The following is a 177,794-nucleotide window of genomic DNA, read 5'->3' on the forward strand; positions in this document are numbered from 1 at the left end:
GCCCGGATTCGAGCGGTTTATACTATCTCCATCTTTTATGAAGATTTATGCTTTTTGAGAAGAACCGAATTCACGCATTTTACCGATTACTGTTTCTTTAATCGCATCACGTGCAGGTCCCATGTATTTACGTGGATCGTATAGTTCTGGCTTTTCTTCTAGTACAGAGCGAACTGCTTTTGCAGAAGAAAGCTGACTTTCAGTGTTAACGTTAATTTTCGCATGTCCAAATTTGATCGCTTTTTTCACGTCAGCAGTTGGAATACCAGTACCACCGTGAAGAACTAGAGGAACACCAGTCATCTTGCTGATTGTTTCCATGCGGTCAAATCCAAGGTTTGGTTCACCTTTGTATGGACCGTGTACAGAACCAAGTGCTGGAGCGAAGCAATCCACACCAGTTTCGTTGATTAGACGCTCACACTCTTCAGGGATCGCGTATGCAGCTTCTGCATCACTAACGATAACGTCGTCTTCTTGTCCGCCGATACGGCCAAGCTCTGCTTCAACTGAAACGCCTACTGCGTGTGCAGCTTCAACAACTTTTGAAGTTAGAGCGATGTTCTCATCTAGCGGGTAGTGAGAGCCGTCGATCATAACAGAAGTGAAGCCAGCGTTGATCGCTTGCATACACTTAGCGAAGCTTGATCCATGGTCAAGGTGAATCGCAACAGGAACTGTTACGTTGTATTCTTCCATCAATGCGTTCACTAGAGTCGTAACGGTTTTGAAACCACCCATGTAACGTGCAGCACCTTCGGATACTCCAAGGATTACTGGAGATTTTTCTTCCTCAGCAGCCTGAAGGATCGCTTGAGTGAACTCAAGGTTGTTCAGGTTAAATTGGCCAACAGCGTAGCCTTCTGCTTTAGCTTTTTCTAGCATTTCTTTCATAGAAACTAAAGGCATGGTACTTCCTCCTTGATATTAAATAAGATTGCTCGGTCGGAACCTAAAGCATCGTTGTTAAAGAGATACTTGTTGTTAGAGCTCACAAAATGCCTTCTCGAAATAATCGGTCTTATTCAAGATGGCACAAACACATAAATTTTATGTATGTACCGTGAAATTTCAATCGTCACTTGTGCAAACACTCCAAAAACACGGTTCTATTATAGCATATCAAATCTACAAAAGAAGGGGAAAAAGCTTGATTTAATAGGATTTGTTTATGTAAGCGCTACCTCTTCTACTAAGAGATCGCAGACAATTCTTTTTTTACAGCTTCTGTAATTTCATCGATATCAAAAGGTTTCGGGAAGTGCGTGATCGCTCCGAGATCCATCGCCTCATGAATCATGTCGAGCTCACCGTAAGCAGTCATGATGATGACGAGTGCTCTTGCTTCCATCTTCTTAATCCGTTTTAAAATTTCCAATCCGTCCATGCCTGGAATTTTCATATCCAGAATCACAAGATCAGGATCTTCATTCTTCACGATATCCAATGCTTGAACTCCATTGGCAGCTTGATAAGTTTGGTAGCCTTCTTTTTGAAAAATTTCATTAAGGAGGATCCGTATTCCGTATTGGTCATCAACTATTAAGATTTTCTTTTTCATATCATTGCCTCCCGATTACAGATTCTATTTAGTATGAATTCGCTATTTACAAGCATTATCCTTCTTAGCACGGCTCGCTTCCATCTTGCTATCACGTTATAATATGTATCGAACCATTTCTAAAGAAAGGCAGTGACCTTATGCTAAAGATATTTACAACGCAATTGATGGGTAAGTTCAAACATATACAAGATAACCACGAGATGGTAATTGAAGATATATCACGCCTGTTAGCTCAAACGATTACCGGTGGCGGTAAGGTTTATTTTAAAGGGCAAAACGAACTTCAGGGCGTTGCTCTCGAAGCGATCGATGGAGCGGACGCTCTCCCATCATGCGCTATTCTTGAACCGAACACAGAGCTGACTGATCGCGATACCGTCTTGATGTTTGGCAAGTTTAATGACGACTCATCATTTGCACAGCTCGCTACAGAGTATAAAGAAAGTGGAGCATCCGTCATAGGTGTTGCCGCAAGTCGTAAAAATGAAGCTCAAGCTCTCGAAGACACGGTTCACTTTTATATTAACACAGGGCTTACAACAGGACTCGTTCCGGACGAAGACGGTGAACGGATCGGTCACCCTTCCCTTCTTGTCGCGCTGTTTGTATACCATGCGATTTATTTAACAACAAAGGAAATTCTTGATGAGCACGGAATCGAGATATAGAGAAAACAGGGTGTCAGCTGACACCCTGTTTTTTATTATTGATTTTCAATTGATGCACCGATAAATTCTTTGAACAATGGCTGAGGGCGAGTTGGTCTTGAAGTGAATTCAGGGTGGAATTGAGATGCCACGAACCAAGGATGGTCCTGAACTTCCACAATTTCAACTAGGCGGCCATCAGGGCTTGTACCTGAGAAGATGAATCCTGCTTCTTCCATTTCAGCTCTGTACTGGTTGCTGAACTCGTAGCGGTGACGGTGACGCTCGTAGACAACTTCATCTTCATAAGCTGCGAAAGCTTTCGTTCCTTCAACAAGCTTACAAGGATAGAGTCCGAGACGAAGCGTTCCACCAAGATCTTCAACGTCTTTTTGTTCAGGCAAGAGGTCGATGACCGGATATTTTGTCGTCGGTTTAATTTCTGCAGAGTGAGCTCCTTCAAGGTTAAGAACGTTTCGTGCGAACTCAACAGAAGCTAGCTGCATACCAAGACAGATTCCAAGGAAAGGAACCTTGTTTTCACGAGCATATTGGATCGTAGTGATTTTTCCTTCGATTCCACGATCTCCAAATCCACCAGGCACAAGAATACCATCAACATCTGATAGCAATTCATGTACGTTTTCAGGCGTAACATGCTCAGAGTTTACCCATTTAATATCCACATCTGCATCGAACGCGTATCCTGCGTGCTTCATGGATTCAACAACGGAAATATAAGCATCCTGTAAGGCAACGTATTTACCAACAAGGGCAATCTTCGTTTTCTTAGAAAGGTTTTGTACCTTTTCAACAAGCTGCTTCCACTCTACCATGTCTGCTTCCTGACAGTTTAGCTTAAGGTGGTTACACGTAATCTCATCTAGCTTCTGTGCTTGAAGAGAAAGTGGTACTTGATAAAGTGTTTCTTCATCTTGTGCTTCGATTACAGCATGAGGATCGATGTCGCAGAACAATGCGATCTTATCCTTCATATCTTGAGGAACCGGCTGCTCTGTACGCACGACGATTACGTTTGGCTGAATACCAAGACTACGCAATTCTTTCACACTGTGCTGAGTTGGCTTTGTTTTCATCTCACCAGCAGCTTTCAAGTATGGAACGAGCGTACAGTGAATGTACATCACGTTTTCTTTACCGATATCGCTCTTGATCTGACGAATCGCTTCTAGGAAAGGAAGACTTTCAATGTCACCGACTGTTCCACCGATTTCAGTGATTACAACATCAGCATTCGTTTCGTTACCCGCACGGAAGACGCGCTCTTTGATTTCGTTCGTGATGTGTGGGATTACCTGAACTGTTCCTCCAAGGTAATCTCCTCTACGCTCTTTACGAAGAACGGATGAGTAGATTTTACCAGTCGTTACGTTCGAGTTCTTCGAAAGGTTAATATCGATGAAACGCTCATAGTGCCCAAGGTCAAGGTCAGTCTCCGCTCCATCGTCTGTTACGAATACCTCACCATGCTGATATGGACTCATCGTTCCTGGGTCAACGTTGATGTAAGGATCGAATTTTTGAATTGTTACGCTAATTCCGCGATTTTTTAGAAGGCGGCCGAGTGATGCTGCTGTAATCCCTTTTCCAAGTGACGATACAACCCCGCCTGTTACAAATATATACTTCTTCTGCTTACCTGTTGTCATATTTATGCCCCCTCGTTGTTAGTATTCTACCCTTATAAAAAGGGAAAGGATTCATTCGATTGCCATTGTTTCTTAAAAGACGATTGACCGACGTGTTCCTATTCGAATGTATTGTCAGGTGCTTTTTAATAAAATAAAAAAAACAAAAGTGACACCTGTCCCATAGATGGGGGGCACTTTTGTTTTATATTAATCATTATATTATTCGTTTATTGGTGAAGCCCAAAAATGATTCTACCGACTTCGAGCCTGAAAGTCAAGAACTGACACAAATTATTTGGTGTCTTCCTCGTCATCTTCAAAGTCTTCGTCATCATCATCGTCGTCATCGTCAAGATCTTCATCATCAAACTCTTCTGCATCATCGTCATCGAAGTCTGCATCGAAGTCATCGTCAAGATCGTCAACTTCTAGATCATCCAATTCGTCCTCAAGGTCATCATCGAAAACGTCTTCGTCGTCTTCAGACTTCTTGCGTTTCTTTGGCTTGATCGTCGTAGCGAGCTCTTCCTGGGATTGCTCAACAGGGTACCAGCTTTTCAGACCCCACTGATTATCGCCAAGTGTTACGAAGCGGCCATCTGTATTTAGGTTCGTATAAACTTCAGCAAGACGTCCCTGAACCTCTTCAGATGAAAGTCCCTTCATATCTCCAATCTGGCTCATTAGCGTGTAGAAAGAAACTGGTTTTCTCTCATCTTGCAAAATATAAAACATAATATCGATCATTGATGTCTCTTGAATGTCATCAGCAGACAACTGATTTAAGGTACTCATAGTATCGGCACTCCCTTTCAATTCTCTCCTCTGAATACTTTACCCGAATGATATGAAAAACAAGCTATGTTAGGTATCCAAATAGATAGTTTTTCTTATTTTATAAAAATCATACCATTCATTATAAACAAATTTCCTCAATCTATGCTACGATTTTTAAACAAATCTAGTTCAATCGAAGGATTTGTCCAAAAAAGGCGTCTATTCGCAAACGTAATAGGAGGAAGGACTATCCTTCCTCCTACAATAATATGAACCGATTCGTTTGACAAGCTATTACCCGTCTACATATTTCGACGGTATTTCCCACCGACATCATAGAGCGCAGTCGTGATCTGACCGAGGCTCGCCACTTTTACCGTTTCCATCAATTCTTCAAAGATGTTTCCTTTCGTAAGAGCAGCTTGCTTCAAACGGCGAAGAGCATCTTCCGTTTCACCAGCATTTCTTTCCTGGAATTCCTTAAGGTTTGAAATCTGCTGTTCTTTCTCTTCTTTACTTGCTCTTGCAAGCTCCATGTTCCACTCTTCCTCAGCAGGTGGATTTGGATTCTTGTATGTGTTCACCCCTACGATCGGAAGGTCACCTGTGTGCTTCAGCATCTCATAATACATCGATTCTTCTTGAATCTTACCGCGCTGATACTGAGTTTCCATCGCACCGAGAACGCCTCCGCGTGCATTGATGCGTTCGAATTCTGTCAGAACCGCTTCCTCAACGAGATCCGTTAGTTCTTCAACAATAAAAGATCCTTGAAGTGGATTTTCGTTCTTACTGAGTCCGTGTTCTTTTGTAATGATCATCTGAATCGCCATCGCTCGACGCACGGATTCTTCCGTAGGTGTCGTAACTGCTTCATCATACGCGTTTGTATGAAGTGAGTTACAGTTATCCTGAATGGCCATCAGCGCCTGAAGCGTTGTACGAATGTCGTTAAAGTCCATTTCCTGTGCATGAAGAGAGCGTCCTGACGTTTGAACATGGTACTTAAGCTTTTGACTTCTAGCGTTCGCTCCATATTTCTCCCTCATCACAGTCGACCAGATTCGTCTTGCTACACGACCGATCACCGTATATTCAGGATCCAATCCGTTACTGAAGAAGAATGAAAGGTTTGGTGCAAACTTGTTGATGTCCATTCCTCTACTCAAGTAATACTCAACATACGTAAACCCGTTCGCAAGTGTAAATGCGAGCTGCGAAATCGGATTCGCGCCAGCTTCAGCGATATGATATCCGGAAATAGAGACCGAATAGTAGTTTCGAACTTCATTATTAATGAAGTATTCCTGAATGTCACCCATCATACGAAGTGCAAATTCAGTAGAGAAGATACACGTATTCTGCCCCTGATCTTCTTTTAAAATATCAGCTTGAACCGTTCCACGAACGGTGCTGAGCGTCATCGCCTTAATCTCGGCGAGCTCTTTTTCTGTCGCCTTACGCCCTTCTTTTTCTTCGAATCGCTGAACCTGCTGCTCAATCGCAGTGTTCATGAACATTGCGAGGATGATAGGCGCAGGCCCGTTGATCGTCATCGAAACGGACGTTGATGGCGCACAAAGGTCAAAACCGGCGTACAGCTTCTTCATATCATCGAGTGTACAAATGCTTACACCGCTCTCTCCAACTTTCCCGTAAATATCAGGGCGGTAGTCAGGGTCTTCCCCGTAAAGCGTCACGGAATCAAATGCCGTACTCAAACGCTTTGCGTCATCATCTTTCGATAGATAATGGAAGCGGCGATTCGTTCGTTCAGGAGTACCTTCACCAGCAAACTGGCGCTTTGGATCTTCTCCCTTTCTCTTAAACGGAAACACGCCAGCAGTATAAGGGAACGAACCAGGTACGTTCTCTTTTAATACCCAGCGGACGATTTCTCCCCAATCTTCATACTTTGGAAGAGAAACCTTCGGGATATCAATTCCTGACAAGCTCTTCGTCGTAAGCTCCGTTACGATTTCTTTGTCACGTATGACAGAGACAAACTCCTTACCGCTATACTTTTCTTTGACTTCTGGCCAGCTCTCAATAATTTTCTTCGTTTCAGGATGCATGTCGTCCATGTTGTCATCCTTCATCTTGGAAAGCATCTTGATCGTTTCTTCGTTTTCTTCTTTTCCTTGAAGCATCTCGATCGTACCCTGAAGCTGGAAGGCTTTACGTGCGAGCTGTACCTGCTTCTCAACATACTCATGATAACGGCGTACAGAGCCTGAAATGTCTTGTAAGTACTGCTGGCGCTGTGGAGGGATGATTAGGTTGAGCTTCTCTACAATTTCACTCGTTTCGATGTTTGTAGCCCAGTCATTTCCACACTTTCGCTGAATCGTATCGATCATTGCTTTGAATAGGGTGTTCGTTCCAGGGTCGTTGAACTGACTTGCGATCGTACCGTAAACAGGCATCTTATCGAGGTCCTGTTCAAACAACATATGGCTACGCTGGTATTGCTTTTTTACATCACGAAGCGCATCCTCTGAGCCTTTTCGCTCATATTTATTAATTACGATAAGGTCAGCAAAATCGATCATGTCGATTTTTTCTAGCTGCGAAGGGGCACCGAATTCGCTTGTCATCACGTACATCGATACGTCCGCAATCTCAGCGATTTCTGCATCGCCTTGGCCGATTCCACTCGTTTCAATAATGATGAGGTCGTAGCCAGCCGCTTTGACGACAGCCATCGCCTCTCGAATGGAAAGAGATAGTTCTGTCTTAGACTTCCTCGTAGCAAGGCTCCGCATGAAGACGCGATCGTTATGGATCGCATTCATACGAATTCTGTCCCCAAGAAGTGCACCACCCGTTTTTTGTTTCGTAGGATCGATTGAAAGGATCGCAACAGTTTTATCTTCGTATTCATTAATAAAGCGACGAACCAATTCGTCCGTTAATGAACTCTTACCAGCACCACCGGTACCGGTGATTCCAATGACAGGCGCTGATGTTTCCATTCCTTTAAGCTCTGTGAACACTTTCTCAGCCGTTGCAGCTACTTCATCAGATCGCTCAGCACCAAAACTCTCTGCAAGAGTGATCAAGCTTGATACAGCCTGAGGATCACGCTTGCTCACTCGCTCAAGCTGATTATCGATTTGCTTGAAGGTAGGGAAGTCACATTCCTTCATCATAAGATCGATCATGCCTTGAAGACCGAGGTCACTCCCATCGTCCGGAGAGAAAATTCTCGAAATCCCATATTCATGAAGTTCTTTGATTTCCTTTGGAATGATAACACCGCCGCCTCCACCATAAATGCGGATATGAGACGCACCATTCTTTTTCAATAGATCGTACATGTATTTAAAATATTCCATGTGACCGCCCTGGTAAGAAGAGATCGCGATTCCTTGAACATCCTCTTGGATGGCAGCGTTTACAACTTCTTCTACGGAACGGTTGTGACCTAGGTGGATTACTTCTGCACCACTCGCTTGTAGAATGCGGCGCATGATGTTGATCGACGCATCATGACCATCGAACAAGCTAGAAGCCGTTACAAAACGGACATGGTTAACAGGCTTTTTCGTTTCAGTTACACTCACACTGTTTCCTCCTTCACGTTCTATTCGCAGTATTTATAGGGTTAAGCGCTTGAATGATGAACGCTTCTTGCATCTTCGTAAATTCTTCGATCGTGTAATGAGAGCGGAGCGCCCAACGCCTGAACGCCCACATCTGCCCTTGCACAAGAATGTTGTGGGATGCTCCGTATACTTCTTCTTCAGTTAACTGAAGCATGCCTTCATCTACACAATCTTGAATCAACTTCTCAAAGATTTCTGCCATTCCGATCTCTTTCTTCAACACGTAAGGCAGCGTTTCATTCGGTAATGACTTCGCTTCTTGATACATGACGAGCACTTCATCTTGAAAGTCATCCATCACTTGATAAAACGCATGCAGCGCCTGCTTCAAACGATCGATTCCCTTCACACCCGGCTTGATCTGTTCTTCTAACCGCTCTCTAACTTCATCGTAGATACTGTCACATACGAGATAGAGAACGTCTTCTTTTTTTCGAATGTATTCATAAAGCGTTCCGATACTGAAGCCCGCTACCCGAGCGATCTCCCGCGTCGTCGTTCGATGAAACCCTTTTTCTTTAAAAAGGCTCACAGCCGCTTTTATCATTTGTTCCCGTCGTTTCTGGATCAGCTTTTCATCCTTCACCATCGAAGGAACGTTCTTTCTCACCGCATACCCAGCCCCTTCCCGTCAGCTTTTGTCTACTTTTTCTCCGTAATAGTCATCCAGTAGTCTGACTGCAGCTGAATAAGGGTCGATTGACCCCTCCTTAACTTCTTCTACCCAGCTTCTGTTCTCTTTCTCTTGCTCGATTAGCCGCTTCATCATCTCAGCATGAACGACTTCGATCACTTCACGTTCTAGCGATGTTTTACGGCGTCGCTCTCGCTCACCAGACTTTTTCAAATAAGCGAGATGCTCCTTCAACCGCTCCCATACCTCATCGATGCCTTGGTTTTGAACCGAGACCGTCTTTACGATCGGTGGGCGCCAATCTGCATCGTGCTTTACAATATCCAGCATGCTTTCAAGCTCTGCTAGTAATTTCGGTACACCCGACAAATCCGCTTTGTTCACGATGAACATGTCTGCGATCTCCATGATGCCGGCTTTGAACACCTGCACCACGTCACCACTTCCAGGATTCAATAACACAGCAATGGAATCAGCGATCTTCATGATGTCTAGTTCTGACTGTCCGACTCCTACGGTTTCTATCAAGATGACATCGAATCCGTACGCATCCATTAGCCGTACCGTTTCTTTTGACGTACGTGATAACCCCCCAAGACTACCTCGTGTACCCATACTTCTAATAAAGACTCCTGGATCAGTGAAATGCTCTGCCATTCGAACGCGATCTCCCAGAAGCGCACCCCCACTGAATGGACTCGTTGGATCGACTGCTACAACGCCAACAGTGAGATCAAGCTTCCTGAGGTAGGTGATGAGTCGATTGACGAGTGAACTCTTTCCTGCCCCCGGAGATCCTGTTAATCCGATGTAATGTGCGTGACCTGTCATCGAATGGATATCCTTTAACAGCTCTAGTTTTCCTTCTGCATCGTTTTCAACTAAGCTGATCGCTTTCGCAAGTGCACGTTCATCGCGTTTTGAAATTCGTTGTGCAAGAGAATCCATGCTACTCATCCTTCTTAATCAGCCAATAGCATCCTTGAAATAACTAGACGCTGAATTTCGTTTGTTCCTTCGTAGATTTGAGTGATCTTTGCATCTCTCATAAAACGTTCAACCGGGTAATCTTTCGTGTAACCATAGCCTCCGAACACTTGAACCGCTTCTGTTGTTACTTCCATCGCGATATCGCCTGCATACAACTTGGACATCGCGGACTCTTTTCCGTACGGAAGTCCTTGACTCTCTTTCCAAGCTGCCTGGTAGGTTAATAGTCTTGCTGCTTCGATCTTTGTCGCCATATCAGCAAGCTTGAAGCCGATCCCTTGGTTTTCACCGATTGGTTTCCCAAACTGCTTCCGTTCTTTTGCATATGCCGTAGCAGCATCTAGTGCTCCTTGAGCAATTCCAACTGCTTGAGCCGCAATTCCGTTTCGACCACCATCTAGCGTCTTCATTGCGATTTTAAACCCTTGCCCTTCTTCGCCAAGACGGTTCGCAACCGGAACACGGCAGTCTTCAAAGATGATTTCAGTCGTTGGAGATGAACGGATTCCTAGTTTCTTTTCCTTTTTCCCTACAGAGAACCCTGGCGTATCGCTCTCTACGATAAACGCTGTGATCCCTTTATGACGCTTTTCTTTGTCCGTTTGTGCAAAGACGATATAGATTTCTGCTTCGCCGCCATTTGTGATAAAGATCTTTGAGCCATTGAGGATGTAATGATCTCCGTCTAGTTTAGCTGTCGTTTTCATGCCGCCAGCATCTGAACCAGAGCCCGGCTCCGTTAAGCCATACGCCCCCATCATCTTTCCTTCTGCCATCGGACGAAGGAACTTCTGCTTCTGTTCTTCCGTTCCAAATGCATTTACTGGCCACCCAGCGAGAGACGTATGTGCTGAAAGTGTAACCCCTGTCGAAGCACACACTCTCGAAAGCTCTTCAACAGCAATCACATAGCTCAAATAGTCAGACCCAATGCCGCCATATTCTTCTGACCACGGGATACCTGTTAAGCCAAGCTCAGCCATATGCGTAAAATGTTCACGGTCGAAGCGTTCTTCTTCATCACGCTCACCCGCTGTTGGTTCTACTTCTTTCTTTGCAAAATCACGGACCATTTTCCGTAGCATTTCGTGTTCTTCTGAAAGTTGAAAGTTCATATGAGGTTCTCTCCTTTTGATTTAGGTGTCGGTGGAGCGTTTTGTCATGGTGATCGTCTTGGTTGCGGCTCCTGTATTAGCGTTTTGACGGTGCGATGGACAGGTTATTGTCCAAAACTGAGATTTATTAGCTAAAATGAGAATTTATTGTCCAAAAACGAGATTTATTAGCTAATATTTGATTTTATTAGCTAATTGGGATGGTTCTAGGGTTGAGAGGGGGATGTGGGCTCCCCTCCGCTTTTCTTGTCCAGCTGCAGCGCCCAGCCCCTCGAGTCGCTTCACCTTTCAAATTGAACACAAAGAGCGTGTTCATTTTGAAAGGTTCCAGCGCTTGTCGGGGCTTAACGGGCGCTTCCGCTTTTCGTTATAACCCCCTACTAATCACGATCTTCTGTATCTCACTCGTGCCTTCGTAGATTTCGCAGACTTTTGCGTCTCTGAAGAGGCGTTCTACTGGGTAGTCTTTTGTGTAGCCGTAGCCTCCGTAGACTTGGACGGCTTCGATCGATGCTTTTACGGCTGTTTTTGAGGCGAATAGTTTTGCCATGGATACTTGCTGCATGCATGGGATGCCCTGGTTTTTGAGATCTGCTGCGCGATAGGTTAGTAGTTTAGCAGCTTCTACTTCTGTTGCCATGTCGGCAAGCTTGAAGCCAAGGCCCTGGTTTTGGCCGATCGGCTTTCCGAATTGCTGTCTTTCTTTTGCATAGGAAACGGCGTAATTTAATGCTGCTTCTGCGATTCCAAGAGATTGTGCGGCGATTCCGATCCGTCCGCTCTCGAGGTTTGCCATTGCGATCTTGAAGCCTTGCCCTTCTTCGCCGAGGCGATTTTCAACGGGTACGCGAGCGTCTTCAAAAATGATCTCCACTGTATTTGAACCGTTCAAGCCCATTTTCTTTTCTTTTTTTCCAATACTGAATCCCGGAGTGTCTTTTTCAACGATAAACGCTGTAACACCTTTACTTCCTTTTTCATCAGGATTCGTACGTGCGAACACGACGTATGTGTCTGCTTCGCCTCCGTTTGTGATGAAGACTTTGGACCCGTTCAGTCTATAGTGATCACCGTCTCGGACAGCACGAGTTTTCATGCTACTCGCATCAGATCCTGAGCTAGCTTCAGTTAATGCAAACGCGCCAAGGTACTCACCAGAAGCGAGCTTTGGAACAAAGCGCTGCTTCTGCTCTTCTGTTCCGAAATTAAGAATCGGAAGAGTGCCTACAGAGGTATGCACCGAAAGGATGACACCGATCGTTGCGCTAACCTTAGAAAGCTCATGGATCGCGATGATATAAGACGTATAGTCCATTTCAGCTCCACCGTATGCTTCTGGGATTGGAATTCCCATCAAACCTAGTTCGCCCATTCTCTTGATGATGTCGCGCGGGAACTCATCCGTTTCCTCCATTTTCTCTACGAATGGCGCAATTTCTTTTTCAGCAAAATCTCTGACCATCTTCTGCATCATTTTTTGTTCTTCTGTAAAAACAAGCTCCATCTCTGTTCCTCCTCGTGATGTTAATCCTGATACTGGTAGAATCCTCTTCCAGTCTTACGTCCTAACCAGCCGGCCTTCACATATTTGCGGAGAAGCGGGCATGGGCGGTACTTATCGTCCCCAAAGCCTTCATGGAGCGTTTCCATAATATATAGACACGTGTCGAGTCCAATAAAATCAGCAAGAGTAAGTGGTCCCATCGGATGGTTCATACCGAGCTTCATCACTTGATCGATATCTTCTGGTGAAGAAACACCTTCATAAACGGTATAGATCGCTTCGTTGATCATCGGCATCAAGATGCGGTTCGATACGAAACCTGGAAAGTCATTTACTTCAACTGGCGATTTTTTAAGGTCATGAGCAAGGTTTTCTACAGCAGCGAACGTCTCATCAGTCGTTGCAAGACCCTTGATGATCTCAACTAACTTCATGACAGGTACAGGGTTCATGAAGTGCATGCCGATGACTTTACCTGGACGCTTTGTTGCCGCCGCGATTTCAGTGATAGGAAGAGATGAGGTGTTCGTCGCAAGAATCGTATGGTCTTTTGCAATTTCATCAAGTCGTGAAAAGAGATTGCACTTTACTTCCATGTTTTCGACCGCTGCTTCGATGACGATATCAACTTCTTTTGCATCATTTAGATCTGTCGTGCCTTGCAGAAGATCCATCGCTGCGACCAAATCTTGTTGAGAAATCCGCTCTTTTTTCACCTGTTTCGAAAGGTTGCTTCCGATTCTTGAAAGACCTTTATCAATAAACTCCTGCTTAAGGTCGTTTAAATACACCTTGTAGCCGGACATCGCACACACCTGCGCGATCCCAGATCCCATTTGTCCTGCACCGATCACCATTACTGATTTGATTTCCATGTTCATTCCTCCCTTTCCGTTATACCTGCACCATGATTGCGTCGCCTTGACCGCCGCCACTGCAAATCGCTGCGATACCTACGCCACCGCCGCGTCTTTTAAGCTCGTGGATCAGAGTGATCAAGATACGAGAGCCGCTCGCTCCGATCGGATGGCCTAGTGCCACTGCACCGCCATGAACGTTCACCTTCTCTTCATCTAACGAAGCGATCTTTCCGCTAGCGAGTGCAACGGCCGCAAACGCTTCGTTAATTTCAAACAAGTCGATTTCTTCAAGTGTTTTCCCTGTTTTCTCTAATAGCGCATTGATAACAAGCCCTGGCGTTTGTGGGAAGTCCTTCGCTTCTACTGCGATCGCTGTATGAGCGAGAATCGTAGCCATCGGCTGCTTTCCTTCTTTCGCAGCACGTTCTTCAGACATCAATACAAGAGCACCCGCTCCATCGTTCACACCAGGTGCATTCCCTGCAGTGATCGTACCGTCAGCACCAAAAACAGGCTTCAGGTTACCAAGCTGCTCAACAGTCGTTCCTTTTCTAGGCGCTTCATCATGTTCCACCAATAGAGGATCCCCTTTACGCTGAGGCACTTCTACAGGTACGATTTCTTCTGCAAAAATCCCCTCTTCCATTGCCTTCACAGCACGCTCTTGGCTTCTGAACGCCCATTTATCCTGGTCTTCTCGAGATACTTCATATTCTTTTGCTGTCGTATTTCCGTACACGCCCATATGGCATCCATCGAACGAACACGTCAGGCCATCGTGCACCATAAGGTCGACGATTTTTTTATCACCCATTCGCATGCCCCAGCGCGCGTCCTTCAAAATGTAAGGGGCATTGCTCATCGATTCCATTCCACCTGCAACGATCACTTCTTCATCACCTGCACGAATGATTTGATCCGCCATCGTGACACTGCGTAAACCTGACGCACATACTTTATTGATCGTTTCTGTCTTTACTTCCCATGGAATTCCTGCGTGTCTCGCCGCCTGACGCGAAGGAATCTGACCTTGACCACCTTGGAGAACGGAACCCATGATCACTTCACCGACTTGATCTGCCTCGATACCAGCTCGTTTCAAGGACTCCTTGATCGCAATACCGCCTAGCTCAGGAGCTTCTAGTGACTTGAGTGCACCTCCAAATTTTCCAAATGGTGTTCGAACACCGCTTACGATTACTGTTTTGCCCATCTTGAAAACCTCCTCAATATAGTTGAAAACGCTGTCAAAATATGAGTTCTTAAGCGACTGAACGCTCGTTCACCGCCTATCCACCTCATAACACACAAAGGAAGGAGCTCATGCCGGAGTTCCTCCCGCATAAGCTACCTTTTGTGTGTAACTATTGAACGATTTCACGCTGCACGATCGAACGTTCAAGAATTTCGACGATATCGAGCGTTGAAACATCTTCTTCTACTTCTTTTGCTTTTGTTCCGTCACTCATCATCGTTAAGCAATATGGACATGCACTTCCGATAACGGACGGCTTAACGCTTAGTGCCTGTTCAGTTCGTGTTACGTTGATTCTTGAACCTGTGTCTTCTTCTGTCCACATGAGGCCTCCGCCTGCACCACAGCACATTCCATTCTCACGGCTGCGATCCATCTCGATCACTTCAACCCCTGGAATACTACGTAAGATTTCACGTGGAGGATCATAAACCTCGTTATATCTTCCTAAATAACAAGAATCGTGATAGGTGATTCGTTCATTCACTTCGTGCTTCGGCTTCAGTTTTCCTTCTTTAATCCAGTCATATAAAAGTTCAGTATGGTGATAAACCTCAGCTTCGAGTCCAAACTCTGGATACTCATTTTTAAGTGAGTTATAAGCATGAGGATCGATCGTAACGATTTTAGAAATGTTATGCTTTTGGAATGTCTCGATGTTCTTCTGTGCAAGATCCTGGAACAAGAATTCATTTCCGACACGACGAGGTGTATCTCCCGAGTTCTTCTCTTTGTTACCAAGGATCGCAAATGAAATCCCTGCTTCGTTCATGATTTTAGCGAATGAAGCTGCGATCTTCTGGCTTCGGTTATCGTAAGAGCCCATCGAACCTACCCAGAAGAGGTACTCAAACTCTTCCCCTGCTTTTTCTTTCTCTTTTACTGTAGGCACGACGATATCATCACGCATATCTCGCCAGTTTTCACGCTCTTTACGGCTGATGCCCCATGGGTTACCTTGACGCTCGATGTTTGTGATCGCACGTTGAACGTCGCTATCCATCTTACCTTCCATCAAGACTAAGTGACGTCGCATGTCGATGATTTTATCTACGTGTTCGTTTTCGACCGGGCACTGGTCCTCACAGTTACGACAAGTCGTACAAGCCCAGATCTCTTCTTCTGTGATAACGTTTCCAATCAACTCATCACTTACAAGACCTTCCGCTGCAGCTGCTGTTTCCTGCTGGCCGCGCGCTTGATAAGCAAGTTGATTACCAGATGTATCTGAGAAAGCATATGCTGGCATCCAAGGTGTTCTTGACGTTACCGCTGCACCTTTTTCTGTTAGATGGTTACGTAGCTTTACGATCAGCTCCATCGGGGAAAGGATTTTCCCAGTTGCTGTCGCCGGACACATATTTGTACAACGGCCACACTCTACACACGCATAGAGATCGACGAGCTGCTTTTGGTTAAAATCTTCAATCGTGTTAACGCCGTATGTTTCTTTGCTTTCATCTTCAAAATCGATCGAAGCAAGCTGTCCAACCTTATGTGTACGACCAAGAAATACGTTTACAGGTCCAGCGATTAAGTGAGCATGCTTGGACTGAGGTACATACACAAGGAACGTTAACAGTACGAGAAGGTGAATCCACCATGAGAAAAAGAATAGTGCGATAGCCGCAGTCTCGTTGATCCAAGAAAAAAGAAATGCGATCGCAGATGCGATAGGTGCGCTCCACGAATAGCCGATTTCATGCCAAATGATTTCCATCCCGTTCCCAAAAAGAACAGAAACCATCAACAATCCGATGAAAAGTAAAACGAGTCCTGCTTTAAATCCTTTTTTCAAACGAGCGATCGCTTCGATATATCGTCTGTAAAACGCCCATATTACTGCTACGAGGATCATGACAGTCACAAGTTCCTGGAAGAACGTAAACGCTGGATACAGTGGTCCGAGCGGTAAATGAGATCCAGGTGAAAGACCTTTGATGACCATGTCGATCGCGCCGAATTGGACGAGAAGGAATCCATAGAACATCATGACATGGATCGTTCCACTTTTCTTATCCTTTAACAATTTCTTTTGCCCAAATACTTTTACGACGATCGCTTCGATGCGTTCTTTCATGGAGCGATCGAATTCTGCTTTCTTTCCTAGCTTAATAAATTCATAACGCGTTTTAACAACGTACCCAAATAAGAAGAATGCGTAAGCGGTTACAACAATGAAAGCAATCCAGTTGATGATCAATAAAACATCCATGTTAGCAAAATCTCCTTTCATGTCATTCCTTCTTGTAAGAACGCTTTACCTTGGATGTTGAACAAGAGTTGTGCTCCCCGACTGTTCGAACATTTTTATGAAAACGCTTTTAAGTCAGAATGAAAGTAATTTTCTGAATAAAGTATAACATATTTTTCACTGAATGAGCATTCAGTCAGGGATTTTTTTAGTTTTTATTATTTTGGGCAAACTATTTTTATGGATTTTAGTTGAATCGAGGTGTGTTGAATGGTCTTTTTATTAGTGATTGCTTTCGTGTTTTGGATCGGATTGGACCTTTTTCTAGGTGCAAGAAAACGAAGAAAAAACAGTTCGTCTATGAAGTCTGTACCGGCCGCCATGGAATTTTTCGCAGATGGTGACGATTTCTTTCGATCACTGCTTAAAGACCTTGATGCAGCCGAAAATACCATCAATATGATGTTTTTTATTATTCGAGATGATAAAACAGGAAATGAGTTCATCGATAAGCTTTGTGAAAAAGCGTCATCAGGCGTGAGCGTAAACGTGTTAGCTGATTTTATAGGAAGTAAAAGCATCAAACGTTCGACAATTAAACGGATGAAGGAATGCGGTGTGCGCTTCTCTTATTCTAAAAAAGCATCATTTCCTCTTCTGTTTACGTCTTTAAACGAACGAAATCATCGGAAGATTACCGTAATCGATGGAAGAATCGGGTATATGGGCGGTTTTAATATTGGAAATGAATATGCAGGAAAAGATCCGAAGTTCGGCTACTGGCGTGACTACCACTTGCGTCTAAAAGGGGAAGTGGTCCACGAACTTCAAAAACAGTTTTTCAAAGACTGGTCACTTGAAAATCCTGATGCCAAACTAGCTGATGCCCTATTTCCACCCTTAACTAAAGGAGAGACAACTGTGAAACTTCACGTTACGGATGGGAACAACGTCGAAGAGGTGTTTTGCTCTCTTATCGACAAAGCTACGAGCACCGTCTATATCGGAACACCTTACTACATTCCAGGATCTCAATTACAGAAAACGATACTGAATGCGATTCATCGAGGCGTGAGTGTGAAGATTATCCTTCCGATTCGAGCGGACCATCCTTTCGTGCAAGAAGCATCGTATCCTTATTTGACAGAACTTATTGAAGCCGGCTGTGAAATTCACCAGTACATGAATGGATTTTTTCACGCTAAAGTGCTGTTGATCGATAAAGAAATATGTGACATCGGAACAGCTAATTTCGATCGAAGAAGTTTTACGATCAACGGTGAAATCAACTGCATTTTTCGTGATAAAGAGATGCTCAAACAAATCAAGGAAACGATCGACAGAGACATCGTTCAGTCAGAACTACTGGATATGAAAAGGCTCAAAAATCGGACGTTGAAAAACCGCCTGATCGGACCGCTTGCGAGGGTACTCTCTCCGTTTCTATAAGCGACGCTCTATGAACGGTTTCGTTCAATTGTACGAGGGAATGAATGTAGTAACACACATGAAAGGATGCTCTTAATGAAACTGCGGTTTGGCTATGTCTCACATGCACTTGCACTATATGAAGCAACCCCCGCTCGAACGATGACGTTTGCTCGCTATAGTAAACTTTCTGAAGAGGAACGAATGGAAAAGCTTCTTTCCGTTACAGATGCAAACTTAACGAATACATTACGTGCACTGCATTATAATATCGCACATGAAATAAACGTTTATCGAATGTCTTCTTCAATCGTTCCGCTTGCTACTCATCCTGAAGCGAAGTGGGATTATCACACGCCATTTCGAGATAAGTTTAAAGAAATTGGTGACCTCGTTAAAAAACATAATCTTCGAGTGAGCTTTCACCCAAATCAGTTTACACTTTTCACGAGTCCTAGAAAGCAAGTAACTGAAAATGCCATCATCGACCTTGATTACCATACGTCAATGCTCGAACTGATGGGACTCGATAATCGATCCATCACAAACATTCATATCGGTGGTGCATACGGTGACAAGGAAGAAACGCTAGAGAGATTTTACGAAAACTTTAACACGGTATCGGACCGGATAAAGGAAAGAATTACGCTTGAGAACGACGATAAAACATATAACGCCGAAGAAACACTAGAAGTTTGTGAAAAAACAGGAGTACCATTTATTTTCGATTATCACCATCATAAGGCCAATGAAGGAAACGGACTATCAAATGATTTTTTTGAACGAGTTGAAAAGACGTGGCAAGGTCGAGGCGTTCCCGTGAAGTATCACTTATCGTCGCCTAAATCAGAAAGTGCCTACAGAAGCCATGCGGACTACGTTGATCCAGAGTTCGCCGTACCTTTTATAAAAATGCTTAAGGAACATGGTGAGGATGCGGATATTATGATCGAAGCAAAGAAAAAAGACCTTGCCGCCCTTAAACTGGTAGAAGATCTTTCATCGATTCGTGGAGTTAAACGACTGGATGGGAGTACGCTTTTATGGAAGTGAGAAATGCGAGTACTGCATGATTAAATTCTCTAAATGATTTTGTTGGTATTTCATGAAATGTATTTGATACCCTAACAGTCCTTACAGACGGAACAGCTTTTTCATACATTGTCTGATAATGATGAAAATAAAATGCGAATTCACCCGTTAAATGTAATAGTGGAATGTGTAAATTGGAAAGCTGTTCTACACAAGAGTACAAGCGCCCTTTTACATAAAACTGTTTTAATACCTCTGGATCTGTCAATTGAAAATAAGATCGTAGTATTCGAAACTCAGCCTCCGTTTTGGCATGGCTTTTCGCTATAATCCAAGAAAGAGCTTTCAGGTTATATGCAAGAGATATACCTGCTTTAAACTCCAGATTAAGAAAAGGATCATTTACCTCAGGGAAACCTCCACATAACACGAGAGCAGCCACTCGATGTTGATGATGAATCGCAAATTCCTGAGCGATACTGCCTCCACTTGAATAACCAATAATAACAGCACGATCGATATGAAGAGCATCCATGAAATTCTCCAGATCATCTGCAAGCAGCGAGATTGAAAGCTCATCGTTACCAGATGAGCTCTTTCCATGTCCCCTCATATCAATCAGTAGCACACGAAAAAAACGTGTGAGTTCCTTTTGTTTATGGAAAACAGCATGGCCCATTCCAGGAGGGTGAAGAAAGATTAATGGCAAACCTTCACCTTCGTCTTCATAAAATATTCTTACGTTTTTCAAATAAACAAATGGCATATCATCAGTCCTTATCTTGAATACATAAAATGCTTTCGTCAAGTTTGAGCGAAAGCATTGTTATCTTACAAAATAATTGTTAATTAAAGAAAGCTCCTGAGAAGTACTCATAAGCCCTAAAGCCAAGATAAATACCAATAATCCCCGCAATCCCTGCAAATGCTGGAGGAGCAGGAATAGGCAGCTTGAAAATTGCAAAAACCAAACCGACAATAAATCCGGTCATAATTGCAAGTAAAACCATTTTCATAAAAATCGCTCCTTTTATTTAAGAGTATCCCCGTAATTAAAGAGGAATATGAAGATGTTTGGAGCACTGTGGCTTCCAAAAACTCGGGTGTTAATCCGCTCAAAGTTGCAACTAGACTATTCTACCAAAAACATAACACAAGAAGCCATGGTATTATTTACATAACGATATCGCTTACATCAAATACTAACGATAGGAATATCCTCTTCTTTGTCTAATAGTTTTTCACAAGGAGTGTGATGAGATAGATGACACATGAAGGTTGGTTAAAAGAAGCGATAAAGCTTGCAACTACTAGCGTAATGAACAATCAAGGCGGACCTTTTGGTGCAATCGTTGTAAAGAATGGGCAGATCGTTGGTCAAGGAAATAATCAAGTGACATCTACAAGCGACCCTACCGCTCATGCGGAAGTTGTTGCGATACGAAACGCATGCGCGAACATCGGATCTCATCAACTTACTGGATGCACGATCTATTCCAGCTGTGAACCATGTCCGATGTGTCTTGGAGCCATTTACTGGTCTAGGCCTGATAAGGTGTATTTTGCTGCGACTCGACTCGAAGCTGCAGCGTCAGGTTTTGATGATGCACTGATCTATAATGAAATCGAAAAACCGCCTGAAAAACGCATCATTCCCTTTCATCACATCGGTTTAGCGGAAAGCAAACAGCCTTTTGACGTTTGGGGGAGTAACACTGGGCGAATCGATTATTAAAACAAAAACGTCAGGAGAGATCCTGACGTTTCTGTTTGACTTACATTTTTTCAGGTGCTGTGACACCAATGATTTCAAGCGTGTTTTGAATCGTTTGTTGAACTGCCTTCATCAATTTGAAGCGAGCTGCACTTAGCTCTAGATTCTCGGGATCTAGTACGCGCTCCGCATTGTAAAAGCTATGCAGCGCTGCCGCAAGTTCGAACGCATAGTTCGTGATACGGTGTGTCATGCGTTTTTCAGCTGCTTCAGAGATTGCTTCAGGGAGCTCTCCAAGTTTCTTCAGAAGGTCGATCTCTTTTTCTGACGTGATGAGTGATAGATCTGCATCATCACTAAGATCCATCTCTCTTCCCTGACGGAGCATGCTGCACACTCGTGCATGAGCGTATTGAACATAATAAACCGGGTTTTCATTTGATTTAGATACGGCAAGGTCCATATCGAAATCGAGATGAGAGTCTGAGCTTCTCATAGAGAAGAAATAACGCATCGCATCGATGCCAACTTCGTCCATCAATTCACGAAGGGTCACGGCTTTACCGGTACGTTTACTCATCTTCATCTTTTCGCCGTCTTTAAACAGGTTCACCATCTGAATGATTTCCACTTCGAGCTGCTCTTTTTTATATCCTAGCGCTTCGATCGCTGCTTTCATTCTCGGAATGTAGCCGTGGTGATCTGCACCCCAGATGTTGATCAGCTTATCGAAGCCACGATCGAGCTTATCTTGGTGGTACGAGATATCTGGTGTTAGGTAAGTATATGAACCATCACCTTTGATTAAGACACGGTTTTTGTCATCCCCATATTCAGTCGAACGGAACCATGTAGCGCCGTCTTCTTCAAATGTTTCTCCGCGCTCATGAAGCTTCTTAAGTACCTTGTCGATCTTACCGGACGTGTAAAGTGATGTTTCAGAAAACCAAACATCGAACTCAACGCCAAATTCAGCAAGGTCTTTTTTCAATTTCTCAAGTTCGCGTTCAAGTCCGTATTCACGGAAGTAGTTGTAGCGTTCTTTTTCTTCGAGCTCTAGAAGACGGTCGCCTTCTTTCTCGGCTAAATCTTTTCCGAACTGTACGATATCTTGCCCTAGATAGCCATCTTCAGGCATTTCTTTTTCTTTACCGAGAGCCTGCATGTAACGTGCTTCAAGTGAAAGAGCCAGATTATGAATCTGATTACCTGCATCATTGATGTAGTATTCTCTTGAAACGTCATATCCTGCACGGTCAAGGATATTACAAAGCGTGTCACCGTAAGCCGCACCACGTGCATGGCCTAAATGAAGACTTCCAGTAGGGTTAGCTGAAACAAACTCTACTTGGATCTTTTCGTTTTTGCTGGCAGATTTCCCGTAATCACTGCCCTTTTCTAAAATCGTCGGAATAAGCTCATTCAAGTAGCTCGTATCCATAAAGAAGTTGATAAAGCCTGGGCCAGCGATATCGATTTGCTTGATTGATGCTTTGTCCATATCTAGATTCGCTTTAATGTCTTCCGCAATCGCTCTAGGCGCTTTTTTCGCAATACGCGCGAGTTGCATCGCCATATTCGTCGCATAGTCCCCATGCGCCTTGTCTTTAGGGGATTCTAGAATGACTTCTGGAATCTCAGTTTCACTTGCGAGTCCCGCTTGAATGACGGCAAGTTTAATCTGCTCTTTTAACTGTTCTTTCTTTTGTTCAACACTATTCATTGCCTTGCTCCTTTCCAGCTTAACGACAGCTCGTGTCGTTGTGTTTCATCTTCTTCTAGATAAAGAATATAGCGAAGGGTCAAACGCCCTTTGTTTTTTTCTCGATCGACCAGCTGCTCGATTCGTTCTGTACGAATCTGCATCGGCATGGAACCGAACGGCGTTTTATATAAACTTTCAGAGAGCTGTCCAGGCGCAAATCCCTGGCGCATCGAAAGTGCTCCTCTACGGATCACCGTTACCTGCTCGTTATCTATTTTCACAGTTGTGGAAACCTGTCCAATTTCAAGGTTTTCTTCATATCGCAAATATAGGGAGTCGCCCTTTTCAACGAGTTTACCTTGAACGGTATGGTTAGAAGATTCTTTTTCTTTACCTGATTGAATTCTAGATTCAATCGTTAAATCGATCGGATGATCGCTCATCGCATTCACGTCCTTACACATCGTTAACTTTCTTATTATATGAGAAAAAGAGACTGTATTCAAATTGAATACAGCCTCAGTCCAAATTTATTCCTTATGAGTCCAACCAAGCAGCATTTCACGAATGAATTTACTTGCTGCGATCGGTGTTTTTTCTGATGGGTCATAAACAGGTGCAACTTCCACTAAATCGGCACCAACTACGCGTACGCCTGCGTTTGCGATCATTGTGATCGCTTCTAGTAGCTCTTTAGATGAGATGCCTCCAGCTTCAGCAGTACCTGTACCTGGTGCGTATGCTGGATCTAATACATCGATATCGATCGTGACATAGACGTTGCGACCTTTTAAAGATGGAAGAACTTTCTTCAATGGCTCGACCACTTCGAATTTCGACATGTGCATGCCAGAGTCCTTAGCAAATTGGAATTCTTCTCTCATCCCGGAACGAATTCCAAACGAGTACACATTCTCCGCTCCGATCAAACCACAGATCTTTCGAACAGGTGTCGAGTGAGATAGTGCCTCACCCTCATATTCTTCACGAAGGTCAGCATGAGCGTCGATGTGGATGACAGCAAGATCGTCATACTTCTTGTTGAAGGCTTTTATAATCGGCCATGTCACAAGGTGCTCTCCACCCATTCCTAATGGAAACTTCCCTTTGTCGAGTAAAGAATCAATATACTCTTCGATGAGTTCGATGCTTCGCTTTGGATTTCCGAAAGGCAGTGGAATATCACCTGCATCGAAGTATCGAATCTCTTCAAGGTGCCTGTCCATATATGGACTGTACTCTTCAAGGCCTAAAGACGCTTCTCTTATGCGAGCGGGGCCAAATCTTGAACCAGGACGAAAGCTTACTGTCCAGTCCATCGGCATGCCATAGATCACAACATCACTATCATCAAAAGAAGGGTTACTTAAAATAAACACATTCCCAGAATATGCTTCATCGAATTTCATAGCTGCTCTCCTTACCTCAGTAGATCCTGCACAAATTTAGGGAGTGCAAAACAAGCTTTGTGAAGATCTTTCGTATAGTATTTCGTTTCGATGTCATGGAAACGGCTTTCTTCTACTTCAAGTGGGTCAACTTTTTTGGAGCCTATCGTAAACGTCCACAGTCCGCTTGGATACGTAGGGATATTTGCTGTATAAAGGCGCGTAATCGGGAAGATTTCCTTCACGTCGCTCTGCACTTGTGAAATGAGATCTGCTTTGAACCAAGGGTTGTCCGTTTGAGCAACAAAGATGCCATCTTCTTTTAGTGCTTTTGAGATTCCCTCATAAAAGCCTCTTTCAAAAAGCTTCGCAGCAGGGCCAACTGGCTCAGTAGAATCGACCATGATCACATCGTAGTCGTTCTCGCTTTCAGCAATATGCATAAATCCATCAGCTACTAGTACTTCGACACGCTCATTTTCAAGTTCGCCAGCAATTTCAGGTAAATATTTTTTAGAGTACTCGATTACTTTCCCATCGATCTCAACTAATACCGCTTTTTCTACGGAAGGGTGCTTTAGAACTTCACGAATAACGCCACCGTCTCCCCCACCTACGACGAGGACATGTTTCGGGTTCGGGTGTGTGAACAAAGGCACATGCGCTACCATCTCATGGTAAACGAACTCATCTTTTTGAGTCGTCATGACCATTCCATCGAGAACGAGCATGTTTCCAAACTCTTCTGTTTCAATTACATCGAGACGTTGAAAATCCGTTTGTTCAGTATGCAGCGTTTGTTTGATCTTTGCCGTGATTCCAAAACGCTCCGTTTGCTTCTCTGTATACCATAATTCCATCTCTATCACTCCTCAATTCTATCTCTTTATCTAAGTTCCCGATTCAGATGACTCAAAACAGGCTTAGTATAACGCAAATGACTGTATGTGAACCGAAAATCTTTCATGTTTTTTGCAGCTTCATCAATCGTGAAGCACAAGAAAAGTATAGTTCACTTTTATAAAAAAGCAAGAGGATTTTTCATCTGTTTTTAGAAAAGAATCATCCATACGATCCCTGCAAGAATAAACCGATAGATTGCGAACGGAATGAGGCGGACCCGCTCGATAAAACGGATAAATGTTACAATGGCGATAAGCGCTACGATAAATGACACGAAAAAGCCAACCGCGAAAACCGGGATGTCTGAAACCGTTAAGTATTGATAGCTCTTCAGTAAATCGTACCCGCTCGCAGCAACCATCATCGGTACTGCTAAAATAAATGAGAATTCTGCAGCCGTCTTATGTGTTGTTCCTAGCAACACACCACCAGAGATCGTTGCTCCTGATCGTGAGAACCCAGGCCAAAGTGCGAGACATTGAAAGACGCCGATCGAGAAAGCCTGTTTTAACGTCAGTTCATCGAGGTCTTTCGTAACTGCAGCTGTCCTCTTCAGGTCAGCTAAAATCATAAGAATGCCTCCTAACACGAGTCCTATGACGACAGTTGAAGGAGAAAAGAGCGTTTTAATGACTCCGTGAAGTAAGAATCCTGCTACGATCGCAGGTATCATTCCTAGAATAATGTGCATGAGAGAAAGTCCCCCCTTATTATCATCGAGGGAAAATAAATCTATAAATCTTTTTCGATACACCACAACTACCGCAAGAATCGCCCCTAGCTGGATGACGATTTCGAACGTTTTCGCTCGTTCATCTACAAAGTTCAACCAGTACCCTGTCAGAATTAAATGACCTGTAGACGAAACTGGTAAAAATTCCGTCAACCCTTCCACTATTCCAAGAATGATCGCAATCAACAATTCCACTGCACTCTCTCCCTTTGTAAAAATGAACTCATTCGTTTTATCCTATTCAAAAGTTGGACAATTATTTTTATAGATTGGCGTGTTTAAGAGTTTCTTGATTGTCACATACTAGATTTAAACAAGAAATGTGGGGGTGAACCACATGAAACCAATGAGTGAACGTTTTACCTATTGGAAACGCTGGGGGAAACTATCTTTACGTTTGATGGTTATCGGCTTACTTTTTATCGGTCTTTCCTTTGGATCGATCTATTTGCTTGCCGTTTTCGTTGGTGCTCCACCACTTCAGGTGCCACAAACAACGATTTATTATGATACGGAAGAACACGTTATAGGAGAAAGCAACCAGAGTGGTCAGAATCGCTACTGGGTTCAGCTGGACGAGATTTCGCCGGCTTTGGTAGATGCTACACTCTCAATCGAAGACCGAAGTTTCTACGATCATTTCGGCTTTGATTTTAAACGGATCGGAGGAGCGGTTCTAGCTGATTTAAAAGCGATGGCGAAAGTGCAGGGAGCAAGTACGATCACACAGCAATACGCGAGAAACTTATTCTTAGAACACGATAAAACGTGGAAACGAAAAGTACTCGAAGCGTTCTATGCCTATCGACTCGAAGTTCACTACTCGAAAGAAGAAATTCTCGAAGGGTACCTGAACACGATCTACTATGGACACGGAGCGTATGGTATTGAAGCAGCAGCGAGGTCTTACTTTGGAAAAGGTGCGGATGAACTATCGGTTTCTGAGTCAGCCATGCTCGCTGGAATTCCAAAAGGACCGAGCTACTACTCCCCATACGCAGATGCCGATCGATCAAAAGAAAGACAGTCGACCGTATTGAACGCGATGGTCGCAACGAATAAGCTCTCAAAGGCTGAAGCGATCGAGGCTGAAAACGAAACGATGGCACTACAGGCGTTTAACGAAGAAAAAATAGAGTCCGAAACGGCTCCTTATTTTACAGCAGAAGTGAAGAAAGAATTACGAAATAAACTTTCATTAGATGAGCGAATTATTGAAGAAGGCGGACTTCATGTCTATACGACATTAGATTCCGAGATGCAAGTTAAGGCTGAAGATCTTGTGGCGAATTCCATTGAGGAAAAAAGCGACATCCAAGCCGCGCTCGTTGCAATGGATCCAAAATCCGGAGCGATCAAGGCGATGGTTGGTGGACGAGACTACAAAGAAAGTAAATTCAATCGAGCTACCATGGCAAAGCGTACTCCTGGATCGACTTTCAAACCTTTTCTCTATTATGCTGCGATGAACAACGGTTTCACACCATCAACGCTCGTAAGAAGTGAGCCCACGAACTTTTATTACGACGGTGATAAAAAAACCTATTCTCCTCACAACTATGGGGATGCATATGCGAACGATGAAATTACGATTGCGCAAGCACTCGCCCTATCTGATAACATCGTCGCTGTCAAAACACATATGTTTCTAGAAGAAAAGACTCTCGTTGAAACAGCAAAAACATTCGGGATCGACAGTAAGTTATCAGCGATTCCATCCCTTGCACTCGGCACGAAACCTGTAGGAATCTTAGAGATGACGGAAGCCTACAGTATGCTCGCAAACGGAGGGTTCAGTGTTAAACCTCATTACATTGAAAAAGTAACAGACCGTGATGGCAAGGTGATCTATGAGCACAAGTCGAAGAAAGAACTTCGATTAAAGCCAGAAGCTGCATTCGTCACAACGAGCATGATGACAGGGGTTTTCGATGAATCACTGAATGATTATACAAAAGTAACGGGATCTGGTGTCGATCATTTGCTAACGAGACCTGCCGCTGCAAAGACCGGTTCGACGTCGACAGATAGTTGGATGGTCGGCTTCACACCACAACTCGCTACATCCGTATGGATCGGATACGATGAAGGCAAGAAACTGAATTATCGAAACGATGGGTTCTATGCGAAGAAAATTTGGGCTCAATTTGTTGAAGGTGCACTCGAAGGGGAAGAAGCAAAAGAATTTAAAGCTCCTGAAGGTGTCGTAGGAATCGACATCGACCCGCAAACAGGGAAGATAGCAGATGAAAACTGCCCGAACAAAAGGCTCACATACTTTATAGAAGGAAGCGAACCGCATGAGGTTTGCGACGTCCACGTCGGCCCATCTCACCAGCAAGACATTCAAGAAAACAAGAAAGGATTCTTAGACCGCTTCTTTAACTGGATAAGATAACGAATATAAAGCTGTCGAGAACTTCTCGGCAGCTTAAGTTTGTCTTATATAGTTGAATTGAATAGGAAGGCCAATCCGATTTGGTTTCATTGCAAACTAGTAGGAGTGACTACCGCTTGACTCCCGCGGAAGAACGGGCGACAGAGACCCCTGACCGGACCGCTTTTGTCCGGGAGGAGGCTAGGGCGCTCGTCCGCAGGAAAGCAAGCGGTAGTCATACTCCTACGGCAACGGGAGCACAGTAATATGATTTTCCAGGATTTTCCTTATCTCTTCACTTCTGGATCAGGCTTAATCAGTGAATCCAAATCTTGTTCGATGCTCATCCACTTCTGTTCTGTCATCGTAATCGCATCCTTTACGCCTGCGTTATAAAAGGATGGACTTAACTCAGACATAACAAAATGAAGAAAGTTCTCTGCAGCGAGCTCACCGATCTCTTCATCACGCTCATTATAAAAGTATGTTTGAATTCGCTCGATCAAGTCTTGTTTTTTCTCACGGGGAAACTGTTTCCACATGTCGACCACTCCTCTCACGTTTAAGAAAAGTATAACATCTCAATACAAAAGGACCCGGAGACATTTCTCCGGGCCCTTTTGTGTCCTAGCTATATGTGTTGTGTATCATAATTTTAATCCTACTTCATCGAAAGCTCAAGCGATTTCATAACTTTTTCAAAAAAAGGTCATAACTTACTTCTCAAGTGCCTCTTTCAACTCATCACTAGAGCGGTCGTAAACACCTTTATCGAAGTCGATCAAGTAGTTACGAAGCATTTCTCTAGATTTATCATCCATATTGTCGACGATGACCTTCCCTTTCATCGACTTATCCATGTTGTTCACGTGTTCAGGCATACTCTTCCATGCACGCTTCGCCTCTGCGTTCAAGAAGAACTCACATGCTCCGATCCCATGATAAAACGGGCCTTCCTCACCTCTTTGAAGCGTTACCCATACGATCCATGCCGTATGTCCATCAGGAACTTCTTCTTTCGTTTTGACGAGCTTTTTACGCTTTTCAAGTGCACTTCTTGCGTGCAGTGCACCTATATCTACATAAACCTCGTCCGTCGTAGGATCGACGATAACAGGGGATACGTTGTCTAAATTAATGGTTCCGACCCCATATCCTCCATGACCATCCGTAGAGTCACCACTCAAAATATTAAAGCCTGTTGAAGGCTTTTTCTTAGGCTTCTTTTCTTCATCTTTTGCCACGTTGAACGACCTCCTTTATTCATTATTCTCCGCTAACATTTTATCATATACACACTACAGTATTCATCCTGCAGCAATCGTGCCGATATAAAAAAGGAATTTAATAATTTTCCCTTGCTAAAAAATCTTTTTACGAATAATATAGAGATTGTGTTTAAAAATCGTTCGTATTTACAGGAGGTATTCCATGCTAAACTCCTTTTTCAAACTAAAAGAAAATGGAACAAGCGTTAAAACTGAATTATTAGCAGGTATCACCACATTCTTAACAATGGTGTATATCGTTATTGTAAATCCTATCATCCTTTCATCAGCTGGTGTGCCATTCGATACGGTGTTCATGGCAACCATCATCTCAGCTGTTGTCGGTACCCTTTGGATGGGTCTATTCGCGAACTACCCGATCGCAATCGCTCCAGGTATGGGCTTGAATGCTTACTTTGCCTTCTCCGTAGTAGGCAGCCAGCCCGGCGTATCGTATCAAGTAGCATTTGGAGCTGTTTTTATTGCAGGAATCCTATTCATTATTCTTTCACTAACCCCGTTTCGTGAAAAATTGATCGAAGCGATTCCTACGAACCTAAAGCTTGGTATTACTGCAGGTATCGGTTTGTTCATCGCGTTCATCGGATTACGCATGACAGGAATCATCGTTGCTGACAAAGAGAATCTCGTTACACTCGGTGATCTCCATTCTCCAGAAGTATTACTCGCACTCGGAGGGTTAATCATCACGCTTATTCTGATGGCCCGTAATATTCACGGTGCGTTATTCTTTGGAATGATCGCTACAGCGATCATCGCTATTTCGACAGGACAGCTTGAATTTAAAGAAGGGATCGTTGGATCACCTTCGTCTCCAGATCTATTTATTTTCGGAAGTCCGCTACAAGCATTTAAAGATATGATCGAGTACGGACTATATGCTGTTGTCTTCTCTTTCTTACTCGTTACGCTTTTCGATACTACTGGCACCATGGTAGGCGTCGCAGAACAAGCTGGTTTGATGAAAGGGAAGAAAATGCCGCGTGCACGTCAAGCGCTTCTCGCAGATTCAATCGGTACAACAGTTGGTGCTGTTTTCGGAACGAGCCCGACTAGTGCTTATATCGAATCATCTTCAGGCGTAGCATCTGGTGGTCGTACCGGTTTAACGTCTGTTGTGGTTGCAACCTTATTCATTGCCGCTGCTTTCTTCGGTCCACTAGTAGGTGCTGTTTCAGGACTTGCTGCGATTACTGCTCCAACGCTGATCATCGTCGGAAGCTTAATGATCAGTGCAGTTGGAAAGATTGAGTGGCATGAGTTCGATGAAGCATTTCCTGCTTTCTTAATCATCTTGACGATGCCTTTAACATCAAGCATCGCGACAGGAATCGCACTTGGCTTCATCACGTATCCTGTTCTTAAATTAGTAAAAGGAAAAGGACGCGAGGTACACCCGCTTCTCTATCTGTTTGCCGTTCTCTTCTTCTACCAACTCGCATTTCTTCCGCATGCTTAATCACATGACCTGCTCTTCAGCAGGTCATTTTTTCATTTAATTAACGTTCCAATTCCCTTGAAATTCCACTATAATATTTATTTAAGAGAATAGTAATAAATTTCCTGTTGGAGGTATAACGTGGACGTATTTATCGGGCGTCAGCCGATCTTAACAGTCGATAAGCAGCTGTTTGGTTACGAATTGCTGCACAGGACTGGAAATCTTAATTCGTTTGATGGCTTAGATGGTAATCAAGCAACAGCTGAAGTCATCTCCAATTCCTATTTGACGTTTGGATTAGATAAATTATCAGATCATAAAAAATGCTTCATCAATTTCACGAAAGAGTTAATTCTTGATGAAACACCACTCCTCTTCTCTCCTGACTCAATCATTATCGAGCTGCTTGAGGACATTGACATAACTGGAGAAGTGATCGAGAAGTGTGAAAGCTTTAAAGCGAAAGGATATACCATCGCAATCGATGACTTCACTGATTTCGGAAATTACGAAAGCATTCTACATGTGATCGATATCATTAAAGTTGATTTCCTTGGAACATCAAAAGAAAAACGGATCGAGATCATGAATCGTTTTCGTCACCTTCCGATTCAGTTTCTAGCGGAAAAAGTAGAGACATTAAAAGAATTTGAAGAAGCCAAAGCGCTAGGATTCAAACTATTTCAAGGTTATTTCTTTAGCAAGCCTTCTATCCTTTCTACAAAAGATTTGAAACCAATGCCCCAACTTTATATTCAGATGCTGGATGAAATCAACAAGCCTATGCCTGATATCCAGGCAGTCGCTACTCTTGCTGAAAAGGACGTCGCACTTTCTTATAAGTTGTTACGCTTGATCAATTCCCTCGGCCTTCAGGTAAAAGTCAGCAATGTTAGACAAGCAATCGTTCTATTGGGGCTAGCCGAAGTGAAAAAATGGATTCTGATCCTCATGTTTACAAAGGATTCTAATCAATCTACTGAAATTCTGCACCTGTCTCTTACGCGCGCAAAACTATCAGAGTTAGTAGCAAAGAAAGTAAACGTGAACCCGCACCAAGCCTCTCTCGTCGGAATGTTTTCGTTGCTCGATACGATCTTACAGCGTCCGATGGAAGAAGTTCTGAATGATTTACCGATAGATGACACATTAAAAGAAACCTTAACGAACGATCGAGAGACGGTTTATCATCACATTTTAACTATGATTAAAGCTCTAGAACGGAACGACTGGCAAACGGTAGCCTCTTTCCTAAATGAGTTCAATCTAGCGAGTGAAGATCTTCAAAGTTCTTATATCGACGCTCTTAAATGGTCCGACTCTATCATTCAAGTAGCAGTGAAAGTTTAGAAAAAAAGAGATGGCTCCTTGAGCCATCTCTTCTACTTCCATTCAACCGTTCGATTGTTTTCACTACTCTCTAGCGCCAGCTCGATACATTTGATGACGTTCAGCGCTTCATGAGCCGTAACGGGTGCTGGGGCTTTCTCTTTGATCGATCGCACGATACCTTCATAGTAATGGTGATAAGCTCCTTGAACAGTACGAACTTTTTTCTCATTATCTCCTGTAGTAAGCGTGCCATAACTCTGTTCAGAGTCTTCACCCCATCCAGACTCGCCTGGAATGTGACCTTTCTTCAGCGCATCTTCCTGCGGATCGATGCCCCACTTCACATACGAACCTTCCATACCGTGTATTTGATAGCGCGGTCCGTGCTTGTGAACGAGTGAACCTCCATGCAGAATCACTCTCTTCTTCCCATACTTCAGTACGAGATGAAAATAGTCATCAGTCTTTGCGCCTTCACGCTGTGCGACGACGTCTGCCATCACGCTGTCAGGTTCTCCAAATAACGTAAGAGCTTGATCGATCAGGTGAGAACCTAAGTCAAAAAGGATACCCGAACCTTTCTTATCTTGTTCTCTCCAACGCTCGCGTACTTCGCTCCGAAAACGATCATAGTGAGCCTCATACGTAACTACCTCACCTAAGGCATCGTTTTTCAACAGTTTCTGTATCGTAAGAAAATCGTTATCAAAACGTCTATTATGATAAACGCTTAGTAGACATCCATTTTGTTCTGCAGCATGGATGAGTTCTTCGCATTCTGAAACACTTACTGCAAATGGCTTTTCAAGAACAACATGCTTTCCTGCGTTCAGTGCTTTCATCGCCATAGGATAATGAAATTCATTTGGTGTCGTAATGACCACAAGTTCGATTTCGTTATCATCAAAAACGTCTTCGATAACAGGTACAACCTCCGCATCAGGCAAGGTATGCTTTACCTTCTCAGGGTTTGAAGAAACTACTTTTGTGATATGCATGTCTTTCACAGCCTTCATCACCGGAGCGTGAAACGTTGCCCCTGAAAACCCGAATCCTACGATCGCACATTTTATTTGTTCCATGAAGAACACTCCTTTACTTCAATATGAGTCTTTTGAACCTTTTTTCGTAATTTACCTAAGCTCGACATAATTCTGCAATATCTTCTGCAATGGAGGGATTATACTAGTCTTCAATAGGGTATTTATTGTAATAGTTTCGAAATAATTGTAATAAAAGGTGGAGATCGATGATGAAAGAACGTTTAGTTTCGCCAGTGACAATCGGGATAGGAATCGGTATTCTAGCCACTCTGATGTATGTACTGTTGTTAGAAGCCGGTAACTTTCAGCATAGCGTGATGAGTGGCAGCATCGCTCTTATTCTTGTTCTTATCATTTTTTCAATTCTAGGTATTGCTTGGATGCCTTCTCTCATCGAACGAAGAGAATCATTAAGTCTTTCTGCCGGCATCACCTTTCATGTGCTATCATCCTTCTCGATCGTCTTTCTATTAGCAGAATCGATTCCTGGATTACAGCAGCTCATCCTTCCCTACCTAAGCACATTGATCTTTTCTCTCCTTATGATAGGGCTAATCATTCTGAACGGCTTTGTTCTAACGAAAATTAACTTCAGCAAGCTACAAACGAGTCTTTCAAAAAGAATTCCAATAAAAGGTTAGACAAAAAGGTGCCGAATCAACTTCGTGCACCTTTTTCTATTGAACTCTTATTCTATTGAAGCAAGCGATTAAGACTAGAGATAAACGTATATGCCTCTTCGATCTCATCACTCGAGTAGTTTTGCTTTCGTTTGATCGTCTGAATCTTATCAATCACTTCTTCTTTCGTAAGTTTATCGAAAAACAACACTGTCGAAACAAGCTCTAGAAAACGTGAGCTTTCTCCATTCATTCTACAAATACATTCATTTAAAGATGGAAAGTCATGGTTATAATGGCTCAGGAATTCAGTTCCTTGATCCGTTACGGAATACTTGTATTGATAATAGTTCCCTTTGCTTTCCTTCACTTCTCTGACGAGTCCAAGGTTGCATAGCTCTTCCACTCTGAGCGTCAATTCTTCGGAATAAGGTCCATAAAAGTGAAACTGATACTTCTCGTTAAATGGGAACTGTAGTTTTTTACAAATGTAGACGATTTTCTGAAGCTTTTTCCGTCCGATGACTTCTCCCGCTTCTTTTAATACAGTGATGACTTTCGCATGATCTTCTAGCAACCTGTACCCCTCCCCAATTTTCTTTTTACAGGTTGTCCAAAAAGCTTTCTTTATCTGATTTGGTTAGACCTGCAGACCATGCAGGTTTCTTTTTGAACAGGTTAATCTAATTGAAGCAATGACTTTATGCGACGAGTTACGTTCGTATCCCCCTTCAGGATTAAATCTGCGGGATAATAGAGCTTGTGATCTGTACGCTTCTTGCCTGAGATCGCTTCGACAACTTCGGATTCTCGAGAAAGTTCCCGAAGATCACCACCTGGCTTAAGGAGATGGATTGGAAGCCTTTCTTCTTCTTCTCCAGGTCGATAGAAATCATATGGAAGATCTGAGGAAGAGTCTACTTCAAGGTAATAGTCTGGATCGATGCCAGCTTCTTTAAATGAATCGTATAGCTCTCTCCAATCGTTCATCTTCTCCATCGGATTGAATTCAACATACTTGAATAGCCTTCGATTCATAAATCGCTCGCAAAGATCGCTAAGAATCTCGTCCTCTTCCTCTTGCCACATTTGGAAATAAAACATCGCAACAGATTCATCAAGCTTAAGAAAATCTTCAAGACTGATATTCTCATTAAACAGTGAGTAGAAATGGATCGGTTCGTACTTAAAGGAGTAACCTTCGAGATAAAGTTTCTTTGCACGATGTAAGATCTTGCTTAAAATAACTTCCGCACTTCTTGTCACGGGGTGAAAATAAATTTGCCAATACATCTGATAACGACTCATGATGTAGTCCTCTACCGCATGCATCCCACTCTGTTTGATGACGATCTGATCATCACCAGGTCTCATGACGCGCAAGATACGCTCGATATCAAACTGACCATAGCTAACGCCTGTGAAGTAAGCATCACGCAATAAGTAATCCATTCGATCCGCATCGATCTGGCTTGAAATAAGGGAAACAACTAGTTTGTTGTCATGCGTTTTTGCAATCACGTCTGCAACTTCTTCAGGAAAACGATCGCTCACTTTCCGAAGGATGCGATTGATTTCCGTATCACCCAATATGACCATGCGGGTAAAGTCTTCGTGATCGAGTCCAAATACCTTTTCGAACGAATGAGAAAACGGGCCATGTCCAACATCGTGAAGAAGCGCAGCACACATACTTAACAATCGATTTTCTTCGTTCCAACCGTCATATTGAGAGAAGATTTCGTTAATCCTCCTGACGATTTCATAAACACCGAGTGAATGACTGAAGCGACTATGTTCAGCTCCGTGAAACGTTAAATAGGTCGTCCCTAACTGTCTAACTCTGCGAAGACGTTGAAACTCCTTCGTTCCAATCAGCTCCCAGATTAAACGGTAGCGAACATGTATGTAGCGATGAACTGGATCTTTAAAAACTTTTTCTTCGTTTAATCGTTCGAGCACAGCGTTGGACTCCTTCCGTCAAATTCATCCCCTTATTATATCTCAAATCATACCAAAAAGAAACCTTCCACTACCCGTCAAAAAGACAGGTAATAGAAGGTTTTTGTAAGGAGTATCTTCATCTGTTTACTGTTGTCGGTTATCCTTCAATCTCAGCAGCAGACGTTGTATTCCCATTCCTTTTTTCTTCTGATTTTGTTACATAGAGAGCACAAGCCGCATCACCGGTAATATTAACCGCTGTACGCGTCATATCGAGCAATCGATCGACGGCAAGGATCAAGCCGATCGGCTCAACCGGGAGACCAACTTGGTTTAGGACCATCGCAAGCATGATAAGTCCTACACCAGGAACACCGGCTGTCCCAATACTTGCGAGAGTAGCAGTGACAACGACGATGATGAGCTGTGTGAAGGTTAGCTCAACACCCGTGATCTGCGCGATAAAAACAGTCGCAACACCCTGCATGATTGCAGTTCCATCCATATTGATGGTTGCCCCTAGGGGCTGAACAAAACTACTGATTTGTTTTGGAATCTTCAAGTTTTCCTGAGCAGTTTTCATAGAAACAGGAAGTGTACCACTACTAGATGAGGTACTGAATGCAACTGCCATTGCTGGTGAAAAAGCTTTATAGAATTTAAGCGGATTCTCTTTACCCAGCAAGTAAATCGCACTACTGTATGTGACGAGTGCATGTATAAACAGTCCAGCCAGTACGACGATAAAGTACATACCCATGGATTGAAGTGCTTCTTTACCTTGACCACCGACAGCAGAGGCGATCAAAGCGAACGCTCCATATGGAGCAGTTTCCATAATGATTTTAACAAGATACATCATCACATCGTTACCTTGTTCCATAAGGTCTCGCAATGCTTTGGTTTTGTCACCGAGTACCGCAAGCGCAAAACCGATGAAGATCGCGAAGGCTATGATTTGAAGCATGTTCCCTTCTGTCAACGCCTGAACAGGGTTCGTCGGGATGATATTAAGAATCGTATCCATTACAGGAGGTGCTTCTTCTGCTTTAAAATCACTTTGACCAGTGAATGAACCTTCCACACCAGGCTTGATTAAATAAGCAAGTGCCATAGCGATCGAAATAGCGATCGTCGTCGTGATTAGGAAAAACCCTACTGTCTTTCCTCCCATACGACCAAGTTTCTTAGGATCACTGATTCCTGCTGTACCTACTACGATCGAGAAGAACACGATCGGCACAACTAGCATCTTAATTAAGTTTAAAAAGATCTGTCCTACAGGACCAAGAAAATACTTATCTACGGGTCCAAACGCATCTGGTGCAAACAAGTTAAAGATGACACCAACTAAAATACCCAATACTAAACCGGCGATAATCTTAACCGTTAGCTTCATGGACATTACCCCTTTCGTGAATGGTTTATATGCAAGTCATTCGTTTGCTGTCTTGTTTTTATGAAAGCACTTCCACATTGTGATATTGTTCGCTTTGCTTGCTCTCTTTCTCGCTAACTAGTAAACACACAAACATTATTATAGCATTTTCACTAATTCTCGCAAAATTATATTTACTTAGTTAGTTTACAATTCCCCTGTTAAATAAAGGTTTTATAGCTAAAAAACCTTTAAAACTAAGAAGAAAGTACGAGATAAATTTCCCGTACTTTCCAATGTTGAGGTGCTATGCTTTTATGCCGCATTAAAGGTATTATTACCACAACTTGGACAAGGTGGTAACTGATCACTCTCTTTCTCGATCGTCATTTCTTGACCACAGTTCGTACATTTATATGTACCTTCACCGGGTCTATCGGTCGCACGTGGCATCCCTTCACCTCCCATATTTATCTAGTATGTATATTCCACAAGTTTTACTATGTTAAAACATCATAATATGTCATCTCCCGGGAAATATTGTCGCAATCTGTATTCTGAATGCTGGTATTTCTCGTGCTATAATAGCTAAAGATGATTTGTAACAGAAAGGAAATAGCTATGGCGAATGACTCAGTACTATATCAGCCAGAATGGCGAATAATAGATCAATCTACTCTTGGACCGTCTTTCGATGCACTTCAATCGTTTGCAATGGATGATACGCTCTGCAACTCAACAGGTAGCGGGGATTCTTCACCAGTTATGCGATCCTGGGTACACCATGACACGGTTGTCCTTGGCATACAAGACACACGACTTCCTTACATCGAACGTGGAATCGCGTACTTAAAACAACAAGGATACAAGGTCATTGTTAGAAATTCAGGCGGACTTGCAGTTGTACTAGATAGTGGTGTTTTGAACCTGTCGCTTGTTTTTGCAGAAAAAGAGCAGCAGGTTGGAATCGACAAAGGATATGAATCGATGGTCGATTTTGTACAGGAAATCCTTTCACCATATGGGGTTAATGTTGAAGATCGTGAGATTGTAGGCTCTTATTGCCCGGGCCGCTACGATTTGAGTATAGGCGGGCAGAAGTTTGCAGGAATTTCCCAAAGACGCCTTCGAGGAGGCGTTGCGGTTCAAGTTTATCTCTGTGTAGATGGAAGTGGTTCAGAGCGGGCAGCTTTAATTAAGGAATTTTACGAACGCTCCCTCGGTGGCGAAGAAACGAAGTTCACGTATCCACGTATCGTTCCGGAGACGATGGCATCGTTGAGTGAATTGACGGGAGAAAGTTTGGCGGTAAGTGACCTGATGATGGGAACGCTTAAAACGCTGAATAAATACGCAGGGACTTTGACGACTCAACACCTTTCGATTCCAGAGTTATCCCTTTACGATTACAACTACCAGCGTGTGTTTACAAGAAATGAGAAAGCACTTTACTAATATTAGAGAAAAAGCATCCGAACTTCGTTTCGGGTGCTTTTAATATGACGTGAGATTAGTGGTATATCCGCGAATTTCTAAATATATCCGCGATTATGGAGATTTATCCGCGATTTTTTAATTATATCCGCTAAATCTAACCCTATATCCGCGAAAACGTGAATATATCCGCGAAACTACCGTTTCATGCCAAAAAAAGACTGCCGATCGAGTGTCGACAGTCTTCAACGAACCTTATAACGTTTGCATTGCTGTGATCAAAGCAAGCTTGTATACATCTTCTTCACTACAGCCGCGAGAAAGGTCATTTACAGGCTTGTTAAGACCTTGTAGAACTGGACCTACTGCTTCGAATCCGCCAAGGCGTTGAACCATTTTGTATCCGATGTTTCCTGCTTCGAGGCCTGGAAATACAAACACATTCGCTTGCCCTTCAAGCGGGGATTCAGGTGCTTTTTTCTTTGCTACTTCAGGGACGAATGCAGCGTCGAATTGGAATTCACCGTCGATAACAAGCTCAGGTGCTTTTTCTTTCGCAATCTTTGTAGCTTCCATGACTTTTTCTGTTTCAGGGGAAACAGCAGAACCTTTTGTTGAGAAGCTAAGCATCGCAACTTTTGGATCGATACCAAACATTTTCGCAGTTTCAGCACTAGAAACAGCGATTTCAGCAAGGTCGTTGCTATCAGGAGCAATGTTGATCGCACAGTCTGCGAACACATACTTCTGATCGTCCTTCACCATTACAAAAGCGCCTGACGTCTTCTTGATTCCTTCTTTTGTCTTGATGATTTGAAGTGCAGGGCGGACCGTGTCACCAGTCGAGTGTGCAGCTCCACTTACAAGGCCATCCGCTTTTCCTGTATGAACAAGCATCGTACCAAAGTAGTTCACATCGAGAAGAATCTCTTGTGCTTGTTCTGCTGTTGCTTTTCCTTTACGGCGTTCTACGAACGATTCAACAAGTGCATCCATGTCTGAATAGTTTGCAGGATCAATAATTTGTAGATCTTCATGAAGAGCAACGTTTAAAGATGACGCTTTGTCCTTTACTGCTGCTTCTCCACCAACAACGATTGGTTTTAGGATGCCGTCTTGAGCGAGACGATTTGCCGCAACAAGAACTCTTTCATCTGTTCCTTCTGGAAACACGATCGTCGGTTGGCCGTTTCTTACCGTATCTTTCATGCTTGTAAAAAGATCACTCATTGTATTCACCTCATTAATTTGATTTCCAATCCCTACGATACTCTTTTTTCCCTAAAAACAAAAATAAATCCGTAGTTGTAAACCCTTCCATTTAAAAGTTCTACTTTTCTGACTAATGTGCCGTTCCAAGAAACTCCTACATTGAGTAATATACTATAGAAATTGCTAGATATAGGAGGTGGCATAAAGAATGAACTACCTACCTAATCGTTTAATGGTGAGCTTCATTCCCACTCTTTCTCGAAATAGGATTCTTGAAATTTTTGATATGCTCAACACTCCTATTATTGATGAAATTCAAGAATTCAACACATACACCATTTCAACTGAACCTCATTTACTCAATATCATTGCTAAGCGCCTATCAAACTTCTATGGTGTAAAGCATGTAGACTATGATGGAATTATGGAAGCACAGCTTATTCCAAACGACCCTCTTTTTAAGTACCAGTGGGGAGCCTTGAAGATAAATTCAACTAGGGCGTGGAATGTGACGCGAGGTTCTACACTTGTTAAGATCGCCATTTTAGATACTGGTATCAACACAAGACACCCGGACATTTATGGAAAAGTAATTTTAAGCAAAAACTTTACGCTTTCCCCTACATCTCAGGATTTAAACGGACATGGAACACATATTGCTGGTATCGCGGCTGCCATGACAAGAAATGATGTTGGTATCGCTGGTATCGGGATAAACCCTAAAATTATGAACGTAAAAGTATTGGATGATAATGGACAAGGAAGCTTCAGTGACGTGGCTCGAGGAATCGTCTATGCTGTAAACAATGGTGCAAACGTAATTAATTTAAGTTGCGGAAGTGTTACGTCAAGTACCGTTATACAAAACGCCGTTCAGTATGCACAGGATAAGGGGGTTCTTTTAATAGCCTCAGCCGGAAACGCTGCTGCAAACCAACTTTTTTACCCTGCAGCATATCCTCAGTGTATTAGTGTTGCTGCATTAGAACGAAACGATACGATCGCTCCTTTTTCTAATTTTGGTGCCCCATGGGTGGATCTCGCAGCACCTGGGGTTAGCATCCTATCTACTTTACCTACTCAAGAAAATAAAACTGGACAAACTGATTACGGATACCTTTCTGGTACATCTCAAGCAACAGCATTTGTAAGTGGCCTCGCTGCTCTTATGCTCTCTCTTAACCCAAATCCCAACATTGTGAGAAATAAGTTGAAAGCAACGACTGTCAACATCGATGGTACTGGAACGCTTTATCAAAACGGTAGGATCAACGCGTATATTGCCCTATTACATGTTTAGGAATAGAATGTGCACATATCTTACGCCCACAAAAAGCGCCAACTCTTCTATAAAAGAGATAAATAAAATGGTAAAGTCAGCATATCAAATTCTCTTTGGAGACTGGTTTGCTGTCTTTTTTCCTTTTTCATCAAAAGCTGGAACATTCTTTAGGACAGATAGATCGTTCCACGCCTCAATCGCTTTCAAACAAGCAGAACTATTGGTATAGTAGAGGGTGGAGATTGATTGGATAATTATTAAGGAGTGGATCATATATGAACCAAGCAGCAGTAACTCTTGACGGCTGGTATTGCCTGCATGATTTCCGTTTGATGGATTGGACTGCATGGAAGCAGCTATCTAGCGAAGAACGTGACAACGCAATGAATGAATTCTATTCTTTCCTTGAAAAATGGGAAGCTACAGCGAATTACAAAGAAGGAAGTCATGCGCTTTATTCCATCGTGGGACAAAAAGCAGACTTTATGTTGATGCTCCTTCGCCCAACAATGGAAGAACTAAATGAAATCGAAAATGCGTTCAATAAAACAACACTCGCTGAATATACAATCCCTGCTTATTCTTATGTATCTGTTGTAGAGCTCAGTAACTACATGGCAGGCAAAGACAGTGACCCTGAGAATGACCCTCGTATCCAAGCACGTTTGAAGCCAGAGCTATCTGAAGCACCTTATGTTTGCTTCTACCCTATGAATAAAAAGCGTGAGGGTAACGATAACTGGTACATGCTATCAATGGAAGAGCGCCGTGAAATGATGCGCAGTCATGGACTCATCGGTCGAAGCTATGCTGGTAAGGTTAAGCAAATCATCACAGGTTCAGTCGGTTTTGATGACTGGGAGTGGGGCGTTACCCTATTCGCTGATGATGTTCTTCAGTTTAAAAAGCTTGTGTATGAAATGAGATTCGACGAAGTGAGCGCACGTTTCGGCGAATTCGGGAGCTTCTTTGTTGGAACTCATTTGCCGAAAGAACGCCTGCCTCAATTCTTATACGTTTAACTAATATGAGCCAACGAAAACAGCTGTTTTCGTTGGCTTTTTTATGTGCAATTCCCGTTTATAAAAAGGCATATCATCCATTATCGAACATACAATGAGTTACGAAGGGTCATGGCATTTTCCTTTATCTTGAAGCAGCGAAATGGATGGGCGGTTTGCTCGAATCGTCCCATGCCACTCGGCAAGTCATGCACTGTGGTTCTTTAAGCCTTCAGGAACTTGCCCTATTGTACGATCAACTGATTTCAGGAAGGTTTAAAGCTCACTGCTTTTATCAACCTACCGAAAGTGAGTGCTCAGAAGTTTACTATGGCTAGGAGAACGCTTAAGGAGGGTTACGATGAAAAATAAGCTCTGGAACAACGGTGGCGGCGGCTATGGACAGATGCCGCAGCAAGGACAAAATGGAATGGGGCAGATGGGGCAAATGGGACAGATGGGGCAACAAGGCCAGGGGCAGATGGGGCAGCAATCTTTTCCATCAGGATACCCGACGCAGGGCCAAGGGCAAGTACAGGGCGCAATGCAAGGGCAAGGATTTCCAGCTCAATTGGCAGTCGAGCAATCGTATATAGAAAACATTCTCAGGTTAAACCTTGGAAAAGTCGCGACGATCTACATGACGTTTGAGAACAACGAAAAATGGAATGCGAAAGTATTTAAAGGGATCGTGGAGGCAGCTGGGAGAGATCATATTATTATTTCTGATCCTCAGACTGGAAAACGCTATATCCTGTTGATGGTTTATCTTGACTATATTACGTTTGATGAAGAACTTGAATATAACTACCCTGTTCAACAAATGACCTCATATTCTCCAAGATAAATCAAAAAACGGCCTGAATGCTCAGGCCGTTTTTTTATAGTTTTAATGCAGCAACTGCAAGAAGAATCCAAGCAGTGATGAATGCGAGACCTCCTAGTGGCGTGATCGCACCAAGAATTTTAATTCCACTCAAGCTCAACACATAAAGGCTACCTGAGAAGAGGATGATCCCTGCAAACATGAGCCATCCAGCCCAGTTGATGAGCCCCGTTGATTGAAGCTTGTCTGCAACAACGGCAATGCCGATCAAACCAAGAGCATGATACATGTGATACTGAACACCTGTTTTGAACGTCTCTAACATTCTTTCTGACAATCGTCCTTCTAATCCATGAGCGCCAAAAGCCCCAAGACCAACTGCTAGACAAGCGTTGATCGCACCGATGATCAAGAAAAGTTTCATGAGTAACCCTCCGTATTGTTTCGTTCCATCTTCATCATAGCTAAAAGCGATTCATGCCACAACGTTTTTCATAAATGTTCATACATCATTCACTCCTCGCGCTTATCTTTTTCTAATTTCATCGCAAACTCCTCAAAGTCAGGTACATCATCCACCTTGTATTTCCCCACTGCTTCGCACACCTTCACGAACAGCTCCTGGCGCAGGTCGTCTCTCGCTCCAAACGACGTCTGTCTTAATTCTGATTGTATCTTTTTCTCAAATGTTTGTAGGATGAGGGAGAGTGCTTCCTCATCCTGCTTCTTAGCACGTTGTAAAAGGTTATATAATCTGCTTTCCATAGTTATCCCTTCTTATCAGATTCCTGCTCTGCAATCACGTTCGATAAATTTTCAACTTTTCGCTCGAGTCTAATGAGTAGATACAGTGATACAACGATTGGAAAACCTAAGTCACCGATCATCGTATTAATAATGTTTGTGATATTCATCGGATTCCCTCCTTCACGACTTCTCTTAATTTCTGCAGAGCACGTTTTCTGCGTCGGCTTACTGCCTGTTGAGAAACCCCTGAATCATTCGCTATCTCTGTGTCTGTTGCACCTTCACGATAGTAAAGGGTCAACACTTCTTTCTGCTTCGTAGTGAGTCTCTTGTACGCTCGGAACAGTGAATAGGACAAGAACTGCTGCTCAACTTCGTTTGAAGTATAGATCGGTGCACCTGCCATGAGATCGACCCAAGAATCTCCACTTTCCTTAACGGGTTGATCAAGCGTAAGCGGATACCTCATGCTGTTTAATCTACGTTTTCTGTCATAGTTTATCGCCGTATAATGGACTAAACGTGATACATATGCAATGAAACGAATTTCGGCGTAAAACATGTGAAAAAGTTGATTCAGTCGATTTAGTGCTTCGTTATCATTATCGTTAATCACATCGAGATAGCATCTCCAGCTTTCTTCATCTTGAATAAATGACCGGAAAAGGGGGTTTTTCATGAGCTCTCCATGAGCACCCTTTATCATAGAATATGGACACTTTTGCTTCATCCTCACCTCTCCCTTCTCTTTTGTGTAGGATAGAAAGTATCCTTTCTTGCAAAAATCACAACCACGAATTCGAACGTATGTTCTTATTTTAATTATAAAAAAACTCATGTGTTCGCACATGAGCAAATACTTCCTATTTTTTCTAGTATAAACGACCTAGAGCATTAAATCTACCAACAGACCTTTTACTTCTCCTACGAGTGATAACACGTGCACACCTGACTTTTCTTTTTGTAATATTTCTTCTTGAAGATCGACTAACTTCTGCTCAACTGTCTCGACGAGCTTATACGTTCTGTTTCGCCCTCTGTGGTCCATGCTGTTCTTTTCAGATAGTGACAAGCCCTGACCAACTGCTTCTTCAAGGAAATGCTTCACTAACCGTTTGTATGCCGTTAGGTTTTGGAGTGTTTTTTCTTTTCCTAGTACCTTGCCTTGTTCTTCAATCTGATGAAGCAGCCGCTGAAGTGCGGAGCCTTTCAACTCTTTTGCCGCTTCATTCATCACACCGTTGAACGGAGTAGGTGAAGATGATTTCATCGTATCTTTCTTAAGTGAATCGTGCATCACTTGAGTTGATTGCTGTATTTTCATAGCTGCTGAGACCTTCCGTGTATATTGACAATCAGTTCGACTTCACCAATACCGCAGTTCAAGAACTTTGCAATTTCTGTCATCGTAAAGCCTTCTTTGTATAGCTTGAGTGCTTGCTGCTTTCGATCGTTCCTCACTGAAGGGTGCTGAAGGACAGCCGCTGGCTTCTGATATGGCTGGTTTTCTTTCGGCTGCTGCGCCGGTACGCTTTCCTGAGGTGCAGCTTTCGACTGCTCAAGTACTCGAAGGCGCAAATCGATTTGCCCCTCTCGTTTTTCAACGAGTGTTTTCACTCGATCGATCAATTGATCGTTTTCTTCCTCGAGCTGTTCGATGTACGACTGCATACTCGACCTGACTTCTTCTTTTAAATTTGAACCTTTGGACTGCTTAAGGAATAAGAGAACGATACACAAAAAGCTAACGAGATGTAGTGCTATGCTGATAAAGATGAAGATTACCATTGTATTCACTCCGATTACATGGATTGTACATGTTCTTTATTCGCTCGAAGGGAACCTTTCATTCGTAGCAACGCTTTTGAATGAAGCTGAGAGACTCGACTTGTAGAAAGCTTTAAAATTTTCGCGATTTCTGTTAGAGTCAGCTCCTCAAAATATACGAGCGAGATTACTAGTTTTTCTTTTTCAGGTAGTCGATCGATCGTTTCGGTCAGAATTTCTTTAATAAAATGCTCATGAATATGCTTTTCAGGTGAATCTGCACGTTCATTCTCGATCACGTTGTACCGTTCGATCTGCTGTTGATCTTCTTCATATACAGGTTCGTCAACTGAAATCATAATCGAAAGAGAGGCGTCCTGTATCGTTTGTTGCACTTCTACTACCGACATCCCGAGGTGCTTTGCGACTTGCTCATCTGTGCAAGATTTTTGGTTCTCTTGCTCCAATAGCGCATACGCTTCCTCGATCTTACGTGCTTTATCTCTCACAGAACGTGGTACCCAGTCGTTTTGCCTTAACCCATCGATGATCGCACCTTTTATCCGCCAGTTTGCATACGTCTCAAATTTAAGATCGCGCTCTAGTTCAAATTTGTCGATCGCGTCGAGTAGGCCATTATAAGCAAAACTACTGATATCATCATGATGGACAGAGGATGGAAGTGCAGCCATATACCGTTTAACAGCATAATCCACAAGTGGTCGATAGAATGACACAAGATAGTTACCCGCTGCTTCATTTCGCTCGTTCTTCCATGCCTTCCAATATTCAATTGTCTGTTCGTCCATTTTGGATTTCATGGGATTCACCACCAATGTCTTCCATTTATTTATGAAACAACGTCTTCATAAGGAACCCTTTCACACCTAACTTATATTGTGTAGGAAGGTCAAGGTACGTCCTTGCGATCTGATTAACTGCTTCTGAGGCTTTCGAACGTGGGTATTGCAACAAGTATGGCGTTTGTGCCATAACGGCTTTTCTTACTGCATCATCATCTGGAATGTAGCCAAGCACCTCGATCGGCTTGTTCAGAAGCTGTTTAGAAGCTCGTAAGAAGTTTGCCGATGCCTGTTCTCCTTCAAACTCGTTGATCGTACGGTTGACGATGAGCTTGATCGGTAGTTGATCATTCTTCATATGCAAGGCCTTCAGCACTGCATAGGCATCCGTGATCGACGGTGGTTCTGGGTTAAGAACGATAAAGATGTCATCGGCTGCCTGAAGAAACCTCATGCTTTCCTGGGTAAGGCCTGCGCCCGTGTCCAAAATGATGTAGTCGACTTTACCTTGTAGACTACTAAATTCGTGAAAAAAGTGGTGAAGCTGATCCTCACTCATCGAAAACACCCGACCGATTCCATTACCCCCAGCGATGTAGGTTAGTCCGTTGACCCCGGTTTCAAGAACTTCTTCGAGTGGAAGTTTTTCTTCAAGCATCGAGATCAATGATCCTTTTGGCGTCACGCCCATCAATACGTCAACATTCGCCATGCCTACATCAAGATCCAGAATCATTACTTTTTTATCGAGTGCTTCCATACTTAACGCTAAGTTCAAACAAATATTAGATTTGCCCACCCCGCCCTTACCGCTCGTTACTGCGATCACTTTTGTCTTCCGATCGCGAGGAGTAGACTGAGTCTGACTAGTAACCTTCTCTCGTAGTTTGTTAGCTTGATCTGCCATACATCTTTTCCTCCATCACTAGATCAACAAGTGTTCCTTCTGTGGTCTTCAACATATCATCAGGCACGTTCTGTCCATTCGTAATGAGTGTGACTGGCAGCTTGTAATCTTCCATCAAGTTAAAGATCGGGCCTCTTGCTCTCGTTTCATCCATTTTCGTTAAGATGACTTCCGTTACACCCACGCTCTGAAAATTATCTGTGATCACTTTTAAATCGTTGTATCTGTGCGTCAAACTGAGAACGAGACTAATCGCGATATCATTACTCGATACAAGCTCTTCAAGCTGGGAAATATACTTATACTGCTGATAGTTTCGTCCCGCTGTATCCATCAGGATCGTGTCACACTCAGAGAGCTTTCTGATTGCAAGAGCAAGGTCATCAGGTGATTGAACGACTTCTAAAGGAATCCCTAGAATATCAGCATACGTTCGAAGTTGATCGACCGCTGCAATACGGTACGTATCAGATGTGATCAAGCCAACTGACTTTCGTTCATTTAAAATAATATCTCCCGCAAGTTTTGCGATCGTCGTCGTTTTTCCTACACCTGTCGGACCAACAAAGCAGCGAATCTTCTTAGGGGAATTTGTCATATCAGGGTATTCCAGTGTACGTTTTTGAAGCCCTTGCCTCATCCAGGTGAATGCATCTTCTTTTGAAAACCCTGGAGAAAGTTTCGCTTTCATGAGTAAATCTGCCATAACTGAGGAACGGATCGACTTTGAGAATTCATGGTCTTCGAGAAAGGCGTTCACAGGCTTCAGATGCACCGGTAACCTTTCTGTTTCCATCAACTGCATCATCATTTCCTTCATCGACTTTAGTTCACCCATCACATGGTGATCGTCCTCTTTCACGGGGTCGGGCTTTGGTTCTTGTCGTACCTCTTGAAGAGGCTCTTTGAAAGGTTCAGGTACTTGCTGTTCTCTTCGCTTCTTCTCTGATTCGAGCAGCGTCTGAAACTCGTCCTTTTTTTCTTTTTCTGCCTTATCTTCATCTAGTACAGCGAGGACTTCTAGTTTCGTCTTCTGAAAAAATCCGAGAAAGCCCCCTACTTTTATCTTCTTCGTATTTAAAATGACTGCGTCTTTCCCAAGATCCTTCCGAATCATAGGCATAGCTTCTCTCAAATGGTTAACGGTATATCGTTTTATTTTCATGGCAGATTGATCACCCCTACACTCTGAACTTCAACATCAGGTTCTAATTCGCTGTAAGATAGAATGGTTAAGTCAGGCATATATCGCTCAAGAAATTGTCTTAAATACATTCGAATAGCAGGAGAAGTTAATAAGATCGGCTGAATGCCAGATTGCTGCAGGCGGTTTACTTGCTGCAATACTTCCTGGTAAATAGCCTGAGACGTTTCAGGATCAAGTGCTAGGTAGCTGCCTTGATCAGATTGCTGCACAGATTCTGCAAATCGCTTTTCAAGTCTAGCACCAGCAGTTAGTACTTTTACCGCTTCACCAGGGGCTGCGATTTGAGCCGTGATCTGCCTTGATAACGCCTGTCTCGCGTATTCGGCTAACACGTCGGTGTCTTTTGTTCGAATACCATTATCGGCAAGTGATTCTAGTATCATATCGAGTGATCTGATCGACACTTTTTCTTTTAGTAACCTCATCAAAACTTTTTGAACATCACCGATTGTAAGAACATTAGGGATGAGCTCTTCTAACACAGCCGGTGACGTTTCTTTAACGTTATCTAAAAGATTCTTCACTTCTTGTCGACTCAGCAGTTCGTGCGCATGCTTTTTGATCACTTCAGTTAAATGGGTCGATACGACCGATGGCGGATCCACGATGGTATAACCGGAAAGCTCAGCGCGATCCTTCATCTCTTCAGTCACCCAGAGAGCAGGTAGCCCAAAGGCTGGTTCCACCGTTTCGATTCCCGTAATCGTTTCATCTTCCACGCCACTGCTCATCGCAAGATACTGGTTTAGCAAAAGCTCACCACCAGCAACACGGTTTCCTTTGATCTTGACCACATATTCATTCGGCTGTAGCTGAATGTTGTCTCGAATGCGGATAACCGGTACAACGATTCCTAGTTCAAGTGCGATCTGTCGACGAATCATGATGACACGGTCAAGCAAATCTCCGCCTTGCTTTTGATCTGCGAGTGGAATTAAGCCATAGCCGAATTCAAACTCGATCGGATCAACATGCAGAAGTCCTGTCACACTCTCTGGACTCTTCATTTCTTCCGCTTCTTCTTCACCTGCGGCGGTCTCTACTTCCTCAGCTGTTTGGTCGAGATTTCGTTGCATCAACCAGCCTGAGTAGATAAGCAACCCTGCGATCGGAAAGGTTAACAGCGGATTGATCGGCGTCGCGATTCCAAGGAGTGCCACTACGGCACCAACGATGTACAACAACTTTGGATATGCAAAGATCTGCCCAGTAATATCCGTTCCAAGGTTGCCATCAGAAGCAGCACGAGTAACGACGATCCCGGTAGCTGTCGAAATTAAGAGTGCTGGTATTTGACTGACGAGGCCGTCACCTATCGATAGAAGTGTAAACGTCGCCGCCGCATCTCCAACCGCCATTCCGTGAACAACCATCCCGATGATAAGTCCACCGATGATATTGATGAGCGTGATGACGATACCTGCGATGGCATCTCCTTTTACGAATTTACTAGCACCATCCATCGCACCATAAAAGTCTGCCTCTCGTTCGATCTTTTGACGACGTTCACGGGCTTCACGGTCTGAAATCATTCCTGCATTTAAATCTGCATCGATACTCATTTGTTTACCTGGCATCGCATCTAGCGTAAAACGTGCTGCTACTTCAGCCACACGTTCGGACCCCTTCGTTATTACAATAAATTGAATGATAACAAGAATAAGGAAAACAAGGAGCCCTATTACAACACTTCCTCCAACCACGAATGATCCAAACGTTTCAATGACCTGTCCACCCGTTTTGTTTGTCAAAATCGATCGGGTAGTGGAGACGTTAAGGCCTAGCCTGAAAAGGGTTGTAAGCAACAGTAACGAGGGGAAGATCGAAAACTGCAATGCCTCTTTCGTATTCATCGCGACAAGAATGATCGTCAGTGCCAGACTGATGTTCATCATGATTAAGAAATCCAGCAATAGTGGAGGAAACGGAATAACCATCATGATCACGATCATGATGACTGATACGAGTACGGCATAATCCTTTAATTTCATGGTTAGTTTCCTCCTCCCGGATAGCCTTTGATACTGTAAACATAAGCGAGCACCTCAGCCACTGCTTTAAACAAATCCTCAGGCACACCTTCACCAATATCCACTTGGTGATAAAGCGCGCGTGCTAAGGGAACATTTTCAGACATCACGATGTCATGTTCTTTCGCTGATTCTTTAATTTTTTGAGCTACGTAATCCATCCCTTTCGCAACGACGGTCGGTACGTCCATTTCGTTCGGGTCATACCTAAGCGCAACTGCAAAGTGTGTTGGATTCGTAATCACCACATCCGCTTTTGGAATTTCTGAAATCATACGATTCATCCCAAGCTCACGCTGCTTTTCTTTGATGCGTGATTTGATGAGTGGGTCACCCTCACTCTTTTTATGTTCATCCTTAATGTCTTGCTTTGACATACGGATGTTTTTTTCAAAGTCATATTTTTGATAGACGTAATCAAGGATCGATAGAAACAACATGAGAATCGCTACCGCTAATCCTGTTTGAACGATCAATGAACCAATTAACTCAAGGGCATCCCCCATCGAAATCTGGGAGATCACCATCATCTCTTCTCGTTTCCTCCATAAGACGATGAACGTGACGGCTGAGATGAATGTTATTTTAATTAACGATTTTAAAAGTTCGACTAGTGTACGAGCCGAGAAAATCCTTTTCGCTCCCTTTATAGGGTTGATTCTCTCAAGCTTTGCTTTTAGTGGGTCTGTTGCGACTAGAAAGCCTACTTGCATGTAGTTTCCGATCACTCCCATAACGAGTGAGATGCCCATCAATGGCGCTGCAATAATCGCTGCTTGCCAAACGTTCTCTTTCATCAAGAGGTCGAGGTTCTTTTCTGTGAGTTCCCATTCTGGAATTCTCATGATGTTTCCCTTGATCATCGTTTGAAGTCCCTCTACCATCCACCCGCCTATAAACGACATGAATAAGAACACGCCGATCATCATCAAAGCAGATGGAATCTCTGCACTTCTTGCAACCTGCCCCTTCTTCCGAGAATCCTGCTTCTTCTGAGGGGTCGCTTTTTCTGTCTTTTCTTGAGAAAAGAACTGTAGATTCATTTTCAAACGGTATGTACCCATCGCATTAACCACCCAGAATTTGAATAAGCTGGCCCATCGTATCGATCATGTCTCTAAACACTCCTCTTAATAAAAAGAAAAAGGTCGGAATTGTGACTAGAATCAACACAAACCCTACAAAGATCTTCAGGGGAAGGCCGACAACAAAGATGTTCACTTGAGGAACTGCTCTCGCTAATAGACCAAGAGCAACATCGACTAGAAATAACGATGCGACGATCGGCAGCGCCAGCTGAAATGCTGAGAAGAACATCCCTGAAAAGACTTCTGCTATAAATCTAGCAAGCGAATCACTCTCTGCCTGTCCAAGGAGCGATTCGGCTGGAAGAAGTTCATAGCTTTTAACGAGGCCATCGAGCATCATATGATGACCATCGACAGAAACGAGAAAAAGCAGCGCGAGCATGTACTTGAAGTTCCCTATGATCGGCACCTGAGTACGCGTTTGGGGATCGATTACATTCGCCATAACAAAGCCCATCTGAAAATCAATAAATGCCCCAGCAACTTGGACCGTGTACAAGATAAGGGTTGCGATAAAGCCGAGAGACAGGCCGATAAATAACTCTTTTATGATCAATAGTATGAATGCGAGATCTAGCGTCATGCTCTCAACTGAACCGATGCCCGCCGTTACTAACAGTGCGATAAAAAATCCAAGGCTTACTTTGAACCGTGCCGGAACGCTTCGGGTTGAAAAAACCGGGGCAACGATGAAGAAGGAGGTCGCCCTCATGAATACGAGTAAAAACAATGGCAGGGCGTTTATGACACTTTCCATTTACCTTACCCGATGAACCTATAGAGGTTTTGATAGAGATTCGTTGTATAATCTAGCATCATCGTTAACATCCACGGTCCAAAGAGAACGATGGTCAGCAGTACCGCAATGATCTTCGGTATGAATGCGAGCGTCTGCTCTTGTATTTGAGTCATTGCTTGAAATACGCTGACGATCAAACCGACACCGAGTGCGATGAGCAGTAGCGGTGCAGATATAATGATGACCGTGTACACAGCGTCTTCAGCAATCGAAATAACCAAATCCGGTGACATGTCGTCCTCCTCAGAAGCTTAATAAAAGTGACTCGACAACTAAATACCAGCCATCGACGAGTACAAAAAGCAAAATTTTGAATGGTAAAGAAATCATAACGGGTGGTAACATCATCATCCCCATCGCCATCAGCGTGGACGCGACGACCATATCGATAATAAGAAAAGGAATAAAAATAACAAAACCTATTTGAAAAGCTGTCTTTAATTCCGATATAGCAAAGGCAGGGACAAGTGCGGTCAATCTGATGTCTTCGACCGACTCCGGTTTTTCTAGATTTGCATACTTATAAAAGAGCGCTAAATCTTTTTCACGCGTATGTTCTGCCATAAATCTTTTGATCGGCATCTCAGCAGCATCTAGCGCCTCTTCCTGCCCAATTTCTTCGTTCATATAAGGTTGCAGGGCTTCTGCATTGATTTCTGACAGAACAGGCGACATGACGAAAAATGTCAGGAACAACGCAAGACCAATCAACACCTGGTTTGGCGGCATCGATTGCGTAGCGAGCGCAGATCTAACAAACGAAAGGACGACTACGATTCTAGTAAAGCAGGTCATGAGCACAAGAATTGCGGGGGCGATCGAAAGCACAGTCAGCAACAGGACGAGCTGAACGGTTACTGATACGTCTTCAGGTGCACTCGACCCAAAATCAAGGCCAGGGATCGATAAACCGATAACGAAATCCATCATAGTCGATCTCTCTTATCAGGATCGTGATCTTCCATATCCCGCTCCCATTTCGTTCGTTTTGAACGTTGACGGTTCAAACTGGATTGAAACAAATCCTTCAAGTCTTCTGACTGCTTTCGATTTAGAAAAGGAACGGTTTTCTGTTCTTCAGCATGAGCCATGATGACGTTCATTTCTTCTTCATCCTTAATTTCTTTTAATAGATTGATATTCTCCCCAACACCGAGCATATAGAGTGAGTTTCCTGCTTTTATCATTTGAACTGACTTGTTGTTCCCAAGCGGGGAGCCCCCTACCGGTGTGAAGATGGAATGTTGCTGCATTTTTTGCTGTCGCTTCGCTAGAAAGCGAATAAGAAGGTAGATCAGTCCAACGACAACAACCGTGTAGAAAACGAGTTTTATCAAGAGAACAAAGATATTTGTGTCCTTGGATTCTACTTTCGGAGGCGTTTCGCTTTCCTGCTCTTCAGCTGGCTTCTCTCCGTCTTCATTAAGCCAATCGGTAACGCTTCCGTTAACCGCTTCTACGTGTGGAGTCATAACAAAAAAGCTAAGCACGAGTGCCATGATGACTACGTAACGCTGTTTCACTCTCTAACACTCCTTGTTTTACCGCAACTTTGATAATCGCTCTGCTGCACTTAATATATCTGTCACACGGACACCGAAGTTCTCGTCGATCACGACGACTTCTCCTTTGGCAATGAGCTTCTGATTGATAAGAATATCGACTGGTTCACCAGCGAGCTTATCGAGCTCAAGGATCGATCCATGTGAAAGCTCTAGAATATCTTTGACGATCCGCTTCGTGCGACCGAGTTCTACAGTGACTTGAAGAGGAATATCGAGCAGCATATTGAGATTCCGCTCTTCGGAATAAGGGTTTTGCTTTTGATTAAAATTCGTAAACTGCACGTTCTGAATTGCTGGTTCATGCTGTTTCACTTTTTCATCATAAGAACGCTCAGGCTCCTTCCATTCGCTTGCTTGTGTTCGTTCTGTTGGAGGCGCTTCTTCCACCATTTTTTCTGTTGTTTGTTCCTGAAGGTCTTCTTCACTTACGAGCAATTCTGAGATCTGTTTTCCGATCGGTGCAGGCAGCACGTGGTGCACTGTCGTTTGAATGATCGAGCCTATCGAAAGGTCGAATGACGTATCGATCAATGCTCCACTTTGATTCAGTACGGAGTTGCTCCACTCCGATACAACTTGCAGGTTCAAGAATGTACCATTAAATGAAGATCCTGATGCCATACTCAGTCCTTTATGTAAGCTTTCCATGATGTGCGTGACGACCGATGTTAAACTCTTATCGATATTGTCTTCGTTCTCATCTCCGCTTACCACAGCCCAGATGTCAGCAATGTCCTGGGCATCTGGAGGATTCAACATGAACACCGCTTCACCTGAAGCCGCCCCTTCATAGCGGGTTGCTGCTTCTACATATGGAAAGGACACTTCTGAAATGCCTTCCTCTGATAATAGGTTTGTATGGATGTTCGATACGGTTACTTCCTCCATGAAAATAGAAGAAAGTGATGTAGAAAGGGTTCCTAAAGAGACGCTGAACAACTCGTTCAATGCTTCTAACTCTACCTCTTGGAATTGTATTGTAGATCCTTCCTTACTAGCTGCAGTTTCCTGGAACAGAGCATTCAGTTCTTCTTGTGAAAGGCGATCATCTGTCATTGCCCGCGTCCTCCTCTTCCTTAACCTCTGTAATTTGAATGGCCATACGGCCTTTCGAAGTTCCTGGATACCCATGGAACTTTACTCTGTCATCTACTTTAACGATGAGGGGATCTGAAACATTTTCGTTCAGTCGAATCACATCGCCGATTTCTAAATTCAAAAACTCTTCGATCGTCACTTCTGAATTGCCCAGTTCAGCAATAATCGTGAGGTCCGTCTTTCGAAGCCTTTTTTGCAACGCTTCACTCTCGAGAGGTTCAGGGTCTTTCTTTTGGTTCGATAGCCAGTGATGCGCTGATAACCTTGGCATGATCGGTTCAAGAACCACGTGCGGTAGGCAAACGCGCACCATCCCAGTCACATCTCCAACACTCACTTTGATCGTAACCGTGACAACCGTCTCGTTAGGAGAAACGATTTGAAGAAAGTGAGGATTCACTTCAAGCTCTTGCAGTTCCGTATTCAGCTTCAAAACCGAGTTCCACGCATCCTGAAAACTCTCTAGTATCTTACTGAAGATACGCTCCATCACCATCGTCTCGATCTCCGTTAAGTGAGATAGCTTATCTGGCTGAAGCCCCATTCCCCCGAGCATACGATCGAGCATAGCAAAGGCGAGGTCTGGGGATACTTCGAGCACCATCTGTCCTGATAGCGGCTTTGCGACAAAAAGACTTATGATCGATTGGTCTGTAAGAGATTTCACAAACTCTTCAAACGACATTTGATCAACTGATTCAACGGAAGCTTGTACGATCGACCGAAGCTGTGCAGATGAGTATGTCGTCATGAGCCGTGCGTAGTTTTCATGAATTCTTGTTAGAATTCGAATATGGTCCTGCGAAAAACGAAGGGCACGTTTAAAGTCGTATGTTCGGACACGTCGCCCATCCAGCGGATCAGGACCTTTAGGTTTATCATCGATCGCAGATAATAATGCGTCGACAGTTTCAGGAGATAGCATATCAGACAACGTTGTCACCTCCGTTCCTTTTACTAGCCACTATTTCAACACGTGTATATCACGATAAAATGCCGTTACTCTTCTTTTCACTTCATCAACTGGCTCGAGTACAACATAATGTTTTCCGTTCGTAAGGAAAATCATCGTATCTGGCGTTGCCTCAATCTTTTCGATATAAACTGCGTTAAGCGTAAAAGGTTCTTTGTTTAGTTTCGTAAGTGTAATCATAAGAACAGAACGAGCCGAGAAAGGGAACCTTCCTCAGCTCTTACCTCCTATCGTTTTAAGTTGACGATTTCTTGAAGGATTTCATCTGAGGTGGTGATGACTCTTGAGTTAGCCTGGAACCCTCGCTGCGCAACGATCATTTCCGTAAACTCTTCTGTAAGGTCAACGTTAGACATTTCAAGCTGTCCGGAAACCACACGGGATGCTTCTGGGAGACCTTGAGTGAAATCTCCTGATTTAGGGGTTTCCATATACATTGAGCCTCCGTCTTTTGATAAGCCTGAAGGATTGCTTACTGTTCCCATGCTTATTTTCTTATAAAACGTAGGTTCACCGTCCGCACCAATCATACTGATCTCACCTTGTCGGTTGATCGTGAAAGGTCCGTCTAGCTCAATCTTCTCATTATCTTCGCCGAGAACGAAGTACCCTTGTGATGTAACGAGTTCACTATCGTTGTTCACATAAAAATTCCCTGACCTTGTGAGCAAATCTGTCTCTGTCGTTCCATTGTCAGTCGTGATTTCACGTCTTACTCGAAAATAGCCATCTCCTTCAATAGAAAGATCCGTCTGCACGCCAGTCGTCATAAACGACCCCGTTGTGTGTAACGTATCGATCGAGCCTTCTGTTACCCCAAGTCCCACTTGCGTTGAGTTAACCTGTCGATCACCCATGTTCTGGCTCAGCAAGTCTTGAAACATCACGCGGCTTTTCTTAAATCCTACCGTGTTTACGTTTGCGATATTATTACCGATGACATCTAACTTTGTATTAAACCCTTTCATACCTGATACACCTGAATACATAGAACGTAGCATGTGTTTTCCCCCTAGATTATAAGTCGCTGCTTCAATCGGTCCACAGCGTTAGGCCTCCAATTGGTCCAGCCTTTTAAATGATGAGTGCAGAATCGATCTTTGTTACGATTTGATTTTCCATCCGGTCTTGCTTCATCGCAGTGATTACCTTGTTGTTCTTCACACTTACTACAAAAGCAAGGTCTTTCATAAGCAGAAGTGAATCTTGAGCTCCTTTTTCGCGAGCCGTTTCAACGCCTTCATTCAGCTTTTTTAGCTGAACATCAGATAGCGAGATACCTTGCTGTGACAATCGTTCTTTTGCATGATGACTGAAGGATACTGGTTTATGTAAGGATTTCTTCAGCTGTTCTGCAAATGCCGACGCCTTCTTTTTTGGGGCTATGAGCGGTTGATTAGGATGGTACCTCTCATGGACGTGTATATTCGTCATCTCACTCCCCCGTTTCAATTCGTTCTAGCGAAGAGATGTTCACCTGTTTTCCATCTTGAAGTTCTGCAAGAATAGCGCCTTCTTTGTACACTACTGCTGATACCTTCCCAGCACTTAGTACTTCGTTCTCTTTCCACTTCACCGTTTTTCCAATGAGATGAGCATGATCGGTTATTGAACTCTGCATTTGATTGTTTACAAATTGCGTGAGTGAACTGTTCATATTCGTCATTTGCTCAAGAGAACTGAACTGCGCCATCTGTCCGATAAATTCAGTATCTTGCATTGGTTTCATGGGATCCTGGTTGCCTAACTGTGCTACTAAGATTTTGAGAAAGTCATCCTTTCCGAGTTGTCCAGGCAGCTGCGGACGCTGTTGAGCAGATGTAGTTGCATTAGTAACTGAGCCTGTCTTCATACCACCCCTCCTAAACGGAATAATTTATTCCTATCGTCTCTTCCTGTTCATGCTCATGAGTGACGACTGGATTTTCTTCAACTTCATACTGACCGGACTGTTTCTCCCGGCGATTTCCCTGCCCAAACTGGCGTTGTCCCTGCTGCTGACTTTGCTGGTCTTGTAAAAGTGATTGCGTTGACTGCTGCACGACTTCTACTTTGTCGAGCTGAATCCCTTGCTGCACGAATGTTTGTCGCAGCTGATGTAACTGTCCCTCGATCATTTCTTTCGCTGCTGCAGTGGAAGTCGCGATTTGGGCTGTTACTTTTCCATCCACCGTCGATAATCGAATATCAAGCTGCCCTAGGTTTTCAGGAGAAAGCTTGATACGAAGCTGAGATTCTTTTCCGTTCTTCATCACTTGCATTCGTTCTAATAGCTGACTGAACTCACTTGTGAATTGGCGAGCTTTGATCACGGGCGTTTCTTCTTTCACCGTTGTCTGCGTAAGCGTTTCGTTTGGTTTAACTTGAACCTGCTCATTTTCTTCAGGTATTCGAACTGTAGCGGTTTCGATCGGAGCAGCTTGCTCTTGATTCAACGCTTTACCGGTCAAAGAACTTAAATCGATACCGTTTCGCTTTAAGAAAAGATGAAGTTCTGACTGCGATTGTTTTAGTAACACAGGCTCTGTTTCAGCCAATTTCATCACCTTCACGTTAGCTTCAGATTCTTCACTTATATTTGACGTACTTACGGTTTTGAGACTTTTCTGTTGTGCTGATTCAAACTTGAACAATTCTTCTTTCGTAAATCCATGTACCCCCGCTTCAGAAGACCCATTCTCTTTCGAGCTCCCTAAAAGGAGTTGCTTAAGCTTCGGGTCATCCGCTAACTTTTCCGCTAACTTTTCCGCTAACTGAATCGCTTGTGCGTGTGAGTTGCTAGGTTTGGTTTCGCCCGAATCGAGTGATGGCTCTTCTGGTACTGCCTCTGCAGGTTCTGCTTCTGCAGGTAAATTCACGCTTTTCTTTTCCAAGGTCTTTCCATCTGCAAGCATCGTCAATAGCTTCTCAAAATTAGAATTGCCCTTTGCGGTCTCACCTTTTTTTGCAGGAGCTTTTGTTCCATTCATAAGGGGTTGAATCGTATTACTCACATTTTCACCTCCTTTTAAACTCAATCGGCTAACTCTGCTACATAGGTAGACGAAACCGATTCATCCATTTCTGAAAGAATGAGCGTCCGCTTCGATTCGTTGAGTGCAGAAAGGATTCCAACAGCAACATCCTTTTCCTCTTTCACTTCGCTCATCGCTTCTAAAATGCCGGCTGCTTTCGTTTCTTCCATATCCTCCATTTGCTTTGCGAGATCTTCGATCGGTATCGAACTTTCTTTCCGCTCGATCGCATTCATCAGTAGGGAGAGCCTTTCCTGCATCGCAGCTACCTCTGGTTGTTCTGCTTGATCAAGGTCTCTTAGAGCAATCGTAATATCGGCCGCGATCGCCGTGTTCATTTTTCCGAGAATCGCAGCTTTTTCAGTACTCCCCATCCTATCGAGAAGGACCGCAGCTTCGTTTAAGGTAAGTTTCTCGATGATTGCCGCTGACTTGGATGGCGTCATCCCTTCGTACATAGAGGCGAGGTTTTGCTGTTTTTGTTCTAAATCCTCCGCATCTTTTGCGTTTTGTTCCATTTCATTCGTTAGTTTTTTGATTTGACTCTCGTAATCAGAGATTTCCCTTTTTTGCTCTTGCACCGTTCGAGTGAGTCTCTCGATCTCTTGCTCTTGTTCTGCGATTTTTTTCTCGAGATCAGGCGCTTGCTCATCATCGTCTAGCTCTGCCGCAAACGTATTCTGGATAAAGGCGAGTGGTTTTTCACTTACGGTTGAAGCGATTGCCTTGAGGTCATAGCCCATAAACGGAAGAATGATCAACAGTACCGTCACTACGAAAGTAAGCGGTAGAAGAATGTTATGTATGATGACTTCTTTAATCGATGTGGTCGTCCGCTTCTTTCGCACCTTTTTCACCCTTTCTACGAGCTAGCCATTCTTTAATTGCAAGTAAGCTCTAACTGTATTGAAGCTGTCCAATTCGTTCTGTTCGATAAGTTTAATTTCGCGGTTGTGTTCTTCACGACGTTTTTCCTTGATCGACTGCCACGTCTTTTCTTCTCTTACCTTCTCAGCTAAGTTTTCTTGATGACCAGACACCTGCTCATCTAACTGTCTGAGAGCCTCTTTCTTTTCATTGAGCTTTTGATCCCAAAAGGAAACGTGCGCTTCTTCTTCAATCAATTCAGTAACGGAAAGACCTTCAAACTGCCTTTTTTCAAGGGTTTCACGGAAGCTATTCACTTTCTGTTCGAGCATCGCTATTTCTTGTTCAAGATTGCTCTGAACTTTTAAGGTCTCCGCCATCTCGAGCTGTACTTGTTCTTTTTCGTTTTCTTTCATATCGAGAATGCGCTGAAACGGAAATTTGTAAATCGCTAATCACCCTTTCCAAACTTTGATAGAAGCCGCTCCTGACTCTCTTGAAATGTTGCTAATTCGTCTGTTCCTTGTTTGATGTATCTCTCGATCTCTGCATGGCTTGCGATCGCTTTATCAACATTGCTGTTAGTACCTGATTTATAAGCACCAATATTAATAAGGTCTTCAGAAGAGTTATAAACAGAAAGAAGTCGCTTCAATTCATTCGCTGCTTCCATATGTTCAGGAGGTACGATCTCCTTCATCACCCTGCTCACACTTTGCGAAACGTTAATCGCAGGGTACTGCCCTTTTTGTGCGAGCTTTCGGTCTAGCACAATGTGACCATCAAGGATCCCACGAACGGCATCTGCAATCGGTTCATTCATATCATCACCATCGACGAGAACCGTATAAAAGGCAGTGATCGATCCATGGTGTGACGTTCCTGATCGTTCTAACAATTTTGGTAATAATGCAAAAACACTAGGTGTATACCCCTTACTTGTAGGCGGTTCACCGATCGCGAGCCCGACTTCACGCTGAGCCATCGCAAATCGCGTAACGGAATCCATCATCAGCATGACGTTCTTGCCTTCATCACGGAAATACTCAGCGATCGAGGTTGCAGTGAGCGCCCCTTTTATCCTCTGAAGCGGGGATTGATCAGAAGTTGCTACGACGATTACAGATTTCTTGAGACCTTCTTCACCAAGGTCACGTTCGATAAAATCTCGAACTTCTCGTCCACGTTCACCGATAAGAGCAATGACGTTCACATCAGCTTCAGAGTTTCGTGCTGCCATTCCCATAAGCGTACTCTTCCCGACACCACTTCCAGCAAATATGCCGATTCTCTGACCATGTCCAACAGTAAGCAGCCCATCGATCGCTCTGACTCCGAGCTGAAAAGGAGTCGAAATTCTTGGTCTTGTCATCGGATTTGGCGGCTGTCTGTTCGTAGTGACTGATTTAAGCCCACTAGGCAGTAGGGTTTCATCTAGTGGTTTTCCTCTACCGTCAAGAATACTTCCGAGAATCGAATACCCCACCTTCACCTCTAACGGTTGTCCCGTTGCAACAACGAGGCAACCTGGTCCAATTTCTGAAAGATCATCCATCGGCATGAGGAGAACTCGGTTTTCTCGAAATCCTACAACTTCTGCCTCGATTGGGGTGTGGCCTGGACCTGGATGTAGATAGCAAAGCTCACCCATCTTCACTTCAGGGCCCATCGATTCAATGGTCAATCCGATCACCTGCGTTACTTTTCCATACTTTTGAACGGATTGAATCGATTCAAGGTGAGAAAGATAACGATCGACGTTAATGCTCATCGGTATCATTCTCCTCAAATAGTGCAAATAGCTCCTTCTTGATCTCCTTTAGCTGGCTGTGTATGGAAATGTCGTAACTTCCGCTCGGAGTATGGATCATTCCGGAACCGGGCGGGAGATCACTCATCGGAACAAGCTTTAAGCTCGCATGACCATCAAGCTGTTTCTCGAGTTCTTCCACCATAGGTGTTATATGAGCATAATCTTCAACTGAAACTTGAAGAACAACTTCCCCTCGGTCCTGAACCGTTTGCAGCGTCTTTCTGACCATCTCAGCAATCGACTCAGGGTGTTGTTTCAGTTCATTCATCATGACCTTCTTTGCAATCTCAGTACTGAGTGAGAGCAAGAACGGCTCAGCACTTTGGATCAATTCATCTTTTTTCTTGTAGGCCTCAGTAAGAACTGATTCCATTTCTTTTCGTTTTTCTTGAAGCTCGAACTGCACTTGTTGGAGACCAGCCTGGTAGCCTGCTTCAAACCCTTTATCTTCAGCTTCTCTGTATTTCTGTTCAGCTAGCTTTTCCCACTCTTGTTCCTTTTGTAGCTGCTTCTGTTCTAGACTCGATAACACGTGATCTTCTTCATTCTGTAACCTTGTTCGAATCGTGTGGTATTGATCTTCGAGTCGGATCATCTGTTGAAGTAATTGAGATTTCTTTTCTTCGACTGTTGATTTCCGTGATTGCAGCACACGTTGTTTCTTAGGTTCTACGATGTCTCGTTGACCGATCACTTTCGGTGCATCGTCTACCCCTTTATACGACTTTGGAATGATATTAGACAATCACATCATCTCCTCCGCCACGTGCGATCACGATGTCCCCTGTATCTTCTAGGTAACGAATGACAGAAACGACGCGTGTTTGAGCTTCTTCAACTTCGCTAAGACGCAGAGGGCCCATCAATTCGAGTTCTTCTTTTACTGTTTCAACTCGTCTGTTGGACATGTTTCGGAAGATGAGGTCTTTCACTTCTTCGCTAGCAACCTTAAGTGCGATCGATAGATCATCATCCTTCACTTCACTTATCACAAGTCTGATCGAACGATCATCGAGTAGAACGATGTCTTCAAAGACGAACATCCGCTGCTTGATTTCTTCAGCAAGCTTCGGATCGTCCTTCTCGAGAGCACTTAGAATCGTTCTTTCTGTACTACGATCAACGCCGCTCAGTACTTCTACGATCGATTCAACCCCACCTGTAAACGTGTAATCCTGTGAGCCGCTCGCATTTAATTTTCTTTCGATGATGTCTTCTAGCTTAGTAATCACTTCTGGTGACGTACTTTCCATCAAAGCGATTCGCCTAGCGACATCCGCCTGTCGTTCTTGAGGAAGAGCCGACAAGATCTTCGATGACTGCTGCGCATCCAAATACGAAAGAATAAGCGCGATCGTTTGAGGATGCTCTTGTTGAACAATGTTTAAAATTTGCTCTGGATCTGCTTTCCTTGCGAATGCAAAAGGCTTCACCTGTGTGTTCGACTGCAAGCGCGCAAGGATTTCCTCAGCTTTCTTCGGGCCAAGTGCTTCCACTAACACGTGTCTTGCAAAATCAATACCACCAGCAGCAATATAGTCTTTCGCTTTTACCATATGGATGAATTCATCCATTATGTTTTCACGATCTGCCGACTCAACCCTATTCAGTTCAGAGATCCCTAATGCTAGTTTATCGATCTCCTTCTCAGTCAAAAGCTTGAACGTTTGAATCGAGAGTTCAGGACCGAGAGATGTAAGTAAAATTGCTGCTTTTTGTGTCCCAGATATTTCTTTTGTTTTACTCACGCCACCGCTCCTCCTAATCTTCGTTCATCCATACTCTTAGTAACTTAACAAAGTCCTCTGGATTTTCTTTTGCGAGTTTTTCAATTTCATCTTTACCCATGATCACTTCAGGTGTCAGGTCGACTTCCTTTTCTTCATCTTCACGAGGTAGATAGTGATCTTCCGATTCACTCGGTGCATACGTTCGTTCGAACTCCTCGTATTCTTCTTCACGCTTTCCTCTTCGGCGGAAAAGGAGCATCGTACCGGTTATGAGAAGAATGCCTACACCTGCTCCAGCTGCGTAAATCGCCCATGGCGGGAGGATGTCGAGAGTACTAGAGAAAAAGTTCTTTTCAGGCGCAACATAGCCAGGTTTTCCTCTAAATTCATTTGCAAATACCGAGATTCGATCTTCTAAATCGGCATCTTCAAGAGGTACGTCACTTCCACTCAAGGAAGTACGGACAACATTTTTTAGTACGGTGCGAATATCTTCTATATGTGCTGCTGTAAGCGACGTCATGTCGTCTGCTATAGGAGGTTCAACACCGACGTTGATCGTAACGTCATCGATCACATAAGGACTTTCTTCAATTTCTTTATGGATCCGATTGACTTCTCGATTGATGCGTTCTTCAACCTTTTCGTACGAGCCATCACCATTCGCATCCGGATCGTCAGCATTATAGTTTGGAATCTCACCCTCGGCAGTTCCTGTACCATCATTAGCAACACCAGGATTACCCGAGTAGGTTTCCATGATTTTTTCAACACTGATATCGATTCCTTCTCCTGTTTCTTCATCTACAGGTTCAACTAAATCTTCAACACGCTTTTCTTTTGTGAAATCAACGCTCGTCATGACAGATACGACTACTTTGTCTTGACCGAGAAGTAATCCAAGCATTTGTTGAAGGTCTTTTTGCATGTCTTTTTCGATATCACGGCGAATTTGCTCCTGCTGCTGATACGCTGTGAGGGAAGAGTCAACTTTACTTTCACCATAATCAAAAGATGAGCCGTTCTGGTCCATCACGACAATGTTTTCGATCGGAAGGTTCGGAACACTCTTACTGATCACATGGTAGAGGCCGTTCACTTGTCCCTGATCGAGATTGAAACCAGGCTCTCTTGTCACCACGACTGATGCAGTTGCTACATCGCCTTCTTCATTTAGCCAAACACTATCTTTTGGTAAGGTGATCATGACTTTCGATTGCTGAATGCCATCGATCTGTTCGATCAGATAACTCAGTTCATTTTGCATCGCATCTCGTTCGACAACATCGAAATGCTTATCGGTCATTCCCATCCCCATGTTTTCGCTAAAAATACTATAGTTAACATTACCGCTTTTCGGAATTCCCTCAGCTGCCAAGCTCACTTTCAAATCTGAAGCATCTGCTTTCGGGACGCTGATCGTTGTTCCATCAGACGAAACTTCTACTGCGATTCCTCTCTGCTCGATCGCTCCTTTGATCTCACCAGCCTCTGTTGGAGTAAGATTGGAATAAATTGGCGTCAAATTAGGTTTAGACATCCAAAAAACGAGGAAAGAGAGAAGTAGGAGCGTTACTAAAAACGTCACACCTATCAACCATTTTGTTTTAGAGGAATAACTACTCCACGTCTCGCCCCAGCGGCTTTTCATTTTTAGTAATTGTTCATTCATCTGCCATCCATCCCTGAAGAACTACATTTGCATACGCATGATTTCTTGATAAGATTCGATCACCTTGTTTCGAACCTGTACAGTTAAATTAAGTGAAAGAGAAGCTTTTTGAGCTGCGATCATCACCTCATGAACGTTCTGTACCTCGCCTGTTACGAGCTTTTGAGACATTTGTTCGGATTCAACTTGATTCTTGTTCACCTGCTGAATCGCATCTTTTAACATGCTTCCAAAATCCCCTGTAGCTTCTTTTGGTTGAGATGAATTAGGAGCTTGAAGCGTTGGGCTTTGAAGCGCATTGATCGTGTTCATTTTTTTCCTCCCAAAGAGCTATTAAACTATTTCCCAAGTTCAAGGGCTTTCATATACATACTTTTCGTTGCGTTTAGAGCCGTCACGTTTGCTTCGTAAGACCTTGAAGCCGACATAAGATCGGCCATCTCCTTCACCATATCAACGTTAGGCATTTCCACATATCCATCGTCATTTGCATCTGGATGAGTCGGTTGATAAACAAGCTTGTTCGGTGCTCTGTCCTCGGTTATTTCGGAGACTTTCACTCCAGAAGAAGATGAATTCCTCTGCCCCATCGCAGATTGAAGCTGACTCTCAAAAGAGTTTTCTTGAAGTTGAACGACTTTTCTCTTATACGGTTGCCATTCACCATCTACCAGCTCTCCCCGAGTCGTTTCAGCGTTGGCAATGTTGGACGAAACGACATCCATTCGTAAACGATTTGCTGTAAGACCTGAAGCACTCGTATTGAATCCGTTAAACAATTTCATTTCGTTCAGCTCCCTCGAATAGCAGTTTGCAGATCACGAAACTGGCTGTTTGTTTTCTCGATCATCGAATTGTACCAGAGCTGGTTCTTGGCGAGCTCTGCCATCTCAACATCCATGTCGACGTTATTTTCGTTTGATTTACTTAAGGTGTTTCGATCCGTTTTCACAGTGACGTTTGGTGATTGTTGTTCTGTACTAAAAGACACATGGTTGGGGTTTGATTTGTAGCTTTGGAAGCGCTGATTTACGGCCTCCTGCAGGTTATCCTGAAACGAAACGGTTTTCCGTTTGTAATTAGGGGTATCAACATTTGATATATTTGACGTTATTGTCCGCTGCTGAGTCATTGAAGCATTCAACGCATGTTGCATTGGATTTATCGATTGAAATACCTTCACGAAGCATTCCACACTCCTCATGAAATATTGGTTTATTTGTTAATATTTGGTAATCATTCCATAATCATCTTCATTCGACAATATTTTCTCTGTTTTTAGCATAGCACTGTCAAAATTAATAGTAAATGAGAGTTTTAACCTAATAAACTACTTTTTTCACTTATTTTTTCCAAAAATCAACGGTATAATGGAAATAATATCTATGGAATGATAGTTAAAAGGAACTATCTAGGAGGCAAGGAGGAAAAAATGTTTAGAGGAATGTACACTGCAACATCAGGAATGATGGCGAGTGAACGAAAACAGCACTACCTCACAAATAATTTATCGAATGCACAGACTCCGGGGTTTAAACAAGATCAAGCTGTCATTCGCTCTTTTCCTGAATATTTATTAAAAGAACGGAATACGGACTCTCTCAAAAGTAATAAACAAGTGGGAGAACTCTCTCATGGTGTCTATACGCAAGAAGGCGTACCACTCTTCTCTAGCGGTACCTTGAAGGAAACAGGGAATAACACTGATTTTGCTTTGCTCGATGATAGCCTCCCGATCGATGAAGAAACCGGCCAGAAAGGGATCTCCCTTATTGGAGTGCGAGCCGATGATGATACGATTCGATATACAAGAAACGGAAACTTTACACTAAGCGATGACGGTTTCTTGACTACGAGTGAGGGATATCGCGTTTTAAACGCGAACCTCGAGCCAATCCAACTATCCAGTGAACAATTTACGTTAAAAGGTAGCAACCTGATCGAGGCAAACGGAAACGAGCAAGAGCTCTGGGTCGGATATACTGGTAATCCAGAAGGATTGACTCAACTTGGGAACGGAGTTTTCGAATGGTCTGGAGATGAAAATAATGCTCCTCGTGACATTCGAACTACTGAATTCAATCAGTTTACCGTCGAACAAGGATTTCTTGAAGGATCAAACGTCGACCTTACGACGACGATGACAGATATGCTCAACACGTACCGGATGTACGAGGCGAACCAGCGTGTACTGCAAACTTATGATCAGAGTATCGACAAATCTGTTAATGATATCGGTAGAGTGTACTAGGAGGGTATTGAATGAACATCGGGATGTATAGTGCTTCTTCATCATTGAGTCAGACACAGAAGAAGATGGATACGATCGCGAACAATATCGCGAACGTGAACACAGTTGGGTATAAGAGACGGGAAGCAAGCTTTCAAAACCTCTTAACGCAGCAATATCAAAATAATACTGGCGAAGCAACTGAACCAGGACGACTCACCCCTGAAAACTTACGAGTTGGTTACGGGGCGAAGATTGCGATGACAAATCTCCGTACAGATCAAGGAGCTACGAATGAAACAGGACGAAACCTCGATGTGATGTTAGAGGGAGAAAACGTCTACTTTCGTGTCCAAAATGGTGACAATGTTCATTACACAAGAGATGGCGCTTTCCAGCTTCAAAACACCGAGGATGGAAGGGTTAATCTTGTAAACAGCAACGGCAGCAATGTTCTCGATAAAAATGGAGATCCTATCTCATTTAGCAGCGAACCAACCAACATCGTCATCTCAGATTCTGGTGAGATCAGCGTTGAACCTACTAACGAAACGTTCCAGTTGAGCGTTGCTACAATCGATCGTCCTCAGTCACTTCTAAACGAAGGCGGGAACGAATTTCGACTGCGTGAAGGAGAAGGGGAGATCGTCGATACAGGATTTAACGTGAAACAAGGGTTTCTAGAAATGTCTAACGTTGATCTTGCGAATGAAACGACAGAGATGATCACCACTCAGCGACTTTTACAGTTCCAAAGCCGAGCGATGAAAATGGCAGATGAAATGATGGGACTTGCGAATACGATCAAGCGATAACAAAAACACTCATCCAAGTTGGATGAGTGTTTTTGTTAGAAGGTAGAGAAAGTCTTAGGGCTGCGAAAAGAGTAGTCAATCATTTCCTTTCCAAATAACGTTGATGGATTTAAGGAAGGTCAAAATTGCCATATTCGTCTGTTAAACTATTGGGACGGAGTATTGATTTTGGATTTAATCTTTCAAGTAGGAGAGACGATCGCGGACTCCGGCGGTAGTACGGGCGGCCGAGACCGGGGTGTGCGTTTCACCTCGGGCTTGGACGTTCGTCCGCGGAAAGCATGCGATCGTCATCAACTACGGCATAGCGAGCACTGAATAATGACATAGATACAAGCTAAAAAACACTCATCCACGTTGGATGAGTGTTTTTATCTAAGGAAATCCATTAGAGAAGGCTGAATGATTTTTGCACTCGATGCTAGTGAAGCCTGATATACACTTTCTTCAGACTTCAGCTTCATGATCGCCTCTGCAATATCCACATCTTCGTTTTTGGAAACAAGCTTTTGCAGCGAAACGTTTTCTTCCTTGAGGCGCTGTGACAAGCTTTCCACTCTCGATTGCTTTGCCCCAAGAGAGGTCCACTTGTTGAGCACTTGCTCGGATCCTTTTTCGATTTGACCGATCGCACTTTGCAGAGCATTTTCATCACCACTTTTTAGTGCGGTAGATAAAGCATCGAGTGACTTAAACAGGTTGGTTTCTCCGCCAAAAACTTCACCTGCATGAACGTTGATCGTCATCGAACTAAACGGGGACAAACGCTGTTTGAGCGGTTGGTTATCGTGAGTGATGTCACCAGATGCGCTTATTTCAATCGCCTGATCTGTTTTCTGTCCATTGAAGATGTATTTCCCGTCAAGTTTCGTATTGGCAAGATTCTTTAACTCATCCCGAAGTTGATCGATTTCTTTACCCATGTTCTCCAATTCGTCAGGTGAATTGATTCCGCTAGCACCCTGCAGACCAACTTCGTTCGCCCGTTGAAGAAGATCAGATACGCTGCTCAATGACTGCTCGGTTACTTCTAACCAGGACTGCGCGTAATCCGCATTCCGCTCAAACTGGACGTTGTTCGCAAGCTCTGATGAGAGCTTCAACGATTTTTCAGTTCCCATCGGATCATCAGAAGGTTTATTGATTCGCTTCCCTGTCGATACTTCTTCATTCGCTCGCTCTAAGCGGGACAAGTTTCGATTCATCTGATTCGTAACATTTTGAGTTAACATTTGCTGTGTAATTCTCATCATATGACTCCTTTTCCCGTTAGACGCCCATTCGGTTGATGATCACATCTAGCATCTCGTCCGTTGTACTTACGTATCGAGCCGCTGCGTTATACGCATGTTGAAATTGAACGAGATTCGCCATCTCTTCGTCGAGTGAGACGCCGCTCACCGATAATCGGTTTGATTCGATCGACTTAAGAACCGTCTCATTGTTCCCAACAGTCCGCTCCACAGACTGTGTTTTTGATCCGATATTTGAGATGAGCATGCTGTAAAAGTCGTTCGTCGTCGCATCGACTTGATCATCTGAACCTGCTAAATCAAATGATAGTGTTTTATCTTTTAATTCACTTATCTTTGCAGCGAGGTCACCGTTACTTACCGTTCCCTCTGTTGAGGAAGCTGCTAGATTCGCTGGGTTCGATTTCACATCGTTCGATACACTTAGCCGTTCAAGGTAACTTCCATCTCCTGTAGCTTCTGTGAATAGCGCTTTTCCCTGCTGCATCGTGCCATTCACTTTCACGAGCGAATACCCTGATTCTGCAAGGGTATTGATCTCGGGAGCTAGTTGCTCAAACACCGCGTTCAGATTTGTTTGGACATTCTTCGTCAACGCAGCAGCTTCTCCGAGACCCTTAAGCTTCCCTGCCTTTGGGTTAGCTGTATCGTAATTCACCTCGAGTGCACCGTTACTCTTCTCTGTCACGTCGACATCGATTAGGCTAGATAGTTCGTCGATCAGCTGATCACGCTTGTCCTTCACATCATTTGCGTCGTTCGTACGAACGACTTCCTTGTTCAATTCGTTGATCTGCTTTGACAACGTATCGATGTCTTTAAGAACCGCATCAGTCTGTGATTGCAGACTTTCTGATAGATTCTGAAGGTCTTTGTTAAATGCCTTCCCTTTATCCAGCACCTCTTGTGCCCGTGAAACGACGACAGATCGAGCAGCCAGGCTATCAGGGTTCGCTGAAAGATCTTCGAATGCAGACCAGAGTTTGTTGAGAGACGCATTCAGTCCGTTTTCACCAGGCTCTGCTGACATCATCTCGATTTGCTGAAGCGTTTCTAACTTCATAGATTCTGAGCCGAGCGCTGCATTTCGTTCCCGATATTGTGTATCAAGGTACTTTGAGCGGATCCGTTCGATGGAACCAACGCTAACACCCGTTCCGAGCTCAGAGGATGTGCCGCCCTGATAAGGATTCGTAATCGACGACGTCGCCTCCATATTCACACGCTGTCTGGAATAACCTGGAGTGTTTGCGTTCGCGATATTATGACCAGTGGTCGATAGTGCCGTTTGCTGCGTATACAAACTTCTCCTTCCGATCTCTAACCCATGAAATGTTGACGTCATATTGTCACGTTCCTTTCTAAGCCTATGCTTTTGTGTCGAAGTACCCTCTTGGTGTCGATGATGCCGGTTTTTGGTTTGGTCTTGAGTATGTAAGGGATTGATCAGGCGATGCAGTCAAATGCCCGATGATATGATGAACGAACGCCATCGCGTCTTTTAGTAGAACATCGTTTTGTTCGTTCAACGTTTGTAATGCTACTGCCTTTTCTTTTAATGTGGTTGCTCTATTTTCGATCATTCTTCTAACGGCAGGGCTTAGCTTTGGCAGCACCTCTTTAAGCGTTCCCGATCCGCCAAGCTCCTCAACAAGTCCCTGGCGTTTCTCCTCTTCCACGCTTAAGGCCTGCAGAAGCTCCCTTTCCGTCTTCATCAAATCTGATAAGCTGTTCACATTTCTTTCGATGAGCGCTTCTTGCTTCTGCTCTCCGAGTGATAGCAACTTCTCATGTAGAGTTATCATGTTGCTCATTGTAGCCAGTAATTGTTGCCCCATCGTGCTGCCTCCTGTTAAAACAACTGATCAAACAGTTTTTCGGCTGTTTTTTTACTGTCGACACTATACGTTCCATTTTCAATCTTCTTTTGAATTGCATCTAATTTGGCTTCGCGCTTTTCTTCAGCCTTCATCGTGTATAGTTCTCTCGCTTTGTTTGAGATTTGCAGCTCATCTTCACGAGGAGCTTTTTTTGCTTGCTCGACTTTTGTAACAGGATTGTGCTTTTTGTAAGGGTTAACAAATGGCGGTGCTGACGGTTTGTTAACGTTCAATCCGTTCACCCCTCTTCGATAATAGTAAAACTACTCCTATTCTATTATTCGTACCCTATTTTGAGCATCTTACCGTTAATATCGGAAAATTCTTTACAAAAGTTTACTAGTTACTGAATTTTGAAGTCGGTTATGAGTACTCGCTCGATCTCCCCATCTTGCAGGACTTCATTTATTTGTTCTCTGATGCTCGATTCGAACGTCTTAAGTCCTTTTGCGCCCTTCAAATCATTTCTTGAAGAGTTTGCAAGAGTAGCGATGACGATCGACTTTAACTCTGGGATACGAACCTCTAGTTCATGGTAGCTCTCTCCTCCGTCCGCTAACAAGTTTAGCTGAACAACAGCGTAGTGATCAGACAGTAGGTTCGTCGTGATCGGCTCCATGCTGTAGCTCCTTTCTGCTAGCTCCTCAGCAGTCGGTTCTTTCTCTTCCTGAGCAAGTACTTTTCCTAGATCGATATCTAGAAAGAACACTGCTGCAATGGCACCCCCTGCAACGACACCGAGAGTTGCCAAAATAATCAATAGGATACGTTTCATCTACTCTATTCACCTCAACTGTTAATTTTCAACATCGTAAGGCAGGATCAACACTTCTACGCGTCTATTTTTCGTTCTGCCTTTCTCACTGTCATTCGAGGCGACCGGACGATACTCTCCATAGCCTGTGAAACTAAAAAGCTGTGGGTCCAGCTTACTGTTTTTCAAAAGCTCCGTCATGAAGTTCAGCGCTCGATCTGAGCTAAGATGCCAGTTTGACGGATACTGAGATGTCTTGATCGGTTTGTTATCTGTATGACCTGTCACAGTAATGTTTCTCGCAGGATCTGTGACGAGAAAACGAGAGATTTCACTTGCGATCCCCTTCGCATCATTCGTTAAGTAGGCTTGCCCGCTATTAAACAGCGCAGCTTCTTTTATCGTGATCAATAACCCTTCTTCTGTTAAGCTCGTTTGCAAATACGAATCGAGGCTCTGCTTCGAAATATACTGGTCGATTCGCTCTTTTAATTCCTGAAGATTATGGAGATCTTCCTCAAGCTTTTCTTCATCTTTTTCTTCAGGTAGTTCCTCTACGTCTTCTTTATCCTCAATTTCTTCTGTTAACCCAACGAACGAATCATCTTCAGGCTTCATGACCGATGGCTCGCTTTCTAGTACACCGGTGCCCCCATTTAAAACTTCTTCAAACGATCGTGTGATCGCTTCATATTTTTTTGCATCGACCGTACTCGCTGCGAATAGAACGATGAAAAGAGCAAGAAGTAGCGTGAGCATATCAGCATACGGAATGAGCCAGCTTTCATCGACGTGCTCGTCATGGTCTTCATGCCTTTTCTTACGCATCGGCACCTACCCCTTCTCCAACTTTGACGTCACTTGATTTCTTTATTTCATCAAGATTCCGCTCTTTCTCCGGAAGGTAGACGAGTAGTTTATCTTCTACCATCGTAGGTGTCGCGCCTGACTGTACCGCTAGCAAACCTTCAAGCATGATCATCTTGATCTTTGCTTCCGCGTTCGACTTTCGTTTCAGCTTGTTCGCAAACGGATGCCACAGGACGTATCCTGTAAAGATTCCGAACAACGTCGCAATGAATGCTGCAGCGATCGATTTTCCTAAAAGCTCCATATCACCGAGATGACTGAGTGCAGCGACGAGTCCTACGACGGCACCAAGTACCCCAAGCGTCGGTGCATACGTTCCAGCTTGCGTGAAGATCCCCGCTCCTGCTTTATGACGTTCTTTCATCGCTTCAATATCTTCTACAAGGATCTCTTCGATAATTTCCCTAGAATGACCGTCGATGACCATTTGAAACCCTCTTCTTAGGAAATCATCTTCTAGTTTATCGAGGTTATCTTCTAGTGACAGCAAGCCATCTCGACGAGCGATCGTTGCCCACTCACGGAACATCGGAATGATTTCCTTAGCAGAGACTAACTTTTGATTCGTAAAAATAATCTTTAATAAAATCGGAAATTTTTTGATTTCGGAAAACGGAAAACCGATCAACAATGCTGCGGCTGTCCCGACAAAGATGATGACGAGGGCAGCTGGATTAAGTAGAGCAGCTGGATTGGCTCCCTTCAAAATCAACCCGCCTACGAGGACGGCAAAGCCGAGCAATAATCCGAACAAAGATGTTTTTTCCAATGCATTCACCCTCTATACTGCTTATTTCTGTTCCATCGCTTCTTTCCAAGTATTTCGAAACTCTTCTGCTAGCTCTTCAACTTCTTGCAGCTTCTCAATATTGTTATTGATGTTTGCAGACACAAGCTGCTCGATCATGAACGCATATAACGAATCCATCGATTGAGAAAGCTCCATGTCCATATTGAGCGTTGCGCGTAGTTCTTCAAGAATGTTTTGTGCTTTGATAATATTTGTATGCTTGCCTTCCACATTGCCTTTTTTCATCGCGATCGCTGCCATCCGGATAAATTTAAGACATCCGTTGTACAGCATGAGCGTCAATTCCTGTGGAGAGGATGTAGCGACTGAATTTCGTTGATACGTTTGATAAGGATTTTGCATTGCCATCGAACGTTCCCCCTATTTTCTCTTATCGAAAAATGCTCCGTCTGTGTAAGCTTGTCCAGAGTTATATTTATTCGCTGCTGTCTTTCCTTGCTGCAAACGCCTCATCTGCTCAGAAAACGCTGCATAAAGATCGGACAGACGAGGTTGGATCGTTTCTTCAAGCGTACTCAACTGCTGAAGCATAAGCTGCTCTTCCTCCGTCCAGTCGGTACCTTCTTGCTTCATCGCTTTATCTAGAAGCTGAATCGTTTCTTCTCGTCGGTTGATCATGTTGTTGATTCCATCTAATTCTTCAGGCCCGTTTTCATCCATCGAAGGATTCAGTCCATTGAGCGACTTTACGATTTGATTCGTCACAACGTGCATCTGATTCAGTGCATCAATTCTTTTCATTTCTACATCCCACCAAGTAAGTTTTGTTGTACCCACATGCTTTGCTGATTCATTTTGTCCATCGCTGTTTCAAGCGCGGTAAACTGCTTCCAATAGCGGTCTTCGATAGAGCCGAGCTTATCTTCCCAGCGATCCATCTGCTGGTTAATGCTATCCAACCGTTTCGATAAAAAGCTATTATCGACAAGAACACCAGGTGTGCCAGCTTTTTTACCGAGACGATCGATTCCTTCATTTACTTTCTCGTAGATTCGATCTCCGATTCCAGCATCACCTTTTGTAAAAAGGCTCATCACTTCCTCAGGCTTTTGTGAGATAGCCTCTTTCAACTTCCCTTCATCAATAAAAAGTTTACCGCCATCACGATAAGACCCTGTATTGATGCCGATTTCTGAAAGCATTGACAGTTCCCCAGCTTGAATACCATTTACAGGCGTCATCCAGGCACTGCGAAGGTCGCTCGCAATCCCTCTCACCGTTGCATCGCTTTGGAGAAGACCACTCTTCGCCTTCTCTTCCCAAAGCTCGATTTCTTTGTCTGAAAGATCCTCGCGCTGCGCATCTGTTAAAGGCGGGAAGTCTCTGTAGCGTTTTTCTGTGAGAAGACCCTGCGTTTTCTCAATCAACTCGTTGTACTTCTCGACAAACGATTTGATACTTTCAAATGACGCATCCGGATTGCTTTGAATCGATACTGTCGACGTGCCTTTTTCAACAAGGTTAAGCTTTATGTTATTGATCGTCGTTTCGTTTGTTTTCAGGTTATTTACCGTGATGCCGTCGAAAGTGACCGAACCATACGAACCATTCGCAGTGGTTGCTCCTCCAAATAGGCGGTTTTCAACACCTGCATCACTAAAGTTCGAGAGTGTGATCGATTCATCTCCACCCATCGCTTTTGTCGATAGAAAAAAGCGTGACGTTGTATCATCAAAGTTCGCTCTCATACCGAGCGTTTCACCCGTCGTATCATCTGTTGCCTCAGCAATCTTTGTAGCAAGACTTTTAAACGTATCTGCTGCCGTTATCGTGATCGTTGTTCCCTGCCCTTTTCCGTTCGTAAGGGTAAATGTTGTGTCGTTTGCGCCAGATTGCAGAACTCTATCAGTTCCTTTTGCTGAAGCACCAGCTTCGTTCGTAACTGCCTGCGCTGAAGTTAGCTTGGCACTCTCAGCAAGCCCATTCACCACAACTGCATAAGAACCAGGGGCCGCAGTAGGCATTGCTTCTGCCGTAACAGCAGCTCCGTTCGATGAACCTGCTTTATATGCGTTAAACGTTGACTGAAGTCTTAGCTTCGATGCAGCACTTCTCATATCCGACATCATCGTATTGAGTTCCCGATAAGAATCCTTCTGCCACTCAACTGTTTGTTTTTGCTGTGATAGTTTATCGAGCGGTATGCGTTCCGCCCTCATCAGATCTTTCACCATCTGATCGATATCCATTCCCGATGCAAGCCCGGAAATCCTCATGAACATCTCCTCCGTTCATCACTCATACACATACTATCGGCAAAGATCCGCTCGGTTTTAAGATGTAAATAGTACTATAAAAAAGAACCTTCATTTGTGAAGGTTCTCAGCATTTTATATTTTTTGGTCCACCATAAAGCCAAGCAGTTCAGCAGTTGCCGCATATCGATCGAGAAAATCCTTTGACGGAATCTCTCTTATAACTTCATCACTCGTGCTATCTACTATCTGAACATAGAACTCATTCAACTTATCGTGCAGCTGAAATTTAAGGTTCGTTTTTACAGGCATAATGAAATCATTCAGCTGTTCGATCTGTTGAACGACCTGTTCCTTTGTGTGAACCTTTTCTTTCTGTTCCTTCTTCTCTTCTTTTAGTTCCTTTACTTCTTTTACTTCAATAGGCTGTTGCACTTGCTTCCCTATACCAGGTATTTGATTTGAAATTGATTTTATTTCCATGGTCCGATCCCCTTCAATAAGAGTTACTTAAACCCGACCTCTAATGAGATTATTTCTTTATATCGATTGAACCTCCAAGATGAGGCTGTACCGACTGCTCCATCATCTTCACTAGTCCATTCGAATTTTCTTGTGCTTGATTCAAAGCTTTTTTGGTTAACGATACATCAACCTGCTGCTGGACCTTTGCTTGATTCAGCACCACCGAAAGCGCTGCAATATCCATCTCAAAACACTCCCTTCGAATAAAAAGGCCTTAGATGAGAGATCTAAGGCCTTTCTTGTTAGAAATTAACGAAGAAGCTGAAGTACTTGCTGTGGATTCTGGTTAGCCTGTGCTAGCATCGCTTGAGCAGCTTGTGACTTGATGTTTTCTTTCGTCATGTTCATCATTTCTTTAGCCATGTCTACGTCGCGAATGCGGGATTCTGCGGCAGTAAGGTTTTCAGATGAAGCATTTAGGTTGTTTATTGTGTGCTCTAAACGGTTTTGAGAAGCTCCTAGTTTAGAGCGTTCTTGTGACACTGATTTTATAGCAGCATCTAAAACAGTAATTGCATTTGAAGCTTTCGTTGAGTCAGAAACATCTAGCGCGTATTCTGTATTACCAGAGTCATCAGATAAACCTGTAGCCGTAAAGTTTCCTCCTGCAGTTTCCGAAGAAACATTGAGATTAAGAGACCTCATGTCGCTTACATCAATAGCGAACTGCTGATTAGCATTAGCACCAACTTGTATTTTAGCAGTACCTCCAGTACCATCAGCGCCATTAGTTGTTTCAGCCAACCTTTCGGCTAGCAAACCTGAAGTTAGTGAAATAGAGTCTTCACCAGCAGTTCCTGCAAATTCACCTGTGTCTTTAGCTGTAATAGTTACTGTCCCATCAGTAGCACTTGTAACATTAAACTCATTCAATGAATTATTTGTTTCTTGACCAGCTAATAGATTTAGAGCTCCTGAAACATCTTTCCCAATTTGAGCAACACTATCTGCAATTCCTACTGTTATAGAATTCCCTGCAGTATCAACAACCGGTGCAGTACCTGCGTTAGCAGCCGCATCAAACTTAAGAGTATATGTTTCACCACCGATTTCTAAAACGACGTCGTTATGGGCTGTACCTGCTGTAAAATCAGGAGCACCCAATGTTAAGGTTTGAGTTTCTTGTGTTGCACCTACACCAGCGCCATTCATATCTCCATTTAATACTTTGTTTGAGTTAAATTCAGTATCGTTACCAATTCTTGAAATTTCAGAAGTTAATTGATTAATTTCTTTCTGGATTTCAGCTCGATCATCCGTCGTATTTGTATCACTCGCGGCCTGTACTGAAAGCTCTCTCATACGTTGTAGAATATTTTGTGTTTCTCCTAGAGCTCCTTCAGCAGTTTGAATCAAAGAAATACCATCCTGCGCATTACGACTAGCTTGATCCAATCCACGAATTTGACCACGCATTTTCTCAGATATTGCTAGACCAGCTGCATCGTCTCCAGCACGATTTATACGAAGCCCAGATGAAAGCTTCTCCATCGAGCTACTTGCAGCGTTTTGGTTAACACCCATTTGACGGTACGTGTTCAAAGCATTGATATTATGGTTAATTCTCATACTAAATTACCTCCGTGTAATGTGTTTTCTAGAAAGCCCACATCCGTTTGGACTTCCTGATATTTTCATTATCGGCTGGAAAATTCAGTTGTTTATAGTTTTTTGAAAAATAAATTAAAAAGAACCGCTATGTGCTTTATAGCGGTTCTTTGCCTAGCGTTTCAATTGAAAGTTTTGCAACTCACTTAGTTTGATCTCTTGTGAGGATGCTAGTTTATTCTCCTCTTGAATCTCCACGTAAACTTCTTTCCTATGTATGCTGATGTTTTTAGGCGCCTCCACTCCTAGTTTCACCGTATCGCCTTCAATACTGATGACCTTCAGCTCGATTTCATCATTAATGATGATCGACTGATCTTTTTTACGTCCGAGTACAAGCATCTTATCTGCCTCCCTCTGCCGCACTCACCAATGGTGCTTTAATTTGAAAATCCTTACTGAGTACGATTTGCTTTCCTTTTCCGCTCGAAAGATTCAGGATGATCGGGGCTTTTAAATTTATCGTCGCATCTTGTAATGATTCTTGTACGGTAAGGACGGAGAGTACCATCGCCTCCTCTGGCTTTTCAATCGCTAACTCTTTCAACAAGTCTTCTTCTAGATGAATTTCATAGTTCGGGTAGAAGGAAAATGAATCAGCTAGTATAAAGCACAAACTGCTTTCCTCCGTTGATTGCAGAAAGAAAAACGGCGACTCATTCTGTTCATCAGCGGGTAATAGACAGTATGTGGTGTATTGTTCAAGGCCGGGAATTCCGTTCGAAAAGGTGATGAGGGAATCTTTGTTCACTTCTAGTTCACCGAAGCGGGTCGTGAGGATTTTCATAGAAAAAACTCCTTTATCTGTAAAAGTCTATCCTCATTATAAGTCTTTTGTCGTCTTTTAACAGGTTGAATTTGTTGAAAATTTTAAAATTCGATACACTTAAAGGAGGAGCTTATGAGCGATCAAAACACGTTTCTAAAGAAACTTAAAAGCGTTGGCCCTGGCGCCATCGTCGCCGCAGCTTTTATAGGACCAGGAACTGTAACGACCGCTACTCAGGCAGGAGCTGGATTTGGATTTGCATTGATGTGGGCACTCGTTTTTTCGATACTCGCAACGATCACCCTTCATGAGATGTCAGCGCGACTTGGAATCACGGCGAGAATGCAGCTTGGCGAAGCGATGAGAAAGCAGTTCAGCAGTCCGTTGATGAAAGGAATCAGCATCATTCTCGTTCTTGCAGCGATCGGTGTAGGAACGGCCGCCTACGAAACCGGCAACATCCTGGGCGGTGCGCTCGGTCTTTCTACCATGACGGGCATTTCAGTGAACATATGGGGGCCAGTCATCGGGATCATCGCTGCGATTCTTCTTTACTCAGGAAACTACAAAGCGATTGAAAAAGTGTTCGTCGTTCTCGTGCTAGTCATGAGCGTTTGCTTTGTAGCGACTGCTATCGTCATTAAGCCGGATCTCGGGGCAATGTTTAAAGGCGCATTCCTGCCAACGTTCCCAACTGGTGGCACACTGTTTGCGATCGCCTTGATCGGGACGACGGTCGTTCCTTATAACATCTTTCTTCACTCTTCTACAGTTCAAGAGCACTGGCGAGGAAAGGAAGGGTTAAAAGAAAGTCGTTTTGATACCGTTTTCTCGATCATCGTCGGAGGGTTGATCTCACTTTCGATCGTTGTATCGGCTGCAGTTGCTTTTCCGCTCGGTACAAACATAACGGATGCTTCTGAAATGGCCGTTCAGTTAGAACCCCTTCTCGGATCATGGGCGAAGGTGTTCTTTGCGATCGGATTGTTATCTGCTGGAATCACATCTTCTATTTCCGCTCCCCTTGCAGCCGCCTATGCGATCAGCGGTGTTTTCGGGTGGTCGATGGATCTGAAAGCAACGAAATTCAGAGTGATCTGGGGAGTCGTTATTTTAATCGGAATCGTCGGTTCAGCTCTTGGGATGAGTCCTACGACCGTCATTATTTTCGCACAGTATGCAAACGGCTTGATGCTGCCGATCATCTCTATTTTCTTACTTTATGTTATGAATAATAAAGAACTACTTGGTGAATACGTCAATCGCACACTCTCAAATATTTTGGGCGGTATCGTATTACTCGTAACGCTCGTTCTCGCCCTTCATTCGCTTGGAATACTAGAACTTTTCTTGTAATTACGAAAGGAGTCTATCGAAATGAACGTCACCTTACACCCGCTCGGTGAAGCTTGCGTAAAGATTACGTATCATGAAGAAGTGTCTCATTCCCTCACTAGCCGCATTCAAGCTTTTTGCCGTGAACTTGCGTCTCTTAACAAAGAGGGCATTACTGAATGGGTACCAGCGTACGATTCTGTCACCGTTTATTACGAGCCGTGGGTCCTCAACTATGATGAGATAACGGACATATTGGAAGATATCACAGCAGTTGCAACAGAGGCGTCAGAAAAAAAGGTGGTCATCACGGTCCCGACCCTTTATGGCGGAGAGCACGGACCAGACCTTGAAGATCTTGCAAAGGAAAAAGGAATGTCCCAAGATGACATCATAAAACTACATACAAACGAAGACTATCTTATAAACATGATTGGCTTTTTACCTGGCTTTCCGTATCTAAGCGGACTGAATGAGCGTATTGCAGCGCCTCGTCTTGAATCGCCAAGACAAAAGGTTCCTGCAGGCTCAGTTGGTATTGCTGAAGCACAAACTGGGGTTTACCCAATCGAATCTCCCGGGGGATGGAACATTATCGGCCAGACACCGCTTCGCCTTTTTCAACCTGAAAAAGACGATCCATTCTTACTGAATCAAGGTGACTATCTCAGGTTCCAACCCGTTAGTAAGAAAGAGTTCAATCAAATTTTAGAGCAACTGGAGCAAGGGTCTTATGAAGTTCAGCGCGAGGAGGTTTCTAGATGACGACGATCGACCTTAACTGTGATCTTGGTGAAAGCTTTGGTGCTTATACCATCGGGCAAGACGAAAAAGTACTCGAGCTCGTTTCGTCAGCAAACGTAGCATGTGGTTTTCATGCGGGCGATCCCCGCATCATGAACCGAACGGTCAAATGGGCAAAAGAACATCACGTTGGGATCGGGGCTCATCCTGGCTTTCCTGACTTAACAGGGTTCGGAAGGAGAAAGATGATCATCACACCTGAAGAAGCCTATACGCTTGTTCTTTATCAGATCGGCGCACTGCATGGGTTTTGCAGTGCGCATGAAGTCGAACTGCAGCACGTGAAACCTCATGGAGCTCTATATAACATGGCATCAAAGGATGCTGAACTTGCGAATGCGATCGCACAAGCTGTGAAAGACTTTGACTCTGAGCTGATCCTGTTTGGACTCGCTAACTCAGAACTGATACAAGCGGCTAAGCTTTCAGGCGTTCGGTATGCTTCAGAAGTGTTTGCTGATCGAACGTATCAGCCAGATGGTACCCTCACTCCACGAACAGAAAAGAATGCGATGATAACAGACGAACAGACTGCGATCGACCAGGTGATTTCGATGGTGAAACATGGCATAGTGAGAGCTGTAGATGGCACATCGATTTCGATCGAGGCTGACACCGTCTGCGTTCACGGCGATGAACCGTCGGCACTTGCCTTTATCCAGTCACTAAGAAAAAGATTTAAGGCAGAAAATATCCTGATAGAAAGGATCGGAAACCGTTGAAGTTATTTTCAGTAGAAAAACCAGGCGTTTATACAACGTATCAAGATTTAGGAAGAACAGGTTATTTAAAATACGGAGTACCGGCTTCTGGTGCACTCGACCGCTTCGCCCTTCAAGTAGGGAACATCCTAGTCGGAAACCCATGGAATACAGCAGGACTTGAAATTACGATGCAGGGTCCAGAATTGGTAGCAGAAGTGGATGCAGTGATTAGCATAACAGGTGCCGATTTATCACCAATGATCAACGGTGAACGGATTCAAATGTGGAAGTCTCTCACCATTAAAAAGGGACAGGTACTTGAGTTCGGACGCCCAAGAATCGGGGTTCGTGCCTATTTAACGGTAGACGGTGGGTTTGAAGCAGAAGAGTACATGGGGAGCAAATCGGTTTATGAACCAGCTGGACTAGGCCGTAAGCTAGAAGCTGGGGATGAACTACATGGGAATCCTAAGAAGCAAAAAACAGGAATCGGGCTCTTTCATACCGAGATTCCTGCATATGACCGCGACGCTATCGTTCGCGTTGTAAAAGGACCTCACGATGATAAGCTCAGCCCTGAAGTATTGGAGCAATTTTTTACGAATCGGCATGAGGTGTCCCCGCAATCGAATCGTATGGGATACCGGTTGGTGAGCGACGGTATCAAAACAGATCATGAAGGCGATATACTATCTGACGCTGTGCCGCTTGGCGGCATTCAGCTGCCGGCAAACGGTGAGCCGATCATCCTTTTGGCAGACCGGCAAACAACGGGTGGTTACGTTCGTATCGGTACAGTCATCGGTCCTGACCTTCCATTGATCGCCCAGCTCCCTCCTGGTGGTTCGGTTCGTTTTAAAGAGATCACGGTTGAAGAAGCGCAAGAGATCGCGATCGCTCAGGAACGTGATTTTAGGGTTTGGGAGAAAATCGTTCGCTAAGGATGACCTAAATAACTGTGCAGTTCATCGATGACAAGCTCACCTTGATCGAGCTCTGTCATCTGGAGGCGGTAATGGTCACCTTCCACCTCTGCTTGGAAGTTGTAGAAGCCTTTATTATTTAAATAGTCGCCTACATCTTCTATTTTATCTTGCTGAGAGAACAAAATTTTATTGCCGATATAATTATCATTCACATATACATTGTAGCTCTGTTCATTTTCTATAAAATCATCCGTTGAATAAGGATGTAGATCCGGCATTCTGTCTCCCTCCTTTCTTTGGGATTACTATCAATTTGTCCCCTCACACGTATTTTATGTTGGAAATCTTTCACTGACTGAATCACGTTGTGAGGGCTTCAGGACTTGCGTTACTCGTGAAGTAAAGACACATAAGGAGGTGTTGGCATGATTGAATTAAGAGAAGAATTGAAAAGTGATGTAGAGGGAATTGATAACATCGTAAGGAATGCATTTGATGGAGAAGACGAAGTTGCATTAATTCACCGGATTAGGAATTCGCAGCACTATATTCCAGAATTAGCACTGATCGCGCTTCATAATCGAACGACTCCGGTTGGGTACATTCTATTAAGTGAGATCGAAATCGAAGCAGAGGATACCATCACATCCCTTGCTCTTGCGCCAGTCTCTGTCTCTCCTCCCTTTCAAAATGAGGGAATCGGAACGTTCATGATCAATGAAAGCCTCAAGCGAGCGACTGCCCTTGGCTATCGCCATGTCATTGTTCTTGGACACAGCGCTTATTATTCAAAGTTTGGTTTTATACCGGCTTCTGAGAAAGGGATAACCGGTCCGTTTAAAGAGGCAGGAGATTCCTTCATGGTAAAAGAACTTAAGAAAGATGCGTTGCCTAAAGAAGGACACGTACATTACCCAGCGGCATTCGGTATATAAAAAAACGTATGTCACTTTGGACATACGCGTTTAGAAATCAAAGATTGAATCTTCATTTGCATCATCATCCTGCATCGGCTTTGATGGAGATTGGATGGGCTGCACTGGAGCCGTGTAAGCTGGTTTCTTTGGAGAAGGGGTAGGCGCTTCTTTCATACCATTTGACGCCTGTAAAAGCATCTCGCAGTATGTTTTAATTGCGATAAGATCTTCACGGATTCCATTGACATCGGCATCATTTTCTTCAACATTATAAGTAAGCTGTTTCATTTTGCTATTCATCTGTTGAACAAGTTGTTCAATAGGGATATCCTTCATATATGCATACTCCTTTTTCATTAGGAAGGGATTCTTGCTTTAAGTGTACCAGAAACAAAAAGGAAATAAAAAATCAACGTAGGAGGAATTTATTTCATGGAAACATTAAGTGACATTCTAGAATTCAATAAGAAATTTGTTGAGAACAAGGATTATGAACCTTACATAACGTCAGGTCTTCCTGATAAGAGAATGGTGATCCTTTCTTGCATGGATACTCGTTTAGTCGAGCTGCTTCCTCGTGCGATGAACTTAAAGAATGGCGATGTGAAGATGGTTAAGAATGCAGGAGCTTATGTAACAGATCCACTTGATAGCGTTGTTCGCTCCATCCTAATCGGTGTGTACGAACTTCAAGCTGATGCTGTTCTTGTCATCGGTCATCATGACTGCGGCATGGGTAAAGTTGATCCTGCAAAACTTCGCGATAAAATGGCGAGCAACGTTTCAAAAGAAGTGGTTTCAACACTCGAACATGCAGGCATCGATGTAGAAAATTGGCTGCAAGGTTTTTCCACTGTTCAAGATGGCGTTCGCCAAAGTGTGGAAACGATCAAAAACCACCCTCTGTTGCCAGAAGGAACGCCCGTTCACGGTTTAGTGATCGATCCGAAGACTGGAAAGCTTGATCTTGTAGAAAAATAAAAGTAAGAAAGCTCACTCGATCGAGTGAGCTTTTTCTTATTGGGATGCAAGAAGATCTGCGAACGCCTTCCCATAAGGTGGTAGATCTGGCGGACGTCTTGCGGATACAAGATGGCCATCTACGACAACCGGTTCGTCGATCCATGTTGCTCCTGCATTCTCCATGTCGTCACGGATGCCTGGAGTACTCGTCACTTTCTTCCCTTCAAGGATACGTGCAGAAATCAGCACCCATCCTGCGTGACAAATCTGACCGATCGGCTTCTTGTTCTCTTCCATATGCTGCACCATCTTCAACACCTCAGGAAAGCGGCGAATCTTGTCCGGTGCCCATCCACCCGGTACGAGGATGGCGTCATAATCTGAAGGGTCGATGTCGCTGTATGCATAGTCAGATACAACGGGAACCCCATACTTTCCAACATACTTCTCTCCAGCATTTTCACCTACATAATGAACGGTTGCACCTTCCTCGATCAATCTGTAGTAAGGATACGTTAGCTCAAGGTCTTCAAATTCATGATGAACGAGACTGATTACTTTTTTATTTGATAAACGCATACTTTCACCTCCACCTTAACGATATACCATTTTGTGCTCATTTCAAAACGACGGGTTTCTTGAAACCTTTTGAGGGTATTAAAAACGTAATGTAACCATTCCCTCGGTGTGTATTTTTTCCCATAGTCTGAACATACCTTTCAACATATGACTTTGGGATAAACAGCGGCCATAGTAAGGTCTTAAAAATTGGGGAGACTATTTAGTACTAAAGGAGAGATCGTCATGGATGCTGGTCTAATACTTGAATACGCATGGGTGCTTCTTGTCTTGATTGGGCTCGAAGGCATACTTGCAGCAGATAACGCGCTTGTAATGGCAATCATGGTCAAGCATCTTGAACCAAATAAGCGTAAAAAAGCTCTTTTCTATGGTCTAGGCGGTGCCTTCGTTTTCCGATTTGGTTCACTCTTCATCATTTCCTTCTTAGTTGATATTTGGCAAGTGCAGGCGATCGGTGCACTTTATCTGTTATTCCTTAGCATCAATCACCTCGTGAAGAAGTTCTTACTAAGCGATGATAAGAAGAAAACAAAGAAAGAAGATAAACCGAACAACGAAGGGTCAGGATTCTGGACGACGGTACTTAAGGTAGAGCTAGCTGATATTGCGTTTGCAGTTGATTCCATTCTTGCTGCAGTAGCGCTTGCACTCACTCTTCCCACCACAAACTTTCCAAAAGTCGGTGGGTTAGATGGTGCTCAATTTGCAGTTATTCTTACCGGTGGAATTATCGGACTGATCATCATGCGATTCGCAGCAAATTATTTCGTTAAACTTCTCCACCGTAAACCAGGACTTGAAACAGCTGCGTTCATCATCGTAGGTTGGGTCGGTGTAAAGTTAGCGATCTATACGCTCGCTCACCCGAGTCTCGCTATTCTTGAAGAATCCTTCCCGAAAGAACCAGCATGGAAAATCACGTTCTGGGGCGTCCTCGTCGCGATTGCTCTTGGAGGATGGTTCCTCTCTTCTGAGCGTGATGAGAGTGAACGTGAAGACGAAAACGAAGATACCTTAGAAGAAGAAAGTGAAAAAGCGAAAGACTTTTCATAAAAAACAGGTGCCACGCTGGCACCTGTTTCCTGTTTAACTTAAAAACGCTTCTCTAATTTCTTCCATTCTCTTTTTGTTCACACCCATGTCTGAATAGCCCATACGTGATGCGGAACGAAAGTGCACGGTTTTCGAGGTTTCATCAAGGTAAAATTCAATATCATCAACAAACTTAAAAAGCTTCGATTTTTCTTCAGCTCTTATGTAGTTTGCTTCTTCTTTTACGATTTTCGTACGTTTTCTGTTTTGTAAAATGCTTTTCAGTTTCGCTAGCGCTTCTCCTTCTGTCACGCTGTATGAAAATGATTCCATCTTATTCTTTTCATCTTCGCTCTGAGTTGAAACACAGTTTGGTTTATTCGGACAAGGTGCTAACTTGCCATCTCTTGCACCTAATTGCTCTCCGCTCATCGGTTTCGCCTCCTTTTCTATCGTTCTTCTTTGTTATACCCTTTTACGGCTCGTTATGCACTTATTGTAACCAATTTATCAGCACAACTCTCCATACGATGTTTATTTCTTCAGCAGAGCGTCTATATTACCTATGAATTCAGATATCGAAGGAGGCATTTGACCATGAGTAGACCATTAGTACGAGAATACCAGAACGATGAGAAGCTAAAGGCTGACATTGAAGAGCTAAGCAACATCGGAATTTCAAAGGATGCTATCTACGTCCTCTCTCACGACGATGATCGTACAGAGCGCGTTGCAGACGGTGTAGATGCCAATACGATCGATCGAAAAGAAATGGGTCTGAAAAGCCTGAAGAACGTATTCAGTAGAAAAGGCGATGAACTGCGAAACAAGATGGAAGAGATCGGCTTCTCCAAAGAAGAAGCAGAACGATATGAATCAGAAATGGATAAAGGAAAAATCTTTATGTTCGTTACGGATACGGACAAAGTAGCGCAGTGGAAGTAGAGATGAAACGGAGCTTGGCAGGTGCCGGGCTCCGTTTTTTGATTTGTGACAAGCAGATGGGTGCTCACAATAAAAAATATTTATAAAGATATTGGACAGTTAGGGGTCTGCCAACTCTTCATTCTGCATATATTTGTATGGCAATAAAAAATTCTTCTTTCAAAGGGAGTGCTGATTATGTTGGATCGTACATTGCTTTTCGTAGCTGCTATGATTGCTGGTTTTGCAATGCTTCGATTATCTGAGGCTGATTCTTTCCTTTCAAGTCTCAACCCGGTATTCGAAGTGGTTGGATACTTAGCGGCGCTGCTATTTGCACTTGTGTTGATCTACAAAGGCATCAGGGCTGTTCTTCCGTCAAAATCGTAAGCGCTTACCTACTCTTGAAAGAAAGAAAAAAAGCGGGGTTCCAAGCCCCCGCTTTTTTCATGCTTATTTAGGTGAAATCATTTCTTCAGGTCGTACGATATCATCGAACTGCTCAGCTGTCAGATGACCACTTTCAAGTGCAGCTTCACGAAGTGTCGTACCATCCTGGTGAGCCTTCTTCGCAATACTCGCTGCATTCTCATATCCGATATGAGGGTTCAGTGCCGTAACGAGCATCAGTGAGTTCTTTAAGTATTCACCGATCACTTCTTCGTTCGGTTCGATACCGACCGCGCATTTGTCGTTGAAAGACTTCATGCCGTCTGCAAGCAGTCTTGCAGATTGAAGGAAGTTATAGATGATAACGGGTTTGAAAACGTTTAGCTCAAAGTTTCCTTGGCTTGCAGAGAAACCGATCGTCGCATCGTTCCCCATCACTTGAGCTGCTACCATCGTAAGAGCTTCACTTTGTGTTGGATTCACTTTACCAGGCATGATCGAGCTTCCTGGCTCATTTGCTGGAATCGTTACTTCGCCGATACCACAGCGTGGACCACTCGCTAGCCAGCGCACATCGTTTGCGATCTTCATCAGATCTGCCGCTAGTGCTTTCAGTGAGCCGTGTACATGAACGATTTCGTCATGACTCGTAAGTGCATGGAATTTGTTAAGCGCAGAACTGAACGTACGATCAGTCATCTTGCTGATTTCTTCTGCAACCATGTCACCGAAATCAGGATGAGCGTTAAGGCCCGTACCGACTGCAGTTCCGCCGATCGCAAGTTCCTTCATGTACTTCACGCTTTCAAGAAGCATGTTTTCACACTTCACGAGCATGCGATGCCAGCCGCTGATTTCCTGTCCAAGCGTAAGAGGCGTTGCATCCTGTAAATGCGTACGACCGATCTTGATGATGTGATCGAAATCTTGCATCTTCTGATAAAGCGTTTCTTTTAATTCGATCAGATTTGGATAAAGGTGATCTTCTACTGCCAAAACAGCTGCTACATGAAGCGCCGTTGGGAATGTATCGTTCGATGATTGTGATTTGTTCACATCATCGTTCGGGTGAACTGTCGCGTCACTACCTTGTTCTTTCAATATTTCATTCGCACGGAATGCGATGACTTCATTCATGTTCATATTCGATTGTGTGCCGCTTCCTGTTTGCCAGACAACTAGCGGGAAGTGCTCGTTATGTTCTCCGTTGATCACTTCGTTTGCAGCTTGTACGATCGCATCGGCTTTTACATCTTCAAGCTTTCCTAGACGCTGATTCGCTAGTGCAGCACCTTTTTTTAGGATAGCGAATGCTTTCACAACCTCGATCGGCATTTGTTCGTTACCGATTTTAAAGTTTTCTTTGCTTCGTTGCGTTTGTGCACCCCACATTTTGTCTGCTGGTACTTTTATTTCTCCGATTGTGTCGCGTTCAATTCTATAATCCATTGTGATCCTCCTTTAAGTAAAAGACTAACAAGATTCACTTCCATAAAAAGAAGGCTAAACCTTCTCACTTTTTTATGACGACGCTTTCATCATATCATATTTTTACGAAGGTATCGTTACAATTTACATACAAAAAAAGATGTCGAGAAAGTCTTAAGAACCTTGGTGCTGATGGATTTGCGCTCCAGGATACTCGCTTTCCGCGGGGCGGGCGGTGTGCCTCCTCGGCGCTCTGACGCGCGCCTGTGGGGTCACACCTGTCCCGCTAGTCCCGCAGGAGTCGAGCATCCTTCCGCTCCAATCAACGGTAATTTACTGTTTCAATTGTGAAAAAACCATTAATAAAAAGGTAGACAATTATTGTAGATAACACCTTCTAAATGACTTTAACTTTGTGTCATAGTGCTTTGTTTAACATAGAATCTTTAGATTCCGATCCATATGAAAGACAATACCAAACACTTTTTCACATAAAAAAGCCGCTCAAAATGAGCGGCTTTTCAAATTACGCGTTCGCAACTTGCTTTTTATCTTGGTCGTCTCGTTTGATTACAAATTGTAGAACGAGTAGTGCGATGAAGAGACCTAGGCCGTAAAGGTCTGTAGATCCTTCAGGGTAGATCAACATAATACCAGCAGCTACGCCAGCGATGCGTTCGATGGCATGCGTTCTTCTGTACCAGTATCCGATCATACCTGCACCGATACTGATCATACCAGTTAGTGATGTGAACAGTACCCACAGAAGTTCTTGCCACGTTGTATCGATCATCATGAGCTCCGGCGATAGCACGAAGATGTATGGAATGATAAACGCGGCGATGGCGAGTTTGGCTGAATTGACCCCGGTTCGGAGCGGCTCACCCCCAGATACACCAGCTGCAGCAAAGGCCGCAAGTGCTACTGGTGGCGTAATATCAGCTACGATACCAAAGTAGAATACAAACATATGAGCAGATAGTTCAGGCACAGATAGCACAATTAGTGCTGGTGCCGCTATCGTTGAGGTAATAACATAGTTCGCCGTTGTCGGTGATCCCATCCCAAGGATGAGTGATGCGATCATCGTAAAGAACAGCGTGAGCAATATGTTTTCACCAGATAGTGAAACTAGGCTGTTTGCAAGTTTCAACCCAAGTCCTGTTAACGTTACAACACCGACGATCATACCTGCGGCTGCCGTTGCAGCTGCTACACCGAGTGCGGTACGTGCACCGTTTGCTAGCGCGTCGATGAAGTCACCGATTCCCATTCTCGTTTCTTTGTTGATCGCACCAACAATGATCGACGTTAAGATCGCATAAAGAGCGGCTCTTGTAACAGACGTACCTGACATCAAGAAGAAAATAACAGCTGCGATTGGAAGCAGTAGATAGATTTTCATCAATACTTGCTTACGATCTGGCATTTCATCTTCTGTAAGACCACGTAGTCCGATACGCTTCGCTTCAAAGTGGGTCATAATCCAAATTCCCGTAAAATAAAGAGCTGCTGGGATTGCTGCTGCTTTTGCAATTTCCCAGTACGTGATGCCCCCTCCAATGAATTCGACCATTAGGAAGGCTGCGGCACCCATGATCGGTGGCATGAGCTGTCCACCAGTCGAAGCGGCCGCTTCAACACCACCAGCGAATTCCTTTTTGTAACCGAGACGTTTCATCATCGGAATTGTGAACGAACCTGATGTCACAACGTTCGCAACCGAGCTTCCACTGATCGTTCCCTGTAGTGCACTAGAGAAGATCGCAACTTTTGCAGGTCCACCGACTCTTTTTCCTGCAATCACGAGCGCAAGGTCATTGAAGTACTGCCCCACGCCAGTTTTGACGAGAAAAGCTCCGAATAGGAGGAAGAGGAAGATGAACGTTGCCGAAACGCCTAGTGGCGTTCCGAGTATCCCCTCTGTTGTAAAATACATCGAGCGGATAATACGATCGATGCTCAGTCCTCTATGCTGTAAGAACCCAGGCATATATGGTCCTAAATAAGCATAAAGAAGGAAGATCGATGTAATGATGGTGATTGGCAGTCCCACGACACGTCTCGTTGCCTCAAGGACGAGAACGATTGCTAAAAATCCAACGATTAAATCAAGCGTCGTCAAACGACCAACACGAAAAACAAGTTCTTCGAAATTGAGCGGCCAGTACATACCGACATAAACACCGACGAGCGCAAGCAGTCCATCATACCAGGCTACTTGAAACCTTCTTTTCTTATCCTTAAGACGCTTCTTTGAAGCAGGAAACAATAAGAAGATCAGACCAAGTGCAAAAGCTAAGTGGATGGAACGCTGCAGTTGAGCGGTAAAAACTCCAAATATTGCAGTATACAATTGGAATACAGAGAATCCAACGAGTCCAATAACTGAAATCCACCCTAGAACGCCGGTAAGCGTACGGTGTCCTGCTTCTGGGTCGAATTTCGCCATTAAGTCCCTGGATTGTTCTTCTGTAAATTCTTCGTTTTCTTCACGATCTATTGGTTTATCTTTTTCTTTGTCTTTGTCACTCAAGCAAATTAACTCCTTTCATCCACTTCCACAAACTTATTGTTCCCGATTCCATGTGAAGCCATGAGCCAGGTTCAATAACCTTGCTGAGCTTCACTTCTTGATCTTCCACAAGAAGCGTATGATCTGCTACGACTTTACCCGTACGCAAGTCGATCGATGGAAGTTCACGGTTCATGTCTTTAATTTTGTAACCCTCTTCGTCTTGAATAAACCGCTCTCCTTCACCCGCATTCGCCGGCATTCCAACTGCAAAGTTTTCATATGAAAGTTCATATTGAACAATCGTGCCGTCCTCTGAAATGTAGTAAGACTCTAAGACGGGTGTGCGGTGTACAGAGTGCGTGTAGCGGATATCAAAATCTTCCGGGGCAGAATCGATCGGAATATAAGCTAGAAACTTACCTGTCTTTCCATTCTCAAGACCCATCACGGTAAAAAAGGGGTACGTAAAAACAACCATAATCAGAACGATCGCCAAGCCTGTGTGAAACAGAAACTGTCTGGTTGAGGTTGATAGTATCATTGTAAGAAGACGCAGGCTGCTAGCAGCCTGCGTCCATCACATCCTTTTTTATAGATTATAAAGAAGCTTACTCGCTTTTGACTCCTTTTTCATCAAAATACTTCTTTGCACCTGGGTGAAGATCGATTCCTACACCGTTAAGTGCACTATCAGCTGTGATGAATTCACCTTTAGCATGTGTAATTTTATCTGCGTTGTCGAAAATAGCTTTCGTCATGTTGTAAACATACTCTTCATCAAGGTCAGAACGAGCAACAAGCATTGCAAGTACTGCAACAGTTGTTGTATCTTCTTCAAGTCCATAAGTACCGCTCTTGATTGTGTCTTCTGCATAATAAGGGTACTTCTCGATCAACTTATCGATCATTTCTTGCTCGATCGGTAGTACGTTAACAGGTTTCACTGCAGACAACCCTTCTACTGCACCAGTTGGCGTTCCAGAAGTAATGAATGCTGCATCGATGTTACCATCTTGGATTCCTTCAGTAGACTCATCGAATGCAAGGTGCTGTGCATCGATGTCGTCCATCGTGATGCCATGAACTTCAAGAACTTGCTCAGCGTTTGCATATGTTCCACTTCCAGGTGCTCCAACAGAAACCTTCTTACCTTTAAGATCTTCGATTGAAGCGATTCCACTTTCCTTAAGTGTTACAACTTGAATCGTTTCAGGATAAAGCGTTCCGATAGCTTGTACATTATCAACTTTTCCATCTTCAAACATAAGCTCGCCCTTTGTCGCATAAGCAGCGATGTCTGTTTGAGTGAACGCAACATCTGCATCTCCGCTCTGAAGTGTCTGCATGTTTTCTACAGATGCACCTGAAGACTGTGCGTTAGCACTTTCAATGTCTGTGTTGTCTTGGATAGATGTGGCGATTTCTCCACCAAGCGGGAAGTATGTACCACCAGTACCACCAGTTAGTAGGCTTAATTCTTTAGGTGACCCACTAGCTCCATCGCCACCTCCAGATCCACATGCTCCAAGAATCATGGAGATCGATAATAATGCTACGAACAAACTGAATACTTTTTTCTTCGCCATTCATTTGTCCCCCTTTTGAAATTTTAGACACATTCCGAAAATAATTGTAACACATTTCTTTTGATTTTAATACAGTAAGGTGGTACAGAAGCCTTATATTCTACTGTTGTAAAACAATGGAAGCGCTTTATGATAGACTTTTGTGGATTTTACAAAAATTTTATTTCCCAATGTTTTAACTCGGGCTCTTTCTGAAACGTATTCGAGTTATAAATGAACGTCCACGGCATCGCACAACGTGGTGGAACGACGAGAGATGAATGTGAGAAACTATGTACAGCGACCAATTCACCTCTCTCACAATAGTGAAGAATTGTGTCATTCAGCTTCCATTCACAATCGTGGCCGTTCAAGACTAGGACGGTTGCAAGAAGTGAACCGCGATGATTGATGGCGACTCGTACTGGTGCGAACGCTACCGTATGTAACTTGATCGGATACTGCTTGTATATCTCATAGAAAAGCATTCGATCTTTCTCGGAAATCGTTCTCTCCCATTTCTCCTCAAACTTCAGCGTCATGATGAGGACTCCTTCTATAGTGACGTAATTCTTTTTGCTCTAGCATATAGAGATCATCGAGTACATCGTTGAGAGATAGAAGTTCGAAGATGATGATCATCTTATCATCAAAATGATGACGGGAAGTTGATGAGATCGTTCTTGTATCATCGAGCTCATGAAAAAGCTGATCAAGCTTTTCTATTTTCAAAAGATGTTCTTCCCCGATCTGATTCGTTGGATCATGGAAGGCTTTTGAGATCGAACATCCTGCATCGATGATCGTTTCATAGTCACCTTCATCAAACCCTTTTTTTGTATCGACGAAAAGCATGTTTCCAAGGTGATAGAGGATTTTCTGCATATATTCGAGCTTTTTCAGGATGACGGAAAAACTTCTCACTTCCTGCATGCTGTGGCGGCGATACTTCCATTCTTCCCTTTGGTATTCAATCAATTGATACGTTCGTTGAAGTTCGCGACTTACGCGTTGGTACACCATGTTTTGCTTTCGTGCGTGCGGAAGGTCTTTCATAATTTGATCAAGAAGGTCGCCGGCACTGTGATACAGCCCTTCAACGCTCTGGTTGATCATCGAGTGAAATTTTGGAGGCATAACAAAATAGTTTACCGCAGTGGACACGACAATCCCGATCAACGTTGTACTGAGTCTCAGTACGAAGGTCGTCATATGATCCCCCGTCGCATCTGGAACCATCGCAACGGCGGTAAGTGTTGCGACGAGCATACCCGAATCGAGATGGAGTTTGTGACATGCGATGAGTGTAAGTGTCGCTGCTAGTGCATAAGTAAAAGGAGATTGGTGGAGGAACGACTCAAAGATCATCGCAAAGCCTGCGCCGATCGCCGCTGCTGGAAATCGTACGATTCCTTTTTTTATCGAGTCAGAAGCGGTGGGCTCAACCGTTACGATCGCTGTGATGACAGCAAAAAGAACAGGCAATCCAAGTGCATCGCAAATCCAAGCAGTAATGAACGCGGCAAGACCAGTTTTTAAAATTCGGCCTCCTACAAATTTGAATAATTTCTGTTTTAGATCCATCGTTAATCAGTCCATTTCTGTCCTTTCATTATATCTTACATAAGAGTTTACATAAACAACGCTTGGGCTTACTGTTACTTTATACCGTGTGAAAAGGAGAAACGTGATGACGCTATATATTGGCATCGACCTATCTGGTCCCTCTAATACGAAAGACACATCGATCAGTATCTTTTCAGGTGATGAAAGTAGAATTTGCTTCAACGAATTGATAGAAGGAGCGTCTGATGAGGAAATATACAAACGGTTTAGTAGGGAAAAGAAGCACATGGTGATTGGAATAGACGCCCCGCTCTCCTATCAACCCGGAGGAGGAGATCGCCCTGGTGACCGAGCACTTAGAAACTGTATTAAAGAAGCTGGTATGAAGAGTGGGTCGATCATGACACCTACGATGACCCGAATGGTCTACCTCACGTTGAGAGGAGTTGCTCTATCAAGGGGACTTGCTGCTTTAAACTCTAGTATCGTAGAGGTTCATCCAGGAGCAGCAGTTGGCCTTAGGATGCTAGATAAAGACGCTGTACTCACCTATAAAACGGACATCACTTCAAAGAAAAGAATTAATTCGTTCTTAGAACGTGAAGGTGTGCTCGCTATTCCGGAAAAAGCGCTTGAATCAACGCATTCGTTCGACGCTTGTCTTGCGGCTTATGCGGCATGGAAGTGGAACAACGGAAAATCCTCCTTCATATTCCCATCTAATCCCCCAATTCATCCATTCGAAATTGGATGCTAGCGTTAACAAACTCGTAAACTATTTTTCTATGTATAAAACGATTCCTTCTGGACAAACTAGCAATTAAGGTAAGTCATTTAGAGGAGGAAGTATGATGAAAAAGGAAGCTGTGTTCACGATTGCACCTTTTGAGACGTATTTAGAAAAGACCCAGAATGGAACTGAAGTGTATTACGAGTATGAGAAGTATGAACTGCTTTCAGGAAATCATAACGGCGAAGAAACGTATTTTATGATCGACTACCACACTGGATTAACGTATCACGTAGACAAACATTCGGCCGATAGGTTTCTTGCTTTGTATGAATCCGGGAACGTACAGTCATTACTAGAGGAAATGGTTTCGCGGATCACACCGAGTACGACACATACTTACAGCTAAAAGCCCTATAGCAGGGCTTTTTGTATGTTGCAAAAAACGCTGCGCTTAGTTGCGCAGCGTTTCCTGAAACACTTTAGGAACGATGTCTCGGAAGACCAAGTATATCAAACTAATGAAAAACGCTGTGATTGCCATTGCAAACGAAGGAAACACATCCCATTCTCTGTCCATGCCCCAACCGCTGAGCATCGCTCCTGAAAACGTTCCAATCATATAGCAAAACGGAATCCACCATTTCATTTTGATATCACCTCATAGGTGATATACCCGCATCCGACAAAAATTGAACCTCAATCAGAGCATTCCTTCGACATGTTTCTTCAATTCTAGTGGCTCTGTTTCTGGGGAATACCGTTTAACAACGTTTCCACTCTTATCGACAAGAAACTTTGTGAAATTCCAAGGAATGTCGCCGTGTTCGACTTCAGGTGCCTCGTACGTTAAATACTTGTACAGCGGGTGAGCATCGTCACCGTTCACATCGATTTTTGAGAACATAGGGAAATCAACGCCATAATTAAGCGAGCAAAACGATTGGATCTCTTCTTCAGAACCAGGTTCTTGACTACCAAACTGATTACATGGAAAACCTAGAATTTCAAAAGGTTGTTCTTCTAATGTTCGATAGAGCTCTTGAAGGCCTTCGTACTGAGGTGTTAAGCCGCATTTACTAGCCGTATTTACAATGAGAAGAACCTTCCCTTCATATTCTGATAGCTGAACATCGTTGCCTTCTATCGTTTTTACCGTAAATGAATGTACAGTCATCTTACCCCTCCTATTGGTTTACCTCTACACATACCATAAATTTAAGAGATTCACCAACAATCAGCGTGCTCTTGCAATAATTCCGTTATGAACTTTGATATAGCCGTTCCTTAAGATCTCGAATCCATTTTCGTAAGCGTATAGTCCCATCTGACGAATGTCCATCAATTCACGATACGTGTGGTTCATAATATCCGCCATAATGTGATAGTAGATTCTCGATTTCACTTGATTTCGTGGAGTCGTCATGATGACATAGCCGCTTGGCTTCACAAACTTCCTGTGCCATTCTAAGATGTCTGGCTTAAATTCGTCAGGAACGTGCTCTAGTAATCCAACACTTAACACAATATCAAACTCGTTTTGAAAATCGAGGTCACGAATATCTTTTACTAGATACGTAATGTTCATCTCGTCTTTGTACCAGACTTTCGTTGCGCCTGTTTGAGGATTCGTTCCAAGAAAAGGGTACGTGTTTGGAAATTTGCCGAAACGATCGGTTTTACAAAATGCATCATAATCCACCATCACGACTTCTCCTCCAGGATACATCGCATGAAGCTGCATCGCTTCGTACCCTTCAGCTGCCCCTAGAAATAGAATCCGCGGTTTTGACACATCCAATCCTTCAAACAACGCCCGCTTTCCTCTTGGATCCCAGATGCCGTCTTCGATTCGATGAACGTAATTCCATAGTGATAGTCGAATCATCTCGCCGAGCCCGTGCTTTACATCCTGCATTCGAAAACCTTTGAAACTATCTTTCAACTCTGCTTTGAGCCTGTACTGTTCTGCAGGGACATCTTGCATGAACAAACTGTGGAAGGAACGGTTAAAATGCTCCCAGGAGGTTTTAACAGGCATCGTCGTATCGTTTCTGTGTTCCCACTCCACACGATCCTTTGCAAGCTTCTTAACTTCGAACGGCCTTCCTACTTCTTTCCAGGACAGCTGTGACCAGTCGCTCACACCGGCATTGTGAAAGAGATCGCGTTTTTCATCACTACCTCTTCTGAGGTCAACACGGTAATGTGGCAAAAGCGCAGTGTACTCAAGGTCCTGTTCCGTAAACGGATGTTCCCTCGTTACAGAAGCGATTTCCAAAACTGTCACTCCTCTTTTTTTATGACTCTTTTCTAAAAGATTGTTGCAATAAGGAACCACACTTAGTTGATGGGAGCGCAAATCAACCACTCCTCTTATAGCAGCAAAGTTTACGAATAGAGCCATTTTTATTTATCATCTCACGGAGTTTCACTCGCTTCAACTATTATTCTGAATAATCAGACGTTTAAAACTGATTATTTTTGATCAAGAGGTGCTATAATTGTAGTGATTAATTTTACAGGAGTTGGAAAGATGAACGTTGTTGTTAGTACGCTGAACGCCAAATATATTCATACATGTCTTGCTCTACGCTACCTGAAAGCTTCTGCCGCACCGGAATTCGATGTAAAGATGGCTGAGTATACGATCAAAGACCCCGTTATGAATATTGTTAGTGACCTTCACTCCACGAAGCCCGATGTCCTCGGGTTCAGCTGTTATATATGGAATATTGAAGAAACGCTCCCAGTTATCGAGATGCTGAAAAAAGTGAACCCTTCTCTTAAGATCGTACTTGGCGGTCCTGAAGTTTCGTATGATGTATACGATTGGCTCGATCGGATCCCTGAGGTGGATTACATCGTCATGGGAGAAGGGGAAGCTACGTTTAAAGAGCTTCTAAAGCGTATTGAAGCTGGTGAGTCAGTAGACGACGTGAAAGGCATCGCTTTTCGAAAAGATGGAAAGAATCATATCAACCCTACTGCTGTGAAGCTTTCGTTGAGTGATATCCCTTCCCCTTTTCGCTTTGAAGAGGACCGCGCAGAATTAGGACGGCGTGTAACGTATGTAGAGACGAGTCGAGGGTGCCCTTATTCCTGTCAGTTTTGCTTGTCCTCCATCGAAGTGGGTGTTCGGTATTTTCCGGTCGAGCGCATGAAAGATGAACTTCTTTACTTGATGGATAACGGAGCAAAAACGATTAAGTTTGTTGACAGAACGTTTAACATCCGAAGAAATTACGCGATCGATCTGTTTCAATTCCTTATCGACCACCACCGACCTGGGTGCGTTTTTCAGTTTGAAATTACGGCAGACATCATGCGACCTGAAGTTTTGGAATTTCTTAACCGTGAAGCACCTCCTGGCCTGTTTCGTTTTGAAATCGGCATTCAATCTACGAACGATGCGACGAATGAGCTCGTGATGCGAAAGCAAAACTTCGAAAAGCTTGCGAGAACCATTACGATGGTCAAAGACGGTGGAAAGATCGATCAACACCTGGATTTGATCGCTGGACTCCCTGAGGAAGATTACAACTCGTTTCGTAAAACGTTCAACGATGTCTTTGCATTTCGACCAGAAGAGCTACAGCTTGGTTTTCTAAAGATGTTAAGAGGCACCGGGGTTCGGATTAATGCAGCAAACCATGGTTACCTCTACATGGACCACGCTCCGTATGAAATACTAGGAAACAATGTATTGTCCTTTGATGACATCATCCGAATTAAGCAGGTTGAAGATGTGTTAGAAAAGTACTGGAATGATCATCGCATGGATCGTACGATCGAGTACCTTGTCACAGAGGTTTTCGATTCTCCGTTCGATTTTTTCCAGGAGTTTGGAAGCTACTGGGAAGAAAACGGATGGTCTCGGATCGGTCATCAGCTTGAAGATCTGTTTAAAAGACTTGCGACCTTCCTTAGGAGCCGAGCACCTGAACAAATCGATCAGATCATTGCTCTTATGAAGATCGATTACTTAACGAACGCTAAAACGAAACCACGAACGGTTTGGTGGGAAAATCGTCTTGAGAAAGCAACTCAGCTATCTCTTCTTCATACACTTGCAGATACGCCTCAGTTACTTGGGGAAAGGTTCAAATCGTTGAGCCTTACACAGAGAGAACTTCAAAAGCATACGATCGTCGATACGATGATAAATAACGGTGAAAAGAAGCTTCTTGTTGTTTACTATGATCCGAAAACCTCAAGAAGTGAACTCTTTCAGTCATCTCTTCCATCTCAGCACTCTGTTTCATAAACGAAACTAGCATTTCGTACGTTACGAAATGCTTTTTTTGTTGCCGTTCTGTCGACATTCTTCGAGCATATGTGAGTGGTGCCTGTCACCTGTCATTTAAAGGATTATGTTGTTAGGGGACGAATTAATTAAGTAAACCTTGTCGGGGCTCAGTCCGACACGATGGAGGGATAAGATGTCACTAGTAGATTTGGATGCCGTTTCCCTGTCAAAGAAGATTGCAAGTAGAGAAGTTTCGTCTTCTCAAGTTGTCAAAACGTATATCGACCAGCTTAAATCGATCAACCCTACTCTGAACTGTCTGGTTGAAGACCGTTTTGATAAGGCACTCGAAGAAGCCAAACTTGCAGACTATACTCTTGCAACTAAAAAGGCAGAAGGTCGTTTGTTCGGTGTTCCGATCAGTGTGAAGGAATGCTTTCACGTGGAGGGGATGTACACAACCGGAGGACTTAGCTATCGTACAACACATCGTGAAAAGCAAGATGCCCACGTTGTGAAACGCTTAAAGGACGAGGGTGCGATCATTTTAGGTAAATCGAATACTCCGCAGCTTTGTTTTTGTCAGGAGACGGATAATAAACACTATGGAAGGACAAACAATCCCTGGGACATCACTCGAACGGCTGGGGGATCAAGTGGTGGCGAGGCAAGCTTGATCGCTGCAGGAGGTGCAGCTGTTGGAATCGGATCAGATATCGGAGGATCAATTCGGATACCTGCTCATTTTAATGGTGTCATAGGGTTCAAGTCTGGTAATCGCCAAGTATCCCACGAAGGAACCTTTCCTTTCGTTCACATTCGTGAACAGGAGCGGATGCTTGGGATTGGGGCGATAAGTAAATCCGTTCGAGATGCACGATTGATCAACCAGATCATCTCAGATGAACGTTCGGAAACATCTAGCTTGGATGAATTTAAACTCGTTTTCCCAACTCCTCATCACCGTATTCCGATTAACCGTGAGACGTTTCAGCTTCTCTCGAGTATTCGTGATACATTTACAGAAGAAATCGACACCGAGCAGAATAACCCTCCATTCTTTAATGAAGCAGCACTTCTTTGGCAACAGATCATGTCGATCGACGGTGGCGCATCTCTTGCTAAACTTATGAGTGAAGATGGAAGCGCCGTACCGATTGCAGAATACATGAAGGAGAAGTTTTTCAAAACCTCTTCTGTTCATTCCTACTTATCTTGGGCATTAATCGGAGCAAAACTCTTTAAGCCGAATCGAAAACAGACGGACAACATCATTATGATGATCACCCGTGGTGAGGATCTCATTCAAGAGTATTTAGATAGACGTATACTAGTATTGCCGGTCTATCACACACCTGCTCCGCTGCATGGTGAACTATACCAAGAAATCTTCTCCATCAGAAGAACATTCTTAAACTATATGCCCTACGTTGCATACGCAAACGTATGGGGACTCCCCTCGCTCGTGGTCCCGATCGGAACGAGTAAAGAAGAAGGTTTACCAATCGGTGTTCAGCTTGTTAGTCGAAATGGAAACGAAGAAGCACTTTTTCAAATGGGAGAGAAACTTGAAGAGAAGTTTGGAGGATACAGAAGGTGTGATGCGTTCGATCAGCATTTGAATGAAGAAGCTGAAGCAGAACTCGTTTAATAGCTTACTAAGAGAGAGAAGGAATATTGTTGTCTACTTCCCAACAAAAAAAGTCGTATGTGGCGATCGCAATTGCGGTTGCTTTTATTTCAACATCAGCGGTTATGGTTAAGCTAACGTCCGCTCCTGCCTCGATCATCGCGATGTACCGCCTGATCTTTGCGACTTGCTTGATGGTGCCCCTCGTAATCTTCCGGTACCGAGGCGAGTTCAAACGAGTTAGCAAAAGAGACTGGGTTTTTGGAACCCTTGCAGGCATTAGCCTCGCTTTTCATTTTATACTTTGGTTCGAGTCACTCAACTACACTTCAGTTGCAAGTTCTGTAGTACTCGTAACGCTTCAGCCATTATTTGCTTTTATCGGAACTTATCTATTTTTTAAAGAAAAACTATCTTGGCCTGCAATTGTTGGTGGAATGACCGCCATTGCAGGTTCTATTGTGATTAGCTGGGGAGATTTCAGAGTGAGCGGCATCGCCCTTTTCGGGGACATGCTTGCCCTCACTGCTTGTGCGATGGTGACGGGTTATTTGTTATTCGGTCAAAACGTTCGGAAACGACTGGACCTTATCCCGTATACATTCATCGTATATGGAATCGCAGCCATCACACTCATCCTCTATAATGCTGTACTCACGTACCCCTTCATTGGTTACGCAGGATCAGATTGGATGATGTTTGTTCTTTTAGCGGTCTTTCCTACTTTACTAGGACATTCACTATTAAACTGGTCAGTGAAATGGGTCAGTGTTAACGTTATCGCCATGAGCATTCTATTTGAGCCCATCGGAGCTAGCATTCTTGCATATCTCCTGCTCGGCGAGACACTGCACCTCCTGCAGTGGGTAGGAGGCGGGATCATTTTGACTGGACTCTTCATATTCACAAGAACGTATCAGCGAGAGGTCCTATATGATGAGCACACAGTTCGACAGAGTTCAACATAAACCGGGTGGTACCTGTCACTTCATCTTAGGGCATGTTTTGCAGCAGCGGCCGTCATCTGACGCTTGATCGAAAAGGCAACAGGTTCTTCGAAAGCGTTGTTTGCCGTTCGCTGTTTCTTCTTTTTCTGTGTGATATTGAATGAATGGATTCACGCCACACGTAAAGCTCGTGCACTGAAACTCTTTTAGTAGATAGTGAAAATCTTCTTGGATCCTAGCTAGTTGTTCTTCGCCTGCATCCTTCTGAAGCTCCGTTTCGTACAACCAAAATAAATAGATCGCAGCATTTTCCCATAGAATCGTAGGTGAAAGTTTTGTAGATCCTACGATGGTCTCGATAAGTGGAGCAAGGTTTTTATTGATCAACTCATCAGCAAGTTTTGCTCTCATCTCGCTTCTCGTTGCTGATTTACTCATCGTGTCATTCGGCAGAACAAAGTTCATCATCCATGGTGTCGTACTTGTATCGACGTTGTACTTAAGCATTTCTGGCCCAGCGACAATAGGCTTATTCCATTTCGTGAACGAATACAAGAAAGGGACGAGAAGCATGAATGCATATCGCTTTACAAACTGCGATCCTGCGACGATCAAGGAAGGAAAGTGGCCTTCATCTACAAGTTTCTGAAGGAAACGTTTCAGATGATCTGCATCAAGTAGATCTTTCACTTCTCCGAGTTGACCGGTAGCTGAAGGGTCCACTCCAACATGTAGTCTTAGCTTCTCAAGTATCGCCTTTTCTTCATTACTAAACGTTTGCGGTTTGGCTAGCATGAATGTTTCTCCCCTTTCCATGTGGTACACATAATGGCGTCCCAAAGAGCGGATCCTCTAGTATGTTGCAGTCCAGTCCGAATACATCCTTCACAAGGTCGACTGATATAATATCCTCAGGTTTTCCTTGGTCATAAATCCCTTTATCTTTCACTGCGATAATGTGGTCTGCATACCTGCACGCAAGGTTCAAGTCATGCAGAACCATAACGATCGTACGGTTATCGCGTCTGTTTAATTCAAACAAGAGATCCAGCACTTCGACCTGATGAGCAAGGTCGAGGTACGTTGTTGGTTCATCTAACAGAATAATATTTGTATCCTGAGCGAGTGTCAGCGCGATCCACGCTCGCTGTCGCTGTCCGCCTGACAGAGAATCAACGCTCCGCTCTGCTAATTCTTCAAGATTCGTAGACTTTAATGCTCTCTGGACGGCTTCCTCATCTTCTTCCTTCCACTGATTCAACCAGCTTTGATATGGATAGCGCCCTTGCTTGACGAGTTGAAGCACAGTAAGACCTTCAGGTGCAACCGGACCTTGAGGAAGAATAGCCATCTTACGTGCGATCTCTTTCGTATGCATGCTTGAAATTGCTTCTCCATCAAGCACAACTCCACCAGAATGTGGTTTTAAGAGACGCGCTAAACTTCTCAGTAGCGTTGATTTCCCACATCCGTTCGCACCGATCAATACACTCAGTTCCCCTTCAGGAATAAGCAAATTCAAATCTTCTATAACGGTATGTTCACCGTATCCCAATGTAAGGTCTTTTGTCTGCAAAGCATACATGGCTTTCACCTCGTCAATTTATAAGTTTCTAGAGCGATAGAGTAAGTAAACAAAGTAAGGGGCTCCGATCGCTGCTGTAAACACACCCGCTGGAACTTCTAGAGGTGAAAACAGCGTCCTACCGATCAAATCCGCAATGATGACAAGCATACTTCCTACCAGTGCTGAGGCAGGAACGAGGACACCAAAGGACGCCCCGACTAGTTTTCTTGCAATGTGTGGTGCCATCAAGCCAACAAAGCCGATTCCTCCTGCAAATGCGACTGCACCACCAGCAAGCCCAGTACTGATAAACAAAAGAACGATTCGGTCTCTCATGAGAATGGCCCCTGCGCCTTTTGCGACATCGTCACCTAGCTCCTGGAGGTTAACGCGCCTTGAATACACCATCAACACGAGTAGTAATATCGCGACCCATGGGAGAAGAGTGAGAACATCCTTCCCATTCGTCCCATGAACACTCCCTGTAATCCATATATTTGCATCTGAGGCTCTGTAAATAGGTCCAACAATCATGAGAAGCGTCGTGAGTGCTTGAAGAACGGCGGCAAGCCCTATTCCGATCAACACAAGCCTGATTGGAGAGATCCCATTTTTATATGAGAGAACGAACACGAGAAATCCAGTTGCGATTGCACCAATAAATGAAGCAAGAGGCAGCCATTGGATACTGACAGTAAGGGCGTTTGCTCGATCGCTAAAAATCGTCAAGAAGCCAATCGTTGCAAGAGCTCCTCCCCATGTGATCCCTAGTATATCTGGTGAAGCGAGCGGGTTCCGTATCATCCCTTGCAGAATGGCTCCAGAAACAGCTAACGCTCCACCTGCAAGGATCGCCATGGCTACTCTAGGAAAACGAAACTGTTTTACTACGAGTTCATTCATCTCAGTTCCATATCCAAAAAGCGCTTTTCCAACTTCAACAGGCGTCATAAAGATCTCACCGACTCCTATACTGATCAGCCCTGCTAAGATAACGAATAAACCGAGGATGAATGTCATCCACACTGCTCTTCGATCGATTAAATATGAAAATAATTTCGTTCTGAAGGAAGCATATTTCATCATAGCTTTGTAAACTCCCTTCGAGCGATATAGATAAAGAACGGAGCTCCGATGACAGCGGTCAGCACCCCAACAGGTGCCTCTAGTGGCATGATGACATACCGTGCTGCAATATCTGCTAGTAACAGGAGAACTGCCCCAAAGATAGCGCTGTATGGAATCACCCAGCGATAGTCAAAACCTACAACATAGCGCGCTAGATGGGGTACGACGATTCCGATCAAGCTGATGGGGCCCGCGATCGCAACCGATCCTCCCGCAAGCAAGACGATAAAGATGGCTGCCATCACTTTTACAAGAAGCGTTCGCTGTCCAAGCCCAACCGCAACATCTTCTCCCATAACGAGTGTGTTGATTTTTGAACTGATCAGAATGGAGCCGATCAAGCCGATACAGATGTAAGGCAAAACCGAAATTAGAATGGAAAGACTGCGTCCTTCAACAGATCCTGCTAACCAAAAAAGAACGTCTTCTAGCGCTTTCTCGTTCAGTACGAGCATCCCCTGTGTTAGAGAAGAGAACATCGCAGCGATCGCTGCCCCAGCGAGCGTTAGCTTCATTGGAGTAAGACCTTCTCTTCCTAATGATCCAAGCGCATACACGATGACTGAAGCAACCGCTGCTCCTAAAAATGCTAGCCAGCTAAACACTGTGAGTGAGGACACAGAAAAAAACGTCACTGCAATGACGATCATAAAGCTCGCTCCTGCATTCACACCTAGTATTGAAGGAGATGCAAGAGGGTTTCGTGTGATCGCCTGCATCAGTGCACCAGCTACCCCAAGACTAGCTCCTACCGTCGCTCCTATAAAAGCTCGTGGCACGCGGTTTTCTCTTATAATGATATGTTCATTACTTCCATCAAATTTAGTGAATGACTTCCAGGCCGTTTCCCAGGAAATGCTCGTTAGACCGTAGACAACGCTCATCGCCATCAAGATCATTACGATAATTACTCCAAAAGCAATTCCCAGCCACCTTAACGTCATAGGTTTTATGCTTGTCATTTTATTAGTCCCTTTCTAAACCTTCCAAATTAAGTGTAGAAAAAGTTTGAAAGCGTGTCAATGATTTTGAGAATCACTATCAATTAAATGTTGACACATGTTTGACAATTAAGTATCATAAACATCGTAAATGAAAATGATTATCAATTCTACATAAGGGGGGTACAAGCTATGCTTAAAAAAGGATGGATGATTACGTTACTAGCAGTCATGATGATCCTTGCAGCTTGTGGAACTAACGGAGGAAATACAAATAACCAGGAATCAACAGGAGATGACTCTTCTGAAAGCTCAGAAACTCGTACAGTGGAACACGCAATGGGTGAAACCGAAGTGCCTGCTGAACCAGAGAAAGTCGTTATTCTAACAAATGAAGGGACAGAAGCTCTTCTTGCACTAGGTGTAACACCAGTTGGTGCCGTTCAATCTTGGTTAGGGGATCCTTGGTACGAACATATCTCTGAAGATATGAAAGACGTCGAAGTAGTTGGAACAGAAAGTGAAGTTAACCTTGAAGCAATCGCTGCTCTTAAACCTGATCTCATCATCGGTAACAAGCTACGTCAAGAAGCTGTTTATGATCAACTAAGCTCAATCGCTCCTACTGTTTTCTCTGAAACGTTGAAAGGCGACTGGCAAGAAAACTTTAACTTCTATTCAAAAGCAATGAACATGGAAGACAAAGGGAAAGAAGTTATGAACGCTTATAATGAGCGTATCGATTCAATGAGCTCTGAACTTGGTGAGCAACTAGACAAAAAAGTCTCTGTTGTTCGTTTCCTTGCAGGAACAACAAGAATCTACTATAAAGATTCATTCTCAGGTGTAATTCTAGAACAGCTAGGCTTTGCTCGACCTGAATCACAGCAAAAAGAAGACTTTGCTGAAGAAGTAACAAAAGAACGCATCCCAGAAATGGACGGAGATGTCCTCTTCTACTTCACTTATGAAGCTGGAGATGGTGAAGCTAACTCAACAGAAGAAGAATGGACGAACGATCCATTATGGAACAACCTCGAAGTTGTTAAAGAAGGAAATGTTCATGAAGTGAGCGATGCTATCTGGAACACGTCAGGCGGCGTTATTTCAGCAAACAAAACACTTGATGACATCGAAAAAATTTTCTTGAAGTAATCTAAAACCCGGTCTGTGACCGGGTTTTTCATTTTTTATCAAGCTAGACAACCTTTGACAACCCTCCACAAATTTTTCTTTACAAATATAGCAAGAAGACAGGTCTATCTCAGGTATAATAGAAGAAAGACTTCAATAGGAGGGGACATACAGATGCCGAATGTTTGGACGCATATCCTGTTCGGAGAAGATGCGATGACGGAATCCGGCCTGTGGAATTCGATCAAATGCCACCTCCCATATTTTCGCCTTGGAGCTCAAGGGCCGGACCCTTTTTTCTATCATAATTTTTGGCCATGGAAAGAAACACCCGTTCAAGAGATCGGTGAGGTTCTTCATAAAAAAGAGTGTGGTCCATTCCTCATCGATATGATCGAATACGGAAGAAATGGAGATGCGCGACTGCAGGCTTATATTCTTGGTTTCGTTACTCATCATATCCTTGACCGCAATACTCATCCTTACATTCATTATCGAGCAGGGCTTGAAGGAAACAAGCACCAACGTCTCGAGATCATCATCGATACACTCTTGATGAAAGAATATAAAGACATCGATACATGGAAAACACCCGTCTACAAAGAAATCGATATCGGTCCTTCGCTTTACACTCCAATCGAACAGATGCTTTCTGAGCTTGTTCAGCGATTTTATCCCGAGAGCGCAGCTCGCATGCCCGCTCGCTACATCGAGCAATCTTATCACGACATGGTCCTTGCACTAAGGCTCTTATTCGATCCATACGGCTGGAAAAACAAAGTGCTGAGGAAGCAGGTGTCCTCTTTTTCATATAGGAAAGAAGTGGGCGATGAGGACTATCTAAATGAAGAAGGCAACGAATGGCTCCATCCTTCTGTGAAAGAAGAGAAGTCGAGCGCAACTTTCGAAGAACTTCTTGAACAGGCAACCGATGAGGCGACAACGATTCTCCCTCTCATTCATGACTATTGGCACAACGAGGAAAATTGTACGAGAGATTTAAAGGACCTGATCGGTAACCGCTCCTATGACACAGGGAAGGACTGCACGCTCCCTCTACCACTCAAACACTTTAGCCCGATCGTATAAAAAAACGCCTTTCCCCATTCATTGGGAAAAGGCGTTTTCTATAGGTGTATGCCATCTTGAACCATCGCTTCCCTCGCTTCTGCTTTCCCTTTGTCGATATTCACCTTATGCAGCAGAATGATCCCTGCTATGAAAAAGAAGACGATCGAGAATATTCCGAGACGACTAGATCCGGTTAGCTGCCCGATAAATGCGAATAAGAAAGGTCCGAATATTGCAGAGAATTTTGCTGAGATACCGTAAAATCCGTAAAACTCTGCATGACGATGCTCCGGCACCATACTTCCGAAAATGGAACGGCTAAGAGCCTGTGCCCCTCCTTGCACGAACCCAACCATAAAAGCAAGGATATAGAAATGGAGAGCCGTACTCATGAAATACCCCAGAAAAACGATGACGACATATATCCAAAGTGAGAACAACAGCGCTTTTTTTGGCGTGATCTTCTTCGCCAACCATCCAAAGAAAAACGCACATGGTATCCCGACGAACTGAGTGATCAAAATGGCGGCAATAAGATCATTCGCATTGATTCCAATGTCGCGACCGTAGATCGTTGCCATTTTGATGATTGTCGAAATCCCATCGTTATATAGCCAGAAAGCAATTAAAAAGATTAGGAGATGTTTGTATTGATTGATTTCTTTGAACGTCGTTCCAACCCGTTTGAACCCTATGGTCAAATATGAACCATTTAATTGCGGCTGCGTCTTCTTCTCTTCTTTCACATTCTTGAACATGGGTATGGAAAAGAAAAACCACCACAATCCTACAGTCACAAAAGAGACCTGTGTCGCTACGAGTGTATTCGGTAAAAAGAACCAAGAAGGGTTTAATATCATCAATAGATTAATAAGAAGTAGGATCCCACCACCGATATACCCAAATGCATACCCTCTAGCAGATATCCGATCGATTTCTCCCTCTTTCGCTATTTCAGGTAGGAACGCGTCATAAAAGACGTTGCTCCCAGAAAACCCGATCGTCCCTAAAATGAGTAATAGAGATGCTAAAAGGTACCCACCTTCCCCAACAAACGCCATGAGTATGCTTGAAAGAATACCCATATAAGCAAAGAAGCGGAGAAATTTCTTTTTGGAATTTGAATAGTCAGCGATTGCACCGAGTAATGGAGCTAGAATAGCAACGATCAAGACAGCGATCGATTGAGAGTACCCCCAGTAAGAAGAAGCTAGACTTTTGTCTATATTCTTAGCTGCAACATCATAGTAAAATACCGGCAAGACTGCTGCCATCATCGTTGTGGCAAATGCAGAGTTCGCCCAGTCGTACATCATCCAGCTTCGTACTTCCTTATTGTTCATATCGTTCCCTCCATCGGCTAGTTTGGGGTAATCCTAGCTATCTATGATATGAAATGATTAATTACTCTTGTCATGCCCATTTAGTCCGAGTACACTAACGGTAGATTAGGGAAACGGAGGGTTCTCATTGGACCGTAAAGACATAGAAAAAAAAGTAATTGAAAATTACCAGCGTGATGAAAATATGATGATTCTTGTATTTGCACAGTGGTGTGTAAATAACGATTTAAACCCTGAATCACTCTATGAAACGGCTTATCCTGATCAAATAAAAAACCCGGCACTAAAACAAAGTCTTGAACTGATCGTTGCAAAAGAAGAATCCGAGCATATACCTGACCAAACTGTTTTAAGTATCCTCTCTCTTTACGGAAACGACGATCTTGCTTACGTCGTTTCTGAAGAAATTGAACGAAAATCAAAGAAAAAATAACGCTACAACGATTATTTCCCTGAAAATACTAAACTCGTATCAGTATATTCGTTACTACGTTGAAACTTCCCTTCTCAAATATAGGAACCTGTGCGATACAGGTTCCTATTCATCTCGAAACAACGTAACGAGAGCGTGCGTGCCGTTATCTTCTCCTCCTCTTTCTGCTAAATCTTCATACAATTTCTTAGAAAGCTCCAGTCCCGGCGTTAACATTCCCATCTGCTTTGCGGATTCGAGCGCAATGGTCATATCTTTTATAAAGTGCTTCACGTAGAAGCCCGGTTCCAACTGGTTAGCAATCATTCTTGGCGCAAGGTTACTTAAAGACCAGCTCCCTGCAGCCCCCGACTCGATACTCTTCAAAACCGTCCTAGGATTTAGCCCAGCCTTTTCAGCATAGACGATCGCTTCACATACACCGATCATGTTCGTAGCAATTGCGATTTGATTGCACATTTTCGTATGCTGTCCTGCTCCTGCTGGTCCCTGCAAAACAATATTTTCACCCACTACGTTAAAAATGTCCTCAACTTGTTCGAATACTTCTAGTTCTCCGCCTACCATGATAGACAATCTTCCTTCTCTTGCACCGACATCTCCACCTGAAACAGGAGCATCGAGGGTATATAGCTTATTCGAGAGGCCGAGTTGATAGATTTCTTCAGCTAGGGCTGGACTCGATGTCGTAAAATCGATCAAAATTGAACCTGGACGTGCGTTCGAGATGATGCCTTGATCTCCAATATAAACTTCTTCCACATCACTCGGATAACCCACCATCGTCATGACGACGTCTGAAGCAGAAGCAAGTTCTGCAACGGAGCTTTGCCACTCTGCTCCCTCTTCTAACAGCTCGGAAGCTTTCTCCTTTGTTCTCGTGTAGACCAGCGTGCGATAACCTGCTTTTAGTAGATTTCGTACCATACTTTTACCCATTACGCCTGTACCAATAAAGCCTAGTACTGGTTTTTGTTTCTGAGAATCCATTATTTCCGCCTCTCTCTCCCATAAATTTCTTTCTTCTATCCTCTCTTCATCGTACACTAAAAGAGAGGTGAAATCATGATGAAAACAAGTAGTTTTGCGGGTCTATTTTTATGGGTCGCTTTTGTAGTAACAAAGCTCCTCACTACTCCGATCGATACGCTGCAGTATGTGATGATGCTCTTGATGTTTGCCTATCTCGTTCTCGTTCCGCTGACACTTCACTTAGTTCAGCAAAAGAAAAATATCTTTTATCGCTATGCAGCCAGACTGCAGCCTTTAGCTGCTATTTCAGCTGGTGCTTCATTCTTTTTAGAACAAGGCACACTCGCTGTCATCCTAGCAGTACCGTGGCTAGTAACCACAATCCTCATCGCACTCTATGGGGTTAGCTTGGTCTTGCAAACGTGGAAGAAAATCAGAACCAATAGCGTATTGATTCAGCTCGGGCTTATGTATATTAGCATTGGAGGCTTTTGGCTCGTCCTGCACAGATCAGGCGTTCAAGTGCTACACTTTAGTGATGTGATCGTCCTGCTTACGTCGATTCATTTTCATTATGCAGCATTCGTCACACCGATCATGATGGCTTTTCTAGGAAAGCACTTGATTACATATGCACCAAACATAAAGCCGTGGTTTACAATTATCGCTGTTCTTGTTCTGTTAGGTCCGCCCTTCATTGCAGTAGGAATCACGTTCTCAAACACATTGCCAGTTCTTGAATTCATTTCTGTAGTGGAGTTCGTGACACCTTTGATCGTTTTTGCTGTCCTTTGTCTCGTATACCTCGTACCAAAACTTGAGTTTTCCGTTCAGATGCTTTTATCGATTTCATTCATGTCGCTTTTGTTTTCGATGAGCTCTGCGATGATTTACGGTTTCGCTCATGTGAATGAAACTGTTATTCTCGGGATTCCGCTCATGGTCTTCTTTCATGGCTTTGTAAACACGTTTGGATTCACGTTATTTGGACTTCTAGGAGTAACGGTCCTTCAAGAAGCAGATTCACTATCTACTAAAAGAACCAGCATCTCGATATGAGATGCTGGTTTGCAGTTTGTTAAGGAACCTAGAATTATGTTCACCCTACAACGTAGGAGTATGAAGACCTCTTGCTTTCCTGTGGACGAACGCCCGAGCCTCAAAGCGGACAAAAACCGCCCCCTCCGAGTCTCAAACGCCCGTTGGACCACGGGAGTCAAGAGGTCTTCACTCCTACTAGAATACTATTAAACCATGTTAAACTTTCCGACCTATTATGCTAGCAAATTCTTCTCACCCTCATTTTGAGTTTGTATATTTATAAAAAACACCTTATAAAACCGTACCATAACGCTCTAAGGAAGTTCGACTCCTGCGGTGCGGGACGGATCCGCAAGAGCATAGGCGAGGAAGCTCAATTCCAGCCCCGCTGAAAGCCACCAACACTACTTTTCCTTATTCAAGATATCTCTGAAGACATTCTCAACAAACTGAAAACCAGCATCTCAGTATAAGATGCTGGTTTCGTCTTTTATATATTCTTTAATGCGCCAGCTACTTTTGCTACGCGTGCACCGAGTCTGCTAGCCATTGTTAATTCTACTTCTACAGGTGTTCTTGATCCATCAGCTCCTGCAACGGTCGATGCTGCGTAAGGTGAGCCGCCGATGCCCTCAGTCGTGAGCTGCTCTGGATTTTCACCATACGGAAGACCAACATAGATCATACCGAAGTGCATCAGAGGCACGAACGTTGTGACTGCAGTAGTTTCTTGACCTCCGTGAATGGATCCAGTACTTGTCACTACAGCTGTTGCTTTACCTTCTAGCTCACCATTCATCCAGAGTGAACCAGCAGAGTCAAGATACTGCTTCATTTGTGCTGGCATCGAACCATAACGAGTCGGGATGCCCCAAATGATGCCATCAGCCCAACGAAGGTCGTCATGTGTCGCTTCAGGAATGTTATCTTGTGCTTCCTGTGCATCAACGTATGGTTGCTGTGCAGACATCGCTTGTTTAACCGCATCGAATTCCGGAATTTTTACTAACTTTACTTCTACATCTCCAGCACCTTTGGCACCTTCAGCTACAGCTTGCACCATCTGATAAATATGACCATAAGCACTGTAATACGGGATTAAAATTTTTGTACTCATTACGAACACTCCCTATTAGAAATAAATTTTTTAAATCACTCGGACTCAACTATCTCTACTTCAAGATACTTTCCCTGCAAATGTAACTTTAAACATGAAATACACTCTAATTCAAGAATCTTCAATTCGAGATAAAAGGGCGAAAGAAGCTTAAAGCTTCTCCGCATAGTGACCTAGCTTCTTCATCAATGAGATGGCTGTTTCTTTTTCAGATTCATCTAGCCCAGCAAAAATTTTCTGAAGCTTCAACTCATGCTCAGGGAAGATGCGATCCATTAATGCCTTCCCTTCGTCTGTTACCACAGCATGTGTGATTCGACGATCATTCGGGCAAGGATTTCTTTTCAAATAGCCTTTAGATTCTAATTTATCTACCACATACGTAATACTTCCACTTGCAAGTAGGATTTTCTCCCCTATTTGTTGAAGTGGTTGACTACCTTTGTGATATAGAAGTTCCAATACTGCAAACTCTGTTGGATTTAAACCGTGATTTTGAATGTCCATCTTCACTTGATCGGTCACTGATCGAGTGGCCCTAGCCATAACAATAAACAGCTTTAGTGATAATTCTCTGTCTAATGATTCACTCATAATGTTCACCCTTATCAATCGTTGCTTTTATCTTGAATTCAAGATAATTATACAAAGGTTGGTATCCATTGTCAAGAAAGTCATAGATAGCTTTTCATGCAGTTATCGCTATACTAAATAGTAGAAGAACGAAGGACGTGATGAAACTTGCTTACCGTTACAACTCACAACGATGTTACTGCAATTAAAGGGTCTGTCAAACGCGGAGGAATCTCCATGAGCGTTTATCTTTACATGGTGGATCAGCTTCTTATCGATACAGGTCCTGCAAGGTTACACGATGAACTGAAACAGTATATTGAAAAACAACCGATCGATAAAATCATTCTCACACATCATCATGAGGACCATACTGGCAATGCACACCTCTTTAGTAAAGGTATACCGACCTACATTCATTCAACAGGGATACAGTACTGCGAGCAAAAGCCGAGCCTTCCTTTTTACCGTAAAATGTTCTGGGGAAATCGAAAAGCGTTCACCCCAACAATACTAGGTGATGAGATTCATTCAGAACACCATGCGTTCGATGTCATCCACACGCCAGGACATGCACCTGATCATGTGGTTCTTCTCGAGAGGGAGAAAGGTCTCCTTTTCTCCGGTGATCTATACGTAATGAGCAGACCGAAAAGTATTTTTGCATTTGAGTCGATTCCAGGTATTATCGATTCGATCGAAAACGTCTTAACGTATGACTTCTCTACGATGTTTTGCTCTCATTCCGGATATATACCTAACGGACGGAACCGTCTAGAGGAAAAGCTAACGTATTTAAAAACCGTGCAACATGATGTACTTAGAAAATACCAAGAAGGAAAATCGGCTTCAGAGATTCAAAAAGAGCTCTTTCCTTCTGCTCACGCTCTTAATTATTTTTCACTCTTTGAAAACTCTCCAAAGCATATCGTGACTTCGATCATCAAAGATAGCGCACAGACTGTATAATAAAAAAACTGCCGAACAACGGCAGTTTTCTCTATGTTTCAATCAATCTTTTCATCAACTCGTCTGCAGCTGCAAGGCCTGAACGCGCTGCGCTTTCTACCCTTGTTCTGCCCGAAGAGTCGTCTCCGTAAAGAAATGCGTCGCCTGCTACGATTACATCTTCCTCATCTGATACGGCGAGAAATGGTGCTGTATGAACGTTTTCTGCCTGCGCATATCGCCATTTCTTTATTTGGTATGCCGTAATCGTCTCAGGCCGAATAATTGTTGAGGTCAGGTTTAGCAAATCCTCTTTGATCGTTGCGTCACTTTTATCATACAATGCTTTTGACCGCTCAGGCGTTGCATAGATGCTGATGATTCTCTCATTCGATATCCCTTTTGCATAGCTATCCGTCACCCGCTCAATTCCTTCAGATAAGTGAGCATCCTGATGACCTGAATGAGGAAGCCCCGTTTCTTCCTCTTTGTTCACCGTTAACAGCGCAACGACCGCAGGACTAAATCGTAAGCTCTGAAGAGTTTCCTCCGCCTCTTTACTCATCCGGAGGTCGCTTTGTTTTAAAAGCTGTCCCGTTTGTGGAGCTGGCGGGGTCATTAGGATCGCTCTTGCCCTTACTTCGCTCTCGTCCTCTGATCTTAGTACATACTCGTTATGTTGTTTTATGATGTGGTGCACTTTGAATTGAAGCTTCAGTGGTATGCCTTTGGATACGTTTTTCACAAGCTGGTTCATGCCTTCTATCCCTTTGTATCGAGCGTACTTCTCACCGAACCATCGTTCCACCCAGCCTTTCTTACTCCACTCATCGACATGAGATTGAAACTCGGATGATCTTACTGTGAAAAATTGTGCACCATGGTCAGCTCTTCCACCATCGATTCGCCTCGTTGCCATTCGGCCACCGACACTTTTACTCTTATCGATCACAATGACAGAGAGTCCTTGCCCCTCCAATTTTCTAGCTGCAAGAACGCCAGATAATCCTCCACCTACGATTGCGACATCATATGTTCTCATTGAAACAACACACGATATTCGCCGTAGCCTTCTTCCTCTAACTGTTCTTTCGGAATAAACTTCATCGCTGCAGAATTGATGCAGTACCTGAGTCCGTTCTCACCTGGACCGTCATTAAACACGTGACCAAGATGGGAATCCGCTTCATTACTACGTACTTCCGTACGAATCATAAAGTGACTGAAATCCTTTTTCTCTTTTACAAAGTTTTTGTGAATCGGTTGTGTGAAGCTCGGCCACCCACATCCCGCGTCATATTGATCAGTTGAACTGAATAAGGGCTCTCCTGAAACGATATCAACATAAATTCCTTGTTTTTCATTATCATAGTATTCGTTTTGAAAAGGACGCTCTGTTCCATTTTTTTGCGTTACTTCATACTGGATATCGGTTAGCCGCTCACGAAGCTCATCGTCATTCTTCTGAAATGACCAGTTATTTTCGATGAATGCTTTTCTCCCTGACCCTTTTTTATAACGATTGTAGTGAGCAGGGTTCTTCTTATGATAATCCTGATGGTAATCTTCAGCAGGATAAAAAGGTTTTGCAGGAAGAATTTTTGTTACGATTGGTTTTGAAAAACGACCGCTTTCTTCTAGCGCTGTCTTTGATTGTTCTGCTAACGTCTGCTGGTCCTCGTTATGGTAATAAATTGCGGTTTTATACGTATCACCACGATCGAAGAATTGCCCCCCATCATCAGTAGGGTCGATTTGGCGCCAAAAGAGATCAAGGAGCTTACTATATGGGAAAATAGCAGGGTCATACGTAATCTGAACAGCTTCCACATGACCGGTCTCTTTAGAAATCACTTCCTCATAAGTTGGATACGGTTTTTCTCCACCCGTATAACCTGATACTACACTTTGAATTCCTGGCAGCTCATCGAACGGTTCTACCATACACCAGAAACATCCTCCGGCAAATGTCGCTACTTCACTTTTTGGGTTATTCATTCTCTACCACTCCAATACAGAGGATTTACTAATAAGATATCCTGAACACCGACTATTTTTCCAGAAACTTGTTTCAAGATAGCGCTTTCAATAAATATTCACTGCTTCCCAATAAATCTGATAAACTGAACTTGTATGATTATAAACGGATAAAGGAGATTATATATGACCACCTTTCATGAAAATTTACAAAAGTATGCTGACCTTGCCGTTAAGGTCGGGGTTAACATCCAAAAAGGACAAACCCTTGTCGTAAACGCACCGCTTACTTCAGCTGATTTTGTTAGAAGAATTGCTGAAAGTGCCTATGACGCAGGAGCTAAGAACGTACACGTCGAGTGGAATGATGAAACATTAACTCGAATCAAATACGAAAAAGCTCCAGATGAAGCATTCAAAGAGTTCCCAATGTGGAAGGCAAAAGGTTTTGAAGAACTAGCAGAAAACGATGCTGCTTTCCTTTCGATCGTTTCTTCGAATCCTGACTTATTGAAAGGCATCGACCCTGAACGCATATCGAATGCCAGCAAAACGGCGGGTAAAGCCCTAGAAAAGTACCGTGATTACATCATGTCAGATCACAACAGTTGGTCAGTTGTTGCTGTTCCTTCTAAACAATGGGCTGCTAAGGTTTTCCCTGATTCGCCAGAAGATAAGCAAGAAGAGCTGTTATGGGGAGCTATCTTTGACGCAACGCGCGTCTCAACGGGAGATCCGGTTCAAGCTTGGAAAGAACATAGCGCAAACCTCGAGCAAAAAGTAGATTACTTAAATGAAAAGCATTACAGCAAGCTTCACTACCGTGCACCTGGAACTGACTTAACGATCGAGCTTCCTGAAGCTCACCAGTGGGTAGGTGGAATCAGTGAAAATGTTAAGGGAGACCACTTCGTCGCGAACATGCCAACTGAAGAAGTGTTTACGATTCCGCACAAACATGGCGTTAATGGTGTCGTGACCTCAACGAAACCACTAAGCTATGGTGGTACTGTAATCGAAGAGTTTTCATTAACGTTTGAAGGAGGACGCATCGTCAAAGCAGAAGCAAAATCGGGTGATGAGACCTTGCAACATCTACTCGATACGGATGAGGGTGCACGATACCTAGGAGAAGTTGCTCTCGTGCCCCACGACTCCCCGATCTCGAACGTAGATACGATCTTTTTTAACACCTTGTTCGATGAAAATGCTTCGAATCACCTTGCAATCGGAAATGCGTATTCCTTCTGTTTAGAAGGCGGAAAAAACATGTCGAAAGAAGAGCTTGAAGCAGCAGGTGCTAACGAAAGTGTGACGCATGTCGATTTCATGATCGGTTCTGAAGAAATGGACATCGATGGAATTAAGAGCGATGGTACGAGCGAACCGGTCTTCAGGAACGGCAACTGGGCTTTTTAATCGTAGACTTAAAGCTAACGAGATTACTCGTTAGCCTTTCTTTTGAGCAGTGCCAAACTGTATCTGCCTCACTGCCGTCACGCTAGGAATTTTACTCGATTTGCTTTATACTTGAGTAAATCTATAGGAATTTCTGTCATTCGTAGAGGAGGCAATATCATGAGTGCAAAGGTTTATATCATACATGAGAATGAAGAATGGACGGAACCTTTAAAAGTTCATCTAGAAAAACTCGGAGTTCCGTTTGAAGACTGGTTTTTACACGAGGGATCGCTTGATTTAACAACTGTTCCTCCAGAAGGAGTTTTTTATAACCGAATGAGCGCTTCTTCACACACAAGAGGTCATCGCTATGCGCCTGAATATACGGCTGCAGTGCTCTCCTGGCTTGAAAGCCACGGACGTTTGGTACTGAACGATCGTCGTGCGCTAGCACTTGAAGTAAGTAAAGTTGCGCAATACAATGCGCTCAGACAACACGGAATTACAACACCAAAAACCATTGCCGCCGTAGGTAAAGATCCGCTTATCGAAGCAGCCGACAACTTCGATGGTCCGTTCATCACAAAGCACAACCGGGCAGGGAAAGGCCTCGGTGTCCAGTTATTCCAAAGCAAGGATGCATTGAAGCAGTATGTAGAAAGCGATGACTTTGAAGAGTCGATCGATGGGATCACGCTTCTCCAAGATTATATTGAATCTCCTGACTCCTCGATCACTCGGTGTGAATTTGTCGGCGGTGAGTTTTTATATGCCGTCCGCGTAGATACATCTGAAGGATTTGAACTTTGCCCAGCAGACGTTTGCCAGGTTGGCGATTCGTTTTGCCCAACTACTGAAAAACCAAAGTTCGAGATCATCAAGGACTTCGACCATCCTATTTTGAAAAACTATGAATCTTTCTTGAAAGCGAACGGTATTACTTTCGCAGGAATCGAGTGCATAGAGAACAAAAATGGCGAATTATTCACGTACGATGTGAACACAAATACAAATTACAACCCAGATGCAGAGAGAGTAAGTAATCTTTCTGGAATGCGAGAAATTGCCAAGACGCTAGAACATGCACTAGCGCAAGTGCAACTATAATTGCTAAGCTGTCGAGTAGCCTCGGCAGCTTCTTTCTATGTATAGATGTCTATACCTCTAGTTAGGTAGGATATGCGTATCATCTTCTCACTTTGAAACTCGAGCATACACTTTAAGAGTGAGGGAGGTGTGTACGTTGAATGGATTACTAGCTAATATAAGCCTTATGCCTAAGAAGAAAACACCTCCATATTGGAAAGAGCTTAAAAAGGAGTTAAAAGAAGCGCGCAAAGGAACTCACATAGAAAAGACTAAGAAGCTTTCACAGGAAGATAAAAGGGTGTTACATGCGATCAGAACCCAAACCAAGCTTGCTAATCGTGACAATATCACTCGGACAAACGCTTATTTACGTTTCTATTTGGAGTACGAAGAAATTCACTGGTCTCTTCTTGCGCATATGGTTTCAAGAAATGCAGGTTGGACGATGACAGACTTAAAAGGAGAGTACTTGCCTATCATTCTCTCTCCTTCTAAACGAGACGATTTTTTCTCGTTTTTAGAACGGGGAAACTGGTTGATCTTTCAAGATGCGTACCCTCAACTATTGATCTACAAATATAGTATTCTTCAGTCGAAGCCGCTGTTTTACCTACTGCCTCATCTCCATGTTTCATCGTTTATGGAAGTGATCTGGACTTACTATTGGAAAACCAATGACCCTCACTTGCTTACAAGTGCATTAATCATCAATGAACAAAACTATATCGATTCCCGCATCATTCAGAATAATCATTTCAAAACTGCTGTCTTGAATACATTAGCGTTTCAGCTTCAGGATGTACTGAATACGAATACGATTTTGTTCCCGATGAAGGATGGAAAGAACGTGTTGTTATCAGGGGCAACCGTACACCACTTTTCGCATCTAAGAGAGCGAATCAAGTTTGGAAAGCATCTCTACTATCTACTGTTCTCAAAGAAAGCTACCACGGATGCGGTCCTTGATTGGTGCGTACACCACCCTCATACAGGGTCTAGAAAAGACTACTGGAATCATCTTTTTCACCATGTAAAAGAAGGAATTCCAGGTGAGAAAAGGGTATTAACTAATTGTGAGGTTCAAACCGGACCTCGTATTTTTAGTCCTGAATTAACAGTCTGGAAGGAAGTCGCGCATCAATCACCGACCATACATGACTGGTTCACAAGTGGGGACTGCTTAAACGATCTTATTCCGTCAGAAATCGATTCATCTGGTAACATTCAGCGAATTCACTGTCGTACTCTTGAAATGCTCGAAAAAATCACATTACTACATACGATTGGGTTGATTCCATGACGTTTGCGGCACTAGGCATCGAAATCAAGAACCTAAGAAAATATAGAGGATTCTCTCAAAAGGAATTAAGTAGAGGCATTTGCTCTCAGGCTCAGATCAGTAAGATTGAAAAAGGGGACGTTTATCCACTGGCTCCAACTCTCTACGAACTTTCAAATCGACTCGGTGTCGATATTAATTACTTCTTCGAAAGAACGTTGATCGAAAGGATCGATTATGTTCATGAAGTCTATCTTCAAGTAAGAAATGCGATTAAAGAATTTGACTATAAAAAGGTTGAGGAGATCGTTCGAACAGAACTTCGCAATCCACTTTATCATCAAAACTTGGAATTCAAGCAGTTCATTATGTGGCACAACGGTATTTGTCAGTATCACCTCTACCAAGAAGCGCATTCCGCCATTTCTATGATCGACCAGGCATTTAAGCTAACGTATACGAACAAATATTATAGTGAAAGAGAGATTGAAATTCTAAATAGTAAAGGCATCATCTATTTACTTACAGAACAACTCTCGCTAGCTATTTCATTGTATAAAGAGCTGATCGAACAACATAATCGCTTGAAGCGAGTACTCGATCATACAGTTAAGATACGGTTGTTTTACAATCTTGCGAAAGCCCTTAGTAATAATAATGAACATGATGAATCGATTACGATCTGTAAACGGGGGATCGATTATTGTATCCATACCAACAGCATGTATTTATTTGGACAACTGCACTTCCAGATTGGCTTTAATCACCATCTAAATGGAGAAGAAAGGGAATCCATCAAGCATTTCGAAAAAGCGCACACGATATTCGATTTACAAAACCAAGAAGAACTTAAAGCACACGTGGAGAAGGAATTTCTTCAGGGCACGGTGTGAGGCAAACGACATGAGCTAACGATTAAAGCAGGCCGTTTAGGTTTTCTAAACAGCCTGCTTTTATTAAAAGAAGTCCATGAAGTTCGTTTTTTGATTCGATACAATTCTTTCAAGTTTTCTTACGTCTTGCTCAGGTCCTTCGATTAAACCTGCTTCATAAAGAAATGCTGGCTTTTGATATCCCATCATCACTGCTGTTAAGGTATTGATGTTGCAGCGAAGCCCTCGCTTTGGCGGGTGGGCACATGAACTATTCTGGTTATCTCCACGGAACACCTTCACCTTGTCTTCTTCAAGTAGATATGTACCATTGTTCCATTCTGCATGTTCATCATATACATGTAGAAAGAGGGTTTCTCCCCCTGTGGTCAGGGGATACTCGTTAAGAAAGCCTTCAGCATCTACGATTCGAGCCATAAAATATGGTTCTACTTCCGTTTTAAGCTTTGGATTTTCAAGTAGGTATGGCAGCTGATCGCTTTCGTCTAACAATAGCGTTCCACCATCGACCATCGAGTCATGCTGACATAAGTAGTTCCACAAACCTCTTCTAGCATCTCCATCGAGGGCAACGAATTCTTCCACCTCAAGATTACGATCTTTCGCTTTGTAAAAAACATACCCCATCAATTTACCTTCACCATTTCGATACGTTGCGAACTGATAACCATCAGAATAAACGCGAGTCTTCCACCAGTCATCATCACGTTCTAACATTCCATTAAATTTAGCAGCGAACGCCTCGTAGATGGGGTTGAGCTGCTCGAACATATCCTCGATTGCAATCCTTCGAACGGTTCCACTTGCAGCAGGAAGTTGTTTAAAATCCTCTTTTTTTAGCGTGACTTTCTTCCAATCACTAAAGATCTCCCACCCGAACTTACGATAAAAGGCGATGTTAAATGGATGTAGGAACGATACCGTTTGCCCATTCTCTTTCATCTCTGATAGCGAATGGCGAAGGAGCTTTGCAACCTTTCCGCCTCTTCTATACTCTGGGTATGATGCTACAGAAGCGATCCCTCCCATTGCAAACCGCTTTCCTGCTATCCACGTGTGCAGATCGATAATATGGATTTTTGCTGCTAAGTTTCCATCTTCAAACTCTCCCCACACAGTATGCTCGCTGTATGCTTTTAGCTTTTTATCTAGCTCTTCTTTCGGTACATCATATTGAAACGCATACTCTGAGAGGCGTATGACATCCATCATTTCAGACTTATTTAGTTTTCTCATGACTGCTCCCTCCATTTCCTTATCCTTAGAGAACCATAACAAGCGTTTGATGTTTCGATAATATGTGTAGAATTTTCGAACATTTATGGTATACTAATTGTAACAAAACATTCACAATTAAATGTTGAGTTTAGTTTATAAATACTTTTGAAAGCGGTATCAATTAAGGAGTGGATCTCATGGACGTATTTATGGTTTACTTATTTGTTATTACAGCAACGCCATTATTTCTTTGGAAAGACTATCGAAAGCTTGCATATATCCACACGCCATTCATAGTTGCCAACTGGGCTCTTCTCATCTTCTATATTGGCGGAGGTATGACACCAGCTGCTCATACAATTTTTATCACACTGTTTGTGATCAATGTATTGTTTGCTCACCTAGCTGCATTCCTTCTGTTTGCGCTGCCAATTATCCGCGAACGTGCAGCTGCAAAAAAAGTATCTTCGATGGAATAATAAAAACACCGTCCACCCCTTGAGGTGAACGGTGTTTTCGTCTTACATAGGCATATGCATATGATCCATACCAAATGACATAACCCAGATCGAACCGGCTACTACTGCAACCGCGATAAACAAGGAGTATAGAATCGTTCCCACTTGATACTTACTATCTTCGCTCTCTGAAATATGCATAAACATGAGGAGCTGGATAGCCGCTTGAAAAAGCGCGAGTGCAACGACAACAACGATGATCATCGTGTTGCTTAGTCCAGATTCAAAGCCTACCCATAGTGCAAATAAGGTCAAGATGATTGAAAGAGCGAATCCAATAACGTGACTCCATGGGAAATGGCTGTGAGTTTGCTCGTTATTCGCCATCTTACATCACCATCCCTAGTAAATAAACTGCTGTGAAAATAAAGATCCATACAACATCAAGGAAATGCCAATAAAGACTTGATATAAATACTTTTCTTGACGTGTCTGGAGTTAAACCACGTTGCTTTAACTGAATCAAGATAAGAGCGATCCAAGCGATACCCATCGCGACGTGGGCACCATGCGTACCAGTCAGTACGAAAAATGCAGACCAGTAAGCGCTAGTCGTTAATGCCGCTCCTTCATGAATGTAATGAATGAATTCATATATTTCAAAGCCGAGGAACGATAGTCCAAGAGCCAGGGTAATCCCAATCCATAGGACTAGCCCTTTTAATGAATGACGTCTCATATAATGAATTGCGAGTCCACAAGTAAAACTACTTGTTAATAGCAAGAAAGTCTCGATTAGTACACCTTTTACTTCAAATAGATCTGCCGGTACAGGACCACCTGCTGTGCGCCCGTCTAATACAAAATAGGTCGCAAAAAGCGTGGAGAAAAGCGCGATCTCTGCACCAAGAAAAATCCAGAAGCCGAGAATATTAAGACGACCCGTTTCCGTCTGGTACTCTAAAGGCGTATTTGGAGAATGTTCAACTGCATCCATCTGTCACGCCTCCTTTATTTGGTAGTCTGTTCAAGTTTTTCAATTTCTTCTACGCTCACGTAGAAGCCTTTATCATAATCAAACGAACGCATCACCATCGTTGCTAGTACTCCAATTAGTCCAGCAATCGACATCCAGTGCCAAGAGAAGACCATACCGAATCCAGAGATAAAGAAGAACGTACTCATGATAATCGGTACACCAGAGTTACTTGGCATATGAATCGGTTTATATGGCTTCTTAATTTTATCTGTTCCTTCTTTCTTTGCAATCCAATAAGCGTCATGTCCTTTAACTTCAGGCACATGTGCAAAGTTATAGAACGGAATTGGTGCTGCAGTTGACCACTCAAGCGTTCTACCATCCCAAGGATCTCCAGTTGTCTCACGTGGAGAGTAACGGAAGCTATAGTAGATGTTATAAACAAGAATCAAGAATCCGATTCCCATTAGAATACCACCCATAGTTGCTAAAACGTTCAAGCTCATCCAACCATCTGCTGCGCCATACGTGTAGACACGACGCGGCATTCCCGCAAGACCAAGGAAGTACATCGGGAAGAAACATAAGTTGAATCCTGCTACGAAGATCCAGAATGTCCACTTGCCTAGCTTTTCGTTTAAGCGGTGGTTGAACATTTTTGGATACCAGAAGTGTAGTCCTGCAAAACAAGCATACACAGTACCCGAGATCAATACATAGTGGAAGTGAGCGACTAGGAAGTACGTATTATGGTACTGGTAGTCAGCTGCTGCCATTGCAAGCATGACTCCTGTCACCCCACCGATAACAAAGTTTGGTATGAAGGCGAGTGACCATAGCATCGCTGATGTGAATCGGATCCTACCTTTATACAAGGTGAATAGCCAGTTAAAGATCTTCACACCCGTTGGCACGGCAATGAGCATCGTCGTGATGGAGAAGAACGAGTTAACTGCTCCTCCTGCTCCCATCGTAAAGAAGTGGTGAACCCAAACAAGGAAGCTCAGCCCTGCGATTACGACCATTGAGTAAACCATTGCTTTGTATCCGAAAATGGTTTTACGTGCAAACGTACTGATAATTTCTGAGAACATACCGAACGCTGGAAGAATAACGATATAGACTTCAGGGTGACCCCAAATCCAGAAGAGGTTTGCCCATAGCATCGGCATACCGCCGTCCATCAATGTAAAGAAATGACTTCCGAACAAACGGTCGAATGTCATAAGTGCTAGAGCTACTGTAAGCACTGGGAATGCGAAGATGATGATCACACATGTGATCAAGGTTGACCAAGTGAAGATCGGCATCTTCATAAGCGTCATTCCAGGTGCTCTCATTTTCAGTATCGTCACGAGGAAGTTAATTCCTGTTAACAATGTACCGATACCCGCGATCTGTAAGCCGAGTAAGTAATAGTTTTGTCCTACGCTTGGACTCAGCTCTAGTCCTGCTAATGGAACATAGCTTGTCCACCCAGCAGAAGGAGATCCTCCGATAACGAATGAAATATTAAAGAGCATTGCTCCCATAAAGAACGTCCAAAAGCTTACCGCGTTAAGAAACGGATAGGCTACGTCCCTCGCTCCAATTTGGAGAGGAATAACGACGTTCATTAAACCAATTAAGAACGGCATGGCCATGAAGATAATCATGATCGTACCGTGAGTTGTAAAAATTTCGTTGTAGTGAGTGGAGTCCAGGAATCCTGCGTCCGGAACTGTGAGCTGCGCTCTCATCAAGAGGGCATCTACACCGCCTCGGAATAACATAAGGACTGCAGCGATCACATACATGATACCTAATTTCTTATGGTCAACAGTCGTGAGCCACTCTGTCCAAAGCCACTTCCATTTCTTGAAATATGTCAGAACAAAAATGACGCCGATCAACGTTAACGCAATAGAAACATCGGCACCATATATAAGTGGATCACCTGTGACGAAAAATTCATCCCATTTCATGGTGACTTCCTCCTTCCTTAGTGCGACTCAGAGTGAGTGCCTTTATCTTCAGATTTCGAATGTTCATCATGGTTTTCATGTCCTTCATGGCTGTCATGACTTTCATCATCTTTGTGATCTTTATGTTCGTCGTGACCCTCATGTCCACCGTGAGATCCATGTGAATTTCCTTCTTTATACTCATCTAACGGGAGACCATTCCGTACTCTTGTTGCATATTCTGCATCCATACCGTGATCGACCCATTGAAGGTGCGTTGAGGAGAATGTCATTTCTTCAGCATGACCTTTTAACATCAACTCGTTGTATTTTTCTTGAGTTAATTCAGGCGCGTCCTGTGCCTCATCAACCCATTCTGCATACTCTTCTTCCGTTTGAGCTGTGACAGTAAACACCTGCTCTGTGAAGCCTTCACCTGTGAAGTTCGAGTTTCGGCCTCGATACTCTCCTGGTTCATCTGCCTGTAAATAAAGTTCTGTCATCATTCCGGACATCGTATATTCCTGACCACCTAATGATGGAATCCAGAATGATCCCATTGAATCAGCAGAAGCAAGCTTGAATAAGATAGGACGATCTTCTGGAATGTGGATGTAGTTAACCGTTTCGATATCCTCTTCAGGATAGCTAAACACCCACTTCCAATCGACGGAAGTCGCATGAATAACAACAGGTTCTTTGTGAGCCGTTGCTTCAGGAGGCTCTTCTAGCGCATAGATTGTTTTTACTGTTGGGATTGCAAGTGCAATCAAAATAATAATCGGAATAACCGTCCAAACAATTTCTAAAAATACATTTCCTTCAATTTCTGGAGGTTCATATTCAGGTCCGCTTTTTCGCTCTCTATATTTTACAAGTATGACTGTAAACAGAACGAAAACGACAACAACTATAAACAGCATTAATCCAATGGAGAAAAGAATCAGATTTGCTTGTTGTTCCGCTACGGGTCCTTTTGGATCAAGCACAGTTAAGTTGCTACAGCCGCTCAGAACAATGACAGACATGAACAGGGCGAAAGCTAGCATCGACTTTATTCGCTTCACCGCAAGGCCACCTTCCTTTCTTTCTCTATAGTAAAATCATAATTTCAACCTGATAAAACCGCTTAATGACAGTGCTTCGCAGTATCAACTATTATTCTAGCAGGGCAATAATAAAAATGTGATACACATCACAATGTGTCAAAAGTTGCTCAAGTTTCTATCACTTTTTCGACACATTTCGTACAAACTTTGTACATAATTGTGGAATTTTTTAACCTTAGTAGGCGAGTTTTTCCTAGGGCAGGCAAGTTTATTGAACAACTGTATTATTGTTTGATACAGTTGTCGAGGAACAAAGGTTGTTTGAAAGGAGATTATCATGGATTTACAAATGAAAAATAAGCTAGCCGTCGTTACGGGCTCTACTTCTGGAATCGGAAAAGGTATCGCCGAGGTATTGCTTAAAGAAGGAGCAAACGTCATCGTCAATGGTCGTTCAAAGGAACGTGTAGATAGTGTGGTTAAAGAGCTATCTTCATTCGGAGAGGTGTACGGCATTGCAGCAGACCTTTCACTACAGCATGAAAGTGAGCGTTTTGTTGAAGAAGTACACAAACACGGCGCAGTAGATATTCTTGTTAACAATATGGGAATGTTTGAAGTCAAACCGTTCGATCAAGTGACAGATGAAGAATGGATGACTTATTTCCAAACAAATGTCATCAGTGCAGTGAGACTTACTCGAAACTTCCTGCCATCTATGCTTGAAAGGAATTCAGGAAGAGTGTTGAACATCGCAAGTGAAGCGGGAGTAAAACCACTTTCTCAAATGATTCCATATTCCGTTTCAAAAGGTGCGATGATCAGCCTTTCACGTGGCCTTGCTGAAACGACGAAAGGAACGAACGTTACTGTTAACTCCGTTTTACCAGGACCAACCTGGACTGAGGGGGTAGCTGGCTTCATGAAAGGCGCTGCTGCAGAAGAGAATAAAGATCTAGAGCAATTTACGAAAGATTATTTCAAAGACAATGAACCAACATCTCTTATCCAACGCTTCGCAACAGTAGAAGAAGTTGCAAACACAGTGGCATACCTCGCATCTCCATTATCTTCAGCGATCAATGGATCAGCTCAACGAGTTGAAGGCGGCATTATTCGATCTGTATAACAAAAAGCCTGGCCATTCGGCCAGGCTCTTTCATTTTATATGGTGATATGGTTCTTAATGTTCCATTTCGTTACTTCAAACTTAGCCTCACCTTCGGATTTAAATAGAAGGCTCTCATCTTCTTCAGAAGGAAAGTAGCGCGAAGTGAAAACTTCTTCCCCACCGTTAATAAACACCTCAATCGATGAAGAATCCACGTAAAAACGCAGTTGTGTAACAGAATCCATCTTACAGCTTCTAGACTCTTCCGTTCCATCAACAAAGCTATTCCGTTTAAAAGTAAGCAGCTTTTCATCAGCATCGTATACCATCTCTGCTGCGTTTCTAAACGTAACCGAGAAAGATCCCTTTACCTCTTTTACGTTGACGAGCAATTCATATACCTTGCCATTAAGCTCTTCTCGCTCCATCTGCTCATTGTAGAGGCTCGCTTCAACTTCCGTTTTGTTCTGACGCATGTCGTTTAGCTCTTCCACCGGTAGTTGAATCAGCTTTCCGTCTCGGTAGTGAAGTTCCCGAGGAATCGTCAGCGTATGGATCCATTTATGCTTTCTCGTCGGATGATGCTCTTCATCCTGTTCCGGTACACCCATCCATCCGATAAGGAGACGTCTACCTTCTTCATCCTCGGTCGTTTGAGGTGCATAAAATTCAAATCCTCGATCGAGCTCAGTAAAGGCATCATGATCAAGGCGCCCTGTTTTATAATCGAGCTTTCCTGATAGATAACCTGTTTGATATACGTTTTGATAAGCGTAACCTTCTGGTTTAAGACCTTGAGGGGAAAAGAGCAGTACATCGCTTCCATCTAAGTGAAATAGATCCGGGCATTCCCACATGAATCCAAATTCACCAAGCTTCTTGTGTTTGGATGCTGTAACATCACCCTTCAGACTCCAGTTTCGAAGGTCAGTTGATTCGAATAGGACAACTCGCCCTTCTTCTTTGTTATTTTGTGCGCCAATCACCATGTACCAAGTATCTTCATGCTTCCACACCTTAGGGTCTCGGAAGTGTGCCGTGTATCCTTCTGGCAAATCAAGCACCACACCATTTTTCTTAAAATGAATACCATCGCTCGACTCTGCAATACATTGATAACTTTCACGATTTCCGTTTTCATCTTTCACGTTACCTGTATAAAACAGCAACATTTTATCGTCATGGCATATCGCACTACCTGAATAACATCCATCTTTGTCGAACCAGTCACCTGGTGACAATGCCGGGGAACGCAATGTCCAATTCACTAAATCATTTGATGTGTAATGACCCCAGAACTTAGCACCATGTCCTGTTTTAAATGGCATCCATTGGAAAAAGACGTGATATTCCCCATTCCACTGAATAAAACCATTTGGATCATTAAGAAGTCCAACAGGCGGCATAAGGTGGAAGTGCGGAAGATGCGGATCAGACATCACCGTGTCTCTGTGCACCTCCATGTCTTCAAGCGCTAACTGAATTAGTTCCTCATTTCTAGTCGTCATTTCGATCACCTAACTCGTTTATATTTGTAAAAGGGAGTCTAGGCAGACCCCCTTCATAAAAATTATTTATCTAACATGCTATCTTTGAAGCCAAAAATCCACGTTAAGGCGAAGGCAATTCCAATCGCGATTACATTTACAAGAATATAAAGGAAGATTTGGCTGTTCAAGAACAATAGCGTACCTGGAATAACTGTTACAGCAAGTCCTGTAGCTTTTAACTTGAATAATGAAGCGAGGAATCCACCTACCGCTCCGCCGATTAGTCCCATTACGAACGGCTTCATGTAGCGAAGGTTCACCCCGAAAATCGCTGGTTCAGTAATTCCTAAGAAAGCAGAAAGCGACGATGGTAACGCAAGTGCCTTAAGTTTCTTAGACTTCGTCTTCATACCGACTGCAAGTGCAGCACCACCCTGAGCTGCGATCGCTGCTGAAATGATCGGGTTAAACGGGTTAAAACCAAGATTCTCAAAAAGCTGAATCTCTAGGAAGTTAAAGATGTGATGCACACCTGTGATAACGATGATCTGGTGGAAGAATCCAATGATCAAGCCACTTAGACCAAACGGAAGATCAAGAATGAATACAGTTCCATCCATGATGTACTCTTCAACTGTGTGGAAGATCGGTCCAATTGCAAACAGTGATAGTGTAATCATGATCAGTAATACTAGAAACGGCGTTAATATTAAATCTAGTGATTCAGGAACCATCTTTCGAATCCGTTTCTCAAGTTTCGCACCGATTAAACCTGCTACGAATGCTGGAATAACCGATCCCTGATACCCAACTACTGGGATAAAGCCAAGGAATTTAAGAGGCTCAGCATTTCCTGCCGCTACCTCCCAAGCATTTGGAAGGGCTGGCGTTACGAGCATCAAACCAAGGACAAGTCCAATGGTCGGATTACCCCCGAACACCCTGAACGTTGACCATGCTACTAGCGCTGGCAGGAAGATAAACGCTGTATCCGTAAGCACTTGGGTGAACAATACGAAGTTATCTGAAATATCACCAGGCGTTAATCCAAACAATGCGAGTATTTCTTCTTGAAGAACGAGTCCACGTAGTCCCATGAATAAACCAGTAGCTACAAGAGCTGGAATGATTGGAACAAATACGTCCCCGAACGATCTGATCGCGCGTTGAAAAGCGCTTCCTTGCTTAGCTGCTTCCTCTTTTTGTTCCGATTTTGTTGCTTCCGCTAAACCGAGGGCAGATACCTCATCGAAGATACGGTTCACAGTACCCGTACCAAAAATAACTTGGTATTGACCAGAATTGTAAAAGGCACCTTTTACTTTTTCTATATTTTCTACTCTTTCTTGATCGATCTTTTCTTTGTCTTTGACCATGATTCGGAGTCTTGTTGCGCAATGTGCAACAGATTGGATGTTCTCTTCTCCTCCGATCGCATCGATTACTTCTTGTGCAATCTCTCTATTTGAAGCCATTTTCCTTACTCCTTTCTAAGTGTGGTATCGATTCCACAAAGGTTATTTTATTGCGAGCGCTTACAAGCACTCGCTAACTTCTTTCCTTATTTCCAGATTGAATCAATTTGTGTGAACGATTCCACATCAGTAGAAAAAGATATGGTATCGTTTTCATTTGCTACTATACACTATCTCTTTCAATAAGTCTATAACTAAGTTTAATTTTTTGGTTTTCAAGGCTTTTTCCTTTTAGCTGCTTTAAAATGAGCTGCGCTGTTTGACGTCCCGCATCTTCATTAAAATAATCAACCGTGGATAAAGCGGGTGTAACATGTTTTGAGAGATCAGATGCACCAATTCCGAAGACGGCCATGTCCTCTGGTACTCGAATATCCTTCTCTTTCAAACACCCGAGCGCACCGATCGCCATTCGGTCTGTTACGGCCAAAATAGCTGACGGCATGCTAGTACCACTCGTTAATCTTTCAGCTGCTTCATACCCGGATTCAAACGTGAAGTCACCATACTGAATCCACTCTTCATCGATCGATAGGTTATGTTTTTTCATTGCATCTTTGTATCCCTCTTTACGAAGAACACCAACAGCATGATCGGTTTCTTGCACACCAATGAAGCCTATGCGCTGATGTCCTTTTGAAATTAGGGACTCCGCTATAGAGAATGCAGCATTATAATCGTCATACACGACAGAGGTAACGCCTTCGAGCTCCTGACCGAGCGCTACAAATGGACTGTTCGTTTCTTTTATCGTCTGCAATAATTCTTCATTCCGATTGGTAGCAAGTAAAATAATCCCGTCTACTTGACGACTTCTTAAGAGTTTAATATTTTCTATCTCTTTTTCTGGTTTTAGCTGTGTATTCGTAAGTAGAATTTGATAGCCGTTCTCTGCTAGTTCTTGCTCAATTCCATTGACTACCCTACTCGCAGTTTCCGTACTGATCCTTGGAAGAATGACTCCGATTACACCAGAGCGCTTCGTTCTCATCGTTTTCGCATGGGCGCTAGGAATATAACCCATTTCTTGGACTGCTTTCAAAACCTGCTCTCTTGCTTCCTGGCTCACGTAACCATTATCGTTCAATACTCGAGAGACGGTGGTTCTTGAAACACCTGCCCGTTTTGCTACATCTTTGATGGTGGTCATATTCTTCACCCCTTTCGCGAGATTTACCAATCTAATCATAATAGATTATCCGCAATTTGTCTATAACTGGTAAAAGCGTTTACTATGAGGCTAGTTAATTTACATCACGGACGTTCCATTCTATCATTAGATGGTACTAATTATTTCGAGTTCCTAAATAGAAAGAAGGGTATTCATGCCAGATTCACATATAAGCAAGGAATTCACGCCGAACGAACGAAAACGATTGATCATCTTGGTGTGTACCATTCTTGCCTTTGCCGTTATGAACGGTACGATGTTTAATGTTGCAATACCAGATATTGCAGCTGCATTCGATTTAAGTCCGTCTGAAGTGAGCTGGGTACTAACGGGATATATTCTCGTTTTCGCAATCGGGTCACTCATGTATGGAAAGCTAGCGGATATGTATCCGATCAAAACTCTTTTCACGATCGGAATTAGTATTTTTGCGACAGGAGCATTTATTGGGTTTATCTCTCCCAATTACGAAACACTGCTTCTAGCAAGGTTATTACAAGCTGCAGGTGGTGCCACCATCCCCGCACTCGCATTCATTGTTCCGATTCGATTCCTTCCAAATGAAAAAGGACGCGTATTCGGACTCATCTCCTCAACAGTTGCATTCGCTTCTGGTGTAGGTCCGATCATTGGAGGCGTCGTCGGAGGTACGATGAATTGGAGGGTTCTTTTCCTTTTTTCAGTAGCGACGTTTTTTGCGATTCCTTTGTTCCGTAAATGGTTACCTAATGAAGAAAAGCGGAAGGGTTCCGTCGATATTCCTGGAGCGTTATTGATGGCTGCTTCAGTAGCAGCATTGCTCATTTATATCACGACTTTCTTGTGGTACTTACTTGCTTTATTCGTACTATTGTTCGGGTTGTTTCTATATCGTACGTTTACCATCGAGAAACCTTTTATCGATCCACTTATTTTAAAAAATACCAAATATACGATCACAGCACTTACAAGCTTTCTCGGCACTTCAGCACTATTTGGCCTTATTTTTGTTATACCGATCATGTTACGTGATTTAAACGAACTGTCTACGCTATCGATCGGGCTCGTATTATTCCCTGGTGCTATGGCAGCCGGGTTAATCGGTCAATTTGGTGGAAAGCTTATTGAGCAAAAAGGCGCTACGACAGTAGTTAAGCTCGCACTACTACTCATTGCGAGCGGAACCTTTTTTATCTCAACATTCTCAGGTTATGCAGCCTGGATCATCGTTCCATGTTTGCTGATCGCTTACCTTGGATTTCCATTGATTCAGAGCTCTACTGCTGACTTGATTTCTTCCATTTTACCCGAGCATCAAAACGGAGTGGGAATGGGTGTCTTCAACTTATTAAACTTCATGGCAGGCGCATTCAGTTCAGCGATATTCGGTCGTCTCCTGGACATGCAAAATGTGTCCTTAGCCTTAAATCCACTAGCGAAATTAGGCGACAATATCATCTATAGCAACCTCTATATCGGATTAAGTCTTGTAGCGATTGTGGCGTTAAGTGTTTTCACATTGAAGTTCCGCTTGAAGCATGAAAGGAAATTGTCTGAGCGACCTATTTCATAGACCCTTAGACCGGCCGAAAAGGCCGGTCTTTATATATGTTCAGCAGTATAAAGTCCGCTCGCTGCTGCCTGTGACAATGAATGTGTTTCGCCGGAACAATCTCCGATTAGATAAAGTCCTTCCACATCCGTTTCAAACCATTGATTCGTCTTGATTTTCGGCTCATAAAATTTGGCGTCTATCCCATATAACAGCGTATCGTGGTCGATCGACTCACCAATAAGTTCTTCTACCGATTGTAAGAACTCTAGTATTGCCGTAATGTATTTCGCTGGCACTTCTTCTCTTAAATCTCCTGGTTCTGCTGACAAAGTAGGGCGTATCGTGTTCTCCATAAGGGCTTCATCTGTAGTAGCGATTCTATCTAACAAGTTCTGAAGTCGCTGAACGACTACACGCCCTCTCTCCCGATTAATACCGCCGATAATGTGTTGAGCAAAAGCATCCGCTTCTTTTTTAGAAGCAAAGATTGTAGGTACAAAAAGAGTGAAGTTAAGGTTTTGACTCTTCCCTTTTTCTAATTGATTCTGACCGTCAGGCATAACAAGGCCATGTTGATGTTTTCGTATGATACGACCATTCGGATTCATACAGTACGTTGTCGCTTCGTAATCAGTACCTTTTAAGTGGAGCTTTGTTTCAAAAGTATCTTCTAAAATTGTTTGGAGCTGATCTCCCCTCATCTCAACTCGGATCCCTAAGTCTAACCGGGATGGGCCTCTACGAAGTCCTAACGCCTCGCATTTCTCTAACATCCACTCACTGCCGCTGCTTCCCGTCGAAAGGACAACCTTTTTTGATCTGAAAGTTCCATGATTTGTTCTCACTGAAAAATCACGTTCCTTCGACACTTCCACGACATCCGCTTCGAATAGGAAATCGATGTGACGGTTCAAATCATTATATAAGTTTTGGAAAACTTCTGTTGATCGTTTCGTGCCGAGATGGCGAACGGTCGTTGATAGCACTTTTAATCCATGCTGCTCCGCTTCGGAAGCTAATTGTGGATTATGCGTTTGATAGCTCGGTACAGTTCCTCCTCCATACGAGCAAATCACGTTATCGACTTCTTTCATCATAAGTAGCGCATTCTGATTGCCAATCTTCATTCCTAAGCTACCGCCAAAATCATTCGTATAGTTAAATTTCCCTTCTGATTTACCAAGCCCGGCAAAACCTATGTATTGATCACAAACTTCACAGTCGCAACCGTCTCCCTGACACGTTCGCTCATGAAGCTTTTTTCCTTTATCGATCATCAAAATGCTGGCGTTAGGATGCAGTTTCGTCAGCTTATGAGCCATGAATATGGCGCTGACTCCTGCTCCGATTATAATGACATCATACATGTGACCCCTCCGGTTCCTACCTTTTTAGTCAGCATACCATATGACGACCGTTCCTTACCCATATAAAAAAAGGAAAAGGCCCGTCACGTCATTCCTGACGTTCTTGGACCTTTTCGTCTTCACCTCGTTGCTTTTCAAGCTTTTGCTGGATACGATTAAACTCTTTACTCGGAGGCATCAAACTAACGACGACATCCCCTGCTTCAGCGCTCGACTCGAAGTCATGTGAGAAAAATTCGAGCTTTCCTGAAGGCTTTTTGATGAACAGCTGTACCGTTTCTTCATCGATTTCCTCTAGGTATTGGTCATAGTTATATTGCTGAGTGATGTTCGTCTTACGTAATACATAGCCACTTTCAACTTTTCGATTTAAGTGTTCCCAAGTCGCTCCCTCACGAAAAGCAATTCGCCCTCCGATCGTATGGACGAGCTCCTCGATGTCATCACCTCTGTCATTTCGAAGGCTGAGTTGATAGAGGTTGTTCCTTCCTATTTCAGGAACGAACGTTGTACAAACGAGCGCGTTATATGAATCAAGTTCTGTGGCGGCAATCATATATTCGTACGGAGTCAAATCTAACCGATATTCCGTTTGCTCTGAAAGAATTTCTCCTCGATAAAAAGGAACACCTGCTTTTCTAGCCGTAATCAATCTTTTCCAAGATGAATCAGTAACTAATACAGGTACTTTTAACTGTTGAAGCGTACGTGAAAGAGCGGTACTGAATGAGCTCCCTCCCACGATGACAACACCAGGCTGCTCGTCACTCGCTAGATTTAACTTTTCAGCTGTCCAGCGAATAGAGAAACCATGGGCAACAACTGTTGCGAAGACAAGGGCAAAGGTTAAGGAGATCAGTATCTTTGCATCCTCAAATCCTGCATCGAGTAGAACACTGGCAAAATAACTTGCAACCGTTAATGCGACGATTCCACGAGGTGCAATCCATCCGACAAGCGTTTTTTCCTGCCAAGAAAGATCAGTTCCAAGTGTAGACAGCCAAATCGATAGTGGTCTTACAATAAAGAGCATCAACAGTACGAACGCTAAGATCTGCCATTGGAAGATCTCCAATAACGTTTCGACGGATAGAGATGCCGTTAGCATGATAAAGACAGTCGATATGAGTAAAACAGAAATGTTCTCTTTGAAATGCCTCATATCATCGATCGACGAGATATGCATATTTGCAATCGTGATCCCCATTGCAGTTACTGCTAATAATCCTGTTTCATGTGAGATCTCATCCGCTACTGTGAAACATAAGATCACGACACCAAACACTACTGGAGATTTTAGAAATTCTGGTACGTACCCTTTCTCAAACATCCATCCGATTCCGCGTCCACATAAGAATCCAAACAGTGTCGCAAAGAGGGATGCTAAGAAGAAGAAGAGAAGGACCGTAGGCGTAGCTTCTTCAAGTTGAAGAAACTTGATGATTTCAAACGCGAATACCGCAAGAAGTGCACCGAGTGGGTCTACGATGATTCCTTCCCACTTTAATATCTTGGCTGGTCTTGGCTTAAGTTTCGCCTGTCTCAATAACGGTAAGATGACGGTCGGTCCGGTCACGATAAACAAACCACCGATCACAAACGCTACTCCCCATGATAACCCTGCCACATAATGTGCAGACAGAGAACCTAATAACCATGCTAGAAAGGCACCCACGGTTACGATTCTACCCACAGGTTTTCCTAGTCCCTTTATTTCGCGAAAATCTAAATTCAAACTTCCCTCAAATAAAATAATTGCAACTGCGATAGAAACAAATGGATCGAACAACTCTCCAAAAACGTTATCTGGGTGTAGTATTCCGAAGATCGGACCTACAAGCAGTCCGATGATGGACATGACTACGATGGCTGGCATGTTAAAGCGCCAGGCAAACCACTGTGAAAATACACCTAGGACGCCGACAAGCATGATATTAAACAAGATCGAATCTACCACAGGTAGCCTCCTTATCAAATCAGTTCTTTTATATTTAAGTATTCTATAACTTTAAATGATTTCAGTAAAATTGTATGGATTTCTGCTCACGTTTTTTTGAAATTAGTAAATAGTGCTCCTACAACGTTTTTCTTTTTAATTGTATTTGTAAGGACCTTTCGATCATTCGTAGCATGTTCTCATCTGAAGGAGTAGCAAGTGTAACGGCTATACCTTGAGCTCCCCCTCGCGCAGTCCTTCCAATCCGATGAACATACCCCTCAACATCGATGGGAATGTCATAGTTGATCACATGTGTCACCGCCTCGATATCAAGACCTCTTGCCGCAATATCCGTCGCAATAAGAAATTGAATCTCATCGTTTCGAAATTCCTCAACAACTTGTTCCCTTTTAGCTTGAGAAAGGTTCCCGTGGAATATCCCACATTTGTAGTCTTTTTCACGGAGAGATTCGGCTAAACGATCCACCCTTCTCTTTGTTCTACAGAATAAAACGGCTTTATATGGCCGAAATTGGTGCAGGATCATCAATAAAGTCCCCAGTTTTTCCCTGGCTTTTGTAACAAAAACGGTTTGTTTGATATCTGGAACCTTCAAGACGGAATCGTCATAACAATCTAAAGGAGTTTTCAGAAATTTGTTCGAAAGCTCTTTAATAGGTTCGGGCATCGTTGCGGAGCAAAGAACTGTTTGTCTGTTTTCCGGGAGAACGCTCATCAGCTCCATCACTTCTGGTAAAAAGCCGATATGTAACATTTGATCCGCTTCGTCCAGAATGGTTAATGATACTGAACTGAGGTTGATCGTTCCACGCCTCAAGTGATCAAGTAGTCTTCCTGGTGTTCCAACAGCTATCGCCGCTTCCTTAAGACGGTCGATTTGGATTTGAATAGCTTGCCCACCGTATACTGCAACTGCTTGTTCTTCTCTTGGTAAAAGGCTCATCACTTCATTCGTGATCTGAATCGCTAACTCTCGAGTAGGTGTTATAACAAGCACGTTTACCCTATTTTCAACAGATTTAAGCCTTTCGACTGCAGGAAGAAGAAATCCTAACGTCTTTCCTGTACCTGTTCTAGCCCTTACGATCGCATCCTTTCCCTCTAATATCGTAGGAATCATCTTTCTCTGTATATCAGTAGGCGTCTCTATACCATTTTCTATTAGAACTTCGATCGTTTTCTTATCTATACCCATTTTGATAAACTCATTCATCACTTACCCTGCTTTCTATCGAAAAAGAAGCAGGCGTACCTGCTTCTTACTTATCTTGATCAAGCTTCAATTTCGAAAGTGCATCAGCTAGAGCCGTATTGACCGGTTCTTCTTTTTGCTGATTCTTCATGTATTTCGAAACATCACGCTTAGATGCTTTATGATTCTTTTCGTTGCTTTTTCGTTTGTTGAACGAAGAAAGCTTTTCTCTATGACCACACTTACAAATAAATGTTTGAGCTTCACCCTGTCCATGCAGTTCTAGTTTTTTCTTACACTTCGGACAGCGCGCATTCGTCACTCTACTCTTTCCTTTTCGGTAACCACATTCTCTGTCCTGACAAACAAGCATCTTGCCTTTCTTGTTCTTCACTTCTAACATCAGATTACCGCAATCAGGGCACTTTGTACCCGTAAGGTTATCGTGTTTAAATTTCTTCTTGCTATCTTTTATATTCTGCACCGTTTCTTCTGCATAAGTCTTCATTTCTTTGATAAAAGCTTGTTTCGATAGCTTGCCTTTAGCGATCGCTTCAAGTTTTTGTTCCCATTCAGCGGTTAACGCTGGAGATTGAAGCTCATCTGGAACGAGTTCAAGGAGCTGTTTTCCTTTTGCTGTTAATGTAATGTCTTTACCCTTCTTTTCGATAAGAAAACTATTGAAGAGTTTTTCAATGATGTCCGCTCTCGTTGCAACTGTACCAAGACCACCCGTTTGACCAAGCGTTTTGGCAAAGCGTTTGTCTTGCTGCTCTAAAAATTGTGCTGGTTTTTCCATGGCAGTTAGTAATGAGCCTTCATTGAAACGTGCCGGTGGATTCGTTGTTCCTTCTGTTCTTGTGAGGGAAAGAACCTTAAGCTTCTGGCCTTCTTGAAGCTCTGGTAGCAGTTCGTCCGACTCTTCGTTACCATACACTTCCTTCCAACCTTTAGAAACCACCTTTTTCCCTTTTGCTTCAAACGATTCGCCGTTGATCTTCGCTTGAACTGTCACCTGCTCGTATTCATAAGGCGGGTACAAAGCAGCTACAAAACGCTTCACGATCAGATCGTACACCTTACGATCTTTGTCACTCAACTCTCGAATGATTGGATGCTGCTCTGTTGGAATGATCGCATGATGGTCAGATACTTTCCGATCATCGATAATATGATTCGCCCTAAGTGGTTGTGATGTGATCTTTTTAGCAGTTTTTTCATAGGAGGAAACGGCTTGAAGTCGTTCTTTAAGCGTTTCTTTCATATCTGAAGACAAGTAGCGTGAATCTGTTCTCGGATACGTGACAAGCTTATGCTGCTCATATAACCTTTGCGTAGCTGACAGCGTTTCTTTTGCCGAAAATCCATACCTTTTGTGGGCTTCTCTTTGTAGTTCTGTAAGATCGTAGAGGCCAGGTGAATATGTTTTCTTCTTCGTCTTATCGATTGCTTGAACAGTCGCATCTTCATTACTCGTTTTATTCTTGATATCATCGATTTTGCTTCGATCAAAAAGGTTACTTTCGTTATTGCTGCTACGCCATTTGAGTGAGAACCCGTCTACAACAGCTACAAGTCCATAATACTTTTCAGGCTTAAACGATTTAATTTCGTCTTCACGATGCGCGATCATGGCAAGAGTTGGCGTTTGGACCCTTCCGCTAGAAAGCTGAGCATTAAATTTCGTTGTTAACGCTCTTGAAGCATTTAAGCCAACGTACCAGTCTGCTTCAGATCTTGCGACTGCCGATTGATATAATGCTTCATAGTTCTTTGCGTCTTTTAAGTTTTTAAACCCTTCTCGAATCGCCTTATCTGTAACAGACGATATCCAAAGTCGTTTCATCGGTTTATTCACTCGTGCTTTTTCGATGATCCATCTTGCTACAAGCTCACCTTCACGTCCTGCATCAGTCGCAATGATAATCTCGTTTACATCTTTACGGTTCATTTGAGCTTTAACGGCGCTAAATTGCTTACCGCTTCGTTTGATGACAACAAGTTTTAGCGGCGAAGGCAGCATCGGTAAGTCATCTAAGTTCCACGTTTTGTATTTCTCATCATACACTTCTGGATCTGCCAAGGTCACAAGGTGTCCTAATGCCCATGTGACGATGTAGCGGTCTCCTTCTAAATACCCGTTACCTTTCTTAGAACAATTCAGTACTCTAGCAATATCTCGTCCAACTGAAGGTTTCTCAGCAAGAATTAATTTTTTACTCACTATACCAATCTCCTCAACAATACCTATACTTTTCTATCATCATACCAGCTACATTGTTGCACGTGAAACATTCTAGTTAAAAGAAGCATTTCTTTTACTAGCTGAAAGATAAAAGAAAGCTGCTTCAGACGCAGGTCCGAAACAGCTTATCGATTAAATTCTATACACTCTTGCTTCATATGGTTTTAGGACTAAAGCTGTGCTCTCACTTTTTTCGATGTCGTAATTATGAAGCAACAGGTTTTGATGCTTCAAATCTAAGTCAGCCGTAAACTCTGCTGCTTCAGTCGAAAGGTTCGTGATCACGACGACGCGATCGTCACTTGTCGTACGCGTATAAGCGTAAATTTGTTTATGATCTTTAAGGATCAGATCATAAGCTCCATACGTGAAAACAGGATTTTCTTTTTTTAGAGAAATCATATCCTTATAGAATGAAAGCACGGATCCTTCTTCTTGTTCTTGTTTTGCAACGTTGATTTCCTTGTAGTTAGGGTTCACTTTCATCCAAGGAGTCCCTGTTGTAAATCCAGCGTTCGAATCCGTGTTCCACTGCATCGGTGTACGACTATTATCTCTGGACGATGCCCAGATCACTTTCATGATATCTTCATGAGATACGCCTTTTTCTCGCTGAATACGATAGCGATTTTTATCAGCTACATCATCATAATCATCGATCGATGGGAACTGAACGTTCGTCATTCCAATTTCTTGTCCCTGGTAGATAAAAGGCGTTCCTTGCATGAGGAAATACATCGCACCCATTGAAGTCGCGCTTTCCTTCCAGAATTCTTTGTCATTTCCCCATGTAGAGACGACACGCGGTTTATCATGATTCTCTACGAAAAGAGCATTCCATCCATCATTTTCGAGGCCTTTCTGCCAACGAGTCAACACTTTCTTCAATTCAACGATATCTAATTCACTGTTTTCTTCAGCATCCCATAGTCCAAGGTGCTCAAACTGGAATATCATGTCCATCTTACCTTGTTCTTTACCGACCCATTGATCTGCTTGATCGATCGAAACACCGTTTGCTTCACCGACTGTCATAACATCGTAGTTTGCGTACGTCTTATTCTTAAATTCTTCAAGGAAAAGCTGAATGCCTTCCTGATTCATATGCATATCGAAAGATGAAACATACTTCTCATCTTTAGGGTTAGGCATGTCCGGTAGACCAGGGCGCTTTTTAATATGACTGATCGCATCGATGCGGAAGCCATCGATTCCTTTATCGAGCCACCAGTTTACGGTTTCATATAAGGCATCACGGACATCTGAGTTCTCCCAATTTAGGTCAGGCTGTTTCGTTGAAAAAACATGCAGGTAATACTGATCAGTTGTCTCATCGTACTCCCACGCAGAACCTCCAAAGATACTTTCCCAGTTGTTTGGTTCATGTCCTTCTTTACCATCTCGCCAAATGTACCAATCACGCTTTGGATTTTCCTTTGAAGAACGAGATTCAATAAACCATCTGTGCTCGTCACTCGTATGGTTCAGTACAAGGTCGATGATCAACTTCATTCCACGCTTGTGCACTTCACGAAGTAGAAGATCAAAATCCTCCATTGTTCCGAAGTCGTCCATAATATCTTGATAATCCGAAATATCATACCCATTGTCATCGTTTGGAGACTTATACATCGGACAAATCCAAATGACGTCGATCCCCAAATCTTTAATATAATCAAGTCGTTCTATAATCCCTTGCAAATCACCAATTCCATCACCGTTGGAGTCCTGAAAGCTGCGGGGATATATTTGATAACCGACTGCTTCTTTCCACCAAACTCTATTCATTCTCCTACACCCCCATCAATTTATAAAAAAGAGTTACCTGTAAGTGCAAACGTTTGCTCAATTGTGTAATAAAAAAAGCGCTTCTATGATATCGCTTACTTAATTCTACTCGCAATCTCCATAATTATCAATATACTTGTAAAAGTAATTTTAGAAGCATGAATTGACGTTGCGATGGAGAATGTATAGAATACCTTATTAATCGCTATCAGAAAGCTTCGTATAATTTTGGAGATAAGGTCCAAAAGTTTCTACCAAACTACCGGAAATGGTTTGACTACGATGATCACTTACGTATCATCCCCTGTCAGGCTGGAGAATTCCAGAACGAGAGGAGATATAACAAGAATGGAACAATTTATTAAAAGAATTCAAACCGCATCAGGTGACCGTGCTGCAGATACCGTTATTAAAAACGCAAGGATATTAGATATCTATAATCTACGTCTCATTGCCGGCGATGTTGCGATTACAGATGGAAAGTTTGTTGGGATAGGGGCTTTTGAAGGAAAAGAAACGATCGATGCCAAACAAAAAATCCTCATCCCAGCTCTAATCGATGCACACGTCCATATCGAATCCGCCATGGTTTCCCCTTCACAATTCTCAAAAGCCGTTCTCCCACATGGTGTCACAACTGTTATTACCGACCCTCATGAAATCGGTAATGTGCTTGGAGCGGAGGGGATTTCGTATATGATCGATGACTCAGAGAACATACCGATGGATGTCTTCTTCATGCTTCCATCTTGTGTTCCATCCACGCCTTATGAAAACGCTGGAGCCACCCTAACCGCCAATGACTTGAAACCTTTTTACAATCATCCTCGTGTTCTTGGTCTCGCTGAGGTTATGGACTACCCTTCCGTCAAACATACAGACCCATCGATGATGGATAAGCTTCTGGATGCCCACCGATACGATAAGAAAATCGATGGACATGCAGCTGGTCTTCCTAGCCATGCACTAAACGTATATAAATCTGCAGGCATCAATACAGATCATGAATGTGTGTCAGCTGAAGAGGCATTAGAACGCATACAAAGAGGCATGTATGTTTTGATACGTGAGGGCTCAGTCGCAAAAAACATGAAGCAGATCTTACCAGCGGTCACTCCTCAGAATGCAAGGCGCTTTCTGTTTTGTACGGATGATAAACATATGGACGACCTTATTTCAGAAGGAAGTGTCGATCATAATATTCGTCTAGCAATCAAACATGGCATCGACCCCTACCTTGCCATTCAAATGGCTTCACTCAATGTAGCTGAATGTTATGGACTTAATAAAGGAGCCATCGCCCCTGGTCTAGATGCAGATTTTCTAGTGATGAACGATCTAGAAACGTTTGATATCTACCAAGTCTTTCGAGAAGGAAAACTTGTCGCCGAAGACGGTACGACTTCATTTAAACCTAAACCTCTCTCCTCTCAAGAGATTCGTAACACAGTAAACATACAGACGATCACGCAAGAAAGCTTACGTATTACACTTGAAAGTAAACGTGCGAACGTTATTGAGATTGTCCCTAACCAGATTGTGACAAAGCACCTCACACTTGACGTGGAGACAACTGAGAACACATTTATACCTTCCAAAGAAGCTGACCTTATGAAGTTAGCCGTTATTGAAAGGCATCATCATACAGGAAACATAGGTCTTGGAATTGTGAAAGGTCTCGGTTTTGAGAAAGGTGCGATCGCCACTACAGTCGGTCATGACTCCCATAATGTAATCGTTGCGGGCACAAACGACGAGGATATCCTATCAGCAATCGATGCTCTTAAACAAATAGGCGGAGGACTAGTGGTTGTAAGGGATGAGGAAGTAATCGGTGAATTGCCGTTACCGATTGCAGGTCTTCTTTCAGACAAAGGGTACCAAGCTGTTAACAAAGGGCTGCTTGAGCTAGACATCGCTCTGAAAGAAATAGGCGCTCCCGAACATTTCAATCCCTTTCTAACTCTCTCTTTTCTAAGCCTTCCAGTCATTCCGGAACTAAAGCTCACTGACAAAGGTCTATTCGATGTAACAGCATTCAAACATATTTCGATTGACGAGTAAACGAAACCCGCCAGGCATGATGCCAGGCGGGTTATTCTATGAAATGATCGCAACTTCAGACTCTTGCTGCACAGAACGATAAGATGCTTCCATCAACACCGTTAGATCGAGTGCTAGTGCAATGTTTTCATCCGTGCGTTTGTTATGTTTCACATGTTCTACCCATTGGTTGAATGGAGAAGGTCGATCAGCTGGGATTGAAACTTTCTCGAATCCATTTCCAGTGTTTAGTAACAAATGACCTTCATCTGCCCTATATAAAACGGACCCTTTCGTTCCATGCAATTCAATTGTAAAAGGAGAATGAGGGTTAACGAATCCTGTTTCAATAATGCCATATGAACCTGATCCATATTGAAAGGTTACAACAGCCTGGTCTTCAACTTCTTTTCCAGTCATATACCCAAATTGCGCAGAGATCCGCTGAGGCATTCCTTGAAATAGCCTCGTTAAGTAAACTGGATGACATCCTAAATCGATTAGCGCTCCACCCTGGCACGTTTCTACGTCATAGAAATGATGCGGTAACCAGTCTGCTATCGCTCCATCATGAGCAAGACGCACTCTAGATTGCGTGATGTCACCGATCTCACCTGAGGCGAGGATATCTTGTATCGCTTTCGTATAGCCGTCATACACTCTCGGCAATGAAACGAACAGCTTTACACCCTCTTGCTTCACCGTTTCGATGATTTCTAGTGCTTCCTCTTCTGTTGCCGCCAGAACCTTTTCTGTAAAAATGTGTTTTCCCGCTTTGGCTGCTTTTATTATAAGATCTTTGTGCATGTTCGTTGGAGATGTAACGACCACTCCATCGATCGTATCGCGTCTTAGAAGATCGTCGATACTGTCTATGTACTCTGCTCCCCACTTTTGTGCTTCACTTCTTCCTCGCTCCTCATATTCATCCCAAACCGCTGTAATAAGTGTTTCAGGATGATCGAGTGCTTCTTTCGCATAATCCTTTGCGTGAACGTGCCAAAAACTTAACATTGCGAGATTCATAACGGAAGCCTCCTATAAATACAAAATGATAACGCTTTTATCAATTGTATAGGAGTTGGTTGCGATCCATCAATTATAGAGGTAAAGAAATTTAAATAAATTAAAATTAGTGTGCATTTTCTATTTATGATATAATAGTAGTTGTGCTATAATTAAATATTTTGGAGGTGGGCGCTTGTTTGAGGTAGGCGACAAAGTTTTTTATCCCATGTACGGTGCAGGTGTAATTGAAGCTATTGAAGAAAAAGAGATTCTGGGCGAAACACAGCTCTATTATATTCTTAATATTTCATTTCGCGATATCCAGGTGATGATACCGAAGGATAAAATGGAGAATTTGAATATCCGTGAAGTGTTGGATTCGAGTAAAATGGACGATATTCTAACAACATTCCATGCTGATGCTGAGCTTGATGCTGAACCAAATGCCAATCGAAACCAGCGATACCGCGATAATATGAATAAGCTTAAAACCGGGGATATTCGTAACCACGTAGAAGTGATTCGCGAACTGGTTACCCTCAACAAGAAAAGACCACTAGGAACAGACGATAAAAAGCTGCTTGAAAACGCTCAGCAGTTTCTCATAAGTGAAATCGTATTAACGAAAGACGTTAAGCTCGATCAGGCTACGTCGATGTTACATGAAGCCATCTACCAGTAAACTAAAAGGACAGCACCGAAGCGGTGCTGTCCTTTTTTCATCATTTCCCTAATACGTTCGTCTGAAATGCTGAAATAGCTTTATATTCTTCAGTTAGCTTGTTGGAAATACTCATGTAAATCGGTAATAGTTCAGCATATAATTTCACGCTTTCTTCTTCAGGCTGGTGCGCATACGTGCTACCAACGAGGTCTGATACGATTTTGTAAGAATCGATTTCTCCTAACGCCTCCATCCCTAGGACGATTGCACCAAGGCAAGAGCTTTCGTAACTTTCAGGAACGATGACTTCTTCATTAAAAATATCCGCCATCATTTGACGCCACAGAGCTGATCTTGAGAAACCGCCAGTCGCTTTAATTTGCTTCGGTTCGCCGATCAGTTCCTTTAGAGCCTCTAGGACACTATATAGATTGAAGATAACGCCTTCTAAAACCGCTCGAATCATATGCTCTTTCTTATGGTGCATCGCAAGACCGAAGAAGCTGCCTCTTGCTTCTGAGTTCCATAGTGGAGCACGTTCTCCCGCAAGGTAAGGGTGAAAAATCAACCCATCTGCCCCTGGCCTCACTTGTTCAGCGATTCTAGTTAAGATTTCGTACGTGTCGATACCAAGACGTTTCGCCGTTTCCATTTCAGAAGCTGCGAATTGATCTCTGACCCAGCGGAACGTTATCCCCCCATTATTGACAGGCCCTCCGATCACCCACTTGTTTTCAGTGAGCGCATAACAAAAGATTCGTCCATGTGGATCTGTGACAGGTCGATCAGTGACAGCACGAATAGCTCCACTCGTTCCGATCGTTACCGCGACAACGCCTGGCTCGATCGCATCAACACCTAGGTTTGATAAAACCCCATCACTTGCTCCAACGATAAATTTCGTAGAAGCACTTAATCCTGTTTCATCGATGTATGGTTCTTTCAATCCCTCTATGACCCTAGTAGTCGAGACTGGTAGAGATAGTTTCTCTTCAGTAATACCTGCCACAGATAGAGCCTCTTCATCCCAATCAAGTTGTTCAAGGTTGAATAGTCCCGTTGCAGATGCAATCGAATAATCGACTACGTACGTATGGAAAAAGCGATAGAACACATATTCTTTGATCGAAATAAACTTGGAAGCTGATGTAAATAACTCCTCTTTCTCGTTTTTTAGCCATACTAATTTTGATAAAGGAGACATCGGATGGATTGGAGTACCTGTCCGCAAGTAAATGTCATGCCCATTCATCTCTGACTTGATTTTTTCAGCCCACTTCGCACTTCTGTTATCCGCCCATGTGATGCAGTTTGTCATCGGCTTCCCTTCAAAATCGACAGCTATCAGACTATGCATGGCAGAACTGAAAGACACGAATGAAATGCTCTCTGCAGAAAGACTCTCCTCAGTCAGTACTTCTCGAATCGACTTTACAACCGCAAGTAAGATCTCTTCGGGGTTCTGTTCAGCAATACCTGGTTTAGGGGTTAAAAGCGGATATTCAACGCTATGCTTTGTAACTGGATGACCTTTTTCATCAAATAAAACAGCTTTGGTACTCGTCGTTCCAATATCAACGCCGATCATAAATCTATTTTTCAAAGGAATCTCCTCCTCTAGTTAGGTGTAATAACAAAATGCGAGCGTAACGCTCGCATTCGACTTCTATTATCCAATAAAGAAACTACATACAAACACAACGGCGAATCCGACTAGACCGATTAACGTTTCCATAACGGTCCACGATTTTAATGTGTCTTTTTCATTTAATCCTAAGAATCTATTCACTAGCCAGAAACCAGAATCGTTCACGTGAGATAAAACCGTTGCACCAGCTGCAATGGCAATTACCATCATACCTAATACTGGTCCTTGCATATCCATGCTTGTGATGAGTGGTGACATAAGACCTGCAGCGGTTACCATCGAAACGGTGGCAGAACCTTGAGCAACACGAACAGCAGCAGCGATTAAAAAAGCCAATAGAATTGGAGGTAATGGTGAAGAAGCCATCTTTTCACCTAATACCTGTCCAACACCAGAATCGATCAACACCTGTTTGAAAACACCACCTGCACCTGTTACAAGAATGATGATTCCCGCAGGCTCAAGTGCTTTATTCGCTATACCCTGCACATCTTCCTTCGTATACCCACGTAATGTTCCAAGTAGAATGAATGCAAGGATTGTCGCGATCGTCAATGCTACGAAAGGATGTCCCATAAACGTTAAGAAAGAGCGTAATGGAACGAGCGAGCTTCCATCTTCAATCAGAAGATCAGATAGCGTGTTCGCTAGAATCAACACGAGCGGAATCGAAATCAAGCTCGTAACGAGCCAAAAGCTTGGGAGCTCTTTATCATATTCTTTTTCTTCGATTTCCATGTAATCTGGTACTGTCGCATGAATTTTCTTACCGATATAACGTCCGAATAAAGGACCTGCAATGATCATAGAGGGGATACCCGCTAATACACCAAAGAGAATTACCCAGCCAAGATCAGCTCCAATTAAATCCGCAACTGCGATGGGTCCTGGAGTCGGCGGAATAAAGCTATGCGTAACCGCAAGTCCTGCTAATAGCGGAATCGCATAATGGAGCAGCGACTTCCCTGTTTTTTTTGCGAGACTATAGACAAGTGGGACAAGGATGATAAAACCAACATCAAAGAAGACCGGAATCGCTACAATAAAACCCGTTAAACCAAGTGCCCACTGAGCTCTTCCTTCTCCGAACTTTTTGATAAGCGTTTGTGCAAGGCGTTCAGCACCACCAGAAACTTCTAGCATCTGTCCGAACATGGCACCTAAACCAACGACCACAGCTACGAACCCAAGGGTTCCACCCATACCGTTCTTAACCGATTCGATCACACCATCTAATGGCATACCTGCCGCAATTCCTACTAATAAACTTACTAGTAATAATGAAACGAACGCGTGTAATTTTGTTCTGATAACTAGAAATAAAAGTACAAAGATAGCAAGAACGGCTAACAGAATCAGCATATTACCCGACATGATTTTATCCTCCTTTATTTTCCTGTGTACTAACCTCTTCGATCGCTTCGTCAATAATTGCGACGTCATTGAGGAATCGCTTACATAAATGAGTAAAGTGTCAAAATTGGAAAGCTATGTACATTCTGGAAAGAAAAAATATTTCCTATAAGCGAATTATACAATAAATATTTTTTATTGCAACCGCTTCCAAGAAATCTATTTTCATTAATTATGTAATCGGTTACAATAAGGAGATAAAGTATCGTGAGAGGAGAATGTTAATGTCTAGCACTGAAACCCGTCACTGTCTTCCTAGAATTCGCTCATCCTACTCTCAGTTTAGTGAAAAGGAGCGGCAAGTAGCGGATTACATCTTAAATCACTCAAGCAAGATCATACATAGCACGATCAATCAGGTTGCAGAAGACTTAGGAGTAGCTGATGCAACGGTTTTTCGGTTTTGCAAACGGATAGGCTTCAAAGGGTTTCAAGCGATGAAAATCGCGCTTGCAGCGGAAATCGTCAACCCGATTCAAGATATTCATGAAACCATATCAGAAACCGATTCAAAAAAAGATATAGCAGAGAAAGTTCTTCGTTCAAATATTAGAACGCTCGAAGATACGCTACACATTCTCGAGAACAGTAGTATAGAAAATGCTGTAGAAGCCCTTCTTAAAGCTGATCGGATTGAGTTTTATGGAAACGGCGGCTCAGGAATCATCGCTATGGATGCTCAGCATAAATTCATTCGCACAGGTTTAAGAACAGCTGCGTACAGTGACGCGCACTTGCAGATCATGAGTGCTTCTCAACTAACGGAAAGTGACCTTGCGATTCTCATTTCTCACTCTGGCACGAACAAAGACATGATTCGGGTAGCCGATATTGCAAATGAAAGTGGTGCTACGACCATTGCGATAACAAACCTTGCCACCTCCCCACTAAGTAAAAAAGCTGATATTTCACTATACACTGTTTCACAAGAAACAGAATTTCGCTCTGAAGCATTTGCATCAAGAATTGCTCAACTAAGTCTCGTAGACGCTCTCTACGTAAATGTCATGATCGCGAGAAAAGAGAAAGCGAAAGACTCTCTCCAGCGCATGAGAGAAGCAATTTCTACGAAAAGGCTATAATGAAAAAACCCCGCATGATTGCGGGGTAATGAGAGATTAATTTAAAAGCAAGAAAACGATTGCCTATGATTAATTTTCATATTTAATGTCACGATGTTATTTGTTTAGCTGCATTAATTTGCTTTCGTTCATCTTAACCTTGTAATATCGATGATTGAAGCGGAAGGATGCTCGACTCCTGCGGGCTGAGCGGGACAGGTGTGACCCCACAGGCGCGCGGTAAGAGCGCCGAGGAGGCACACCGCCCTCCCCGCGGAAAGCGAGCATCCTGGAGCGGAAATCCCACTTATTATGTCAAAAAAATCCCCCCGCATAGAAGCGGGGTTTCTTGTCATCTTCAGCCTTTAATTTTCTCGATAAAGACGACTTTTAAATAATCTCCTTCTCGAAATTCTTTCGTTGTACGAAAATCTTCAGGAAGAGAGAATTCCTCCAGCAGCCGATATTTTCCACCGGTTTCTTTAAACGCCTGATCAATAAACGTCTTAAACTTCCTCATATCATAACCACTATAATTGGTTGAAGCGACGATAATCCCCTTATCTTCTGTTATGGCGATCGTTTCCTTCAAAAGATTTTTGTAATCCTTTGCTGCACTGAACGTATGTTTCTTGGAACGAGCAAAGCTAGGTGGATCAAGAATGACCATATCAAACTTAAGGTTTTTCTTCACAGCGTACTTAAAGTACTTAAATACATCCATCACTAAAATATTTTCTGATTCATAATCGATACCATTCAAACTAAACTGCTCGATCGTTTTATTTAAGCTTCGATTCGCAAGATCAACACTCGTAGTATGGGTCGCTCCACCTAACGAAGCGAAGACTGAAAACGCTCCAGTGTATGAGAACGTGTTTAAAACCCGTTTCCCTTCAGCATATTTATCTTGAATGATTTTCCTGACAGGCCGCTGATCTAAGAACACGCCGACCATTGCACCTTCATTTAGGTATACGGCAAAATCCACACCGTTTTCTTTTACGACAAGTGGGAATTCACCACGTTCACCCGCAACGAAATCATCGTCTTCAACATATTGCCCTTTTGAATCAAATCGTTTTTTCTCATAGATGCCTTTGAAATCCACGAGTTTCTTTAACGCATTCACAACATCATTTTTAAACGAGTAAGCACCTTCACTATACCAATTGATCAGGTAATAATCGTTAAAACGATCGATCGTAATACCTCCGAGTCCATCTCCTTCACCATTCACAATACGAAAAGCAGTCGTATTTGGGTCTTCGAAGAATGGCTTTCTGTATTGAAGTGCTCGCTGTAGTTTATTGACAAAAAATCCTTCATCAATGGACTCGTTCGCATCCTGGGTTAAGACCCATCCATAACCCTTGTTCTGCCTTCCATAGTACCCTTTTCCAATAAACGTTCCATCGGTATCTACTAGTTGTATAATCGTGCCCTCTGTTTTTAACTTCTCCGGGTTTACCAAGGCTTCTTTAAAAATTAATGGGTATCCGTTCAGAAACTTTTTTCTGTGCTTCGGCTGAACCTGCACGCGCTCTTCGTTTCTCATCTTGTCATCCTATCTATTCTAGTTTTTCATTCTGACTGCATTATAACATGTTGCGATGTCACCACATAAATCCTTATGAACGTTCAAAAACTAAAGAAAAGGTGGTGGATACGATGAAAACGAAATCCGGAACGGATATCGAAGAAGTAAAGAAGCTGAATGCAAACTCTGGCCTAACGTATAATCAAGCAAAGCAAGAACTCGCAAAACGGTTGGGAGCAAAAAAGAAGGGTGACAACCCGTCAAATGGGACTCTGGTATAGAGAATGGTTTACAATAAGCTGGTGTTGTTTCATTAAAGCAGCACCAGGAGGTTTACAGGATGACGAATCATGAAAACGGCTATTTTCGTACGATCATCATACTAAGCGCAGCTGTATGGCTCGTTGTTATGAATACAACGATGTTCAACGTCGCGCTTCCAAACATCTTGAATGAATTTCAACTGAGCCCAGCTGACGGAGCCTGGATCGTTTCGGGTTATTCCATTATCCTTGCTGTCTCAACGATCACGTATACGAGACTTTCAGATTACCTCCCGATACGGCGTCTCCTCATAACAGGTATCGTTATTTTTGGTATCGGATCATTACTTGGTTTTTTCGCGGAAAGTTTTGCACTATTACTTACATCAAGACTGTTACAGGCCACTGGCGCTTCAGCAATTCCTGGACTGTCGATGGTATTTGCAGGCAGGTTTATCCCACTGAAAAAAAGAGGACGAGCAATGGCGTTCATCGCATCGGCATCTTCCCTCGGGTTCGGTCTAGGGCCAGTGATCGGTGGTATTATTACGGAATACCTTGATTGGAACTATTTGTTTGTTGTTACGTTATTCGTACTTGTGCTGATCCCTGTTTTGTTCGCACGTCTGCCTGAAGAAGGAGTAAGCAAAGGATCATTTGATTTTATTGGTGCAGTGCTAACAGGGTTGTCCGTTACTAGCTTTTTGTTGTTTATATCAACATTTAACCTACTCTATTTAGTAGCTGGGGTCGCTGCGATCGTGTTACTCGCACTTCGGATAACGAAAACAACCGTTCCTTTTATCCAACCTGACCTATTTAAAAAGCAAGGGTATCGTCTTCTTCTTTATATGAGCTACTTGGGTTTCACGACACACTTTGCAATCTTACTCCTTATGCCCCTCATGTTACAAAACGTGTTTGGCAAAGGACCTTCGATCATAGGTTATATTATTTTTCCAGGTGCTATGTTATCAGCTGTGGCAGCCGTTTATGTTGGAAAGATGCTCGACCGTTACGGCAACATGAAGGTGATTTATCTCGCACACCTTCTACTCTTAATCTCAACAGTCATCTTTTATTTCTTATCACCGATCAATCCATACATGACGATGTTTGGCTATATGTTTACAAGCTTTGGATTTTCAAGCTTATCGTCGAGCACAACGAACGAAGTCTCACGCATCCTGCCTTCGTCCCAAACCGCTACAGGCATTGGGATGAAGCAACTCGTACAATTTGTTGGTAGTGCCTCAGGGGCAGTTCTTGGAGGTATCCTCCTTGAACTAAACGGATTGACTTACAGCGCGAGCTCATTTCAGCTAACGTACCTTTTTCTTCTCGTCATTATGGTTCTATCGTTAGGAATGGCGTTTCTCTATGCTAAGAAACATGTTTAAATCAGTAACGAGGCCTTTCAACAAATGAAAGGCCTCGTTTTCATGTTATTCCAGAACAAATCGAACAGCTTCTTCAAACACTTTTGGTAAGTCCTGAGGGAATGTATGACCCATTCCTTCCTTTACGATTAACTTGCATGGAACACTGTGCTTTCGAAGTAAAGAAACCGCTTTCAAAGCTGTTTCATAGAAAGGATCTTGATCCCCAGTGATCACGCAGCCTCGCACATTTGATTTACTATCGATTGCTAGTTTCTCTAATTTAGCTAAGTCTTCAAACGCTGGCACCACAGCGATGAAATACTCGAATTCTCCTTTTTCTAGAGCTAATTCTACTGCTCGACCGCCCCCTTGTGATGCACCAGAAAGAATAACTGGCTTTTGACCCCTTACGTGTTGATTTAAAAACTGAGACGTCATTTCTTCAACATCTCTCTGTGTTTGCTTAGGATCATCCCATGAGAAACAGCCATAGCTAAACAGCTGAGAAGACTGAGGAAACGCAATATGATACTTGTTAAGTATTCGATCATCTTTCCATTCTAGAGAAAAGTCCTTTACGTTAGATCCTTTCCAATGCAAAGACATCACTGAAACTTCGGCATTTGGATTTCCATCAACTTTTAAAAGTGACTCAGCCTCTTTAAGATTTTCATGAAAAAGTGTTTCACATTGATCGATAATCCTCTTAAATCCTTCTGTTTCTTTTAATAAGCTCAGTTCAGGGTCAGTCGTTAAAATTTCTGGATTCCACCAAAAACCATTGTCGATGGCACTCTGTAATTCGCCGATCGCTTCTTTGGTTTTTCCTTGTAGACAATAGACGTTGGCTTTCCAATGTCCTAAGCGGTCACGTTTTTCTGAAAACTGTGTTTTGGCCTCCTCCATAACCTCTAGTGACTGATCATAACGGTTGTTTTGAACGAGATCGATGACTTTCGTTTGACATTCTACAAAAGTTTGCATAAAACCCCTCCCCATCAGTTAGTTCAATAATAATTGAACAGATTAAACAGGTCAATGCATTTGTAACTCTATATCTTAATCGTTATTACAATGGTAGAATAAAAAGAAAAACAGGAGGAGTTTCAATGGCCTTCGATGTAAAGATGCTCTATTCCCCTGCACATGAATTACTATTAAGTTTCTCGCTATATAAAAGGCAAACACAAATGAAATACTTAGCGTTAAGTGCTACATGGCCTCAAGAAGTAGATAACGTTATCACTTCACCTTTAAAAGAGCGCATCGCTTCAAAAAAAGATCTCAACTTCGAAGATTTGTCAGTTCTATTTATGAAGGAATGCCCTGAAGAAACCATCGAAGGTTTCTTCAAATGGTTACAATCCAAAACTGCCGGGAACATGTATGAGCTTCTTTCACCCTATGTGAAAAGCGCTCTACCATCAGACCTCGAGTTACAACGAGATGAGTTCATCTCATTACTAAAGGAATGGAAGGTTCAGTATTTTGATAAAATCGACCAGACCATTCTGGAAGGTTTGCGAAACGATGCATTACATAAAAGTCATCTGCTCGAAACGTCGACACCAGCTAGGATGATACAAAAAGCAAGCCGATTCATTATCTCGAATGAACACATTCGTACCGTCTATTTAATTCCAGGTTCACACTATTATCCGATGTCTCTCATCGATCAGTTTCATGAGACAGTATTTATTACCTATCCAGTAGGAACAAAGGAAAGTGATCAAGCAGAACTTCTAAGGGTCACTAAAGCGTTGAGTGATGAAAGAAGGATTGCGATCCTTCGTTTTCTTTCCACAGGAATCTACACGTTCACGAACATCGTCTCGGAAATCGGGATGGCAAAGGGGAACATCCATCATCACCTCTCGATCTTACGAGCAGCAGGACTTGTTGACATTCACATCACGGACGATCCACACACATTCTTTTACGGCACAAATCCGGACATCACTTCAAATTTATCGTCTAAACTAGATACTCTGCTCAAATAGGATTGGTATAGTAAAAAAAGAAGCTCCTCAACTAGAGGGGCTTCTCTTCAGTCCATACTTCCAAATAAGTGGTGTAACAACCAGCGTAACTGCTAGATAAATCCAAACACCGAAAGGGATTAATGTTGCACCAAAGTGAATCAACCCGAATACAGGTATCAATAGCGCAAACGGCAGCGTCTTCCATCCATCGCTTTGACTCCAGCTCTCAAAAGGCTCAGAGAAAGGGAGCGTCCCTTTGATGATCTTAAAGCAAATAGCACTGTAGGTGAGCGTCACGAGCAGAACGATAAGAAGGTCAGGGAGAATACGAACACCGAATATCACCAAATAAATCACACTTACCGCGATGTACACAGGTAGAAACAAACGAACAATGAGTGCTTTTAGCGTACCTTTTATACTGTTTGTTAAATCAGTCACTGGCGAAACGTGATAAATCCATGCTCCTTTACTTTTACTAGAATACTGGAGCATAATGACAACACCCGGAATCATCATCAATGCGGCATATATCGATAAATACGATCTACCGCTTCCTAACGCCTCGAATGAACCCGCGGCTGTATAATTATTGTAAAGAAAAACAAACGGAAAGATCATCGCAAAGCCAAGCGATGGATAGATCTTCAATTTTAACTCTCGTTCGTTTTTAAGCATCTTTTCCGCAAAATGATAAAAAGCATGCTCTTCCTTGCTTCGAGTCACAAAAGAAGCGATTCGTTTAAAGAGATCAAATCGCCCTCGCTTCGAAACCTTGGTCGTTTGATCCATTAGTTTCACAAGATTTTCTTCATAGGCAGGAAGAATCTTCATATAAGCAACAAACGAAAGAATCGGAACTAGAAGAGCAAGTGCTGTCAGTACATAATAATAGATTCCTGCTTCACCGTTCAATACGATGGCGAACTGAGCACTAAACCATACCGGAGGCAGAAATAGAGTCCACCATTCAGGTGTGAAGGTTGCCTCTAAATCTACGAACTCAAACGCACGTGCAACAACTTGATAACCAAGTACGATCGTAATCGACAAGCCGATCTGTACATAGTTGATCATATCTCTCAGCCGCTCTCCTCCAAAGAACTTTAAAATTAAGTAATAGAGCATAGCTGTTATCGCTACGATAAACAGATTACTAAGCAAGATTGTGAATACTAGTAACAAGCCAAATAATACTCCGTGTCGAATCGTACCGATAATGAGAGGGATGCTTATGATTGCAGCGGTTACGAAGAATAAATAAATCGTAACGTGAACTGCTTTTGAAGCACTGATCGTTTTACTTGTAATCGGTCTAGTTCCTAGAATCGTTTGATCTCTCACATCGAGAAGGACCGAAGAGAAATCAGAGATCATCGTTGTCATGATCAAAAACATGAACACTCCGAGGACCAAACTCACCTGAAACATGTAGTTTTCACCAAAAAACAAGATTGGTACTAGCGTCAAACCAATAAACGCATAAAACCAGAGTGATTTTAAAAACTGATTACTGTCACTTTTGCTTTTTCCCATATTCTGACTCATTACTGTCGAGGTTCGTCTGCCATCCATCGTAAGTTTAACCTGCAGAATGCGCCGCATCGTACTGTAGTCGATGTCCGCTTTTTCAAAGAGTCCTTTAAACACATCTAACAGCTGCAACGATTTGAAGTTTTTCACCTCTTATCACGCTGTACGATTTGTACAAACTCCTCAGATAAATCCTTATATTCCTTAAACCCAGTCAGCTGGTTAAAAATTTCTTCTAATGAGCCTTCCTTATTCTGTTGCCTAAGCTCCCCGAAGCTTCCATCCGCAACGATCTTTCCCTCGTTAAGAAGCAAGATCCGGCTGCTGATTTTTTCAACGACCTCCATAATATGTGAAGAATAGAAGATTGTTTTACCTTGTTCAGATAGTTTTGCGAGAATTTCTTTGAAGATCATCACACTATTTGCATCGAGACCATTGATCGGCTCATCGAGAAACAAGAGGTCAGGATCATGCAACAGACTCGAAATGAGCAGCACTTTTTGTTTCATACCCTTAGAATAGGATGAGATACGAGAATCAAAGACTTCTTCGAGATCAAATATGCCCATTAACGCTCTCGCTTTTGTCTCTGCCTGTTCAGCGTCCATTCCGTACAATTCTCCTGTAAACGAGAGGTATTCTCGAGCAGATAAATTATCATAAAGATCAGCCATTTCCGGTACATAGCCAATCCTATACTTGTAGTCCACGTTATTCTGCTTTATATTTTCACCGAATATCTCTACCTCACCTGCATATGTTGCTTCAAGTCCAAGCATGATCTTTACTGTTGTGCTTTTTCCTGCACCGTTTGGCCCTATGTAACCGATAATCTGCCCCTCGTATACATCGAGGTCGATGTCATCTAAAACAAGTTTGTCACCGTACCTTTTTGTTAACCCTTTTAAAGAAAGAACTCTATCTGGTTTTTTATCCATAGCATATCCCCCGTTTCATTTACCTGTTACGATGTTCTACGTAATTTTCCACAAAAGGTTTCAGGTGTTTCCTCGTTAAAGAGGATTATAGGCTCAGCCTATAAGGGTATATGACAAGTAAATAATTTTGAGGAGATCGACCAAATGAAGTCATGGTACAAGAAAAAACGTTGGATCGCATTAAGTATCTTTCTACTTATTTATAGTGGTGTGCTAGTCTATCACCGTTTCAAACCTCTTCCTGAAGGCATTTCATACGCCGGAGACGTGCACTCTTTACAAGGTGATGACGTTGAATTTCTATACGACTTAACGTACGACAAAGACGGAAAAGAAGTTTATGATCACTCTATTTTCGATGAAGTGAATAAGACGATTAGAGAAGCTGACGAGTTTCTCGTATTAGACCTTTTCCTTTTCAATGGATTCACGAATGAGAAAAGAGATTATCCTACTATCAGCGAGAACCTATCAAATTCGGTCATTGAAGTAATGGAAGAAAACCCATCATTGAAAGTCGTTTTGATCAGCGATGAAATTAATACGACGTACAATTCTCACGAAGCTCCTCAAATCGATAAACTAAGAGAGATGGGGGCTGAAGTGGTCTATACGGACCTTAATCGTTTACGTGACCCTAACTTGTTTTATTCAGGATTATGGCGCATGACGTTATCATGGTTTGGTCAAAGTGGAACAGGCTGGATTCCTAACCCTTTAGCACCTACAGCACCAAAAGTAACGATGCGTTCCTACTTAGATTTATTCAACATTAAAGCAAACCACCGAAAAACAGTCATGACAGAAGATGAGGGTATCATCATGTCAGCTAACCCTCATGATGCGAGCGGATTTCATTCAAATATCGCTTTTCGAGTAAAAGGTTCCATACTGAATGATTTGATTCGTTCAGAGAAAGCGGTAGCTGCTTTTTCCGGGGGAGATTTATCAGAATTTCCTAATCTTCCTGCAGTAAAGTCATCAGATAAGGAAAGCGACTCAGACATCAAGGGTAGGATCGTCACAGAAAGTAAAATTCAAGATAGCGTAGTAACTGCGATCGATAATGCACAGGAAGGTGATGAAATTAACATCGGCATGTTTTATCTCGCCGATCGTGACATCATCGATGCGATCGTTGACGCAACTGAGCGGAAAGTAAACGTCCGTATGATCCTTGACCCTAACCAAAATGCATTCGGACACCAGAAGATGGGCTTGCCTAACCTCCCTATTACCGGCGAGCTTCATAAACAAGGAGACGACTATTTAACGATTCGATGGTATGACACAAATAAAGAACAGTTTCACACTAAGATGCTGTATGTAAAAGGGCAAGAAGAAAGTACGATCATTGGAGGATCGAGTAATTATACTTCGAGAAATCTGGACGACTACAATATGGAGACTAACATTCACTTAAGTGCCCCAAATGATTCTGAGCTAGTAAAGGAAGTCGATCGGTACTTTGAGCGAATGTGGGATAATGAGGACGGTGTCTATACAGTAGATTATTCTAAGTATCAAAATACATTGTCAGCATTTAAATACATCATGTATATTCTTCAAAAGATGTTCCAGGTTACGACGTACTAATACACAAAAAAACCCCGGGTTTACCGGGGTTTTTTACATACGCTTTGCTTTACTTTTATTTCTCATCTTTCTTACGATCGGATAGATGATCGGGCCGTATTTAATCGCTCGTTTGATTAACTTCTTCATAACGAATGCCTCCCTTTGTAAGAGTGCTATTCCCGAATTCAGCAATCATAAACCAATCGATCAATCCTCATCCTTAACATCTGGATCTTCTGGAAGTGGTTCGTTCATCTCTTCTTCCATTCTCTGTTTATATTTCTCTAGTTGTTCTAAGTGCGTATTGAACTGTTCTTTATAAATCAAATATTGTTCTCCATCATGAAGGACTCGAATACGTTTTTCTTGGATCAGCGTTTCGATGTACTCTTCGGGTAACGATAAATATTCCGCTGTTTCTTTTACTGAGAGATACAAAAAACTCTCCTCCACTTCCTTAAAGGATCACTATCATTATAGCATTGGTATCCTTTGTTTATAGGTATCGATCAATTTTTTATTGTGTAAGTCCGTTCCGTCGATATTCCCGCTCTGAAACACAGGTGGTTCCACACCTCGACGGATCAGCTGATCGATCACTTTGGCAACGATTCCATCTAGTAGCGCCATTCCAACTACAGAAGAAAGAGGACCATATGAAAAGCTATTTTCTATAGAAAACGCAGAATCTCCATGCTCAATATGATTATCAAGTATAAGGTCTGCAACGTCTTTTAAATACAGTCCCTCGTTATGGCGCGAAGGCTCCTGTTCGCTCGCTGCCAATGAAGTCATCGCAATGACAAATGCGCCTTGTTGCGCACTGATACGCGCCACATCAACTGGGACTGGGTTGCGTCCTGAGTTAGATACGACGATCACGACGTCTCCACTCCTGATATCCTGTTGATCCATGAAGGTCGTCGCATACCCGTTCATCCGTTCATACTCTGATGCTTTGCTGCCACCTTGATGTAGCATCAATTCTTCAACAAATATAGGACGAACTGCCGCAATTCCCCCAGCGCGATAAAACATCTCTTCTGCCATCATGTGTGAATGACCACAACCAAAAACATGAATGATATTACCAGATTCCACAACGTCAGTTAGGACGTTAGCAGCTTTATCTATGTTTTGACGTTCCTGTTTTTCAATAAGATTCAACACTTTGGTTATTGCTGAAAAGTATTCTGAAAGCACAGCCATACCTCCTGTAAAAGGTTATCGCTTCATTGTAATGGTAAATTTATAGCGATCCGCCCTATAAGATGACTTCACCACTTCAAGCGGGGTGTCATCAGCAAGCTTCGTGTTTCTTTGGATAAGGAGGATCGGTGAACCCTTTTTTATTTTAAGGTACTGTGATTCCTGCTGCGTTGCGATAGACGACTCTAACACTTGTGTTGCTTCACCAATTTTGATCGAAAGGTGGTTTTCAATATAATCATACAATGACTGACTAACCGTATCCTCTGTTATGCCCTTTACAAGGTTTGCAGAAATAAAAGTAGTCTCTAGCGCCATCGGAATTCCGTCAGCTAGCCTCACACGCTTTATCTCATACACTGGAGCATGCTCCTGGATGTTCAATTGCTCAGAAATAGAGGCTGGTGACGATACGATTTCGAAGCTGATCAGCTTGCTGCTCGGGACCATTCCTCTACTCTGCATATCTTCTGTGAAGCTGGTCAGCCCTACAAGCTGCTGTTCGATCTTCTTCTCAGCCACAAAGGTACCGACTCCTTTTTGACGAAAAAGGTAGCCTGAATTAACGAGCTCTGTGATTGCCTGTCTCACAGTCATTCTGCTGATTTTGAATCTTTCTGCATATTCTCTTTCAGAAGGGAGAGAATCACCTGGCTTAAGCTCTCCCTTGTCAATCATCCCTTTAATCAGTTCTACAAGCTGATAATATATTGGTAAAGGGGATGTTTTATCTATCATCAATACGATTCTCCTTTCAGCCGTGTGGAACGTCTGACAACGCTTTTTGATCGGCAATTATTGTAACGTTTTGGTGCGTTGTTAAAATAGAAGCTGGAAATTCTTCTCCAACGTCCCCATGAAGTAACTGTCGAAGTGCGTGAGCCTTTTCTTCTCCTGATACTAGCAATAGAATTTCCTTACTCTTCATAATCGTTGAGATTCCCATCGTAATCGCTTCTCTTGGGACCTCATCAATACCATTAAAAAACCTTGCATTTGCTTCACGCGTAGATTGAGCAAGTTCTACGACATGAGTTCTTGCATGAAACGATGTCCCAGGTTCATTGAATCCGATATGGCCATTGCTCCCTAAACCTAGAAGCTGAACATCGATTCCCCCGGATTCCTCAATCAACCTTTCATAATTCAAACATTCGCTTGTTATATCCGAAGCCACACCGTTAGGCAGATGCCTTTGTTTAGCAGGAATATCGACCTTATTAAATAGATGGGTTTTCATAAATTGATGATAACTATTAGGGTGGTCCGCAGGTAACCCAACATACTCATCTAAATTAAACGTGCTCACACGGCTGTAAGAGGTGTGGTTTTTGTAATAATCTTCTGCCATTCTTTGATACGTGCCTCTCGGTGTACCGCCTGTAGCCAACCCAAGCGTGACCTCTGGGTTTTCTTTTACCCTTTCAATAAAGAAGTCAGCTGCGAGATGACTAAGTTCCTGATAATCAGTTGCTTTTATGATTCTCATACTGCCCCTCCTTATGTTGACTATGAACGTACACCTTTACAGAACGTAGCATAAATTTCTCCTTCTTCATCAAGAAGGATCAGGTCTGCATCTTTTCCTACTGCGATACTTCCTTTACGATCAAAAACACCTAATTGGCGTGCTGGGTTTTCAGCTGCCATCTTGATCGCACTTTGTAGAGAGCAGCCCGTAAAGGTTTGAATGTTCTTCAAAGCTTGATTCATTTTTAATACACTTCCAGCTAGCGTGCCGTTTTCTAACAATGCCTTCCCATCCTCTACGGAAACATCTTGACCACCAAGGTCATAGCTTCCATTCTTCAAGCATTTCGCACGCATGGAATCTGTTATCAATACGATTCCCTCATCGTTTTTTTGGCGATAAGCTAAATCGATCATTTCAGGCCGCACGTGATGCCCATCCGCAATGATCTCTGCTTTCAGTTCTGGAAATAGCAAAGCAGCGCCGACAACGCCAGGCTCTCGATGGTGAAGTCCTCTCATTCCATTGTAGAGATGTGTTACATGAGTTGCACCATTTTTAATCGCTTCTTGAACATCCTCGTATGTTGCATCAGAGTGACCGATCGAAGCAACGATCCCTTGCTTGGATAAGTAACGAACAAGTTCCATTCCACTGCCTAACTCAGGTGCTAACGTCACGAGCTTTATAGTGCCTTGCGCCAATTCGTTCCATCTCTTAAATACAGAGATATCCGGCTTCTGAATCGCTTCAGAAGGCTGCGCTCCTGCGCGAATGTGATTAATGAACGGTCCCTCTAAATGAACGCCTATAATCTCTGCGTGTCCAGGAGATTGCTTATTTAGTATATAATCTCCTACATTTGATAACGCTGTCTCGATTGCAAGATCATCGTTCGTGATCGTAGTAGCAAGAAAGCTTGTCGTTCCTTCAGAAGGAAGTGTTCTCGCGATCGTTTCAATCGCTTCAGGAGTAGCGTCCATTGTATCTGCTCCATTGGCTCCATGAATGTGAACATCGATCATTCCTGGCAATAAACTATGGTTTTTCGGGGCCTGATAGACCGGTTCATCAGGGCTTGTCTCAAGAGAGTTAGAATGCCCGATCGCTACGATCTTTCCATTTCTAACTTTGAGATAACCATTCTGAATCGTTTCATCTTCAGCATATATTTTCACACGATTTATAACAAAGCTATCTCCATTCATACGATCAAACTCCTTGTTTGGACTTGTTATATAAATTTTATCACCGCAAAGTACAGTTGTCTATACCAGATAAAGCAGCCCAAGATAATTTAGGTCTAAATTGGTATAGACAACTATATTTAAATGTTGTTATGATTGTTTTGGAGTTAAAACGTTTTCAATACGACTAAAAGGAGGTAGAAGTTGTTATGTTAGGAGCTTTACAAAGAATAGGTAAATCATTGATGCTGCCGATCGCTGTATTACCAGCGGCTGCTCTATTGCTTCGTTTAGGACAGGATGACCTGCTGGGAATTCCGTTCGTAGCGGCTGCCGGTGGAGCTATTTTCGATAATCTTGCACTTATTTTCGCTATTGGAGTCGCAATCGGATTTTCAAAGGATGGAAGCGGTGCTGCCGGACTATCAGGTGCCATCGGTTACCTCGTCCTTACTCAAGGAACACAATCCATCGATGAAGATATCGAAATGGCTGTACTCGGAGGGATTATGTCTGGGCTTATTGCCGGCTTATTGTATAATCGGTTTCATAATATTAAATTACCGAGCTGGCTTGGCTTTTTTGGAGGCAGACGTTTCGTCCCGATCATTACAGCAGCAACAATGGTCATTCTCGCAGGTATATTTGGATTTATATGGCCGCCGATCCAGGATGGCATCAACGCACTTGGACAATGGATAATAGACGCAGGTGCTCTTGGAGTAGGGGTATTCGGATTCTTAAATCGACTCTTGATTCCATTTGGATTACACCACGTGCTAAACAGTCTTGTTTGGTTTGTATTCGGTGAATACAATGGTGCAACGGGAGACCTCAACCGTTTCTTTGCAGGAGATCCATCAGCCGGTATCTTCATGACGGGCTTCTTCCCGATTATGATGTTTGGCTTACCTGCAGCATGTCTAGCCATGATCGCAACTGCAAAAAGGGAGAGAAGAGCAGAGGTAAGTGGTATGCTTATCGGGATCGCTTTCGCATCATTTCTTACGGGTATCACGGAACCGATCGAATTTGCATTTATGTTCTTGTCACCATTCCTTTACGTCATTCACGCGCTTCTAACTGCAAGTTCCATGGTGCTTGCATACGTACTTGATATCCATCACGGATTTGGATTCTCGGCCGGAGCGATCGATTACTTTCTTAACTATGGATTAGCTCAAAAGCCACTACTGCTGCTTGGTGTCGGAATAGCCTATGGTATCTTATACTTCATCATCTTCTTTTTCCTTATTCGAGCATTTAATCTTAAAACTCCTGGACGGGAAGATGACGATATGATTGCACAGGATGACACTCCAGCTGAAGGTGATAAATACGATCTTATGGCTGGTCACTTTGTAAGAAGTATCGGTGGAATTGATAACATCTCATCGATCGATAACTGTACAACACGACTCAGGTTACAAATTAAAGATGCTTCACTAGTGAACGAAGCAGAGTTGAAGAAATACGGAGCAAGAGGTGTGGTGAAAGTGGATAGCCGCAACCTGCAGATCATCGTAGGTACGGACGTTGAGTTCGTTGCTGACGCTATGCGAAAGCTTTAATGATATTGCCCGGAAAATATAACGTAAAGAGGCAGGAGAGATCTCCTGCCTCTTTATTTATTCATTTTGTCTAAGAAACCTCCAAGCAAATCTTCATCACTCTCAGGTTCTTCCTCGACTGATGAACTTTGCTCTTGTTTTGCATGCTCCCAGTCGAAATTCATTAGATCATCATCGTTCCGTGTAACTTCTGACTCAGATTGACCTTCTTCAACACGTTCTTGTGTAGGTGCGGCTTGAGAGCCGTTCTCCTGCCAGTAAAGGGCTTCTTCAATATCTAGAGAACTACTTGTAAACGTGGCTAATACCGATGCTGCACGAAGAGGATCTGATAAAATCTGATAAACAATATTGCCTAGAAGTGCCTCAGAGTGTTCATGCTTTAACCAATCCCGCTGGGCTTTGCTCAAACTTTTTGGTAGAGGAACAGTAATGGCCTCTTTATCTCGCTTAATCGTTTGAGTGACACCTTCAAGGACATACTCTGCAATCCGACTCGAGAAATTTCTCTTCTCTTCTTCTTTTAATTTCTGCAATTGTTTCAGAATGTGATCAGGTGTGTCAGAAGGCAGCCGAAACGTGATGGCCTGACCCCTCTGAATCCCTGTCATCCCCGCCTTTTTCATCAAATCACCCTAGTTCTTGACCTTGTGCTTTTCTTCCTTTTTCTCTTTTGAAGACTCTTTTTTAAGCTTTCGATTGTAGTCTGAAATCAACTTATAGTAAGCATTAGACATCATCCAGATGCTTTCTTTTTCATCTTCAAAGAAGTCGATATTATAGCCGTCCAGGTTGTTGTTTAATGTCTTAAGGTAATCTTTAAGGACGATCGAGCCACCACCTACAAAGTAGCAAATTTCAGTTTGAGAGTTCTTTTGCCACACATTACGAAGGTGACGGTACTGTTTCTTTGCAAGTTCAAGAAGAATACGGTCTGTAATATCATGAACACTCGTGCGACTGCCTCGAACCATGATGTGATTACGATCATTTTTCTTGGTGATGATATCGACTACATCGCGTCTGCTGTCTAGCTCAACGCCGTGTTTAGAACGGATTTCTTCACGAATCAATTCTAGCGATTCCGCTACTCCGATGTTAAAACCTTGTGCTTTGTCATCATCAACGTTTCTATTCTTGATAACTGCGATATCAGTAGATAGACCACCAATATCTTGAATAAGAATACGCTTATCGATTAGATCCTTATTTATGATGTTTAGGTCGTTATCCATTACTAGATTGATATAAGCAGCAAAGCCTTCAGGATAAACTTTTACTTCATCAAACTTAATATTAACCTTCTTACCTTGGTGCTTAGGCGTTACTAAGAACTCTACCTGGTGCACAGATCCTAGTAGTCTTGAGCGATAACCTACATCCTTACCTTCCTTCACTTCACGAAGTGGAAGTCCAGTACCGAGTGTATAATTCGCATCGATTACGCCATTCTGATTCTTGAAATTTGCCGTGTTCTTCTCATCCACTGCATCCAACGCAAGTGATGCAAAAAGCATGATCAACGTTTGGTCTTCTTCTGATTTAGCGCTACCTGGATCAAGCTCTGTAGGATTATCACTAGTTGTCGCAAGGTTTCCTACTCGGTAAATCGCATTGTTATCTTGAAGAGCAGGGGAGTGTACTCTGATGTGGATTCCATCAAGAGGATCCTTCGTATCAAGTTCTTCAATACCAATTACAGGACGGTCCTCAATATCTCTTGCTATCACGTTTGGTATGTATAAGTCGGATTCAAGTTTTCCATAAATTCCTTTTAGAGAATCATTACCAACATCAACTGCTGCAATTCTCGAATTACTCATAAATCGATCCACCCTTTCAAATTTAAATGAATCTAGTATTTCTACTATTAAGTTAAAAGTTATAGAAGATTTCGTTTTTCGTCAATGAGTCATTCTATCTAGTTTACAATTATGTATACTTGTGTACAAATTTGTTTACATGTATACATTTTTTGTTTACTTGTTTACAAATACGTACACATGCCGTCACTAAGCCATGTATACAATAAAGTAAACAAGTGTACATATTACGTATACTTGTAAACAGAATTGCAAACAAGTACACACTTTTGTATACTTTTATTTTTTCATTGCAAGTCTCCCCCCTCTACTCTATCCATGCAATCTTTATGTAAGGCCAAATAAAAAGCCAGGCGATCAAAATGCGCCTGGCTAGAATTTATTAGCTATACACGACTTCCTGTTGATACAAACCGAGTGTGTTAGCAGTTGAAGTATGAATTTCTTTAAAAAGTTCAGGGTTCTCAGCTAACGACTGGCCGTAGGAAGGGATCATTTCTTTAATTTTAGGCTCCCAATCTGCCAAATATTGCGGGAAACAACGTTCAAAAAGCTCAAGCATTACATGAACAGCTGTAGAAGCACCCGGAGAAGCACCAAGTAGAGCAGCGATCGAGCCATCAGAAGCGTTTACAATCTCAGTGCCGAATTGAAGCGTCCCCTTGCCACCAGTTTCCGTATCTTTGATAACCTGCACACGCTGACCTGCTACAACAATTTCCCAGTCTTCAGATTTAGCATCTGGAATAAATTCACGTATCTCTTCCATGCGCTGCTCGTGAGACTGCATCACTTGTTGAATCAAGTATCTTGTAAGTCCCATCTCTTTCATTCCTGCCGCCATCATCGTTAACACGTTGTTTGGTTTAACAGAGCTGATCAGATCAAGATTTGAACCGCCTTTTAAGAATTTTGGCGAGAAACCAGCAAATGGGCCGAATAGCAAGCTTTTCTTATTGTCGATATACCTCGTATCCAGGTGTGGAACAGACATTGGAGGGGCTCCTACTTTGGCTTTACCGTATACTTTCCCATGGTGCTGCTCGATTACCTCTGGGTTTTTACACACCATAAAGAGTCCACTTACAGGAAACCCGCCAATATGCTTCGATTCAGGGATACCCGTCTTCTGTAGCAAATGAAGACTTCCCCCTCCACCTCCAATGAAAACGAAGTCGGCGGAATGGTATTCCAAGTTATCGTTTTCCATATCTTGAACCTTAACTTCCCATTGTCCGTCTTTCTTACGCTTAATATGTTCTACACTATGATTATAATTGATGGCAACGTTTTCACTTTCTAAATTCTTAAATAGTAAACGCGTTAGCGCACCAAAATTAACGTCTGTTCCGGAGTCGATTTTCGTAGCTGCAATTGGTTCAGTTGATGAGCGTCCGTTCATAATAAGTGGCATCCACTCTTTAAGCTTCTCAGGATCATCTGAAAACTCCATACCTTGAAACAAAGGCTTCTTTGACAACGCTTCCATCCGCTTTTTCAAGAATGCCACATTCGCCTCACCATGTACGAGACTCATATGGGGAATCGGCATGATAAACTCTTGAGGATTATCGATCAAGCCTCTGTTTACGAGATGAGACCAATACTGTCTTGATAACTGAAACTGCTCGTTTACTTTAACAGCTTTACTAATGTCGATCGATCCATCTGCTTTTTCAGAAGTATAGTTGAGCTCACAAAGCGCAGCATGGCCTGTCCCAGCGTTATTCCACTCATTAGAGCTTTCCTCTCCTGCACGGCTTAGCTTTTCAAATGCTTTTATGTTCCAATTCGGTGCTAACTCTTTCAGTAATGATCCCAAAGTGGCACTCATGACACCAGCACCAATTAAGATAACGTCTTTTTTGTGATTGTTACTCATGATATCCTTCCTTATCTCTAATAGTAATAAAGAGTATGCGCACAAGCTTCATCAAAGCAAGGCGTCACTTTGGCACTTTCTTTTTCTATCTCCATTATAACCATTTTATAGATTTATTTCACAATTGTAAAAAATATCTATGAGTTGCAATCCTAATGGAAAGGGAAACGGCTATCATAGGGAGAGAGTTTGCAGTAATATAAAAGCGTTTCTCCTATTAGAGAAACGCTTTAGTAGACTTTCATTACTTATGATACGGTTCACCACGGTTAATCTTGAACGCGCGGTAGATTTGCTCGACGAGAACAAGCCTCATAAGCTGATGAGGGAACGTCATCTTAGAAAAGGATAGTGTATCATTCGCTCTTGTCATAACGTCCTCACTCAAGCCTAGAGAGCCTCCTATGACGAACGCTACTTTACTTTTACCATATGTGGCGAGCTGATCCAGGTCTTTCGCCAGTTTTTCAGAGGTTTTCATGTTTCCTTGAATCGCTAATGCGATCACGTGAGCGTCTGGAGAGATTTTCGATAGAATTCTGTTCCCTTCAGCTTGTTTAACCTGTTCCATTTCAACTTCACTAAGATTCTCAGGTGCTTTTTCATCTGGGACCTCGATCACTTCTATTTTTGCATAAGGTCCAAGTCGTTTCGTATACTCAGCAATTCCTTGTTTAAGGTATTTTTCTTTTAATTTTCCTACCGTCACGATGCTGATATTCAAATCGATCATTCTCCTCCCACAGTCGTTCTATATACAGTACATCCACAATTAATAAACATGTTATCAACAGAACTTATCCACATATACACATTTTCTATCCACATGTCGTGACCGAATATTAGTTCGACACCATATATACGGCAGGTTTACTGCAATATTTACATGTTGTGGACAAGTTTCCATCATTCTTTTCAAGCTTTTCTAAAACAGGAAACTGCTCCGTTTCATCTACAGTCACATCTAAAGCAAGCTCTACATGCTCTTCACAACAATGAATCTTCATTTAAGCCATCCTTTCTAGTTATCCACTGTGCATAACTCAAACAGTAAAACAGGAGAGTTTCCTCTCCTGTTAATAAGTGATTTATGAGGTTTGTTGTTCAGATAACGTTACCTTTACATTTTGCTTTTTTCCTTCACGATAAATCGTCATCGATACTGTATCCCCGATTTCTTTTTTGGAATAAAGAAACTTCCGTAAGTCTATTGAGTTCTTGATCGTTTCTCCGTCTATCGCAGTAATCACATCCAACTCTTTAAGTCCAGCCTGATATGCTGCTGACGTTGGAAATACACTCATGATGACAACACCGTAATCAATATCCATTGGAAGCTTTAACGATTCACTCCAATGGTAAGTTGGTATTTCAGATAACGATTTCGTTCCAACCCCTATTTGAGGTCTTCTGACTTCACCATAAGTCTCTAAGTCGTTAATGATCGGTTCTGCGATATTGATAGGGATCGCAAATCCAATTCCTTCAACACTCGACCTCGCAATCTTCATCGAGTTAATACCGATCAACTGGCCAGAAATGTTAATTAAAGCTCCTCCACTATTCCCTGGATTGATAGAGGCATCTGTTTGAATAACATCGGCATTCCAATCGATCGTTCCGTTTTGGTCTGTATCGACCGGAAATGAGCGCTCAGGATTACTTACGATACCTTGAGTGACAGTGCCTTCAAGAAAGCCGAGTGGATTACCGATTGCGACCGCTGGCTCTCCTGGCTTTAATTTATCCGAATCTCCAAAATCAGCTACCATCGTAACGTTATCAGAAGGTATTTTTAATACAGCAAGGTCCATTAACGGATCGGTCCCGACAAGCTCAGCAGCCACACGTTGTTCTGCGCTTAAACTAACTTCGATTTGACTCGCACCCTGAACAACATGATTGTTTGTAACGACGAACGCTGTATCGCCCTTCTTCTTGTAGATAACACCTGAACCAGCCCCAGCTTCACCGTAATCTTCAGCCCAGAAATCTGTTTTCTGAAGGTTGATGACCCCTACAACAGCTTCATTGACCTTTTCAACCGCAGAAGTAATATCATTCGTTACATCTACACTGATACTTTTTGTTATCGGATCCTGGTCAAGCTGACCGTTCGATTCCTCTTCAGGTGCGGGAGATGTTACTTCTGGTAATACTCCAAGCCCAGACAAGGCTGGAACCGTAAAAAGGATGATCAATGCACCTAAAATAGCACCAAGAAATCCAGCAACAAGTGCACCACCACGGTTTCCTTTTTGTTTAGTGGTCCGGTTATAATCCTCACCATCATAAAAGCCCAATTTTTTCACCTTTCCTTTCCTATCAAAAAAGGTGGACCTAATTGAGACTATCCATCCAACCTTGAACAGACATCATACTTTTGTTAGAAGCGTAGGGGTTGTAGGATCTGTATCATAGAGATCGAACTGTTCACCTACAGCAAAACCATTTTGTTCAAGAGACTGTTGAACTGACAATCTTGCCAGGTCCTTCATGTTATTATCTTTACTTAAATGGGCTAAATAAATACGCTTCGTTTTATCACCGATGATATCTGCGAGGGCTGCTGCTGCATCTTCATTCGAGACGTGTCCCATATCTCCAAGAATTCGTCTCTTAACGTTCCAAGGATACCTTCCCATCATCAACATATTGATGTCATGGTTTGCTTCAAAGATAAGCATATCCGAATCCCGAATCGTCCCCTTGATCCGTTCACTAACATAGCCAAGGTCGGTTGCTAGACTCAGCTTCTTCCCTTCATGATGAAACACGTAAAACATGGGCTCAGCCGCATCGTGAGAAACACCGAATGATTCTACATCTAAGTCGTGAAATGTTTTAACAGTCTCCATGTCAAAATGGAACTTCTGGTCGAGAGGAATTTCACCGATCGACCGCTCCATTGCATTCCATGTTTTTTCATTTGCATAGATCGGTAGTTTGTAACGACGAGCAAAAATCCCTAGACCTTTAATATGGTCACTATGTTCATGAGTTACGAGCAAACCATCTATTTCTTTAGGATCGATGTGAGCTTTGGCGAGTAGCTCTTCAAGCTTCTTCCCGCTCAACCCTGCATCTACCAAAAACTTTTGTTTCTCTGTACCGACAAATAGTGCATTCCCCGTACTACCACTTGCAAGCACGCTAAATTTAAGAGACATATTCCATTCCTCTCCTACTTTTCACCCGAAGAAGGTTGTGGTGTTGAAGGGTCCAGATCTTTCCCTTGATTATCACCGTTACCTTCCTCTTCACTCTCTTCAATTTCTTCGTCATCTTCCGTAGCACTAAACACGTTCTTTTCAATTGCGTCTACATAGTAAACCTCAGGCTCTTGCTCTTCATTCTTTGAATTCGTTAAAACAACGCGCCACGTTGGAACAAACACAATCTTCTCTCTTTCATCCTCATTCGTTACGGTATAGTAGCCGAGAGAGACATCTTCAACAACGTCGTTCAATTCGATATACTGTTGGTTTAATAATACTTCGATTGCATCAGAAGCAGGATCGATCTTTCTCTCTTCAGTAATGGAACTGAGGTCAAGATACGTTTGTGTATAAGACGTGACTTTATTGTCTTCCATACTTACGATCAGCATCCCAGAATTTTGATTGTAGATCGGGCGATCATCTTTGTACGTTTCTACGAAATAGATGATATTCTTATCATCTGCTGAATGAGAGTATTCATATTTTGAACCTTCATACACATAAGTCTCTAAGAAGATTGAAAAGGCTGAAGCTCGAGTTGGGTCGTTGATGGGATATGGCTTCTCGAGCGTGGAGATCAGCTTATTCCCATCTAACTCAATTTCCTGACTCGTCCCTTCTTCCAATGTTTTTTCTTCTTTTTCATTGAATTCATGGACTTTACCACTTATATAAGGCATGTTTTCAGTCTGAACGGTTGGCTTTTTCTTGTAGGTGACGTTAAAGCTATCAAGCTTTTCTTCGAGAGTTACCTGCTGAAGCTGCTCAAGACCACTAATATCCGTTCGTTTTGAAATCAAATCACTGAGTAGAAAAATGTTAAAAACAAGGAAGGTTAGGATGAGTATGGTTTTCGTTCTATTCCAATCCAAAATCATTCCCTCCTTGCTCTAAATTCTCAAGCGGCGTCCATGATTGGTTCAACTTAACATACCACTGAGGCATCAGAACGAAATCCTGGTTACTGTTTTCATCTCGATCAATCGTATAACCGATCGTAAAATTCGTTATCGCACTTTTTTTGAAGTTGCCTTCATCTAATAGCGAGACTACTTTTTCGTAAGAAGGTAGCCCTCTTGTTTCAATGTCATTGGCGAATTGGACCACCTTCAACATGCGCTTATACGTACTGATCTCATTGTTCTTTAAAGTTACATTTATTTCATCTAAATCCTCTTGATATGGACTGAAAACAGGGTATCCTTCCGTATTCAATCTAAAGGTTATTCGGTCTGTCTTCGTCTTCGAAGATGTGACCCATTCGCTCAGAAAATAGTCATCATTCGGATCACTTATCTGAAAACCAAAGTGCTTATTAACAAATCCATAAGCATTCAAAATCGGAGCTTCATTCGCCACAAATTTGCTTGATGTAGAAGGTGGGTTAATAAAGCCCATATAATTATTCGTCTTATCATAATTCAAATCGCGACTTCCATCCGTATATAAAGAAGAGGAATTAATAACCGTGTTTTCTTCTACAGCATTTTCATCTGGAAATAGAGCTGTGATAAAAGCGTCTATATTGGTTAATTCATCGGTTCTAACATCATACAGCCTCATCTGAATTTCATTTGTAGGTAAATAAAAGATCGGCGTATTTTCGTTAGGTTGATAAGAACGAGCACGCGTTATTTTCCCGTTAGATTCCAGAAGAGAGGAGAAGTCTTCACTGAACCACTCTTTCATATCTCTAGACACGTCGACCGTTGCTCTCATCCCAATCTGACTAGAGCTATTTAAAAAGATAACTTCATTGTTTTTCCCAGATTGGGCTGAAGGAACGATAAGTCGATCAAATACTTCTAGTGGAATATCACCCTTTGCAACACTCACTAGACTTTTTAACACATCGTTTGAAAGTGAAGTTGGAAAAATGAACTCAATGCTTTCTTCACGATTGATCAGACTGTCGATATTATCTACCATCGTTACAGACTTAATCCTTGTACCGGAGATGAAATCCGTATAAAAGGAATCGATGGTTTCTCTTTCAAATGACGTGTAATGGCTATCGTTTTGATGAAACACAATTTGATTCGGTTTAACGACCTGACTTAGATCAACTTCTTTGACACCTACCGTTCTATTCTCAGAAGGCGTTGTTTCCCTCTCATAATCCGGCTCGAAGGTCCAAATCTGCCAGGTTAATACAAGGCTCAATACGACTAAAACGTTCAATAAAATCGTTTTGATCGTCTCCAAATGTTTCTTAGTCATTCTCATTCTCTTCGACCTCCCTTATTCGCTTATAAGGAAGTGTAAAGTAAATTGTCGTTCCTTTACCCCACTTACTTTCTGCCCAGATGTCCCCATGGTGCGCATTGATCATTTCTTTTGCGATCGCTAATCCAAGACCCGTACCGCCTAATTGACGAGAGCGCGCCTTATCGACTCGATAAAAGCGATCGAATATTTTAGACAAGTTGTTCTTTGGAATTCCAACACCCTGATCACTGATACTAACACGAACTTTTTTACCGATCGTCCAGCAGCGAGCTGTGATCGTTCCACCTTCAGGCGAATATTTGATGGCATTGGAAATGATGTTGTCGAGCACCTGAGTCATCTTATCTCGATCGATTCTCGTATAGATTGCAGCAGTAGGAAGCTGACGAACGATCTCAATGTTTTCACGCTTAGACATCTCGAACCGATCTAGAACTTGATCAAACATCTCTACAAAGTCAACCTCGCTAAATTCAAGGCGATATTCCTTTTTATCCATCTTTGAGAGTTGAAGAAGGTCGTTTACGAGTCTGATCATACGCTCTGTTTCGTTCTGAGTCACACTTAAGAAGCGTGGCGCAATCTCTGGGTCAGAAAGAGCACCATCTTGAAGAGCTTCTAAATAGCTTCTCATCGTTGTAAGTGGTGTACGAAGCTCATGAGAAACATTCACAACGAATTCTCTACGTTCTTGCTCTAGCTGCTCTTGTTCAGTAATATCATGCAGAACGGCAATTAGACCATTGATAGGTCCATCTTCTTTATGAATAATAGAGAAGTTCACGCGAATGATAAATGTTTGATGTTCATTACTTAAATCGAGGATAACAGAGTCTGGACCATTATAAAGATCATCCCACGTTTTTTCCTCAGCGTATTGGAGAACCTTATTTAACGGCGTACCTAAGGCTGTTTCACGCGAAACATCCATCATCTCCTCAGCTCGATCATTCATAAGGATGATCATCCCTTCACGATCTGTTGCGATAACACCATCTGTCATATAGGCAAGAACGGAAGTTAGCTTACGACGCTCTCCTTCTGTAATCGCATTCGCTTCTTGTAACCTTCTAGTTAAATCGTTAAAAGCTAGCGCAAGTTGACCGATTTCGTCTTCTCCGTATACCTTTACCTTACGAGTAAAATCTCCGCGTGCCATAACAAGTGCCTGTTTACGCATATCAGAGATCGGCCGCGTAATCGTACGAGAAATAACGATTCCTAATAAACCTGTTAAGACAAGCGCGATAAGCGCAGATTGAGCCAATAATTTATTTACCTCGTTCGCTTGCTTAAATACATGTTCCATATCAGCTTGAATATAGACAGCACCTACAGTTGAATTCGTATCGCCTACTACCGCCACACTGTAGACGAAAAACCGCTCTCCATCTTCATCCACTAATATTTCTTGATCATCAATTCCATTGAGAGCACTATTCACGTACTCATTTGTTGAAAGCGATCCAACTAATTCATCATCATAGAGAGAACCTACGATCTGACCAAGTGAATTGATGACATAGATTTGGCGAATCTCCTTTTGGTTAAAATTCGCTATTAATTCTGCTATCGAATTGCTTTCCTCATCACTCTTACTGTTGATTTGACTGGACACATTTTCAGCCAGCAGCTGAGCACGGTCTTTCACTGAATTCACATAGTTCTGTTCAAACTGTTCTTCAAGCTTGTCGTTAAAATAGACGGAAATAAATTGGATCGCGATAAGGATAAGAAGAACATATACGATTGCAAATTTAAAATGTATGGATTTAAAAAAGCCCACTTTCCCCATTTATATCAGACTACTCCTGTTCCGGCTCACGCATATAGTATCCAACCCCACGGCGAGTAATGATCCATGATGGATGACTAGGGTTATCTTCTACCTTTTCTCGAAGTCTGCGCACAGTGACATCTACTGTTCTTACATCACCAAAATAATCATAGCCCCACACTGTTTGTAATAGGTGCTCACGGGTCATTACCTGGCCAATATGCTTCGATAGATAGTGAAGTAATTCAAATTCTCTATGCGTTAATTCGATCGACTCTTCTCGCTTTGTCACTAGGTACGCATCTGGATGAATCGTCAACGCACCTACGTTAATAACAGAGTTTGTCGATGATTCCTTTTCAGGCTCCTGTTGGCGTCTTCTTAAGTTTGCTTTCACTCTCGCAATTAACTCTCTCGTACTGAAAGGCTTCGTAACATAGTCATCTGCCCCTAGCTCAAGACCAAGCACTTTATCGATTTCAGAGTCTTTTGCAGTAAGCATAATGATCGGCATTTCGTATTTCTTTCTCACTTCTCGACACACTTCCATGCCATCACGCTGAGGAAGCATGATATCAAGAAGAATCATGTCTGGATTTTCTTCTTCAACTTTTGCAATTGCTTCATCTCCATCGTAAGCGCATACAACGTTAAAGCCTTCCTTCTCAAGATTAAACTGAAGTATATCAGCGATCGGTTTTTCATCATCTACAACAAGAATTTTCTTGTCCATTATGAACGCTCCTTTTTATTAATACAGGTAATATGTATTCTCAAGTAAAAGTCATGTCTTATTTCGTCTATTCTATCATATTATAACTATTTTATTTATCCTCTACCCTTTACCTTCAAATGTAAAAAGAAAACCTTCAGCAAAAACTGAAGGTTTTTCTTTCCTATAGGTAATCCATTGGATTTTCAAGTTTACCATTTTTATATACTTCAAGGTGCAGGTGAACTCCCGTTGATTTACCAGTCGTACCCATCACACCGATCTTGTCACCTTTTTGAACAGTATCTCCGACAGATACCGAGATGGATGATAGATGAGCGTACGTTGTTTTCATTCCGTTATTATGGTTGATCGTAACTTGGTTACCGTAACCGCTTCGCTTACCAGCTGCAGTGACTGTTCCATTATCTACAGTCTTGATCGTCCGATCAGAGACGCCTGCGATATCGATTCCTTTATGGAACGATCCCCAACGTTCTCCCTGTTTACTTGTTATCGTACCACCAACTGCAGGCCACGCGAATGATCCTGTACCTTTAGAAGGAATCTCTTTTGTACCGATCGTAACCTTCTCCTTAACGGGTTCCTTCGTCACTTCTTCTTTAATAATTTCTTTGTTAGTGATTTCACCATTTTCTCGTGAAATACTATACGTTACCTTCTTCTCACCTTTTTCCCCGGTTTGAGTAACGTCTTTCTTTCCTTTTAGAAGAGAATCACTTTTAGTGGTTTCTGTATCGAAATCAATCTCTTCATCTTTCGTAACTTCTTCTGTTTCTAGTACTTTTACGAATTGTTTCTCTTCTAGAACCGTTACCTTATCGCTCTCAAGCTTATCGTCTTCTGCAAGGTCATTTAGTTCTCTGATCTCTGCTTCTTCCATGTCATATTCATCCGCAAGATCAGCGAGCGTTTCATCTTCCGAAACTTCTATCTCAACTTCTTTAAGATAACCATCCTCAATTTGCGTGACGCCTTCTTCTTCAGTCAACACATTATGCTTCTTCGCTTCAACTTCCTCAATAAAGAGGTCAGAAGAAAGCTCTAAGTAGTCAGCAGGATGTTTCTCGTTATCTTCATCGATTTTACTTTCGATCTCTTTGACCTTATCATCTGAAAGAAATGGCTTTGCGTATACCCAAAGCGCATCTTTCGCGCTAGATTCACTCGAGAAGATGCCGACAGATTCATTCTCAAATGACAGTTCATAGCCCTTTGCAACGAAAGTGAGCTCATCTGCAACCTTATCTAACGTCTCTTCATTATCATATGAAGGCTGAAACAAGCGTTTAGGGACGATTTGAAGATCGTTTTCGACCATCAAAGTTAACTCACCTGTTTGTTTTTCTTCTTTAATCTTGTCTACTTGCTCTTTCAATTGCTCTTTATCATCGATCGTTCCTATATTACTACCATCTATGTATACGTGATAGACTGGTTTCATCATATTATATACAGTAGCACCCGCTGGCTCGATACCAGTCACCATGCTAACACTTATCAACGAGACCAAAACAGCGGATTGACATATTCGTTTTACTACTTTAGGTGTTGCCATAATGTTTCCTCCTGCGATTTGCCTACGCAAAAAATTAACTCACGATTTGAATCCTACCATATATATAAAGTCAATAGGGTATTACTCCCCAATTTGTAACAAGAATGTAGTCTATTCGTCATGATTGTGGTATTCCTTGGGAAGATTTCTAGTATTTTCGGGTATGTTGGAACATAAAAAAGCATATCTCAAAGGAGATATGCTTGTATCTTAAGCGATTATAAGTTAAAAATGGTGGCTCCGGACGGAATCGAACCGCCGACACGTGGATTTTCAGTCCACTGCTCTACCGACTGAGCTACAGAGCC

Annotated in this window: 181 protein-coding genes, 1 tRNA gene and 1 riboswitch; of the genes, 48 read left to right on the forward strand and 134 right to left on the reverse strand. The window is 42.9% G+C overall.

Annotated features, from left to right (window positions below; translation table 11 throughout):
* Positions 1–45: 45 nt before the first annotated feature.
* A complete protein-coding gene (gene fba / locus PFZ69_RS07600; protein ID WP_270180402.1) occupies positions 46–909 on the reverse strand; it encodes a class II fructose-1,6-bisphosphate aldolase in 864 nt (287 codons plus the stop codon).
* Positions 910–1,192: 283 nt separating this feature from the next.
* Positions 1,193–1,561, reverse strand: coding sequence for a response regulator (locus PFZ69_RS07605; protein ID WP_270180403.1), 369 nt, complete (start codon positions 1,559–1,561; stop codon positions 1,193–1,195).
* Positions 1,562–1,701: 140 nt separating this feature from the next.
* Here PFZ69_RS07605 and PFZ69_RS07610 point away from each other — a divergent pair, with 140 nt between their 5' ends.
* Positions 1,702–2,232, forward strand: coding sequence for a DUF2529 family protein (locus tag PFZ69_RS07610; RefSeq protein ID WP_270180404.1), 531 nt, complete (start codon positions 1,702–1,704; stop codon positions 2,230–2,232).
* Between the two features lie 35 nt (positions 2,233–2,267).
* Here the strand turns inward: PFZ69_RS07610 and PFZ69_RS07615 are convergent, their stop codons facing one another.
* The 10 genes from PFZ69_RS07615 to PFZ69_RS07660 form a co-directional block, all read right to left on the reverse strand.
* A complete protein-coding gene (locus tag PFZ69_RS07615) occupies positions 2,268–3,881 on the reverse strand; it encodes a CTP synthase (RefSeq protein ID WP_270180405.1) in 1,614 nt (537 codons plus the stop codon).
* A gap of 273 nt (positions 3,882–4,154) precedes the next feature.
* Positions 4,155–4,658 carry a DNA-directed RNA polymerase subunit delta gene (gene rpoE, locus PFZ69_RS07620; RefSeq protein WP_270180406.1) on the reverse strand — a complete coding sequence of 168 codons (504 nt, stop codon included), beginning with the start codon at positions 4,656–4,658 and terminating at the stop codon, positions 4,155–4,157.
* A gap of 284 nt (positions 4,659–4,942) precedes the next feature.
* Positions 4,943–8,206, reverse strand: coding sequence for a fused isobutyryl-CoA mutase/GTPase IcmF (gene icmF / locus PFZ69_RS07625; protein WP_270180407.1), 3,264 nt, complete (start codon positions 8,204–8,206; stop codon positions 4,943–4,945).
* Between the two features lie 13 nt (positions 8,207–8,219).
* Entirely contained in the window at positions 8,220–8,837 is a 618-nt protein-coding gene (locus PFZ69_RS07630; protein ID WP_270180640.1) for a TetR/AcrR family transcriptional regulator, read from the reverse strand.
* Between the two features lie 42 nt (positions 8,838–8,879).
* Positions 8,880–9,830, reverse strand: a complete 951-nt coding sequence (gene meaB, locus PFZ69_RS07635; protein WP_270180408.1) for a methylmalonyl Co-A mutase-associated GTPase MeaB — start codon at positions 9,828–9,830, stop codon at positions 8,880–8,882.
* 14 nt (positions 9,831–9,844) lie between these two features.
* On the reverse strand, positions 9,845–10,987 hold the full coding sequence (locus PFZ69_RS07640; RefSeq protein WP_270180409.1) for an acyl-CoA dehydrogenase: 1,143 nt from the start codon (positions 10,985–10,987) through the stop codon (positions 9,845–9,847).
* Positions 10,988–11,354: 367 nt separating this feature from the next.
* A complete protein-coding gene (locus PFZ69_RS07645) occupies positions 11,355–12,491 on the reverse strand; it encodes an acyl-CoA dehydrogenase (protein WP_270180410.1) in 1,137 nt (378 codons plus the stop codon).
* 20 nt (positions 12,492–12,511) lie between these two features.
* On the reverse strand, positions 12,512–13,366 hold the full coding sequence (locus PFZ69_RS07650; RefSeq protein ID WP_270180411.1) for a 3-hydroxybutyryl-CoA dehydrogenase: 855 nt from the start codon (positions 13,364–13,366) through the stop codon (positions 12,512–12,514).
* A gap of 19 nt (positions 13,367–13,385) precedes the next feature.
* Positions 13,386–14,564, reverse strand: coding sequence for an acetyl-CoA C-acetyltransferase (locus PFZ69_RS07655; protein WP_270180412.1), 1,179 nt, complete (start codon positions 14,562–14,564; stop codon positions 13,386–13,388).
* A 151-nt stretch (positions 14,565–14,715) separates the two neighbouring features.
* Positions 14,716–16,821: a (Fe-S)-binding protein gene (locus PFZ69_RS07660; RefSeq protein ID WP_270180641.1), complete on the reverse strand. Its 2,106-nt coding sequence runs from the start codon at positions 16,819–16,821 to the stop codon at positions 14,716–14,718.
* A gap of 249 nt (positions 16,822–17,070) precedes the next feature.
* On the opposite strand from PFZ69_RS07660, the gene cls reads away from it, so the two are divergent.
* The gene (gene cls, locus PFZ69_RS07665) at positions 17,071–18,249 is read left to right on the forward strand and encodes a cardiolipin synthase (RefSeq protein ID WP_270180413.1); all 1,179 of its coding nucleotides are present in this window, start codon (positions 17,071–17,073) and stop codon (positions 18,247–18,249) included.
* 75 nt (positions 18,250–18,324) lie between these two features.
* Positions 18,325–19,281 (forward strand): UV DNA damage repair endonuclease UvsE, encoded by a 957-nt coding sequence (gene uvsE / locus PFZ69_RS07670; RefSeq protein WP_270180414.1) that lies wholly within the window; start codon positions 18,325–18,327, stop codon positions 19,279–19,281.
* Here uvsE and PFZ69_RS07675 read toward each other — a convergent pair.
* Both PFZ69_RS07675 and PFZ69_RS07680 read right to left on the reverse strand, forming a co-directional pair.
* Positions 19,244–20,026, reverse strand: a complete 783-nt coding sequence (locus PFZ69_RS07675) for an alpha/beta fold hydrolase (RefSeq protein WP_270180415.1) — start codon at positions 20,024–20,026, stop codon at positions 19,244–19,246. The genes uvsE and PFZ69_RS07675 overlap by 38 nt on opposite strands.
* 79 nt (positions 20,027–20,105) lie before the next feature.
* A complete protein-coding gene (locus tag PFZ69_RS07680) occupies positions 20,106–20,276 on the reverse strand; it encodes a XapX domain-containing protein (RefSeq protein ID WP_224884278.1) in 171 nt (56 codons plus the stop codon).
* Positions 20,277–20,524: 248 nt separating this feature from the next.
* Here PFZ69_RS07680 and PFZ69_RS07685 point away from each other — a divergent pair, with 248 nt between their 5' ends.
* A complete protein-coding gene (locus tag PFZ69_RS07685; RefSeq protein WP_270180416.1) occupies positions 20,525–20,995 on the forward strand; it encodes a nucleoside deaminase in 471 nt (156 codons plus the stop codon).
* Positions 20,996–21,035: 40 nt separating this feature from the next.
* Here PFZ69_RS07685 and argS read toward each other — a convergent pair whose 3' ends face one another.
* From argS to bacA, 5 genes are all read right to left on the reverse strand, one after another.
* The gene (gene argS / locus PFZ69_RS07690; RefSeq protein ID WP_270180417.1) at positions 21,036–22,697 is read right to left on the reverse strand and encodes an arginine--tRNA ligase; all 1,662 of its coding nucleotides are present in this window, start codon (positions 22,695–22,697) and stop codon (positions 21,036–21,038) included.
* Positions 22,694–23,122, reverse strand: a complete 429-nt coding sequence (locus PFZ69_RS07695) for a DUF1934 domain-containing protein (RefSeq protein ID WP_270180418.1) — start codon at positions 23,120–23,122, stop codon at positions 22,694–22,696. The genes argS and PFZ69_RS07695 overlap by 4 nt, the downstream gene beginning before the upstream one ends.
* A gap of 87 nt (positions 23,123–23,209) precedes the next feature.
* Positions 23,210–24,088 carry an agmatinase gene (speB, locus tag PFZ69_RS07700; protein WP_270180419.1) on the reverse strand — a complete coding sequence of 293 codons (879 nt, stop codon included), beginning with the start codon at positions 24,086–24,088 and terminating at the stop codon, positions 23,210–23,212.
* 11 nt (positions 24,089–24,099) lie between these two features.
* Positions 24,100–24,927 carry a polyamine aminopropyltransferase gene (speE, locus tag PFZ69_RS07705; protein ID WP_270180420.1) on the reverse strand — a complete coding sequence of 276 codons (828 nt, stop codon included), beginning with the start codon at positions 24,925–24,927 and terminating at the stop codon, positions 24,100–24,102.
* Positions 24,928–25,118: 191 nt separating this feature from the next.
* Complete coding sequence (gene bacA, locus PFZ69_RS07710; protein ID WP_270180421.1) at positions 25,119–25,898, reverse strand: undecaprenyl-diphosphate phosphatase; 780 nt, start codon at positions 25,896–25,898, stop codon at positions 25,119–25,121.
* Positions 25,899–26,040: 142 nt separating this feature from the next.
* Here bacA and PFZ69_RS07715 point away from each other — a divergent pair, with 142 nt between their 5' ends.
* Positions 26,041–28,101 carry a transglycosylase domain-containing protein gene (locus tag PFZ69_RS07715; RefSeq protein WP_270180422.1) on the forward strand — a complete coding sequence of 687 codons (2,061 nt, stop codon included), beginning with the start codon at positions 26,041–26,043 and terminating at the stop codon, positions 28,099–28,101.
* Between the two features lie 266 nt (positions 28,102–28,367).
* On the opposite strand, the gene PFZ69_RS07720 is transcribed toward PFZ69_RS07715, so the two are convergent.
* Complete coding sequence (locus PFZ69_RS07720) at positions 28,368–28,622, reverse strand: DUF2164 domain-containing protein (RefSeq protein WP_270180423.1); 255 nt, start codon at positions 28,620–28,622, stop codon at positions 28,368–28,370.
* A gap of 174 nt (positions 28,623–28,796) precedes the next feature.
* A complete protein-coding gene (locus tag PFZ69_RS07725; protein WP_270180424.1) occupies positions 28,797–29,324 on the reverse strand; it encodes a YwhD family protein in 528 nt (175 codons plus the stop codon).
* Between the two features lie 187 nt (positions 29,325–29,511).
* Here PFZ69_RS07725 and PFZ69_RS07730 point away from each other — a divergent pair, with 187 nt between their 5' ends.
* Complete coding sequence (locus tag PFZ69_RS07730) at positions 29,512–30,828, forward strand: NCS2 family permease (protein ID WP_270180425.1); 1,317 nt, start codon at positions 29,512–29,514, stop codon at positions 30,826–30,828.
* Between the two features lie 120 nt (positions 30,829–30,948).
* Entirely contained in the window at positions 30,949–32,160 is a 1,212-nt protein-coding gene (locus PFZ69_RS07735; protein WP_270180426.1) for an EAL and HDOD domain-containing protein, read from the forward strand.
* A 32-nt stretch (positions 32,161–32,192) separates the two neighbouring features.
* On the opposite strand, the gene PFZ69_RS07740 is transcribed toward PFZ69_RS07735, so the two are convergent.
* On the reverse strand, positions 32,193–33,224 hold the full coding sequence (locus tag PFZ69_RS07740; RefSeq protein WP_270180427.1) for an oxidoreductase: 1,032 nt from the start codon (positions 33,222–33,224) through the stop codon (positions 32,193–32,195).
* 167 nt (positions 33,225–33,391) lie between these two features.
* On the opposite strand from PFZ69_RS07740, the gene PFZ69_RS07745 reads away from it, so the two are divergent.
* A complete protein-coding gene (locus PFZ69_RS07745; protein WP_270180428.1) occupies positions 33,392–33,826 on the forward strand; it encodes a hypothetical protein in 435 nt (144 codons plus the stop codon).
* A gap of 52 nt (positions 33,827–33,878) precedes the next feature.
* On the opposite strand, the gene PFZ69_RS07750 is transcribed toward PFZ69_RS07745, so the two are convergent.
* From PFZ69_RS07750 to PFZ69_RS07765, 4 genes are all read right to left on the reverse strand, one after another.
* Positions 33,879–34,382, reverse strand: a complete 504-nt coding sequence (locus tag PFZ69_RS07750; RefSeq protein ID WP_270180429.1) for a YwgA family protein — start codon at positions 34,380–34,382, stop codon at positions 33,879–33,881.
* A 101-nt stretch (positions 34,383–34,483) separates the two neighbouring features.
* Complete coding sequence (locus tag PFZ69_RS07755; protein WP_270180430.1) at positions 34,484–35,767, reverse strand: HD domain-containing protein; 1,284 nt, start codon at positions 35,765–35,767, stop codon at positions 34,484–34,486.
* Positions 35,768–35,906: 139 nt separating this feature from the next.
* Positions 35,907–37,148: a dicarboxylate/amino acid:cation symporter gene (locus PFZ69_RS07760; protein ID WP_270180431.1), complete on the reverse strand. Its 1,242-nt coding sequence runs from the start codon at positions 37,146–37,148 to the stop codon at positions 35,907–35,909.
* Between the two features lie 294 nt (positions 37,149–37,442).
* Complete coding sequence (locus PFZ69_RS07765; protein WP_270180432.1) at positions 37,443–37,580, reverse strand: zinc ribbon-containing protein; 138 nt, start codon at positions 37,578–37,580, stop codon at positions 37,443–37,445.
* A 168-nt stretch (positions 37,581–37,748) separates the two neighbouring features.
* Between PFZ69_RS07765 and PFZ69_RS07770 the strand changes: the two genes are divergently transcribed.
* On the forward strand, positions 37,749–38,582 hold the full coding sequence (locus tag PFZ69_RS07770; RefSeq protein ID WP_270180433.1) for a lipoate--protein ligase family protein: 834 nt from the start codon (positions 37,749–37,751) through the stop codon (positions 38,580–38,582).
* A 234-nt stretch (positions 38,583–38,816) separates the two neighbouring features.
* Here PFZ69_RS07770 and pta read toward each other — a convergent pair whose 3' ends face one another.
* On the reverse strand, positions 38,817–39,791 hold the full coding sequence (gene pta, locus PFZ69_RS07775) for a phosphate acetyltransferase (protein ID WP_270180434.1): 975 nt from the start codon (positions 39,789–39,791) through the stop codon (positions 38,817–38,819).
* 190 nt (positions 39,792–39,981) lie between these two features.
* On the opposite strand from pta, the gene PFZ69_RS07780 reads away from it, so the two are divergent.
* The 3 genes from PFZ69_RS07780 (at position 39,982) to gerQ (ending at position 42,903) form a co-directional block, all read left to right on the forward strand.
* Complete coding sequence (locus PFZ69_RS07780; protein ID WP_270180435.1) at positions 39,982–41,073, forward strand: S8 family peptidase; 1,092 nt, start codon at positions 39,982–39,984, stop codon at positions 41,071–41,073.
* A gap of 257 nt (positions 41,074–41,330) precedes the next feature.
* Positions 41,331–42,077 (forward strand): hydrogen peroxide-dependent heme synthase, encoded by a 747-nt coding sequence (gene hemQ, locus PFZ69_RS07785; protein ID WP_270180436.1) that lies wholly within the window; start codon positions 41,331–41,333, stop codon positions 42,075–42,077.
* Positions 42,078–42,417: 340 nt separating this feature from the next.
* The gene (gene gerQ / locus PFZ69_RS07790; RefSeq protein ID WP_270180437.1) at positions 42,418–42,903 is read left to right on the forward strand and encodes a spore coat protein GerQ; all 486 of its coding nucleotides are present in this window, start codon (positions 42,418–42,420) and stop codon (positions 42,901–42,903) included.
* Between the two features lie 34 nt (positions 42,904–42,937).
* On the opposite strand, the gene PFZ69_RS07795 is transcribed toward gerQ, so the two are convergent.
* The 31 genes from PFZ69_RS07795 to flgB form a co-directional block, all read right to left on the reverse strand.
* Positions 42,938–43,306: a DUF423 domain-containing protein gene (locus PFZ69_RS07795; protein ID WP_270180438.1), complete on the reverse strand. Its 369-nt coding sequence runs from the start codon at positions 43,304–43,306 to the stop codon at positions 42,938–42,940.
* 89 nt (positions 43,307–43,395) lie between these two features.
* A complete protein-coding gene (locus PFZ69_RS07800; RefSeq protein WP_270180439.1) occupies positions 43,396–43,647 on the reverse strand; it encodes a helix-turn-helix domain-containing protein in 252 nt (83 codons plus the stop codon).
* 2 nt (positions 43,648–43,649) lie between these two features.
* Entirely contained in the window at positions 43,650–43,796 is a 147-nt protein-coding gene (locus tag PFZ69_RS07805) for a YvrJ family protein (protein WP_270180440.1), read from the reverse strand.
* The gene (locus tag PFZ69_RS07810; RefSeq protein ID WP_270180441.1) at positions 43,793–44,359 is read right to left on the reverse strand and encodes an RNA polymerase sigma factor; all 567 of its coding nucleotides are present in this window, start codon (positions 44,357–44,359) and stop codon (positions 43,793–43,795) included. The genes PFZ69_RS07805 and PFZ69_RS07810 overlap by 4 nt, the downstream gene beginning before the upstream one ends.
* A 156-nt stretch (positions 44,360–44,515) precedes the next feature.
* The gene (locus PFZ69_RS07815) at positions 44,516–44,953 is read right to left on the reverse strand and encodes a YaaR family protein (protein ID WP_270180442.1); all 438 of its coding nucleotides are present in this window, start codon (positions 44,951–44,953) and stop codon (positions 44,516–44,518) included.
* Positions 44,950–45,417, reverse strand: coding sequence for a DUF6115 domain-containing protein (locus PFZ69_RS07820; protein ID WP_270180443.1), 468 nt, complete (start codon positions 45,415–45,417; stop codon positions 44,950–44,952). The genes PFZ69_RS07815 and PFZ69_RS07820 overlap by 4 nt, the downstream gene beginning before the upstream one ends.
* Positions 45,418–45,431: 14 nt before the next feature.
* Entirely contained in the window at positions 45,432–46,217 is a 786-nt protein-coding gene (locus tag PFZ69_RS07825) for a FliA/WhiG family RNA polymerase sigma factor (RefSeq protein WP_270180444.1), read from the reverse strand.
* A gap of 25 nt (positions 46,218–46,242) precedes the next feature.
* Entirely contained in the window at positions 46,243–47,106 is an 864-nt protein-coding gene (locus PFZ69_RS07830; protein WP_270180445.1) for a MinD/ParA family protein, read from the reverse strand.
* A complete protein-coding gene (flhF, locus tag PFZ69_RS07835; RefSeq protein WP_270180446.1) occupies positions 47,090–48,271 on the reverse strand; it encodes a flagellar biosynthesis protein FlhF in 1,182 nt (393 codons plus the stop codon). Before flhF ends, PFZ69_RS07830 begins: the two co-directional genes overlap by 17 nt.
* A complete protein-coding gene (gene flhA / locus PFZ69_RS07840) occupies positions 48,268–50,304 on the reverse strand; it encodes a flagellar biosynthesis protein FlhA (protein WP_270180447.1) in 2,037 nt (678 codons plus the stop codon). The genes flhF and flhA overlap by 4 nt, the downstream gene beginning before the upstream one ends.
* Before the next feature lie 2 nt (positions 50,305–50,306).
* The gene (gene flhB, locus PFZ69_RS07845) at positions 50,307–51,407 is read right to left on the reverse strand and encodes a flagellar biosynthesis protein FlhB (protein ID WP_270180448.1); all 1,101 of its coding nucleotides are present in this window, start codon (positions 51,405–51,407) and stop codon (positions 50,307–50,309) included.
* A gap of 4 nt (positions 51,408–51,411) precedes the next feature.
* Positions 51,412–52,188: a flagellar biosynthetic protein FliR gene (gene fliR, locus PFZ69_RS07850; protein WP_270180449.1), complete on the reverse strand. Its 777-nt coding sequence runs from the start codon at positions 52,186–52,188 to the stop codon at positions 51,412–51,414.
* 5 nt (positions 52,189–52,193) lie between these two features.
* The gene (gene fliQ, locus PFZ69_RS07855) at positions 52,194–52,463 is read right to left on the reverse strand and encodes a flagellar biosynthesis protein FliQ (RefSeq protein WP_270180450.1); all 270 of its coding nucleotides are present in this window, start codon (positions 52,461–52,463) and stop codon (positions 52,194–52,196) included.
* A gap of 10 nt (positions 52,464–52,473) precedes the next feature.
* The gene (gene fliP, locus PFZ69_RS07860; RefSeq protein WP_442865132.1) at positions 52,474–53,157 is read right to left on the reverse strand and encodes a flagellar type III secretion system pore protein FliP; all 684 of its coding nucleotides are present in this window, start codon (positions 53,155–53,157) and stop codon (positions 52,474–52,476) included.
* The gene (locus tag PFZ69_RS07865) at positions 53,157–53,753 is read right to left on the reverse strand and encodes a flagellar biosynthetic protein FliO (protein ID WP_270180452.1); all 597 of its coding nucleotides are present in this window, start codon (positions 53,751–53,753) and stop codon (positions 53,157–53,159) included. Before PFZ69_RS07865 ends, fliP begins: the two co-directional genes overlap by 1 nt.
* A gap of 18 nt (positions 53,754–53,771) precedes the next feature.
* Positions 53,772–54,851, reverse strand: coding sequence for a flagellar motor switch phosphatase FliY (gene fliY, locus PFZ69_RS07870; protein WP_270180453.1), 1,080 nt, complete (start codon positions 54,849–54,851; stop codon positions 53,772–53,774).
* Positions 54,841–55,827, reverse strand: a complete 987-nt coding sequence (fliM, locus tag PFZ69_RS07875; protein ID WP_270180454.1) for a flagellar motor switch protein FliM — start codon at positions 55,825–55,827, stop codon at positions 54,841–54,843. Before fliM ends, fliY begins: the two co-directional genes overlap by 11 nt.
* Before the next feature lie 30 nt (positions 55,828–55,857).
* A complete protein-coding gene (locus tag PFZ69_RS07880; protein WP_270180455.1) occupies positions 55,858–56,046 on the reverse strand; it encodes a flagellar FlbD family protein in 189 nt (62 codons plus the stop codon).
* A gap of 47 nt (positions 56,047–56,093) precedes the next feature.
* Entirely contained in the window at positions 56,094–56,867 is a 774-nt protein-coding gene (locus PFZ69_RS07885) for a flagellar hook-basal body complex protein (RefSeq protein WP_270180456.1), read from the reverse strand.
* A 73-nt stretch (positions 56,868–56,940) separates the two neighbouring features.
* A complete protein-coding gene (locus tag PFZ69_RS07890; protein ID WP_270180457.1) occupies positions 56,941–57,300 on the reverse strand; it encodes a TIGR02530 family flagellar biosynthesis protein in 360 nt (119 codons plus the stop codon).
* A 1-nt stretch (position 57,301) separates the two neighbouring features.
* Positions 57,302–57,718 carry a flagellar hook assembly protein FlgD gene (gene flgD, locus PFZ69_RS07895; protein WP_270180458.1) on the reverse strand — a complete coding sequence of 139 codons (417 nt, stop codon included), beginning with the start codon at positions 57,716–57,718 and terminating at the stop codon, positions 57,302–57,304.
* Between the two features lie 10 nt (positions 57,719–57,728).
* Positions 57,729–58,859 (reverse strand): flagellar hook-length control protein FliK, encoded by a 1,131-nt coding sequence (locus tag PFZ69_RS07900; protein ID WP_270180459.1) that lies wholly within the window; start codon positions 58,857–58,859, stop codon positions 57,729–57,731.
* Positions 58,860–58,879: 20 nt separating this feature from the next.
* A complete protein-coding gene (locus PFZ69_RS07905) occupies positions 58,880–59,728 on the reverse strand; it encodes a MotE family protein (protein WP_270180460.1) in 849 nt (282 codons plus the stop codon).
* Between the two features lie 21 nt (positions 59,729–59,749).
* Complete coding sequence (fliJ, locus tag PFZ69_RS07910; protein WP_270180642.1) at positions 59,750–60,196, reverse strand: flagellar export protein FliJ; 447 nt, start codon at positions 60,194–60,196, stop codon at positions 59,750–59,752.
* Between the two features lie 2 nt (positions 60,197–60,198).
* Entirely contained in the window at positions 60,199–61,518 is a 1,320-nt protein-coding gene (gene fliI, locus PFZ69_RS07915; protein ID WP_270180461.1) for a flagellar protein export ATPase FliI, read from the reverse strand.
* Complete coding sequence (locus PFZ69_RS07920; protein WP_270180462.1) at positions 61,508–62,305, reverse strand: FliH/SctL family protein; 798 nt, start codon at positions 62,303–62,305, stop codon at positions 61,508–61,510. The genes fliI and PFZ69_RS07920 overlap by 11 nt, the downstream gene beginning before the upstream one ends.
* Positions 62,298–63,308 (reverse strand): flagellar motor switch protein FliG, encoded by a 1,011-nt coding sequence (gene fliG / locus PFZ69_RS07925; RefSeq protein WP_270180463.1) that lies wholly within the window; start codon positions 63,306–63,308, stop codon positions 62,298–62,300. The genes PFZ69_RS07920 and fliG overlap by 8 nt, the downstream gene beginning before the upstream one ends.
* A gap of 13 nt (positions 63,309–63,321) precedes the next feature.
* Positions 63,322–64,962, reverse strand: a complete 1,641-nt coding sequence (gene fliF / locus PFZ69_RS07930) for a flagellar basal-body MS-ring/collar protein FliF (protein ID WP_270180464.1) — start codon at positions 64,960–64,962, stop codon at positions 63,322–63,324.
* Between the two features lie 21 nt (positions 64,963–64,983).
* Positions 64,984–65,274, reverse strand: coding sequence for a flagellar hook-basal body complex protein FliE (gene fliE / locus PFZ69_RS07935; protein ID WP_270180465.1), 291 nt, complete (start codon positions 65,272–65,274; stop codon positions 64,984–64,986).
* 26 nt (positions 65,275–65,300) lie between these two features.
* Entirely contained in the window at positions 65,301–65,747 is a 447-nt protein-coding gene (flgC, locus tag PFZ69_RS07940; RefSeq protein ID WP_270180466.1) for a flagellar basal body rod protein FlgC, read from the reverse strand.
* Between the two features lie 5 nt (positions 65,748–65,752).
* On the reverse strand, positions 65,753–66,145 hold the full coding sequence (gene flgB, locus PFZ69_RS07945) for a flagellar basal body rod protein FlgB (RefSeq protein ID WP_270180467.1): 393 nt from the start codon (positions 66,143–66,145) through the stop codon (positions 65,753–65,755).
* 249 nt (positions 66,146–66,394) lie between these two features.
* On the opposite strand from flgB, the gene PFZ69_RS07950 reads away from it, so the two are divergent.
* Entirely contained in the window at positions 66,395–67,213 is an 819-nt protein-coding gene (locus PFZ69_RS07950; RefSeq protein WP_270180468.1) for a flagellar hook-basal body protein, read from the forward strand.
* A gap of 11 nt (positions 67,214–67,224) precedes the next feature.
* Positions 67,225–68,007 carry a flagellar hook-basal body protein gene (locus tag PFZ69_RS07955; RefSeq protein WP_270180469.1) on the forward strand — a complete coding sequence of 261 codons (783 nt, stop codon included), beginning with the start codon at positions 67,225–67,227 and terminating at the stop codon, positions 68,005–68,007.
* Positions 68,008–68,378: 371 nt separating this feature from the next.
* On the opposite strand, the gene flgL is transcribed toward PFZ69_RS07955, so the two are convergent.
* The 15 genes from flgL to fliW all read right to left on the reverse strand — a co-directional run bounded on the left by flgL (position 68,379) and on the right by fliW (position 78,690).
* Positions 68,379–69,257, reverse strand: a complete 879-nt coding sequence (flgL, locus tag PFZ69_RS07960; protein WP_270180470.1) for a flagellar hook-associated protein FlgL — start codon at positions 69,255–69,257, stop codon at positions 68,379–68,381.
* A 19-nt stretch (positions 69,258–69,276) separates the two neighbouring features.
* Positions 69,277–70,605 carry a flagellar hook-associated protein FlgK gene (gene flgK / locus PFZ69_RS07965; protein WP_270180471.1) on the reverse strand — a complete coding sequence of 443 codons (1,329 nt, stop codon included), beginning with the start codon at positions 70,603–70,605 and terminating at the stop codon, positions 69,277–69,279.
* 22 nt (positions 70,606–70,627) lie between these two features.
* The gene (locus tag PFZ69_RS07970; RefSeq protein ID WP_270180472.1) at positions 70,628–71,098 is read right to left on the reverse strand and encodes a flagellar protein FlgN; all 471 of its coding nucleotides are present in this window, start codon (positions 71,096–71,098) and stop codon (positions 70,628–70,630) included.
* Between the two features lie 14 nt (positions 71,099–71,112).
* Positions 71,113–71,373 (reverse strand): flagellar biosynthesis anti-sigma factor FlgM, encoded by a 261-nt coding sequence (flgM, locus tag PFZ69_RS07975; protein WP_270180473.1) that lies wholly within the window; start codon positions 71,371–71,373, stop codon positions 71,113–71,115.
* A gap of 110 nt (positions 71,374–71,483) precedes the next feature.
* Positions 71,484–71,915 carry a flagellar basal body-associated FliL family protein gene (locus tag PFZ69_RS07980; protein WP_270180474.1) on the reverse strand — a complete coding sequence of 144 codons (432 nt, stop codon included), beginning with the start codon at positions 71,913–71,915 and terminating at the stop codon, positions 71,484–71,486.
* A 21-nt stretch (positions 71,916–71,936) separates the two neighbouring features.
* Positions 71,937–72,722 carry a flagellar motor protein MotB gene (gene motB / locus PFZ69_RS07985; protein ID WP_270180475.1) on the reverse strand — a complete coding sequence of 262 codons (786 nt, stop codon included), beginning with the start codon at positions 72,720–72,722 and terminating at the stop codon, positions 71,937–71,939.
* Complete coding sequence (gene motA, locus PFZ69_RS07990) at positions 72,715–73,533, reverse strand: flagellar motor stator protein MotA (RefSeq protein WP_270180476.1); 819 nt, start codon at positions 73,531–73,533, stop codon at positions 72,715–72,717. The genes motB and motA overlap by 8 nt, the downstream gene beginning before the upstream one ends.
* Before the next feature lie 21 nt (positions 73,534–73,554).
* Positions 73,555–73,923, reverse strand: coding sequence for a flagellar export chaperone FliS (gene fliS / locus PFZ69_RS07995; protein ID WP_270180477.1), 369 nt, complete (start codon positions 73,921–73,923; stop codon positions 73,555–73,557).
* A 12-nt stretch (positions 73,924–73,935) separates the two neighbouring features.
* Complete coding sequence (locus PFZ69_RS08000; RefSeq protein ID WP_270180478.1) at positions 73,936–74,316, reverse strand: hypothetical protein; 381 nt, start codon at positions 74,314–74,316, stop codon at positions 73,936–73,938.
* A 2-nt stretch (positions 74,317–74,318) separates the two neighbouring features.
* Complete coding sequence (gene fliD / locus PFZ69_RS08005) at positions 74,319–75,791, reverse strand: flagellar filament capping protein FliD (protein ID WP_270180479.1); 1,473 nt, start codon at positions 75,789–75,791, stop codon at positions 74,319–74,321.
* 114 nt (positions 75,792–75,905) lie between these two features.
* Entirely contained in the window at positions 75,906–76,253 is a 348-nt protein-coding gene (flaG, locus tag PFZ69_RS08010; protein WP_270180480.1) for a flagellar protein FlaG, read from the reverse strand.
* A 49-nt stretch (positions 76,254–76,302) separates the two neighbouring features.
* Entirely contained in the window at positions 76,303–76,479 is a 177-nt protein-coding gene (locus tag PFZ69_RS08015) for a YjfB family protein (RefSeq protein ID WP_270180481.1), read from the reverse strand.
* A gap of 65 nt (positions 76,480–76,544) precedes the next feature.
* Positions 76,545–77,864 (reverse strand): flagellin N-terminal helical domain-containing protein, encoded by a 1,320-nt coding sequence (locus PFZ69_RS08020; protein ID WP_270180482.1) that lies wholly within the window; start codon positions 77,862–77,864, stop codon positions 76,545–76,547.
* Between the two features lie 153 nt (positions 77,865–78,017).
* Positions 78,018–78,245, reverse strand: a complete 228-nt coding sequence (csrA, locus tag PFZ69_RS08025; RefSeq protein WP_270180483.1) for a carbon storage regulator CsrA — start codon at positions 78,243–78,245, stop codon at positions 78,018–78,020.
* A gap of 1 nt (position 78,246) precedes the next feature.
* Positions 78,247–78,690, reverse strand: a complete 444-nt coding sequence (gene fliW / locus PFZ69_RS08030) for a flagellar assembly protein FliW (RefSeq protein ID WP_270180484.1) — start codon at positions 78,688–78,690, stop codon at positions 78,247–78,249.
* Positions 78,691–78,804: 114 nt separating this feature from the next.
* Between fliW and PFZ69_RS08035 the strand changes: the two genes are divergently transcribed.
* The 4 genes from PFZ69_RS08035 to PFZ69_RS08050 are packed head-to-tail and all read left to right on the forward strand — an operon-like array spanning position 78,805 to position 82,456.
* Entirely contained in the window at positions 78,805–80,028 is a 1,224-nt protein-coding gene (locus PFZ69_RS08035; RefSeq protein WP_270180485.1) for an Nramp family divalent metal transporter, read from the forward strand.
* 21 nt (positions 80,029–80,049) lie between these two features.
* Positions 80,050–80,772 carry a 5-oxoprolinase subunit PxpB gene (gene pxpB / locus PFZ69_RS08040; RefSeq protein WP_270180486.1) on the forward strand — a complete coding sequence of 241 codons (723 nt, stop codon included), beginning with the start codon at positions 80,050–80,052 and terminating at the stop codon, positions 80,770–80,772.
* Positions 80,769–81,533 (forward strand): 5-oxoprolinase subunit PxpA, encoded by a 765-nt coding sequence (locus tag PFZ69_RS08045; RefSeq protein ID WP_270180487.1) that lies wholly within the window; start codon positions 80,769–80,771, stop codon positions 81,531–81,533. Before pxpB ends, PFZ69_RS08045 begins: the two co-directional genes overlap by 4 nt.
* A complete protein-coding gene (locus PFZ69_RS08050; protein ID WP_270180488.1) occupies positions 81,530–82,456 on the forward strand; it encodes a biotin-dependent carboxyltransferase family protein in 927 nt (308 codons plus the stop codon). Before PFZ69_RS08045 ends, PFZ69_RS08050 begins: the two co-directional genes overlap by 4 nt.
* Here PFZ69_RS08050 and PFZ69_RS08055 read toward each other — a convergent pair.
* Complete coding sequence (locus PFZ69_RS08055) at positions 82,453–82,719, reverse strand: hypothetical protein (RefSeq protein ID WP_270180489.1); 267 nt, start codon at positions 82,717–82,719, stop codon at positions 82,453–82,455. The two genes, PFZ69_RS08050 and PFZ69_RS08055, sit on opposite strands and share 4 nt — an antisense overlap.
* A 147-nt stretch (positions 82,720–82,866) precedes the next feature.
* Between PFZ69_RS08055 and PFZ69_RS08060 the strand changes: the two genes are divergently transcribed.
* Positions 82,867–83,376: a GNAT family N-acetyltransferase gene (locus PFZ69_RS08060; RefSeq protein WP_270180490.1), complete on the forward strand. Its 510-nt coding sequence runs from the start codon at positions 82,867–82,869 to the stop codon at positions 83,374–83,376.
* Positions 83,377–83,406: 30 nt separating this feature from the next.
* Here PFZ69_RS08060 and PFZ69_RS08065 read toward each other — a convergent pair whose 3' ends face one another.
* A complete protein-coding gene (locus PFZ69_RS08065) occupies positions 83,407–83,694 on the reverse strand; it encodes a DUF5327 family protein (protein WP_270180491.1) in 288 nt (95 codons plus the stop codon).
* Positions 83,695–83,790: 96 nt separating this feature from the next.
* Between PFZ69_RS08065 and PFZ69_RS08070 the strand changes: the two genes are divergently transcribed.
* The gene (locus tag PFZ69_RS08070; protein ID WP_270180492.1) at positions 83,791–84,339 is read left to right on the forward strand and encodes a beta-class carbonic anhydrase; all 549 of its coding nucleotides are present in this window, start codon (positions 83,791–83,793) and stop codon (positions 84,337–84,339) included.
* A gap of 36 nt (positions 84,340–84,375) precedes the next feature.
* On the opposite strand, the gene PFZ69_RS08075 is transcribed toward PFZ69_RS08070, so the two are convergent.
* Entirely contained in the window at positions 84,376–84,900 is a 525-nt protein-coding gene (locus PFZ69_RS08075; protein ID WP_270180493.1) for a type 1 glutamine amidotransferase domain-containing protein, read from the reverse strand.
* Between the two features lie 225 nt (positions 84,901–85,125).
* On the opposite strand from PFZ69_RS08075, the gene PFZ69_RS08080 reads away from it, so the two are divergent.
* Complete coding sequence (locus PFZ69_RS08080; protein ID WP_270180494.1) at positions 85,126–85,956, forward strand: TerC family protein; 831 nt, start codon at positions 85,126–85,128, stop codon at positions 85,954–85,956.
* A 33-nt stretch (positions 85,957–85,989) separates the two neighbouring features.
* Here the strand turns inward: PFZ69_RS08080 and PFZ69_RS08085 are convergent, their stop codons facing one another.
* The gene (locus PFZ69_RS08085; protein ID WP_270180495.1) at positions 85,990–86,367 is read right to left on the reverse strand and encodes a DUF1499 domain-containing protein; all 378 of its coding nucleotides are present in this window, start codon (positions 86,365–86,367) and stop codon (positions 85,990–85,992) included.
* Between the two features lie 165 nt (positions 86,368–86,532).
* Here PFZ69_RS08085 and PFZ69_RS08090 point away from each other — a divergent pair, with 165 nt between their 5' ends.
* Both PFZ69_RS08090 and PFZ69_RS08095 read left to right on the forward strand, forming a co-directional pair.
* Entirely contained in the window at positions 86,533–86,880 is a 348-nt protein-coding gene (locus PFZ69_RS08090) for a general stress protein (RefSeq protein ID WP_270180496.1), read from the forward strand.
* 177 nt (positions 86,881–87,057) lie between these two features.
* On the forward strand, positions 87,058–87,249 hold the full coding sequence (locus tag PFZ69_RS08095; RefSeq protein ID WP_224884125.1) for a hypothetical protein: 192 nt from the start codon (positions 87,058–87,060) through the stop codon (positions 87,247–87,249).
* 63 nt (positions 87,250–87,312) lie between these two features.
* On the opposite strand, the gene fumC is transcribed toward PFZ69_RS08095, so the two are convergent.
* The 6 genes from fumC to PFZ69_RS08125 form a co-directional block, all read right to left on the reverse strand.
* A complete protein-coding gene (gene fumC, locus PFZ69_RS08100) occupies positions 87,313–88,698 on the reverse strand; it encodes a class II fumarate hydratase (RefSeq protein WP_270180497.1) in 1,386 nt (461 codons plus the stop codon).
* A 505-nt stretch (positions 88,699–89,203) separates the two neighbouring features.
* Positions 89,204–91,129, reverse strand: coding sequence for a TRAP transporter permease (locus tag PFZ69_RS08105; RefSeq protein WP_270180643.1), 1,926 nt, complete (start codon positions 91,127–91,129; stop codon positions 89,204–89,206).
* A gap of 76 nt (positions 91,130–91,205) precedes the next feature.
* Positions 91,206–91,673: a DUF1850 domain-containing protein gene (locus PFZ69_RS08110; RefSeq protein WP_270180498.1), complete on the reverse strand. Its 468-nt coding sequence runs from the start codon at positions 91,671–91,673 to the stop codon at positions 91,206–91,208.
* Positions 91,674–91,803: 130 nt separating this feature from the next.
* Positions 91,804–92,781 (reverse strand): TAXI family TRAP transporter solute-binding subunit, encoded by a 978-nt coding sequence (locus PFZ69_RS08115; RefSeq protein WP_270180499.1) that lies wholly within the window; start codon positions 92,779–92,781, stop codon positions 91,804–91,806.
* Between the two features lie 149 nt (positions 92,782–92,930).
* Complete coding sequence (locus tag PFZ69_RS08120) at positions 92,931–93,302, reverse strand: SLAP domain-containing protein (protein WP_270180500.1); 372 nt, start codon at positions 93,300–93,302, stop codon at positions 92,931–92,933.
* The gene (locus tag PFZ69_RS08125; protein WP_270180501.1) at positions 93,286–94,344 is read right to left on the reverse strand and encodes an FUSC family protein; all 1,059 of its coding nucleotides are present in this window, start codon (positions 94,342–94,344) and stop codon (positions 93,286–93,288) included. The genes PFZ69_RS08120 and PFZ69_RS08125 overlap by 17 nt, the downstream gene beginning before the upstream one ends.
* A 106-nt stretch (positions 94,345–94,450) precedes the next feature.
* Here PFZ69_RS08125 and PFZ69_RS08130 point away from each other — a divergent pair, with 106 nt between their 5' ends.
* The gene (locus PFZ69_RS08130; protein ID WP_270180502.1) at positions 94,451–95,083 is read left to right on the forward strand and encodes a DUF429 domain-containing protein; all 633 of its coding nucleotides are present in this window, start codon (positions 94,451–94,453) and stop codon (positions 95,081–95,083) included.
* 91 nt (positions 95,084–95,174) lie between these two features.
* Positions 95,175–95,465 (forward strand): hypothetical protein, encoded by a 291-nt coding sequence (locus PFZ69_RS08135; protein WP_270180503.1) that lies wholly within the window; start codon positions 95,175–95,177, stop codon positions 95,463–95,465.
* Between the two features lie 45 nt (positions 95,466–95,510).
* Here PFZ69_RS08135 and PFZ69_RS08140 read toward each other — a convergent pair whose 3' ends face one another.
* From PFZ69_RS08140 to PFZ69_RS08150, 3 genes are read right to left on the reverse strand one after another with little or no spacing between them, the layout of a single operon-like run.
* Positions 95,511–95,705, reverse strand: coding sequence for a hypothetical protein (locus PFZ69_RS08140; RefSeq protein WP_270180504.1), 195 nt, complete (start codon positions 95,703–95,705; stop codon positions 95,511–95,513).
* A gap of 54 nt (positions 95,706–95,759) precedes the next feature.
* Positions 95,760–96,233, reverse strand: coding sequence for a glutathione peroxidase (locus tag PFZ69_RS08145; protein ID WP_270180505.1), 474 nt, complete (start codon positions 96,231–96,233; stop codon positions 95,760–95,762).
* A 60-nt stretch (positions 96,234–96,293) separates the two neighbouring features.
* On the reverse strand, positions 96,294–97,337 hold the full coding sequence (locus PFZ69_RS08150) for a class I SAM-dependent methyltransferase (protein ID WP_270180506.1): 1,044 nt from the start codon (positions 97,335–97,337) through the stop codon (positions 96,294–96,296).
* Between the two features lie 255 nt (positions 97,338–97,592).
* Here PFZ69_RS08150 and PFZ69_RS08155 point away from each other — a divergent pair, with 255 nt between their 5' ends.
* From PFZ69_RS08155 to PFZ69_RS08165, 3 genes are all read left to right on the forward strand, one after another.
* Positions 97,593–99,323: a B12-binding domain-containing radical SAM protein gene (locus tag PFZ69_RS08155; RefSeq protein WP_270180507.1), complete on the forward strand. Its 1,731-nt coding sequence runs from the start codon at positions 97,593–97,595 to the stop codon at positions 99,321–99,323.
* Positions 99,324–99,498: 175 nt separating this feature from the next.
* Positions 99,499–100,956, forward strand: coding sequence for an amidase (locus PFZ69_RS08160; protein ID WP_270180508.1), 1,458 nt, complete (start codon positions 99,499–99,501; stop codon positions 100,954–100,956).
* Between the two features lie 29 nt (positions 100,957–100,985).
* On the forward strand, positions 100,986–101,903 hold the full coding sequence (locus PFZ69_RS08165) for a DMT family transporter (protein ID WP_270180509.1): 918 nt from the start codon (positions 100,986–100,988) through the stop codon (positions 101,901–101,903).
* Positions 101,904–101,918: 15 nt separating this feature from the next.
* On the opposite strand, the gene PFZ69_RS08170 is transcribed toward PFZ69_RS08165, so the two are convergent.
* Genes PFZ69_RS08170 through PFZ69_RS08185 form a run of 4 tightly spaced genes read right to left on the reverse strand, consistent with a single transcriptional unit; the run spans position 101,919 to position 105,539 of the window.
* On the reverse strand, positions 101,919–102,677 hold the full coding sequence (locus PFZ69_RS08170) for an IucA/IucC family C-terminal-domain containing protein (protein ID WP_270180510.1): 759 nt from the start codon (positions 102,675–102,677) through the stop codon (positions 101,919–101,921).
* Positions 102,652–103,467: an ABC transporter ATP-binding protein gene (locus tag PFZ69_RS08175; RefSeq protein ID WP_270180511.1), complete on the reverse strand. Its 816-nt coding sequence runs from the start codon at positions 103,465–103,467 to the stop codon at positions 102,652–102,654. Before PFZ69_RS08175 ends, PFZ69_RS08170 begins: the two co-directional genes overlap by 26 nt.
* Before the next feature lie 18 nt (positions 103,468–103,485).
* Positions 103,486–104,535, reverse strand: a complete 1,050-nt coding sequence (locus PFZ69_RS08180) for a FecCD family ABC transporter permease (RefSeq protein ID WP_270180512.1) — start codon at positions 104,533–104,535, stop codon at positions 103,486–103,488.
* Entirely contained in the window at positions 104,532–105,539 is a 1,008-nt protein-coding gene (locus tag PFZ69_RS08185) for a FecCD family ABC transporter permease (RefSeq protein WP_270180513.1), read from the reverse strand. The genes PFZ69_RS08180 and PFZ69_RS08185 overlap by 4 nt, the downstream gene beginning before the upstream one ends.
* Before the next feature lie 171 nt (positions 105,540–105,710).
* Here PFZ69_RS08185 and PFZ69_RS08190 point away from each other — a divergent pair, with 171 nt between their 5' ends.
* Both PFZ69_RS08190 and PFZ69_RS08195 read left to right on the forward strand, forming a co-directional pair.
* Positions 105,711–106,673, forward strand: a complete 963-nt coding sequence (locus tag PFZ69_RS08190; protein ID WP_270180514.1) for an ABC transporter substrate-binding protein — start codon at positions 105,711–105,713, stop codon at positions 106,671–106,673.
* A 153-nt stretch (positions 106,674–106,826) separates the two neighbouring features.
* Positions 106,827–107,741 carry a zinc dependent phospholipase C family protein gene (locus tag PFZ69_RS08195; RefSeq protein WP_270180515.1) on the forward strand — a complete coding sequence of 305 codons (915 nt, stop codon included), beginning with the start codon at positions 106,827–106,829 and terminating at the stop codon, positions 107,739–107,741.
* 38 nt (positions 107,742–107,779) lie between these two features.
* Here PFZ69_RS08195 and PFZ69_RS08200 read toward each other — a convergent pair whose 3' ends face one another.
* On the reverse strand, positions 107,780–109,066 hold the full coding sequence (locus PFZ69_RS08200) for an MFS transporter (protein ID WP_270180516.1): 1,287 nt from the start codon (positions 109,064–109,066) through the stop codon (positions 107,780–107,782).
* Between the two features lie 127 nt (positions 109,067–109,193).
* On the opposite strand from PFZ69_RS08200, the gene PFZ69_RS08205 reads away from it, so the two are divergent.
* The gene (locus PFZ69_RS08205) at positions 109,194–109,499 is read left to right on the forward strand and encodes a hypothetical protein (protein ID WP_270180517.1); all 306 of its coding nucleotides are present in this window, start codon (positions 109,194–109,196) and stop codon (positions 109,497–109,499) included.
* A gap of 105 nt (positions 109,500–109,604) precedes the next feature.
* On the opposite strand, the gene PFZ69_RS08210 is transcribed toward PFZ69_RS08205, so the two are convergent.
* Positions 109,605–110,528, reverse strand: a complete 924-nt coding sequence (locus tag PFZ69_RS08210) for an NAD(P)-dependent oxidoreductase (RefSeq protein WP_270180644.1) — start codon at positions 110,526–110,528, stop codon at positions 109,605–109,607.
* A gap of 36 nt (positions 110,529–110,564) precedes the next feature.
* Here PFZ69_RS08210 and PFZ69_RS08215 point away from each other — a divergent pair, with 36 nt between their 5' ends.
* A complete protein-coding gene (locus tag PFZ69_RS08215; protein WP_270180518.1) occupies positions 110,565–111,530 on the forward strand; it encodes a YndJ family protein in 966 nt (321 codons plus the stop codon).
* Positions 111,531–112,002: 472 nt separating this feature from the next.
* Here PFZ69_RS08215 and wrbA read toward each other — a convergent pair whose 3' ends face one another.
* Both wrbA and PFZ69_RS08225 read right to left on the reverse strand, forming a co-directional pair.
* On the reverse strand, positions 112,003–112,629 hold the full coding sequence (gene wrbA / locus PFZ69_RS08220) for an NAD(P)H:quinone oxidoreductase (RefSeq protein ID WP_270180519.1): 627 nt from the start codon (positions 112,627–112,629) through the stop codon (positions 112,003–112,005).
* A gap of 150 nt (positions 112,630–112,779) precedes the next feature.
* Positions 112,780–113,223: a MarR family winged helix-turn-helix transcriptional regulator gene (locus tag PFZ69_RS08225; protein ID WP_270180520.1), complete on the reverse strand. Its 444-nt coding sequence runs from the start codon at positions 113,221–113,223 to the stop codon at positions 112,780–112,782.
* Between the two features lie 216 nt (positions 113,224–113,439).
* On the opposite strand from PFZ69_RS08225, the gene PFZ69_RS08230 reads away from it, so the two are divergent.
* Positions 113,440–114,171 carry an MBL fold metallo-hydrolase gene (locus PFZ69_RS08230; RefSeq protein ID WP_270180521.1) on the forward strand — a complete coding sequence of 244 codons (732 nt, stop codon included), beginning with the start codon at positions 113,440–113,442 and terminating at the stop codon, positions 114,169–114,171.
* Between the two features lie 31 nt (positions 114,172–114,202).
* Here the strand turns inward: PFZ69_RS08230 and PFZ69_RS08235 are convergent, their stop codons facing one another.
* Together PFZ69_RS08235 and msrB are read right to left on the reverse strand one after the other, a co-directional pair.
* Positions 114,203–115,192 carry an NAD(P)/FAD-dependent oxidoreductase gene (locus tag PFZ69_RS08235; RefSeq protein WP_270180522.1) on the reverse strand — a complete coding sequence of 330 codons (990 nt, stop codon included), beginning with the start codon at positions 115,190–115,192 and terminating at the stop codon, positions 114,203–114,205.
* Complete coding sequence (gene msrB, locus PFZ69_RS08240) at positions 115,189–116,148, reverse strand: peptide-methionine (R)-S-oxide reductase MsrB (RefSeq protein ID WP_270180523.1); 960 nt, start codon at positions 116,146–116,148, stop codon at positions 115,189–115,191. The genes PFZ69_RS08235 and msrB overlap by 4 nt, the downstream gene beginning before the upstream one ends.
* Positions 116,149–116,313: 165 nt before the next feature.
* Between msrB and PFZ69_RS08245 the strand changes: the two genes are divergently transcribed.
* The 4 genes from PFZ69_RS08245 to PFZ69_RS08260 all read left to right on the forward strand — a co-directional run bounded on the left by PFZ69_RS08245 (position 116,314) and on the right by PFZ69_RS08260 (position 120,789).
* Positions 116,314–117,546, forward strand: a complete 1,233-nt coding sequence (locus tag PFZ69_RS08245; RefSeq protein WP_270180524.1) for an aminopeptidase — start codon at positions 116,314–116,316, stop codon at positions 117,544–117,546.
* A gap of 159 nt (positions 117,547–117,705) precedes the next feature.
* Entirely contained in the window at positions 117,706–118,635 is a 930-nt protein-coding gene (locus PFZ69_RS08250) for an ATP-grasp domain-containing protein (protein WP_270180525.1), read from the forward strand.
* A gap of 136 nt (positions 118,636–118,771) precedes the next feature.
* Positions 118,772–119,917 (forward strand): DUF2515 family protein, encoded by a 1,146-nt coding sequence (locus PFZ69_RS08255; RefSeq protein WP_270180526.1) that lies wholly within the window; start codon positions 118,772–118,774, stop codon positions 119,915–119,917.
* The gene (locus tag PFZ69_RS08260; protein ID WP_270180527.1) at positions 119,914–120,789 is read left to right on the forward strand and encodes a helix-turn-helix domain-containing protein; all 876 of its coding nucleotides are present in this window, start codon (positions 119,914–119,916) and stop codon (positions 120,787–120,789) included. The genes PFZ69_RS08255 and PFZ69_RS08260 overlap by 4 nt, the downstream gene beginning before the upstream one ends.
* A 63-nt stretch (positions 120,790–120,852) precedes the next feature.
* On the opposite strand, the gene PFZ69_RS08265 is transcribed toward PFZ69_RS08260, so the two are convergent.
* A complete protein-coding gene (locus tag PFZ69_RS08265; protein WP_270180528.1) occupies positions 120,853–122,025 on the reverse strand; it encodes a GNAT family N-acetyltransferase in 1,173 nt (390 codons plus the stop codon).
* A gap of 179 nt (positions 122,026–122,204) precedes the next feature.
* On the opposite strand from PFZ69_RS08265, the gene PFZ69_RS08270 reads away from it, so the two are divergent.
* Positions 122,205–122,486, forward strand: a complete 282-nt coding sequence (locus PFZ69_RS08270; protein WP_270180529.1) for a spore morphogenesis/germination protein YwcE — start codon at positions 122,205–122,207, stop codon at positions 122,484–122,486.
* Positions 122,487–122,528: 42 nt separating this feature from the next.
* Here PFZ69_RS08270 and qoxD read toward each other — a convergent pair whose 3' ends face one another.
* From qoxD to qoxA, 4 genes are read right to left on the reverse strand one after another with little or no spacing between them, the layout of a single operon-like run.
* Complete coding sequence (gene qoxD, locus PFZ69_RS08275; RefSeq protein WP_270180530.1) at positions 122,529–122,852, reverse strand: cytochrome aa3 quinol oxidase subunit IV; 324 nt, start codon at positions 122,850–122,852, stop codon at positions 122,529–122,531.
* 1 nt (position 122,853) lies between these two features.
* A complete protein-coding gene (gene qoxC / locus PFZ69_RS08280) occupies positions 122,854–123,462 on the reverse strand; it encodes a cytochrome aa3 quinol oxidase subunit III (RefSeq protein ID WP_270180531.1) in 609 nt (202 codons plus the stop codon).
* Between the two features lie 14 nt (positions 123,463–123,476).
* The gene (qoxB, locus tag PFZ69_RS08285) at positions 123,477–125,408 is read right to left on the reverse strand and encodes a cytochrome aa3 quinol oxidase subunit I (RefSeq protein WP_270180532.1); all 1,932 of its coding nucleotides are present in this window, start codon (positions 125,406–125,408) and stop codon (positions 123,477–123,479) included.
* Positions 125,409–125,425: 17 nt separating this feature from the next.
* Positions 125,426–126,436, reverse strand: a complete 1,011-nt coding sequence (gene qoxA, locus PFZ69_RS08290) for a cytochrome aa3 quinol oxidase subunit II (RefSeq protein WP_270180645.1) — start codon at positions 126,434–126,436, stop codon at positions 125,426–125,428.
* A 337-nt stretch (positions 126,437–126,773) separates the two neighbouring features.
* On the opposite strand from qoxA, the gene PFZ69_RS08295 reads away from it, so the two are divergent.
* Entirely contained in the window at positions 126,774–127,565 is a 792-nt protein-coding gene (locus tag PFZ69_RS08295; RefSeq protein WP_270180533.1) for an SDR family NAD(P)-dependent oxidoreductase, read from the forward strand.
* Positions 127,566–127,600: 35 nt separating this feature from the next.
* Here the strand turns inward: PFZ69_RS08295 and PFZ69_RS08300 are convergent, their stop codons facing one another.
* The 3 genes from PFZ69_RS08300 to PFZ69_RS08310 form a co-directional block, all read right to left on the reverse strand.
* Positions 127,601–129,055, reverse strand: a complete 1,455-nt coding sequence (locus PFZ69_RS08300; protein WP_270180534.1) for a sucrose-6-phosphate hydrolase — start codon at positions 129,053–129,055, stop codon at positions 127,601–127,603.
* Positions 129,056–129,117: 62 nt separating this feature from the next.
* A complete protein-coding gene (locus tag PFZ69_RS08305; protein ID WP_270180535.1) occupies positions 129,118–130,512 on the reverse strand; it encodes a sucrose-specific PTS transporter subunit IIBC in 1,395 nt (464 codons plus the stop codon).
* A gap of 163 nt (positions 130,513–130,675) precedes the next feature.
* Positions 130,676–131,662: a LacI family DNA-binding transcriptional regulator gene (locus tag PFZ69_RS08310; RefSeq protein WP_270180536.1), complete on the reverse strand. Its 987-nt coding sequence runs from the start codon at positions 131,660–131,662 to the stop codon at positions 130,676–130,678.
* A 175-nt stretch (positions 131,663–131,837) separates the two neighbouring features.
* Here PFZ69_RS08310 and PFZ69_RS08315 point away from each other — a divergent pair, with 175 nt between their 5' ends.
* Entirely contained in the window at positions 131,838–133,235 is a 1,398-nt protein-coding gene (locus PFZ69_RS08315; RefSeq protein ID WP_270180537.1) for an MFS transporter, read from the forward strand.
* A 29-nt stretch (positions 133,236–133,264) separates the two neighbouring features.
* Here the strand turns inward: PFZ69_RS08315 and PFZ69_RS08320 are convergent, their stop codons facing one another.
* The 5 genes from PFZ69_RS08320 to PFZ69_RS08340 form a co-directional block, all read right to left on the reverse strand.
* Entirely contained in the window at positions 133,265–134,584 is a 1,320-nt protein-coding gene (locus PFZ69_RS08320) for an FAD-dependent oxidoreductase (protein WP_270180538.1), read from the reverse strand.
* Between the two features lie 88 nt (positions 134,585–134,672).
* Complete coding sequence (locus PFZ69_RS08325) at positions 134,673–136,541, reverse strand: cation:proton antiporter (RefSeq protein WP_270180539.1); 1,869 nt, start codon at positions 136,539–136,541, stop codon at positions 134,673–134,675.
* Positions 136,542–136,659: 118 nt separating this feature from the next.
* The gene (locus tag PFZ69_RS08330; RefSeq protein ID WP_270180540.1) at positions 136,660–137,757 is read right to left on the reverse strand and encodes a DEAD/DEAH box helicase; all 1,098 of its coding nucleotides are present in this window, start codon (positions 137,755–137,757) and stop codon (positions 136,660–136,662) included.
* Positions 137,758–137,803: 46 nt separating this feature from the next.
* Positions 137,804–139,960: a DNA topoisomerase III gene (locus tag PFZ69_RS08335; protein ID WP_270180541.1), complete on the reverse strand. Its 2,157-nt coding sequence runs from the start codon at positions 139,958–139,960 to the stop codon at positions 137,804–137,806.
* A gap of 153 nt (positions 139,961–140,113) precedes the next feature.
* Entirely contained in the window at positions 140,114–141,769 is a 1,656-nt protein-coding gene (locus PFZ69_RS08340; RefSeq protein ID WP_270180542.1) for a glycoside hydrolase family 13 protein, read from the reverse strand.
* 198 nt (positions 141,770–141,967) lie between these two features.
* Positions 141,968–142,069, forward strand: a riboswitch (purine riboswitch).
* Between the two features lie 48 nt (positions 142,070–142,117).
* Between PFZ69_RS08340 and ade the strand changes: the two genes are divergently transcribed.
* Positions 142,118–143,833: an adenine deaminase gene (gene ade, locus PFZ69_RS08345; protein ID WP_270180543.1), complete on the forward strand. Its 1,716-nt coding sequence runs from the start codon at positions 142,118–142,120 to the stop codon at positions 143,831–143,833.
* Between the two features lie 36 nt (positions 143,834–143,869).
* Here ade and PFZ69_RS08350 read toward each other — a convergent pair whose 3' ends face one another.
* Positions 143,870–144,838 (reverse strand): Gfo/Idh/MocA family protein, encoded by a 969-nt coding sequence (locus PFZ69_RS08350; protein WP_270180544.1) that lies wholly within the window; start codon positions 144,836–144,838, stop codon positions 143,870–143,872.
* A 175-nt stretch (positions 144,839–145,013) separates the two neighbouring features.
* Between PFZ69_RS08350 and PFZ69_RS08355 the strand changes: the two genes are divergently transcribed.
* On the forward strand, positions 145,014–145,502 hold the full coding sequence (locus tag PFZ69_RS08355) for a CarD family transcriptional regulator (protein ID WP_270180545.1): 489 nt from the start codon (positions 145,014–145,016) through the stop codon (positions 145,500–145,502).
* Positions 145,503–145,542: 40 nt separating this feature from the next.
* On the opposite strand, the gene gntK is transcribed toward PFZ69_RS08355, so the two are convergent.
* Positions 145,543–147,072: a gluconokinase gene (gntK, locus tag PFZ69_RS08360; RefSeq protein ID WP_270180646.1), complete on the reverse strand. Its 1,530-nt coding sequence runs from the start codon at positions 147,070–147,072 to the stop codon at positions 145,543–145,545.
* An 81-nt stretch (positions 147,073–147,153) separates the two neighbouring features.
* Positions 147,154–148,506: a GntP family permease gene (locus tag PFZ69_RS08365; RefSeq protein WP_270180546.1), complete on the reverse strand. Its 1,353-nt coding sequence runs from the start codon at positions 148,504–148,506 to the stop codon at positions 147,154–147,156.
* Between the two features lie 263 nt (positions 148,507–148,769).
* Between PFZ69_RS08365 and PFZ69_RS08370 the strand changes: the two genes are divergently transcribed.
* Positions 148,770–149,627: a MurR/RpiR family transcriptional regulator gene (locus PFZ69_RS08370; protein ID WP_270180547.1), complete on the forward strand. Its 858-nt coding sequence runs from the start codon at positions 148,770–148,772 to the stop codon at positions 149,625–149,627.
* A 337-nt stretch (positions 149,628–149,964) separates the two neighbouring features.
* Here the strand turns inward: PFZ69_RS08370 and PFZ69_RS08375 are convergent, their stop codons facing one another.
* Positions 149,965–151,164, reverse strand: coding sequence for a class I SAM-dependent rRNA methyltransferase (locus PFZ69_RS08375; RefSeq protein WP_270180548.1), 1,200 nt, complete (start codon positions 151,162–151,164; stop codon positions 149,965–149,967).
* Between the two features lie 113 nt (positions 151,165–151,277).
* Here PFZ69_RS08375 and PFZ69_RS08380 point away from each other — a divergent pair, with 113 nt between their 5' ends.
* Both PFZ69_RS08380 and PFZ69_RS08385 read left to right on the forward strand, forming a co-directional pair.
* Positions 151,278–151,427, forward strand: coding sequence for a hypothetical protein (locus PFZ69_RS08380; RefSeq protein WP_270180549.1), 150 nt, complete (start codon positions 151,278–151,280; stop codon positions 151,425–151,427).
* A 59-nt stretch (positions 151,428–151,486) separates the two neighbouring features.
* Positions 151,487–152,809: an MFS transporter gene (locus tag PFZ69_RS08385; RefSeq protein ID WP_270180550.1), complete on the forward strand. Its 1,323-nt coding sequence runs from the start codon at positions 151,487–151,489 to the stop codon at positions 152,807–152,809.
* Positions 152,810–152,854: 45 nt separating this feature from the next.
* On the opposite strand, the gene PFZ69_RS08390 is transcribed toward PFZ69_RS08385, so the two are convergent.
* Positions 152,855–153,775, reverse strand: a complete 921-nt coding sequence (locus tag PFZ69_RS08390) for a hypothetical protein (protein WP_270180551.1) — start codon at positions 153,773–153,775, stop codon at positions 152,855–152,857.
* Positions 153,776–153,900: 125 nt separating this feature from the next.
* On the opposite strand from PFZ69_RS08390, the gene PFZ69_RS08395 reads away from it, so the two are divergent.
* Positions 153,901–154,791 carry an ArsR/SmtB family transcription factor gene (locus tag PFZ69_RS08395; protein ID WP_270180552.1) on the forward strand — a complete coding sequence of 297 codons (891 nt, stop codon included), beginning with the start codon at positions 153,901–153,903 and terminating at the stop codon, positions 154,789–154,791.
* A gap of 27 nt (positions 154,792–154,818) precedes the next feature.
* Here PFZ69_RS08395 and PFZ69_RS08400 read toward each other — a convergent pair whose 3' ends face one another.
* Both PFZ69_RS08400 and PFZ69_RS08405 read right to left on the reverse strand, forming a co-directional pair.
* Entirely contained in the window at positions 154,819–156,456 is a 1,638-nt protein-coding gene (locus PFZ69_RS08400) for a hypothetical protein (RefSeq protein WP_270180553.1), read from the reverse strand.
* A complete protein-coding gene (locus tag PFZ69_RS08405; RefSeq protein ID WP_270180554.1) occupies positions 156,453–157,247 on the reverse strand; it encodes an ABC transporter ATP-binding protein in 795 nt (264 codons plus the stop codon). Before PFZ69_RS08405 ends, PFZ69_RS08400 begins: the two co-directional genes overlap by 4 nt.
* A gap of 144 nt (positions 157,248–157,391) precedes the next feature.
* Here PFZ69_RS08405 and PFZ69_RS08410 point away from each other — a divergent pair, with 144 nt between their 5' ends.
* Positions 157,392–158,843: a phospholipase D family protein gene (locus PFZ69_RS08410; RefSeq protein WP_270180555.1), complete on the forward strand. Its 1,452-nt coding sequence runs from the start codon at positions 157,392–157,394 to the stop codon at positions 158,841–158,843.
* Positions 158,844–159,032: 189 nt separating this feature from the next.
* Here the strand turns inward: PFZ69_RS08410 and PFZ69_RS08415 are convergent, their stop codons facing one another.
* Genes PFZ69_RS08415 through nagA form a run of 5 tightly spaced genes read right to left on the reverse strand, consistent with a single transcriptional unit; the run spans position 159,033 to position 162,713 of the window.
* Complete coding sequence (locus PFZ69_RS08415) at positions 159,033–159,263, reverse strand: excisionase family DNA-binding protein (protein ID WP_270180556.1); 231 nt, start codon at positions 159,261–159,263, stop codon at positions 159,033–159,035.
* A 36-nt stretch (positions 159,264–159,299) separates the two neighbouring features.
* Positions 159,300–160,034 carry an SIS domain-containing protein gene (locus PFZ69_RS08420; RefSeq protein ID WP_270180557.1) on the reverse strand — a complete coding sequence of 245 codons (735 nt, stop codon included), beginning with the start codon at positions 160,032–160,034 and terminating at the stop codon, positions 159,300–159,302.
* 15 nt (positions 160,035–160,049) lie between these two features.
* Positions 160,050–160,772, reverse strand: a complete 723-nt coding sequence (locus tag PFZ69_RS08425; RefSeq protein WP_270180558.1) for a GntR family transcriptional regulator — start codon at positions 160,770–160,772, stop codon at positions 160,050–160,052.
* A gap of 16 nt (positions 160,773–160,788) precedes the next feature.
* The gene (gene nagB / locus PFZ69_RS08430) at positions 160,789–161,523 is read right to left on the reverse strand and encodes a glucosamine-6-phosphate deaminase (protein ID WP_270180559.1); all 735 of its coding nucleotides are present in this window, start codon (positions 161,521–161,523) and stop codon (positions 160,789–160,791) included.
* A gap of 20 nt (positions 161,524–161,543) precedes the next feature.
* Positions 161,544–162,713 carry an N-acetylglucosamine-6-phosphate deacetylase gene (gene nagA / locus PFZ69_RS08435; protein WP_270180560.1) on the reverse strand — a complete coding sequence of 390 codons (1,170 nt, stop codon included), beginning with the start codon at positions 162,711–162,713 and terminating at the stop codon, positions 161,544–161,546.
* A 188-nt stretch (positions 162,714–162,901) separates the two neighbouring features.
* On the opposite strand from nagA, the gene nagE reads away from it, so the two are divergent.
* Positions 162,902–164,263 carry an N-acetylglucosamine-specific PTS transporter subunit IIBC gene (nagE, locus tag PFZ69_RS08440; protein ID WP_270180561.1) on the forward strand — a complete coding sequence of 454 codons (1,362 nt, stop codon included), beginning with the start codon at positions 162,902–162,904 and terminating at the stop codon, positions 164,261–164,263.
* 53 nt (positions 164,264–164,316) lie between these two features.
* On the opposite strand, the gene PFZ69_RS08445 is transcribed toward nagE, so the two are convergent.
* The 13 genes from PFZ69_RS08445 to PFZ69_RS08505 all read right to left on the reverse strand — a co-directional run bounded on the left by PFZ69_RS08445 (position 164,317) and on the right by PFZ69_RS08505 (position 177,794).
* Positions 164,317–164,889 (reverse strand): hypothetical protein, encoded by a 573-nt coding sequence (locus PFZ69_RS08445; protein ID WP_270180562.1) that lies wholly within the window; start codon positions 164,887–164,889, stop codon positions 164,317–164,319.
* Positions 164,890–164,898: 9 nt separating this feature from the next.
* On the reverse strand, positions 164,899–166,086 hold the full coding sequence (locus PFZ69_RS08450; protein WP_270180563.1) for a ParM/StbA family protein: 1,188 nt from the start codon (positions 166,084–166,086) through the stop codon (positions 164,899–164,901).
* A gap of 382 nt (positions 166,087–166,468) precedes the next feature.
* Positions 166,469–167,983, reverse strand: coding sequence for a malate:quinone oxidoreductase (locus tag PFZ69_RS08455; RefSeq protein ID WP_333489732.1), 1,515 nt, complete (start codon positions 167,981–167,983; stop codon positions 166,469–166,471).
* Positions 167,984–168,212: 229 nt separating this feature from the next.
* On the reverse strand, positions 168,213–168,692 hold the full coding sequence (rlmH, locus tag PFZ69_RS08460; RefSeq protein WP_270180648.1) for a 23S rRNA (pseudouridine(1915)-N(3))-methyltransferase RlmH: 480 nt from the start codon (positions 168,690–168,692) through the stop codon (positions 168,213–168,215).
* A gap of 118 nt (positions 168,693–168,810) precedes the next feature.
* On the reverse strand, positions 168,811–168,975 hold the full coding sequence (locus tag PFZ69_RS08465) for a CxxH/CxxC protein (RefSeq protein ID WP_270180564.1): 165 nt from the start codon (positions 168,973–168,975) through the stop codon (positions 168,811–168,813).
* 81 nt (positions 168,976–169,056) lie between these two features.
* Positions 169,057–170,271: a S1C family serine protease gene (locus PFZ69_RS08470; RefSeq protein WP_270180649.1), complete on the reverse strand. Its 1,215-nt coding sequence runs from the start codon at positions 170,269–170,271 to the stop codon at positions 169,057–169,059.
* Between the two features lie 72 nt (positions 170,272–170,343).
* On the reverse strand, positions 170,344–171,138 hold the full coding sequence (locus PFZ69_RS08475; RefSeq protein WP_270180565.1) for an MBL fold metallo-hydrolase: 795 nt from the start codon (positions 171,136–171,138) through the stop codon (positions 170,344–170,346).
* A 14-nt stretch (positions 171,139–171,152) separates the two neighbouring features.
* The gene (locus PFZ69_RS08480) at positions 171,153–172,061 is read right to left on the reverse strand and encodes a two-component system regulatory protein YycI (protein ID WP_270180566.1); all 909 of its coding nucleotides are present in this window, start codon (positions 172,059–172,061) and stop codon (positions 171,153–171,155) included.
* Positions 172,048–173,415, reverse strand: a complete 1,368-nt coding sequence (locus PFZ69_RS08485) for a YycH family regulatory protein (RefSeq protein ID WP_270180567.1) — start codon at positions 173,413–173,415, stop codon at positions 172,048–172,050. Before PFZ69_RS08485 ends, PFZ69_RS08480 begins: the two co-directional genes overlap by 14 nt.
* On the reverse strand, positions 173,402–175,213 hold the full coding sequence (gene walK / locus PFZ69_RS08490; protein ID WP_270180568.1) for a cell wall metabolism sensor histidine kinase WalK: 1,812 nt from the start codon (positions 175,211–175,213) through the stop codon (positions 173,402–173,404). Before walK ends, PFZ69_RS08485 begins: the two co-directional genes overlap by 14 nt.
* Positions 175,214–175,223: 10 nt before the next feature.
* The gene (gene yycF, locus PFZ69_RS08495) at positions 175,224–175,928 is read right to left on the reverse strand and encodes a response regulator YycF (protein WP_270180569.1); all 705 of its coding nucleotides are present in this window, start codon (positions 175,926–175,928) and stop codon (positions 175,224–175,226) included.
* 163 nt (positions 175,929–176,091) lie between these two features.
* Positions 176,092–177,486, reverse strand: a complete 1,395-nt coding sequence (locus PFZ69_RS08500; RefSeq protein ID WP_270180570.1) for a M23 family metallopeptidase — start codon at positions 177,484–177,486, stop codon at positions 176,092–176,094.
* A gap of 232 nt (positions 177,487–177,718) precedes the next feature.
* Positions 177,719–177,794, reverse strand: a tRNA-Phe gene (locus PFZ69_RS08505).

The organism is Alkalihalobacillus sp. CinArs1 (assembly GCF_947387515.1).
Lineage (GTDB): Bacteria > Bacillota > Bacilli > Bacillales > Guptibacillaceae > Guptibacillus.

What these genes read in the sequence shown, in the direction of transcription:
- fba (WP_270180402.1), bottom strand. Translation starts at nt 909, where the DNA reads ATGCCTTTAGTTTCTATGAAAGAAATGCTAGAAAAAGCTAAAGCAGAA.
- PFZ69_RS07605 (WP_270180403.1), bottom strand. Translation starts at nt 1,561, where the DNA reads ATGAAAAAGAAAATCTTAATAGTTGATGACCAATACGGAATACGGATC.
- PFZ69_RS07610 (WP_270180404.1), top strand. Translation starts at nt 1,702, where the DNA reads ATGCTAAAGATATTTACAACGCAATTGATGGGTAAGTTCAAACATATA.
- PFZ69_RS07615 (WP_270180405.1), bottom strand. Translation starts at nt 3,881, where the DNA reads ATGACAACAGGTAAGCAGAAGAAGTATATATTTGTAACAGGCGGGGTT.
- rpoE (WP_270180406.1), bottom strand. Translation starts at nt 4,658, where the DNA reads ATGAGTACCTTAAATCAGTTGTCTGCTGATGACATTCAAGAGACATCA.
- PFZ69_RS07630 (WP_270180640.1), bottom strand. Translation starts at nt 8,837, where the DNA reads ATGGTGAAGGATGAAAAGCTGATCCAGAAACGACGGGAACAAATGATA.
- meaB (WP_270180408.1), bottom strand. Translation starts at nt 9,830, where the DNA reads ATGGATTCTCTTGCACAACGAATTTCAAAACGCGATGAACGTGCACTT.
- PFZ69_RS07640 (WP_270180409.1), bottom strand. Translation starts at nt 10,987, where the DNA reads ATGAACTTTCAACTTTCAGAAGAACACGAAATGCTACGGAAAATGGTC.
- PFZ69_RS07645 (WP_270180410.1), bottom strand. Translation starts at nt 12,491, where the DNA reads ATGGAGCTTGTTTTTACAGAAGAACAAAAAATGATGCAGAAGATGGTC.
- PFZ69_RS07650 (WP_270180411.1), bottom strand. Translation starts at nt 13,366, where the DNA reads ATGGAAATCAAATCAGTAATGGTGATCGGTGCAGGACAAATGGGATCT.
- PFZ69_RS07655 (WP_270180412.1), bottom strand. Translation starts at nt 14,564, where the DNA reads ATGGGCAAAACAGTAATCGTAAGCGGTGTTCGAACACCATTTGGAAAA.
- PFZ69_RS07660 (WP_270180641.1), bottom strand. Translation starts at nt 16,821, where the DNA reads ATGGATGTTTTATTGATCATCAACTGGATTGCTTTCATTGTTGTAACC.
- cls (WP_270180413.1), top strand. Translation starts at nt 17,071, where the DNA reads ATGGTCTTTTTATTAGTGATTGCTTTCGTGTTTTGGATCGGATTGGAC.
- uvsE (WP_270180414.1), top strand. Translation starts at nt 18,325, where the DNA reads ATGAAACTGCGGTTTGGCTATGTCTCACATGCACTTGCACTATATGAA.
- PFZ69_RS07675 (WP_270180415.1), bottom strand. Translation starts at nt 20,026, where the DNA reads ATGCCATTTGTTTATTTGAAAAACGTAAGAATATTTTATGAAGACGAA.
- PFZ69_RS07680 (WP_224884278.1), bottom strand. Translation starts at nt 20,276, where the DNA reads ATGAAAATGGTTTTACTTGCAATTATGACCGGATTTATTGTCGGTTTG.
- PFZ69_RS07685 (WP_270180416.1), top strand. Translation starts at nt 20,525, where the DNA reads ATGACACATGAAGGTTGGTTAAAAGAAGCGATAAAGCTTGCAACTACT.
- argS (WP_270180417.1), bottom strand. Translation starts at nt 22,697, where the DNA reads ATGAATAGTGTTGAACAAAAGAAAGAACAGTTAAAAGAGCAGATTAAA.
- PFZ69_RS07695 (WP_270180418.1), bottom strand. Translation starts at nt 23,122, where the DNA reads ATGAGCGATCATCCGATCGATTTAACGATTGAATCTAGAATTCAATCA.
- speB (WP_270180419.1), bottom strand. Translation starts at nt 24,088, where the DNA reads ATGAAATTCGATGAAGCATATTCTGGGAATGTGTTTATTTTAAGTAAC.
- speE (WP_270180420.1), bottom strand. Translation starts at nt 24,927, where the DNA reads ATGGAATTATGGTATACAGAGAAGCAAACGGAGCGTTTTGGAATCACG.
- PFZ69_RS07715 (WP_270180422.1), top strand. Translation starts at nt 26,041, where the DNA reads ATGAAACCAATGAGTGAACGTTTTACCTATTGGAAACGCTGGGGGAAA.
- PFZ69_RS07720 (WP_270180423.1), bottom strand. Translation starts at nt 28,622, where the DNA reads ATGTGGAAACAGTTTCCCCGTGAGAAAAAACAAGACTTGATCGAGCGA.
- PFZ69_RS07730 (WP_270180425.1), top strand. Translation starts at nt 29,512, where the DNA reads ATGCTAAACTCCTTTTTCAAACTAAAAGAAAATGGAACAAGCGTTAAA.
- PFZ69_RS07740 (WP_270180427.1), bottom strand. Translation starts at nt 33,224, where the DNA reads ATGGAACAAATAAAATGTGCGATCGTAGGATTCGGGTTTTCAGGGGCA.
- PFZ69_RS07745 (WP_270180428.1), top strand. Translation starts at nt 33,392, where the DNA reads ATGATGAAAGAACGTTTAGTTTCGCCAGTGACAATCGGGATAGGAATC.
- PFZ69_RS07760 (WP_270180431.1), bottom strand. Translation starts at nt 37,148, where the DNA reads ATGAAGCTAACGGTTAAGATTATCGCCGGTTTAGTATTGGGTATTTTA.
- PFZ69_RS07765 (WP_270180432.1), bottom strand. Translation starts at nt 37,580, where the DNA reads ATGCCACGTGCGACCGATAGACCCGGTGAAGGTACATATAAATGTACG.
- PFZ69_RS07770 (WP_270180433.1), top strand. Translation starts at nt 37,749, where the DNA reads ATGGCGAATGACTCAGTACTATATCAGCCAGAATGGCGAATAATAGAT.
- pta (WP_270180434.1), bottom strand. Translation starts at nt 39,791, where the DNA reads ATGAGTGATCTTTTTACAAGCATGAAAGATACGGTAAGAAACGGCCAA.
- PFZ69_RS07780 (WP_270180435.1), top strand. Translation starts at nt 39,982, where the DNA reads ATGAACTACCTACCTAATCGTTTAATGGTGAGCTTCATTCCCACTCTT.
- hemQ (WP_270180436.1), top strand. Translation starts at nt 41,331, where the DNA reads ATGAACCAAGCAGCAGTAACTCTTGACGGCTGGTATTGCCTGCATGAT.
- gerQ (WP_270180437.1), top strand. Translation starts at nt 42,418, where the DNA reads ATGAAAAATAAGCTCTGGAACAACGGTGGCGGCGGCTATGGACAGATG.
- PFZ69_RS07795 (WP_270180438.1), bottom strand. Translation starts at nt 43,306, where the DNA reads ATGAAACTTTTCTTGATCATCGGTGCGATCAACGCTTGTCTAGCAGTT.
- PFZ69_RS07800 (WP_270180439.1), bottom strand. Translation starts at nt 43,647, where the DNA reads ATGGAAAGCAGATTATATAACCTTTTACAACGTGCTAAGAAGCAGGAT.
- PFZ69_RS07805 (WP_270180440.1), bottom strand. Translation starts at nt 43,796, where the DNA reads ATGAATATCACAAACATTATTAATACGATGATCGGTGACTTAGGTTTT.
- PFZ69_RS07810 (WP_270180441.1), bottom strand. Translation starts at nt 44,359, where the DNA reads ATGAAGCAAAAGTGTCCATATTCTATGATAAAGGGTGCTCATGGAGAG.
- PFZ69_RS07815 (WP_270180442.1), bottom strand. Translation starts at nt 44,953, where the DNA reads ATGAAAATACAGCAATCAACTCAAGTGATGCACGATTCACTTAAGAAA.
- PFZ69_RS07820 (WP_270180443.1), bottom strand. Translation starts at nt 45,417, where the DNA reads ATGGTAATCTTCATCTTTATCAGCATAGCACTACATCTCGTTAGCTTT.
- PFZ69_RS07825 (WP_270180444.1), bottom strand. Translation starts at nt 46,217, where the DNA reads ATGAAATCCAAAATGGACGAACAGACAATTGAATATTGGAAGGCATGG.
- PFZ69_RS07830 (WP_270180445.1), bottom strand. Translation starts at nt 47,106, where the DNA reads ATGGCAGATCAAGCTAACAAACTACGAGAGAAGGTTACTAGTCAGACT.
- flhF (WP_270180446.1), bottom strand. Translation starts at nt 48,271, where the DNA reads ATGAAAATAAAACGATATACCGTTAACCATTTGAGAGAAGCTATGCCT.
- flhA (WP_270180447.1), bottom strand. Translation starts at nt 50,304, where the DNA reads ATGAAATTAAAGGATTATGCCGTACTCGTATCAGTCATCATGATCGTG.
- flhB (WP_270180448.1), bottom strand. Translation starts at nt 51,407, where the DNA reads ATGGGTACATACCGTTTGAAAATGAATCTACAGTTCTTTTCTCAAGAA.
- fliR (WP_270180449.1), bottom strand. Translation starts at nt 52,188, where the DNA reads ATGGAAAGTGTCATAAACGCCCTGCCATTGTTTTTACTCGTATTCATG.
- fliQ (WP_270180450.1), bottom strand. Translation starts at nt 52,463, where the DNA reads ATGTCACCGGATTTGGTTATTTCGATTGCTGAAGACGCTGTGTACACG.
- fliP (WP_442865132.1), bottom strand. Translation starts at nt 53,157, where the DNA reads ATGGATTTCGTTATCGGTTTATCGATCCCTGGCCTTGATTTTGGGTCG.
- fliY (WP_270180453.1), bottom strand. Translation starts at nt 54,851, where the DNA reads ATGACAGATGATCGCCTTTCACAAGAAGAACTGAATGCTCTGTTCCAG.
- PFZ69_RS07880 (WP_270180455.1), bottom strand. Translation starts at nt 56,046, where the DNA reads ATGATTACACTTACGAAACTAAACAAAGAACCTTTTACGCTTAACGCA.
- PFZ69_RS07885 (WP_270180456.1), bottom strand. Translation starts at nt 56,867, where the DNA reads ATGCTACGTTCTATGTATTCAGGTGTATCAGGTATGAAAGGGTTTAAT.
- PFZ69_RS07890 (WP_270180457.1), bottom strand. Translation starts at nt 57,300, where the DNA reads ATGACGAATATACACGTCCATGAGAGGTACCATCCTAATCAACCGCTC.
- flgD (WP_270180458.1), bottom strand. Translation starts at nt 57,718, where the DNA reads ATGAAGACAGGCTCAGTTACTAATGCAACTACATCTGCTCAACAGCGT.
- fliI (WP_270180461.1), bottom strand. Translation starts at nt 61,518, where the DNA reads ATGAGCATTAACGTCGATCGTTATCTTTCTCACCTTGAATCGATTCAA.
- fliF (WP_270180464.1), bottom strand. Translation starts at nt 64,962, where the DNA reads ATGAATGAACAATTACTAAAAATGAAAAGCCGCTGGGGCGAGACGTGG.
- fliE (WP_270180465.1), bottom strand. Translation starts at nt 65,274, where the DNA reads ATGAACACGATCAATGCGCTTCAAAGCCCAACGCTTCAAGCTCCTAAT.
- flgC (WP_270180466.1), bottom strand. Translation starts at nt 65,747, where the DNA reads ATGAAATTGTTTAACGGATTCAATACGAGTGCTTCAGGTCTTACAGCA.
- PFZ69_RS07950 (WP_270180468.1), top strand. Translation starts at nt 66,395, where the DNA reads ATGTTTAGAGGAATGTACACTGCAACATCAGGAATGATGGCGAGTGAA.
- PFZ69_RS07955 (WP_270180469.1), top strand. Translation starts at nt 67,225, where the DNA reads ATGAACATCGGGATGTATAGTGCTTCTTCATCATTGAGTCAGACACAG.
- flgL (WP_270180470.1), bottom strand. Translation starts at nt 69,257, where the DNA reads ATGAGAATTACACAGCAAATGTTAACTCAAAATGTTACGAATCAGATG.
- flgK (WP_270180471.1), bottom strand. Translation starts at nt 70,605, where the DNA reads ATGACGTCAACATTTCATGGGTTAGAGATCGGAAGGAGAAGTTTGTAT.
- PFZ69_RS07970 (WP_270180472.1), bottom strand. Translation starts at nt 71,098, where the DNA reads ATGGGGCAACAATTACTGGCTACAATGAGCAACATGATAACTCTACAT.
- PFZ69_RS07980 (WP_270180474.1), bottom strand. Translation starts at nt 71,915, where the DNA reads ATGAAACGTATCCTATTGATTATTTTGGCAACTCTCGGTGTCGTTGCA.
- motB (WP_270180475.1), bottom strand. Translation starts at nt 72,722, where the DNA reads ATGCGTAAGAAAAGGCATGAAGACCATGACGAGCACGTCGATGAAAGC.
- fliS (WP_270180477.1), bottom strand. Translation starts at nt 73,923, where the DNA reads ATGGCAATGCAAAATCCTTATCAAACGTATCAACGAAATTCAGTCGCT.
- PFZ69_RS08000 (WP_270180478.1), bottom strand. Translation starts at nt 74,316, where the DNA reads ATGAAAAGAATTGATGCACTGAATCAGATGCACGTTGTGACGAATCAA.
- fliD (WP_270180479.1), bottom strand. Translation starts at nt 75,791, where the DNA reads ATGAGGATTTCCGGGCTTGCATCGGGAATGGATATCGATCAGATGGTG.
- flaG (WP_270180480.1), bottom strand. Translation starts at nt 76,253, where the DNA reads ATGGAAATAAAATCAATTTCAAATCAAATACCTGGTATAGGGAAGCAA.
- PFZ69_RS08015 (WP_270180481.1), bottom strand. Translation starts at nt 76,479, where the DNA reads ATGGATATTGCAGCGCTTTCGGTGGTGCTGAATCAAGCAAAGGTCCAG.
- PFZ69_RS08020 (WP_270180482.1), bottom strand. Translation starts at nt 77,864, where the DNA reads ATGAGAATTAACCATAATATCAATGCTTTGAACACGTACCGTCAAATG.
- csrA (WP_270180483.1), bottom strand. Translation starts at nt 78,245, where the DNA reads ATGCTTGTACTCGGACGTAAAAAAGATCAGTCGATCATCATTAATGAT.
- fliW (WP_270180484.1), bottom strand. Translation starts at nt 78,690, where the DNA reads ATGAAAATCCTCACGACCCGCTTCGGTGAACTAGAAGTGAACAAAGAT.
- PFZ69_RS08035 (WP_270180485.1), top strand. Translation starts at nt 78,805, where the DNA reads ATGAGCGATCAAAACACGTTTCTAAAGAAACTTAAAAGCGTTGGCCCT.
- pxpB (WP_270180486.1), top strand. Translation starts at nt 80,050, where the DNA reads ATGAACGTCACCTTACACCCGCTCGGTGAAGCTTGCGTAAAGATTACG.
- PFZ69_RS08045 (WP_270180487.1), top strand. Translation starts at nt 80,769, where the DNA reads ATGACGACGATCGACCTTAACTGTGATCTTGGTGAAAGCTTTGGTGCT.
- PFZ69_RS08055 (WP_270180489.1), bottom strand. Translation starts at nt 82,719, where the DNA reads ATGCCGGATCTACATCCTTATTCAACGGATGATTTTATAGAAAATGAA.
- PFZ69_RS08060 (WP_270180490.1), top strand. Translation starts at nt 82,867, where the DNA reads ATGATTGAATTAAGAGAAGAATTGAAAAGTGATGTAGAGGGAATTGAT.
- PFZ69_RS08065 (WP_270180491.1), bottom strand. Translation starts at nt 83,694, where the DNA reads ATGAAGGATATCCCTATTGAACAACTTGTTCAACAGATGAATAGCAAA.
- PFZ69_RS08070 (WP_270180492.1), top strand. Translation starts at nt 83,791, where the DNA reads ATGGAAACATTAAGTGACATTCTAGAATTCAATAAGAAATTTGTTGAG.
- PFZ69_RS08075 (WP_270180493.1), bottom strand. Translation starts at nt 84,900, where the DNA reads ATGCGTTTATCAAATAAAAAAGTAATCAGTCTCGTTCATCATGAATTT.
- PFZ69_RS08080 (WP_270180494.1), top strand. Translation starts at nt 85,126, where the DNA reads ATGGATGCTGGTCTAATACTTGAATACGCATGGGTGCTTCTTGTCTTG.
- PFZ69_RS08085 (WP_270180495.1), bottom strand. Translation starts at nt 86,367, where the DNA reads ATGAGCGGAGAGCAATTAGGTGCAAGAGATGGCAAGTTAGCACCTTGT.
- PFZ69_RS08090 (WP_270180496.1), top strand. Translation starts at nt 86,533, where the DNA reads ATGAGTAGACCATTAGTACGAGAATACCAGAACGATGAGAAGCTAAAG.
- PFZ69_RS08095 (WP_224884125.1), top strand. Translation starts at nt 87,058, where the DNA reads ATGTTGGATCGTACATTGCTTTTCGTAGCTGCTATGATTGCTGGTTTT.
- fumC (WP_270180497.1), bottom strand. Translation starts at nt 88,698, where the DNA reads ATGGATTATAGAATTGAACGCGACACAATCGGAGAAATAAAAGTACCA.
- PFZ69_RS08105 (WP_270180643.1), bottom strand. Translation starts at nt 91,129, where the DNA reads ATGGCGAAATTCGACCCAGAAGCAGGACACCGTACGCTTACCGGCGTT.
- PFZ69_RS08110 (WP_270180498.1), bottom strand. Translation starts at nt 91,673, where the DNA reads ATGGTTGTTTTTACGTACCCCTTTTTTACCGTGATGGGTCTTGAGAAT.
- PFZ69_RS08115 (WP_270180499.1), bottom strand. Translation starts at nt 92,781, where the DNA reads ATGGCGAAGAAAAAAGTATTCAGTTTGTTCGTAGCATTATTATCGATC.
- PFZ69_RS08120 (WP_270180500.1), bottom strand. Translation starts at nt 93,302, where the DNA reads ATGACGCTGAAGTTTGAGGAGAAATGGGAGAGAACGATTTCCGAGAAA.
- PFZ69_RS08125 (WP_270180501.1), bottom strand. Translation starts at nt 94,344, where the DNA reads ATGGATCTAAAACAGAAATTATTCAAATTTGTAGGAGGCCGAATTTTA.
- PFZ69_RS08130 (WP_270180502.1), top strand. Translation starts at nt 94,451, where the DNA reads ATGACGCTATATATTGGCATCGACCTATCTGGTCCCTCTAATACGAAA.
- PFZ69_RS08135 (WP_270180503.1), top strand. Translation starts at nt 95,175, where the DNA reads ATGATGAAAAAGGAAGCTGTGTTCACGATTGCACCTTTTGAGACGTAT.
- PFZ69_RS08140 (WP_270180504.1), bottom strand. Translation starts at nt 95,705, where the DNA reads ATGAAATGGTGGATTCCGTTTTGCTATATGATTGGAACGTTTTCAGGA.
- PFZ69_RS08145 (WP_270180505.1), bottom strand. Translation starts at nt 96,233, where the DNA reads ATGACTGTACATTCATTTACGGTAAAAACGATAGAAGGCAACGATGTT.
- PFZ69_RS08155 (WP_270180507.1), top strand. Translation starts at nt 97,593, where the DNA reads ATGAACGTTGTTGTTAGTACGCTGAACGCCAAATATATTCATACATGT.
- PFZ69_RS08160 (WP_270180508.1), top strand. Translation starts at nt 99,499, where the DNA reads ATGTCACTAGTAGATTTGGATGCCGTTTCCCTGTCAAAGAAGATTGCA.
- PFZ69_RS08170 (WP_270180510.1), bottom strand. Translation starts at nt 102,677, where the DNA reads ATGCTAGCCAAACCGCAAACGTTTAGTAATGAAGAAAAGGCGATACTT.
- PFZ69_RS08175 (WP_270180511.1), bottom strand. Translation starts at nt 103,467, where the DNA reads ATGTATGCTTTGCAGACAAAAGACCTTACATTGGGATACGGTGAACAT.
- PFZ69_RS08180 (WP_270180512.1), bottom strand. Translation starts at nt 104,535, where the DNA reads ATGATGAAATATGCTTCCTTCAGAACGAAATTATTTTCATATTTAATC.
- PFZ69_RS08185 (WP_270180513.1), bottom strand. Translation starts at nt 105,539, where the DNA reads ATGACAAGCATAAAACCTATGACGTTAAGGTGGCTGGGAATTGCTTTT.
- PFZ69_RS08190 (WP_270180514.1), top strand. Translation starts at nt 105,711, where the DNA reads ATGCTTAAAAAAGGATGGATGATTACGTTACTAGCAGTCATGATGATC.
- PFZ69_RS08195 (WP_270180515.1), top strand. Translation starts at nt 106,827, where the DNA reads ATGCCGAATGTTTGGACGCATATCCTGTTCGGAGAAGATGCGATGACG.
- PFZ69_RS08200 (WP_270180516.1), bottom strand. Translation starts at nt 109,066, where the DNA reads ATGAACAATAAGGAAGTACGAAGCTGGATGATGTACGACTGGGCGAAC.
- PFZ69_RS08215 (WP_270180518.1), top strand. Translation starts at nt 110,565, where the DNA reads ATGATGAAAACAAGTAGTTTTGCGGGTCTATTTTTATGGGTCGCTTTT.
- wrbA (WP_270180519.1), bottom strand. Translation starts at nt 112,629, where the DNA reads ATGAGTACAAAAATTTTAATCCCGTATTACAGTGCTTATGGTCATATT.
- PFZ69_RS08225 (WP_270180520.1), bottom strand. Translation starts at nt 113,223, where the DNA reads ATGAGTGAATCATTAGACAGAGAATTATCACTAAAGCTGTTTATTGTT.
- PFZ69_RS08230 (WP_270180521.1), top strand. Translation starts at nt 113,440, where the DNA reads ATGAGCGTTTATCTTTACATGGTGGATCAGCTTCTTATCGATACAGGT.
- PFZ69_RS08235 (WP_270180522.1), bottom strand. Translation starts at nt 115,192, where the DNA reads ATGAGAACATATGATGTCGCAATCGTAGGTGGAGGATTATCTGGCGTT.
- msrB (WP_270180523.1), bottom strand. Translation starts at nt 116,148, where the DNA reads ATGAATAACCCAAAAAGTGAAGTAGCGACATTTGCCGGAGGATGTTTC.
- PFZ69_RS08245 (WP_270180524.1), top strand. Translation starts at nt 116,314, where the DNA reads ATGACCACCTTTCATGAAAATTTACAAAAGTATGCTGACCTTGCCGTT.
- PFZ69_RS08250 (WP_270180525.1), top strand. Translation starts at nt 117,706, where the DNA reads ATGAGTGCAAAGGTTTATATCATACATGAGAATGAAGAATGGACGGAA.
- PFZ69_RS08260 (WP_270180527.1), top strand. Translation starts at nt 119,914, where the DNA reads ATGACGTTTGCGGCACTAGGCATCGAAATCAAGAACCTAAGAAAATAT.
- PFZ69_RS08265 (WP_270180528.1), bottom strand. Translation starts at nt 122,025, where the DNA reads ATGAGAAAACTAAATAAGTCTGAAATGATGGATGTCATACGCCTCTCA.
- PFZ69_RS08270 (WP_270180529.1), top strand. Translation starts at nt 122,205, where the DNA reads ATGGACGTATTTATGGTTTACTTATTTGTTATTACAGCAACGCCATTA.
- qoxD (WP_270180530.1), bottom strand. Translation starts at nt 122,852, where the DNA reads ATGGCGAATAACGAGCAAACTCACAGCCATTTCCCATGGAGTCACGTT.
- qoxC (WP_270180531.1), bottom strand. Translation starts at nt 123,462, where the DNA reads ATGGATGCAGTTGAACATTCTCCAAATACGCCTTTAGAGTACCAGACG.
- qoxB (WP_270180532.1), bottom strand. Translation starts at nt 125,408, where the DNA reads ATGAAATGGGATGAATTTTTCGTCACAGGTGATCCACTTATATATGGT.
- qoxA (WP_270180645.1), bottom strand. Translation starts at nt 126,436, where the DNA reads ATGCTAGCTTTCGCCCTGTTCATGTCTGTCATTGTTCTGAGCGGCTGT.
- PFZ69_RS08295 (WP_270180533.1), top strand. Translation starts at nt 126,774, where the DNA reads ATGGATTTACAAATGAAAAATAAGCTAGCCGTCGTTACGGGCTCTACT.
- PFZ69_RS08300 (WP_270180534.1), bottom strand. Translation starts at nt 129,055, where the DNA reads ATGACGACTAGAAATGAGGAACTAATTCAGTTAGCGCTTGAAGACATG.
- PFZ69_RS08305 (WP_270180535.1), bottom strand. Translation starts at nt 130,512, where the DNA reads ATGGCTTCAAATAGAGAGATTGCACAAGAAGTAATCGATGCGATCGGA.
- PFZ69_RS08310 (WP_270180536.1), bottom strand. Translation starts at nt 131,662, where the DNA reads ATGACCACCATCAAAGATGTAGCAAAACGGGCAGGTGTTTCAAGAACC.
- PFZ69_RS08315 (WP_270180537.1), top strand. Translation starts at nt 131,838, where the DNA reads ATGCCAGATTCACATATAAGCAAGGAATTCACGCCGAACGAACGAAAA.
- PFZ69_RS08320 (WP_270180538.1), bottom strand. Translation starts at nt 134,584, where the DNA reads ATGTATGATGTCATTATAATCGGAGCAGGAGTCAGCGCCATATTCATG.
- PFZ69_RS08330 (WP_270180540.1), bottom strand. Translation starts at nt 137,757, where the DNA reads ATGAATGAGTTTATCAAAATGGGTATAGATAAGAAAACGATCGAAGTT.
- PFZ69_RS08340 (WP_270180542.1), bottom strand. Translation starts at nt 141,769, where the DNA reads ATGAATAGAGTTTGGTGGAAAGAAGCAGTCGGTTATCAAATATATCCC.
- ade (WP_270180543.1), top strand. Translation starts at nt 142,118, where the DNA reads ATGGAACAATTTATTAAAAGAATTCAAACCGCATCAGGTGACCGTGCT.
- PFZ69_RS08350 (WP_270180544.1), bottom strand. Translation starts at nt 144,838, where the DNA reads ATGAATCTCGCAATGTTAAGTTTTTGGCACGTTCACGCAAAGGATTAT.
- gntK (WP_270180646.1), bottom strand. Translation starts at nt 147,072, where the DNA reads ATGATCGGCGTTGATATTGGAACGACGAGTACCAAAGCTGTTTTATTT.
- PFZ69_RS08365 (WP_270180546.1), bottom strand. Translation starts at nt 148,506, where the DNA reads ATGTCGGGTAATATGCTGATTCTGTTAGCCGTTCTTGCTATCTTTGTA.
- PFZ69_RS08370 (WP_270180547.1), top strand. Translation starts at nt 148,770, where the DNA reads ATGTCTAGCACTGAAACCCGTCACTGTCTTCCTAGAATTCGCTCATCC.
- PFZ69_RS08375 (WP_270180548.1), bottom strand. Translation starts at nt 151,164, where the DNA reads ATGAGAAACGAAGAGCGCGTGCAGGTTCAGCCGAAGCACAGAAAAAAG.
- PFZ69_RS08380 (WP_270180549.1), top strand. Translation starts at nt 151,278, where the DNA reads ATGAAAACGAAATCCGGAACGGATATCGAAGAAGTAAAGAAGCTGAAT.
- PFZ69_RS08385 (WP_270180550.1), top strand. Translation starts at nt 151,487, where the DNA reads ATGACGAATCATGAAAACGGCTATTTTCGTACGATCATCATACTAAGC.
- PFZ69_RS08390 (WP_270180551.1), bottom strand. Translation starts at nt 153,775, where the DNA reads ATGCAAACTTTTGTAGAATGTCAAACGAAAGTCATCGATCTCGTTCAA.
- PFZ69_RS08395 (WP_270180552.1), top strand. Translation starts at nt 153,901, where the DNA reads ATGGCCTTCGATGTAAAGATGCTCTATTCCCCTGCACATGAATTACTA.
- PFZ69_RS08405 (WP_270180554.1), bottom strand. Translation starts at nt 157,247, where the DNA reads ATGGATAAAAAACCAGATAGAGTTCTTTCTTTAAAAGGGTTAACAAAA.
- PFZ69_RS08410 (WP_270180555.1), top strand. Translation starts at nt 157,392, where the DNA reads ATGAAGTCATGGTACAAGAAAAAACGTTGGATCGCATTAAGTATCTTT.
- PFZ69_RS08420 (WP_270180557.1), bottom strand. Translation starts at nt 160,034, where the DNA reads ATGGCTGTGCTTTCAGAATACTTTTCAGCAATAACCAAAGTGTTGAAT.
- PFZ69_RS08425 (WP_270180558.1), bottom strand. Translation starts at nt 160,772, where the DNA reads ATGATAGATAAAACATCCCCTTTACCAATATATTATCAGCTTGTAGAA.
- nagB (WP_270180559.1), bottom strand. Translation starts at nt 161,523, where the DNA reads ATGAGAATCATAAAAGCAACTGATTATCAGGAACTTAGTCATCTCGCA.
- nagA (WP_270180560.1), bottom strand. Translation starts at nt 162,713, where the DNA reads ATGAATGGAGATAGCTTTGTTATAAATCGTGTGAAAATATATGCTGAA.
- nagE (WP_270180561.1), top strand. Translation starts at nt 162,902, where the DNA reads ATGTTAGGAGCTTTACAAAGAATAGGTAAATCATTGATGCTGCCGATC.
- PFZ69_RS08445 (WP_270180562.1), bottom strand. Translation starts at nt 164,889, where the DNA reads ATGAAAAAGGCGGGGATGACAGGGATTCAGAGGGGTCAGGCCATCACG.
- PFZ69_RS08450 (WP_270180563.1), bottom strand. Translation starts at nt 166,086, where the DNA reads ATGAGTAATTCGAGAATTGCAGCAGTTGATGTTGGTAATGATTCTCTA.
- PFZ69_RS08465 (WP_270180564.1), bottom strand. Translation starts at nt 168,975, where the DNA reads ATGAAGATTCATTGTTGTGAAGAGCATGTAGAGCTTGCTTTAGATGTG.
- PFZ69_RS08475 (WP_270180565.1), bottom strand. Translation starts at nt 171,138, where the DNA reads ATGTCTCTTAAATTTAGCGTGCTTGCAAGTGGTAGTACGGGGAATGCA.
- PFZ69_RS08485 (WP_270180567.1), bottom strand. Translation starts at nt 173,415, where the DNA reads ATGAGAATGACTAAGAAACATTTGGAGACGATCAAAACGATTTTATTG.
- walK (WP_270180568.1), bottom strand. Translation starts at nt 175,213, where the DNA reads ATGGGGAAAGTGGGCTTTTTTAAATCCATACATTTTAAATTTGCAATC.
- yycF (WP_270180569.1), bottom strand. Translation starts at nt 175,928, where the DNA reads ATGGACAAGAAAATTCTTGTTGTAGATGATGAAAAACCGATCGCTGAT.
- PFZ69_RS08500 (WP_270180570.1), bottom strand. Translation starts at nt 177,486, where the DNA reads ATGGCAACACCTAAAGTAGTAAAACGAATATGTCAATCCGCTGTTTTG.